The 225470-nt window shown below is 64.8% G+C and carries 220 protein-coding genes, 1 tRNA gene, 2 pseudogenes, 1 riboswitch and 1 other annotated feature (2 of these 225 running past the window's edge); of the genes and pseudogenes, 111 read left to right on the top strand and 112 right to left on the bottom strand.

Annotated features, from left to right (window positions below; genetic code table 11):
• The 13 genes from ACH5N8_RS14155 to ubiB form a co-directional block, all read left to right on the top strand.
• Positions 1 to 115: the 3' portion of a GspH/FimT family pseudopilin gene (locus ACH5N8_RS14155; RefSeq protein ID WP_483281777.1), read on the top strand. It extends 440 nt beyond the left edge of the window; the window shows 115 of its 555 coding nt (coding positions 441-555); the start codon falls outside the window, past its left edge; it ends in the stop codon at positions 113 to 115.
• Positions 109 to 534 carry a type IV pilin protein gene (locus ACH5N8_RS14160; RefSeq protein ID WP_483281778.1) on the top strand — a complete coding sequence of 142 codons (426 nt, stop codon included), beginning with the start codon at positions 109 to 111 and terminating at the stop codon, positions 532 to 534. The genes ACH5N8_RS14155 and ACH5N8_RS14160 overlap by 7 nt, the downstream gene beginning before the upstream one ends.
• A gap of 129 nt (positions 535 to 663) precedes the next feature.
• Positions 664 to 1200: a type IV pilus modification protein PilV gene (gene pilV, locus ACH5N8_RS14165; protein ID WP_483281779.1), complete on the top strand. Its 537-nt coding sequence runs from the start codon at positions 664 to 666 to the stop codon at positions 1198 to 1200.
• 13 nt (positions 1201 to 1213) lie between these two features.
• Positions 1214 to 2170 carry a PilW family protein gene (locus ACH5N8_RS14170; protein ID WP_483281780.1) on the top strand — a complete coding sequence of 319 codons (957 nt, stop codon included), beginning with the start codon at positions 1214 to 1216 and terminating at the stop codon, positions 2168 to 2170.
• Positions 2167 to 2685 (top strand): pilus assembly PilX family protein, encoded by a 519-nt coding sequence (locus tag ACH5N8_RS14175; RefSeq protein ID WP_483281781.1) that lies wholly within the window; start codon positions 2167 to 2169, stop codon positions 2683 to 2685. The genes ACH5N8_RS14170 and ACH5N8_RS14175 overlap by 4 nt, the downstream gene beginning before the upstream one ends.
• Before the next feature lie 9 nt (positions 2686 to 2694).
• A complete protein-coding gene (locus ACH5N8_RS14180) occupies positions 2695 to 5961 on the top strand; it encodes a pilus assembly protein (protein ID WP_483281782.1) in 3267 nt (1088 codons plus the stop codon).
• Positions 5962 to 6120: 159 nt separating this feature from the next.
• Positions 6121 to 6882 carry a bacterial ammonia monooxygenase, subunit AmoC gene (gene amoC / locus ACH5N8_RS14185; protein WP_483281783.1) on the top strand — a complete coding sequence of 254 codons (762 nt, stop codon included), beginning with the start codon at positions 6121 to 6123 and terminating at the stop codon, positions 6880 to 6882.
• A gap of 193 nt (positions 6883 to 7075) precedes the next feature.
• Complete coding sequence (gene hslV, locus ACH5N8_RS14190) at positions 7076 to 7630, top strand: ATP-dependent protease subunit HslV (protein ID WP_460027692.1); 555 nt, start codon at positions 7076 to 7078, stop codon at positions 7628 to 7630.
• A gap of 1 nt (position 7631) precedes the next feature.
• A complete protein-coding gene (gene hslU, locus ACH5N8_RS14195; protein WP_483281784.1) occupies positions 7632 to 8960 on the top strand; it encodes an ATP-dependent protease ATPase subunit HslU in 1329 nt (442 codons plus the stop codon).
• Positions 8961 to 8972: 12 nt separating this feature from the next.
• A complete protein-coding gene (locus ACH5N8_RS14200) occupies positions 8973 to 9338 on the top strand; it encodes a gamma-butyrobetaine hydroxylase family protein (protein ID WP_460027688.1) in 366 nt (121 codons plus the stop codon).
• 87 nt (positions 9339 to 9425) lie between these two features.
• Positions 9426 to 10178, top strand: coding sequence for a bifunctional demethylmenaquinone methyltransferase/2-methoxy-6-polyprenyl-1,4-benzoquinol methylase UbiE (ubiE, locus tag ACH5N8_RS14205; RefSeq protein WP_460027687.1), 753 nt, complete (start codon positions 9426 to 9428; stop codon positions 10176 to 10178).
• A complete protein-coding gene (locus ACH5N8_RS14210; RefSeq protein WP_483281785.1) occupies positions 10175 to 10840 on the top strand; it encodes a ubiquinone biosynthesis accessory factor UbiJ in 666 nt (221 codons plus the stop codon). The genes ubiE and ACH5N8_RS14210 overlap by 4 nt, the downstream gene beginning before the upstream one ends.
• Positions 10837 to 12465: a ubiquinone biosynthesis regulatory protein kinase UbiB gene (gene ubiB / locus ACH5N8_RS14215; RefSeq protein ID WP_483281786.1), complete on the top strand. Its 1629-nt coding sequence runs from the start codon at positions 10837 to 10839 to the stop codon at positions 12463 to 12465. Before ACH5N8_RS14210 ends, ubiB begins: the two co-directional genes overlap by 4 nt.
• A 40-nt stretch (positions 12466 to 12505) precedes the next feature.
• Here the strand turns inward: ubiB and ppk2 are convergent, their stop codons facing one another.
• On the bottom strand, positions 12506 to 13510 hold the full coding sequence (gene ppk2 / locus ACH5N8_RS14220; RefSeq protein ID WP_483281787.1) for a polyphosphate kinase 2: 1005 nt from the start codon (positions 13508 to 13510) through the stop codon (positions 12506 to 12508).
• A gap of 316 nt (positions 13511 to 13826) precedes the next feature.
• On the opposite strand from ppk2, the gene ACH5N8_RS14225 reads away from it, so the two are divergent.
• Complete coding sequence (locus ACH5N8_RS14225) at positions 13827 to 13991, top strand: hypothetical protein (protein WP_460027683.1); 165 nt, start codon at positions 13827 to 13829, stop codon at positions 13989 to 13991.
• A gap of 229 nt (positions 13992 to 14220) precedes the next feature.
• On the opposite strand, the gene malQ is transcribed toward ACH5N8_RS14225, so the two are convergent.
• Positions 14221 to 15699 carry a 4-alpha-glucanotransferase gene (gene malQ, locus ACH5N8_RS14230; RefSeq protein WP_483281788.1) on the bottom strand — a complete coding sequence of 493 codons (1479 nt, stop codon included), beginning with the start codon at positions 15697 to 15699 and terminating at the stop codon, positions 14221 to 14223.
• 169 nt (positions 15700 to 15868) lie between these two features.
• Positions 15869 to 17140: a glucose-1-phosphate adenylyltransferase gene (gene glgC, locus ACH5N8_RS14235; protein ID WP_483281789.1), complete on the bottom strand. Its 1272-nt coding sequence runs from the start codon at positions 17138 to 17140 to the stop codon at positions 15869 to 15871.
• 117 nt (positions 17141 to 17257) lie between these two features.
• Between glgC and glgB the strand changes: the two genes are divergently transcribed.
• The 11 genes from glgB (at position 17258) to ACH5N8_RS14290 (ending at position 30434) form a co-directional block, all read left to right on the top strand.
• Positions 17258 to 19519: a 1,4-alpha-glucan branching protein GlgB gene (glgB, locus tag ACH5N8_RS14240; RefSeq protein WP_483281790.1), complete on the top strand. Its 2262-nt coding sequence runs from the start codon at positions 17258 to 17260 to the stop codon at positions 19517 to 19519.
• A complete protein-coding gene (gene glgA / locus ACH5N8_RS14245; protein ID WP_483281791.1) occupies positions 19516 to 20997 on the top strand; it encodes a glycogen synthase GlgA in 1482 nt (493 codons plus the stop codon). The genes glgB and glgA overlap by 4 nt, the downstream gene beginning before the upstream one ends.
• Before the next feature lie 112 nt (positions 20998 to 21109).
• Entirely contained in the window at positions 21110 to 22207 is a 1098-nt protein-coding gene (nadA, locus tag ACH5N8_RS14250) for a quinolinate synthase NadA (protein ID WP_483281792.1), read from the top strand.
• Positions 22208 to 22247: 40 nt separating this feature from the next.
• Complete coding sequence (gene rlmH / locus ACH5N8_RS14255; protein ID WP_483281793.1) at positions 22248 to 22715, top strand: 23S rRNA (pseudouridine(1915)-N(3))-methyltransferase RlmH; 468 nt, start codon at positions 22248 to 22250, stop codon at positions 22713 to 22715.
• Between the two features lie 16 nt (positions 22716 to 22731).
• The gene (locus tag ACH5N8_RS14260; RefSeq protein WP_483283200.1) at positions 22732 to 23343 is read left to right on the top strand and encodes a Maf family protein; all 612 of its coding nucleotides are present in this window, start codon (positions 22732 to 22734) and stop codon (positions 23341 to 23343) included.
• Positions 23340 to 24794 (top strand): ribonuclease G, encoded by a 1455-nt coding sequence (gene rng / locus ACH5N8_RS14265; RefSeq protein ID WP_483281794.1) that lies wholly within the window; start codon positions 23340 to 23342, stop codon positions 24792 to 24794. The genes ACH5N8_RS14260 and rng overlap by 4 nt, the downstream gene beginning before the upstream one ends.
• A gap of 96 nt (positions 24795 to 24890) precedes the next feature.
• The gene (locus ACH5N8_RS14270) at positions 24891 to 25712 is read left to right on the top strand and encodes a carbon-nitrogen hydrolase family protein (RefSeq protein WP_483281795.1); all 822 of its coding nucleotides are present in this window, start codon (positions 24891 to 24893) and stop codon (positions 25710 to 25712) included.
• 34 nt (positions 25713 to 25746) lie between these two features.
• On the top strand, positions 25747 to 27198 hold the full coding sequence (tldD, locus tag ACH5N8_RS14275) for a metalloprotease TldD (protein ID WP_483281796.1): 1452 nt from the start codon (positions 25747 to 25749) through the stop codon (positions 27196 to 27198).
• A 50-nt stretch (positions 27199 to 27248) separates the two neighbouring features.
• Positions 27249 to 28604: a metalloprotease PmbA gene (gene pmbA, locus ACH5N8_RS14280; protein ID WP_483281797.1), complete on the top strand. Its 1356-nt coding sequence runs from the start codon at positions 27249 to 27251 to the stop codon at positions 28602 to 28604.
• A 48-nt stretch (positions 28605 to 28652) separates the two neighbouring features.
• Entirely contained in the window at positions 28653 to 29618 is a 966-nt protein-coding gene (locus tag ACH5N8_RS14285) for an ABC transporter substrate-binding protein (RefSeq protein ID WP_483281798.1), read from the top strand.
• 129 nt (positions 29619 to 29747) lie between these two features.
• Positions 29748 to 30434: a HEAT repeat domain-containing protein gene (locus ACH5N8_RS14290; RefSeq protein ID WP_483281799.1), complete on the top strand. Its 687-nt coding sequence runs from the start codon at positions 29748 to 29750 to the stop codon at positions 30432 to 30434.
• A gap of 31 nt (positions 30435 to 30465) precedes the next feature.
• Here ACH5N8_RS14290 and ACH5N8_RS14295 read toward each other — a convergent pair whose 3' ends face one another.
• From ACH5N8_RS14295 to ACH5N8_RS14310, 4 genes are read right to left on the bottom strand one after another with little or no spacing between them, the layout of a single operon-like run.
• Complete coding sequence (locus tag ACH5N8_RS14295) at positions 30466 to 32112, bottom strand: ABC transporter ATP-binding protein (protein ID WP_483281800.1); 1647 nt, start codon at positions 32110 to 32112, stop codon at positions 30466 to 30468.
• A gap of 4 nt (positions 32113 to 32116) precedes the next feature.
• The gene (locus ACH5N8_RS14300; RefSeq protein WP_483281801.1) at positions 32117 to 33505 is read right to left on the bottom strand and encodes an ABC transporter permease; all 1389 of its coding nucleotides are present in this window, start codon (positions 33503 to 33505) and stop codon (positions 32117 to 32119) included.
• A 3-nt stretch (positions 33506 to 33508) separates the two neighbouring features.
• A complete protein-coding gene (locus tag ACH5N8_RS14305; RefSeq protein WP_483281802.1) occupies positions 33509 to 34486 on the bottom strand; it encodes an ABC transporter permease in 978 nt (325 codons plus the stop codon).
• Entirely contained in the window at positions 34483 to 36624 is a 2142-nt protein-coding gene (locus tag ACH5N8_RS14310; protein ID WP_483283201.1) for an ABC transporter substrate-binding protein, read from the bottom strand. The genes ACH5N8_RS14305 and ACH5N8_RS14310 overlap by 4 nt, the downstream gene beginning before the upstream one ends.
• A 256-nt stretch (positions 36625 to 36880) precedes the next feature.
• Here ACH5N8_RS14310 and ACH5N8_RS14315 point away from each other — a divergent pair, with 256 nt between their 5' ends.
• The 6 genes from ACH5N8_RS14315 to ACH5N8_RS14340 are packed head-to-tail and all read left to right on the top strand — an operon-like array spanning position 36881 to position 40375.
• A complete protein-coding gene (locus ACH5N8_RS14315) occupies positions 36881 to 37384 on the top strand; it encodes an OmpH/Skp family outer membrane protein (protein WP_460027666.1) in 504 nt (167 codons plus the stop codon).
• Between the two features lie 54 nt (positions 37385 to 37438).
• Entirely contained in the window at positions 37439 to 37879 is a 441-nt protein-coding gene (gene fabZ, locus ACH5N8_RS14320) for a 3-hydroxyacyl-ACP dehydratase FabZ (protein ID WP_460027665.1), read from the top strand.
• Positions 37876 to 38646, top strand: a complete 771-nt coding sequence (gene lpxA, locus ACH5N8_RS14325; RefSeq protein ID WP_460027664.1) for an acyl-ACP--UDP-N-acetylglucosamine O-acyltransferase — start codon at positions 37876 to 37878, stop codon at positions 38644 to 38646. Before fabZ ends, lpxA begins: the two co-directional genes overlap by 4 nt.
• Before the next feature lie 42 nt (positions 38647 to 38688).
• Complete coding sequence (rnhB, locus tag ACH5N8_RS14330) at positions 38689 to 39264, top strand: ribonuclease HII (protein WP_483283202.1); 576 nt, start codon at positions 38689 to 38691, stop codon at positions 39262 to 39264.
• Complete coding sequence (locus ACH5N8_RS14335; RefSeq protein ID WP_460027663.1) at positions 39261 to 39932, top strand: MOSC domain-containing protein; 672 nt, start codon at positions 39261 to 39263, stop codon at positions 39930 to 39932. Before rnhB ends, ACH5N8_RS14335 begins: the two co-directional genes overlap by 4 nt.
• The gene (locus ACH5N8_RS14340; RefSeq protein WP_483281803.1) at positions 39929 to 40375 is read left to right on the top strand and encodes a methyltransferase family protein; all 447 of its coding nucleotides are present in this window, start codon (positions 39929 to 39931) and stop codon (positions 40373 to 40375) included. Before ACH5N8_RS14335 ends, ACH5N8_RS14340 begins: the two co-directional genes overlap by 4 nt.
• Before the next feature lie 132 nt (positions 40376 to 40507).
• On the opposite strand, the gene hpnH is transcribed toward ACH5N8_RS14340, so the two are convergent.
• Complete coding sequence (gene hpnH / locus ACH5N8_RS14345; RefSeq protein ID WP_460027661.1) at positions 40508 to 41611, bottom strand: adenosyl-hopene transferase HpnH; 1104 nt, start codon at positions 41609 to 41611, stop codon at positions 40508 to 40510.
• 323 nt (positions 41612 to 41934) lie between these two features.
• Here hpnH and ACH5N8_RS14350 point away from each other — a divergent pair, with 323 nt between their 5' ends.
• From ACH5N8_RS14350 to ACH5N8_RS14390, 9 genes are all read left to right on the top strand, one after another.
• The gene (locus ACH5N8_RS14350; protein ID WP_483281804.1) at positions 41935 to 42993 is read left to right on the top strand and encodes a phytoene/squalene synthase family protein; all 1059 of its coding nucleotides are present in this window, start codon (positions 41935 to 41937) and stop codon (positions 42991 to 42993) included.
• Between the two features lie 67 nt (positions 42994 to 43060).
• On the top strand, positions 43061 to 45031 hold the full coding sequence (gene shc / locus ACH5N8_RS14355) for a squalene--hopene cyclase (protein WP_483281805.1): 1971 nt from the start codon (positions 43061 to 43063) through the stop codon (positions 45029 to 45031).
• Positions 45032 to 45033: 2 nt separating this feature from the next.
• A complete protein-coding gene (locus ACH5N8_RS14360; protein WP_483281806.1) occupies positions 45034 to 45780 on the top strand; it encodes a phosphorylase family protein in 747 nt (248 codons plus the stop codon).
• Entirely contained in the window at positions 45777 to 48428 is a 2652-nt protein-coding gene (locus ACH5N8_RS14365; protein ID WP_483281807.1) for an MMPL family transporter, read from the top strand. The genes ACH5N8_RS14360 and ACH5N8_RS14365 overlap by 4 nt, the downstream gene beginning before the upstream one ends.
• 45 nt (positions 48429 to 48473) lie before the next feature.
• Entirely contained in the window at positions 48474 to 49862 is a 1389-nt protein-coding gene (locus ACH5N8_RS14370) for an aspartate aminotransferase family protein (RefSeq protein WP_483281808.1), read from the top strand.
• Positions 49863 to 50025: 163 nt separating this feature from the next.
• On the top strand, positions 50026 to 50409 hold the full coding sequence (locus tag ACH5N8_RS14375) for a copper resistance CopC family protein (RefSeq protein ID WP_460027655.1): 384 nt from the start codon (positions 50026 to 50028) through the stop codon (positions 50407 to 50409).
• A gap of 19 nt (positions 50410 to 50428) precedes the next feature.
• Positions 50429 to 52105, top strand: coding sequence for a copper resistance D family protein (locus ACH5N8_RS14380; RefSeq protein ID WP_483281809.1), 1677 nt, complete (start codon positions 50429 to 50431; stop codon positions 52103 to 52105).
• A 59-nt stretch (positions 52106 to 52164) separates the two neighbouring features.
• Positions 52165 to 53478: an amino-acid N-acetyltransferase gene (gene argA, locus ACH5N8_RS14385; RefSeq protein ID WP_483281810.1), complete on the top strand. Its 1314-nt coding sequence runs from the start codon at positions 52165 to 52167 to the stop codon at positions 53476 to 53478.
• Between the two features lie 589 nt (positions 53479 to 54067).
• Positions 54068 to 56158, top strand: a complete 2091-nt coding sequence (locus ACH5N8_RS14390) for a sensor histidine kinase (RefSeq protein WP_483281811.1) — start codon at positions 54068 to 54070, stop codon at positions 56156 to 56158.
• Between the two features lie 55 nt (positions 56159 to 56213).
• Here ACH5N8_RS14390 and ACH5N8_RS14395 read toward each other — a convergent pair whose 3' ends face one another.
• Together ACH5N8_RS14395 and ACH5N8_RS14400 are read right to left on the bottom strand one after the other, a co-directional pair.
• A complete protein-coding gene (locus ACH5N8_RS14395) occupies positions 56214 to 56873 on the bottom strand; it encodes a response regulator transcription factor (RefSeq protein ID WP_483281812.1) in 660 nt (219 codons plus the stop codon).
• A 30-nt stretch (positions 56874 to 56903) separates the two neighbouring features.
• Positions 56904 to 57239 (bottom strand): hypothetical protein, encoded by a 336-nt coding sequence (locus tag ACH5N8_RS14400; protein ID WP_483281813.1) that lies wholly within the window; start codon positions 57237 to 57239, stop codon positions 56904 to 56906.
• 322 nt (positions 57240 to 57561) lie between these two features.
• On the opposite strand from ACH5N8_RS14400, the gene ACH5N8_RS14405 reads away from it, so the two are divergent.
• The 3 genes from ACH5N8_RS14405 (at position 57562) to ACH5N8_RS14415 (ending at position 59256) form a co-directional block, all read left to right on the top strand.
• Entirely contained in the window at positions 57562 to 58182 is a 621-nt protein-coding gene (locus tag ACH5N8_RS14405; protein ID WP_483281814.1) for a LysR family transcriptional regulator, read from the top strand.
• Positions 58077 to 58460 (top strand): type 2 periplasmic-binding domain-containing protein, encoded by a 384-nt coding sequence (locus ACH5N8_RS14410; RefSeq protein ID WP_483281815.1) that lies wholly within the window; start codon positions 58077 to 58079, stop codon positions 58458 to 58460. The genes ACH5N8_RS14405 and ACH5N8_RS14410 overlap by 106 nt, the downstream gene beginning before the upstream one ends.
• 76 nt (positions 58461 to 58536) lie before the next feature.
• Positions 58537 to 59256 (top strand): helix-turn-helix domain-containing protein, encoded by a 720-nt coding sequence (locus tag ACH5N8_RS14415; protein WP_483281816.1) that lies wholly within the window; start codon positions 58537 to 58539, stop codon positions 59254 to 59256.
• A 441-nt stretch (positions 59257 to 59697) separates the two neighbouring features.
• Here ACH5N8_RS14415 and ACH5N8_RS14420 read toward each other — a convergent pair whose 3' ends face one another.
• From ACH5N8_RS14420 to ACH5N8_RS14435, 4 genes are all read right to left on the bottom strand, one after another.
• Complete coding sequence (locus ACH5N8_RS14420; RefSeq protein WP_483281817.1) at positions 59698 to 59871, bottom strand: hypothetical protein; 174 nt, start codon at positions 59869 to 59871, stop codon at positions 59698 to 59700.
• A gap of 138 nt (positions 59872 to 60009) precedes the next feature.
• Entirely contained in the window at positions 60010 to 60720 is a 711-nt protein-coding gene (locus tag ACH5N8_RS14425; RefSeq protein WP_483281818.1) for a retropepsin-like aspartic protease family protein, read from the bottom strand.
• Positions 60720 to 61601, bottom strand: a complete 882-nt coding sequence (locus ACH5N8_RS14430; RefSeq protein WP_483283203.1) for an NAD(P)-dependent methylenetetrahydromethanopterin dehydrogenase — start codon at positions 61599 to 61601, stop codon at positions 60720 to 60722. The genes ACH5N8_RS14425 and ACH5N8_RS14430 overlap by 1 nt, the downstream gene beginning before the upstream one ends.
• Positions 61602 to 61745: 144 nt before the next feature.
• Positions 61746 to 62651 (bottom strand): NADP-dependent methylenetetrahydromethanopterin/methylenetetrahydrofolate dehydrogenase, encoded by a 906-nt coding sequence (locus ACH5N8_RS14435; RefSeq protein ID WP_483281819.1) that lies wholly within the window; start codon positions 62649 to 62651, stop codon positions 61746 to 61748.
• 228 nt (positions 62652 to 62879) lie between these two features.
• On the opposite strand from ACH5N8_RS14435, the gene metK reads away from it, so the two are divergent.
• The 6 genes from metK (at position 62880) to ACH5N8_RS14465 (ending at position 69352) form a co-directional block, all read left to right on the top strand.
• On the top strand, positions 62880 to 64055 hold the full coding sequence (gene metK, locus ACH5N8_RS14440) for a methionine adenosyltransferase (RefSeq protein WP_483281820.1): 1176 nt from the start codon (positions 62880 to 62882) through the stop codon (positions 64053 to 64055).
• A gap of 42 nt (positions 64056 to 64097) precedes the next feature.
• Positions 64098 to 64171, top strand: a riboswitch (S-adenosyl-L-homocysteine riboswitch).
• Positions 64172 to 64247: 76 nt separating this feature from the next.
• Positions 64248 to 65672 (top strand): adenosylhomocysteinase, encoded by a 1425-nt coding sequence (gene ahcY / locus ACH5N8_RS14445; RefSeq protein ID WP_483281821.1) that lies wholly within the window; start codon positions 64248 to 64250, stop codon positions 65670 to 65672.
• Positions 65673 to 65781: 109 nt separating this feature from the next.
• Positions 65782 to 66642 (top strand): methylenetetrahydrofolate reductase [NAD(P)H], encoded by an 861-nt coding sequence (metF, locus tag ACH5N8_RS14450; RefSeq protein WP_483281822.1) that lies wholly within the window; start codon positions 65782 to 65784, stop codon positions 66640 to 66642.
• Between the two features lie 97 nt (positions 66643 to 66739).
• Positions 66740 to 67198 (top strand): peptidoglycan-binding protein LysM, encoded by a 459-nt coding sequence (gene lysM, locus ACH5N8_RS14455; RefSeq protein WP_483281823.1) that lies wholly within the window; start codon positions 66740 to 66742, stop codon positions 67196 to 67198.
• A gap of 56 nt (positions 67199 to 67254) precedes the next feature.
• Entirely contained in the window at positions 67255 to 68604 is a 1350-nt protein-coding gene (locus ACH5N8_RS14460) for an adenosylmethionine--8-amino-7-oxononanoate transaminase (protein ID WP_483281824.1), read from the top strand.
• A gap of 1 nt (position 68605) precedes the next feature.
• A complete protein-coding gene (locus ACH5N8_RS14465; protein WP_483281825.1) occupies positions 68606 to 69352 on the top strand; it encodes a 16S rRNA (uracil(1498)-N(3))-methyltransferase in 747 nt (248 codons plus the stop codon).
• 12 nt (positions 69353 to 69364) lie between these two features.
• On the opposite strand, the gene ACH5N8_RS14470 is transcribed toward ACH5N8_RS14465, so the two are convergent.
• Together ACH5N8_RS14470 and djlA are read right to left on the bottom strand one after the other, a co-directional pair.
• Complete coding sequence (locus tag ACH5N8_RS14470) at positions 69365 to 69847, bottom strand: YajQ family cyclic di-GMP-binding protein (RefSeq protein WP_483281826.1); 483 nt, start codon at positions 69845 to 69847, stop codon at positions 69365 to 69367.
• A gap of 9 nt (positions 69848 to 69856) precedes the next feature.
• Positions 69857 to 70711, bottom strand: coding sequence for a co-chaperone DjlA (gene djlA / locus ACH5N8_RS14475; protein WP_483281827.1), 855 nt, complete (start codon positions 70709 to 70711; stop codon positions 69857 to 69859).
• A 78-nt stretch (positions 70712 to 70789) separates the two neighbouring features.
• Here djlA and ACH5N8_RS14480 point away from each other — a divergent pair, with 78 nt between their 5' ends.
• Positions 70790 to 71683, top strand: a complete 894-nt coding sequence (locus ACH5N8_RS14480) for a phosphoribosylaminoimidazolesuccinocarboxamide synthase (RefSeq protein WP_483281828.1) — start codon at positions 70790 to 70792, stop codon at positions 71681 to 71683.
• Between the two features lie 10 nt (positions 71684 to 71693).
• On the opposite strand, the gene ACH5N8_RS14485 is transcribed toward ACH5N8_RS14480, so the two are convergent.
• The gene (locus ACH5N8_RS14485; RefSeq protein ID WP_483281829.1) at positions 71694 to 72917 is read right to left on the bottom strand and encodes a multifunctional CCA addition/repair protein; all 1224 of its coding nucleotides are present in this window, start codon (positions 72915 to 72917) and stop codon (positions 71694 to 71696) included.
• A gap of 27 nt (positions 72918 to 72944) precedes the next feature.
• On the opposite strand from ACH5N8_RS14485, the gene ACH5N8_RS14490 reads away from it, so the two are divergent.
• On the top strand, positions 72945 to 73373 hold the full coding sequence (locus ACH5N8_RS14490) for an Rdx family protein (RefSeq protein WP_483281830.1): 429 nt from the start codon (positions 72945 to 72947) through the stop codon (positions 73371 to 73373).
• A 24-nt stretch (positions 73374 to 73397) separates the two neighbouring features.
• Here the strand turns inward: ACH5N8_RS14490 and ACH5N8_RS14495 are convergent, their stop codons facing one another.
• The 4 genes from ACH5N8_RS14495 to ACH5N8_RS14510 are packed head-to-tail and all read right to left on the bottom strand — an operon-like array spanning position 73398 to position 76062.
• The gene (locus tag ACH5N8_RS14495; RefSeq protein WP_483281831.1) at positions 73398 to 73820 is read right to left on the bottom strand and encodes a cupin domain-containing protein; all 423 of its coding nucleotides are present in this window, start codon (positions 73818 to 73820) and stop codon (positions 73398 to 73400) included.
• Entirely contained in the window at positions 73817 to 74164 is a 348-nt protein-coding gene (gene sorB, locus ACH5N8_RS14500) for a SorB family sulfite dehydrogenase c-type cytochrome subunit (protein WP_460028233.1), read from the bottom strand. The genes ACH5N8_RS14495 and sorB overlap by 4 nt, the downstream gene beginning before the upstream one ends.
• A complete protein-coding gene (sorA, locus tag ACH5N8_RS14505; RefSeq protein WP_483281832.1) occupies positions 74161 to 75408 on the bottom strand; it encodes a SorA family sulfite dehydrogenase catalytic subunit in 1248 nt (415 codons plus the stop codon). Before sorA ends, sorB begins: the two co-directional genes overlap by 4 nt.
• A gap of 30 nt (positions 75409 to 75438) precedes the next feature.
• Entirely contained in the window at positions 75439 to 76062 is a 624-nt protein-coding gene (locus ACH5N8_RS14510; RefSeq protein WP_483281833.1) for a DUF4136 domain-containing protein, read from the bottom strand.
• Positions 76063 to 76294: 232 nt separating this feature from the next.
• Here ACH5N8_RS14510 and ACH5N8_RS14515 point away from each other — a divergent pair, with 232 nt between their 5' ends.
• Positions 76295 to 77479 carry a glycoside hydrolase family 57 gene (locus ACH5N8_RS14515; RefSeq protein WP_460028230.1) on the top strand — a complete coding sequence of 395 codons (1185 nt, stop codon included), beginning with the start codon at positions 76295 to 76297 and terminating at the stop codon, positions 77477 to 77479.
• Positions 77480 to 77526: 47 nt separating this feature from the next.
• Positions 77527 to 78996, top strand: a complete 1470-nt coding sequence (locus ACH5N8_RS14520; protein WP_483281834.1) for a glycosyl hydrolase family 57 — start codon at positions 77527 to 77529, stop codon at positions 78994 to 78996.
• 90 nt (positions 78997 to 79086) lie between these two features.
• On the opposite strand, the gene ACH5N8_RS14525 is transcribed toward ACH5N8_RS14520, so the two are convergent.
• Together ACH5N8_RS14525 and ACH5N8_RS14530 are read right to left on the bottom strand one after the other, a co-directional pair.
• Positions 79087 to 80361, bottom strand: coding sequence for an alpha-amylase family glycosyl hydrolase (locus ACH5N8_RS14525; protein WP_483281835.1), 1275 nt, complete (start codon positions 80359 to 80361; stop codon positions 79087 to 79089).
• Positions 80362 to 80514: 153 nt separating this feature from the next.
• Positions 80515 to 82620, bottom strand: a complete 2106-nt coding sequence (locus ACH5N8_RS14530) for a glycogen synthase (protein WP_483281836.1) — start codon at positions 82618 to 82620, stop codon at positions 80515 to 80517.
• Between the two features lie 1475 nt (positions 82621 to 84095).
• Between ACH5N8_RS14530 and ACH5N8_RS14535 the strand changes: the two genes are divergently transcribed.
• The gene (locus ACH5N8_RS14535; RefSeq protein WP_483281837.1) at positions 84096 to 84422 is read left to right on the top strand and encodes a hypothetical protein; all 327 of its coding nucleotides are present in this window, start codon (positions 84096 to 84098) and stop codon (positions 84420 to 84422) included.
• A 97-nt stretch (positions 84423 to 84519) separates the two neighbouring features.
• Positions 84520 to 84939 (top strand): hypothetical protein, encoded by a 420-nt coding sequence (locus ACH5N8_RS14540; RefSeq protein WP_483281838.1) that lies wholly within the window; start codon positions 84520 to 84522, stop codon positions 84937 to 84939.
• A gap of 244 nt (positions 84940 to 85183) precedes the next feature.
• On the opposite strand, the gene ACH5N8_RS14545 is transcribed toward ACH5N8_RS14540, so the two are convergent.
• The 17 genes from ACH5N8_RS14545 to greB form a co-directional block, all read right to left on the bottom strand.
• Positions 85184 to 85498 carry a hypothetical protein gene (locus ACH5N8_RS14545; protein ID WP_483281839.1) on the bottom strand — a complete coding sequence of 105 codons (315 nt, stop codon included), beginning with the start codon at positions 85496 to 85498 and terminating at the stop codon, positions 85184 to 85186.
• Positions 85499 to 85740: 242 nt separating this feature from the next.
• On the bottom strand, positions 85741 to 85983 hold the full coding sequence (locus tag ACH5N8_RS14550; protein ID WP_483281840.1) for a hypothetical protein: 243 nt from the start codon (positions 85981 to 85983) through the stop codon (positions 85741 to 85743).
• Complete coding sequence (locus ACH5N8_RS14555; protein WP_483281841.1) at positions 85980 to 86384, bottom strand: hypothetical protein; 405 nt, start codon at positions 86382 to 86384, stop codon at positions 85980 to 85982. Before ACH5N8_RS14555 ends, ACH5N8_RS14550 begins: the two co-directional genes overlap by 4 nt.
• Positions 86385 to 86598: 214 nt before the next feature.
• Positions 86599 to 87108 carry a hypothetical protein gene (locus tag ACH5N8_RS14560; protein WP_483281842.1) on the bottom strand — a complete coding sequence of 170 codons (510 nt, stop codon included), beginning with the start codon at positions 87106 to 87108 and terminating at the stop codon, positions 86599 to 86601.
• On the bottom strand, positions 87105 to 87569 hold the full coding sequence (locus ACH5N8_RS14565) for a hypothetical protein (protein ID WP_483281843.1): 465 nt from the start codon (positions 87567 to 87569) through the stop codon (positions 87105 to 87107). The genes ACH5N8_RS14560 and ACH5N8_RS14565 overlap by 4 nt, the downstream gene beginning before the upstream one ends.
• A gap of 63 nt (positions 87570 to 87632) precedes the next feature.
• Positions 87633 to 88028, bottom strand: a complete 396-nt coding sequence (locus tag ACH5N8_RS14570) for a hypothetical protein (RefSeq protein WP_483281844.1) — start codon at positions 88026 to 88028, stop codon at positions 87633 to 87635.
• On the bottom strand, positions 88018 to 88473 hold the full coding sequence (locus tag ACH5N8_RS14575; protein ID WP_483281845.1) for a hypothetical protein: 456 nt from the start codon (positions 88471 to 88473) through the stop codon (positions 88018 to 88020). The genes ACH5N8_RS14570 and ACH5N8_RS14575 overlap by 11 nt, the downstream gene beginning before the upstream one ends.
• 519 nt (positions 88474 to 88992) lie before the next feature.
• Positions 88993 to 89412 (bottom strand): hypothetical protein, encoded by a 420-nt coding sequence (locus tag ACH5N8_RS14580; RefSeq protein ID WP_483281846.1) that lies wholly within the window; start codon positions 89410 to 89412, stop codon positions 88993 to 88995.
• Complete coding sequence (locus tag ACH5N8_RS14585) at positions 89409 to 89942, bottom strand: hypothetical protein (RefSeq protein WP_483281847.1); 534 nt, start codon at positions 89940 to 89942, stop codon at positions 89409 to 89411. The genes ACH5N8_RS14580 and ACH5N8_RS14585 overlap by 4 nt, the downstream gene beginning before the upstream one ends.
• Entirely contained in the window at positions 89942 to 92044 is a 2103-nt protein-coding gene (locus tag ACH5N8_RS14590) for a hypothetical protein (RefSeq protein ID WP_483281848.1), read from the bottom strand. The genes ACH5N8_RS14585 and ACH5N8_RS14590 overlap by 1 nt, the downstream gene beginning before the upstream one ends.
• Positions 92037 to 92969 (bottom strand): toprim domain-containing protein, encoded by a 933-nt coding sequence (locus tag ACH5N8_RS14595; RefSeq protein WP_483281849.1) that lies wholly within the window; start codon positions 92967 to 92969, stop codon positions 92037 to 92039. Before ACH5N8_RS14595 ends, ACH5N8_RS14590 begins: the two co-directional genes overlap by 8 nt.
• Positions 92962 to 93195, bottom strand: a complete 234-nt coding sequence (locus ACH5N8_RS14600) for a hypothetical protein (RefSeq protein WP_483281850.1) — start codon at positions 93193 to 93195, stop codon at positions 92962 to 92964. The genes ACH5N8_RS14595 and ACH5N8_RS14600 overlap by 8 nt, the downstream gene beginning before the upstream one ends.
• A complete protein-coding gene (locus ACH5N8_RS14605; protein ID WP_483281851.1) occupies positions 93182 to 93769 on the bottom strand; it encodes a hypothetical protein in 588 nt (195 codons plus the stop codon). The genes ACH5N8_RS14600 and ACH5N8_RS14605 overlap by 14 nt, the downstream gene beginning before the upstream one ends.
• Positions 93770 to 93984: 215 nt before the next feature.
• Complete coding sequence (locus tag ACH5N8_RS14610) at positions 93985 to 94293, bottom strand: helix-turn-helix transcriptional regulator (RefSeq protein WP_483281852.1); 309 nt, start codon at positions 94291 to 94293, stop codon at positions 93985 to 93987.
• A gap of 234 nt (positions 94294 to 94527) precedes the next feature.
• Entirely contained in the window at positions 94528 to 95754 is a 1227-nt protein-coding gene (locus ACH5N8_RS14615) for a tyrosine-type recombinase/integrase (RefSeq protein ID WP_483281853.1), read from the bottom strand.
• Between the two features lie 304 nt (positions 95755 to 96058).
• The gene (locus ACH5N8_RS14620; RefSeq protein WP_483281854.1) at positions 96059 to 97684 is read right to left on the bottom strand and encodes an NAD+ synthase; all 1626 of its coding nucleotides are present in this window, start codon (positions 97682 to 97684) and stop codon (positions 96059 to 96061) included.
• Complete coding sequence (greB, locus tag ACH5N8_RS14625; protein ID WP_483281855.1) at positions 97681 to 98202, bottom strand: transcription elongation factor GreB; 522 nt, start codon at positions 98200 to 98202, stop codon at positions 97681 to 97683. The genes ACH5N8_RS14620 and greB overlap by 4 nt, the downstream gene beginning before the upstream one ends.
• Before the next feature lie 140 nt (positions 98203 to 98342).
• Here greB and ACH5N8_RS14630 point away from each other — a divergent pair, with 140 nt between their 5' ends.
• From ACH5N8_RS14630 to ACH5N8_RS14650, 5 genes are all read left to right on the top strand, one after another.
• Entirely contained in the window at positions 98343 to 98987 is a 645-nt protein-coding gene (locus ACH5N8_RS14630) for a CerR family C-terminal domain-containing protein (protein WP_483281856.1), read from the top strand.
• Complete coding sequence (locus ACH5N8_RS14635; RefSeq protein ID WP_483281857.1) at positions 98984 to 100138, top strand: ABC transporter permease; 1155 nt, start codon at positions 98984 to 98986, stop codon at positions 100136 to 100138. Before ACH5N8_RS14630 ends, ACH5N8_RS14635 begins: the two co-directional genes overlap by 4 nt.
• Positions 100139 to 100143: 5 nt before the next feature.
• Entirely contained in the window at positions 100144 to 100839 is a 696-nt protein-coding gene (locus ACH5N8_RS14640) for an ABC transporter ATP-binding protein (protein ID WP_460028842.1), read from the top strand.
• Between the two features lie 70 nt (positions 100840 to 100909).
• Positions 100910 to 101881, top strand: a complete 972-nt coding sequence (locus ACH5N8_RS14645) for an efflux RND transporter periplasmic adaptor subunit (protein ID WP_483281858.1) — start codon at positions 100910 to 100912, stop codon at positions 101879 to 101881.
• On the top strand, positions 101878 to 103329 hold the full coding sequence (locus ACH5N8_RS14650) for an efflux transporter outer membrane subunit (RefSeq protein ID WP_483281859.1): 1452 nt from the start codon (positions 101878 to 101880) through the stop codon (positions 103327 to 103329). The genes ACH5N8_RS14645 and ACH5N8_RS14650 overlap by 4 nt, the downstream gene beginning before the upstream one ends.
• On the opposite strand, the gene ACH5N8_RS14655 is transcribed toward ACH5N8_RS14650, so the two are convergent.
• Entirely contained in the window at positions 103326 to 103961 is a 636-nt protein-coding gene (locus ACH5N8_RS14655) for a response regulator transcription factor (RefSeq protein ID WP_483281860.1), read from the bottom strand. The two genes, ACH5N8_RS14650 and ACH5N8_RS14655, sit on opposite strands and share 4 nt — an antisense overlap.
• On the bottom strand, positions 103958 to 105574 hold the full coding sequence (locus tag ACH5N8_RS14660; RefSeq protein WP_483281861.1) for a two-component system sensor histidine kinase NtrB: 1617 nt from the start codon (positions 105572 to 105574) through the stop codon (positions 103958 to 103960). Before ACH5N8_RS14660 ends, ACH5N8_RS14655 begins: the two co-directional genes overlap by 4 nt.
• Before the next feature lie 349 nt (positions 105575 to 105923).
• On the opposite strand from ACH5N8_RS14660, the gene ACH5N8_RS14665 reads away from it, so the two are divergent.
• Positions 105924 to 105999, top strand: a tRNA-Thr gene (locus ACH5N8_RS14665).
• A gap of 304 nt (positions 106000 to 106303) precedes the next feature.
• Positions 106304 to 107535 (top strand): IS3 family transposase gene (locus ACH5N8_RS14670; RefSeq protein WP_483281862.1). Its coding sequence is split into 2 segments (ribosomal slippage): positions 106304 to 106595 and positions 106595 to 107535, totalling 1233 coding nucleotides; the frame shifts between segments, so codons are not numbered across the junction.
• Positions 106582 to 106698 (top strand) — a sequence feature (AL1L pseudoknot). (Overlaps the previous gene by 117 nt.)
• Before the next feature lie 134 nt (positions 107536 to 107669).
• On the opposite strand, the pseudogene ACH5N8_RS14675 reads toward ACH5N8_RS14670, so the two are convergent.
• A pseudogene (locus ACH5N8_RS14675) lies at positions 107670 to 107825 on the bottom strand (ATP-binding protein); the annotation flags it as partial.
• A gap of 713 nt (positions 107826 to 108538) precedes the next feature.
• Between ACH5N8_RS14675 and ACH5N8_RS14680 the strand changes: the two are divergent.
• The 3 genes from ACH5N8_RS14680 to ACH5N8_RS14690 all read left to right on the top strand — a co-directional run bounded on the left by ACH5N8_RS14680 (position 108539) and on the right by ACH5N8_RS14690 (position 110723).
• Entirely contained in the window at positions 108539 to 109339 is an 801-nt protein-coding gene (locus ACH5N8_RS14680; protein ID WP_483281863.1) for a carbonic anhydrase, read from the top strand.
• Positions 109340 to 109377: 38 nt separating this feature from the next.
• Entirely contained in the window at positions 109378 to 109923 is a 546-nt protein-coding gene (locus ACH5N8_RS14685; RefSeq protein WP_483281864.1) for a hypothetical protein, read from the top strand.
• Between the two features lie 611 nt (positions 109924 to 110534).
• Complete coding sequence (locus tag ACH5N8_RS14690) at positions 110535 to 110723, top strand: hypothetical protein (protein ID WP_460026483.1); 189 nt, start codon at positions 110535 to 110537, stop codon at positions 110721 to 110723.
• Positions 110724 to 110861: 138 nt separating this feature from the next.
• On the opposite strand, the gene ACH5N8_RS14695 is transcribed toward ACH5N8_RS14690, so the two are convergent.
• A complete protein-coding gene (locus tag ACH5N8_RS14695) occupies positions 110862 to 111116 on the bottom strand; it encodes a DUF7230 family protein (protein ID WP_483281865.1) in 255 nt (84 codons plus the stop codon).
• A gap of 226 nt (positions 111117 to 111342) precedes the next feature.
• A complete protein-coding gene (locus ACH5N8_RS14700; RefSeq protein WP_483281866.1) occupies positions 111343 to 112398 on the bottom strand; it encodes a shikimate dehydrogenase family protein in 1056 nt (351 codons plus the stop codon).
• A 193-nt stretch (positions 112399 to 112591) separates the two neighbouring features.
• On the opposite strand from ACH5N8_RS14700, the gene ACH5N8_RS14705 reads away from it, so the two are divergent.
• The 4 genes and pseudogenes from ACH5N8_RS14705 to ACH5N8_RS14720 all read left to right on the top strand — a co-directional run bounded on the left by ACH5N8_RS14705 (position 112592) and on the right by ACH5N8_RS14720 (position 116300).
• Complete coding sequence (locus tag ACH5N8_RS14705) at positions 112592 to 112846, top strand: cysteine rich repeat-containing protein (protein WP_483281867.1); 255 nt, start codon at positions 112592 to 112594, stop codon at positions 112844 to 112846.
• 220 nt (positions 112847 to 113066) lie between these two features.
• Positions 113067 to 113309 (top strand): DUF6868 family protein, encoded by a 243-nt coding sequence (locus tag ACH5N8_RS14710; protein WP_483281868.1) that lies wholly within the window; start codon positions 113067 to 113069, stop codon positions 113307 to 113309.
• Positions 113310 to 113751: 442 nt separating this feature from the next.
• Positions 113752 to 114297, top strand: a pseudogene (locus ACH5N8_RS14715) (DUF4118 domain-containing protein); the annotation flags it as partial.
• 71 nt (positions 114298 to 114368) lie between these two features.
• Positions 114369 to 116300, top strand: a complete 1932-nt coding sequence (locus tag ACH5N8_RS14720; RefSeq protein WP_483281869.1) for a PAS domain S-box protein — start codon at positions 114369 to 114371, stop codon at positions 116298 to 116300.
• Positions 116301 to 116424: 124 nt separating this feature from the next.
• Here ACH5N8_RS14720 and ACH5N8_RS14725 read toward each other — a convergent pair whose 3' ends face one another.
• The gene (locus ACH5N8_RS14725; protein ID WP_483281870.1) at positions 116425 to 117282 is read right to left on the bottom strand and encodes a YicC/YloC family endoribonuclease; all 858 of its coding nucleotides are present in this window, start codon (positions 117280 to 117282) and stop codon (positions 116425 to 116427) included.
• Positions 117283 to 117446: 164 nt separating this feature from the next.
• Between ACH5N8_RS14725 and ACH5N8_RS14730 the strand changes: the two genes are divergently transcribed.
• Complete coding sequence (locus ACH5N8_RS14730) at positions 117447 to 117884, top strand: Rsd/AlgQ family anti-sigma factor (protein ID WP_460026476.1); 438 nt, start codon at positions 117447 to 117449, stop codon at positions 117882 to 117884.
• A 34-nt stretch (positions 117885 to 117918) separates the two neighbouring features.
• The gene (locus ACH5N8_RS14735) at positions 117919 to 118482 is read left to right on the top strand and encodes an NUDIX hydrolase (protein WP_483281871.1); all 564 of its coding nucleotides are present in this window, start codon (positions 117919 to 117921) and stop codon (positions 118480 to 118482) included.
• Between the two features lie 29 nt (positions 118483 to 118511).
• Here ACH5N8_RS14735 and sucD read toward each other — a convergent pair whose 3' ends face one another.
• From sucD to rpmB, 7 genes are all read right to left on the bottom strand, one after another.
• Positions 118512 to 119396: a succinate--CoA ligase subunit alpha gene (sucD, locus tag ACH5N8_RS14740; protein ID WP_483281872.1), complete on the bottom strand. Its 885-nt coding sequence runs from the start codon at positions 119394 to 119396 to the stop codon at positions 118512 to 118514.
• Entirely contained in the window at positions 119393 to 120553 is a 1161-nt protein-coding gene (gene sucC / locus ACH5N8_RS14745) for an ADP-forming succinate--CoA ligase subunit beta (RefSeq protein WP_483281873.1), read from the bottom strand. Before sucC ends, sucD begins: the two co-directional genes overlap by 4 nt.
• Before the next feature lie 135 nt (positions 120554 to 120688).
• A complete protein-coding gene (locus ACH5N8_RS14750; RefSeq protein WP_483281874.1) occupies positions 120689 to 121159 on the bottom strand; it encodes a hypothetical protein in 471 nt (156 codons plus the stop codon).
• A 164-nt stretch (positions 121160 to 121323) separates the two neighbouring features.
• Positions 121324 to 123084 (bottom strand): lipid A export permease/ATP-binding protein MsbA, encoded by a 1761-nt coding sequence (gene msbA / locus ACH5N8_RS14755; RefSeq protein WP_483281875.1) that lies wholly within the window; start codon positions 123082 to 123084, stop codon positions 121324 to 121326.
• A 76-nt stretch (positions 123085 to 123160) separates the two neighbouring features.
• Complete coding sequence (locus tag ACH5N8_RS14760; RefSeq protein ID WP_460026470.1) at positions 123161 to 123370, bottom strand: CstA-like transporter-associated (seleno)protein; 210 nt, start codon at positions 123368 to 123370, stop codon at positions 123161 to 123163.
• A 38-nt stretch (positions 123371 to 123408) separates the two neighbouring features.
• On the bottom strand, positions 123409 to 123564 hold the full coding sequence (gene rpmG / locus ACH5N8_RS14765) for a 50S ribosomal protein L33 (RefSeq protein WP_460026469.1): 156 nt from the start codon (positions 123562 to 123564) through the stop codon (positions 123409 to 123411).
• 14 nt (positions 123565 to 123578) lie between these two features.
• Complete coding sequence (gene rpmB / locus ACH5N8_RS14770) at positions 123579 to 123815, bottom strand: 50S ribosomal protein L28 (protein WP_460026468.1); 237 nt, start codon at positions 123813 to 123815, stop codon at positions 123579 to 123581.
• Positions 123816 to 123934: 119 nt separating this feature from the next.
• On the opposite strand from rpmB, the gene gshB reads away from it, so the two are divergent.
• The 8 genes from gshB to gmk are packed head-to-tail and all read left to right on the top strand — an operon-like array spanning position 123935 to position 130317.
• A complete protein-coding gene (gene gshB, locus ACH5N8_RS14775) occupies positions 123935 to 124891 on the top strand; it encodes a glutathione synthase (protein WP_483281876.1) in 957 nt (318 codons plus the stop codon).
• Between the two features lie 7 nt (positions 124892 to 124898).
• Positions 124899 to 125828, top strand: coding sequence for an energy transducer TonB (locus tag ACH5N8_RS14780; protein WP_483281877.1), 930 nt, complete (start codon positions 124899 to 124901; stop codon positions 125826 to 125828).
• A gap of 49 nt (positions 125829 to 125877) precedes the next feature.
• Positions 125878 to 126444 (top strand): YqgE/AlgH family protein, encoded by a 567-nt coding sequence (locus tag ACH5N8_RS14785; RefSeq protein WP_483281878.1) that lies wholly within the window; start codon positions 125878 to 125880, stop codon positions 126442 to 126444.
• Entirely contained in the window at positions 126437 to 126925 is a 489-nt protein-coding gene (ruvX, locus tag ACH5N8_RS14790) for a Holliday junction resolvase RuvX (protein ID WP_460026464.1), read from the top strand. Before ACH5N8_RS14785 ends, ruvX begins: the two co-directional genes overlap by 8 nt.
• Complete coding sequence (pyrR, locus tag ACH5N8_RS14795) at positions 126918 to 127421, top strand: bifunctional pyr operon transcriptional regulator/uracil phosphoribosyltransferase PyrR (RefSeq protein WP_460026463.1); 504 nt, start codon at positions 126918 to 126920, stop codon at positions 127419 to 127421. Before ruvX ends, pyrR begins: the two co-directional genes overlap by 8 nt.
• Positions 127422 to 127424: 3 nt before the next feature.
• The gene (locus ACH5N8_RS14800; RefSeq protein WP_460026462.1) at positions 127425 to 128399 is read left to right on the top strand and encodes an aspartate carbamoyltransferase catalytic subunit; all 975 of its coding nucleotides are present in this window, start codon (positions 127425 to 127427) and stop codon (positions 128397 to 128399) included.
• Positions 128396 to 129694 carry a dihydroorotase gene (locus tag ACH5N8_RS14805; RefSeq protein WP_483281879.1) on the top strand — a complete coding sequence of 433 codons (1299 nt, stop codon included), beginning with the start codon at positions 128396 to 128398 and terminating at the stop codon, positions 129692 to 129694. Before ACH5N8_RS14800 ends, ACH5N8_RS14805 begins: the two co-directional genes overlap by 4 nt.
• Positions 129691 to 130317 (top strand): guanylate kinase, encoded by a 627-nt coding sequence (gmk, locus tag ACH5N8_RS14810; RefSeq protein WP_483281880.1) that lies wholly within the window; start codon positions 129691 to 129693, stop codon positions 130315 to 130317. The genes ACH5N8_RS14805 and gmk overlap by 4 nt, the downstream gene beginning before the upstream one ends.
• Positions 130318 to 130326: 9 nt before the next feature.
• On the opposite strand, the gene ACH5N8_RS14815 is transcribed toward gmk, so the two are convergent.
• Positions 130327 to 130926 carry an LOG family protein gene (locus ACH5N8_RS14815; protein WP_460026460.1) on the bottom strand — a complete coding sequence of 200 codons (600 nt, stop codon included), beginning with the start codon at positions 130924 to 130926 and terminating at the stop codon, positions 130327 to 130329.
• 75 nt (positions 130927 to 131001) lie between these two features.
• Between ACH5N8_RS14815 and ACH5N8_RS14820 the strand changes: the two genes are divergently transcribed.
• The 5 genes from ACH5N8_RS14820 (at position 131002) to ACH5N8_RS14840 (ending at position 133191) form a co-directional block, all read left to right on the top strand.
• A complete protein-coding gene (locus ACH5N8_RS14820) occupies positions 131002 to 131163 on the top strand; it encodes a hypothetical protein (protein WP_460026459.1) in 162 nt (53 codons plus the stop codon).
• Entirely contained in the window at positions 131160 to 131768 is a 609-nt protein-coding gene (locus ACH5N8_RS14825) for a hypothetical protein (RefSeq protein ID WP_483281881.1), read from the top strand. The genes ACH5N8_RS14820 and ACH5N8_RS14825 overlap by 4 nt, the downstream gene beginning before the upstream one ends.
• Before the next feature lie 269 nt (positions 131769 to 132037).
• A complete protein-coding gene (locus tag ACH5N8_RS14830) occupies positions 132038 to 132214 on the top strand; it encodes a hypothetical protein (RefSeq protein WP_460026457.1) in 177 nt (58 codons plus the stop codon).
• A gap of 22 nt (positions 132215 to 132236) precedes the next feature.
• Positions 132237 to 132617 (top strand): hypothetical protein, encoded by a 381-nt coding sequence (locus tag ACH5N8_RS14835; protein WP_460026456.1) that lies wholly within the window; start codon positions 132237 to 132239, stop codon positions 132615 to 132617.
• A gap of 220 nt (positions 132618 to 132837) precedes the next feature.
• Positions 132838 to 133191: a hypothetical protein gene (locus ACH5N8_RS14840; RefSeq protein ID WP_483281882.1), complete on the top strand. Its 354-nt coding sequence runs from the start codon at positions 132838 to 132840 to the stop codon at positions 133189 to 133191.
• Positions 133192 to 133211: 20 nt separating this feature from the next.
• On the opposite strand, the gene ACH5N8_RS14845 is transcribed toward ACH5N8_RS14840, so the two are convergent.
• Positions 133212 to 136859 carry a hydantoinase B/oxoprolinase family protein gene (locus ACH5N8_RS14845; protein ID WP_483281883.1) on the bottom strand — a complete coding sequence of 1216 codons (3648 nt, stop codon included), beginning with the start codon at positions 136857 to 136859 and terminating at the stop codon, positions 133212 to 133214.
• A gap of 108 nt (positions 136860 to 136967) precedes the next feature.
• Here ACH5N8_RS14845 and iscR point away from each other — a divergent pair, with 108 nt between their 5' ends.
• Genes iscR through ACH5N8_RS14860 form a run of 3 tightly spaced genes read left to right on the top strand, consistent with a single transcriptional unit; the run spans position 136968 to position 138957 of the window.
• Positions 136968 to 137453, top strand: coding sequence for a Fe-S cluster assembly transcriptional regulator IscR (gene iscR / locus ACH5N8_RS14850; RefSeq protein WP_460026453.1), 486 nt, complete (start codon positions 136968 to 136970; stop codon positions 137451 to 137453).
• 10 nt (positions 137454 to 137463) lie between these two features.
• Positions 137464 to 138582 carry a cysteine desulfurase family protein gene (locus tag ACH5N8_RS14855; RefSeq protein WP_483281884.1) on the top strand — a complete coding sequence of 373 codons (1119 nt, stop codon included), beginning with the start codon at positions 137464 to 137466 and terminating at the stop codon, positions 138580 to 138582.
• Positions 138583 to 138633: 51 nt separating this feature from the next.
• A complete protein-coding gene (locus tag ACH5N8_RS14860; RefSeq protein WP_460026451.1) occupies positions 138634 to 138957 on the top strand; it encodes a HesB/IscA family protein in 324 nt (107 codons plus the stop codon).
• Between the two features lie 489 nt (positions 138958 to 139446).
• On the opposite strand, the gene ACH5N8_RS14865 is transcribed toward ACH5N8_RS14860, so the two are convergent.
• On the bottom strand, positions 139447 to 139866 hold the full coding sequence (locus tag ACH5N8_RS14865) for a CBS domain-containing protein (protein WP_483281885.1): 420 nt from the start codon (positions 139864 to 139866) through the stop codon (positions 139447 to 139449).
• 277 nt (positions 139867 to 140143) lie between these two features.
• Here ACH5N8_RS14865 and ACH5N8_RS14870 point away from each other — a divergent pair, with 277 nt between their 5' ends.
• Entirely contained in the window at positions 140144 to 140713 is a 570-nt protein-coding gene (locus ACH5N8_RS14870; protein ID WP_483281886.1) for a YbhB/YbcL family Raf kinase inhibitor-like protein, read from the top strand.
• A 110-nt stretch (positions 140714 to 140823) separates the two neighbouring features.
• On the top strand, positions 140824 to 141348 hold the full coding sequence (locus ACH5N8_RS14875; RefSeq protein WP_460026448.1) for a hypothetical protein: 525 nt from the start codon (positions 140824 to 140826) through the stop codon (positions 141346 to 141348).
• Between the two features lie 58 nt (positions 141349 to 141406).
• On the opposite strand, the gene ACH5N8_RS14880 is transcribed toward ACH5N8_RS14875, so the two are convergent.
• On the bottom strand, positions 141407 to 142057 hold the full coding sequence (locus ACH5N8_RS14880; protein ID WP_483281887.1) for an RluA family pseudouridine synthase: 651 nt from the start codon (positions 142055 to 142057) through the stop codon (positions 141407 to 141409).
• Positions 142058 to 142203: 146 nt separating this feature from the next.
• Between ACH5N8_RS14880 and ACH5N8_RS14885 the strand changes: the two genes are divergently transcribed.
• The 6 genes from ACH5N8_RS14885 to arsB all read left to right on the top strand — a co-directional run bounded on the left by ACH5N8_RS14885 (position 142204) and on the right by arsB (position 145519).
• The gene (locus ACH5N8_RS14885; RefSeq protein ID WP_460026446.1) at positions 142204 to 142389 is read left to right on the top strand and encodes a hypothetical protein; all 186 of its coding nucleotides are present in this window, start codon (positions 142204 to 142206) and stop codon (positions 142387 to 142389) included.
• Between the two features lie 305 nt (positions 142390 to 142694).
• Positions 142695 to 143024 (top strand): ArsR/SmtB family transcription factor, encoded by a 330-nt coding sequence (locus ACH5N8_RS14890; RefSeq protein ID WP_483281888.1) that lies wholly within the window; start codon positions 142695 to 142697, stop codon positions 143022 to 143024.
• Positions 143021 to 143464 carry an ArsI/CadI family heavy metal resistance metalloenzyme gene (locus ACH5N8_RS14895; RefSeq protein WP_483281889.1) on the top strand — a complete coding sequence of 148 codons (444 nt, stop codon included), beginning with the start codon at positions 143021 to 143023 and terminating at the stop codon, positions 143462 to 143464. The genes ACH5N8_RS14890 and ACH5N8_RS14895 overlap by 4 nt, the downstream gene beginning before the upstream one ends.
• Positions 143461 to 143952: an arsenate reductase ArsC gene (locus ACH5N8_RS14900; RefSeq protein ID WP_483281890.1), complete on the top strand. Its 492-nt coding sequence runs from the start codon at positions 143461 to 143463 to the stop codon at positions 143950 to 143952. Before ACH5N8_RS14895 ends, ACH5N8_RS14900 begins: the two co-directional genes overlap by 4 nt.
• Positions 143953 to 143969: 17 nt before the next feature.
• A complete protein-coding gene (locus tag ACH5N8_RS14905; protein WP_460026442.1) occupies positions 143970 to 144383 on the top strand; it encodes an arsenate reductase/protein-tyrosine-phosphatase family protein in 414 nt (137 codons plus the stop codon).
• 29 nt (positions 144384 to 144412) lie between these two features.
• Positions 144413 to 145519 (top strand): ACR3 family arsenite efflux transporter, encoded by a 1107-nt coding sequence (gene arsB, locus ACH5N8_RS14910; protein ID WP_483281891.1) that lies wholly within the window; start codon positions 144413 to 144415, stop codon positions 145517 to 145519.
• A gap of 10 nt (positions 145520 to 145529) precedes the next feature.
• Here arsB and ACH5N8_RS14915 read toward each other — a convergent pair whose 3' ends face one another.
• Positions 145530 to 146369, bottom strand: coding sequence for an SWIM zinc finger family protein (locus ACH5N8_RS14915; RefSeq protein WP_460026440.1), 840 nt, complete (start codon positions 146367 to 146369; stop codon positions 145530 to 145532).
• A 198-nt stretch (positions 146370 to 146567) separates the two neighbouring features.
• Between ACH5N8_RS14915 and nhaD the strand changes: the two genes are divergently transcribed.
• Complete coding sequence (nhaD, locus tag ACH5N8_RS14920; RefSeq protein WP_483281892.1) at positions 146568 to 148028, top strand: sodium:proton antiporter NhaD; 1461 nt, start codon at positions 146568 to 146570, stop codon at positions 148026 to 148028.
• 55 nt (positions 148029 to 148083) lie between these two features.
• Here nhaD and ACH5N8_RS14925 read toward each other — a convergent pair whose 3' ends face one another.
• Both ACH5N8_RS14925 and ACH5N8_RS14930 read right to left on the bottom strand, forming a co-directional pair.
• The gene (locus ACH5N8_RS14925; protein ID WP_483281893.1) at positions 148084 to 149505 is read right to left on the bottom strand and encodes a sensor histidine kinase; all 1422 of its coding nucleotides are present in this window, start codon (positions 149503 to 149505) and stop codon (positions 148084 to 148086) included.
• Complete coding sequence (locus ACH5N8_RS14930) at positions 149480 to 150172, bottom strand: response regulator (protein WP_460026437.1); 693 nt, start codon at positions 150170 to 150172, stop codon at positions 149480 to 149482. The genes ACH5N8_RS14925 and ACH5N8_RS14930 overlap by 26 nt, the downstream gene beginning before the upstream one ends.
• 148 nt (positions 150173 to 150320) lie before the next feature.
• On the opposite strand from ACH5N8_RS14930, the gene ACH5N8_RS14935 reads away from it, so the two are divergent.
• From ACH5N8_RS14935 to acs, 4 genes are read left to right on the top strand one after another with little or no spacing between them, the layout of a single operon-like run.
• Positions 150321 to 151730 carry an OpgC family protein gene (locus ACH5N8_RS14935; protein WP_483281894.1) on the top strand — a complete coding sequence of 470 codons (1410 nt, stop codon included), beginning with the start codon at positions 150321 to 150323 and terminating at the stop codon, positions 151728 to 151730.
• A 13-nt stretch (positions 151731 to 151743) separates the two neighbouring features.
• Positions 151744 to 152454, top strand: a complete 711-nt coding sequence (locus tag ACH5N8_RS14940) for a carboxylesterase family protein (RefSeq protein WP_483281895.1) — start codon at positions 151744 to 151746, stop codon at positions 152452 to 152454.
• 54 nt (positions 152455 to 152508) lie between these two features.
• Positions 152509 to 153291: a class I SAM-dependent methyltransferase gene (locus ACH5N8_RS14945; RefSeq protein WP_483281896.1), complete on the top strand. Its 783-nt coding sequence runs from the start codon at positions 152509 to 152511 to the stop codon at positions 153289 to 153291.
• 50 nt (positions 153292 to 153341) lie between these two features.
• Positions 153342 to 155636 (top strand): acetate--CoA ligase, encoded by a 2295-nt coding sequence (gene acs, locus ACH5N8_RS14950; RefSeq protein WP_483281897.1) that lies wholly within the window; start codon positions 153342 to 153344, stop codon positions 155634 to 155636.
• A 3-nt stretch (positions 155637 to 155639) separates the two neighbouring features.
• Here the strand turns inward: acs and ACH5N8_RS14955 are convergent, their stop codons facing one another.
• The 3 genes from ACH5N8_RS14955 to ACH5N8_RS14965 all read right to left on the bottom strand — a co-directional run bounded on the left by ACH5N8_RS14955 (position 155640) and on the right by ACH5N8_RS14965 (position 159945).
• Complete coding sequence (locus ACH5N8_RS14955; protein ID WP_460026432.1) at positions 155640 to 155954, bottom strand: DUF190 domain-containing protein; 315 nt, start codon at positions 155952 to 155954, stop codon at positions 155640 to 155642.
• Positions 155930 to 156637, bottom strand: coding sequence for a fluoride efflux transporter CrcB (crcB, locus tag ACH5N8_RS14960; protein WP_460026431.1), 708 nt, complete (start codon positions 156635 to 156637; stop codon positions 155930 to 155932). Before crcB ends, ACH5N8_RS14955 begins: the two co-directional genes overlap by 25 nt.
• 230 nt (positions 156638 to 156867) lie before the next feature.
• Positions 156868 to 159945 (bottom strand): DEAD/DEAH box helicase, encoded by a 3078-nt coding sequence (locus tag ACH5N8_RS14965; protein WP_483281898.1) that lies wholly within the window; start codon positions 159943 to 159945, stop codon positions 156868 to 156870.
• A gap of 116 nt (positions 159946 to 160061) precedes the next feature.
• Between ACH5N8_RS14965 and ACH5N8_RS14970 the strand changes: the two genes are divergently transcribed.
• From ACH5N8_RS14970 to hypE, 4 genes are read left to right on the top strand one after another with little or no spacing between them, the layout of a single operon-like run.
• A complete protein-coding gene (locus ACH5N8_RS14970) occupies positions 160062 to 160301 on the top strand; it encodes a HypC/HybG/HupF family hydrogenase formation chaperone (protein ID WP_460026429.1) in 240 nt (79 codons plus the stop codon).
• 7 nt (positions 160302 to 160308) lie between these two features.
• A complete protein-coding gene (gene hypD, locus ACH5N8_RS14975; RefSeq protein WP_483281899.1) occupies positions 160309 to 161412 on the top strand; it encodes a hydrogenase formation protein HypD in 1104 nt (367 codons plus the stop codon).
• A gap of 57 nt (positions 161413 to 161469) precedes the next feature.
• On the top strand, positions 161470 to 162084 hold the full coding sequence (locus tag ACH5N8_RS14980) for a hypothetical protein (RefSeq protein ID WP_483281900.1): 615 nt from the start codon (positions 161470 to 161472) through the stop codon (positions 162082 to 162084).
• The gene (hypE, locus tag ACH5N8_RS14985) at positions 162081 to 163139 is read left to right on the top strand and encodes a hydrogenase expression/formation protein HypE (protein ID WP_483281901.1); all 1059 of its coding nucleotides are present in this window, start codon (positions 162081 to 162083) and stop codon (positions 163137 to 163139) included. Before ACH5N8_RS14980 ends, hypE begins: the two co-directional genes overlap by 4 nt.
• A 207-nt stretch (positions 163140 to 163346) precedes the next feature.
• Here the strand turns inward: hypE and ACH5N8_RS14990 are convergent, their stop codons facing one another.
• The 15 genes from ACH5N8_RS14990 to ACH5N8_RS15060 form a co-directional block, all read right to left on the bottom strand.
• Entirely contained in the window at positions 163347 to 165023 is a 1677-nt protein-coding gene (locus ACH5N8_RS14990) for a hypothetical protein (RefSeq protein ID WP_483281902.1), read from the bottom strand.
• 194 nt (positions 165024 to 165217) lie between these two features.
• Positions 165218 to 166600: a ribosome biogenesis GTPase Der gene (gene der, locus ACH5N8_RS14995; protein WP_483281903.1), complete on the bottom strand. Its 1383-nt coding sequence runs from the start codon at positions 166598 to 166600 to the stop codon at positions 165218 to 165220.
• Between the two features lie 2 nt (positions 166601 to 166602).
• Positions 166603 to 167787, bottom strand: a complete 1185-nt coding sequence (bamB, locus tag ACH5N8_RS15000) for an outer membrane protein assembly factor BamB (protein WP_460026418.1) — start codon at positions 167785 to 167787, stop codon at positions 166603 to 166605.
• Entirely contained in the window at positions 167787 to 168419 is a 633-nt protein-coding gene (locus ACH5N8_RS15005) for a YfgM family protein (protein WP_483281904.1), read from the bottom strand. The genes bamB and ACH5N8_RS15005 overlap by 1 nt, the downstream gene beginning before the upstream one ends.
• Positions 168420 to 168431: 12 nt before the next feature.
• Positions 168432 to 169703 (bottom strand): histidine--tRNA ligase, encoded by a 1272-nt coding sequence (gene hisS / locus ACH5N8_RS15010; protein ID WP_483281905.1) that lies wholly within the window; start codon positions 169701 to 169703, stop codon positions 168432 to 168434.
• 179 nt (positions 169704 to 169882) lie between these two features.
• Positions 169883 to 170632: a type IV pilus biogenesis/stability protein PilW gene (gene pilW, locus ACH5N8_RS15015; protein WP_483281906.1), complete on the bottom strand. Its 750-nt coding sequence runs from the start codon at positions 170630 to 170632 to the stop codon at positions 169883 to 169885.
• A gap of 32 nt (positions 170633 to 170664) precedes the next feature.
• Positions 170665 to 171762 (bottom strand): dual-specificity RNA methyltransferase RlmN, encoded by a 1098-nt coding sequence (gene rlmN, locus ACH5N8_RS15020; RefSeq protein ID WP_460026414.1) that lies wholly within the window; start codon positions 171760 to 171762, stop codon positions 170665 to 170667.
• Positions 171737 to 172168 carry a nucleoside-diphosphate kinase gene (ndk, locus tag ACH5N8_RS15025; protein ID WP_483281907.1) on the bottom strand — a complete coding sequence of 144 codons (432 nt, stop codon included), beginning with the start codon at positions 172166 to 172168 and terminating at the stop codon, positions 171737 to 171739. The genes rlmN and ndk overlap by 26 nt, the downstream gene beginning before the upstream one ends.
• Positions 172169 to 172346: 178 nt before the next feature.
• Positions 172347 to 174410, bottom strand: coding sequence for an acyltransferase family protein (locus ACH5N8_RS15030; protein WP_483281908.1), 2064 nt, complete (start codon positions 174408 to 174410; stop codon positions 172347 to 172349).
• A 45-nt stretch (positions 174411 to 174455) separates the two neighbouring features.
• The gene (locus ACH5N8_RS15035; protein WP_483281909.1) at positions 174456 to 175913 is read right to left on the bottom strand and encodes a hypothetical protein; all 1458 of its coding nucleotides are present in this window, start codon (positions 175911 to 175913) and stop codon (positions 174456 to 174458) included.
• Positions 175914 to 176045: 132 nt separating this feature from the next.
• On the bottom strand, positions 176046 to 176879 hold the full coding sequence (locus ACH5N8_RS15040; protein WP_483281910.1) for a formylmethanofuran dehydrogenase subunit C: 834 nt from the start codon (positions 176877 to 176879) through the stop codon (positions 176046 to 176048).
• Complete coding sequence (fhcD, locus tag ACH5N8_RS15045; protein ID WP_483281911.1) at positions 176876 to 177772, bottom strand: formylmethanofuran--tetrahydromethanopterin N-formyltransferase; 897 nt, start codon at positions 177770 to 177772, stop codon at positions 176876 to 176878. The genes ACH5N8_RS15040 and fhcD overlap by 4 nt, the downstream gene beginning before the upstream one ends.
• A gap of 45 nt (positions 177773 to 177817) precedes the next feature.
• A complete protein-coding gene (locus ACH5N8_RS15050) occupies positions 177818 to 179488 on the bottom strand; it encodes a formylmethanofuran dehydrogenase subunit A (protein ID WP_483281912.1) in 1671 nt (556 codons plus the stop codon).
• Between the two features lie 103 nt (positions 179489 to 179591).
• Entirely contained in the window at positions 179592 to 180866 is a 1275-nt protein-coding gene (locus ACH5N8_RS15055; protein ID WP_483281913.1) for a formylmethanofuran dehydrogenase subunit B, read from the bottom strand.
• A gap of 108 nt (positions 180867 to 180974) precedes the next feature.
• Complete coding sequence (locus ACH5N8_RS15060) at positions 180975 to 181310, bottom strand: hypothetical protein (protein ID WP_483281914.1); 336 nt, start codon at positions 181308 to 181310, stop codon at positions 180975 to 180977.
• A 145-nt stretch (positions 181311 to 181455) separates the two neighbouring features.
• On the opposite strand from ACH5N8_RS15060, the gene ACH5N8_RS15065 reads away from it, so the two are divergent.
• On the top strand, positions 181456 to 181650 hold the full coding sequence (locus tag ACH5N8_RS15065) for a hypothetical protein (protein WP_460026405.1): 195 nt from the start codon (positions 181456 to 181458) through the stop codon (positions 181648 to 181650).
• A 13-nt stretch (positions 181651 to 181663) separates the two neighbouring features.
• Here the strand turns inward: ACH5N8_RS15065 and ACH5N8_RS15070 are convergent, their stop codons facing one another.
• Positions 181664 to 182086, bottom strand: coding sequence for a divergent PAP2 family protein (locus ACH5N8_RS15070; protein WP_483281915.1), 423 nt, complete (start codon positions 182084 to 182086; stop codon positions 181664 to 181666).
• 2 nt (positions 182087 to 182088) lie between these two features.
• Positions 182089 to 182973 (bottom strand): decaprenyl-phosphate phosphoribosyltransferase, encoded by an 885-nt coding sequence (locus tag ACH5N8_RS15075; RefSeq protein WP_483281916.1) that lies wholly within the window; start codon positions 182971 to 182973, stop codon positions 182089 to 182091.
• A 41-nt stretch (positions 182974 to 183014) separates the two neighbouring features.
• Between ACH5N8_RS15075 and ACH5N8_RS15080 the strand changes: the two genes are divergently transcribed.
• Genes ACH5N8_RS15080 through ACH5N8_RS15090 form a run of 3 tightly spaced genes read left to right on the top strand, consistent with a single transcriptional unit; the run spans position 183015 to position 185463 of the window.
• A complete protein-coding gene (locus tag ACH5N8_RS15080) occupies positions 183015 to 183419 on the top strand; it encodes a GtrA family protein (protein WP_460026402.1) in 405 nt (134 codons plus the stop codon).
• Positions 183416 to 184711: an FAD-binding oxidoreductase gene (locus ACH5N8_RS15085; RefSeq protein WP_483281917.1), complete on the top strand. Its 1296-nt coding sequence runs from the start codon at positions 183416 to 183418 to the stop codon at positions 184709 to 184711. The genes ACH5N8_RS15080 and ACH5N8_RS15085 overlap by 4 nt, the downstream gene beginning before the upstream one ends.
• Before the next feature lie 2 nt (positions 184712 to 184713).
• On the top strand, positions 184714 to 185463 hold the full coding sequence (locus ACH5N8_RS15090; RefSeq protein WP_483281918.1) for an SDR family NAD(P)-dependent oxidoreductase: 750 nt from the start codon (positions 184714 to 184716) through the stop codon (positions 185461 to 185463).
• Positions 185464 to 185476: 13 nt separating this feature from the next.
• On the opposite strand, the gene ACH5N8_RS15095 is transcribed toward ACH5N8_RS15090, so the two are convergent.
• Positions 185477 to 186073: an IS630 family transposase gene (locus tag ACH5N8_RS15095; protein WP_483281919.1), complete on the bottom strand. Its 597-nt coding sequence runs from the start codon at positions 186071 to 186073 to the stop codon at positions 185477 to 185479.
• The gene (locus ACH5N8_RS15100; protein ID WP_483281920.1) at positions 185992 to 186426 is read right to left on the bottom strand and encodes a helix-turn-helix domain-containing protein; all 435 of its coding nucleotides are present in this window, start codon (positions 186424 to 186426) and stop codon (positions 185992 to 185994) included. Before ACH5N8_RS15100 ends, ACH5N8_RS15095 begins: the two co-directional genes overlap by 82 nt.
• A gap of 361 nt (positions 186427 to 186787) precedes the next feature.
• Here ACH5N8_RS15100 and ACH5N8_RS15105 point away from each other — a divergent pair, with 361 nt between their 5' ends.
• Positions 186788 to 188149 (top strand): hypothetical protein, encoded by a 1362-nt coding sequence (locus ACH5N8_RS15105; protein WP_483281921.1) that lies wholly within the window; start codon positions 186788 to 186790, stop codon positions 188147 to 188149.
• Between the two features lie 181 nt (positions 188150 to 188330).
• Here ACH5N8_RS15105 and ACH5N8_RS15110 read toward each other — a convergent pair whose 3' ends face one another.
• The 16 genes from ACH5N8_RS15110 to ACH5N8_RS15185 form a co-directional block, all read right to left on the bottom strand.
• The gene (locus ACH5N8_RS15110; RefSeq protein ID WP_483281922.1) at positions 188331 to 190106 is read right to left on the bottom strand and encodes a BatD family protein; all 1776 of its coding nucleotides are present in this window, start codon (positions 190104 to 190106) and stop codon (positions 188331 to 188333) included.
• Positions 190107 to 190113: 7 nt separating this feature from the next.
• Positions 190114 to 192030 (bottom strand): VWA domain-containing protein, encoded by a 1917-nt coding sequence (locus ACH5N8_RS15115; protein ID WP_483281923.1) that lies wholly within the window; start codon positions 192028 to 192030, stop codon positions 190114 to 190116.
• On the bottom strand, positions 192027 to 192806 hold the full coding sequence (locus ACH5N8_RS15120) for a vWA domain-containing protein (protein ID WP_483281924.1): 780 nt from the start codon (positions 192804 to 192806) through the stop codon (positions 192027 to 192029). Before ACH5N8_RS15120 ends, ACH5N8_RS15115 begins: the two co-directional genes overlap by 4 nt.
• Positions 192807 to 193156: 350 nt before the next feature.
• On the bottom strand, positions 193157 to 194281 hold the full coding sequence (locus ACH5N8_RS15125) for a glycosyltransferase (RefSeq protein WP_483281925.1): 1125 nt from the start codon (positions 194279 to 194281) through the stop codon (positions 193157 to 193159).
• Between the two features lie 32 nt (positions 194282 to 194313).
• Positions 194314 to 195387 carry an acyltransferase family protein gene (locus ACH5N8_RS15130; RefSeq protein WP_483281926.1) on the bottom strand — a complete coding sequence of 358 codons (1074 nt, stop codon included), beginning with the start codon at positions 195385 to 195387 and terminating at the stop codon, positions 194314 to 194316.
• A 97-nt stretch (positions 195388 to 195484) separates the two neighbouring features.
• Entirely contained in the window at positions 195485 to 196354 is an 870-nt protein-coding gene (locus tag ACH5N8_RS15135; RefSeq protein WP_483281927.1) for a radical SAM/SPASM domain-containing protein, read from the bottom strand.
• A gap of 127 nt (positions 196355 to 196481) precedes the next feature.
• A complete protein-coding gene (locus ACH5N8_RS15140) occupies positions 196482 to 197174 on the bottom strand; it encodes a PIG-L deacetylase family protein (RefSeq protein WP_483281928.1) in 693 nt (230 codons plus the stop codon).
• Positions 197167 to 198429 carry a glycosyltransferase family 4 protein gene (locus ACH5N8_RS15145; RefSeq protein WP_483281929.1) on the bottom strand — a complete coding sequence of 421 codons (1263 nt, stop codon included), beginning with the start codon at positions 198427 to 198429 and terminating at the stop codon, positions 197167 to 197169. The genes ACH5N8_RS15140 and ACH5N8_RS15145 overlap by 8 nt, the downstream gene beginning before the upstream one ends.
• Complete coding sequence (locus ACH5N8_RS15150; RefSeq protein ID WP_483281930.1) at positions 198426 to 199361, bottom strand: GNAT family N-acetyltransferase; 936 nt, start codon at positions 199359 to 199361, stop codon at positions 198426 to 198428. Before ACH5N8_RS15150 ends, ACH5N8_RS15145 begins: the two co-directional genes overlap by 4 nt.
• 355 nt (positions 199362 to 199716) lie before the next feature.
• Positions 199717 to 200964 carry an ABC transporter ATP-binding protein gene (locus ACH5N8_RS15155; RefSeq protein WP_483281931.1) on the bottom strand — a complete coding sequence of 416 codons (1248 nt, stop codon included), beginning with the start codon at positions 200962 to 200964 and terminating at the stop codon, positions 199717 to 199719.
• Positions 200961 to 201773 (bottom strand): ABC transporter permease, encoded by an 813-nt coding sequence (locus ACH5N8_RS15160; RefSeq protein ID WP_483281932.1) that lies wholly within the window; start codon positions 201771 to 201773, stop codon positions 200961 to 200963. The genes ACH5N8_RS15155 and ACH5N8_RS15160 overlap by 4 nt, the downstream gene beginning before the upstream one ends.
• 158 nt (positions 201774 to 201931) lie before the next feature.
• Entirely contained in the window at positions 201932 to 202882 is a 951-nt protein-coding gene (locus tag ACH5N8_RS15165; protein ID WP_483281933.1) for an IS5 family transposase, read from the bottom strand.
• 143 nt (positions 202883 to 203025) lie between these two features.
• The gene (locus ACH5N8_RS15170) at positions 203026 to 203454 is read right to left on the bottom strand and encodes a hypothetical protein (protein WP_483281934.1); all 429 of its coding nucleotides are present in this window, start codon (positions 203452 to 203454) and stop codon (positions 203026 to 203028) included.
• A gap of 44 nt (positions 203455 to 203498) precedes the next feature.
• Positions 203499 to 204452 (bottom strand): peptidylprolyl isomerase, encoded by a 954-nt coding sequence (locus ACH5N8_RS15175; RefSeq protein WP_483281935.1) that lies wholly within the window; start codon positions 204450 to 204452, stop codon positions 203499 to 203501.
• Between the two features lie 27 nt (positions 204453 to 204479).
• Positions 204480 to 205715 carry a hypothetical protein gene (locus ACH5N8_RS15180; protein ID WP_483281936.1) on the bottom strand — a complete coding sequence of 412 codons (1236 nt, stop codon included), beginning with the start codon at positions 205713 to 205715 and terminating at the stop codon, positions 204480 to 204482.
• A 117-nt stretch (positions 205716 to 205832) separates the two neighbouring features.
• Positions 205833 to 207086, bottom strand: a complete 1254-nt coding sequence (locus ACH5N8_RS15185) for a hypothetical protein (RefSeq protein ID WP_483281937.1) — start codon at positions 207084 to 207086, stop codon at positions 205833 to 205835.
• A 798-nt stretch (positions 207087 to 207884) separates the two neighbouring features.
• On the opposite strand from ACH5N8_RS15185, the gene ACH5N8_RS15190 reads away from it, so the two are divergent.
• Positions 207885 to 209675 (top strand): O-antigen ligase family protein, encoded by a 1791-nt coding sequence (locus ACH5N8_RS15190; RefSeq protein WP_483281938.1) that lies wholly within the window; start codon positions 207885 to 207887, stop codon positions 209673 to 209675.
• A gap of 100 nt (positions 209676 to 209775) precedes the next feature.
• Here the strand turns inward: ACH5N8_RS15190 and ACH5N8_RS15195 are convergent, their stop codons facing one another.
• The 13 genes from ACH5N8_RS15195 to hemW form a co-directional block, all read right to left on the bottom strand.
• The gene (locus ACH5N8_RS15195; RefSeq protein ID WP_483281939.1) at positions 209776 to 211260 is read right to left on the bottom strand and encodes a hypothetical protein; all 1485 of its coding nucleotides are present in this window, start codon (positions 211258 to 211260) and stop codon (positions 209776 to 209778) included.
• An 84-nt stretch (positions 211261 to 211344) separates the two neighbouring features.
• Entirely contained in the window at positions 211345 to 212463 is a 1119-nt protein-coding gene (locus ACH5N8_RS15200; protein ID WP_483281940.1) for a glycosyltransferase family 2 protein, read from the bottom strand.
• 154 nt (positions 212464 to 212617) lie between these two features.
• The gene (locus tag ACH5N8_RS15205) at positions 212618 to 214111 is read right to left on the bottom strand and encodes a glycosyltransferase (protein WP_483281941.1); all 1494 of its coding nucleotides are present in this window, start codon (positions 214109 to 214111) and stop codon (positions 212618 to 212620) included.
• A 53-nt stretch (positions 214112 to 214164) separates the two neighbouring features.
• A complete protein-coding gene (locus tag ACH5N8_RS15210; protein ID WP_483281942.1) occupies positions 214165 to 215355 on the bottom strand; it encodes a glycosyltransferase family 2 protein in 1191 nt (396 codons plus the stop codon).
• Between the two features lie 70 nt (positions 215356 to 215425).
• Positions 215426 to 216643 carry a hypothetical protein gene (locus ACH5N8_RS15215; RefSeq protein WP_483281943.1) on the bottom strand — a complete coding sequence of 406 codons (1218 nt, stop codon included), beginning with the start codon at positions 216641 to 216643 and terminating at the stop codon, positions 215426 to 215428.
• Complete coding sequence (locus ACH5N8_RS15220; protein WP_483281944.1) at positions 216640 to 217251, bottom strand: hypothetical protein; 612 nt, start codon at positions 217249 to 217251, stop codon at positions 216640 to 216642. Before ACH5N8_RS15220 ends, ACH5N8_RS15215 begins: the two co-directional genes overlap by 4 nt.
• A gap of 106 nt (positions 217252 to 217357) precedes the next feature.
• A complete protein-coding gene (locus tag ACH5N8_RS15225) occupies positions 217358 to 218233 on the bottom strand; it encodes a glycosyltransferase family protein (protein ID WP_483281945.1) in 876 nt (291 codons plus the stop codon).
• A 4-nt stretch (positions 218234 to 218237) separates the two neighbouring features.
• Positions 218238 to 219155, bottom strand: a complete 918-nt coding sequence (locus ACH5N8_RS15230; protein WP_483281946.1) for a glycosyltransferase — start codon at positions 219153 to 219155, stop codon at positions 218238 to 218240.
• Complete coding sequence (locus tag ACH5N8_RS15235) at positions 219152 to 220309, bottom strand: UDP-galactopyranose/dTDP-fucopyranose mutase family protein (RefSeq protein ID WP_483281947.1); 1158 nt, start codon at positions 220307 to 220309, stop codon at positions 219152 to 219154. Before ACH5N8_RS15235 ends, ACH5N8_RS15230 begins: the two co-directional genes overlap by 4 nt.
• Before the next feature lie 76 nt (positions 220310 to 220385).
• On the bottom strand, positions 220386 to 221495 hold the full coding sequence (locus ACH5N8_RS15240) for a glycosyltransferase family 2 protein (protein WP_483281948.1): 1110 nt from the start codon (positions 221493 to 221495) through the stop codon (positions 220386 to 220388).
• On the bottom strand, positions 221495 to 221992 hold the full coding sequence (locus ACH5N8_RS15245; RefSeq protein ID WP_483281949.1) for a DUF4381 domain-containing protein: 498 nt from the start codon (positions 221990 to 221992) through the stop codon (positions 221495 to 221497). The genes ACH5N8_RS15240 and ACH5N8_RS15245 overlap by 1 nt, the downstream gene beginning before the upstream one ends.
• Positions 221985 to 222953, bottom strand: a complete 969-nt coding sequence (locus ACH5N8_RS15250) for a DUF58 domain-containing protein (RefSeq protein ID WP_483281950.1) — start codon at positions 222951 to 222953, stop codon at positions 221985 to 221987. The genes ACH5N8_RS15245 and ACH5N8_RS15250 overlap by 8 nt, the downstream gene beginning before the upstream one ends.
• Entirely contained in the window at positions 222953 to 224134 is a 1182-nt protein-coding gene (gene hemW, locus ACH5N8_RS15255; RefSeq protein ID WP_483281951.1) for a radical SAM family heme chaperone HemW, read from the bottom strand. Before hemW ends, ACH5N8_RS15250 begins: the two co-directional genes overlap by 1 nt.
• Before the next feature lie 33 nt (positions 224135 to 224167).
• Between hemW and ACH5N8_RS15260 the strand changes: the two genes are divergently transcribed.
• Positions 224168 to 225034, top strand: coding sequence for a 23S rRNA (adenine(2030)-N(6))-methyltransferase RlmJ (locus tag ACH5N8_RS15260; RefSeq protein ID WP_483281952.1), 867 nt, complete (start codon positions 224168 to 224170; stop codon positions 225032 to 225034).
• Positions 225035 to 225038: 4 nt separating this feature from the next.
• Here ACH5N8_RS15260 and ACH5N8_RS15265 read toward each other — a convergent pair whose 3' ends face one another.
• Positions 225039 to 225470, bottom strand: the 3' portion of a protein-coding gene (locus tag ACH5N8_RS15265) for an inositol monophosphatase family protein (protein ID WP_483281953.1). The gene runs 384 nt beyond the window's last position; only the last 432 of its 816 coding nucleotides appear in the window; the start codon falls outside the window, past its right edge — the gene reads right to left on this strand; its stop codon occupies positions 225039 to 225041.

Below are 225470 nucleotides of genomic sequence, written 5' to 3' on the forward strand. Positions count from 1 at the left end.
GGTGGGCAACGATACCTTCAGCATTTGCGCATCGAACCCATCCGCCACGCGGCATGGCCGCCGGGTGATCATCAACAGCACCGGGCGGATACGGACCGAGGACGCAACATGCTGAGAGCACGCCAGCGAGCGGTCGTCGCCTGCGCACCGGGGAGACCAGCAGGTTTCACCCTGATCGAGCTGATGATCACCGTGGCCATCATCGGCATTCTGGCCAGCGTCGCCTACCCCTCCTACCAGCAGTACGTCATCCGCGTCAATCGGTCCGAGGCGCAGCAATTCATGCTCGATGTCGCCAACCGCGAAGAGGAGTACCTGCTCAACAATCGCCAGTACACAAGCTCGCTCGCCGATCTGAGTCTGACTGTCCCGGCACACATCCAGTCCTTCTATAGCGGCATCACGCTCACCAAGACGGACAGTCCGCCGGCCTATACGATCACGGCTACCCCCAGGAGCGGCACGATACAGGCCAGAGATGCTGCCCTCACCCTGACCAGCCAGGGCGTCAAAACACCGGCGGACAAATGGTAGGGCGCGCGGATCTTGCCTTGACGACCAAGGGGCGACCCACCGCCCGCCCGGACGATGGCTAAAGCCGATCAGCCCGCGGTGCGCCCGACCAGCCATCGGCAAGAAGGTTTGCGGCGACAGGCCGCGCCAATGGCACCCCACTGCGCAACCTGCCCGCGCCGGCAGCGCCCCGATCGTCAGGCGGGGGTCGGGCTGATCGAGGTCCTGGTTTCCCTGCTCATCGTCGCCATCGGCCTGCTGGGGCTGGCCGCCTTGCAGGGCAAGGCCCAGAGGGCGGAGCTGGAGTCGTACCAGCGCTCGCAGGCGCTGATCCTGCTGCAAGACATGGCCGGCCGACTGCGGACCAACCGGAGCGAACGCGCCAGCTACGTGACGAGCGCGTGCGCCAGCTGCGCGGGCGGGGGTACAAGCCGTGCCGCTCAGGATCTCTGCGAATGGAGCAGCCTTTTGGCCGGTGCTGGTGAAAAACTCGACGATAAGCCCGTAGGCGCGATGATGAACGGCTGCGGCTGCATCACCGGAGCAGGCAACGACTTCGTCGTTACCGTGGTCTGGCAGGGGCTGGCAGAGATCGCCATGCCCACGTCCGCCAATGACTGCGGTGACGACATACCCAACCGCCGCATCCTCAGCGTGCCGGTTCGCTTCTTCGACCCCGGCACCTAGCGCGGGCCACGTCATGATCGGCTTCCAGCCCCGTGGCCGGCTTCAGTCTCAGCAGGGGCTCTCCCTGGTCGAGCTGATGATTTCGATGGTGCTGGGGCTGGCCATCGTGGCGGCCGTCGGCACCTTATCGGTCAATGCCCTACGCAGCTATCGAGCCCTCAGTCAAGCCAGCGAGCAGATCGAGAATGGACGCTATGCCCTGAAAATCATCCGGGATGATCTTGAGCATGCAGGGTTCTGGGGCGCGTTCAACCCCGCAAACACCAACCTTCCCGCCAGCCAGCCGGATCCCTGCACGACACCCGCCCCGCCTTTCCAGAACCTGATCGACAGCTTTCCGTTTCCTGTCACCGGAACATGCACGGCCAGCCTGACCAGCAAGGTCAATGGCACGAAGGCTCTCATCCTGCTGCGTGCCGACAGCAGGGCAACACTGCCGGCCGATGTCGGCAAACCGGAAAACGCCGGCAAAACCTACCTTCAGACCACGCCCGCAGCCTACGTCATTGGCAAAGGCGCCACGGCCGCCGCCTACAGCCTGCAAAAACCGGATGGCAGCACGGCAGACATCCGCCAGCTCCACGTCCGGATCTACTATATCCGCAGCTATTCCCAGACAGGGGACGGTATCCCCACCCTGATGCGCAAGGATCCCATCGACAGCGACACCAACGCCCAGGCACTGGTGGAAGGCATCGAAAACCTGCAAATCCAGTACGGTATCGACAGCGATCGGGATGGCTCCCCGAACAGCTACACGGCCTCGCCGGCATCGATGGCCGATTGGTCCAATGTCATCGCGGTCAAGACCTATGTGCTGGCCCGCAGCCTGGACCCCACGCCAGGGTATACCGACACCAAAAGCTACGACCTGGGCAATCTTTCCGTCACGCCCGGCGGACCCTACCATCGTCGGGCATTCAGCCAGACCATCCGGCTGATCAATGCGAGCGGCAGGCGGGAGCCATGAAAGGGAGCCGTGGACAAGCCGGCATCGCCCTGGCCGTCACGCTGTTCATGCTGGCCCTGCTGACCCTCATCGGCGTCGCGGCGATCACCGCGAGCACCAGTCACCTCCGACTCGTCGGCAACCTCCAGGCCGCCAACGAAGCCGAGATGGCACTGCGTGCCGCCATCGAGCAAAGCGTTTGCGAGAAGGCCGGCAGTGATTGCGCGCCGGTCACCTATGACTGCAAATCCCTGAGCGTCTGCGTCAACGGACGAGGCGTGAACGTGGAAATCCGACCCCGCTGCCTGGGTGCGGCGGGCGGGGACGAACAGGGCGGTTCGCTGTCGGCCCGGCAGGTGGTCGATACTTACTGGGATTTCGAAGGCACAGCCGTGGGCGACCCGCTGGGTGCCGGCATGACCGTGCATTGGGGTCTGAGAGTCCCGAAAGCCGGGCCCTGCCCCCGGCCGAATCCCTACGCCGCCGGCAATACACCCCCCACCTGCCCGGTGCCGGCCAACGTTACCTGTAACTGAGACACGACGATGAACCCGCGCATCACAGGATGGGCCGTCTTTTCCTGGCTGTTGCTCTCGGCCGCGACCGGGCGAGCGGAGGATATCGACCTGTTCAAGGGGGGGGGCGCACAGGATCCCTCGCCACCGAATGTGCTGATCTTCCTCGACAACACCTCGAACTGGTCAGCCAACAACCAGGCCTGGAGCAAGACCTCGGTCTCGGCCAAGTGCAACAACGACGCCACCTGCCTGAACTACGTCAACCAGATCTTCGGCAACGACACGAAGCTGACCCAGGGCCAGGTGGAAGTCGCCGCCATCAAGCTGGTGCTGAACGAACTGGTCTGCAACGCCTCGACGCCAACCCGGCTGAATGTCGGATTGATGCTGCTCAAGCCCGCCAAGGGCACCTATGCCAACAATGCTGGCACCAGCATCAACAACTCGGGCGTCACCGGCTTTGTGCGTCGTGCCGTCACGTCGCTGAATGCCAGTCGCTGCCCAACGCTGCTTGGCGACCTCGACACCCTGTTCGGCAACATCACCAGTTCGGACTTCAAGGCGGACGCCAGCGCCAACTATGGCGGCGCCCTCTTCGAAGCCTTCAAATACTATGGTGGCCATGCCAACCCCAGTGGCACATCGACGGGCACGGCGGGTACACCGGTCGGCCATGTCGGCTATGGCGCGCTGCGCTTCGGCACGCCCATCGCCATCGAGGAGACGCTGGCCTTCACCGACCCCGACACCAGACTCAGCTACCGCAGCCCCATCACCTCGCCGACCGCGAACACCTGCGGTGGCAAGAACTACGTCCTGCTGGTGGGCAACGGCTACCCCAACGCCGACGATACCAGTCTGCTGAGCGGGCTCGGCTACAGCTACCTCGCGGCACAGTTCCCGCTGGCCGCCAGTGGACGCATCAGCGATGTCTGGGCCCGGTTCCTGGCCACCACGGACGTCAGCCCCATCAGCGGGCAACAGACGGTTCAGACCTATGTCATGAACATCTACAATGCCAGTCCGGATCCTGACCAGACCACCCTCCTGAAGTCGATCGCGCGCAACGGCAACGGTACCTATTACGAAATCGGCGGCAACCTGGGCGGCCTGATCGATTCGTTCCGCAATTTCTTCATCTCCATCAATGCCGCCAACCAGGCGTTCGCACCGGCCACCCTGCCCACGGGGCTTTCCGCCGGCGGACTGGACCTGAATCAGGTCTATCTCGGGATGTTCCGACCGGACAAGAATCCCCGCTGGTTCGGCAACCTCAAGCTGTATCAGCTGGCCCTGTACGGAACGAACGACAACGGAACGCCGGACAATGCCGGCGATGACCGGCCCAACCTGTACCTGACCGACAGCAGCAACCAGACGCCGCCGCGGAAGGTCCAGAGCGGCACCGGCTTCCTGGCGGACGACGCCGTCAGTTTCTGGACGCAACCCTCGACCTTCTGGAATTTCCGCTGCGGCCCAAGCAGTTCCACCGGCGATCCCCTGTTGTGCGGTACGCCAATCTCGGGTTCGGATGCACCGGATGGCGCCGTGGTGGAAAAAGGCGGCGCGGGACAGAAACTGCGCCTGGAATTCACGGCGGACGCCTCGAACTCGAACCGCAAGCTCTACACGGACAGCAACGGCAGCCTGATCACCGTCACCAGCGGCAATGTGACGGCCGGCCAGCTGGGCGTCAGCACAAGCAGCGAGCGCGACAACCTGGTGAACTGGTACCGGGGCGTCGACAATATCGGCGAGAACCCGTCCACCAGCAACGGCCCCCGCCCGTCCCTCACCGGAGATGTCCTGCACTCGGAACCGGTTGCCGTGAACTATGGCAATGCCGGCGGTGGCTGCTCGGGGGCCGCCACGGGCGACATCGTGGTGTTCTATGCCGGCAACGACGGCCTGCTGCGCGCGCTGAACGGCGGCACGACCGGAGGTACCGAACTCTGGGCTTACATCCCGTCCGATTTCCTTGCCAGCATCAAACGTCTGCGCGACAACGCCCCGGCCGTCACCTTTCCCGCACCGGTCCCGGCCGGCGCCTTCAACAGACCCTATCGGATCGATGGCAATCTGAGCGTCTATGCCCCCGATGCCAACGGCGACTGCGTGCCGGACAAGGTCTGGCTGTTCGTCAGCCTGCGCCGCGGGGGGCGCTTCATCGCCGCGCTGGACGTAGCCGACCGCAACAGCCCCCGGCTAATCTGGAAGCGCGCCAACACCGATGCCGGCTTCAGCGAACTGGGACAGACCTGGTCGAAGCTGAAGCCCATCATGCTGAAGCCGGCGGCAGCGGGGGGGGCCGACAGGCTGGCCCTGATCTTCGGCGCCGGCTATGACCCGAATGCCGAAGACCGCCCGTTCGATACCGGCGCCGGCAGCTATGGCAACCCGGTCAGCGGCAGCCGCAACATGGGGCGCGGGGTGTTCGTCGTCACACTCGGCGCCAGCGGTCAGATCGACAGCACCAGATTCTTCAGCGGCAGCAACTACAGCTTCCCCTCGGATATCGCCGTCGTCACCGACATCAACACCGGATATGCCGAGCGGGCCTATGTCGGCGATACCGGCGGCAACCTCTGGCGCATCAGCTTCAAGGACCCGACCACCTCGGCCATCACGGGGGATGCCAACCTGTGGTCGATGATTCAGATCGCCTCGCTGGGCGGTACGGGCAATCATGCGCGGAAATTCCTCTATCCGCCGGATGTGGCCCGCTGCGGCAACCAGGATGTCATCCTGATCGGCTCCGGCAATCGGGAGGAGCCTTTCGACCGGCTGATCGCCAACCGTTTCTATCAGGTGCAGGATGTCGCCACGGGCATCGTCACCACCAGCGAGCTGACCGATGTCACGACCGTGGGCACCGCCCCGAACCCCGACCAGAAAGGCTGGTACATCAATCTGGCCACCGGCGAGAAGACCGTCGGCAGTGCGGTCACGCAGTCGGGCACCACCTACTTCCCCACCCACGAGGCCGCCAGCAACGCTGGCGGCGAGTGCAACACCTCGCTGGGCACCGCGCGGCTCTATGGCATCAGCTGCGCTACCGGGGGACCGTCGGTCTATGCGCCCGATGCCTCGGGTCAGGCAACCTCGCGCTACGAGGTGATACCGGGCGGCGGTTTCCCGCCCTCGCCGACCACGACCGTGGTCAGGCTCACGGACAGCAAGACGGGCGAAACCAAGACGGTCGAGGCGGTACTGTCGGGCTCCCACGTGGGCGGCGGCAAGCAGGTGGCCACCCACCGGCGTTTCACCTACTGGTACCGGGAAGGGCTCGACTAGCCGCCAGGCGGCGACATGTCGCGACTCCCTCCGCACCGCGGCAAGTTTTCCGGCAAACCGGCGGAACCTTCACCCCTGCCATCCTGTCCTAGCGCGCGTTGCCGGTTAAACTAACCGCGCAACATCAACAAGCAACAACCAAGCGTTTTGGAGGTCAACATGGCTGCAATCAGTGCAGGCAACATCGCCGCGGCGGACAAGCCGCTGCTCGACAAGAAGTGGCTCGCCTTTGCTTTCGGCGTCTACTTCGTTTTCTACATGTGGGTACGCTGGTATGAAGGCGTGTACGGCTGGTCCGCTGGCCTGGACTCCTTCGCACCGGAGTTCGAGACCTACTGGATGAACTTCCTGTACACCGAAATCGTACTGGAAGTGGTCACCGCCTCCATCCTGTGGGGCTACATCTGGAAGACCCGCGACCGCAACCTGGCCGCGGTCGAGCCGCGTGAAGAACTGCGTCGCAACATGACCCACCTGATCTGGCTGTTCGCCTATGCGAATGCCATCTACTGGGGTGCCTCGTACTTCACCGAGCAGGACGGCACCTGGCACCAGACGATCGTGCGCGACACCGACTTCACCCCGTCGCACATCATCGAGTTCTACCTGAGCTACCCGATCTACATCATCACCGGCTTTGGCGCCTTCCTGTACGCCAAGACCCGTCTGCCCTTCTTCGCGGACGGTCTGTCGCTGCCGTACCTGGTGACTGTCGTCGGTCCGTTCATGATTCTGCCGAACGTCGGCCTGAACGAGTGGGGTCACACCTTCTGGTTCATGGAAGAGCTGTTCGTCGCCCCGCTGCACTACGGCTTTGTCTTCTTCGGCTGGCTGGCGCTGGCCATCGCAGGCGTCCTGCTGCAAGTTTTCGCAAGCTTCGGCAAGCTGATCGGCCGCGACCTGTGCCCCGATATCGCCTGATCCCGGGACTCAGCCCCACGACCCGGATCGCCCCCGGGTAGCAATGAAACCCTCGCCGAGTCCTCGGCGGGGGTTTTTTGCAGGACGGAGCCGAACCGATAGGATCGGCCCCGGCATGACCCGGACGACATCCGGCGGCGCCACCCCCTATGCGGTACAATCGCCGACTTCCTTTCTTGAGCGAGTCTATTGCGTGGACAGTTTTCACGGCACAACCATCGTCTCGATCCGGCGAGGCAACCGGGTGGTGATCGGCGGCGATGGCCAAGTAACCATGGGCAACACGGTGATGAAAGGCAACGCGCGCAAAGTGCGACGCCTCTATCATGGGCGTGTGCTGGCCGGATTTGCCGGGGCCACAGCGGATGCCTTCACCCTGTTCGAGCGTTTCGAAGGCGAGCTGGAAAAACAGCGCGGCAACCTGACCCGCGCCGCGGTGGAACTGGTCAAGGACTGGCGCACCAATCGCATGCTGCAACGGCTGGAGGCTCTGCTGGCCGTCGCCGATGAAAAGGCCTCGCTGATCATTTCCGGCAACGGCGACGTGATCGAACCCGAACAGGGCCTGATCGCCATCGGCTCGGGCGGCGCCTTCGCCCAGTCCGCGGCCCGTGCGCTGCTGGAAAACACCGAACTCGGTGCACGCGACATCGTCGAGAAGTCACTGCACATCGCCGCCGACATCTGCATCTATACCAACCGCAACCTCACCATCGAAGAGCTGGAACTGCCAGTGGAGTCGACCTGACATGACGGCCATGACGCCCCGGGAAATCGTTCAGGAGCTGGACAAACACATCATCGGCCAGACCGATGCCAAGCGGGCGGTCGCCATCGCCCTGCGCAACCGCTGGCGCCGCGCACAGGTCGCGCCCGGCTTGCGTGAGGAGATCACCCCCAAGAACATCCTTATGATCGGCCCGACCGGCGTCGGCAAGACCGAGATCGCACGGCGGCTGGCGCGACTGGCCCATGCCCCGTTCATCAAGGTGGAAGCCACCAAGTTCACCGAGGTCGGCTACGTCGGCCGCGACGTGGAATCCATCGTCCGCGACCTGATCGATGCCGCCATCAAGATGACCCGTCAGGCCGACATCGAACGCGTCCAGGCCCGCGCCGAAAAAGCCGCCGAGGAACGTGTGCTCGATGCCCTCCTGCCGGGCGTGGGCGGCTGGTCCGGGGAAGAGAGTGAAGGCGAGGCCTCGCCGACGCGTCAGAAATTCCGTCAGAAGCTGCGCCTTGGCGAACTCGATGACAAGGACATCGAGATCGAGATGAGCGCCACCCAGGTCGGCGTCGAGATCATGGCCCCGCCGGGCATGGAAGAGATGAGCAGCCAGTTGCAGAATCTGTTCCAGAACCTGCACACCGGCAAGACCAAGACCCGCAAGCTGAAGGTGAAGGATGCCCTGAGGGCCCTGCAGGAGGAAGAAGCCGACAAGATGATCAACGACGAGGACGTCAAGCTGCGCGCCATCGAGGCCGTGGAGCAGAACGGCATCGTCTTCATCGACGAGATCGACAAGATCTGCAAGCGCGGCGAACACGGCGGTCCCGATGTCTCCCGCGAGGGGGTGCAGCGCGACCTGCTGCCCCTGGTCGAGGGCTGCACCGTCAGCACCAAGCACGGCATGGTCAAGACCGACCATATCCTCTTCATCGCCTCCGGCGCCTTTCACCTGTCGAAGCCATCCGACCTGATCCCGGAGATGCAGGGCCGCTTCCCCATCCGGGTGGAGCTGAACGCGCTGTCGGCCGCCGATTTCGTCCGTATCCTGACGGAACCGGACGCCTCGCTGACCGAACAGTACGCCGCGCTGCTGAAGACCGAGGGCGTGGCGCTGAGCTTCACCGCCGACGGCATCGCCCGCATCGCCGAAATCAGTTGGGAAGTGAACGAGCGCACCGAGAACATCGGCGCCCGCCGCCTGCACACGGTGCTGGAACGCCTGCTGGAGGCGATCTCCTTCGAGGCACCCGAGCATACCGGCCAGACGGTGACCGTGGATGCGACCTATGTCGAGCGCCAACTCGGCGAAGTGGCCCAGGACGAGGATCTCAGCCGCTATATCCTGTAACGCCGACCCGCCATGAGCGTCGTAACCCCGACCCAGATCATCCTGCACCAGCAGTCGAAAGTGCTGGAGATTCACTATGACGACGGTCGTCGCGACGAACTGTCGTTCGAGTTCCTGCGGGTACACTCGCCATCGGCGGAAGTCCGCGGGCATGGCCCGGGACAGGAGGTCCTGCAGATCGGCAAGCAGGATGTGACCATCACCGACGTCCGTCCGGTGGGCAACTACGGCATCTGTCCCACCTTCAGCGACGGGCACAATACCGGCATCTACACCTGGGACTATCTGTACGGGCTCGGCTCGAACCGCGACCAGCTCTGGCGCGACTATCTGCAACGCCTGGAGCAGGCCGGCCACCACCGCAGCCCGCATGCATAGGTCCGCAATCAGAACGTCAGTCGCAGCACCGGGCTCCGCGACACCGGTTCCCGGGCCTCGCCCATCGCAACGACTTCGAGAAAACCCATGACCGACACCGACTCCACCACCCATTTTGGTTTCCGCCAGGTACCCGAAGGCGAAAAGGCCCGACTGGTCAGATCCGTGTTCGACTCGGTGGCCGGCAAGTACGACCTGATGAACGACCTGATGTCGCTCGGCATCCATCGCATCTGGAAGCGGATCGCCCTGCAGCTCAGTCATGTCCGGTATGGCGAGCAGGTGCTGGATCTGGCTGGCGGCACCGGCGACATGACCGCGCTGTTCCGCGAGAGAGTCGGCGACCGGGGCGGCGTCGTGCTGTCGGACATCAATGCCGAGATGCTGACTCGCGGCCGCGACCGCCTGATCGACGAGGGCGTGACCAGCGGCGTCGCCTTCGCCCAGATCGACGCCGAGAAATTGCCCTTTCCCGACAACACCTTCGACTGCGTCTGCATCGCCTTCGGCCTGCGCAACGTCACCCACAAGGAAGAGGCGCTGAAATCCATGCGCCGGGTGCTGAAGCCCGGCGGGCGCGTCATCGTCCTGGAATTCTCCGAGGTGCAGGGTGCCCTGCTCAAGAAAACCTACGATCTCTACTCCTTCAAGCTGTTGCCGCTGATGGGCCGGCTGGTCGCCAAGGACGAGGACAGCTACCGCTATCTGGCCGAATCCATCCGCATGCACCCGAATCAGGAAACCCTGAAGCAGATGATGCAGGGCGCCGGCTTCGAACGCTGCGAGTACTTCAACCTCACCCATGGCGTGGTCGCCATTCACCGGGGCTACAAACTTTGAGCACGGCCGGCCATCCCTGGCTGGCGGCCAGCCTCACCGAGAGCCTGCGTCGACTACTCCGCCAGCATCTGGACGCCTCCGCCACAGGCCGCGAGGCCCTGCAACCCCTGGCTGGCCAGGTAGTGGCCCTGCGGCTGGAGCCCTTCGGCCGCACCCTCTACCTGTGCGCCACCCATGAGGAATTGCAAATCCTGACCGAGCTCAGCAACGAACCGGACGTCACCCTCGCCGGCAATCTGGCGGCCTTCGCCCGGTCCGGCCTCGCCAGCAATGGCGCCGCTCTGGCCGCCAGCGGCATCAGCTTGCAGGGCGATGCCGAAACGGCCCGTCGCTTCCAGGCGCTGTGCCAGGCGCTCAAGATCGACTGGGCGGGCTTCCTGTCACGCTTTTTCGGCAACCGGCTGGCCGACGGCCTGCTGGGCATGGTGGATGCGGGGCAGCGCTGGACCCGCGCTTCGCTGCAAGCGCTGGAGACCGATGTCGGCGAATACCTGCGCGAGGAAACCCGCTGGCTGCCCGACCGCTCGGAAGTCGATGCGCTGCTGACCGAGGTGGATACCCTGCGGGCAGACAAGGATCGCCTGAGCGCCCGCATCGAGCGGCTGGAGGCCGCCGCCCGGACATCGTCGCCCGCCGGCCCGCCCACTGCCAAGGCGTCGTGATTCGCCCCGCCACACTCCAGCGGTTGCACCACATCCGCCAGGTGCTGCTGCGTCATGGGCTGGATCGGCTGCTCGACATCGAGCAGTTCTCCGGGCCTCTGCGACTGCTGCTGAAATTCGGCGCGCATGCGCCGGCCGCTCCGGCCGACCCGCCGCGTGGCGCCAGCATCCGGGGCGCCCTGGAGGATCTTGGGCCGATCTTCATCAAATTCGGCCAGACCCTGTCCACCCGCCGCGATCTGCTGCCGGACGATATCGCCGAGGAACTGGTCAAGCTTCAGGACCGGGTGCCGCCGTTCCCGGGCCGCGAGGCCAAGGCCATCGTCGAACGCTCGCTGGGCCAGCCGGTCACGGCCTTGTTTGCCGAATTCGATGAGTCGCCGCTGGCCTCGGCCTCGGTGGCCCAGGTGCATGCGGCCCGCCTGCGCACGGGTGACGCCGTGGTGGTGAAGGTGCTGCGCCCCGGCATCGAGGCGCGCATCCGCACCGATCTGGCCCTGCTGCACGAACTGGCCCGGCTGGCAGACCGCTTCTGGACCGGCGCCCAGCGGCTGCGACCGATCGAGGTGGTAGCGGAATTCGAGAAAACCATTCTCGACGAGCTGGATCTGGTGCGGGAAGCCGCCAATGCCGCGGAAATCCGCCGGCGCTTCGAGGGCTCGGAAATGCTCTACATCCCCAGGGTGTACTTCGACCATACCCGGCGCGATGTCATGGTCATGGAACGGATTTCCGGCATTCCGATCGGCGATGTCGAGCAGCTCCGCCGCGATGGGGTGGATCTCAAGCTGCTGGCCGAGCGTGGCGTCGAAATCTTTTTCACCCAGGTGCTGCGCGACAGCCTGTTCCATGCCGACATGCACCCGGGCAATATCTTCGCCACCCGCGACGCCCGTTACATCGCCGTGGATTTCGGCATCATCGGCAGCATTTCCCAGGAAGACAAGCACTACATCGCCGAGAATTTCCGCGCCTTCTTCAACCGCGACTACCGGCGGGTCGCGGAAATGCACATCGAATCCGGCTGGGTTCCGAAGGACACGCGGGCGGCCGAATTCGAGGCCGCGATCCGCGCCGTATGCGAGCCGATCTTCCAGAAACCGCTCAAGGACATCTCCTACGGCCACCTCCTGTTGCGCCTGTTCCAGGTCGCGCGACGCTTCGACATGCAGGTGCAGCCGCAACTGGTGCTGCTGCAGAAGACCCTGCTCAATATCGAAGGACTGGGCCGCGACCTCTATCCGGAACTGGATCTCTGGCAGACGGCCAAGCCGTTCCTGGAACGCTGGTTCAGGGACGAACTGGGTCCAGCCGCCAATCTCGCCAAGCTGAAGGCGGAGCTGCCGCTCTGGGCCAGCCACTGGCCCGACATGCCGATGCTGGTGCATCGCGCCCTCAGCGACGCCGCCCACGGCAAACTGACCGTCAACGCCCGCTCGCCCGAGCTGGAATCCCTGCGCCACGAACTGCGGCGCAACCGGCAGCAAACCCGACTCGGCCTTACCGGCGGCGCGCTGTTCATCGGCGGCTCGGTGCTGCTGGCCGGCGGTGTCGCGCCCACACTCGCCGGCCTAGCGGTTCTCGCGGGCGCGGGCCTCCTGGCATCTGCCTGGCTGCGAGCCTGAGCGCCCGCCCGGCAACCGGCGGCTCGCAGCCGGCGACACCTCAGAACTGATCGATGATCCGCTCGCTGGAGTCGATCACCCGGGATGCCGGTCCGACCAGTTGCTGATCCGGCTCGCAGGCCACTTTCGGATTCTTGTTCGGGTACGGCAGGACGTGCAGAAAGTGCCGCATGCAGTTGATGCGGGCGCGTTTCTTGTCGTCCGACTTGATGACGGTCCAGGGCGCATCGGCCGTATCGGTGTGGAAAAACATCGCCTTCTTGGCCTCGGTGTAGTCGTCCCAGCGATCCAGCGACTTGATGTCGATGGGACTGAGCTTCCAGTGCTTGAGCGGATCGTCACGCCGGGCGACGAAGCGGCGCAGCTGTTCCTCCCGGCTGACCGAGAACCAGTACTTGAAAAGCAGGATGCCGCTGTTGACCAGCATCCGCTCCAGCGATGGCGCCTGGCGCAGGAACTCCAGGTATTCGAGCGGCTTGCAGAACCCCATGACACGCTCCACACCGGCCCGGTTGTACCAGGAACGGTCAAAGAAGACGATTTCGCCGGCCGTCGGGAAATGCGCCGCGTAGCGCTGGAAATACCACTGCCCACGCTCGACCTCGGTGGGTTTCTCCAGCGCCACGACGCGCGCGCCACGCGGATTGAGATGCTCCATGAAGCGCTTGATGGTGCCGCCCTTGCCGGCCGCGTCACGGCCCTCGAACAGGACGATGACGCGCTGCCCGGAATCCTTGACCCAGCTCTGTACCTTCAGCAACTCAACCTGCAAATCCTGCTTGAGCCGCTCGTACTCGCGGCGGCGCATGCGCCGGGGATAGGGGTAGCCGGCCGGCAGCGGCGCTTCCTCGCTATCCTCCGCCGAACCCTTGGGCGCCGTGGCGACCAGCGTGGCAACCGGCTCATGGCTGACGGCCTGAATCTCCGCTGCCGCCACGGGATTCGGACTCTCGGCGAGCTCGGGATCCGCCGGGACATCCGCGGCCATTTTTTCCGGGGTCAGGACAGCGTCATCGGTTTCGGGCTGGGGCTGGGGGCGGTTCATCTGGACTCCAGTCTAAGGACAAGCAGTGACAAGGTTATCCATCATACAACTGTGCGGACGAGACCATCCGGCACGAGGAGAGCCACAAACCGCCCCGGCACGGCCCAAGGCCGATCCGCTATCCAGCCCCAAAAAAGTCAAGCAAGAGGCTTGAACATGACTATTAACCGAAATAGAATGGGTCCGCGTGTCAGGACCGGGCCTCCATGGCCAGCTGACCCCGACCCGTAACTTCGGTTACTTGCTAGGATAAGGCGATCGGCATCAAGCGCTGTCGATCGGACAACAACCACTGAAGTCTGTTGAGGTAAAAAATATGGAACAAGAAAAAGATAACTTCTGGCTCTACATTGGCGCCGTCATTGTTGCCACCGTCATCGGCGTCTTCCTGCTGAAGAGCCGTGAGATGGAAAGCGTTCCGACCGATGCCTACAACGAAACCAGGGCTCAGGTCGAAAAGCAGATGCAAAAGTCCAAGTAAGAGTTCCACGGTGCCTGTTCGGATTCCGTCCAGTCGAGGCGCCTGAATTCGATTACAACAACTATAACGACAAAGAGCTCCCGAGCTCACCTCCCCCTAGACCTTGTTGCAGGCTCTCCCCCCGGGCCATCTGCAATCCGAGATTGCTGGCAACAAGGTCTTTTGCTGTCCGCGATACCCCACCCCAGGAACCGCCCCACCACCGGAATGACGGGGTTCCCGGCCTGCCTCAGCGCCCGTAGAGCTGGACCATCTCGGAGAGCGCGACAGCGTGCGCGTCTGCAAGCTGGCTCCAGCTGAACCGCCATGCCCAGTTACCGTCGATGGTACCCGGCGTGTTCATGCGATAACCCTGGCCGAGCCCGATGACGTCCTGCAGGGGCAGAATGGCCAACTTGGCCACCGAGGCCAGCGCGCTCTGCACCAGCGCTTCCGGCATGTCGGCGGCGGGATTGCCGAGATAACGCCGGACGTGCGCCTGCTGCCCAGCGCTCAAACCCTCGAACCACGACACCGTGGTGTCGTTATCATGCGTGCCGGTATACACGACATTGTTGGGGGTATGGTTGTGGGGCAGATAGGGATTACCCGGTCCACCGTCGAAGGCGAATTGCAGGATCAGCATCCCCGGTATGTCGAAGCGTTCGCGCAAGGCCTCGACCTCGGGCGTGATGATGCCAAGATTCTCGGCAATCAGGGGAACGCCCCTGTCTCCCAGCGTATGGACCAAGGCTTCCAGCAGGGCCTGTCCCGGCGCCGGTATCCAGCGCCCCTCGATGGCCGTGGCCGAATCGGCGGGGATCTCCCAATAGGCCTCGAGACCGCGGAAATGGTCGATGCGGACCCAGTCGTAAAGCGCCAGCTGGCCACGGAATCGCTCCAGCCACCAGCGAAAACCGTTGGCCTGCATGTGATCCCAACGATAATGCGGATTACCCCAGCGCTGCCCGGTAGCGGAGAAGTAATCGGGCGGAACGCCGGCCACGACCCGGGGATTGCCCTCCGGCGTCAGATCGAACTCCTCCCGTCGCGCCCAGACGTCGGCACTGTCGCCGGCGACGAAAATCGGGATATCGCCGAAAAGCAGCACGCCACGGGCGTTGGCATAGGCCCGCAAGGCCCGCCACTGTCCATAGAACAGGAACTGCTCGAAACAGACCCGCGCGATCCGATCCGCCAGGCGGACACGCGCGGCACCCAGGGCCGCGGGATCGCGATCGCGCAGCGGTTCCGGCCAAGTCTGCCAGGGCCGATCGCCCTGCTCCGCACGAATGGCCATGAACAGAGCAAAGTCGTCGAGCCAGTGACGATGCTCCGCCACAAAGCCATCGAGGTCCGCGATGCTCTGGCCATCGCTGCGGAACCGCGCGAAGGCATATGCCAGACAGGCATCACGGTAACCCGGCTCCGCGGCTATCGCCTGCGTCAGAACCTGCTCGGGCAGCCAACCCCGCTCGACCAGCCAGCCGAGGTCGATCATGCGTGGATTGCCCGCATGCGCGGAAAGACACTGGTAAGGGGAACCGTCGGGGTGGGTGGGATTGACCGGCAAGGTCTGCCAGACGGTTATGCCCGCCCGGGCGAGAAAGTCGACGAAACGGTAGGCATCCTTGCCCAGGTCGCCATTGTCGGCGGCCCCGGGAAGCGACGTGATATGAAGGAGGATACCCGCTCGACGCCGGTCGAGAATGCTATGCGCTTGCGCCAAACCGCCCCCCCAGGGTGTACATGACCAGCTTGTAGAAATTGTTTGAGTTGCGGGGTATCAGACGGCGATACCCCGAACATGATCGCGGGAAGGATGCTGCGGGATGGACGGCGCCGGGCAACCGGCACGGAAGCCGCCGCGCTGCCCTTGCCCCAAGCGCGCCGACCGCCTAGCGCGAGAAGTGCAACCGCTGACCGAGATCGTCGGGCGTCACCAGCACGACGCCACCCGGGCTGACATGGAAGCGCTTGCGATCTTCCTCCAGGTCCTCGCCGATCACGGTATTGGGCGGAATGTGGCAGCCGCGGTCGATCACAGCCCTGGTGATGCGACAATGACGGCCGATATTCACCTCCGGCAACACGACGGAATCCTTCACGGAAGAATAGGAGTTGACGCGCACATTGCTGAACAGCAGCGAATTGCGCACCTCGGAGCCGGAAATGATGCATCCCCCCGATACCATGGAATCCACCGCCATGCCCCGGCGATCGTCGTCGTCGAAAATGAACTTGGCCGGCGGCGTCTGTGCCTGATAGGTCCAGATGGGCCACTCCCGGTCGTACAGGTTGAGCTCCGGATCGACACCGATCAGCTCCATGTTGGCCGACCAGTAGGCGTCCACCGTGCCGACATCCCGCCAATAGGCCTGCACGCCGCTCTGGGCATGCCGGAAGGGATAGGCGAAGACACGGCTGTTGTTGATGATGTTGGGGATGATGTCATGCCCAAAATCATGGCTGGAGGCCGGATTGTCGGCATCCTTGATGAGCTGCTCGAACAGGAAGGCCGTGCTGAAGATATAGATCCCCATGGACGCCAGGGCATGATCCGGCCGGTTCGGCATGGGCGGCGGCTCCGCCGGTTTCTCGACGAAATTGATGACCCGCTTGGCATCGTCGACATGCATGACGCCGAAACCCTTGGCCTCTTCCAGCGGCACCTCGATGCAGCCGATGGTGAGGTCAGCCTCCCTCTCGGCGTGATAGGCCAGCATGAGACCGTAATCCATCTTGTAGACGTGGTCGCCTGCCAGGATGACGATATATTCGGGATCGCGCTGGCGCAGGATGTCGAGGTTCTGGTAGACGGCATCGGCCGTGCCGGCATACCAGCGTTCCTGCATGCGCTGCTGGGCCGGCATGACATCGACGAACTCGCCCAGCTCGCCGCGCAGGAAACCCCAGCCCTGCTGGATATGGCGGATCAGCGAGTCGGCCTTGTACTGCGTCAGCACGCCGATCTGCCGGATACCGGAATTGAGACAGTTCGACAGGGGAAAATCGATGATGCGGAACTTGCCTCCGAACGGCACGGCCGGCTTGGCGCGCCACTCGGTCAGGGAATGCAGGCGACTGCCCCGCCCGCCGGCCAGGACCAGCGCCAGCGTCTGCCGCGTCAGACGACTGACGAATCGGGTTTTGTGCAGGGATTCTGGCATGGGGGTCGCTCCTGAGTGACGGACTTTCGGCACAATCGCGGCGCAGATTTGATAATATCCACACCTCGTTTCGAGGCATCGTTTAGAGACCCATTCTACTACCAGAGGCCTTTCAAAGTGAACTCACCAGACGCGCAAAAAGCCCCCGGTGCAGAGTGGGAGAAAACCCTTCCCGAGGACGTTGTCCGGCTGCTGAAGGCCCGACATCACGACCCCTTCGCGGTCCTCGGACGACACGCGCAAGACGGCCGGGAGGTATTTCGCGCCTATCTGCCCTGGGCCGAGACCGCCCGGGTCGGGAAAGCCGGCCCCGAGTTGCGGCGGCTGCCCAATACCGACCTGTTCGAATGCCGGGTGGAGCCCGACAACCGCATCCCGCGCCACTATGCGATCCACTGGGTCGACAAGGAAGGAAAGGCCGGCAGCCATGTCGATCCCTATACCTTCGAACCCCAGATTGCCGACTTCGACCTCTACCTGTTCGGCGAAGGCAAACACCGCCATATCTATCGCATCCTCGGCGCACAGCTCTACACGGTCGACGGCGTGGAGGGCGTGCTGTTCGCGACCTGGGCGCCAAATGCCGAGCGGGTCAGCGTCGTCGGCGATTTCAACCACTGGGACGGGCGCGCCCACCCCATGCGCACCCGCGGCGGCAGCGGCGTGTGGGAACTGTTCATCCCCGGCCTGGACGCGGGGTGCCTGTACAAGTTCGAGATCCGCAACCGCGCCCACGGCACGGTGCTGCTGAAAAGCGATCCCTACGGCCAGCGTTTCGAGCTGCGGCCCGGCACCGCCTCCATCGTCACCGGCAAGGACGACTTTGCCTGGCACGACAAAAACTGGCTCGAAACCCGCGCCAGCCACGAATGGCTGCACGCGCCCATGTCGGTCTACGAGGTCCACCTCGGCTCGTGGAAGGTCGGGGAACAGGGCCAGTTCCTGGATTACCGCACCCTGGCAAGGGAGCTGGTCGCCTACGTCAAGCCACTGGGCTTCACCCATATCGAGCTCCTGCCCATCACCGAGCATCCGTTCGATGGCTCCTGGGGCTACCAGACCACCGGCTATTTCGCGCCGACCAGCCGCTTCGGCAGTCCGGACGACTTCCGCTGGTTCGTCGACTACTGCCACCAGCATGACATCGGCGTGATTCTCGACTGGGTGCCGGCGCATTTCCCCAAGGATGCCCACGGACTCGCCTGGTACGATGGCACGCCGCTCTACGAGCACGAGGACCCGCGCCTCGGCGAGCACCGTGACTGGGGCACGCTCATCTACAACTATGGCCGCAACGAAGTCCGCAACTTCCTGATCGGCAGCGCCATCTACTGGCTGGAAGAGTTTCACCTGGACGGCCTGCGGGTGGACGCGGTCGCCTCCATGCTCTACCTCGACTACTCCCGCGAGGCGGGCGACTGGATTCCCAACAAATACGGCGGCAACGAGAACCTCGAGGCAATCGCCTTCCTGCGCGAGCTCAATACCGTCACCCACCAGCAATGCCCTGGCGCCCTGGTCATGGCCGAGGAATCGACGGCCTGGCCGCAGGTCACCCGCCCCACCTGGACCGGCGGACTCGGTTTCTCGATGAAGTGGAACATGGGCTGGATGCACGACACGCTGGAGTACTTCGGCAAGGATCCCATCCACCGCCACTATCACCATGACCAGCTGACCTTCGGCCTGCTGTACGCCTTCACCGAAAACTTCATCCTGCCCTTCTCGCACGACGAGGTCGTCCACGGCAAGGGGTCGCTGCTGGCACGCATGCCCGGCGACGAGTGGCAGCGCTTTGCCAACCTGCGGCTGCTGTACACCTTCATGCTGACCTACCCGGGCAGGAAGCTGCTGTTCATGGGCTGCGAATTTGCCCAGAGTACCGAGTGGAACGCCGCCAGCCAGCTCGACTGGCATGCACTGGACCATCCGCTGCACCAGGGCGTCGCCAAGACCCTGTCGGACCTGAACCGGCTGTACACAACCACACCCGCCCTGCATACCCGCGATTTCGACCATGAGGGCTTCGAATGGATTGACTGCCACGATGCACCGCAATCCATCCTCAGCTACATCCGCAAGGATGCCAGTGACTTCGTGCTGATCATCCTCAACTTCACGCCGGTGCCCCGGCACGAATACCGCATCGGTGTTCCCGAGGCCGGCGAGTACGAGGAAATCTTCAACTCCGACTCCACTTACTACGGCGGCAGCAATGTCGGCAATCCGCCCTTGCGCTCGGAGCCACGGCCATGGATGGGGCGCCCGCATTCGATCGAGCTGACCCTGCCCCCCCTCGCGGGCATCGTGCTCAAGTGCGTCCGCCAACCCAAGCCCAAGCGCGAGATCGAAGCGGCCCCATCAGCCAGCAGCGAATGAAGAAGGTCCTCTTCGTCACCAGCGAGGCCTATCCGCTCATCAAGACCGGGGGTCTCGCCGATGTCTCCGGCGGACTGCCCATTGCCATCAAGGCCCTCGGCCACGATGTCCGCATCCTGATTCCCGGTTACGCCGAGGCGATCGCCTCGGGCATGATGGAGCCTCTGAGGCTCCCCGGCGGCCGCATGAGCCCGATGCTGCACCACGGCCTGCTGCCCGGCTCGGAGGTCGAGGTCTACGGCCTGTCGCACCACGACTACTTCGGCCGGGCCGGCAATCCCTATCTCGGCGCCGATGGCAAACCCTGGGCCGACAATGCCGAGCGCTTCTCGCTGCTCTGCCACGTGGGCACGGAACTGGCCATGAACCGGCTGGGGCTGGACTGGCAGCCCGACATCGTCCACTGCAACGACTGGCAAACCGGCCTGATACCGGCCCTGCTCAACGATGAGCTGCAGCGTCCGGCCACCGTGTTCACCATCCACAACCTGGCCTATCAAGGCATCTTTCCACACGAGACCTTCGTCCGGCTCAGGCTGCCAAACCGGCTCTGGTCACACGAGGCCCTGGAGTTCTACGGTCAGCTGAGCTTCATCAAGGGTGGACTGGTGTTCGCCGACCGCATCACCACGGTAAGCCCCAACTATGCCCGGGAAATCCAGGGCGAGGACTTCGGCTGCGGCCTGGACGGCCTGCTGCGGCAACGACGCGAGCGGCTGAGCGGCATTCTCAACGGCATCGACGTGGAGGTCTGGAACCCGGCCAAGGACCCCTATCTCCCCGTGCATTTCGACCGCGCCGGCCTCGAGCGGCGCGGCGAGCTGAAACGGCACCTGCAACGCGCCTTCAGCCTCCCCGAGGATCCGGACGTACCGCTGCTGGCCTGGGTTGGCCGGCTGGTCGAGCAGAAGGGCATCGACCTGCTGCTCGAGATCATGCCACGGCTGATGGCCCTGCCCTTGCAGATCGCCGTGCAGGGCAGCGGTGACGCCCGCTTCGAACAGACCCTGCAGCACTGGGGCAAGCTGTTCCCGGACCGCTTCGCCATCCGCGTGGGTTACGACGAGGCCCATGCCCGGCTGATCGAGGGCGGCACCGACGTGTTCCTGATGCCGTCCCGTTTCGAGCCCTGCGGGCTCAACCAGATGTACAGCCAGCGTTATGGCGCCGTGCCCCTGATCCGTCGTGCCGGCGGCCTGGCCGACACGGTGGTCGACACCAACGACGAGACCCTGCGCGACGGGACCGCCACCGGCATCGTGTTCGACGACGCCAGCCCGGACGCCCTGTTTGACGCCATCCAGCGGGCGCTGCGGCTCTACGCCACCCCTGTGGACTGGCGCAAAATCCAGGCGAATGGCATGGCCAAGGATTTCTCCTGGCAGGTCAGCGCCCGTCAATACCTGGAACTCTACGAACTCGCCGAGCAGGACCGGGCGGCCTGCCTGCCTCACGCCGCCCGGCGCGCGCACGGCTGACCCACCGGGATCCGGGCAACGGTCGAGAGGACGACAGCGGGTGCGCCGCACAATTTCCCAGTATTTCGCTCGTGTATTATGACGGGCCTCCCCAGCCGTCGAGAATTCAGCCATGCTTGCTCCCGCCCTGCCCCTGGAAGACTACGCCCTGCTCGAGGATGCCGAATGCGAGGCGCGCATCGAGGCCGCCAAGCGAGAACTCGGCCGTCGCTGCGTCATCCTTGGACATCACTACCAGCGTGACGAGGTTTTCCGCCATGCCGACCTGACCGGCGACTCGCTCAAGCTGTCGCGGGAAGCCGCGCGCTCGGACGCCGAATACATCGTCTTCTGCGGCGTGCATTTCATGGCCGAAGTGGCCGACATCCTGTCGCGCCCCGAGCAGATCGCCATCCTGCCCGACCTGGCCGCCGGCTGCTCCATGGCCGACATGGCCAATCTGGCGGCCGTCGAGCGCGGCTGGCGGGAACTGTCCGGGATCATCGATCCCGACGCCAGCGTGACGCCGGTGACCTACATCAACTCCGCTGCCGACCTCAAGGCCTTCTGCGGACGCCATGGCGGCATCGTCTGCACCTCCAGCAACGCACAGAAGATTCTCGAATGGAGCTTCGCCCGGCGGCAGAAGGTGCTGTTCTTCCCCGACCAGCACCTGGGCCGCAACACCGGCCATCGCATGGGGATTCCCCTGGACGACATGGTCACCTGGGACTTCACCCGGCCCATGGGCGGCCTGAGCGAGGCGGAGATCCGCAAGGCCCGCATCATTCTCTGGAAAGGCTTCTGCTCGGTGCACCAGATGTTCCGACCGGAGCACGTCGATCGCTTCCTGGAGAAACATCCGGAAACCCGCGTCATCGTCCATCCCGAATGCGCCTTCGACGTCTGCGAGAAGGCCCACGACATCGGCTCGACCGAATCCATTCTCAAGACCGTGCGCGCCGCCGAGCCCGGCACCCGCTGGCTGGTGGGTACCGAACTGAACCTGGTCAACCGGCTTGCCCAAGAGATGAAGCCGCGTGGCGTGAACGTGCACTTCCTCTCGCCGACGGTCTGCATGTGCTCGACCATGTTCCGCACCGACCCGCAACATCTGGCCTGGGTACTGGAAAATCTCGTCGCGGGACAGGTCATCAACCGCATCCGCGTACCTGAAACCGACGCCATTCCGGCCAGGCTGACCCTGGACCGCATGCTGGCCGTGGCCTGAAGGCCGGGACACGACAGCCGCACCCGAGCCCGCCGAACCCATGCAGATCCACCTGTTCGCCGTCGGCAACCGCATGCCCGGCTGGGTGACCGAGGGTTTCCACGAATATGCCAAGCGCCTGCCACGCGACTGCGAACTGGTACTGAGGGAGATCGCGCCCAGCAAGCGCGGCAAGAACGCCGACCTCGCCCGCATCCGCGAGGATGAGGGTCAGCGCATCCTCGCGGCGCTGGGCCGGGACGACCGGGTCATCGCCCTGGAGGTGGAGGGCAAGCCCTGGCGCACGGAAGATCTGGCCGCGTGGCTGGCGGACTGGCAGCGGCAGGGCCGGCGCGTGGCCTTGCTGGTCGGCGGCCCCGAGGGTCTGGCCGATGCCTGCCGGGTGCGCGCCGAACAGCAATGGAGTCTCTCCCCCCTCACCCTGCCACACCCGCTGGTGCGGGTCATCGTGGCCGAGCAGCTGTATCGCGCCTGGAGCCTGCTGAACAACCATCCCTATCACCGCTGAGCCCCGGCCGTCCCCGATCGCCATGGAATCCCGCCGTCTCATTCTCGCCTCGGCCTCGCCACGCCGTCAGGCACTGCTGGCCCAGCTGGGCCTGGACGCCGAAATCCGGCCGGCCGACATCCCCGAACGGCCGCTGCCGGAAGAAACGCCGGAACAATATGTCCGCCGGATCGCCGCCGAGAAGTCGCGCGCCATCCAGACGCTCGACGATAGCCGCCTGCCGGTGCTGGCCGCGGATACCGAGGTGGTGCTGGACGGCGAGATCTTCGGCAAGCCCGCCGATCTGGCACAGGCCCTGGAGATGCTGGCGCGACTGTCGGGGCGCGAACACACGGTCCTCAGCGCCGTCTCGCTGCGCGCCGGCGAGCGGCATCTGGAGGCGCTGAGCCTGAGCCGCGTGCGCTTCCGGCCGCTGACCGTGGACGAGATCCGCGCCTACTGGGCTACCGGCGAATCCCGCGACAAGGCTGGCGGCTATGCCATCCAGGGCCTCGGCGCGCTGTTCGTCGAACACCTGTCCGGCAGCTATTCCGGCGTCATGGGGCTGCCGCTCAGGGAAACCGGCGAACTCCTGCGGCAGATCGGGCTCGATCCGCTGCCCCCCCAGCGAAAGGGCAATCCATCATGAGCGACGAAATCCTGATCAACGTGACGCCGCCGGAAACCCGCGTCGCCATCGTCGAGAACGGCGTCCTCCAGGAAGTGCTGATCGAGCGCACCCGGCGGCGGGGACTGGTCGGCAACATCTACAAGGGCAAGATCTGCCGCATCCTGCCCGGCATGCAGGCGGCCTTCGTCGACATCGGCCTGGAACGCTCAGCCTTCCTGCACGTGTCCGATCTCTGCCCGGGCGAACGCGAAAAGGCCCAGGGCGACCAGATCGAACTCATCTTCCGCGATGGCCAGGAACTGGTGGTCCAGGTGGTCAAGGATCCGATCGGCGCCAAGGGCGCGCGGCTGACCACGGAACTGGCGATTCCCTCGGTATTCCTGGTCTACATGCCGCAGGCACGAACCAGCGGCGTTTCCCAGCGCATCGAGTGCGAGGCCGAACGCGTCCGCCTGCGGGCCTGCGTCGAGGCGTTCCAGAAGGAACACGGCACCGGCGGTTTCATCGCCCGCACGGCCGCCGAGGGCATCGACGAGGCCGCCCTGCGCGCGGACATGCTGTTCCTGCTCAAGCTATGGAATTCCATCGCCCAGCGCCAGCGCACCGCCAAGCCCCGTACCCTGCTGCACGAGGACCTGCCCCTGAGCATGCGCGTCCTGCGCGACATGCACTGCGCCAAGGTGGAGAAGATCCGCATCGACTCGCGCGAGACCTACAACCGGCTGACCAAGTTTGCGCGCGAATTCGTCCCCGAACTGGCGCCCCGGCTGGAACACTATGCCGGCGAGCGGCCCCTGTTCGACCTCTACGCGGTGGAGGACGAAATCCAGCGGGCGCTGGAACGCCGGGTGACGCTCAAGTCCGGCGGCTACCTGATCTTCGATCAGACCGAGGCCATGACTACCATCGACGTCAACACCGGCGCCTTCGTCGGTGGGCGCAACCTCGAGGAGACCATTTTCAAGACCAATCTCGAAGCGGCGCAAGCCATCGCCCGGCAGCTCCGGCTGCGCAACCTCGGCGGCATCATCATCATCGATTTCATCGACATGCAGGACCGCGAGCATCGCCAGCAGGTCCTGCAGGCCCTGCAGCGCTGCCTGGAAAAGGACCATGCCCGCAACACCATCAGCGAGGTTTCCAGCCTCGGACTGGTGGAGATGACCCGCAAGCGGACCCGCGAGAGCCTGGAACATATCCTCTGCGAACCCTGCCCCACCTGCGGCGGCCGGGGCGTCCTGAAGACCGCCGAGACCGTCTGCCTGGACATCTTCCGCGAGATCATCCGCGAGGTCCGCCAGTACCAGGTGCAGGAGCTCCTGGTACTGGCCGCGAACGAGGTGGTCGAGCGCCTGCTGGACGAGGAGGCGGACACCCTGTCGGAGCTGGAGAGCTTCACCGGGGTGCGGATCAAGTTCCGCGCTGAGGCCCAGTACACGCAGGAGCAGTATGACGTGGTGCTCGTCTGAGGTGCAGTGGCCCATGCTAAACTGCCGGGCCACCATCCGCCTTGCCGGCGGGATTCCGACCATCAGCCCGCCCCGCAACGCCCCAGGAAACCGCGCATGAAAAAAGCCACGCTTGCCGCCGTCCAGATGGCTTCCAGCCCGAATGTCAGCGGCAACCTGCTCGAAGCCGAGCGGCTGATCGGAACCGCCGCCGCCCAGGGCGCCCACCTGGTGGTGCTGCCGGAAAACTTCGCGCTGATGGGGCTGAACGAGACCGACAAGCTGGACATCGCCGAAACCGACGGCGCAGGCCCGATCCAGGAGTTCCTGTCGAAAGCCGCCGAACGCTTCAAGGTCTGGCTGGTGGGCGGCACCATGCCCATCCGCGGCGTCTCCGGCAGGGCCCGGGCCGCCTGCCTGGTCTTCGATGACCGCGGCCAGCGGGTGGGGCGCTACGACAAGATCCACCTGTTCGATGTCAACGTGCCGGGCACCGAGGAAAGCTACCAGGAATCCGCCACCATCGAAGCCGGCGAGGATGCCCTGGTGGTGGACACCCCCTTCGGCCGCCTGGGCCTCACCGTCTGCTACGACATCCGCTTCCCGGAACTTTACCGGCAGATGGCGGCCATCGGCATGGACATCCTGGCCGTGCCCTCCGCCTTTACCGCCCGTACCGGCGCCGCCCACTGGGAAGTACTGGTACGCGCCCGTTCGGTGGAAAATCTCTGCTATACCGTCGCCGCCAACCAGGGCGGCTTCCACATGAACGGCCGCGAGACCTACGGCCACAGCATGATCGTCGATCCCTGGGGCGTGGTGCTGGCCAGCCTGGCCCAGGGCGCCGGCGTGGTCACGGCCGAATTCGACCGCGACCGCCTGGAGCGGGTCCGCGCCGCATTCCCGGTGCTGGAACACACCCGCCTGAGCTGCCGCTAGGCCATCCTGTCGCCCCCTGACACCCGAGCCGCCGATGTCCCACCAAGCCCTCGCCATCGCCCAGACCGCCCTGCTGGAACCCGTCGGGCTCGCCACCAACGACCTGGAACGGGTGATGCAGCAGTTGCTGGGCGCCGGCATCGATACCGCCGACATCTACCTGCAGGCGACCCGGTACGAGTCCTGGGGACTGGAAGACGGCATCGTCAAGGAAGGCAGCCACAGCATCGACCAGGGCGCCGGCATCCGCGCCGTTTCGGGCGAAAAGACCGGTTTCGCCTATAGCGACGACATCACCCTGACCGCCCTGCTGGAGGCGGCCAAAAGCGCCCGCGCCATCGCCCGGCGCGGCCAGGAAGGCCGCCAGCCGCTTCCGGCACCGCCGCGCCCGCCGGCCCTGTACCTGCCGGTCGATCCCTTGCAGTCGCTGCCGGAAGCGGACAAGCTGGCCCTGCTGCGGCGCCTGGACGCCGAATGCCGGGCGCTGGACCCGCGCGTCGAGCAGGTTTTCGTCAGCCTTTCCGGCAGCCACGAAGTCGTGCTGATCATGGGCCAGGACGGCGCCATCCATGGCGATGTGCGGCCGCTGGTCAGGCTCAACGTAAGCGTCATCGTCGTCGATGGCGGACGGCGCGAACAGGGTAGCTGCGGTGGTGGCGGCCGCACCGACTATTACTATTTCCTGGAGGGCGACCGTGCCTCGGCATATGCCCGCGAGGCGGTCCGCCAGGCGCTGGTCAACCTCGAAGCCGAGGAGGCACCGGCGGGCAACATGACGGTCGTGCTGGGCTCAGGCTGGCCCGGCATCCTGCTGCACGAGGCGATCGGCCACGGGCTCGAGGGCGACTTCAACCGCAAGGGCACCTCGGTCTTTTCCGGCCGCGTCGGTGAACGGGTCGCCTCTCCCCTCTGTACCGTGGTCGATGACGGCACCCTGCCGGGCCGACGGGGATCGCTGACCATCGACGACGAGGGTACTCCCACCGCCTGCACGACGCTGATCGAGAACGGCATCCTCCGGGGTTACATGCAGGACAAGCTCAACGCCCGGCTGATGGGCGTCGCGCCGACCGGCAACGGCCGCCGGGAGTCCTACCAGCACCTGCCGATGCCGCGCATGACCAATACCTACATGCTGGCGGGGCCGCACGCGCCGGACGAAATCATCCGCTCGGTGACCAAGGGCCTGTACGCCAAGAACTTCGGTGGCGGGCAGGTCGATATCACCTCCGGCAAGTTCGTGTTCTCCGCCAGCGAGGCCTACCTGATCGAGAATGGCAGGATCACCCGCCCGGTCAAGGGCGCCACGCTCATCGGCAACGGCCCCGACGTGCTCACCCGCGTCAGCATGGTCGGCAACGATCTCGAGCTCGATACCGGCGTCGGCACCTGCGGCAAAGATGGCCAGAGCGTTCCCGTGGGCGTCGGCCAGCCGACGCTCAAGGTCGACGGCCTGACCGTGGGCGGCACGCGCCTGGACCATTGACCGCGCCGCCACCCCGGAACCACCTCAACCGTTCGCCACCCAGACCAACCGTGACATCCGCATCCCGACTCCCCGCCGCCGAGCACGCGCAGCTGGATCAGCTGCAGAACCTGGTCGCCGATTGCCTGCGCGAGGCCAGCCACCAGGGCGCCACCGGTGCCGAGGCCGGCGTCAGCATGGAAACGGGCCTGTCGGTCACCGCCCGCCTGGGCGAGGTGGAGACGGTCGAACACCACCGCAGCCGCGGGCTCGGCCTGACGGTCTACATCGGCCAGCGCAAGGGTTCCGCCAGCACCAGCGATCTCAGTCCCGCCGCCATGCGGGAAACGGTGGCTGCGGCCGTGCGCATCGCCCGCCACGCCGCCGAGGACCCCTGTGCGGGACTGCCGGACCCCGACTGGCTGGCCACCGAATTCCCGGATCTCGACCTGTACTATCCCTGGCCCATCGAGCCCGAGGCCGCCATCGAGCTGGCGGTGGCCTGCGAGAATGCCGCCCGCCGGCATCACCCGGAAATCGTCAATTCCGAGGGCGCGAGCCTCAACACCTTCCAGGGACTCCGGGTGATGGGCAACAGCCTCGGCTTCCTGCACGGCTATGCCTCCAGCCGTCACAGCCTCAGCGTCGCCGTGATCGGCGAGCGGGGCGGCGAGATGCAGCGCGATGACTGGTGGACGGTGGCACGCGACGCGCGCGACCTGCAGGCGGCGGCCGAGGTCGGCCGGGTTGCCGCCGAACGCACCCTGCGGCGTCTTGGCGCACGCCGCCTCGGTACCCGGCAATGCCCGGTCGTTTTCGCTGCCGACGTGGCGTCCAGCCTGCTCGGCCATTTCGTCGGCGCCATTCGCGGCGGCAACCTCTACCGCAAGTCGTCGTTCCTGCTGGACCGGCTGGGCCAGCCGGTTTTTCCGGATTTCGTGCAGCTCCGCGAGGCGCCGCACCTGCCCAAGGCCCTGGGCAGCGCCGCCTATGACGCCGAGGGCGTGCGGACGACGCCCCACCACCTGGTGCGCGACGGCGTCCTCGAATCCTACGTGCTGAGCACCTACTCGGCGCGCAAGCTGGGCATGCGCTCCACCGGCAACGCCGGCGGCGTCCACAACCTGATCCTGGAACCCGGCGAGCTGGACCTTTCCGGGCTGCTGCGACGCATGGGAACCGGGCTGCTGGTGACCGAGCTCATGGGGCAGGGCGTGAACCTGGTGACCGGCGACTATTCCCGCGGCGCGGCCGGTTTCTGGGTCGAGGATGGCGTCGTCCAGTACCCGGTCGAGGAATTCACGGTGGCGGGCAACCTCAAGGACATGTTCGGGACACTCGTCGCCGTCGGCAACGACGTCGACCTGCGCGGCAATACCCGCACCGGCTCCATCCTCATCGAGCGGATGACCATCGCCGGCAACTGATGGGCGTAGAATGAGGGCGCATTTCCGCCGGCCCGCCAGGTTACCGCCATGCCCAGACCACTCGCCGCCCTGCTCCTTGCCGCCCTGGCCCTGGGATCGCTCGCCCAGGCCTCTCCCGCCCCCAGCGTCAGGGTCGGCGCGCTGGCCTTCGGCACGCTCGGCTGGGAGCTGGCCATCATCCGTAGCCGCGGCCTGGACCAGGCGCAGGGCATCGCCATCGAGGCGACCGAACTGGCCAGCCCGGAAGCCGGCCGCATCGGTCTGCAGGGACGCAGCCTCGACATCGTCGTCTCCGACTGGCTGTGGACCGCCCGCCAGCGCCAGCAGGGCCAGCCGCTGAGCTTCGCGCCCTTCTCGACCAGTCACGGCGCCCTGGTGGTACCCCGGAATTCCGCCGTCAAGGACGTGGCCGACCTGCGAGGCAAGCGGCTGGGCATCGCCGGCGGCGGGCTCGACAAGAACTGGCTGCTGCTGAAAACCCTGGCGCAGCAGACGCAGCAGCTCGATCTGGAAAAATCCGCCACCCTCAGCTTCGGCGCTCCGCCCCTGCTGAACCAGCAGCTGGAACATGGCCAGCTGGATGCCGTCCTCACCTATTGGAACTATGCCGCCAAGCTCGAGGCGCAGGGATATCGCGAACTGCTTGACGGCCGGCAACTGCAAAAACGGCTGGGCATCGATGCCGACGTGCCGGTGCTCGGCTATGTGTTCCGCGAGGACTGGGCCAAGGCCAATCCCCAGGCCGTCGACGGCTTTCTCAAGGCCGCCGCCGAGGCACGGCAACGGATCTGCGAGTCCGATGCCGACTGGCAGCAGGTGGTGCCACTGACACGGGAACCCGACAGCCAGGCGCAGGCCATGCTGCGCCGGCACTACTGCGCCGGCCGCTGGCCCGCCGCGGCATCGATCCCGAGCACCGCCGCGCAGACACTCTTCGACCGAATCAACGCCGCCGCCGGCGAGCCGGCCGCCGCCATCCCGGCAGGCACCTTCTGGTCCGCCCCGAAACCCTGATCCTTCGGCCATTCCCGCCGGGCTCCGGGCCACATTTTCGGCCGCGCATCGGTCTGTTAATATTCCGCCGCCCATGCCATCCGGCCCGGGCGGCCGTCTTCCGCCTACCTGACCCGAGACCCTTGCACCATGTCCATCGCCCGGATTCTCATCATTACCCTGCTGATTTCGCTCAGCCTCGTGGTCCTGGTCCTGTTCAACCTGGAATCCGACAGCGGTGACCAGGACGGCGGGGAAGCGGTGGCGACCGCGCCCAAGTCCAGCGAGGCGCCGGACAGGACGCCGGCAGCCGGCCCCGTCCCGCCAGCCGCGCCGTCGGGTGACGAACTGATGGCGCCCGATGAGGCGGCGGAGGACGAGCAGCTCGAAAAGGAGCAGATAGCCGAGGCCATGACCCAGCTCGGCAGCACCAATGACGAGGAGCGGATCGAGGCGGTCGAGCAGCTCGGCGCCTACCCCAGCCCCGAGACCGAGGCGACGCTGGGCCAGCTGCTGACCACCGATGGCAACCCGGAAGTACGCAACGCGGCCGCCCTCAGCCTGGGCGCCGTGGATGAGCCCTCCGACGCCACCGTCGCCGCCCTGATGTCGGCGCTGGAGGATCAGAACGAGGATGTACGCTTCAGCGCGCTGTCGACGCTGGAGGATTACATGCTGGGTCAGGAGGAGGATTCGCCCAATTACCGCCGCATCAAGGATGGCCTCAAGTTCAGGCTGAACTCCCGCACGCTTTCCGCGGAGCTGAGAGAATCCATCAACGAGGTCCTGCGCGACCAGGATTTCACGGCGGCGCCGGAGGCCGAACCGGACAACTGAACCGGCGGCAACCGCAGCCTTGCGATGCCGCTCAGGCGCCCCGCCGCAGGCGTGGCAGCGCCGCCAGCAGGCGCCGGGTATAGGCCTCCCGGGGCTCGAACAGCATCTGCTGGACCGGGCCGATCTCGATGATCCGCCCCTGCTGCATGACCGCCACACGGTCGGCCAGCGCCGACACCACCCCCAGATCATGGGTGATGAAGAGGTAACTGAGCCCCTGCCGGGTCTGTAGCTCCCTGAGCAAGCGGATGACCTGGGCCTGCACCGAGACGTCGAGGGCACTGGTCGGCTCGTCGCAGATCAGCAACCTCGGTTCCACGGCAAGCGCCCGGGCGATGCAGATGCGCTGTCGCTGGCCACCGGAAAACTCGTGCGGATAACGCTCGCGGGCCGACAGGGGCAATCCCACCGCCTCCAGCAGGCCAGCCACCCGCGCGCAACGCTCGGCCCGGGACAGCTCCGGGCGTTGCGCCAGCAGACCCTCCTCCAGGATGCTGCCGACCGGCAGCCGGGGATTCATCGACGAATAGGGATCCTGAAAGACGATCTGCATCGACTGCCGCAGCCGCCGGCCGGGACTGGCCGACAAGGGCTCGCCGGCCAGCCGCAAGGTACCGCCGGCGGCGGGCAGCAGAGCAAGCAGCGCCTTGCCCAGCGTGGTCTTGCCGCACCCCGACTCTCCCACCAGGGCCAGGGTTTCGCCGTGGCCAACATCGAAGCTCACCCGGTCCACCGCCGGCACCCAGCCCACCGTGCGCTGGAAAATGCCGCGCCGGATCGGGTAATGCACGCTGAAATCGCGGACCTCCAGCAAGGGTGCCCGGGCACTGGTGTCCGGACCCGGTGGCGGCCGCTGTCGACAGGCATCCAGGCGCGGCATGGCGGCGAGCAGCTCGCGGCTGTAGGGATCGCGCGGCCCAGCGAAAAACGCGGGTCCGCCGGTTTCGACAAGCCGCCCCTGCCGCATCACCGCAACCCGGTCGGCGACTTCCGCCACGGCAGCGAGGTCATGGGTGATCAGCCACAGCGCCATGCCGGTTTCCCGCCGCAGCCGGCCGAGCAGCGCCAGCACCTGCGCCTGCAACGTCACATCCAGTGCCGTGGTCGGCTCATCGGCGATCAGCAGGTCGGGCTCGCCCGCCAGCGCCAGCGCGATCATCGCCCGCTGCCGCATGCCGCCCGAGAGCTGATGCGGATAGGCCTGCAACTGGCGGGCGGGCTCGGGCAGACCGACCTGGTCCAGCAACTCCATGGCCCTGCGCCGCCGTTGCGCGCTGCCGGAGCGGGCATGCAGCGCCAGCGTCTCGCCGAGCTGCTGGCCGATGGTCAGCACGGGATTGAGCGCCGTCATCGGATCCTGGAACACGACACCGATACGGCGGCCGCGAATCGCCCCCATGGCCAGCTCCGGCAGGGCGAAGATGTCGCAGCCATCCAGGACAACCTGCCCCCCCTGGATGCGGCCGCCCTGGGGCAGCAGGCGCAACACGGACAGCGCGGTGACCGACTTGCCCGAGCCGGATTCGCCCACCAGGGCAAAGCTTTCGCCCCGGGCAATCGCGAAGGAAACGCCGGCCACCACCGGCGTCCAGTCATCACCTTGGCGGAAGGCCACGCGGAGATCCCGGACCGACAGCAGGGGCGCTTCGGGTGGGCTGGCCGGCGTCGGATGGGACACGGGACTAACCGCCCCGGCGCGGGTCGAAGGCATCGCGCACCGCATCGGCGAACAGGTTAGCCGGCAGCACCAGGGCGAACATGAAGGCGAAGGCCGCCGCCAGCGACCACCAGACCGCCGGCTCGCGCGCCATTTCCAGCCGGGCGCCGTTGATCATGTTGCCCCAGGATTCGGTCGTGGGGTCGACGCCGATGTTGACATAGGACAGCACCGCCTCGGCCAGCACCAGCGAGCTGAAGTCCAGCGCCACCGAGATCAGCACCAGGTGGAAGAGATTCGGCAGGATATGCCGAACCAGGATCCTGGGCTGGCTGACGCCCAGCACGCGGGCGGCCTGGACATACTCCAGCTCGCGCAGCTTCAGGGTCTCGGCGCGCAGGAGGCGGCACAGCCCGGTCCAGGAGGTCAGGCCGAGAATCAGGCACAGCGCCAGCAGGCGGAAGTCGGCGCGGGCCGCGAGACTCGCGAACTCCGCCTCGTGCCGGGCCATGTAGGTCTGCATGACCAGCATCGATGCCGCGATCAGCAGCACGCCCGGCACGGAATTCAGCGTGGTGTAGAGGTACTGGATGACATCATCCACCCAGCCCCGGAAATACCCGGCAAGGATGCCCAGCAGCAGCGCCAGCGGCAGGGTGGCGACCGTGGTGAGGGTGCCGATGAGGATGCCGGTGCGGATGCTCTTGAGCGCCTGATAGAGCACATCCTCGCCCACCTTGCCGGTGCCGAGCACGTGATAGCCCTGGCTCAGGCTGCCGATCATGCCGGCGCCGAGGCAGAGCAGCAGCAGCGTCAGGGCCATGGCGCGCCAGGGCACTTCGGTGCGGCCGAGGACGCAGGCGCGCAGAACACCAGCCGCGCCGGCACCTCGCCACAGCACGGGCAGCGCAGCAGCGCCGAGCAACGCCAGCCAGGCCAGCCCCCCCCACGCCAGCCCCTCGCCGGTCAGCCGGCCGGCATCACCCCAGCGCTGGCCCTCGGGGTCGTCCAGCTGCCGGCCACCGAACCGCAGCCTCGGATAGCGCCAGCGCTCGCGGCCATCCAGCTCGCGCACCATCTCGCGGGCGTGGGCATAGGCCGCCAGGGGAGCGGAATAGGTCTTTTCCTGGCCCTCCCGGAGAGGCGTCAGCACCAGATCCAGCAGGGTCAGCGGCTCACCGATGGCCGCAGCCTCGCCAAGGCCGCGGGCGCCGGCCGGCAAGCGGATGGAATCGAGGACCGCCAGCAGCAGGTAGGCCAGCAGGATGACCAGCGAGATCATGGCGCTGCGGCTGCGGGCCACCTTGCGCCAGGGCCGGCGCAGGTGTTCCTGGCCCCGGCTGCGCACCGCCAGGAGCAGCATCCCCGCCAGCATCAGGAAGAACAACAGATCGGTCGGCAGCAGTATCGGCATGGCTCAGTTGAGCTTCACCCGCGGGTCGACCAGGGTGTAGGAGATATCGGTCAGCAACAGGCCGAGGATGTACAGCACCGAGCCCAGGAACACCATCGCGCGGACGATGGCGAAATCCTGCTGATTGATGGCGTCCAGGGTATAGCTGCCGAGCCCCGGGATGGCGAAGAAGGATTCGGTGATGAGGCTGCCGGTGAACAGCAGCGGCAACACGACGACGACGCCGGTCAGGATCGGGATCATGGCGTTCTTGAGTACGTGGACGAACAGCACCCGCGGCTCGGACAGGCCCTTGGCGCGGGCGGTGCGCACATAATCCTTCTCGACCTCCTCGAGAAACAGGGTCCGATACCAGCGCACGCCGGAACCGATACCGGCGACGACGCCGATCAGCACCGGCAGCAGAACGAACCGCCAGGCCTCGCGACCGCCGTCGTAACCCGAGATCGGCACCAGCAGCAGCAACTTGCCGAACAGATATTGCCCGCCGATGATGTAGAACAGCGTCGAGACCGACATCAGCGCCACGCACAGCGCCGCCCCCCAGAATTCCAGGTAGGTCAGGCGAAAGAACACCAGGAGCAGCGCCAGACCGACATGCACGCTCAGCCCGATGACCAGCGAAGGCACGGCGATGGCCAGCGACGGCCACATGCGCTGGCGGATGTCGGCGCCGATGTCGCGGCCGGCGTCGGAGCGACCGAAGCGGAATGCAAACAGCCCCAGGGACTTTTGCCAGAAGATGGTCTGGGCCAGCCGGCCGCTCCCCGCGGCACCGGCGTTCCAGAACAGCGGCAGATCATAGCCGCGCTCGTGCTTCCACTTGGCGATACCCTGGGCCGTGACATGCTTCTGGCCCAGATGCATGCGTGCCATGTCATCCGGCGTGTTGATCACGAAGAACAGCACAAAGGTCAGGATATTGATGCCCATCAGCAGCGGCAACGCATACAGCAGCCGGCGGATGAGGTAGGCGGTCACGACAGGGCTCCCGCCCGGAGGCGCCGGCGATAGAGGCGCCAGGCCGGCGCGATCAGGCCGACCAGCAGCGCCAGTCCCAGCCAAAGCGGCCAATAGAGCGGCCGGTTCCAGGCCATGCGCCGGGCGGCACGCAGCGGCGCATCGATCCGGAGGTACTTGAGACCGTTGTTGGCCATCAGGTTGGGCTTGAAGTTGCGGTACCAGGCATGGCGCAGGCTGAAGCTCTTGGGGTGAACGCCGAAAACCCAGGGGGCATCGTGACGGACGATGGCCTGCAAACGCTGGATCAATTCAAGACGCTCGGCGCCGTCGGGCAGGCCGCGCATGCGACGGAACAGGCGGTCGAACGCGGGATTGCGGTAGTTGGCGGCATTCTCGCCCCCTTTGTCCACCTTGGCGTTGTCACCGAACAGCAGGAAGAAGAAATTCTCGGGATCGGGGTAATCGGCGTTCCACCCCCAGCGGAACAGCTGGGCATTGCCGTTGGCCATCTTCTGCTGGAACTGGTTGTAGTCGGTGGTGCGCAACACCAGCTGGATACCCAGTTTCGCCAACTGCTTGCGGTACCAGTTGAGCATGGGCTTGTCGTCGACGCCGGACGAGGTGGTGTCGAGGTACAGCACCAGGGCCTTGCCGGTGGCCGGATCAATCCCGTCGGGATAACCGGCCTCCCGCATCAGCTGGCGAGCCACGCCCAGATCCTTGCGCCGGGGCACGCCATCGACCCAGTCGTAGACATGGGGATTGAGGCCCGCCGCGCCCGCCTCGTAGCCGAACAGGCCGGGTGGCAGCATGCCTTGGGCAGCAATGCCGCGGCCGTTCATGAAGATGGCGATGAACTCCTCCTCGTCGATGGCGATGCTGATCGCGCGGCGCAACGCGCTCTTCGGCTCCTCCAGCCCGCCCACCACCGGATCCAGCATGTTGAAGCCGAGGTAGAAGATGGAGGCCGTGACCGCGGTCTGCAGCACGATGCCACGCTCGCGCATCTCCGGCGTCAGTTCGGCGTTGCCGACACCGCTGAACTGTATGGCCTGGTCGAAGTTGTCCGAGGCCAGGCCGGAGGCATCGTAATAGCCCTGCAGAAACTTGTTCCAGTAGGGGATGGTTTCCTTTTCCAGAACGAAGACCACCCGCTCGATGAACGGCAGGCGCCGGCCCGCGTCGGCCAGCAGGCCGGCCGCCGCATCGTCGGCCTCGCCCTCGGCCGGATAGCGCTCCTCATGAAAAGACGGATTGCGCGCCAGCACCATGCGCCGGTTGGGATTGTTCTCGATCAGCCGGTAGGGCCCCGACCCGGCCGGATACCAGTCCAGGCTGATGTTCTTCTCGGCAAGGCCCGGCTGGGCATAAAAGGCATCGACCTCCCAGGGCATGGGCGCGAAGAACGGCATGGCCAGCCAGAAGCGGAACTGCGGATACTTTCCGCGCAGACGGATGCGCAGGTGGCGATCGTCGAGGACCTCGACGCCGGCCAGGGGATAGGCTCGCAAATCGAGCCAGCCGCGACGATCGGCATCGCGCCCGGCGTCGCGGACCAGATACTCGCCGAGCTCGCGCAGGCCGACGATGTATTCGGCCATCATCTCGGCAACCGGCGAATGCACGGCGGGGTGCGCCAGCCGCTTGATCTGGTAGGCGAAATCGGCCGCCGTAACGGAACGGGTGGCGGCCGGACCAAGGTCGGCGAGGGTCTGGACGCCGCCGAGTTGCGTGGCGGTCAGGCTCAGGTTGGGGTGATGGCCGCCGGCATCCTGCGCGAACGCCGGGTGCGGGGCATAGCGGAGATCGGGCCGCAGCACGATGTCGTAGACGCTTTCGACCACAGCCTCGTCCGGCGCATCGTCCGGCAGCAGCCGCCCCTCCGCGTCGAGCAGCCGCACCTCGGGCAGGCGGCTGGCCGCCAGCGGCGAAAGCTCATAGGGCCGCCGGAGATAATGGTATTGCAGCAGCGGCTCGTAGATCTGGGCGATGATCTCGTATTCGTTGGCGCTGTAAGCCCGCGCGGGGTCCAGGTGCTTGGGCCGCTCCTCGAACGAGCGGTAGAGGGTGGCGTCCAGCGACGCCCCGGCAGGATACGGGTTGTTGGGCGGGCTGCCGCAACCCGCGAGCCACAGCAGCCCGCCGCCCAGCGCCATGACCAGCCAGCCGCGCCCCTGCGCAAGCGGGACATGGGGCGGGCATCGGCGACGGACAGGATGACCAGACATGCCCGGATTATATGCGAACCCGCCCGCGCGCCCTGGATGCCGGATCAGCGGGGCAAAACCTGACCCTGTCATCGCCCGGCCTTAGGCAGTTCTTGTATAATCGGGGATGTTGTTGTCTCAAGCGCCTCGCCCAGGGCCTGTGCGGCCAAACCGTTCCGTGATCCAAACCTGTCAGGTATCCCTCATGTCTAAAAAGTTTCTTGCCGGCTTCTGTGGTCTGATGCTGTGCGGCAACCTTGCCGCCGCCGAGCTGAAGGTCGGGGTTGTCGACCTGCGCAAGCTGGTCGACCAGTCCGCGCAGAGCCAGAAATCCCAGGCCGACCTCAAGAAGGAATTTCAGCCGCGCGAAAACAAGCTGGTCAACGAGCAGAAGGAGCTCAAGAAACTCGAGGAAAAGCTGGAAAAGGACATCGCCACCATGAGCGAAGCCGAAAAGCGCAAGATGGAGAAGGATCTCATCGACCGGGGCCGCGAATTCAAGCGCGCCATGGACGAGATGCGCCAGGATTACGGTCTGCGCGCCAACCAGGAGATGGCCAAGATCCAGAAGGTCGTGCAGGAAGCGATTCAGTCCGTCGCCAAGGAACAGAGTTTCGATCTGATCCTGGTTGACGGTGTCGCCTATGCAAAGGAAACCCTGAACATCACCGGCGAAGTCGAGAAGAAACTGGGCGGCGGCAAGAAGTAGTCCCGCGCCCGACCGCTGCCCCGATCAACCCACTCCCCTCTAAAGGTCCTGCCGTTGGATATCCAGGAAATCAAGGAATACCTGCCTCACCGTTACCCTTTCCTGCTGGTCGATCGGGTACTAGAAGTGGAACCCGGCAAGCGCCTGCTTGCCATCAAGAACGTCACCTACAACGAACCGTTCTTCACCGGCCACTTCCCCGCCGTGCCCATCATGCCCGGTGTCCTCATCATCGAGGCCCTGGCGCAGACGACCGGGCTCCTGGCCGGTCGCTCGGTGGAGGGCCTGATGGGCAAGGGCCGCACCTACTACCTGGTCGGACTGGACAAGGTTCGCTTCAAGCGTCCGGTGGTGCCGGGTGACCAGCTGAGACTGGAAGCCTGCTATCTGCGCCACAAGCGCAACATCTGGGCCTTCGAGTGCCGGGCCGAAGTCGACGGTGAATTCGTGGCCAGCGCGGAAATCATGTGCGCGGCGGCGGAGCAGAGCGCTTGATACATCCCTCCGCGATCGTCGATGCCGGCGCCGACATCGCCGACGGCGTCGACATCGGCCCCTTTTCCATCATCGGCCCGGAGGTCCAGATCGGGCCTGGCACGGTGATCGGGCCGCATGTCGTCATCCGCGGACCAACCCGGATCGGCTGCGGCAACCGCATCTTCCAGTTCGCCTCGGTGGGCGAGGATCCCCAGGACAAGAAATACCGCGGCGAAATCACCCGTCTCGAGATCGGCGATCGCAACGTCATCCGCGAATACGCCACGCTGCATCGCGGCACCCTGCAGGACAAGGGAGTCACCCGCATCGGCAGCGACAACCTGCTGATGGCCTATACCCACGTCGCCCACGACTGCATCATCGGCGACGGCGTGATCATGGCAAACGGCGCCTCGCTCGCCGGCCATGTGACCGTGGACGATTACGCCATCCTCGGCGGTTTTTCCCTGATCCACCAATTCTGCCGCATCGGTCGGCACAGCTTTTCAGGCATGGGCAGCGTCATCAGTCGCGACATTCCGCCCTATGTGATGGTTGGCGGCAGCCCGACGCGACCGCGCGGCATCAACAATGTCGGCATGGAGCGGCGAGGCTTCGAGCCGGAGGCCATCCTGCAGGTCAAACGAGCCTTCAAGCTGATCTACAAATCGCGCCTGAAGCTGGAAGAGGCCATCGAGAGTCTGGCCGCCATGACCGAGCTAGCGCCGGAAATCCAGCCGATGGTCGACTTCCTTCGGCAAAGCGGGCGCAGCATCATCCGCTGAATCGCAGGGCGCGACTTCGACATGGACATGCCCGGGTCGGCAATTGCCCCGCTCACGGCCGGGTTCGACGAGGCGGGTCGCGGCTGCCTGGCCGGCCCGGTTCTCGCCGCCGCGGTCATTCTTGCCCCTGGCGCATCGATCGCGGGACTCACGGACTCCAAGAAGCTGACGCCACGGCAACGCCTGTCGCTGGCCGAGGAAATCCGGCAGACAGCCGTCGCCTGGGCGCTGGGCCGCGCCGAACCGCAGGAAATCGACGCCTACAACATCCTTCAGGCCTCGCTGCTGGCCATGCGCCGGGCTCACGATGCACTGGCCGTCAGGCCGGAGCAGGCCCTGATCGACGGCAGCCATGTCCCCGCGCTCCCCTGCCCCGCCCGGGCAATCGTCGGCGGCGATCTGACGGAACCCGCCATCTCCGCGGCCTCGATCCTGGCCAAGGTGGCGCGCGACCGGGAGATGGTGATTGCCGACGCCCTCTTCCCGGGCTATGGCTTCGCCATCCACAAGGGCTACCCGACACCGGCGCACCGCCGGGCACTGGCCGAGCGGGGTCCCTCGCCCCTGCATCGCCGCTCCTTCCGTCCCGTACAGGCAGCGCTGAGGGCAACATCATGATGCAGGTCCTGAGCGTGAACGTGAGTATTGCCAAGCGCCTGCGACACGGGGATCGGGAGATCGAGACCGGCATCGACAAGCAGGCGGTCACGGGCCCCGTCAGCGTCGCCACCGGGGGACTTGCGGGCGATGTGCAGGTCGATCGGAAGCATCACGGCGGCATCGACAAGGCCGTCTATGTCTATACCGAGGAAAACCGGCGCTATTGGGCCGAGCAACGCAACGAGGCAGTCTCTCCACCCGGCCGCTTCGGCGAAAATCTGACCGTGACCGGCATGCCGGACGGGAATGTCCACATCGGCGATGTTTTCGCCATCGGCAGCACCGTCCTGCAAGTCACCCAGCCCAGGGTTCCCTGCCACAAGCTCGGCATCCAGTTCGGCGAACCCGAGTTCGTCGGCGCCTTCCTGGTTTCCGGCCGCGCCGGCTTCTACCTGCGCGTGCTGGAAGAAGGTATCGTGGAGGCCGGCGACATGATCCGCCTCGTCCGCCCGGACCCGGCAAGCGTTTCCATTCGCGACGCGATGCAAGCCCTGATCAAGGGCCCCCACCAGGTGGAGTGGATGAGGCGGGCCCTGGCGGTCGCAGCGCTGTCCGATGCCTGGCGACAGGACCTGACCCGGCGACTGGCGTCCGCATGCATCCCCCCAAGACAGGAGTACCCGTGAACAAGCTGCATCTCTTTCCTCCCCCGCTGGTCGCCTTGCTGCTCATCGGGGCGGCCTACGGCGCCAACCAGGTTTTCCCGGGCCTTGAACTGTTGCCGGCGACCAGCGGTGGCTTCGCCTGGCTGGCCGCCGGGCTGGCGCTGTCGGCATCGACCGCCTGGCAGTTCCGGCAACTGAAGACCACGGTCCTGCCCTACGGCACACCGAGCCAGCTGGTCACGCTGGGCGCCTATCTGTGGACCCGCAACCCCATGTACCTGGGCATCCTGACCGCCCTGATCGGCCTCGCGTTCTACATCGGGACCCTGCCATTCTGGCTGGTGCCGCCGGCCTTCTTCCTGATCATCAACCGCATCCACATTCCCTACGAGGAAGCGCGCCTGACCGACATCTTCGGCGAGGACTATTCGCGCTATACCCGGGACGTGAATCGCTGGCTCTAGCCTCATCAAGCCCAGACACGGCCGAAGATCCCCGCGCCCCCCAAAAAAGCCAAGGGCGGCGGCATGAAAAAGCCGGCACTCCCCGCGAGGGAGGATGCCGGCTTTTTGTCGATCAGCCGGAGAGGGCGCCGCTCAATCCACGGCCTGGATGGAAATCGTCCGCCGCGTCTTGGCCGTCGGCTGCGTCTCGTATTCCGGCACCGGCTCTTCCGCCATGGGGCCTGCGGTACGCGGCCCCATCAGGGAAACCCAGGCCGCCTTGAGCGGGTGCTTCATGGCGTCCTCCACGGCCGAGGCCTCGTAACCGCAGTGCGCCATGCAGTTGGCGCATTTCGGGTTCTTGGCGTTGCCGTACTTGTCCCAGGGAGTTTCCTCCATCAAGGCCTTGAATGACGGTGCATAGCCCTCGTCCACCAGCAGATAGCATGGCTTCTGCCAGCCGAACACGTTGCGGGTCGGATTGCCCCAGGGCGTGCAGTTGTAGCTCTGGTTGCCGGCCAGGAAATCCAGGTAGAGGCTGGAATGATTGAGCTGCCACTTGCGGCCGCGCCCCAGCTTGAAGACATCGCGGAACAGCTGCTTGCTGTCGCGCATCTTGATGAAAATATCCTGCTGCGGCGCATGCTCGTAGCTGAAGCCCGGCGCGATGGTGGTGCCCTCGACGCCCAGTTCCTTGCAGTAGTCGAGGAAAGCGGCGATTTCCGGCGCCGTCTCGCCCTGGAACAGGGTGCAGTTGACGGTCACGCGGAAGCCGCGGCCAATGGCCAGCTTGACGGCGTCCACGGCGCGCTCGAAGACACCCGTCTGGCAGACGGAGGCATCGTGGCGCTCCTCGTTGCCATCCAGATGAATCGAGAAGGTCAGATAGGGAGAGGGCTGGTAGTCGTCGATGCGCTTCTTCAGCAGCAAGGCGTTGGTGCAGAGATAGACATACTTGCCGCGCGCGATGATGCCTTCGACCACCTGGGGCAGCTCCTTGTGCAGCAGCGGCTCGCCACCGGCGATCGAGACGATGGGCGCACCGCACTCGTCGACGGCCGCCAGGCATTCCTCCACGCTCAGACGCCGGTTGAGGATCTCGTCGGGGTAGTCGATCTTGCCGCAACCCGCGCAGGCCAGATTGCAGCGGAACAGGGGCTCGAGCATGAGCACCAACGGATACTTTTTCTTACCCGCCAGCTTCTGCTTGATCAGGTACTTGGCGACAGTGAATTGCTGCCGTAATGGAACGCCCATATGACCTCCAGATAAAAAAATTCGTCGGCTGCGCTTCCCGCGGGAAGCCATGTCCGGCCGGTATCGACGCAACCCGTGATTATGGCGACACCCGGCGCCGGGTGACAAGCCAGAAGCCGCTTTCAATAAGCCAAGCGTAATCCTATAGCGCAGTTGTTTTTTTCTCAACTGCTTTTAGCCAAAAAAGCAACAGAACTTGACGAAAACCACAATAAAGTTAGAATTCGACACCGTGCGCAAGGTGTGCGCGCGTCGTTCATTCAGCCATGACCGACGACGAAAGCCAGGCCAATCAAAGACTTGAAGGAAACCGCTTTCCACTCATGAGCGCGAGCATCCCGCCGATCACACCCCCGTTACTCGATGATCTAGACGACGACGCTTTTCAGGATCACCTGCTGCAAGGGGTGTCGCGCACCTTCGCGCTGACGATTCCCCAGTTGCCGCCGCCGCTGGCAAGACCCGTGGCGAACGCCTACCTGCTCTGTCGCATCGTGGATACCATCGAGGACGAGGTAGCGCTCGATTCGCCGCAGAAACGACAGTTCTGCCACCATTTCGCGCAAGTGGTGCGCGGCGCGTACCCGCCGGAACGCCTGAGCCAGGACCTTGCCCCCCTGCTCTCCACCACGACCCTGCCCACCGAGCACGAACTGATCGGCGTCATCCCGCGCGTCCTCCGCATCACCCATGAACTCGATGCCGAACAGCAGGATGCGCTCGCCCTGTGCGTGGAGATCATGGCCCGCGGCATGGCCGAATTCCAGGATCGCGACCTTCGGCACGGGCTGGCCACGCTCGCCGAGATGGACAGCTACTGTTACTACGTCGCCGGCGTGGTCGGCGAAATGCTGACCCGCCTGTTCTGTCATTATTCCCCACAGATCGCCGCGCATCGGGACGAGATGATGCAACTGGCCGTCTCCTTCGGCCAGGGGCTGCAAATGACGAACATCCTGAAGGATATCTGGGACGACCATGACCGCGGGGTCTGCTGGCTGCCGCAGGATGTCTTCGACCGCACCGGCGGATTCCCGCTGGCGGAGCTTCGCCCGGGCCATGACGACCCGCGCTTCCGGGCCGGTTTCCGGGAACTGATCGGCATCGCCCATGAACATCTGCGCAACGCGCTGCGCTACACATTGCTGATACCGCCACATGAGGCCGGCATTCGCGAATTCTGCCTGTGGGCACTGGGCATGGCCGTGCTGACCCTGCGCAAGATCGCCCGGCACCCCGATTTCCGCGCTTCCGCCGAGGTCAAGATCACCCGCCGCGCGGTCAAGGCCACCATCCTGACCAGCCGACTGTTGCGCTCAAGCAACACCGGCCTCAAGGCCGCCTTCGCTGCCGCGGGCATGGGCTTGCCTGCCACGCACTAGGCCGGCCGCAACCGAATTCACATCGCAACCGTACTGAGAAGCCAACCAAACAGGGGACATCTCAATCATGTTCAAAGATCATCAGGACCCGTCCGAAAATCCCGCCTACCTCCGGCCATCCTACAGCCGCGAGACGGGTGACCCCGTGGAGATCGCCGTCAAAAAGGCGCGGGATTACCTGCTCGACCAGCAGCACGCCGAGGGCTACTGGGTTTTCGAGCTGGAGGCCGACTGCACGATCCCGTCCGAGTACATCCTGATGATGCACTTCATGGACGAGATCGACACGGCATTGCAGGACAAGATCGCCGTCTACCTGCGCCGGCACCAGAACGCGGACGGCAGCTACTCGCTGTTCACCGGCGGCCCCGGCGACATCAGCTGCACCGTCAAGGCCTATTACGCGCTCAAGCTGGCCGGCGACGACATCCACAGCCCGCACATGACATTGGCCCGCGAGTGGCTGCTCGGCCAGGGTGGGGCCGCGCGGGCGAACGTGTTCACCCGCATCATGCTGGCGATGTTCCGGCAGGTACCCTGGCGCGCCGTCCCCTTCATTCCCGTCGAGATCATGCTGCTACCCCGGTGGTTCCCCTTCCACCTGGACAAGGTCGCCTACTGGTCGCGCACGGTGATGGTGCCGCTGTTCATTCTGTGCAGCCACAAGGTCAGCGCGCGCAATCCCTCCGGCATCGGCATACGGGAACTCTTCAGCATCGATCCGGAACTCGAGCGCAACTACTTCTCCCATGTCAGGACGCCGCTCGGCAAACTGGTCCTGGGGCTGGAGCGCGTCGGCTTCGCGCTGGAGCGCTTCATCCCTGGCAGCCTGCGCGCGCGCGCCACCGCCAAGGCCCGCGACTGGTTCATCGAGCGGCTGAACGGCGTCGACGGACTGGGCGCGATCTTCCCCGCCATGGTCAACGCCTACGAGGCGCTGGACTTCCTCGGCTTCCCCCCGGAGCACGAATACCGGCGCATCGCCAGAGAGTCCATCGAACGCCTGCTGGTCATCAAGGAAGACCATGCCTACTGCCAGCCCTGCGTGTCGCCGATCTGGGATACCGGGCTCAGTAGCCTGGCGTTGCAGGAATCGAACAGGATCGAGCACGACGAACGCACCCAGGCCGCCATCACCGCCGGTCTGCGCTGGCTGACCAGCAAGCAGCTGACCGACCATCCCGGCGACTGGCGGGTCCGCCGACCGGATGTCGAGGGTGGCGGCTGGGCCTTCCAGTTCGAGAACACCCATTACCCCGATGTCGACGATTCGGCGGTGGTGGCACATGCCCTGCTGCAAGCGGACAGCGACGAATTCGCCGAGGCCGTTCGCCGCGCCGGCAACTGGATTGCCGGCATGCAGTCCACCGGCGGCGGCTGGGGCGCCTTCGATGCCGACAACACCTATCACTATCTCAACCACATCCCCTTCGCCGACCATGGCGCCCTGCTCGACCCGCCCACCGCGGATGTCAGCGGCCGCTGCCTGATGTTCCTGGCCAAGCTGGCGGAACAGCGCCCGGACTACCGGCCGGTGCTGGACGCCGCGCTGGACTATCTGCGCAGGGAGCAGGAGACCGACGGCTCCTGGTTCGGCCGCTGGGGCACCAACTACATCTATGGCACCTGGTCGGTCCTGGTGGGCTTCGAAACCGCCGGCGTGCCCCAGGACGACCCCGCCATGCGGCGTGCCGTAGCCTGGCTGAAGAGCATCCAGTGCAGCGATGGCGGCTGGGGCGAGGACAATTTCACCTATCACGATCCCAGCGTCGGCAAGCGCGGCCGCTTCCACACCAGCATGGCCTTCCACACCAGCCTGGCCCTGCTGGCCCTGATGGCGGCGGGCGAGGTCAACTCGCCCGCAGTCGCGGCCGGCATCGACTACCTGCTGCGCACCCAGGGCACCGGCGGTCACTGGCATGACCGCTACTTCAACGCGCCCGGCTTCCCCAAGGTTTTCTACCTGAAGTACCACGGCTACGACAAGTTCTTCCCGCTGTGGGCCTTGGCCCGTTTCCGCAACGAACGTCACCGCTGACGGTGCCCTCGATCGGGATTGTCGTCGCCCTGCCGGCCGAAGCCAGGAGTCTCGTCCGCCGGCGGCTGGGATTCGAAAGCCTGCACGCGCTGCCCGGCGGGCACTGGCTGACCGTATCCGGGGCCGGTCCCGAGCGCGCCCATGCCGCAGGTACGCGGCTCATCGAACGGCGCGTCTCGGGGCTGATCAGCTGGGGCTGCGCCGCCGCCCTGGTGGATTCCCTGCAACCGGGTCACCTCGTGCTCGCCGAAACCGTCGTCGATGAGACCGGCGATTGGCACGCCACCGACCCGGTCTGGCGGGAGCGCCTCGCGCGGAACCTGCCCAGCGAGGTGAACGTTCACGGCGGTCCGCTGCAGGGCAGCCGGCAGGTGGTCGACAGCCGCGCGGCCAAGGCCGCGCTGCACGCCGCCACCGGCCACGCCGCGGTGGACATGGAAAGCGCGGCCATCGCCCGCCTCGCCCGCCGGCACACGCTACCGTTCCTGGCGGTTCGCGCCATCGCCGACGATGCCGCCATGGCGCTCCCTGACGCCGTACTCCGCGCCCTGAACCCGCGCGGCGATGTCCGCATGACCACCCTGCTCGGCCAGCTTGCCCGCCGCCCCGGGCAGCTCGGCGAGCTGCTGGCGCTGGGCCGCGCCTTTGGTGCCGCCCTGTCGACGCTGCGGCAGGTGCGCCACGCCAGCGGTCCCGATTTCCTTTTCCCCCCGCCCCCGGGCGCCGCCACACATCGAGACTCCCCATGAGCCGCTCCTCGGATCGTCTTCTCAGATACGCGATGCAGTGGTGGGAGGCCAATTTCATCCGCCATCCCTGGCTGGTCATCCTGCTGTTCGTCGTCGGTTGCGGGTACACCCTGCAGTACACGATGAACAACCTGAAGGTGAACACCAACACGGCCGACGTCATCTCGCTGGACCTGCCCTTCCAGCGCCACCGGCTGGCGCTGGAGAAGGCCTTCCCCCAGGATATCGGCACCGCGCTGCTGCTGGTGGAGGGCAAGACGCCCGAGGCCACGGCAGCCGCGGTCCGCCAGATCGCCGAGCAGGCGCGGCGCGACACCGCCCACTTCAGCGCCGTCTACGTGCCGGACGCGGGTCCGTTCTTCACCCGCAACGGCCTCCTGTACCTGGGGCTGGACGATCTCGAAAAGCTTACCGGCCAGCTGGCCAACGCCCAGCCCTTCATCGGCCGCCTGAGCGAGGACAACACCCTGCGCGGCCTGTCCGGCATCGTCGGCGAAGCGCTCGACGAAACCGGGCAGAGCGATCTGTCGATCGCACTGGACCCGCTGCTGGCCAAGCTGGCCGAGTCCGTCGACGCCACCCTTGACGGCCGTCCCCATCGCCTGTCGTGGCGGCAGCTGATGGCGCCCGAAGCCAGCAGCGGCCTCGGTTTCACCAAGCGCCTGATTCTCGTCAAGCCGGTCCTGCATTACGAAGAGGTCATGCCGGCCGAGGAATCGATCGGCGCCATCGACGCCATTCTGGCCAACACGCTGCGGGGCGAACTGGCCGAGGTCAGCGTGCGCAAGACCGGCGAGGTCGTGCTGGAGCACGAGGAGATGCAGACCATCAGCACGGGTGTCTCGATCGCCAGCGTGGCCTCCCTGGCGCTGGTCTGCCTGACGCTCTGGGTCGCCTACCGTTCGGTGAAACTGGTCTTCGCGACCTTTGTTTCGCTGACCATGGGGCTGATCTTTTCCCTCGGTTTCGCCACCGTCGCCATCGGCCAGCTGAACCTGATCTCGGTGGGGTTTGCCGTGCTGTTCATCGGTATGGGCGACGCCTATTCCTCGCATTTCTGCCTGCGCTACCGGGAACTGATCCTGGAGGGACACGACCAGCGCTCGGCGCTGCAGGAAACGCTGACGTCCACCGGCTCGGCCCTTATCCTCAGCGCCATCACCGGCGCCATCGGGCTGTTTGCCTTCATCCCGACCAGCTTCAAGGGGGTCGCTGAGCTGGGCATCATCGCCGGCACCAGCATGTTCATCGCCCTGTTCACGACCTTCACCGTGCTGCCGGCACTGATGAAGATCATGCCGATACACCCGCCCAAGCGCCGCCCCGGGAAGCCCCGGCGAACCCCGCCGCCGCGGGAGCGAAACTACTCCAACTGGCCCCTGCGCTATGCCGGACCGGTGCGCGTGGCCACGGTTGTCCTGGCGCTGGCCGCCGCCGTGGTATCGCTTGGCGTGCAGGTGGATTTCAACCCGGTCAATCTGCGCGATCCCAACACCGAGTCCGTGCAGACCTTCAAGTATCTGTTGCAGTCCGAGGATACCTCGCCAATGACCCTGGCCTCGCTGGCCCACAGCGCCGAGGAGGCCAGCCAGCTGGAGGAACGTTTCAGGCATCTGCCGACGGTCGACCGGGTGATCAGCCTTCAGGATCTGATTCCGGAGGACCAGGCGCAAAAGCTGGCGCTGATCTCCGACCTGTCGCTGATGATGGGGGCCCAGCTCGACACCTTTCCCGAGCCGGCTGCCGGTGGCGCCACGCCAGAGGCCGTCGGCAGGTTGCACGCGGCGGTTCGCCGGGCCTTGGACCGTGAGCCGCAAATGGCTGTGCTGACGAAACTGGACACGTCGCTGAGCCGGCTGGAAGAACGGCTGCGTTCGGCATCGCCGGATGCCGCCCAGCGGTTGCTGGATACCCTGCAGGACAGCCTGCTCGCCTGGCTGCCCGGCGTGATCCATGAACTCGGCGCCAGCCTCGCCGCCGAACCCGTCACCCGCGCCACCCTGCCCGCCGATCTGGTCGAGCGCTGGGTCAGCCCCGAGGGGCTCTACCGCCTGCAGGTCTACCCCCGGCAGGATCTCAACGAACTGAAAAACCTGCGTGCCTTCATCCTCGACGCGCAACGGGTGGATCCCGATGTGACGGATCTGCCGGTGACCTACCTGGAATCCATGAACGAGGTCATCAAGGCCTTCCAGCAGGCCTTCAGCATCGCCTTCCTGGCAACAACGGTGGTGCTGCTGCTGATCCTGCGCAACATCAAGGATACTCTGCTGGTCCTGCTGCCGCTGTTGCTGGCCTCGCTGTTCACGGCCGCGTCCACGGTCATCCTGAGGGTACCGTTCAACTTCGCCAACATCATCGCCCTGCCGCTGCTGTTCGGCCTCGGCGTCGACAGCGGCATCCACATGGCGCACCGGCTGCGCGAGATCGAGAAGCACGGCGGCAACCTGCTCGACACCAGCGAGGCCCAGGGGGTTTTCTATGGTGCCCTGACCACGGTGTTCAGCTTTTTCAGCCTGGCGCTCACCAGCCACCGGGGCACGGCGAGCATGGGTCTGCTGCTGTCGATCGGTCTGTTGCTGACCCTCGTCTGCGCCCTGGTGGTACTGCCGGCCTTCAGCCAGGCACGAACCCGCGCCGCCCGCTGATCGTGTAAAATTCGCCGTTTAATCAGACACTTCGAGCCCATCGCCATGTCCACCTACATCGCCGGTCTACTCCGGGATCGCGCCGGCCAGAACTTCAGCCTGCACGAGGAGCATCTGAATACGCAGATGGTGCGCGTGCTCAAGGCCATCGGTTACGACCGCGTCTACACGAGAGGGCAGGGCCCGTATCTGTACGACAATCAGGGCCATGAATACCTCGATCTGCTGAGCGGCTTCGGCGTCTATGCCCTGGGCCGCAACCATCCGACCGTCATCCAGGCCTTGCAGGACGTCCTGACCAGCGAGCTGCCGGACATGGTGCAGATGGATGTCTCGCTGCTCAGCGGCCTGCTGGGCGAGGCGCTGCTCCAGCGCTGCCCGGAGCGGCTGACCAAGATGTTCTTCTGCAACTCCGGCACCGAGGCGGTCGAGGCCGCCATCAAGTTCGCGCGCTACACCACCAAGCGCGACCGGATCGTCTACTGCGAGCATGGCTACCATGGCCTGACCATGGGCTCCCTGTCGCTGAACGGCGAGAATGTCTTCCGCGAGGGCTTCGGCCCCCTGCTGCCGGGCTGCGCCGCCGTGCCCTTCAACGATCTGGCCGCGCTGGAGCAGGCGCTGGCCGGCAAGGATGTCGCCGCCTTCATCGTCGAGCCGGTCCAGGGCAAGGGTGTCAACCTGCCCAGCGACGACTACCTGCCCGAGGCTGCCCGCCTCTGCGCGCAGTACGGCACCCTGTTCGTCGCCGACGAGATCCAGTGCGGCATCGGCCGCACCGGCAAGTTCTGGGCGGTCGAACACTGGGGCGTCGAACCCGACATGATCTGCATGGCCAAGGCGCTGTCCGGCGGCTTCATCCCGGTCGGCGGCGTGGCCATGAGCAGCCGGGTCATGGATGCCGTGTTCAACCGCATGGACCGCGCCGTGGTGCACGGCTCGACCTTCTCCAAGAACAACATGGCGATGGCCGCCGGGCTGGCCACGCTCAAGGTGATCGAGGAGGAGAAGCTGGTCGAGAATGCCGCCCGCCGGGGTGGCGAACTGCTGGCCGGCATGCGCCAACTGGTCGACAAATACGAGCTGTTCCAGGCCGCGCGCGGCAAGGGCCTGATGATCGCGCTGGAGTTCGGTTCGCCGAAGAGCCTGTCGCTCAAGGCCGCCTGGACCATGCTGGAGGCTGCCAACAAGGGGCTGTTCAGCCAGATGATCACCATCCCGCTGTTCAAGAACCATCGCATCCTCAGCCAGGTGGCCGGGCACGGCATGAACGTCGTCAAGTTCCTGCCACCGCTGGTCATCGGCGACAGGGATCGCGACTGGATCCTGGCCGCCCTCGACGAGGTCATTGCCGACTGCCACAAGGTGCCGGGCGCCATCTGGGACCTCGGCAAGACGCTGACCGGCCATGCCCTGAAATCCAAGGCAGGCTGAGTCGCCGGAACGATCAAGCCCGAGCCATCCGTTGGCGCGCCGCCCGAACAGCGAAGGTCTCGACCGCGACCGCCGGCGGACCTGCCCGGAATCGCCCCGCGCATCGGCCGTGCGTCCGGCCGGTGCGTCACCTCTTCCGCCTCATGCCTACAGGTATCCACCCATGACACGTTCCCCAGCGTCCCGCGCCCTGCCTCTGATCGCCGCCCTGCTGGCCCCGGGCCTCTTGCCGGGGCTGGTGACAAGCGCGCAGGCCCATGCCGTGGTCACCGAGTCGTCGCTGACCCAGGAGCCGATCAAGCCCGGTCACGCCACCACCGTCAAGCTGCTGTTCAACGCCAACGTCGAGCTGTCGCTGTCGCGCGTCTTCCTGGTCAGCAAGGGCGATGTCTTTCATCCCGCCGAGATCGCCCATGGCAGGAAGCCGGGCGAACTGCTGATCAAGCTGCCGCCGCTGGAACCCGGCGACTACGCCATCAAATACAAGGTCTTCGCCGCCGATGGGCACCTGACCGAAAACAACATCCGTTTCCACGTCGCCCCCTAGCCCATACCGGAGTTGCGGCATGTACATGCAAGGCCTTGCCAATTTTATCGACGATTTCCTCGGTGGGCTGATCCTGATCGGCTATGCGCTGGTTGTCGGCAGCCTGTTCTGGAACGCCGTCATCCTCAAGGTCTGGTCCAGCCAGCCCGGCGTGAGCCCGGCCATCGTCCGCCGCGCCGTGGCCATCCTGCGTTTCGGTGCCATCGCCCTGGCAGCCATGCAGGGCGCCAAGCTCCTCATCAAGGGGATGGTGCTGTGGGGCGTGCTGGGCGAACTGCCCGTCCAGGCCTATGCCGGCACGGTACAGTTCCAGGCCGGACTGGTCCGCTTCCTGCTGGCGCTCGTCATCATCCGGGTCAGCGGCCAGCTACAGCGACAGCCGACCAACCGCCAGCAGTGGAACCTCCTGGCCGGGCTGTGCCTGCCCCTGGTCGTCGCCGGTGCCTGGCTGGTGCACGCGGTCGGCCGTTTCGAACACCGCGAACCGCTGATGGCGATCACCATCCTGCACCAGCTGGCCGCGGCGATCTGGTTCGGCGGTGTGGCCCAGCTTCTGGGGTTGTGGCGGCTGGGCTATCAGGACGAGGATGCCCGGCTGTTCTGGCCGCCCGCCATCGTCCGCTTCGGACTGCTGGGCATTGCCTCGGTGGCGCTGCTGCTGTTGACCGGCCTGCCGCTGGCGGTGAACTACGTCGCGTCCTGGAAAGGCCTGTTCGGCACCGGCTATGGCAGCCTGGTGGTGACCAAGACCCTGCTACTGTTCGTGGCGCTGGGTTTCGCCCTGATCAACCACCTAGCCGGCAAGCGCTGGCAGGCCAGCCAGGAAAGCGGCGCGCTGAAGCGCAAGGTGCCCTACTACATCGAGGCGGAAACCTTCATTCTCGTCGGCATCCTCTTCATCGCCGCGACACTGTCCTCGCAGCCGCCCTCCGAGGACATCACCGGCAATCCCGAGCTGACCGCCAGCATCCCCGAGGTGGTGGAGATGTTCACCCCGCGGCTGCCGAAGATCCATTCACCCACGCACGAGCAGCTGATCGCCGGCGAAGCCGGACGCGTCGCGGTCGTGGACAAGGTGCCTTCGGTCGCGGCGACCGAATGGTCGGACTACAACCACAACATCTCCGGCATCTTCCTGACCGTGATGGGCCTGGTGGCGTTCCTGTCCTACCTGCCCTCGCCGGCCTTCCGCTGGGCGCGCTACTGGCCCATCGGTTTCGTCGGCCTGAGCATCTTCCTGTTCTTCCGCAGCGATGCCGAGACCTGGCCGCTGGGTCCGATCGGCTTCTGGGAAAGCACCTTCGGCAATGGCGAGGTCTTCCAGCACCGCATCGCCACCTTGCTGGCCTTTGTGCTCGGCGTGCTGGAAATCCGCGCCCGCACCCGTCCCGACTCGACCCGTCTGCGCTACATGTTCCCGATCCTGGCGGCCTTCGGCGGCATCCTGCTGCTGACCCATGCCCACGCCGAGTTCGAACTCAAGAGCGAATACATCATCCAGTCCACCCACACGACCATGGGTCTGCTGGCGGTCCTGGTGGCCACCGGCCGCTGGCTGGAGTTGCGGCTGGCGCCGGCCGAGGGACCGACCGACGGCTCGGTCATGGGCGAAGGGACCGTGGCAGGCCTGATCGCCATCCTGTCGATGTTCCTGATCGGCAACATCATGATGTTCTACCGCGAACCGCTGTTCTGAACGAAGACCGTGACAGCCACGCGCGCCCCGGCGGCATCCGGCTAGCGCCAGGGAGGGACGTGGACATTCCCGCCTACGTCAGCTGGTTCCGCGGCGCCGCCCCCTACATCAACGCCCACCGCGGCAAGACGTTCGTCATCTATTTCGGCGGGGAAGCGGTCGCCGACGAACGTTTCCCCACCCTGCTGCACGATTTCGCCCTGCTGGAAAGTCTCGGCATCCGGCTGGTACTCGTCCACGGCATCCGCCCGCAGATCGATGCCCGGCTGGCGGAGCGGCAGCAGTCGGCACGCTACCATGCAGGGCTGCGGATCACCGACGCGGCAGCCCTGGCCTGCGTGAAGGAGGCCGCCGGCACCGTCCGCGTCGAGATCGAGGCGCTGCTGTCCATGGGACTGCCGAATTCGCCGATGGCGGGCGCTCGCCTCCGCGTGGCCTCCGGCAACTTCGTCACGGCGCGGCCGCTCGGTGTGCGCGATGGCATCGACTACCAGCACACCGGCGAGGTCCGCCGCATCGATGCCACCGGCATCCGGGCGACACTGGACCGGGGCGACATCGTGCTGCTGTCGGCGGTGGGCTACTCGCCGACCGGGGAAATCTTCAACCTGCGCTCCGAGGAAGTGGCGACCGCCGCGGCCATCGCGCTGCAGGCCGACAAGCTGCTGCTGCTGGGCGAGGAAGACTGTACCGCCGGTACCGGCGGGAAACTGATCCGCCAGCTGACCACCGACGAGGCCAATCGTCTGCTGGCCGCGGAGCAGGGCCTCAACACCGGCGTCAGACCGGACATCGAGGCCGCCACGCGCGCCTGCACCCAGGGCGTGGCGCGCGCGCACTATCTGAACTGGCGCGTCGACGGTGCCCTGCTGATGGAGCTTTTCACCCGTGATGGCGTCGGCACCCTGATCAGCCAGGCTCCCTTCGAAACCATGCGTCCGGCCCGGGTCGGCGACGTGCCCGGCATCCTGGACCTGATCGTGCCCCTGGAGCGACAGGGCGTGCTGGTGACACGATCCCGCGAGCGCCTGGAAAGCGGGATCGGCGACTACCTCGTCATTGAGCGCGATGGCACGGTCATCGGCTGCGCGGCGCTGCATGCCCACCCTGAAGCAGGCATGGGCGAACTGGCCTGCCTGGTGCTGCACCCGGATTACCGCCGCGGGGAACGGGGCGCCAGACTCCTGGCCCACATCGAAACGCTGGCGACGCGCAGCGGCCTGCGGCGCCTGTTCGTGCTCACCACCCAGACCGCCCACTGGTTTCGCGAGCGCGGCTTCGAACCCGCCGGCGTCGGCGATCTGCCGCCGAGCCGCCAGGGCGCCTACAACAGACAGCGCAATTCCAAGGTACTGATCAAGACCCTGGGATAGGCCGACCTGGCCAGGTCATGGGGCCCGCGGCCCACCATTCCTCCTCACGTCATCCCCGTTCCAGCGACAAGGCAGGCGCCCACACGCGCGCCTGATGCCCAAAAGACAGCGGGCCTCCCTTTGGCCGCCGGCGCTGGCCGATCATCACAGCAAGCCGCCAAGGACCCCGCGGGGCAGGGCCCCGGCCCGTGCCGCGGTGACTCCGCCTCCCCTCACGAAACCCGTGTTGCTGGCGACAGCAGCGATCCGAACGGCCCGACCGGATAATCCCGCCCTCGGTGATGCGGTTGCCCGCTGGACGTTATTCCGCTCGACCTTAAAAAATAAAATAACTGCGTCATGCTGATAACAAAAAATGCATACTTGCATAACATGAAGAAATCATACATATATGCATACTATACAATAAATTAAAAAACAAAAATAATTGGCCCGTAAAATTTTTCTTATTTTTTCACCACAATCCTGTCAATTCCTTACGTTTATACCAAGAAAAAGGCAGTATAAATTAAAATAAAAATAGCACAGAGGAAACAATCAGGGTGTGTCGCCGCAAAACAAGCAAACAGTTAACCGCGCAGGGTTGATCATGTTGGGATTCAGCCTGCTGTCCGGGATGCCATGGCCGATTTGGCCGGAATCGTCGCCGCCGAGCATCATCAATGCGGCGGCCATCCGGGAGGGAGTCGCCTTGTCCGGATCGCTGGAGATACTGGAGGACCCCTCTGGACAACTGGATCTGCGGGGTGCCATGGCAGCCGCGGAGCAGCACTGGAACCAGCCCAAGGGGGATGTGCTGCCGCTGGGTTACTCCACCTCGGCGTGGTGGCTACGGGCAGGACTGGCAAACCCGACGGACCGCCCCATCCAGCGGATACTGGAGGTAGGCTGGCCCTTGGTGAGCCGGATGGACGCCCACCTCCTGCTGGATGGCTACCCGATCGCCAGCCTTGCAACCGGCGACCAGCTGCCGTTCGCCACGCGTCCGTTGGCGGCCCGGACCTTCGCCATCCCGCTGACCATCCCACCCGGAAAGTCGGTCACCGTGGCTGTGCGGCTGGCCATGGCCTGCGGCACGTTCGAGGCAGTCCCCCTGCGGCTGTGGGAGCGGACCGCCTTCGCCGATGCCCAGCAGCGCGAAAACCTGATTTTCGGCATCTATTTCGGCGCCATTCTGGTGCTGCTGCTCCACAGCGGCCTGCGCTTCGCCGCCTCCCGGGACCGCAACCTCCTGTACTACGCCCTATATCTGGCATGCTTCGCCTGCTGGTACGCCGGGTCGCGGGGACTGGGTTATCAGTATCTGTGGCGCGATGCCACGTGGCTCAACCAGCAGTCCCACCTGCTCCTGCCGGCCCTGCAGCAGGGTTTCGCGACACGCTTCGTCACCGGCTTCCTGGAAACCCGGCGACGCCAGCCGAAACTGCACCCATGGCTGCTGGGGCTGACGGCCCTGATGATCCTGCCCATCGGTGCAGCAATAGCCTGCCAGGCGGGGTTCCAGGCACCCGTCGCGGCGGCCAGCCATGTCTACACGGGCCTGAGCGGCCTGCTGACGCTGCTCTACCTGGTCAGCGGCGGAATCGCCATGGCGCGCGGCGACCGGCCGGCAGGCCATTTCGTGCTGGCCTGGTGCTGTCTGATTCTGGGCGTCGCCGCCGAGCGCATGGCAGAACACCCGGGGATGGCACCGGACGGGGAGCCGCTGCTGGAGAACGGCCTCGCGCTTGGCTCCGGCCTGGCATTCCTGCTGCTCACCCTGGCGCTGGGCGATCGCGCCAACCGGCTGCGTGCCGAACAGCTGGCGACAGAGCAGGCGGCGCATCGCCTGCTCGCCGACTACAGCGCCGAGCTGGAAGCCAGGGTCGAGGAGCGCACCCAGGCATTGCGCGCGGCGGTACAGCAGACCAGCGCCGCCCTGGCCACCGAGCGCCGCATCTTCGCCGAACGTCAGACTTTTCTGGCCTCGGTAACCCACGAGCTGCGCACACCGCTGACCGTGATCGACACCATCGCCCAGAATCTCGAGCTGGAGGCCGGCAATACCGAGCCGGAAACCCGGCAACGCTATGGGCAAATCCTCGAGGCCACGGCACGCCTCTCGAATCTGCTGACGCAGTACCTGGACGAGAGTCAGCTCGCCGCCTCACGTGCAGTCGCCGGGATGAGCTACTGCAATCCCCGCCACCTCCTCGGCGCCGCCATCGAGGCCGCACAGCCACTGGCGCGCGGCCATCGCTTCCACATCGAGGCCGAGGGGCTGCCCGAGCGGTTTCTCTGCCATGCGGATACGCTGAACCTGGCGCTGATGACGCTGACCGACAACGCCGTGAAATACACGCCGCCGGGCTCGGCCATCGTGCTGCGTGGCGGGCGCCTGGGCCGGCGGGCCAGCGACGATATCTGGATCGAGGTGTGCGATCAGGGACCGGGGCTGGACGACGAGGAATGCCGCCTGATTTTTCAGCCCTACTACCGCGGCGAATCCGCCAGCAAGCAGCCCGGGCAGGGACTGGGTTTGCTGCTGGCACGACGGGTCATCGAACAGCAGGGGGGCTCCCTGACGGTCATCAGCAGACCCGGCGAAGGCTGCATTTTCCGCATCCGGCTGCCGGGCACGACGACCCCTGGCCGGCCCGGGACACCCGTCCCGCCACCGGAACCTGTCCATGACGAATAAGGCCCGGCAACCAGGCACAGGGAGCCTGCGCATGGGCCGATACGCGCGCTCAGGCTCAGCACTTGCCCATGCGGGCACCGAAGCTGTAGCCAACACGATGCTCGGTCTTGATCGGCAACGGCCGGCCATGGGCCGACGACCAGCGCTGGCGAAACCGGCTGATCAGCGTGTCGAGGCGACGCATGTCGAAATCCCGCCACGCGTAGCCCAGCGCCTCGACGATCTGCCGGCGGCTGACGATGGCGCCATTCGCGGCACAGAACAATGCGCACAGGGTCATTTCCGAAGGGCTCAGCTCCAGACGCAAGCCATCCGGGCTGATCAGGGCATGGGCCAGCATGTCGAGGCGCCAGCCGATACCGACCCGGCGCATCAGCACGTCGATGATGGCCGCCAGCTCGATCAGCTTGAAGGGCTTGACCAGATAATGATCGGCACCGCCATAGAGGCCTTGCAGCTTGTCGGCGGTGGCGCTGCGGGCGGTCAGCAGGATCACGCCGGCCCGGGGCGACGCCTCGCGCAGGCGCTGCGCCGCCTCGAAACCCTCACCGTCGGGCAGCATGATATCGATGATGGCGATCTCGGCCGCCGCCATCAGCGGCCAGAAAGCTGCCAGGCTGCCGGCCTGGCTGACCCGATGGCCACGCCGCTCCAGGAAGCCGGCCAGCTCCTGCCGCAGGATGGCTTCATCCTCCAGCAGGACGATACTGGCCATGACCGGCTCGCTGGCGCTTTGCCCGAAACATCACGGTTTACCCTGGGTGCAGGCGTAGGTGGCGGCATTGCTCTTCATCATCAGCGATGCCGGGTACTTGCCCTCCCTGACGAACTTGCGCACCTCCTCGATGGTGATGCGCTTGCTTTCCTCCTTGGCGATGCAGTCGCAGACCGCCACGACCTCGGACAGCAGCACGCCGCTGCCTTTCAGCGTCTGCTTTTCCTTTTCCACACACATCTCGGCGAACTTGTGCTCGAAGGCATGGTGATCCTCCTCGCTGATGACGTGCGCTTCCGCCACGGCAAAGGGCAACAGCATGGCCAGCAACACCGGGAAACGCAGGGGCGAGAATGATTTATTCATGGTTTTCATGGGCCTACCCGGACAACAGAGGGAGCGACATTGTAACAGTGCCGCAGCGCCCCACAGCCCAAAGCAAGCATCGCCCGCTGCCACGAAACCGGGCCGCGTTGAACATTTACATGCCAATACAGGTCTATCCAATGCCCTGCTGCCGCAGCATCGGCCCATCCCGACCCGAACTGGGTGGCCCCCACCGTCAAGGAGTGAAAACCGCAGTCAAGACACGCATCCAGGAAAGACAACCCGAGCGACCCGATGCCACCACCAGGCGCGGCCTGACTGACGGCACCCTTTCATCCTCTCCACGCCATTCACTCCCAACATGAACCTCAAGGAAATCGATCTGAATCTGATGGCCGTCTTCGAAGCGTTCTACGAGGAACGCCACCAGGGCAAGGCCGCCGAACGCCTGGGGCTGACCCAGCCCGCCATCAGTCTGGCGCTGTCGCGCCTGCGCCAGACCCTCAACGACCCGCTGTTCGAAGGCCGCATGCTGGCAGCCACGCCCAAGGCCCGGGCCTTGTTCGACAGCCTGCATGCGGGGCTCGACCATATCCGCCGGGCCATCAGCGAAGTGCACGATTTCGATCCCGTATGCTCGCACCGCCCATTCTGCCTGGCCATCACCTACAGTGGCGGCCTGGTGCAAGTACCGAACCTGTACCAGCGTATCGCCCAGGAAGCGCCTAACGTGCGCCTGTCGGTGCGGGCCATCGACCCGCCCGGTCAATTGCAGGAACTGCTGCGCCAGCAACAGATCGATGCCGCCATTACCCATCTTCCGCCCAGCGACAACAGCCTTGCCTTGCCTCGACCCGGCTTCCCGACCGCGAACTGGTGCTCATTGCCCGGCAAGGCCACCGGATACTGGAATCACCACCCAGCATGGAAAGCCTGCAACAGGAAGCGTTCGCCACCCTGTTCGGCCATCTGGACGGCTTGACCGATTCGCGCCACGACGGACTGCAGAGCCTGCTCCAGACCAACATCCGCATGGAGGCCCCGGCAGCACTGGCGCTGTTCCTTACCCTGGCCACGACAGACCTGATCAGTGTGACGACCAGGGAACTTGCCGAGTTGGGATCGCAGCAATTCGGGCTTCAGTGGCAAACCCTGCCCGAGAGCATCCCGCCGATTCCCCTCTATCTGGTCTGGCATCGCAACCTCGAATGGGACAAGGGCCAGCGCTGGCTGCGGGCGCATGTCCTGGATGTGTGGTAGGCACAGGCGTCAAGCAAATTGACGAAACCCCGCATGGCCAATAAGGTTGTACATTTCTCAAGCAAGGATCCGCTGAATGTCGCCATCCCCGCGCCTGCCTCCGCTCAATGTTGCCTGCAACGCCTGTAACCTCACCCGCATCTGCCTGCCGAACGGCATGCAGGCCGATCATGTGCGCAGCCTCAGCGATGTCGTCCGACGCAATCGCACGCTGCGCAAGGGAGATGCGATCTACCTGGCCGGCGAGCGATTCTCGGGCATCTTCGCGTTGAAATCCGGATCGGCCAAGCTGGTCTACTCCGACAGCGAAGGGCAGGAGATGATCGTCGCCGTCCTGCTGCCGGGAGAATTGCTCGGCTTCGACGGCGTTTCCAGCGGCCGCTATCGCTGCTCACTGGTCACGCTCGAAACCAGCAGCTACTGCGAGCTGCCGGCCCATGACCTCAGGCGACTGGGCCAGGAGCAGCCGGCCATCCAGGAAGTCCTGCTACAACGTACCGCCGAGCAGTTCGACCAGTCCATCGAACGGATGGCGGCGATCCAGCAGCCGGCCGACGCTAGACTGGCGGGATTTCTCCTCGACCTGGCCGAGCGCTTCCAGCGCCGCGGCTTCTCGGCCGAACGGTTCCATCTCAGCCTCACGCGCCAGGAAATCGGCAACCACCTGGGCCTGGCCCTGGAAACCGTCAGCCGCCTGCTGGGCAAGTTCGAAACCCGGCAACTGATCCGCGTGCGTGGCCGGTCGATCGAAATCCTCGAGGCCAGCGGCTTGCGCCGGATCGGCCGAGCCGACTGACCCTTGGCCTGCCGCATGGCCGGAACTTGACCCAGATCAAGTACGGACCAGCCCGCCGTTGATGGGCATCAGGGGTTCCCCGAACGGCAAGGCCTAAGCTATTACCCATGCAGTGCGCGACATCATCTCCTCCGCTGCATGACACTCAGCAGACTGATGACGCGACGGGCCACCGCCCCTCGCGTCTTTTTTGTGCATGCGTGTCAGTATCGCCCGCAAGATGGCGGGTAAACCCCGGCGTCCGGAAAAGAATCTGGCAGGTGTTACCCCCGGAAACCCGCAGCGGGACCGGAATCAATCCGAAAGATATGCCCCGTATCCGAAGGCAAGGCAAGACACGTCGCCCCGGGAGGGGCGACGCAAGGGGCGCCAGACCGACGGTCGAGACGTCGACCCGCGGCGAATGGAAACAGAAAGAGAAAGAATCCCTGACAGGGTGGCTCAGGGTGCGTGCTTGTACGCCGAGTTGTTGGCGTCCTCGGCGATGGCCTTGGCTGCGGTCGCATACTTGTCATGCTCGCTGCTCTTGACCATGAAAAGCGTCAGGATCACGGCCAGGATCAGGCCGCCGATATAGACCCAGAACATGTCTTTGCCTTTTTCCATTTCGTCCATAACGGTCTCCTCAAGGATGAATGGTCATGTGCCCCGAACGAGGCAGGGAAACTGTAATGGAGCGATTTCTGGCGGGATTTGATCGGGATCAAGACGGGGCGGGCGCAAAACTTGACCGCGGTCCAAGGCGGGACGCCATCATTTGGCCAGCAGCACCAGCTCGTTGTTGGCATCGTCGATGGTCATCCTGAAGCGTTGCAGGAAGCTCATGCCGAGCAGCTTGTTGCCTTCCAGCTGGCGGTCGTCGATGAAGCTGACCTCGACGTTTTCCGCTGCGACACTGCCGACACGCACGCTGCGCAGCCGGCCGATGCGCACCGGCACCGTGCCGCTGGCGGTCTGGCTGTTGCCGGACTGAAGGTCGGCGGCGGTGAAGCCCAGTTCACCGATCAGGGAGGACGGCAGGACCAGGGTGCTGGCGCCGGTATCGACCATCAGCGGCAGCGTGCGGGTCACGCTGTTGGGTCCGACCAGGGCAGCCTCGACGACATGATGGGCCCCGACCCGGCGGGTCTGGACATAGGCGCTGTCGGCCGAACCCTTCTTGCCGCCTTCGCCGCGGGCGCTGATGATACGTACCCGCTGGATGACGCCGGGCCGGCTCTGGGTAACCACATAGTTGTAGCCCTGCAGCAGATGCTTCAGCTGCTCCAGCGGCGTGCCATCGGCATTGCCGGGAGGCGCCTCGCCGAGACGGCCCAGCCCCTCGACGGTGAAACCACGCTGCGTCGCCAGATTCCGCAGTTGCTCCTGCAGGCTGGCGGGCGCCGCCGCCAGCACCGCACAGGCCCAGCAACAGGCCAGGACCGCCGACAGCCCGCGCCGCGCCCTGGTCCGTTCGCGGCGCATCAAACCAGGGCGCGCGCCTGCTCGAAAGCCGCCCGGAAATCCAGATAGACGGGTTCCTCGGCGCTGAGAAGCGATGCCAGCAGCGCATTCTGCAGCTTGTACTTGATATCGCCGATGGCCAGGGCGCCGATACCCACGGCCCCCGGCGCATTGACGGCATGCAGCAGCGGTTCGCCATTGTGGGTGCGTTTGATGCCTTCGATGCCGAGGGGCGGCACGGCGTTGACATCGCCGGCCACCTTCAGCTGCGTGGCATCGGCCAGCACGCTGGCGTTCAGCACCTGGATACCGGCCTTGGCGGTACAGAACACCAGATCGGCCTGTGCCAGCAGACGGGCCTTGTCGGCGTCCGAGCTGGCATAGGTGCCGACCAGCGTCGAGCCGCAGCGGGCGTTGTATTCGCGCGCCTTGTCGAGCGCCGTGTCGATGTTGAAGGGATCGACCAGGGTGACATTGGCCCCGGCCAGGGAGGCGATCACGCCGGTGGCGATGCCGACCGGCCCGGTGCCGCCGAAAACGATCGCCTGCGCGCCCTTGAGCTCGTCACCATGGTGGGCCTTGAGCTGTTTCTCGACGCAGGCGACCAGCGCCGCCGCGGTGGTGAAGGCGCCGCTGGGATCGGCCAGCACGGATACCACGAAGGGTGGCACCATCGCCTTGCGCGCGGCATCCAGCATGTTCAGGGCGATGCCGATGTCACGCCCGCCGATGAAGATGCCGGTGCGCTTCACACCCGCCGGTCCGCGCGAAAAGATCGCATCCTGCACCAGACCGTTCACCTGCTCCTGCTGCACGTTATCGTAGGGGAAGATCTGGTCGAAACCCGCGTCCACCGCCATGTTGATGTCGAAGGGGCTGACATGCGGCATGGGGTCGAACATGTGCAGGACGCTGCGTTTCTCGGTCTTTTCCACGGGAAGGCCTCCTCTCGGGCTGTCGGCGGGGCAGTGGGATCAGCCGCTAGGCTGGCTGTCGAGGCCTGGCCTTACGGAGAAGGCCAGGCCCCTACCTACGGTAGCGGCGGCTCAGAGCTGGCGGGCGAAGTCGCGCGCCAGCTCGAAGGCGTCATCGAAGCTCAGATAGACCGGCTTGCCGGTCTCGCGCATGCGGGCCAGCAAGGCCGCCTGGGTCTTGTACTTGACGTTGCCGATGGCCAGCGCGCCGACGCCGACGGCGCCGCTGTCGGAGCCCTCGATGGGATTGCCGCGGTGGTGGGCGTCAAGCCCCGCGATACCCGACGGCGGCACCGCGTTGACGTCGGCGGCAACCTTCAGCAGCGGCGCCGAGGCGACCAGCTCCGCGCTCAGCACCTGGATGCCTGCCGCCGCCGTGGCGAACACGATGTCGGCATCCTTGATCAGCTCGGCCTTGTTGGCATCGGCGTCACCCTCGATCTGCGTCTGGCCATCGCCGAATTCGCCATTGCACAGCGCCGCCACGGCTTGGGCCTTCTCCAGCTGCCGGCCGATGATCCTGACCGTCGCGCCGGCCTTGGCAGCGAGCGTCGCAGCAATCTGGCCGACCGGGCCGGTACCGCCCAGCGCCAGGACCTTCTTGCCCTGCAGATCCATGTGGAACTTGTTGGCCAGCTCGCGCTCCACGACCGCCACCATCGCCGCGGCGGTGGTAAAGGCGCCGCTGGGATCGGCGAACACCGACACCTCGAAGGGCGGCACCATGGATGTCTTCGCCGAGCGCACCATGTCCACCGCCAGCCTGGCGTCACGGCCGCCGATGAAGATGCCGGTGCGCTTCAAGCCGCCCGGGCTGCGCGAGAAGATCGTGTCCTGCACCAGCGCCTGGATCTCGCCCGCCTCGACCTGCAGATACGGAACGGCCGCAGTCCACCCCGCATCGAGCGCCATGTTGACATCGAAGGGGCTCAGGTTCTTTTCCGGCGTGAACATGTGCAGGATGTAGGGCTTTTCCATGGGGAGCTTACCTGTGGGTGATTGACGGGATGGCGGAGACCCGGGCGCCGGAGGGCGTGGACCGGACCCTTTTCGGAAGCGCGCGAGGATAGCATATTTGCCCCTCCGCCCCGGGCGGCTGACGCCGGCGCCAGCCGCCCGGTCAATTTGTCAGCGCCGGCAAAAGCCGTATAATCGCCCGCTCTTTTGACCCGATAAGTCCTTAATTTCGCGAGGTTATAGGCGAACGTGAGCAGCAGCTACTTCTTCACTTCCGAATCGGTATCGGAAGGCCATCCCGACAAGGTTTCCGACCAGATTTCCGACGCCATCCTCGACGCCATCCTGGCGCAGGACAAGCACTCGCGTGTCGCCGCGGAAACCCTCTGCAACACCGGACTGGTCGTGCTGGCGGGCGAGATCACCACCAGCGCCAACGTCGACTACATCAAGGTGGCCCGGGACGTGCTGCAGCAGATCGGCTACGACAACACCGAGTACGGCATCGATTACAAGGGCTGCGCCGTGCTGGTGGCCTACGACAAGCAGTCGCCCGACATCGCCCAGGGCGTCAACAAGGCCTACGACGACGATCTCGGCCAGGGCGCCGGCGACCAGGGCCTGATGTTCGGCTATGCCTGCGACGAGACGCCGACGCTGATGCCGCTGCCGATTTATCTGTCGCACCGCCTGGTCGAGCGCCAGGCCCGGCTGCGCCACGATGGCCAGCTGACCTGGCTGCGTCCCGACGCCAAGAGCCAGGTGACCGTGCGCTACGTCAACGGCAAGGCGGATTCCATCGACACCGTGGTGCTGTCCACCCAGCACGCCCCCGACGTTCCCGACCGGACCCTGCGCGAAGCGGTGATCGAGGACATCATCAAGCCGGTGCTGCCCCAGGACATGCTCAAGGGCAACGTCAATTTCCTGGTCAACCCGACCGGCCGCTTCGTCGTCGGCGGTCCGCAGGGCGACTGCGGCCTGACCGGGCGCAAGATCATCGTCGACACCTACGGCGGTGCGGCGCCCCACGGCGGCGGCGCCTTCTCCGGCAAGGACCCGTCCAAGGTCGACCGCTCCGCCGCCTATGCCGGCCGCTATGTGGCCAAGAACATCGTCGCCGCGGGCCTAGCCTCGCGCTGCATGATCCAGCTGTCCTACGCCATCGGCGTGGCCAAGCCCACCAGCGTGATGGTGGAAACCTACGGCACCGGCAAGGTGTCCGACGACAAGATCACCGATCTGGTGCTGGAGCATTTCGATCTGCGGCCCAAGGGCATCGTCAACATGCTCGATCTCCTGCGTCCGATCTACCAGAAGACCGCCGCCTACGGCCACTTTGGCCGCGAGGAGCCGGGATTCACCTGGGAGCGCACCGACAAGGCGGCCGCATTGCGCGAGGCCGCGGGCCTGCCGCCCCTGTAACCGTATCGCGGATCGGGCGGGTACTCCCCGCCCCCGCCCCACTCCGGCGAGGAGCGCTGCGACGGGATTGCCCGCCAGGCTCGCCGGCGTGTCTTTTTCAACGGCGCTCGATTCACCCACCGGCCATCGTGGTGTTTCGAGCCTCGTTCCCGCGGCAACCGGTGGATTGCAACCGAAAGGAGCCATTAACCGATGAATGCCGTCCGCCAACCCGCATCCTTCACCGACTTCAAGGTCGCCGACCTGTCCCTGGCCGCGTGGGGCCACAAGGAAATCCGCATCGCCGAGACCGAGATGCCGGGACTCATGGCGATCCGCGAGGAATACGCCGCCCGCCAGCCGCTCAAGGGCGCCCGCATCAGCGGCTCGCTGCACATGACCATCCAGACCGCCGTGCTGATCGAAACGCTGGTCGCGCTGGGTGCCGACGTGCGCTGGGCGTCGTGCAACATTTTCTCCACCCAGGACCACGCCGCCGCCGCCATGGCCGACCAGGGCATCCCGGTGTTCGCGGTCAAGGGCGAAACCCTGGAGGAATACTGGGACTACACCCACCGCATCTTCGAATGGGCGGATGGCGGTTACGCCAACATGATCCTGGATGACGGGGGCGACGCCACCCTGCTGCTGCACCTGGGCGCCAAGGCCGAACAGGATCCATCCGTGCTGGCCAACCCCGGCTCCGAGGAGGAGCGTGTCCTGTTCGCCGCCATCACGGCCAAGCTGGCGACCGACCCGACCTGGTACTCGGTACGGCTGGCCGACGTTCGCGGCGTCACCGAGGAGACCACCACCGGCGTCCACCGCCTGTATCAGATGCACGCCCGCGGCGAACTGCGCTTCCCCGGCATCAACGTCAACGACTCGGTCACCAAGAGCAAGTTCGACAACCTCTATGGCTGCCGCGAGTCGCTGGTGGACGGCATCAAGCGCGCGACCGACGTGATGGTGGCCGGCAAGATCGCCATCGTCGCCGGTTACGGCGATGTCGGCAAGGGCTCGGCGCAGGCGCTGCGCGCGCTGTCGGCGCAGGTGTGGGTAACCGAGATCGATCCGATCTGCGCCCTGCAGGCGGCGATGGAAGGCTATCGCGTGGTGACCATGGACTACGCCTGCGAGCACGGCGACATTTTCGTCACCGCGACCGGCAACTACCACGTCATCACCCATGAGCACATGGCGAAGATGAAGGATCAGGCCATCGTCTGCAACATCGGTCACTTCGATAACGAGATCGAGGTGGCGGCGATCGAGAAGTACCAGTGGGAGGAGATCAAGCCGCAGGTCGATCACGTGATCTTCCCCGACGGCAAGCGCATCATCCTGCTGGCCAAGGGACGCCTGGTGAACCTGGGTTGCGGCACCGGCCATCCGTCCTACGTGATGAGTTCCTCCTTTGCCAACCAGACCATCGCCCAGATCGAACTGTGGACCGAGCGCGATTCCGGCAAATACCCGGTCGGCGTCTACACGCTGCCCAAGCACCTGGACGAGAAGGTCGCGCGCCTCCAGCTCAAGAAGCTGAATGCCCAGCTGACCGAGCTGACCGCCGAGCAGGCCGCCTACATCGGCGTACCGGTGGCTGGCCCCTACAAGGCGGAGCACTATCGCTACTGAGCGGGCATCGGGCGGCGGACCCAGCCGGTCCGCCGCCGCTCCGCCGACCGCTGTTCGCGGAATGGGGCCGGCCACTGCGGCCCCGTCCCGCACCGGACGAGATCCCGACATGGAATCCCAACAGAAATTTCCCCGTATCTTCAGCCTGGAATTCTTCCCGCCCCGCTCCCCGGACGCGGAGCAGACCTTCCAGCGCACGCTGGACAGGCTGGCGCCTCTGCGCCCGCGGTTCTGCTCGGTGACGTTCGGCGCCGCCGGCTCGACACGCGAGAAGACCTTCGAGACGGTCTGCAACATCCAGCGGCAACAGGGCCTGGAGGCCGCCCCGCACATTTCCTGCATCGCCTCCACCCGCGACAACATCCGCGAGGTGCTGGAGGGCTACCGGAGCAACGGTATCCGCCACATCGTCGCCCTGCGCGGCGACATGCCCTCGGGCATGCTGTCCGCCGGCGAATTCCGCTACGCCAACGAACTGGTGACGTTCATCCGCGAGGAAACCGGCGACCATTTCCACATCGAGGTCGCCGCCTACCCGGAAATGCACCCGCAGGCGCCCAGCCTGGACGCCGACCTCAGGAACTTCAAGCGCAAGGTCGACGCGGGAGCCAACAGCGCCATCACCCAGTATTTCTTCAACCCGGAAGGCTATTTCCGCTTCATCGACGACTGCGAACGGCTGGGCATCGGTATCCCCATCGTGCCGGGCATCATGCCCATCACCAACCACACCCAGATCGCCCGCTTCTCCGAAATGTGCGGCGCCGACATTCCGCGCTGGATGCGCAAGCGTCTGGAGGGCTTCGGTGACGACCGGAGCGCCATCCGCGCCTTCGGCCTGGAGGTCATCTCCGACCTCTGCCGCCGCCTGCTCGAACAGGGCGCGCCGGGCCTGCATTTCTACACCCTCAACCAGTCCGAGGCGGTACTCGGCATCTGGCGCAACCTCGGCCTCGACAACCCGGCCTGAGTCCTGTGTTAACGTAGCGAGTGGGGCCTGCCGGCCCCGCCCGACCAGCGCCGTGCCAGCCGGCATCGGCCTCCCATCACCACAGGAGGAACAGCACATGGGCCTGCTCGATTTCGCGAAAGACATCGGCCACGCGCTCTTCGGCGACGACGAGGCGGAGGCCGCGGACAGCATCAAGGCGCACATCCTCGCCGACAACCCCGGCATCGACAACCTGAGCGTGACCTACCAGAAAGGCTTCGTTACCCTCGAGGGCAACAGCGGCACCTGGGACGCCGTCGAAAAGGCCGTGCTGATGGCCGGCAACGTCAAGGGCGTCGGCCGCGTCATCAGCAACATCGCGGTGGCGGAGGACACGAGCGCCGCACCGACCGAGCTGGGTGGTTCCTCGCCCGGCCAGTACTACGAGATCCAGAGCGGCGACACCCTGTCCGCCATTGCCCGGAAATTCCTCGGCGATGCCAGCCTGTATCCGAAAATCTTCGCGGCCAACCGCGAGGTCATCAGGGATCCCGACAGGATTTTCCCCGGCCAGAAAATCCGCATCCCGGGATAACCGCCCCATCCCCGGCCAGGCCCGACGCCTGGCCGGCCAGCCCAGCCGAGCTCCACATGTCCAACCGCGACTGGTCCGCCCGCGATCTCGCCGTCCTCTGGCACCCCTGCACACAGATGAAGGATCACGAGGATCTGCCGATGATCCCGATCCGGCGCGGACAGGGGGCCTGGCTGGAAGACTTCGACGGCAACCGCTATCTCGATGCCATCAGTTCCTGGTGGGTCAATCTGTTCGGCCACGCCAACCCGGCCATCGGCGCCGCCCTCAAGGACCAGCTCGACACGCTGGAACATGTGATCCTGGCCGGCTTCAGCCACGCGCCGGCCATCACCCTGGCCGAGCGGCTGATACGGCTGGTGCCGGCGGGCCTGACCCGCTGCTTCTATGCCGACAACGGCTCCGCCGCCGTGGAAGTGGCACTGAAGATGAGCTTCCACTACTGGCGCAACCGCGGACAACCGCGCAAGACCCGCTTCATCACGCTCAGCAACAGCTACCACGGGGAGACCCTGGGCGCGCTGGCGGTGGGCGATGTGGCCCTGTACAAGGACACCTACGCACCGCTGCTGCTGACGCCGATCACGGTGCCCAGCCCGGACTGTTACCTCAGGGAGCCGGGCGAGGACTGGGCCGGGCACAGCCGCCGCAGGTTCGCGGCCATGGCGCAGGCCCTGGCCGAGCATGCCGATGAAACCGCCGCCGTCATCGTCGAGCCGCTGGTGCAGTGCGCCGGCGGCATGCGCATGTACGACCCGGTCTATCTGACCCTGCTGCGCGAGGCCTGCGACCGCCATGGCGTGCACCTGATCGCCGACGAGATCGCGGTCGGCTTCGGTCGCACCGGCACCCTGTTCGCCTGCGAGCAGGCCGGCATCCGCCCCGATTTCCTGTGTCTGTCCAAGGGGCTGACCGGCGGTTACCTGCCCCTGTCCTGTGTGCTGACCAGCGACGATATCTACGCGGCCTTCTATGACGATTACGGCGCCCTGCGCGCCTTCCTCCATTCGCACAGCTACACCGGCAACGCGCTGGCCTGCCGGGCGGCGCTGGCCACGCTGGATCTGTTCGCGCAGGACGATGTGCTGGGCCGGAACCGGGAACTGGCGCGGCAGATGGGCGCGGCGGCCGCGCCCCTCGCCGAGCATCCGCACGTGGCCGAGGTTCGGCAGACCGGCATGATCCTCGCCATAGAGATGGTTCGCGACAAGGCCACGCGCGAGCCCTATCCCTGGCAGGAACGGCGCGGCCTGCGGGTCTACCGCCATGCCCTGACGCGCGGCGTGCTGCTGCGTCCGCTCGGCAACGTCATCTATTTCATGCCGCCCTACGTCATCGCCTCCGAGGACATCCGGCTGATGGCGGAGGTAGCAGCGGAAGGCATCGATCTCGCCACGCGGGACTGACATGCGCATCTCGCGGCTGCATCTCGAAGCCCCGCTGGCCGAGGGCGAGACCCTGACTCTGGACGAGGACAGCGCCCACTACCTGCGCAGCGTGCTGCGTCTCAGGAAAGGCGACGCGCTGACTGTCTTCAACGGCGATGGACGGGAATACGCGGCCCGGATCGAACTGGCCAGCCGCGAGCACGTCCGCCTCGCCATCGGCGAGGGCCGGGAACGCGACACCGAATCGCCCCTGTGGACCCACCTGGGTCTGGGCATCGCGCGCGGCGAGCGCATGGACTACGCCTTGCAGAAGGCGGTGGAGCTGGGCGTCAGTCGCATCACTCCGCTGTTCACGGAACATTGCGTCGTGCGCCTGGACGAAGACAGGCGCGACAGTCGCCGCCAGCACTGGTGGCGAATCGTGCGCGGCGCCTGCGAGCAGAGCGGCCGGACGCGGCTGCCCGAGCTGGACAGTCCCGTCCGGCTGGACGACTGGCTGCCCACGGTGCAGGGTCTGCGGCTGTTTCTCGATCCTCACGGCGGCCTGGGGCTGCCCGGCCTGGCGCCATCCGTGGACGAGCGCATCACCCTGCTATCGGGTCCCGAAGGCGGCTTCGCCGACGCGGAGCGCGCCCTCGCGCGAGCCTGCGGTTTCACCCCGGTACGGCTGGGCCCGCGCATCCTCCGCACGGAAACCGCGGTGGTGGCGGCGCTGGCGGCCGTGCAGACGCTGTGGGGGGACTGGTCGGCGCGCGCGGCGGAGTGAGCGCCGGCGTCCTCAGTCGCGAAAGTTGATGAACTGCAGGGGCATGTCCAGCTCCGTCCGCCGCAGCAGGGCCATGGCCTCCTGCAGATCGTCCCGCTGCTTGCCGCTGATGCGCACCTGATCGCCCTGGATGGCGGCCTGCACCTTCATCCTGCTGTCCTTGACCAGTTTGACGATGCGCTTGGCCAGCGCGGTCTCGATACCCTGGCGCAGGGTCGTCGTCTGCCGGGCCTGACGGCCGGACACCTGCGGCGGATCGACCTTCAGGCAGAGAAGGTCCACGCCGCGCTTGGCCAGGCGCGGTTGCAGGATGTCCATCATCTGCTGCAACTGGAACTCGTTCTCCGCCAGCAGGGTGATGACGGCGTCCTTGAGCTCGAAGCGGGCACCCGTACCCTTGAAATCGAAGCGCGTGCCCACTTCGCGGTTGGCCTGGTCGACGGCATTGGCCACTTCGTGCAGGTCAACCTCCGAAACGACATCGAACGAGGGCATGGGATTCTCCTAGAGTTGCCTGGCCTTGCAGATGGCGTCGTACGCCTTCTGGATCTGCTGGGTTTGCTCGGTGGCCTTGCGCAAGCGCTCCGGGGAAACGCGCTGGGCCGCGAGCTTGTCGGGGTGGTGCTGGCTGATCAGGCGCCGGTAGGCTCGCTTGACCTCGCCAGCGGTGGCCGCAGGGCTCAGGCCGAGCGTCGCGTAGGCCTCGCCCAGCGGTGTCTCGCGCGGGCGCGGAGGCTCATAGCGGTGCCATTGCCGTTCCTGGTCGTAGCCGTTGTGCTGGCTCCGGTAGGCGCCGAAGCGGGAAAAGCGGCGCTCGGTCTCCAGCCGGGTCCGGATACCGTAATACTCGTATCGGGAAAAATGCAGCCGGTCGCAGGCGCGCAGCAGCAGCTGCTCCTCGGCCGGCGTCATGCGTCCGTCGGCGAGCGCCGCCTCGACCTGCAAGGCGATGAACATCCGCGTCACATGTGCGCGGCCGTGGCATTCCGCCTGCAGCCGGTCCAGCGTCGCCTCGAAGGGAAAGTCCGTCTGCTTGCCCTCGTTGTAGAGCCGCATGGCGGACTGCCGGAGCTCCTCCGGCAGCAGCATGCGCTGCATGATGGCCCGGGCCGCGCCGATCTCGGCCTCCGAGACGCGGCCATCCGCCTTGGCGACATGTCCCATGACCTGGAAGGTCGCCGTGAAGAACGCCGTCTGCAGGCGCTGGGCCTCCTCGCCGCCGTAGCCGTCGCCCTCCAGGCGGAAATCGAAGCCCCCCTGGTCGAACTGGTGCCCCAGTGCCGCCCCCAGCGCCGCGCCGATGGGACCGCCCATGACGAAGCCGAAGGCGCCGCCGATCACTTTGCCGATCCAGCTCATGTTTGCGGGGTTGACGTCAGGGTTGCCATAGCGGCATGAAACTTACATGATTGCCTGCTTTTCATCAAAGTGCATGCCATGACCGCGCCGGAAACCCTGCACCAGAGCCACCTCAAGTCCTTGCCGCTGCGAGCGCGCGGGAAAGTCCGCGACATCTACGACGTCGATGCCGATCACCTGCTGATCGTCACCACCGACCGCATCTCGGCCTTCGATTGCATCCTGCCCGACCCCATTCCCGGCAAGGGCCGGGTGCTGACGGCGGTCTCCAATTTCTGGTTCGGCAAGCTCGGGCACGTCGTGCCCAACCAGCTGACCGGCCTGCCGCTCGAGGCTGTGCTGGACGATCCCGCCGAGCGCGAACAGCTCGAAGGGCGCGCCATCGTCGTCAAGAAGCTCAAGGCCCTGCCGGTGGAGGCCGTGGTCCGCGGCTACCTGATCGGCTCCGGCTGGAAGGACTACCAGGCCTCCGGCGCAGTCTGCGGCATCACCCTGCCGACCGGGCTGCGGCAGGCGGAGCAGCTACCGCAGGCGATCTTCACGCCCTCGACCAAGGCGGAACTCGGCGAACACGACGAGAACATCGGCTTCGACCGCTGCGTCGAACTGCTGGGCCCATCGCTGGCCGAACAGGTACGGGACGTGAGTCTGCGGCTCTATATCGAGGCCGCCGACCATGCCCGGACGCGCGGCATCCTCATCGCCGACACCAAGTTCGAGTTCGGTCTCGACGCGGCAGGCACCTTGCACCTCATCGACGAAGTGCTGACCCCGGACTCCTCGCGCTTCTGGCCGGTCGACCAGTACCGCGTCGGCATCAGCCCGCCCAGCTTCGACAAGCAGTTCGTCCGCGACTATCTGGAAAGCCTGGACTGGGACAAGCGGCCGCCGGCGCCCCGCCTGCCGGCCGAGGTCATCGCCCGCACCGCCGAAAAATACCGCGAGGCGGAAGAGCGTCTGACGCAGCCCTGAGCAGCCCGTCTCAGGCCACGCGGGCGAGCGCCCGCACCTGCCGGATGCGCTCGGCGCGGATCGCCTGCCCCAGCCGTTCGCCCCGGTAACCGGCGGCCAACAGGTCGGCCACCGGCACCGACGATGCCGCCCGGTGCACGACCCGCAGCCAGTCGGCCTGCGGGTAGGGGCGCGCCTCCAGGCCCAGGCGGCCGCGGGCGTCAGCCTCGCAGGCCAGAAGGAACGGCGCCAGCGCATCCTGCTGGCGGAAAGCGTCCAGCCGCAGCAGCAGATCGACCAGCGTCCCCGGCCTGAGCTCCAGCGCGCGGTGGGCATGCCCGTGATAGCGCATCACCTTCTCGGCCAGCCGGCGGTAGCCGTTCGGCACCTTGAGCCGGTCGCAGAGCCGCGCCAGTGCCGGCAGCCCGAGCCGCTCGTGCCCGCGATGGCGCGGCCAGCCGGCGGGATCGGTCAGCGCCTTGCCGAGATCGTGCGTGAGCGCGGCAAAGCGCACCGCCGGATCGGGCGACAGCCGGGCCGCCTGATCCAGCACCATCAGGCAATGCAGGCCGGTGTCGATCTCCGGATGATGGCGCGGCGGCTGGGGAACGCCGAACAGGGCCTCCAGCTCCGGGAACAGCCGCGCGAGGGCGCCGCAGTCGCGCAGGACCCGCAGGAACACGCTGGGCTGCGCCTCCGCCAGCGCCTTGGACAGCTCGGCGAAAACCCGCTCCGGAACCAGCGCATCGACCTCGCCGGCCGCGACCATGGCGCGGGCGAGCGCCTGCGTCTCTTCCGCCACCCGGAAACCCAGGCCGGCGAAGCGGGCGGCGAAGCGGGCCAGCCGCAGGATGCGCACGGGATCCTCGCTGAAGGCCGGCGACACATGCCGCAGGCACCGGGCCCCCAGATCCTGGCGACCGCCGTAGGGATCGATCAACCGGCCCTCGGCATCCATGGCCATGGCGTTGAGGGTCAGATCGCGGCGCCGGAGATCGTCCTCCAGGGTGACATCGGGCGCCGCGTGCACGGAGAAGCCATGATAGCCCGGCGCCGTCTTCCGCTCGGTGCGGGCGAGGGCGTACTCCTCGCGCGTCCCGGGATGCAGGAACACCGGAAAATCCTTGCCGACCGGCTTGAAGCCGCGCGCCAGCATGGCTTCGGGGGTTTCGCCCACCACCACCCAGTCGCGCTCCCGGACCGGCAGCCCCAGCAACTGGTCGCGCACGGCGCCACCGACCAGATAGGCCTTCATGGCTGGAGGATGGAGATAGCGGTCGGCATGGACAACATTGTACCGCTGGCGACCGACCTGTCCGGCGCTCCCGGCATCCCTGCCGCATCCCGCCCGACCGGCGGGGGCTTGCTCGCCGCGCCGGCCGCCGCCACACTGTCGCAACCTGCCCCGATCGCCCAAGCCGATTCCGCAAGCCCGGCCATGAAACCCCGCATCGAGATCGAATACTGCACGCAATGCCGCTGGCTGCTGCGCGCCGCCTGGCTGGCACAGGAACTGCTCACCACCTTCGAGGAGGAACTCGGCGGCGTGACCCTGATACCGGGCACCGGCGGGGTGTTCGAAGCGCGGCTGGATGACCGCCTGCTGTGGTCGCGCCGGGTGGAGGGCCGTTTCCCGGAGGCCAAGGAGCTCAAGCAGCGGGTACGCGACCTGATCGCCCCGGACCGGAGCCTGGGGCATTCGGATCGCTGAGGCGGTCGCCCGCGCCGGCCGGCGTCAGGCCAGCCACTCGGCGGGCAGATCGGGGTCGATATCCTCGTAGGCCTCGGGCACGAAGCGGGGCGTACAGATGGCCAGAAAGACCAGGTCGTCGCCACCGGTGTTGGCGATGCGCTGCGCGCAGCCGGCCGGGATCAGCGCCACATCGCCGGGCATCAGGAACTGCGGTGGCAGACCTTCGAGCTCGACCCGGCCCTGGCCCCGCAGCACGACATAGCGCTCGGCAATCCCGGCCAGCCGGTGCCAGCGGGTAACGGTGCCGGGCGACACCCGCGCCTGGGCGATTGAGACGGCGGCGTCTGTCGCCGTGTTCGAGAGTTCGCGGATATGGCAACGCTCCTCGGTGTGGAACTCCGCCGCCGCCTCGCCCCGGCGGATGGCCGGCCGGTCCGGGCCGCGGACCGGATCCCCCCGGCTCATGGCTGGCCGGCGGCCTGGCCGGGACGCTCGGCGCCGTAGGTCCTGACCAGATAGTCGACCATCGGCGCGATATCCTCGTCGGCGAACAGGGCGCCGAAGGGCCACTTCATCTTGCGGACTGTGGCGTCCCAGTAGCCGCGCGTGGATGACGGCGGCTGGTAAAGCACGTAATGGGCTGAATGGCAGACCAGGCAGTTCTGCCGGACCAGCGCGTAACCCGGCAGCTCGCTGGGGGCGAAGTCGGCGCTGTCCCGGGGCAGGACGATATCGAGCGCCAGGGCCGGCGCCATGACCAGGCAAACACCGATGGCGGCCAGCAGGCCGCGCGCCGCGACCCGCCTCATGACACGATCACCCGGGTGCTCTCGACCACCTGGCGCTGGTAGCCCGAGGGGTTCCAGCTTGCCTGCAGGGGCTGGATGTCGCCGGCGTTGTTTTCCGCCCGTACCCGGATGTCCAGTGGCCCCGGACGCCCGGGCGTGAAGGCCAGGGTCCATTCCCGGAAGGAGTAGCGGCCAAGATCCTGCCCCAGCCGGGCCGTCTGCCAGTCGTGCCCGCCGTCGGTAGAGACGCTCACGCGCCGGATACCCTCACCGCCATCGAAGGCGATGCCGCGCAATCGCTGTTCGCGGCCCACCGGCAACACCGCCCCATCGCCGTGACTGGTAAGAAAGGAGCGCACCCGCAGGCGGCCGATCGGCCGCAGCCGGTCGGGCTGGGTGCCGGGCTCGACGCAGGCGCAATCGTTGTCCGGAATGCGATAGGCCGTGCCCATGAAATAGCCGTCGAACGGCTGGCCGAGCACCTGGATGTCCGTCACATGCTTGATCCAGTAGGTGCCGAAATAGCCCGGCACGATCAGCCGCAGGGGATAACCGTTGAGCATCGGCAGATCGGCCCCGTTCATCCCCCAGGCCAGCATGACCTCGCCATCCCGGGCATGGTCGACCGCCAGCGCCTTGAGGAAGTCCGGTCCATCGCCCAGGGGCGGCCGGTCCAGCCCGTCGAAACGCACCTGCACCGCGCCCGCCTGAACCCCGGCCTGGTCGAGCACCCGGCGCAGGGGCACGCCGGTCCAGCGGGCATTGCCCATGGCGCCATGCCCCAGCTGACCGCCGGGTGTGCGCGGCCGGGAATAAGCCCGGCTGTTGCCGGAACACTGGTTGACCGCCACCCGTTCCACCGGATCGCCCAGTTGCTTGAGCGCCTCCAGCGACAGGTTCAGCGGCGTCCTGACCAGGCCGCCGACGCGCAGCCGGAAGGTGGCCGGGTCGATGGTCGTGGGAATGCCGCTCCAGTGGTAGCGCACGAAAAAGGCATCGTTGGGGGTGAGCAAGCCGTCGTTGAATACGGCGAACGGCGTTTCCAGCTGCGGCGGGCGCATCGTCTGCACGATCAGCGGGCGCTTCTGCGGAAAGGCGAGGAGTTCCCGCTCGCCGTTCTCGAACGGCAACACGACACGACCGGCGGCCGCCGCAGCCGCAGCCGCAGCCGCCGGCCGTGCCAGGGCGGCGCCCATGCCGAGGGTGCCGAGCTGCCGTAGGAAGCGGCGGCGGTCATGACCGGTGGGCAGGCGGGTAGTGGACATGATGAGGCTCCCTGGGTTGGGCGAAGGCTGTCAGGGCGCGCCCGGCGACAGGGGCGGGAAGCCTTCCAGCAGGCTATCCACCGCCGCGCCGATACGCTCGCGCTGGCTGGCGCTGAAGTAGCCGAAATCGCTGTCGTCCGTCACGGTGGCGTTCCAGATCACCCGGGATGTCGCGGCATCGAGAATGGCGATTTCCAGCTTGGCTTCCTCGTACTTCGAGGAATATGGGTCACGCGACGGCGGCAGGGCGCGGCCGTCGCTGCTGGTCGGCACGGTGGACCCGTGCAGGCCGGGGTACATGAGCCCGACGGCGCCCCAGCCGCCATTCGGGCTGCGGTGGCGGTCCAGCGCCCATTCCCCGAACGACCAGGCCACCCGGAAGCCCGGCCGGTCGCCGGTGCGGGTGAAACCCTTGGCGCGCAGCGACTGCTCGATATGGGACTGGACCAGCTCGTCCAGCTGGATGCGTTGCGCCGTGCTGACGGCGGCATCGCTTTCCAGCCGACCCGCCTTGGGCGCCCAGTCCCAGGCGCCAAGACGGCCGAAGTCGTAGGTCCGGTCGTAATCGCTCTGCACCGGCAGATGCCGGGTGGCGCAACCGGCGACGGCGCCCAGCGCGAGCAGCATGGCGGCGGTCAGGAAAGCGGGGCGCATGGAACCCTCCCGTGGTGATGACTGCGACCGGCGGCGACCGGACAGGGAATCGAGCTTACCCCATCGCCGCACGGCCGTCACGCCGGCCCCCGAACCGGCATCGGCAGGGGCAGCGGGCGACGCGGGCTGTTTATACTAGGGCGAGGCCCGTCGTGATTACGGCCAGGCCATACCGGCCCATGGCACCGCCCGCCGGCATCGCGACATCCGCAAGCCACACCGAGGACCCGTCATGTCAAATCCGATCCATCATGCCTTGGTGCTCAACCTGCACCAGCCGCCGGGCAACCTGCAGGAGCTGCTCGACCAGCACTCCTGGGAGCCCCATGAAATCCTCTATGCGATGGATCGCATCCCGCGCTCGCTATGGGGCTATGAGGATGTCGGGCGCGTCCACCTGTCATTCTCGGGTACCCTGCTGGAAACGCTCGTCGACCCGCATTTCCAGAGCCGCGTCTACGGCGTGGTCGACTGCGGCGCCATGCTCTGGCATTTCCAGAACACGGCCCTGTTCCGCATCCTCGGCACCGGCTTCTACCATCCGGTGCTGCCGCTGATTCCCGAGGCCGACCGCGAGGAACAGGTCCGCCGCTGGCTGGGCATGGCCCGCCACGTGTTCTGGCGCAGCGATTTCCAGGGCTTCTGGCCGCCGGAAATGGGCTTCGCGATGGAGCTGATACCGCTGCTCAGGCGTCTCGGCTTCCGCTATGTCCTGGTCGACAGCGACCATGTCGAGCCGGTCACGGCGATGGATTGGCACGAACTGCGCTACCGCCCGCATATCGCCCGCCACAACGGCGAGGAGATCATCGTGGTGGTGCGCGACCGGGAACTCTCGGACGCGCAGGAATCGGGCATGGAACTGGCCTGGTTCCTCAACGAGGTGGAGGCGCGGACCCGCTGGTGCGATTTCGCGCCCCTGGTCACGACGGCGACCGATGGCGACAACGGTGGCTGGTTCCGCAACCCGCAGCCGGAGGCGAATTTCTGGGGCCTGTACCGGGCGCTGCTCGAACAGACCCGCGCCGGCGGCGCCGTACAGCCGGTTTTCATCGACGATTACCTGGACCGCTACGGCGCCCATGGCGAGGTCAGGGTCGGTACCGGTGCCTGGAACACCGGCTGGCACCACGGTCACGGATTCATGCAATGGACCGGCTCGCAGGCGCAGAAGGACGCCCTCGAACGGCTGCGGACCCTGAGCAAGGCGGTGCACGACGCCCGCTGGAAGGCCGGCGAGCGGCGCCTCGAGGACCCGGAAACGCTGGCACTGCTGGAGCAGGCGATGTGGCGGCTGCTGCGCGCGGAAACCAGCTGCCACTATTACTGGGGCGAGGCCTGGGTGCCGCGCGCGCTGAACGACATGCGCGCCTCGGAAGCGGCCCTCGAAAAGATCGTGGCCCGACTCGGCGAATGACACGGCAAACTTGCCAAGAGGACGACATGCAAACAGGAACCCCGGCGATGAGCGACCTTCCCGAATATCTCGACAACCTTCCCAACCTCTGCGGCCAGGAAGCCGCCATCGAACAGGCCATCGCCGCCGCGCGCGGCCGGCCGCTGTACCTGGGCCAGGACGGCATCGATTTCACCCGCGTCAAAAGCGCCTTTGCCAACGCCCTGCACATGCACCAACCGCTGATACCGGCGGGTGGCGGCGATCTCCGCACGGCCGAGATCATCAGCAACCTTCAGTACATGATGGAAAACCAGGGCATCGGCGACAATCACAATGCCCCGGTATTCCACTGGTGCTACAAGCGCATCGGCGAATTCGTGCCGCAGCTGGTGCACGAGGGCAAGCAGCCGCGCATCATGCTGGAGTATTCGGGCACCCTGCTCCATGGCCTGCGCAAGATGGGGCTGCACGATGTCTTCGACGCCCTGCGCCCGGTCACCTGCGACCCGGCCTACCGGCATTGCGTGGAGTGGCTGGGCGCGCCCTGGGGCCATGCGGTGGCGCCGTCAACGCCGGTGCAGGATTTCAGGCTGCACGTGCGCGCCTGGCAGCATCATTTCGCCGCGATCTTCGGCCTGGAGGCGCTGACGCGGGTGCGCGGCTTCTCGCCCTCGGAAATGGCCCTGCCCAACCACCCCGATGTCGCCTACGCATTCGTCAAAACGCTGGCTGACGCCGGTTACCAGTGGGTATTGGTGCAGGAGCACACCGTCGAGGAACCCGCGGATGGCCGGCATCCGCGCCGCCCGCACCTGCCGCACCGGCTGGTCTGCACCAACTCGGCGGGCGCAACCGCCAGCATCATCGCCCTGGTCAAGACGCAGGGCTCGGACACCAAGCTGGTGGCGCAGATGCAGCCGTACTACGAGGCGCGCTCGCTGGGCCGTGTCGAGCTGGCCGGCACGTCCGTGCCGCCGCTGGTCACCCAAGTCGCGGACGGCGAGAACGGCGGCGTGATGATGAACGAGTTTCCCGGCAAGTTCATGGACGCGATGCGCGAATCCAGCCACTCGGAGACCCCGGCCATGAACGGCACCGAGTATCTCGAGCACCTGTTCGCCATGGGCATCACCGAGGCCGATCTGCCGGTGGTGCAGCCCCTGTTCCAGCGGCAGATCTGGGAGCGCATGCAACCGGGCGAGGGACCCGAAAAGCTGGCCCGGGTCATCGACGAACTGGGCCGGAGCGGCCAGCGCTTCCACATGGAAGGCGGCAGCTGGACCAGCGACCTGTCCTGGGTGCGCGGCTACGACCATGTGCTGAAACCCATGGAGGAGGCGAGCGCGGCGTTTTACGACAACATCATCAAGCCTGGCATCCCGACGGCCGGCCCCCGCTACCGCAACGCGCTGTTCCACCTGCTGTCCGCCGAGACCAGCTGTTATCGCTACTGGGGCGAGGGCCTGTGGACTGACTACGGCCGCGAACTGTGCCGGCGGACGCAGGCAATCGTCGAGAGCGACGTCAAGCCCTGAGGGAAATCCCGCCGCCACCGGGCGACCCGGCGCGTGCGAATGGACGCACCCGCCCGGGTCAGCGCAACGGCAGGGGCGAATCCATCCGCCCTAGGCCACGGCCAGCTCGGTCACCATGATCCGTCCCATGCCGGGGCCGAGCTCGAATTCGAACGGCGTCGGCAGGTAATCCAGCGGCCATTCCGGCGAGACGTCGACCAGCGGTGGCCGGCTGCGGACGAAGCGGTAGAGATCCTCGGCCCGGAACGGCTGGCGGTTCCAGGGGTCCTTGTTGAGCACCAGCAGGGCCTCGCCGTGGCCCTGCGACGACTGCTTGCGCAGGACCAGCACCGCCGGATTGTCGCAGTCGACGACCTCCAGCGGCCCGTCCTCCTGGAACACCGGGTAGCGGGCCTTGACCGCATTGAGATGCCGGATGAAACCGCTCAGGTCGGTATCGGTCGTCTCCCAGTGATCGGGCCGGGTGTCGACCACGTGCATGGGCCGGCGGAAGCCGAACTCGTAGCCCATCGGCATCATGACGCCGCCGGAGAACAGCGCGGCGAACAGGTAGCGCTGCTTGAGCGCCTCGACATTGCCCTGGGCCTCTTCCATCAGCCGCGGGGTGTCGTGGCTTTCCGGAAAGCTGATCGAGGGCGCCATCTCGCGGGTCTGGCGGTACTGCTCCAGCAGCCAGTCGCCACTGAAGTCCCACCATTTGGAGCTGTTGAAAATGGCGTCGAAACCGGCGTCGGCCGTCTGCCGCGTTTCCGCCGGCGAGCAGCCCAGCGTTTCCGCCACGAACACCGCATCCGGCCAGTCCCGGCGGATACCCCGCAGCAGCCGGCGCCAGACCTCCCCGGGAACCTGGTAGGCGGCATCGCAACGGAAACCGCGAAATCCCAGGCCGCACAGGTATTTCACGACCGACAGACAATGCCGGAACAGCCCCTCGCGGTCAGCCGAGCCCTGGTGATCGAACTGCGCCAGGTCTTCCCACAGCACGCGCTGGCCCTCGTGCTCGCAGAAGGGATGGGCGATGCGGCCGTTGTCGCGCACGAACCACGCCGGATGGGCTTGCAGCAGCGGCGAATCGTAGGCGCAGTGGTTGATGACCAGGTCGACCATCATGCGCAGCCCCAGCCGTTCGGCCTCCCGCACCATCGCCCGCACCTGATCGTCGGGTGTCTGGCGGGCATGCGGGTCGAGCAGGGCCGGATTGATGGCGAAATAATCCTTGATCGAATAGAGACTGCCGGAGCGGCCGGGCAGCTGGATGGGATTGACGAAAACCCAGTCGAAGCGGAGTTCGACCGCGCGCTCGAGGTGCGAACGCCAGTGCCCCACGGGGCCGGCCAGCAGGGGAAACAGGTTGTAGATACGCATGATGGATGGGCGGATCGTGGGGAGCGCGGTGAACGGCACCGCGCCCGGATCGTTGGGAAATTGCGGCGCTGAGGAGCGGCGCGGGCAACGCGCCGCCACCCATCGGCCGGACTGCCGGCAGGCGGGTGGCTGGCAGAAGCCCGGTCTTGCGCCCTACCTCTCGCGAATCAGGTCATAGATGTTGAGGTAATCCTGCCCCGGATGATTCCAGGAGTAGTCGCAGCGCATGGCGTTCTTCATCAGCTCGCGGAAGTGCTCGGGATATTGGTAATAGCAGGCGATCGCCCGGCCCAGCGCCGATTCCAGCCCTGCCTCGTCGTAGTCGCGGAACACATAGCCGTTGCGTTCGTGCAGCGGCCGGTGCGAGAAGTCCTTGTCGATCACCGTGTCGGCCAGGCCGCCGATCTCGCGCACCACCGGAATGGTGCCATAGCGCATGGCGATCAGCTGGATCAGGCCGCAGGGCTCGAAGCGGCTCGGCACCACGGTGATGTCGGCACCGGCGTAGATGAGGTGCGCCAGTTCCTCGTTGTAGCCGATCTCCAGATGCACGTCCGGGTTGTCGTTGAACTGGTGCTTGAGGCCCCAGAAGTAGGCATTGATCGAGCTGTCCGGGCTGGACCCCAGCAGGATGAACTGACCGCCCTGCGCCAGGGTGTAGAACAGCGCGTGGCGGATCAGCTCGATACCCTTCTGCGGGTCCAGCCGGCCGACGAAGGCGACGATGGGCTTCTCGTTGTCGGCGATCAGCAGCCGCGCGCGCAGCGCCCGCTTGTTGTCGTACTTGCGCTCCAGGGTAGCGACCGAGTAATTGGCCGAAATCAGCGGATCGACCTCCGGGTTCCAGACCTCGTAGTCGACGCCGTTGACCACGCCGCCGTACTTGGCGTGATGGATGTGCAGGGTCGGTTCCAGCCCGAATCCCTGCCCCTGGTCCTTGGCCTCGGCCGCATAGCGCGGCGATACCGTGGTCACGAAGTTCGAATAGACGATGCCGCCCTTCATCAGGTTGATGGCCTGCGGGTTATGGTTGTCGCGCAGGCGATCGTAGTGGAAGTAATAGTCCGGCCGGTTCAGCCCGGTGGCGCTCAGCACGTCGGCCCCGGTCACGCCCTGATGCTTGAAGTTGTGGATGGTGAAACACGCCCGCGGATGGGTCATGCCCATGCGCTGATAGACCTCGTAGAGCAGCACCGGCACCAGCGCCGTCTGCCAGTCGTGACAGTGAATGACATCCGGGTGCTTGCCGGATTTCCACAGGAACTCCATGGCCGCACGGGAAAAGAAGGCGAAGCGCCAGATGTCGTCGTTGAAGCCGTAGACGACGCCGCGGTTGAAGAAGTTGTCCGCCGAGTGCGGCTCGATGAAGAAACACTTGCGCCCGTGCACGAAGCCGAAATAGACCGAGCAATGGATGGCGCCGCCGTACCACGGCACCCACAGGTCGTCGAAGGTGCATTGCAGACCCCAGATGTGGTCGTAGCGCATGCAGTCGTACTTGGGCAGGATGATTTCGACGTGGTTGCCGCGCAGTTCCATTTCCCGGCACAGGCCAAACACGACGTCCCCCAGCCCGCCGACCTTGGCGACCGGCGCCAGCTCGGGCGAGATGTGCACGATGAACAGCGAATCGCGGGCCGGCGGCGGTGGGGGCGCCCATTCCGGCTCGGGTTCGGGCTCGGAGGGCTGCGCCGCGGTCGCGACGGCCACGGCCGGTTCGATCGTTGGCGGCTCGGCGGAGGGTGGCGCATCGGCCAGGGGCAAGGATGGCGCCTCCGCCGGCATCGCGGCAACCGGTTCGACAGGGGTTGCCGGTTCATCCGCCCCGGGCGCGGCGGGCACCTCGGGCGCGGAGGCGGCGATCGGGTGCGCCGCCCCGGCATCCACGGGTGCTGCCGACATCACAGGATGCGCGTCCGGCGCCGATGGCGCCGATGGCGTCGGCTGGTCGGCGGCATCGGACGCCGGCAGCGCCGCGCCGGTGGCCGGTGGCGCGGCGACCGCTGCCGATCGGCCAGCGGCGACCTTCCCGGCGGACCGGGCAGCCGGCGGCGGCGCGACCGGCTTCGATCCCGGCGCTCCCGTGACCGTCTTCGGCGTGGACCGTGGCGGCTCGCTGCCGGCGCGGCCGGCCGGGGACGCCGCCGGCTGGCCGGCGGTCGCGGCAGCCTCGCCTTCGGGTTTGACGGCGGGCGTCCCCGCCGGCCGCGGGGAAGGCGCTTGATCGGGGCTCTTGGGCGATCTGGTTTTCTTGCTCATGATGATCCTGCTGACGAATCGCAAACAAACTTATAAGCCATTGATTTGCAATGCCTTTATTTTCTCTTGCCCCAGCCAGCTACTCAGCTAGCTACACATTTGCTGCCGTGTAGCGCCATTCTCGCACACTGGTGCAGTTACAGAATGACGTTCCGGCGGATTGGCCAGCAACGCCAACCAATGATCCATCCATGCCGCCGCCAGCACATGCTGGTGACGATCCGAGCCAGCCCAAAAAATTCTCTCCGGCGAGTTTGCTACCTGAACAATCATCACAACGTTAACAAAGTTCACACGTCACCCGGTGCCTGACCCTGACGACCACCCGCCAGGTTCCCCGGTACCCTCAAAAAGTGAATTTCAATATCTCGCCGTTGGCGTCATCAGCCCATGCCAGCGCCTCACGGCGGATTCCGTTTCAGATTTCCGTTTTCATGGGGGAACCAAGGGAACCCGGGGAACCACCTTGTACCGCGCGGGTTCCAGAGGTTCCCTGGTGGTTCCCCCGGCCAGAACAGGGGGAACCTGGCCCGTTGCTGACCAAAATCTGTCCAACGCGCCCCAAGCCCTGCCGGGTGCGCCCGCCAGCTGGTCGTGCGCTGGTTGTCCACAGGGTTGCGCACGCGGATGGTGGATAACCGATCATGTGATAGTGTCACGATTTCCATCACGCGCTTGCCCTGCATGTGCGTGGCAAGGCTGGTGTGCCTCCTGTAACGCTTGTCGAATATCTTCGTCGCGTGTTTGAGTGACTTCGGCTAGAACTCTGAATCCGCTCTGAAAAACGACACCGTGTCGTTTTTTTCCCGCCAAGCTCAGCATGTACTGGTACCAGCCGATACTGCCTCAACAAGCTCTGGCGCACCTCTGCGGTCGACAGCCATCGCGTGCTGCATGGTTACTATTCCGACACCGGCTTTCTCGGCTGCCGCCTCAGTTGCCAAAGTGCAAATTTGCACTTTGCCACCCGTATATTGATTTCCTCTATCACCTCCCCTCTCCAGCCTGCGCAGATTCGCCATAGCCATGGACCGCTGGCTTTCCGTCAGGTGGCGTCTGCGTATATTGATGGATACTACGTAATCCAGTAGCGCCGTATCGGATTTCAAAGGGTCAATTGGTGGTTTGATTTCAGCAGCCACAGACCGGCCAATAAATGAGCCAATTGGCTCATTTTCCTTGCTTGTCAGCCTTAGCCGCACTGGATAGATGCGCCAATTGGCGCATCTACAGCCGCATCGGGCTTAAAAAGTACCAATTTGTACATTTTCCGCATGTGATGGCTTAGTCGAATTGGGTGGATTGGCCAATTGGCGCATCCACAGCCAGCAGCTATCAAAGTACAAATTTGTACTTTGAAACCAATCAAAGTGCAAATTTGCACTTTGAAATCACCAGTAACAGGATGACTGGATATATGTGCCAATTGGCACATCTACAGCCTTGCCAGCCGATGCAGTTGCCAAAGTACAAATTTGTACTTTGCCACCAGCCCGGCGGAACTCACGGCTGCTGAAAAAGCAAAAGCGCTCAAGAAACGGCAGATTCTGTGGGAGTCGTTGAAGGAACAGGAGCCTAGTGGAACCTTGGGTTCCGCCAGGAACCAAGACGGCACATTCGAGAAGGGCTGCGAGAAAGAAAAAGGATTTGCTGCATCAACAGCCTCAGTTACCGGCATGAGTAAGCGTGCTATCAACGAATACATCCGCCAGATGCTCCTGATACGCCACAGATACCGCACAGCCCCCGCGCTATGGCGCGATTGCGGGCCAGCCTTGCCTAACCTGCCAGATAATGCGTAACGGCGCTCTGCGGCGGCCCTGCAAGGCTTGTCAGTACTGCGTCAAAACCCGTGATGACCTAGAATATCGTCATTCTTCCATCGCCGTGATACTGATCGTGAATACCTGCGCCAATTGCGAGAAGCCGACACATCGTCCCAGGTTTTGCACTGACCGATGCCAATCGGCCTTTTGGGCGCGGGAGCGTCGAGCAAAACAGCTTGGTGCCGATATGCCGCCATCACGGGATGTGCAAGCCAAGTTGAAGGAACAGCGGGAGGAATCACAGGCGGCTGCCGATACTCCAGACCCTGGCGGTATCGTGATTGACGATATGGCTATCTACAAGCTGATTACGCGCGGGTATCTGCCCCCGGCTCGTTTGGCCGATCCGGTCGATGGTCGGCCGCTGTGGGATATTTACGGAATCGCCAAGCTGCTCGGCATTGATACCCTTGAGCTTGCGCAGACTGTTGCAATGAACGGTCCCAAGTTTCTGGAAGAACAGGGGATACCGTCCAGTTGGGGAATGCTGTAACGGACGCCCTTAGATGGCGTCGTAAAACTGCTTCTTGGTGACGCCAGCCTGTATGGCCATGTACCTTACAAGGTCGTGGCTAAATGGCTGCTTGGGGCAGTCAACGGTGACGACGTACTTGCGGCCAAATGAGACCCTGGACCATTTCTCATGGGGGTTCCGGCCCGCTGCGGTTCAGGTGTAAAGCCCAGGTTCTTCAGAATGCGCTTTACCTCTTTGCAATTCAGCGGCCGATGCTTCTGACTCATGCATGCTTGAGCGGATGCGCCACGGATAGCGCCTGGCGCGTCAGGCCGTCACTGAGTCGGCGCACGGATTGCCAGGCGCGAAGAGCAAAGAAGCCTAGCCAGTCGCCCAGCGGCGCACGTCGGTTGAGCAGCTGGTCCGCGTGGGCGGGATCGGCAACGGCATCGTCGAGATACTCGTTCACCAGCATCAACAGCTTGCGCTGTGCCTCTTGCGCCGTGTCAGCGACGGCATACAAGGTGAAGTCCAGGCAGTAGGCAGCCCAATAGCCGCCCGGCTCGGTCTTGAGAATGAGGTGAAGGTGCTTGCTCATGGCCTGTCTCGCTGCTGGCATCAGACCCCAGATGATAGCAGGGCCGATAATCGGCAGGTGGTCAGCGGCCCAACAGCAGCTGCATGGCTTGGGCGATGGTCGACAAGGGCAGGTGAAAGCCGCGCATCCTGGCCGCTGTCCAGACGGCCGGTGCGGAAGCGCGAACAGTGCGCCCTGGCGCGCGGGCGATGAAGTGGAGCACGGCTTCCAGCGCCAGGTAGTGTTCCAGCCGCGTGGCTGGGTCAGCCTTCGGCAGTCGCTGTATCAGCCGATCCGGATGCATGTAGCAGGGTTGGCTGGTACTTGGCTCGGCCGCGTCTGGCGTCCAGCTCGTGCTGAAAAACGTTCGTCAGATATTCCAGGTCGGCCAGCGCCAGCTGCTCGGCAAGGTGGGCCATGGCGATCCGCGTCATAGCCGGCCGCAGTGTCGGGCTACGGTTCAGCAGGTGAAGCCCCCGCTCACGGTGATCGAAAATGGCGGTCATCCGGGGAAGGTCTCGCCTGCCTCGTCGCAAAAACCCCATGCCGCAGAGGCGCTCAATTCGATCCGCTGTTTTTTATGCGGTGAATGGATGTTCGCAAAACGCTTGCCGAGTGGGCCGAAGGGCGAATTGAAGTGGCCCCAGTACCGCCCGCTGGCGTCACGCTCGATGAAGTCGCCAGCCCATAGGTCCACTCGCCAGGGTTTGGGTTTCTGCTCTGCCGCCTTTACAGGCTTTGCAGCAGCAGCCTGGCGCTTCGGCTCGGCCCGCGCGTGGCGGGCTGCTTTTTGGTCAGCAGCCTGGCGCAGCCTGCGTATGTGGTCATTGTCCAGGCCCAGGGAGCCCGGTCCACGGTTCAAAAGAACGCCGGTGGGCGGTCCGGATCGTCTAGCGGGTGAAGCCATATCTTGATACCTCAGAAATAGAGTGCCGCTGCACCGGTACGGCCAGCCAGCGGCGTGGTTGCCGGGTGTCCGACGCCCGGCGAACTCATGGTGGGTGTCTGTGAAAAAACCCCCGCCCTTGGGCGGGAAGCTCAACCACAACACACCACAACAAACTCGGAAAGGCCGCCGGAGCGGCCGGTGCTGGTGCTTACGCTCGCCAGCAAGCGATTCTTCATGCGGCCTCGTCGATGCCCAGGACGATGGCCGGATCAGCATCGGGGCGTCGGAAAACTTCGATGCCTCGGGCTTCCAAGGCGCAGACGGCCGCTTCCTCCTCGATCTCCAGCTGGTGCACCTCGCCCTCCAGCTCGCGAGCGCGCTCGGCGCGCGCAGCGAGCGACATGCCATCGCTGGCGAAAGGCAGGGATGCGGAAAGCAGTTTTTCCTTGATGGTGTCGCCGTGCAGCCATGCCAGCAGGCAGGTCAACTTGTCCTCCTCGCCAGCAGCGGCAGTGGTCAGCATGGCCGGGTCAACGGCGCGGCCGTTGGCGATATTGATGCCGATCCAGCCGCCGTCGACGCGGGATGCCCAACCATCAACAGTGCGGTTTACGGCGTCCGCGATCTCGGCCGCTGTGAGCGGCTGGCCGGTGATCTCGGCAATCTGCTGTCGAATGCCGACAATCTGCTGGCGGATGGACTCAAGGCCAGCCAGAGAAACATCTTTTACTGGCTTCTTCATGCGATGACTCCGCTGGCGGTGGGTAAGGGGACGGTCGGGCCACCAGCGCCGTTCGCCTGGCGGACAAACTCGCGAAGTGTCCTGCACGTATGGGCAAGACCGTCGCGGCGCATCTCAGCCTCGGCAAGCTGCTGTTCGGCACTGTCAGCGGCCTCAAGGGCGGCGGCCAGGTCGCGCAGTCGGTCAACAACAATGTCGCCAGGTGCGGCGGCCTCTGCACGCGCGAGAAAGCCGGTGCGGTCAGCCTCGAAAGCAGAGATAAAGGCCGACGCGCGGCGCGGGCCGAGATTCATCAGCGAGCGCGGCAGACCGGAACGCTCAGCAGTCAGGACGGCGATGCGTCGGGTTTCGAGAACATATCTACGACGGTCAGATACCTGCTGCTTCAGGTGCTCAACCGCCGAATCCGCTTGTACCAAGCGAAGCTCTAGGCTCTCAAGTTTGTTCAAGTCGATATTCATATAACCTCTTGGGTTTCAGTAGGTATATGAAACCATGCCCGGAATCAAAACAAAACCGGGTGTCTATTTTGAATTACGGTACCGTCGAACTTCATGCCAAAGCGCATCGGCGGTACTGGCAGCACTCGGATATGCGGCTAATGCAGAGTTGATATGCCGCGCCAGTGGCTCGGTGGGTTTCCTGCATGTCCGGCGCTGCCTGTCGAACTCTGCGGACAGGATTTTGGCGATAGACAGATTCGACACGCTCGGCTGATCGAGCAAGGATATTGCAGCGTCGATATGCTGCCGCCAGTGGTGACGGTGATAGGCATCGCGCAGTCCGGGTCCGAACGCGACTGGAAGAGAATCGCCGTCAAGATGGCGGCGGAATGAATCGCGAAGCCATGCGATTGTTTCTGATGAAGGGCTATCTGCGTTCAGCAGGTCATCCAGGTGAACGGCGCTATCAGGCGGCATGGTCGGCCTCGCCGTTGTTGTCGTCGTTTGGAAGTCCACTTGCAGCAAGCTCTGCAAGGGCCTCGTGAATGACCGCTTTTGCGATCTGGCCTATCTCATGTTGGGATTTTCCCGAGCACTCAATTGCCAGTCGGCCGGGTAGATTCAGCAGTCGTGACCTGGCGTTGCCGATCAATCGGGACCAGTGCTGCAAAACTGCCTCAGCTGGTATCAATGACCGCTCTTTCTCGCCCTTTTGCAATTCCGTCAATTCCCGCCTGGCGCGGTCTAAGGCGGCTTTTTCCTGTTGCGGATCAAGCGCCCCGCCGGGGGAGTATATGGCCAGCAAGGCTTCTGCGCTGTTAAAGGTGTTATCAGCGGCTGGCGTCATATCCGCCAGACGCTTTTGAACTGTCCGGCGGTCTTTGCCGGTCAAGTCGGAGAGGAAGTTTATCGTGACGCGCATCGGGGCACCTTGAGTGATTATGTGGCCGCCAATATAAGGTTTATCTCAACCTACGGCAAATCAAGACTATCGGTGCGCCTATAGAGGCTTTGTGACTGGAAAAAAAAGGTGGTTTCCACTACCCCACTCACACGCTTTGCGGAAGGACCCGCGAACATTTCTCGGGTATACAAGGGCAGCATTCCCGGCCCACGATACCAGTAACCGCGTGAGAGGCGCGTAGAAGCGCGATACTGTGTAGCAGTGTGGTTGTATAGGTCAGGGTGTTATCGGCGCTCTACGGGGGTTGTAGGAGGTCGATATTCTGGCGGGGTCGTGAATATGGCGCGGGTCTGGTCGGTTTCAGACGGTGTGAGCCGCCATCGCGCCGTTGACACTTTTTTGGCTTGGCTGAAAACCACCCGACTTACCCGACTTACCCGACTCATGCGCGGATGTTTTGCTGGCGCGAGAGTCGGGATAGTCGGGTTGATCGGGTGATTCCGGCTCGCGGTGCAAAAGTGTCAAACGCCGCGCGCGTCACACAGTCTTGAGCGTCGCCCGGCGTCGACCGATCTCAAACCGCCGGGCCTCCTCGGCCCGCTTCTGCCGCAGCCACCGGATGAACAGCGTTACGGCTAGTTCCTCGTCGGCGGCCCAGGCAGGCTCAACGGAAGAGTCGGACACGATCCAGCATTCGTCGCAAAAAGCGTCAAAGGTCTTTCCGCGTATCTGCCAGTCGGGAACCCGGAACCGCTCCTCGGTTTTCGTCGGCCCGGCAAGCAACGGCGGGTGGCGTGGGGCAGGGTCGTATGCCGAGCACTTGCGCCAGTAGCCATAACCGATCGGCTGCCGATGCGCGATCTCACATATCTTGCTCGGCCGTGCCGGACAGTGCGTGCAATCCTTGCACCGCACTGCATCAGGATGGCCGGGGCCGAAGTGGGGGGTGGCAGTCATGCCGCCACCTCCTCGCCCGAGTACCAAGCGCACAGGTGCCGGTCAGTTGCCCAGTAGCCGCCAACGACCGTGCCCGAGTCCACGCCGGCAGTGCAGGCGGCCAGCATCGGATGTTGGTGACGGCGCGCATGCCGGCAGGTGGCGCAGGCGACAGGATCCAGTTTGCGCTGGAAGTGCGCGGCCAGCGCCGGCCAGGCATCCGGCGGATACCCGGCCAGGTCGGCCAGCATGTCGGCCTTGTCCCGGTTGGTATCGCCGTAGAGCTTGCAAACCACCAAGGCCAGCTGCTCCAGATCGGGCGGTACCTGGTGGCGATGGTTTGCCGGTTCGATGTCATTGCCGGCCGGCCCTGCCGGTAGCAGCGACTCCGATGCTCGGAGTGCCGCCACCAGATCGGCCTTGTGGTCAACGATGTATCGACGCTGGCCAGGCTCCAGCCGGGCGGCGGGACTGACGGCGAGATTACCGTCCACCTCGGTCAACGTGAAGCCTGACTCACGGATGCGATGGATGAAGGTTGCCGCGTCCATCAGAAAATCTCCACATCAGGCGAAAAATTCTCTCCCTGAGATTTGCTACCGGAACGTTGTTCACGACGTTCACGATGTTCACGGTTGCGAATCTCGACCGTCACACCGTCGCGCCCTGGCTTGTGGATGGCGATCTCGATGCCGATGCTGGCCAGGGCCGGAATCTGCCGACGGAGCGCGTCGCCCAGGCCCTTGGGGGATCTCGGCCAGGCCGGCTCCGAGTCCGGCTTGAAGTCGCTGAGCTTCAGCAGCAAGTGCTTCATCGTTCCGAAGAACACGACCGGCCCGCCCGCGTGGCCATCCACCATGTCCCTCACAGCCAGCGCCACAGGTGATGCCTCCAGCCCACGCGCCACACTGTCACGGCGATTGTCGCCGTACAGGCGTGAGAACTCGCCCCTGGTGCCGCCCATGCTGGTCATCATCGATTCACCAAGGCGCACGAAGTCAATCATGCGGATGTCGCGCGGGTGCCAGTCCACCAGCGACAGCCTGGCCAGGGTGGCCACCATCAGGTCCAGCAATCCGCCAAAGATGCCGGGCGCGGCCTCCTCGAACTCGGCCTCGACGATCTCTTCCTCTCGATACCCGTCCAACTGTGGCAGCTCGATGTGGATTACGCGGTCCATCAGGTCTTGCGCCGTCACTACGGGCGGGATGGAGTTAATAACGATGGGGCGCTTGGCCTCGATGATGGTTTCTTCACTATTAGTGAAGAGCGTCCGCGCAGCGAATCCGCCACCGGTGGCCAGCGTGCACAAGGCATCCTGCATGGCGGGCGACAGGTGGGAGATATTCTCGAAACTAGCCACCCAGTTCACGCCCGCCGATACGAACACATCCTCGATGGACTTTGGCGCGGCCCGCAGGTTGACGATGTTGGGATCGATCAACCGGCGCAGCCGCTTCTGGGTGGATGACTTGGCACAGCCCTGGCGGCCGCACAGGCACAGCACCGGATGCGGGGTGTTTGGCCGGAATGACTCCATGTGCCAGGCCGTCACCAGCGGTCGCGCCTCGACCGGGATGTTGGCGAAGCGCCATAGCTGGCTGTAGTCGCCACCCGGGACCGGTACCGGCAACGGGGCCATGCTGTTCGGCAGCAGGAACTTCACGGGTGACTGCTGGAGAATGCGCCACCCGGTCGGCAGCACCTCAACCACGCGGCGCGTGCTGTCACCCAGATCAATGATGATGCCGTTCTGGTGCTGCGCCACCCGCAGCCACACACGCTCCTCCGGCCCCTCGTGCATGGCAATACCGGATAGTGCAACGGTTGCCGACCTGAACGCCGTATCGGATGCCGCGACACCGATGCCGCCGGCGCGCTCCTCCTTGGTTCTCATGTAGAAAGCAAAGGACAGGTAATCCTTGAAAGCGGAAGAGTCGACGCGGAAGGTCTGGTGCGGCGCGGCCTTGGTGGTGAAGTAGGGATGACGCTCGGGATCATGCGACAGGTCGCCAAGCTCTAGCGCAAGCTCGATCAATCGGTCGGCGGTCTGCGGCTCCTCGCTGCCACCGTCACCAGCTTCATCACGCACCATTTTTTCGATGTCGGAGAGGAGCACGCCCGACGGCTTCTTGCGCTTGAGCTTGTCGCGCAGCCGGAATGCCTCAGCCGGGTCATGCTGGCGGATGAAGGCCAGTGCCGCAATGAAGCCAGCATCAGCCAGAAGTCCAGGATCATCCTGGCATCCGGCAATGACGCGCTCCACCGTCGCCACGGCCTCGGCCACAGCCTCCAGCGTCGGATCGATGGCCACATCCTCAGGGCCGCGTGAACTTTGTGAAGCTGGTGAATGTTGTTCCGGTAGAAAATCCTGTGGAGAATCTTTTTGCCCCACATCGGAACCATCCACCACGTCATCAGCGGCAAGGCAGGCCGCCACATCCTCGGTCTCGTGTGAACTTTGTGAAGCTGGTGAATGTTGTTCCGGTAGAAAATCCTGTGGAGAATCTTTTTGCCCCACATCGGAACCATCCACCACGTCATCAGCGGCAAGGCAGGCCGCCACATCCTCGGTCTCGTGTGAACTTTGTGAAGCTGGTGAATGTTGTTCCGGTAGAAAATCCGCCGGAGAGAAAATGTTCAGGTCACTCATGGCCGTGCTCCTCCCTGAATTGGTACCAATCATTCCAATCGGTGCATGGGCATCCCGGCGGGAAGGCGGGCACCGACAGCTTGCCGCCAACAGCCACAGCAGCCGCCCTAGCCTTTGTCAAACCCGGATTGCCGTCCGTATGGCGGTCGTTGTCGCCACAGACGATCAGCTTGGCGTTGGGCATCGCCTGGCGAACCGAGCGGGCCACGTCCAGCAGGTTTCCGCAGTCAAACGCCACTACCGTCATGTGCCCCGTGACCTCGTGCAGGGTTGCAGCGGTGGCGTAGCCTTCGGCGATCAGCACGGTGTCGGTCGGTTCACCTATATAGAAGGCGCATCCCTTCTTCCTGCCCCCGAGGAAATCCTTGTCGCGGCCCAAGTCAGGATGCGGCTCTGGGAAAATGCCTTGCAGATTCACCAGCTTGCCGCCGGGGTCCACAACCGGAATGAACAGGGTGTTGTCGATGGCGAGTTCGCGCCAGCCATCGCCTGTCTGTACCCACTTCCGCCAGGTGCCGACGCGAAGGCCGTGGGCCTTGACGCCCTTGCGGCTCAGGTAGGGATGGCTTGCGCACGGCGTTGCAGCATTCCAGACGCGGCAAGCCTCCGACGCCTTCCAGGCTTCGCGCTCATGCTGCTCAGCCTGGCGTTTCCGCCGGTCAGCTTCGATGATGCGGCGGGTTGCGTCGTCCATGGTCCAGTTGCCGCCGCCGGATTTCCAGGTGCCGGTTGCGCCAGACACGAAATCCATGAACCAGCCGGCCGGGACGCCGTTGCTGTGCAGGATGTAAGCACCGTTACGGGTGCCGTGCCGATGGCCCTCGATGTGGATGCGGTGCAGTGCGCTATCGGCCAGGATCGGATCACGGGTGACGATGCCAGCGGCGGCCATGGCATCAGAGAAAGCGTCGATGACGTTATTCATTGGTCACCTCCGCTTGCATCGATGCGATCTTGGCCATGCGCAAGGCGGATACCCGCTGTGCTTCAAGCATGCCCAAGGTCCAGTCCAGCAGCAGGACGGCGTACAGCAAGCTTACAAACACCATTGCGACTGTCTCGCGCAGTTTGGTATTCTTGCCTTGCTGTATTTCGAAATTGGCCGCGTTCCCGGTTGCCGCCGGGCGCGGCTTTCGTTTATCTGGCGTCATGGCGGCCCTCCTGCCGATCAGCCAGCGTGCCGTCGTAGCCGACGACAACGATGTCATCGCCGTCAAACCGCTCTGCCGCTTTGCGTGCCGCTTCGGCGGTCGTGAAATCGCGCGAAACACGCTCATTGAGCACAGTATTGATCCCGTCGACGCAGGCGATCCGCTGGATCGCCACGTAGAACCTCCATCCGGCGTATGCTGGCGGGTCGATGCGCTCGTCGGGGGCCAGTACGCCTAAATCTCGGGCCATTTCGCACAACAACACGTTGTGCCAGATGATGGCGCGGCTCTTCGGGTCGATGGCCGTCCACTCGCCATACTTGGCGCGGTCGGCGCTGCCCTGGCGGTTCCGCCGGAGCGCAAGGTCCATTGACGCCAACTTGCGCCGCAGTCGCTTAACAAGGGTGGCCTCCTGAATCCACTTGGTTTCAGTGGCGATGCCGTCGGTGGTGGTGGTGGAGGTGGTGGTGTTCGGGCGGGTTGCGCCCAGGGTGTTGGCGTGTGACATGGTGAAGTCCTGTTGTTGCGGTTGCGAAAACCGCTCACCCCCGACCAAGGGGGTGGGCGATTCCATGCGGGTTGGTCGACCGGCAACAGGACCGGCAGGGGTTGCCCCCTCCCACATGGAACGCCCATAGGACTTTCCATTGTGCAGAGAAAAGCCGCTCCCAGAAATGGCGCGGCTTTCGTGCGCCTGTTGTTGCGGTCGACCAAGACCGGCCACCTCATTGAGGCGGTGGCGGGCAACAGTTTGTCCCTGACCGCCTGGGACTGTCAAGCAGTGGACCATCATGCTGCACCTCTCGTGTTCAGCGCAGCACGCAAGTCGCCAACACGCCAGGCGGTCATGCGCTCGCCCAGCGTGACCGGCTCCGGGACCGTGCCATTGCGCACGCCACGCCAGATCGTTGATGCGGAACAGAAGCCATACAGCGCGCGGACAACCGGCAGACGCACATGTGCGATATCTGGAAGCTCGTCGAAGCCGGCCAGCACGGACGCCAGCAGGGCGGCGTCATCAGCCGGCGAAGCGGGAGTGGCGGACGCGTCCTTGCGGGGACGGCCGCGCCGTGGTGTTGATGTCGATTGTGTTGCCACAGTGAACCTCGATGTCGATTTGATCGACCACCGGGGAACAGTCGGCATAAAAAAACCGCCAGAACTGTCCCCCGGTGGGGTTGGTTCGCAAGCGGCCTTGGGGCGGGTTGCTGGTGAGCGTGCCGGCGTGCCGGGTCAGCTCATGGAGTCATCGTCTCATGGTTTTTTATGGTGTCAAGCACAATTCTGATGTTTATCGCAAGCCATTGATTTATGTGAACTTTGGCCGTGCCGTCAGCGGACATGTCGGATTGGCACCACGTTGCCTTCCGCCGGGGTCCATGGCGTCCCGGCCTCGCAAGCTTCTAGGAAGTCGCCCAGCAGGGCCAGCGCCCGGCGGCGCTCGTCGAAGCGGTCGTGTTTGTCGTAGATGCCAACCAGTCCAGGGACGTGGTGGTTAAGGCATCGCTCCGCGATCTCGGGGTTGACGCCCAACTGGGCTAAGTGCGATCTCGCCGTTGACCTCAAGTCATGTGGAGAGAATTTGCGGATGCCAATGTCCCGGTCGCGCAGCACGTCACGAATGCTGCTGGCGGTCCTCGGCGCTTTCCCGTTTGGCGATGGCAGCACCCACGCCGACGACCGCGCCAGCTCTCTCAGGCGCGTGAGCCACCCCGCCACAGGTTTTGACAGCGGGATTCTGAACGGCTCGGAAGACGTCTTGCTCTTGGGGACCGTCCAGATCAATGCGGTCAGGTCGACGTGTTCCCACTTTGCCTCGACAAGCTCACTGACGCGCACGCACGTCCCAAGCATGATTTTCACGGCAAGGTGGGGTGATTCTGGCAGCACGCTGGTCGTCATGAGTACGCGGATTTCTTCTTCGCCAAGCATCAGCCGCTGGCGTGGTGCAGGTTCCGCGCCGCATATGGCCATAACGCGTATTCCATGGGCGGGGTCGGATGCGATAACCCGCTTGGCCACGCCATGCGCCATCAATCCGCGCAAGGCCCCCATCAGCTTACCCGCCACGATGGCCCCCCGCTGCCGCCCGACGCGCTCTATCAGCCCGACAACATCAGCACCGGTCAGGTCCTTGGCCAGGATCGGCCCTAGTGAGGACACAATGTCGTCGATGTACGACTGCCGCATCCGTCGCGTGTTGGTAGCCAGCGTCGGAACGATCTTGCCGGAATAGTCCTCTGCCAGCTTAGCCAGCGTCATGCTGCCGGCCCGCTCCAGCTTGGCCAGCCGTTTATCGCGTGCCGGGTCTGCGCCCTGATGGATTTTTGCGCGTTCCGCCAGCGCCAGGCGCTTGGCTTCCGCAACGCCGATGTCGGGATACCGGCCAAGTGTCAATTCGCGCTGCTTGCCACCGAAACGGTATCTCAGCACCCAGGATGCCGTGCCCGATGCCGACAGGGTGAACGTCAAGCCCGCCACCTCGCCTTGCGCCTTGGCCAGCGGCCTGCCGGCCCTGATCCAGTGTCTCAGTTGTACGTCGGTGATCTTCCCCGCCATGCGAAAGCCCAGTAATACCAACTTTTTCTAGCTACACACCTAGCTACACACATTTCCGTTTATAGCCTGACTTCGCATGACGCGGCAAAAAACAAAAAAGCCAGACACCACGCGGGTTCCGTGGTGAAAATGATACGTTGTGATTCGGCAAAAATCATGCCAATTGCTTCTGCTGACGAATCGCGGGTTGCCGTTGCCCATTGACCCGGTCGTTCGAGTCAACCGGCTGGCACGCATGATAACCCGCATGGCGGACTTCATACCCGCCACGCCTGATGACGGCACCCGCAAGCGCGCGGCGGAGCTAGCCGCCGAAGCCGTGCGTCATCGGATAGCGCCGGTCGCGGCCGAAGGCGCGACGGCTGATCTTGACCCCTGGCGGCGCCTGGCGACGCTTGTATTCGTTGCGGTCGACCATGCGGGCGACACGGACCACCTCATGCGCCGGATAGCCGGCGGCGATGATCTCGGCGACCGATTCGTCGCGCTCGATGTAGCGTTCGAGAATCGCGTCCAGCACCGGATAGGGCGGCAGGGAATCCTCGTCCTTCTGGTCGGGACGCAGTTCCGCCGAGGGCGGGCGCTCGATGACGCGGCGCGGGATCACCGGCGACAGGCTGTTGCGGTATTCCGCCAGCCGGTAGACCAGCATCTTCGGCACATCCTTGAGCGGCGCGAAACCACCGGCCATGTCGCCGTAGAGCGTGGCATAGCCGACGCTCATCTCGCTCTTGTTGCCGGTGGTCAGCAGGATCTTGCCGGTCTTGTTGGAAAACGCCATCAGCAGGATGCCGCGGCAGCGGGCCTGGATGTTCTCCTCGGTGGTATCGGGCGGCAGGCCGGCGAAACTCGGCGCCAGCATGTCCATGAAGGCGGCGAAGGCGGGCTCGATGGGGATGACGTGATGGCGGCAACCCAGCGCCTCGGCCTGCCGCACGGCGTCCTCGTTGCTCATGTCGGCGGTGTAGCGCGACGGCATCAGCAGCGCCTCGACCCGCTCCGGTCCCAGGGCATCGGCCGCCAGCGCCAGGGTCAGGGCGGAATCGATGCCGCCCGACAGCCCCAGTACCGCACCCTGGAAGCGGTTCTTGCGCACGTAGTCGCGGATGCCGGTCAGCAACGCCCGGTAGATGCCGGCATCGTCCGGCAGCGGCGGTGTGACGGGCCCGGGGCGGGGTTCGACCGTCCGGCCGTCGTCGCCGGCGGCAAACGTCACCGCCAGCAGCGTTTCCCCGAATTCCGGCGCATGGGCCACGATGCGGCCCTGACGGTCCATGACGAAGGAAGCACCGTCGAACACCAGTTCGTCCTGCCCGCCGATCAGGTTGACGTAGACCAGGGGCACGCCGGCGGCGCTGACGCGCGCGCGCACCACCGCTTCGCGGTCGCGGAGCTTGCCGGCCTGATAGGGCGAGGCATTGAGGTTGAGGATGAGCCGCGCGCCGGCCGCCGCCGCCTGCTCCACCGGCCCCGGCTGCCAGATGTCCTCGCAGATGGTCAGCCCGACCGGCACGCCGGCCAGCGGGAACACGCAGGGCGCGCTGCCGGCCTGGAAGTAGCGCTTTTCGTCGAAAACACCATAGTTCGGCAGCCGCTGCTTGCGGTAGATCCGGCGGATGGCGCCCTCGCCGAGTACGGCGGCGCTGTTGTAGACACCGTCGTCGACGGCCTCGGGAAAACCGACGATGGCGGTGATGCCGTCGATGTCGCGGGCCAGCTCGTCGAGGGCCGCCTCGACGGCGGTGAGAAAGTCCCGGCGCAGCACGAGATCCTCGGGCGGATAGCCGGACAGGGTCAGCTCCGGGAACACCACTGCCTGCGCGCCCAGCCGGTCGCGGGCCTCGGCGGCCGTCTCGCGGATGCGGCGGGCATTGCCGGCGATGTCGCCAACCCGGAAATCCAACTGGGCCAGGACGATGCGCAGGTTCATGGACGCTCCGCGAGCGGCGCTGCGGCCTGGTAGCGGATCCCGACGATGAACCAGGTGGCGAAGCCGGAGGGGGAGGCAACCCGCACCTCGTCGTCCACGGCCTTCTTGAGCAGGGCCCGGGCCATGGGCGAGTCGACGCTGATCCAGCCCTGCTGCGGGTCGATCTCGTCGGCACCGACAATGCGGAAGGTGCTTTCCTCGCCGGCCGCATCCTCCAGTGTCACCCAGGCGCCGAAGAAGACCCGCTCCCGGTTGCCGGGCAGTTCGCCGACCACGGTCAGCGCCGGCAACCGCTTCTGCAGGTAGCGCAGGCGGCGATCGATCTCGCGCAGCTCCTTCTTGCGGTAGATGTACTCGGCGTTCTCCGAGCGGTCGCCCTCGGCTGCGGCCGCCGCCAGGTGCTGGGTCACCTCGGCGCGCCGCACCCACAGCTGCCGGAGTTCGGCCTCCAGCCGACGGGCGCCGTCGGCCGTGATGTAGGGTGACGATCTGGGCGAAGGCGGGCGCCAGCGGGACATGGCGGATGGTGACGGGAGGTATGGAAAGGGCGGCAAGTATAGCAAGCCGCATACCCGGGCGGCGGCGACCGAAAGCCTGCACTTGACGACAAAACAGTTGTTTCAATAAGATGATTAAAACTGATGTTTGAATACTGCCCATGTCCCCGACCGACGAACCCGATCTGACCCGCGACCGCATTCTGCGGGCGGCGCTGGAGATCTTTGCCGAGCACGGCTTCAAGGTGGCCGCCGTCCGCGAGATCTGCACCCGGGCGGAGGTCAACGTGGCCTCGGTCAACTACTACTTCCGCAGCAAGGAGGCGCTGTATCGCGAGGCGCTCATGTACGCGTTCCGGGAAGCGGACCGCAAGTATCCGCAGATCGCCTTCGCCGACGCCACCCTGCCGCCCGAGGACCGGCTGCGGTTCTTCATCCGTTCGCTCCTCTCGCGGCTGCTGGACGACAGCCACCTGGGCTTTCACGCGCAGCTGCTGGCCCGCGAGATCGTCGACCCGACCGGGGCGCTGGACTATCTCGTCGACACGGTCATGCGGCCGCGCTTCCAGGCCCTGCGGGACATCGTGCCGCGGCTGGCGGGCAGCGACTGGGCGCCGGCGGACATCGACCGGCTGATCCTCCAGATCATCGGCCAGTGTCTGGTCTACCGGCACTCGCGACCCATGATCGAGCGGATGTGCCCGGAGCTCTTCACCGGTCCCGAGGCCATCGAGCGCACCGCCGAACTGATCTACCGGTTCTCGCTGGCGGCGCTGCGGCAGCTGGGGCGGGAGCAGGACGCATGAACTACATCGCGTTGAAGATGCTGATGGGCGATCGCGGCAAGTATCTCGGCATCGTCATGGGCCTGACCTTCGCCTCGCTGATCATGACCCAGCAACCGGCCATCTTCATCGGCATCATGATGCGGACCTTCAGCTTCATCACCGATGTCGGCCTGCCGGACATCTGGGTGATGGACCCCAAGGTGCAGTTCATCGACGACGTCAAGCCGCTGCAGGACATGGAGCTGTACCGGGTGCGCGGCATCGAGGGGGTGGAGTGGGCGATGCCGCTGTACAAGGGGCTGATCAAGGCGCGGCTGACCAACGGCAACTTCCAGACCTGCAACCTGATCGGCCTGGACGACGCCACGCTGATCGGCGGCCCGCCGGAAATGCTGGAGGGCCGGCTGGAGGACCTCCGCCGCGCCGACGCCGTGATCGTCGACCGCGACGGGGCGGTGGAAAAACTGGGCATGCCGGGCCCGGACGGCCAGCCCATCCCGCTCAAGGTCGGCGACACCCTGGAACTCAACGACCGCCGCGCCATCGTCGTCGGCATCGCCAGGAACACCCGCACCTTCCAGTCGCAGCCGGTGATCTACACCACCTACAGCCGGGCCATGCTGTACGCGCCGCGGGAACGCAAGCTGCTGTCCTTCGTGCTGGTCAAGGCGAAACCGGGCACCGATCTCATGGCGCTGAAGGCGCGCATCCAGGGCACCACCGAGCTGGCCGCCTATACCCAGGCCGAATTCAAGCGGCTGACCTACACCTACTTCATGAAGAACACCGGCATCCCGATCAATTTCGGCATGTCGGTGCTGCTGGGCTTCATCGTCGGTGCCGCGATCGCCGGCCAGACCTTCTACAGCTTCACCATGGAGAACCTGCGCCAGTTCGGCGTGCTGAAGGCGATGGGCGCCAGCAACGGCACCCTGCTGCGCATGATCCTGCTGCAGGCGGCCCTGGTGGGCGTGATCGGCTATGGCCTGGGCGTGGGACTGACCTCGCTGTTCGGCTGGAGCATGCGCAACACCATCCTGGCGTTCAAGTTTCCCTGGCAGCTGCTGCTGTTCAGCGGGCTGGGCGTGACGCTGATCTGCATCTTCGCGGCGCTGGTCAGCATTCGCAAGGTGATCGCGCTGGAACCGGCCGTGGTCTTCAAGGGCTAGCCGGCATGGCACAACTGGCCGTTCACTGCCGCGACCTGGTCAAGACCTACGACACCGGCGACCAGAAGGTCATGGCGCTGCGGGGCGTCGACCTCGACATCCACACCGGCCGGCTGATGATGCTGGTGGGGCCGTCCGGCTGCGGCAAGACCACGCTGATCTCGGTGATCGCCGGCATCCTCGACCAGGACGCCGGCCTGTGCCAGGTGTTCGGCGAGGATCTTCTGCACCTGAGACAGAAGGAACGCCTGCGCTTCCGTGCCGAGAACATCGGCTTCGTGTTCCAGGCCTACAACCTGCTGCCGACCCTGACGGCGGTGGAGAATGCCGCCATCCCGCTCATCATCAATGGCTTCAAGCGGCCGGAGGCCACGCGGCGGGCGGCGGCGATGCTGGCGCGCGTCGGCCTCGGCGAGCGGCTGGGCTCGCTGCCGGCGCAGCTGTCCGGCGGCCAGCAGCAGCGCGTCGCCATCGCCCGGGCGCTGGTGCACAACCCGCGGCTGATCGTCTGCGACGAGCCCACCAGCGCGCTGGATCACGACACCGGGCATAAGGTCATGGAACTGCTCAAGACCGTCGCCCTGGACGAGCGCAAGGCCCTGATCATCGTCACCCATGACGCCCGCATCTTCGAGTTCGCCGACAGCATCGCCCACATGGACGACGGCCACATCATCACGCTGGAGGACAGACATGCCTGAAGGTTCCCGCACCCCGCCGGCGCCGCGTACGCTGCCGGCGATCCGTCCGCTGCCGCCCGGACATTGAGCGATGTTGCCCAAATACACCCTCCCCGCCCTGGCCCTGGCCGGCTTCGCCTTCGGCGTTTACACGGTCGTGAACGGCAACCGGCCGGTGCCGGTGGCGCCGGCGGTCGTGCAGCCCGCCGAGGCGCCCTTCGGCACCTTCATCGCCGGCTCCGGGATCATCGAGGCGCAGAACCGCAACGTCGCCATCGGCGCGGCGCTGCCCGGCCTGGTGCAGACGCTGTCGGTGAAGGTAGGCGACCAGGTCAGGGCGGGCACGGTGCTGTTCAGCGTCGACGACCGCGACGCGCGGGCGGTGCTGGCCATGCGCCGGGCCGACCTTGCCCGCGCCCGGGCGGCCGTGGCGGAAGCCAGCGCCGGACTGACCGATGCGCAGACCTTGCAGCGGCTGGCGGAGGCCGTCACCGACCGCCGCGCCATCAGCGCCGAGGAACTGGAACGCCGCCGCAATGCCGTGCTGATCGCCAGGGCACGGCTGGACAGCGCCAGGGCGCAGGTGCAGCAGGCGGAGGCCCAGCTCGCCGCCGCCGAAACCAATCTCGACCGGCTGACGGTCCGGGCACCGATGGACGGCGAGATATTGCAGGTCAACATCCGCCCCGGGGAATACGCCATGGCCGGACCGCTGACGACACCGCTGCTGGTCATGGGCAACCTGGACCAGCTGCACGTGCGCGTGGATATCGACGAGAACGATGCCTGGCGCTTTCGCCCGGGTGGCCACGCCATCGCCTACCTGCGCGGCAACCGGGCATTCAGCACGCCGCTGACGCTGGCCTACGTGGAGCCCTATGTGGTACCCAAGCGGTCACTGACCGGCGACAGCACCGAGCGGGTGGACATGCGTGTGCTGCAGGCGCTCTACCGCTTCGACCGCGAGCGCCTGCCCGCCTACGTCGGCCAGCAGGTCGACGTCTTCATCGAGGCGCCCGGCCAGGAAGCCATGCGGCCGCCGACAGCGGCCACGCCGCCGTGAGCCGGGTGCTCGCACTGCTGCTGGCGGCGCTGGGACTCGCCGGCTGCATGGTCGGTCCCGATTACCGTCTGCCCGAGGTCGGCACGCCGGGCAAGTATGCCGGCGCCCGCGACCACCACAACATTCCGCCACCGGATGCCTGGTGGACGGTCTTCAAGGATCCGGTACTCGACCGGCTCATCCGGGAGGCTGCCGCCTTCAATCTCGACATCCGCCAGACCGGGCAGCGGATTCTCGCAGCCCGGGCGGAACGCCAGCGCACCATCGCCACCGGGCTGCCCAGCCTCCAGGGCCGCGCCAACGCCAGCCAGCGGCGCAACGATTTCATCACCGGCGGCGGCGGCCTGAGCAACCCCGCAGCGGGCGGCTATTTCGGCAACAACCTGATCGACATCATCCAGGCCGGCTTCGACGTGCAGTGGGAAATCGATCCCGCCGGCGGCCTGTTCCGGCGCATCGAATCGGCCCAGGCGATGATCGAGGCCGAGCAGGACTACCGCCGCGCCGTGCTGGTGTCGCTGCTGGGCGAGGTGGCGCGGCTGTACATCGACCTGCGCGCCAACCAGCAGCAGATGGCCATCACCCGGGCCAATCTGGCTACCCAGGAGGACACCCTGCAACTGACGATGGCGCGCGCGGGCGCCGGCCTGGACAGCCAGCAGGAAGTGGCGCAGCAGCAGGCGCAGCTGGAAACCACCCGCTCGCAGCTGCCCGCCTACGAGATCGCCGCGCGCCAGGACGCGCACGCCCTGGCGGTGCTGCTGGGCAAATCGCCCGACACCCTGCTGTATCTGCTGGAGATGCAGACCCCGGTGCCGGCGGCACCGACCGATGTGATCGCCGACCTGCCCTCGGAGCTGTTGCGCCGCCGCCCGGACATCCTGCAGGCGGAACGCCAGCTGGCAGCGGCAACCGCCGACGTCGGCACGGCCACGGCCCAGCTCTACCCCAAGCTGAACCTGACCGGCTTCCTGGGGCTGCAGAATACCCGCCTGTCGGACTTCACGCCGGTGGGTAAATCCTGGGCGATGGCGGGCGGCATCAGCACGCCGATCTTCAACTGGGGCCGCATCCAGGCCGAGATCGACAAGGCCAGCGCCCAGCAGCAGCAGGCCCTGCTGGCCTACCAGCAGAGTATCCTCACGGCCTTCCGGGAAGTGGAGGACGCGCTGGTGGCCTATCAGCGGGAACAGGACCGCCGCCGTGCGCTGAGCGCGTCGGTGACGGCCAACGCGCTGGCGGTGACCCTGTCCGAGGAGCGCTACCTGCGGGGACTGACGGCATTTCTCAACGTGCTGGAGGCACAGCGGGCGCTGTACCTTGCCCAGAGCAGCCTGGTGGCCAGCAATGCCCGCATCGCCACCAGCCTGGTGGCGCTGTACAAGGCGCTGGGTGGCGGCTGGCAACCGATGGAGCCGCCACCCCACGCCGAGGCCGGTCCCGGCTAGGACGCCGTCGGGGAAGCCTCCGCGCCGTTGCGATGCTCCAGCACGCGGCGCACCACATCGACGACGGAGCGGGCATTCAACTTCTGGATCAGCCGCTCGCGGTGCTTCTCGACCGTGCGCTCGCTGATGCCGAAGCAGGCGGATATCTCGCGGGTCGAAAGTCCCTCGGTCAGGCGCTCGAGGATTTCCCGCTCGCGCGGCGTCAGCTGCTGCAACCGCTGTTCCATGTCCGAGAGATCCTGCTGCCGGCTGCGCTGCAGACGGTCCTTTTCCAGCGCCTCCTGCACGCGGCTGATGATGAGCTGATGGCTGGCGGGTTTTTCCAGAAAATCGAAGGCGCCGGCCTTCATGATCTGCACCGCCATCGCGATATCGCCGTGCCCGGTGAACATGATCACCGGCAGGCGACAGCCCATGCGCCCGAGTTCCTCGAGCAGGCGGATGCCCCCCATCCCCGGCATGCGGACGTCGAGCAGCAGGCAGCCGGGCTGGCGATGGACATCCGCGGCCAGAAAGGCTTCCGCCGAGTCGAACAGCCAGACCCGCAAGCCTGCCGATTCCAGCAGCCATTGCAGGGACAGCCGCATATCGGCATCGTCGTCGATCACAAAGACCCGGCTCTCTTCGGTCATGCGCGCTGACTCCCGGCGGCGACTACCGGCAAGCGGACGATGAAGGTGGAGCCGGCCGGGCTGGAGACAGCCCGGATCTCGCCGCCATGCGCCTCGACGATGCTCTTGCAGATGGACAGCCCAAGCCCGATACCATCGCGCTTGCTGGTCACGAACGGCTCGAAGATCGCCCGTGCCTGATCGGCGGGAAAACCGATGCCGGTATCAGCCAGGCTGATTTCCACCGCCGGGCCGTCCACCTGGCGGCCCTCGATGACGAGCTGCCGCGCCGAGGTCGGACGCGGCTCCATGGCATCGACGGCATTGAGGATCAGGTTCAGCAGCAATTGCTGGAGATGTATGCGTTGCCCCACGACGGGCGGCAAGTCTGCCGGCAGACGATCGATCAGCGCGATGTGGCGACGGTCGAGTTCCGGCTTGAGCAAGGCAAGCGTCTCGGTGATCAGCCAGCCGAGGCAAAGGTTTTCGCGGTCAGCCTCGCGCGGCTTCACCAGGTTGCGAATGCCCTGCACCATGGCCGAGGTCCGCTGCGCCAGCCGGACGGCTTCCTCCAGTGTATCGGCAAGCCCCGGATGCTCCTGCAGCAGCTGGCCGAACCGCAAGCGGACACCGCCCAGGTAATTGACGATGGCCCCCAGCGGCTGATTGATTTCATGCGCCATCATGGCGGCCAGCTCGCCGACGGTGCTGAGCCGCTGCATGTGCCGCAGTTCGCCTTGCTGCTGCTTCAGGCGGGCCTCCTTGTCGCGCATGATCGCCTCGGTGGCGATGCGCTCGGAGATATCCCGCACGATGCAGGTGTAATGCTGCCTGCCATCCTGAAACACGCCGACGGAGATTTCCAGCGGGAAGCGGTCGCCATTCCGCTTGCAGCCGAAATAGGTGACCGGGCGCTCCAGCTGGTGGTGTCGGCGTGACAGCTGGGCCAGCAGCACAGGCTCCAGAGGCTGATCGTCGATCCGTATCAGCGCCTGTGCCTGCAGGCCGGCCAGTTCGCCCGGCCGATAACCGAACATCCGGGCTGCCGCCCGATTGCACATGTCCACCACACCCCGCTCGTTGACCGTCAGGATGCCCTCGACGGCCGTATCGAGGACGGTCTTGAGACGCGCCTCGTTGCGCCGCAGGCGGGTTTCCAGCTGGCGGCGCTCATGCGCCTCGGCCTCCAGCAGGGAGACGGTCATGCGGCGCATCGCGATTTCGCGGCTCAGATCGTCGTTGATGAGCGCCAACTGGCGGGGGCTCGGCAGTTGCAGGGCCTGTTTCAACACCGGCCAGAGCAGTATCGCGCTGGCCAACGAAATGAGGGCCGTCGCGGCCTTGACCAGGCCCTGAGCCAGGTAATCCGGGCGCCACAGCGTCCAGACGTCGAACACGTGCGAGGTGCCGCAAGCGAGGATGAACGCCGCGAACAGATTGAACATCCAGCGGTATTCCAGATCCTTGCGCTTGGAAACGAAGAACGCCAGCGCAAAGGGGATGGAGAAGTAGGACAGCGCGATCAGGGTATCCGACACGACATGCAGGATCAGCAGTTCCGGCTTCCACATCAGGCACATGCCATGCGGCATGAGCCCCGAGGAAGACAGCAGGCTGTTCAGGCTGATGGACATAGGGCGCACCCCCGGATGTGGTTTCGCGATGCGTGGCGTCCGCCACCGGCGCCATTATGCCTAGCCAGACACCGCGCCGCATGCGGCCATCCGGCCGGGCAGCCTTTGCAATGCCATGACGACATCTGGTAAGGTACCCGGGCCAGCCTGATGTATCGCAGAAATACCTCTTTCTCACCAATAAGGCGATTTCAGCGGGATACGGATCAAGGGAGTTGATCTCACATCAGGTTGGTCCATCTGCTCGCGGATGGCCCCGCACGACCAGGCGATGACTCGCCGGGCCGACAGCGACCGGGGACATGCCGTCATCGCACATACATGCGGACCAGTATCCGCCATCCGCCTGGCCGGCGTAGCTCAGTTGGTAGAGCGGCGCACTTGTAATGCGCGGGTCGAGGGTTCGAATCCTTTCGCCGGCTCCATGCCTCCTTCCGGGGCGTTCCACCAAAGTCCCCGAACCCGGGCCGTTCAAGGCGTTGGCGTTCCGTGGTTGTCCATGGAACAAATCCGGCTGCGTGTTCCGCTGCGGGATCAGCCGCAACCGGCGCCGACACGACCCCGCGCACAATCTGCGCTGGGTAGACGTTTCTGAGCTGCCTGTGCGGCAGTGAACGACGATGTGTAATGACCCAGCGAAATCTGCACAGGTTAAGCTGCTAATTTGAAAACCTCGGATTGAACGGCCCCGGGTTTTGAGGAGGCTCCAACACTTGAGAAGATGGAGCCATGAACAAGTCAACAAAGTTCTCACCCGAGGTGCGCGAGCGCGCTGTGCGCATGGTGCAAGAGCACCGGGGCGACTACCCGTCGCTGTGGGCAGCCGTGGAATCGATTGCGCCCAAGATTGGCTGCGTGCCGCAGACGCTGCTGGACTGGGTCAAGCGCGAGGAAGTCGATGCCGGCCAGCGTGATGGCCTGAGCAGCAGCGAGCGCGAACGCCTCAAGCAACTGGAGCGTGAGAACAAGGAGCTGCGCCGCGCCAACGACATCCTCAAGGCCGCCGGCGCGTTTTTCGCCCAGGCGGAGCTCGACCGCCGTTTGAAGAGCTGAAGCGCTTCATCGACCAGCACCGCAACATGTTCGGGGTCGAGTCCATCTGCCAGGTGTTGCAGATGGCCCCGTCGTGTTATTGGCGCCACGCGGCCCGCCGGCGCCGGCCTGAACTGCGCAGCGCCCGCGCCCAGCGTGACCAGGCCCTTGCGGCTGACATCCAGCGCGTGTGGCACGCCAACTGGCAGGTCTACGGTGCCGACAAGGTCTGGCTGCAGATGAACCGCGAAGGCATCCGGGTGGCGCGTTGCACGGTCGAGCGGCTGATGAGGCGCCTGGGGCTGCAGGGCGCGCGTCGAGGCAAGAGCGTTCGCACGACCACGCCAGATGCAGCAGCGCCGTGCCCGCTGGACCGGGTCAATCGGGTGTTCAAGGCCGAGCGTCCCAATCAACTGTGGGTGTCGGACTTCACCTACGTCAGCACGTGGCAGGGCTGGCTGTACGTGGCCTTCGTCGTCGACGTGTTTGCCCGGCGCATCGTGGGCTGGCGCGTCAGCCGCACCATGCAGACGGACTTCGTGCTTGATGCGCTGGAGCAGGCCCTGTACGAGCGTCAGCCCGCTGCCAATGCCCTGGTGCACCATTCGGACAGGGGGTCGCAATACCTGTCCATTCGGTACACGGAACGCCTGTCCGAAGCCGGCATCCGACCCTCGGTCGGGAGCAAGGGCGACTCCTACGACAACGCGCTGGCCGAGACCATCAACGGGCTGTACAAAGCCGAATGGATTCACCGCCGGGGCCCCTGGAAAACCAGGGAATCCGTGGAACTGGCCACCCTGCAATGGGTGCATTGGTTCAACCACATCCGACTGCTCAAGCCGATTGGGGGCATCCCTCCGGCAGAAGCTGAGGCAAACTACTGGCGGCAACTCGCCAGTGAGGCCGCCACATCGGCCTCAACTTAAACCAACTGGCCTCCTCGATACCCGGGGCCGTTCATGGCTCTATTATCTCAATTCTGGCAATTCCAGACCTTAAAAGATGGTCCTTTTATAAAGCAAATCAAAGGACTAAGAGATATTCAGCTCGGACTAGATAACAGCTTGGCTCGCTCCCGCCCGAAGGGCAGGTAACCAACCTCGTCGACCACCCGCAGCTTTGGCCCCAGCGCCGACCGGTTGACATACTCCTTCAAGCGCCCCTGGCTGCGCGCTGTGCCCAGTTGCAGCATCAGGTCGGCGGCAGTGAAGAAGCGCACCACCTAATTGGCCGTCACCTGCCTGAGCGATGCCACCCTCGCCCAGGTGGGTCAGTTTCACTTCGGCGCAGGGGGCAGTATTTCATCGGCGATGACACAGCCGCACTTGATGGTCCTTTCCGCTCTGGCCCATGCGCCCGGGTTGCCTATCGGGGCACCGGCAGGAGAGGTTGGCCATGAACGAGGTTTCGTAAAGCGCCGGCGCGCTCCCGTCCAGGCACTTGGCCGTCGCTCAATGCGATCCGTACCGGTCGAGATGATGGGTTGTGCCGGAACCTGCAGGTCGTGGATTTCCGCTAGCACGCATGACGCCTCGGCCGTAGAATCGGCCGTGATCACTCCGCTTATATTTCAATCCATGCAAAACGATGCCCAATGACATAGGCGGTGCCGATCCTCCCTGCCACGCTCGCCCACCCTATCCATTTACCGAAGCCCATGATCAATAAAAACCTTGCCATATGCGCGTTCTTTGCCTGCACCTGCTTCACCAACCTGTATGCAGCCGAAGATTCCGCCAAGCCTTCGCAACCACAAGCCGCCACCAGCCCACAGACTATGGTTCCTGCCGACAAACAACAACAGCCTCAGTCACAGAGCGCTAACAGGCCAGAAGATCAACCTCCGACCAAACCGTCCATGGTTGATTACTGTCGCGAACACACATGCTAAGACGAGGCTAGGCCTTACAGCCCCAAAAGAGCAACGCCATGAGAAAACATAATGTAATTGCCCTGCTCGCAGCAGGCATCATAAACAGCGCGGCAGTCTTCGCTGACGTCCCGCACTGGAATTACGAGGAGCAGGATCAACCCGCTGGCTGGGGAGCCATCGAAGGCGCAGGCACGCCACCCCCGATGAACTACCCTTATGCGGAGTGCGCCATTGGCACCAAACAAACCCCGGTAGACATATCGAACACCAGGAAAACGCCCATCCTCAACGGTCTTACATTCAACTGGAAACCGTTTACCGCTGACTTTTACAATACTGGACATGCCGTTCAGGTGCAGCCCGTTGACCCCAAAAGCTACAAGGGCACGACCAAGGTCGGAAAAGACGTTTACCCGCTCTTGCAAGCCCACCTGCACACACCGAGCGAGCATACGCTGAACGGACAAAAGTTCGAAGGCGAAATGCATTTCGTCAACGTACGCACCGATGGACGCGTCACTGTCGTGGGTATGTTCATTGAGACTGGCGCCTACAACCCGCAGATCCAGTTGATGCTTGACAATACGATAAACAAGCCGGAGGAGAAAACCCACAATCCGACAAACCTTGTCTTTGATCCGAAAAAACTCCTCCCCAAGGGAACTGGCAGCAGCAAGTTCTATACCTACTCCGGCTCATTAACCACCCCTCCCTGCACCGAGGGCGTGAACTGGTATATGTATGAAAAACCCATTACAATGTCCGAAGCGCAACTCGTCAAACTGAAAAGCTTTTACGACGGCAATGACAGGCATCTTCAGGACCTCAATGGCCGGGAACTCGTGACCAACAAATAGCGCAGCACCGCATTTAAAACCCCAAAACGGACACTGGAGTGTCCGTTTTTTATTCACCACGCTCGCTGCCTCTCAACACCACACGCCAAGGCAATATCCAAAGGATAGCCAGACAACAGCCGAGGAAGTCGAACCTGGGCGACACAAGCGCACCTTCCTATGAATTTGGCTTCAACGATGGGCAATATCAGCCGTATTCAGGAGATTTTCGGGAGAGTGCCGGATTCATCGGGGGCAAGGCGCGCCTTTCTCGATCCAGCGTGAAGCAGCCGTTGGTCTCGGGATTTTTCAGCTGGGCACCGGGCATCGGAGTACCGGGCGCGCCGGTTTTGGGGTTCGGGACCATGACAGATCTCACAGCGACCGTTCGGCAAGCCCTTGTCATCCTCGCCACGGCTGATGCCGAACAGATGCGGGCGCGGGTAGTCATTGGTGGCCGGATTGCCGGGATCGCTGGCCGTGTGGCAGTCCTGTCAGCGCGGGGCGACCCGCACGGCATAGATCTGTCGCCATTCCCAGGTACCACTTGGTCACCGGGCGCCCATGGGGTTTGCAACCCTGTCCGCCTGGCTGACCGCATTTGAGGATGTCGGTCCTGAGGTCGTCGGCGACCAGTCTGATGTCGGCCTGGCTGGGCAGGCCGGTAAGCAACGTCGGCGCCGGACCCGGGACGCTGGCGAGGCATTTGCGAAGCCGGTTCGGGGCAGCCGGACGTGCATGGAGCAGTACCGGGGAATGGAGCGCGCCCGTGCCGGACTGGCCGTAGCCATTGACTTCGTCCCGTGCCGTATCATTGCCGCTCAGTTGCCCTTGGCGGCATCCGACCGCTGGCCGCCGGCAGTCCACCGATCGCGACGCACCGCCGTCGCGGCCCCGCCACGCGGATCCCGGGGTCGGCCGTCACGACCCCTGCCCCTGTGGCTGCGGCACGCAAGACAGGAAGTGTTGCCTGGACTGAGCCTCATCGCCCCGAACGCTGGCAGGCGCTGCATCGGCCTCCGCAACGGGCCCGGCGACTGGCCACGAGCATGGTGAGGCGAATAGGCGCATAAACCCGGGCTTGTTGCCGGAGAGGCGTGATCCCGGCCCCTCTTGGCCTGCCATCACGGTGGCGACGCCGCCGGAAGGCTGCCGGGGGAGCGACCTGGGGCAGCCCTACATTTCGTTAATAAGCAAGTTCAAGGAGCGCACCCCGATGCATCCAGCACCACGGTTCAAACCCCTGAGCATCACCCTCGAGACAGACCAGGAGGCCAGACACCTGATACAGGCGCTGCGTCTCTACGAGGAATATCATGCGGCCAGTTCACCCCAGGCCCGGTTTGCCAGGGAGTTCCTGGATTGGTTCCATGCGCACTTGCGGATGGAACCCGAGCAGAACTGATTCCCTTGCCGCGGATATGGCGGGGGAGAATGACGCCTGGCAGCCGAATCGTGCGGGAGACCACGACGGCACCGGCGCAACGCCGGTCGCTCACACAGCTCAAGGGTGATATTAACCCGGCCATTTTTTATCGAACGGCTACAAACCATGGAAGCCTTGTGTGGCGCGGCAACTGACCCCATGGCCGTACGTTTTATTGTGGCCGGAGTAATAGCCATCGCCCGTGACAGGCCGGGGGTTCCATGACGAGGGCGCGCGGGCAGAAAAAAGCCCGGGGGCTCCGGGCTTTTTGTGCTTGATGTAGCCTTTTCGGGCTGCCTTCTTGCGGTCGACCTGCACGGTCGATTTGTTGTAGGCCCGGGCATGCCTGGCCACGGGATTGCTCGCCTTCATCGTCTACCTCCCGCCTGTTGGCGTTTACCAATCGGGTGGCCGATCGGGCATGACACCCGATCGGCCGGCACCGACATTCTGTCACATGCAGGTCACATCCGTCGCCGTGACCTGATCGCGACAGGTCAACCCCCGGGTGAACGGCCCCGCTTTCCATCCGCGTGGAAGGATGCCGGTCCGGGTGATCGTCGGTGGTGCCGACAGGTCACCATGGTCCGCCTCGCATCTAGGCCGGCGCTTCGCCCAGGGCACGGGCAACCGCCGCCTGAAAAATGGCTTCATCCGGCGGGATGCCGGTCCACGCTTCGAAAATCTGCATCGCCAGCTGCACCAGCATCTCGACACCATCGACAATTGGGCACCCCTTTGCCTGTGCGGTGCTCAGGAAGGGCGTAAGCCTCGGGTTGGTGATGACGTCCACGACGGTCGTGGCCGGCGCCAGGGTATTCCAGTCCACCGGAACGGGTTCCCGTTCCGGGGCACAGCCGAGATGGGTGGCGTTCATCAGGATGTCGGTAGCGGGTGGCAGGCGGATGTCACCACTCCATGGCTGCCACGTACATGGCACGCCGGATGCTTGCATCACCATGCGAGCGACATCCTGGCCCTGCGCTGCCCGCCGGGTCACCAGGGTCAGATGGGCCGCACCAGCCCAGGCCAGCTCCACGGCCATGGCCCGTCCCGCGCCACCCGCACCCAGCATGACGATCCGTTTGCCCTCGATCGGGGTGAGCTTGCGGATGGCCTTGACGACACCCTTGCCATCATTGTTGTGACCGGTCAGCCTGCCGTCGCGGATCGTCAGGTAATTGGCCGCGCCGATCGCCCTGACATCGTCGTCGACGGCATCCAGGTAGGGCATGACAGCCACCTTATAGGGCACAGTGACGCAGGCGCCGGCAAATCCCAGGGCGCGGATACCGCCGATGGCGGCGGCGACCTCGGCCTCGCTGGCCACATCGCTTTTCCAGAACTGCCAGTGCAAGCCATGATGGGCGAACACCGCATCGAACATCCGATCGATCGGATTTTCGGCGACCGGATGCCCGATCATGCAGGCGAGGTGTTTCTGCGGCGGCAAGGTGAAGGTCATGGTCCGGCTCCTGTCCAGGGTTGCGAAACCTCCCGGCTGGATAATACCCGTGCCGGTGGCATCGCGGAGGGAAACACCGGCAATCGCCGGTCCATCGGGATGATCTCGCCGCGGTGCCGGGTCACGGAAGCCGATATCCTCAAGCTTGCCCTGCATGTCGGCGGTACGGGTCGCATCTGGTGACAGCATAACGCCCCCCTGCCAGAACCGCGCGGAGCCTTCAAGCTGGCGGCTTGCCGAGGCACGGCGCCATCGCCTCCGCCCAGGGTTGCCCGGAACCGCCGCATCCGACACACTCTTCGCCCCCTGCCCTGGTCTCGCGGTCATGGTTCGCCCTGCGCGACGATGCCGGGCTTTCATCACCTCGTACCGGAGATCGCTGATGACAACGACATATCGGGCCCTGCTGGCCATGCTGTTGATGGCATCCGTCAATGCATGGGCGAAGGAACCGCCAACGAAGGACAACCCGGCGAACGGTTTTCTGGCCTACTGCGCGCCGGATATCGAGCGGCTCTGTCCCAACGTGCCCGCCGGCGGTGGCCGGATCAAGGCATGTCTTCTCGGCAAGAAGGAGCAGATGTCGGTCGGTTGCGCCAAGGCGCTGCAAGCGCTCAGGCAGGAAAAGCAGCAATAGGCCCGTCGCGCCCGGTTGATCGGGACAATACCCTGCCCCCGACGGCAACTCCGCCAGAACGTAGCGCGCGGTCGCTGGCGCCTGCTGCACAGGGACGGGGGGTTCTTGCCGCAACCTGTGCGGCTGACCGGGGGACAGCGCTGCCCCGCTTGCGGCAGCACTGGCGCCGCTGCCAGATGTCCCGATCCGGGCCCGTTCCACCGCACAGAATGGCGACATCATGACAATTCCCGAACTTCAGGCGTGGCTGCTCGGATCGCTGGCGGTCAACTACGGATTGCTCTGTCTCTGGTTCGCTGCCTTCGCTTTTGGGCATGACACGCTGTATCAGCTGCACCGGCGCTGGTTCCGGCTGTCGGTCGCGACCTTCGATGCGATCCACTATGCCGGCATGGCGCTGTTCAAGATCGGCATCTTCCTGTTCAACGTCGCGCCATTGATGGCGCTCTGCCTGATCCGCTAGCGCCGGGGCCCCGGCCGCTTCGCGGCCCCCCTGGGCGCGCCCGAAAGAGCTGACTCGTTTTCAGCCAGACCGAAAACCGGTTTTGTCATCAGAGACCTGAAGAGATAGCCACAGCTTGTTTGACAGGCTGTCCACGAAAAATGGGGATAAGCTGCGGCGATCTGCCGGGCGCGTGCGGCGGCAGTGCCCATGGAACACGGCAGGCACGGATGCCTGGCCGCACGCCAACGAGGCCCCGTCCACCGGACAGGAAACACGGGAGATGCTGCCCGCGCGCCCCTCTGCCGGTCCGGCAAAACCCGCGCCGATACGACCGCGGCCCGCAACACCCGGGGGGAGCGGCGTATGATCGCCAACAAGCCGAGGCGGCTTGACTGTGCTCAGCCGGCCTCCGGGAAACATGGCGCCGTCAGGGGTCCGAACGATGAAGCAGTTGCAATCCATGCTTGCCCGCAGGCACACACGCCTGATTCTGGCCCTGCTGGCGCCAGGGGCCGCCTGCTGGCTCCAGTCGCTGGTGTGGGATCAAATCCAGCCCCGCATCTGGTTTTTCTTTTACCCAGCCGTCTTTACCAGCATCGTTCTGGGTGGCCTGCGTGCCGGGGTGGCGGCCACCTTGTTATCCGGCGGGTTGGCGGTCTGGTTCTTCATGGAACCACGCTACAGCCTGAAACTCAGCCATCTGCCAGATGGCCTTGGCCTTCTTGAATTCCTGCTCATGGGTATCGGGGTCTCCTGGTGGAGCGACCGCCAGGACCGCCGCTGGGCGCTTTTGCTGCAAACTCAGCGCGAGCGGGCGGACTACGCCAGCCGATTCCAGGTCCTGTTCGAGCAAGCGCCCGTCGGCGTCGCCCTGATCGATTCCGTAGATGGTCGAATCCTGGAGCTGAACGCGCGGTTTGCCGAGATCGCCGGACGCAGCCTCGCCGAGATGCGCGCGCTGGACTGGATGCGCATCACCCACCCGGACGACGTGCAGGAAGACCTGGATAACATGGCCCGGGTGGGCATGACCGTCGCACCGGTGAAGGTGGCCGAAGGCGAACGGCTCCGCCACCTGTGTATGGTGGAGGACATCACCGAGATCCGTCTACAGCTAGAAGCGTTGGCGCAAGCACACGAGCAACTGGCACAGAGAAGAGTGAGCAGCGGCTTCGGCTCGCGACCGAGGCCGCCGGGGCAGGTATTTGGTGCTGGGACATCGCCACCGACCGCTTCGACTGGTCGCCGCTCTGTCGCCAGCATCTGGCGCTTCCGCCTGACGCAACCCCTGGTTATGCGCATTTTCTGTCCGTGCTGCATCCCGACGACCGCACGGCCACCGACCAGCTGGTGCGCGACGCCCTCCAGCAGCACCAGGACTATGTCACCGAATACCGCATCGTCCAGCCCGATGGCGGTTATCGCTGGATCAGGGCCATGGGCCGCGGGATCTTCGGTGCTGCCGGCCAGGCCACCGCCATGCTGGGCATCACCCTGGACATTACCCAGCGCAAGCAGAACGAGCTGAACCTGATCGCCAGCGAGCGGCGCTTCCGTGACCTGTTCGAACATATGCCCATCGCTTATCAATCGCTGGACCGTGAGGGCCGCTGGCTTGATGCCAACCAGAAGCTGGCGGACCTCCTGGGCATCGAGAAGCCCCAAGAGCTGTTAGGACAAAATTTTGTCGACTATTGGGCGGACACCTTTCGGGATCAGTTTGAGACGAAGTTCGAGGAGTTCAAGCGCACCCATGGTGTCGAAGGCAGGTTGTTCTTGTGCCGGGCCGATGGGCGCCCCATTACCGTGCAGATTACTGGCCGCATCCAGTGCGACAACGAAGGCCGCTTCCTGTGCACCCATAGCATCCTGCTGGATGTCACCGAACGCGAGGCACTGGAGCAGCAGATCATGAAGATGAATCTCGACCTGGAGCAGAAGGTCGCGGAACGCACCGACCAGCTCAAGACCGCGCTGGAGGCCAAGGGCATGGTGCGGCGCATGCGTGCGGCGGGCCATTCGTTGTTGACCATCCTCAACGATATCCTCGATTTCTCCAAGATCGTGGCGGGGCAACTAGCAATCGAGCGGCGACCGTTCAAGCTTGAGGAGATGCTGCACCAGATCGACAACCTGATGGGTGGATCGTCACGCGAGAGGGGCCTGGAACTGTGGGTGGATGACCGCACAAACCTCAACGGACGGCTACGTGGCGATGCGCTGAGGCTTGAGCAGGTGTTGCTGAATCTTGTCAGCAATGCGGTCAAATTCACGCATGTGGGCGGTGTCACACTGCGCGTGAAGCCGCTGGAGGTGCTGGCCGATCAGGTCCGGTTGCGCTTCGAGGTGGAAGACACCGGCATTGGCATGCTTCCTGAGCAAGTAGCCGGCCTGTTTCAGGCCTACCGGCAGGCGGACGGCAGCATCGCCCGGCGTTTCGGTGGTACCGGCCTCGGGCTGACGATCAGTAAACAGCTGGTGGAACTGATGGGCGGTGCCATCGGGGTCGACAGCGAGGCCGGCAAGGGCAGTACCTTCTGGGTTGAGCTGCCGTTTGGCCGGATGGAGGACATACCGCTTCCCGAGACCACCCCACATCCGACAGATAGCCCTTCATTAGACGGCTTGCGGGTGCTAGTGGCCGACGATGCCCAACTCAACCGCTTCGTTGCCGAAAAGGCACTCACGAAGCGCGGCGCAAAGGCAACCCTCGCCGTCGATGGCCAGGCAGCGCTGGAGCGTCTTCGCGGCCATCCCGCGGACTTCGACCTGATGCTGATGGATGTGCAGATGCCGGTGATGAACGGCCTGGAGGCCGCTCACCGCATTCGCCGGGAATTGCAGCTGACCCGGCTGCCCATCATCGCCTTGACCGCCGGGGTCATGGCCGAGGAACAGCAGGCAGCCCTCGACGCGGGCATGACGGATTTCATGGCCAAACCCATGGACCTCAACCAGCTCTCGGACATGATCCGGAGACATTGCCCATCGGCGTCCCCCGAAACCTGAGCAGGCGCTTGCCGTATCGGCTCTGCACTCCGGGGACGGGCTGGCAAGCCGAAGCCACCCAAAGACCCCCAAGAAGCGGGGGACGCTCGGGCGTGGCCGGGACCGGCTGGAACGGGCCGCACCGTCACTCCAGGTTTTGCACCTGCTCGCGCATCTGCTCGATCAGCACCTTGATTTCGACCGATATCTGGGTGGTTTCGGCATCGGCGGATTTGGAGCCCAGGGTATTGGCCTCGCGGTTCAGCTCCTGCAGCAGGAAATCGAGGCGCCGGCCGACCGGCTCGTGTTGCCGGAGGGTGCGGCTGACCTCGTTGAGGTGGGTTTCCAGCCGGTCGAGTTCCTCGGCGACATCCAGCTTCTGGGCCAGATAGACCATTTCCTGCTCCAGCCTGTCGGCATCGGGCGTCGCCCCGATCTCGGCCAGGCGTGAGAGGATACGGGCGCGAATCGCGCCCAGCACCGCCGGTAGCCGCTCCCGGGCAATCGCGGCTTGCCGGCGGATGCCAGCGCAGCGCTCCTCGATCAGCGCGGCCAGCTGACGGCCTTCGGTTTCGCGGCCGGCGATCAGCTGGTCCAGGGTCTCGTCGAGCAGGGCCAGGGTCTGCTCGGCCAGCCGGTCGCGATCGGCCTCGGGCTGATGCAGCACGCCCGGCCATTGCAACACGGCCAGCGCATCGAAGGGCGCGAGGGATGAAGCCGCCAGCCGCTCGACCTCGCGCGCCGCTTCCAGCAGTTGCCCGACCAGCTGCGGATTCAGCTGGATCGCTGCCGTGCCCGCGACAGCCGGCTTCCAGGCCAGGGTCGCCTCCACCCGTCCGCGCCTGACCTGCCGGCCGATGCGGCCGCGTACCTCCGATTCGAGGAAACGCAAGGCCTCGGGCAACCGCAGGGAGAGATCGAGAAAACGGTGGTTGACGGTACGGACTTCCCAGGCGAGGGCCCAGCCGTTCCATTCCCGTTCGCCGCCGGCATAGGCGGTCATGCTGCGAATCATGGTTTTTCAACTCTGCTTCAGGGGTGACGAGAGCCGCGATGGTAAGCCCAATCCCGGGTCCCCGATAGCCTGCCGGGTGCTGGCCGCGGAATTGTTCGCGGGCGGCGGATGGCATACAGTATCGGCCATCAAAAACAACAGGGAATGCTGAAATGTCCGAAACACTCACCGAACGGCGGGCGCACGATCATCGCGTCGTGCAGGAGCTCCTGGACGAGCGCCGGCAGCTGTGGTCGCTCCTCGCCGCCTTGCAGCGGCTGCAACCGTTCCAGGCCGGACAGTCCTTGGACAGCCAGGTGCGGGAGTTCTGCCAGGTCCTGGTCGACTACATCTCGCTGGGCCATTTCGAAATGTATCCGCGCCTGACCGATGTGCCGGAACGCCGCGAGCGGGTCCAGGCGCTGGCCAACCGGCTCTACCCGCAGTTCATGCAGGCGACCGATGCCGCCGTCGACTTCAACGACACGTGCGAGGGATTGACCGGCGAGGCGCTGACCCAATCGCTGGGCCCCGACCTGGCGCGACTGGAAGAGGCCCTGAGCGTGCGGTTCGCGCTGGAAGACCAGTTGATCGGCGCCATGGCCGACTGAAGCGGCACGGCCAGTCGGCAGCCCGAGCATGGCGATGAACAGCCCTATCAACTATTGTCCGCAGTGCAGCGAGCCGGTACGGCAGGCGATTCCCGCGGGCGACGACCGGCTCCGCCACGTCTGCGATGCCTGCGGTGCCATCCACTATCAGAATCCCAAGGTGATCGCCGGCTGCATCCCGGTATTCGGCGAGCAGGTGCTGCTCTGCCGCCGCGCCATCGAGCCGCGGCTCGGCCTGTGGACCCTGCCGGCCGGCTTCATGGAACTGGGCGAGACGCTGGCCGAGGCCGCCCGCCGCGAGGCGTGGGAGGAAGCCCAGGTCGAGGTGGACCTTGGCCCGCTGTTCACGCTGTTCAGCCTGCCGCACATCTCGCAGGTCTATGCCTTCTTCCATGGCCGGATGGCGGAACCAAGGTTCGCGGCCGGGGAGGAAAGCCTGGATGTGCGGCTGTTCCACGAGCACGAGATCCCCTGGGAGGAACTCGCCTTCGAGACCGTGCGCCGTACCCTGCAACTGTATTTCTCGGAACGCCGCGCGGGGATCTGCGGCATCCACGTCGAGGACCTGGCGCCGGACCGGCACGGCCCGATGGGCTGAGGCGGGCCGCGCCGGCGGGCAGAGCCTGGCTACCCGGCCGTGCCGCCCCCCAACGCGGCCAGCATCCGCTGTCCCATCTCGGTAGGCGTATCCACCACCGCGACACCCGCCGCCTTCAGCGCCGCCACCTTGCTGGCGCCGGTGCCCTTGCCGCCGGTGATGATGGCCCCGGCATGGCCCATGCGCTTGCCGGGCGGGGCCGTCAGGCCGGCGATGTAGCCGACCACCGGCTTGCTGACATGCGCCCTGATGTACTCGGCGGCCTCCTCCTCGGCGCTGCCGCCGATCTCGCCGACCATGATGATGCCCTTGGTGGCGGGGTCGGCCTCGAAGCGCGACAGTACGTCGATGAAATCCAGCCCCTTGATCGGATCGCCGCCGATGCCGACGCAGGTGGTCTGGCCCAGGCCGGCGCGGGTGGTCTGGAAGACCGCCTCGTAGGTCAGCGTCCCCGAACGGGAGACGATGCCGATGAAACCCGGCTGGTGGATGAAGCCGGGCATGATGCCGATCTTGCATTCGCCGGGGGTGATGATGCCCGGACAGTTAGGCCCGATCAGCACGGCATCGCTGCCCGCGAGCGCCGCCTTGACCCGCAGCAGGTGCAGCACCGGAATGCCCTCGGTGATGCAGACGATGATCTTCACGCCGGCGTCGGCGGCCTCCAGGATGGCATCCGCCGCGAAGGGTGGCGGCACGTAGATCATGCTGGCGGTGGCGCCGGTGGCACGCACGGCCTCGCGCACGGTATCGAAGACCGGCAGGTCCAGATGCTCCTGGCCGCCGCGGCCCGGCGTGACGCCGCCGACCAGCCGGGTACCGTACTCCAGGCACTGCCGGGAGTGGAAGGTGGCCTGCTTGCCGGTAAAGCCCTGGCAGATGACACGGGTATGCTTGTCGACGAGTATGCTCATTGCACAGCCTCCACGGCTTTCCTGGCGGCATCATCGAGGTCGCTGGCGGCGATCAGCGCCAGTCCGGAGGCTTCCAGGAGGTGGCGGCCTTCCTCGGCATTGGTGCCTTCCAGCCGGACCACGACCGGTACCCGCACGCCCACCTCCTTCACCGCGGCGATCACGCCTTCGGCGATCAGGTTGCAACGGACGATGCCGCCGAAGATGTTGACCAGCACGGCCCTCACCTTGCCGTCCGCAAGGATGAGCTTGAACGCCTCGGCCACCTTGGCGGCCGTGGTACTACCGCCGACATCGAGAAAATTGGCCGGCTCGCCGCCATGCAGCTTGATCACGTCCAGCGTCGCCATGGCCAGCCCGGCGCCATTGACCATGCAGCCGATGGTGCCGTTGAGGGTGACGTAACTGAGATCATGCGCCCGGGCAGCGGTCTCGGTCGGGTCTTCCTGGGCCTCGTCGCGCAGGGCGGCGATGTCGGGATGCGCGTAAAGGGCGTTGTCGTCGGCATTGATCTTGGCATCCAGCGCCAGCAGGTCGCCATCCCCGGTGACGATCAGCGGGTTGATCTCGATCTGGCCGAGGTCCTTGTCCAGCAGCAGCCGCAGCATGGCCGCCATGATGCCGTGCAGCGCCTTGACCTGATCGCCGGCCAGCCCCAGGCCGAAGGCCAGTTCCCGCGCCTGATAGCCCTGCAGACCGGCGGCGGGGTGGATCAGGCAGGTCAGGATTCTTTCCGGCGAGGTGGCGGCAACGTCCTCGATGTCCATGCCGCCGGCGGCGGAGGCCATGAAGCGGACGCGGGCGCTGCCGCGATCGACCAGGCAGCTCAGGTACAGCTCGCGGGCGATGGGCCGGACCGCCTCCACCAGCACCACCTCGACCGGCAGGCCGGCACCGCCCGACTGTGGCGTCACCAGCCGTGTGCCGACAAGGCGGTCCGTCGCCGCCGCCACCTCGGCGGGACTGTCCGCCAGGATCACGCCGCCCGCCTTGCCGCGGCCACCGCTATGCACCTGCGCCTTGACGACCCAGCGCAGACCGCCGATCTGCCGCGCGACTGCCGCGGCTTCCTCGCCGCTGCGGGCTGGCTGGCCATCGGGGATGGCGATGCCAGAGGCCCTGAACAGCTGCTTGGCCTGATATTCATGAAGGTTCATGTGTCTCCTGACGCACGCGGCCTGTTCCGCGTACTGCTTGGGTGTTTGGCAACCAGGACGGGATTTCCGCCGGCCGGCAACGAAAAGGCCGGTCGCCCTTGCGGGCGCCGGCCAGCTCGGTCCCGGGGCAGGCCGTCAAGCCTGGTACTTCTTGATGGCGCGCAGTTTTTCGATGGCTTCCTTGACCTTGAGAGCGGTGGCATCGTCCAGCTCGCTGGGCTTGTAGACCCGATCCAGCAGCTTTTCGCTCACCAGCGCGTCCTTGATCCATTTCTTGGCGAACCGGTAATTGGTCGGCACCGGGGACAGCTCGCCGGTGGCGGGGTTGCGGAGCTCGTCGGCCAGCGTTGCCGACGCTGCCGGAGTTGCCTTCGCGACGGGTTCCGGCCGGGGGGCGGCAGGCTTTTTGCCGCCGGCCGCCGCCGGCTTTGCGGGCTGGACCCTGACGGGGGCCGCCGGTGCGGTCGCCGCAGCGGTGCTGGCGACGGCCGGCGGCCTCGGCTTGAAGATCGGCTCGCCCTTCTCGGCCCGCTCGACGGCCTGATAGGCCTCGTAGGCGACATAGGCCAGGTAAACAGCCGTCAGTATGAACAGGAACTCGAACATGGATATTGCCTCGCTGGAAAGGACGGCTTGCGCGCCGTCTTCTTCGTCTACCCGGACCCCTTCGCGATGGGAGAAGCCCCGCAGTCGCACAAAATAGGCTTTCCCCGTCAAAAGCGCAATCCTTGCGCGGGTTGGCGCGGCCACCGGCTGCAGCGCCAGGCCGGTCAGGCGGCGGAGCCGAATTGCAGGCGGTAGAGCTCGGCGTAGTGGCCGGCCTGCGCCAGCAGCGTCTCGTGACTGCCCTGTTCGATGATGCGGCCATCGCGCATGACGTAAATCCGGTCGGCATTCTGGATGGTGGAGAGCCGGTGCGCGATGACCAGCGTCGTGCGGTTCTGCATCAGGTTCTCCAGCGCCTCCTGCACATGCCGCTCGGATTCGGCGTCCAGCGCCGAGGTGGCCTCATCGAGGATCAGGATGGGCGCGTTCTTGAGCAGCGCCCGGGCAATGGCGATGCGCTGGCGCTGGCCACCCGAGAGGATGATGCCCTGCTCGCCGACCATCGTGTCGAAGCCATCCGCCATGTTCTCGATGAAGGCAAGGGCATGCGCCGCCCGGGCAGCCTCGCGGATCTGCTCGACCGTGGCGGTGTCGCGGTGACCATAGGCGATGTTATTGGCCAGGGTGTCATTGAACAGGGTGACTTCCTGGCCGACGTAGGCGATATGCCGGCGCAGGCTGGCGAGGGTCAGCTCCCGTATGTCGTGGCCATCGATGCGGATTTCGCCCGATGTGGGCTCGTAGAGCCGCGGCAGGAGACGGATCAGCGAGGTCTTGCCGCTACCGGAGTGCCCGACCAGGGCAATGGTCCGGCCGGCCGGGATGGACAGGCTGATGTCGCGCAGCACCGTATCGCCGTCATCCTGATAGGCGAGACTGACACCGCGGTACTCGACCCGGCCCTCGACCCTGGCAAGATCGATGCGGCCGTCATCGGGTTCGCCGCCGACATCCAGCAGCTCGAAGATGCTGGCGCCGGCGGCGATGCCGCGCTGCAGCACATTGGCGAGATTGGTGACCCGCTTGATCGGGCTCAGCATCATAGACATGGCTGCGATGAAGGAAATCAGGCTGCCGGGCGTGATGGTGCTGCGCACCGACTCCAGCGATACGACATACAGCACCGCGGCGAAGCCGGAGATATAGATGAGCTGGACGATGGAGCCACTGACGGCCTCGGTGGCCACGCGCTTCATGAAGCGGGCGAAGTTCAGCTCGTTCTCGCGTTCGAACTTGGCGGACTCGTACGCCTTGCCGTTGAACACCTTGACGATGCGCTGAGCGTCGATGGCCTCCTGGGCGACATGCCCGACATGCCCCATCGACTCCTGGATGCGCCGGCTGATCTTGCGGAAGCTCTTGCTGACCCGGGAGATGCTGATGCCCAGCAATGGGCCGACCAGCAGCAGCACCATGGACAGTTGCAGGTTCTCGTAGACCATCAGCGATACCAGGCCGACGATCGTCAGCCCGTCCTTGAACAGGCCGGTCAGACCGCTGGTGAGGGATTCGGCAACCTGCTCGGTGTTGAAGAGCAGCTTGGACATCAGCTGGCCGGAGGAGGCGCGGTCATAGGCCGCGCAGGGCAGGCTCAGGAAGCGCTCGAACATGTCGCGGCGCAGGTCGGTGATGACCCGGCGGCTGACCCAGCCGGAGTAGTAGTCGCTGCCGAAGCCGGCCAGGCCGCGCAGGATCGACAGGCCGATGAGGATGAAGGGCGCCGCGCGCAGGGCCGAGGGATCGTTATCGACGAAGCTGCCGTCGATCAGCGGCTGGATCAGCTTGGCGAAGGCCGGTCCCAGCGCCGCGTAGACGACCATCGAGACGACCGAGAGCAGGAACGGTCGCCAGTATGGCGCCGCATAGCCCAGCAGGCGCCGGTAGGTGGCAAGGCTGTCGTAAGCCGCGGTATCGCCGGAATTCATGGCAGGCGGTCGAGCGGTCGCTCAGCGGGCAGGGCGGGGGCGGGCGCCACCGATGCGCCGGCCAGGGAAGCGCGGCTCAGCAACAGCGCTTGATGCCGGACCAGCGGCGCTGCAACTCGGCGGCATGGAAGGCCTTGCGATCCAGGGGCGGCCCCCGGTCGGCATGATGTGCCTGCCAGTGACCGAGGTAGCGCTCGTAGGCATCGTCGCCGGTGGCCCGGCGCAGAAAACCCCAAGCTTCCCTGACCAGCCTGGCCGGAAGCTTGGGGTTTCCGTATCCTGCCATGTCGCCCGCCGCGGATGCGCCCAACGAGCCGGCCGGAATTACTTGATCTTGCCTTCCTTGTAGGTTACGTGCTGGCGGACGACGGGATCGAACTTCTTGATCTCCATCTTTTCCGGCATGTTCTTCTTGTTCTTGGTGGTGGTATAGAAATGGCCGGTGCCGGCGCTGGATACCAGTTTGATCTTGTCGCGCATGATCTACTCCTGCTTCAGACTTTTTCGCCGCGCTTGCGGATATCGGCCAGCACCGCATCGATGCCGCGCTTGTCGATGGTGCGCAGGCCCTGATTGGAAACGCGCAGGCGCACCCAGCGGTTTTCGCTCTCGACCCAGAAGCGGTGTTCGTGCAGGTTCGGGTTGAAGACCCGCTTGGTCTTGTTGTTAGCATGCGAGACGTTATGGCCTACAATGCGGCCCTTGCCCGTCACTTGGCATATTCTGGACATGATGAACCTCGGTTCGCCTGGCTGGAGTCGGAAAAGCCGCACTTTATAAGCCAGGCCTCGCGCCCAAGTCAAGCAGCGCGCCGCTGGCCACGCTCACACCACCCCCACCCGGCAGACCCATGAGCCTCAAACTCGGGATCGTCATGGATCCCATCCAACACATCAAGACCCACAAGGACACCAGCTTCGCGCTGTTGCTGGAAGCCCAGTCCCGCGGCTATCAGCTCCACTACATGGAGCTGAACGATCTCTACCTCCGCGATGGCCGCACCTGCGCCCGGATGCGCCGGCTGCACGTGCGGCGCGACGAGCGGGACTGGTTCCGCTTCGACAGCGAGGAGGACCATCCGCTGGACGCGCTGGACGTCATCCTCATGCGCAAGGACCCGCCCTTCGACCAGGAATACATCTACGCCACCTACCTGCTGGAAGCGGCGGAAAGCCATGGTGTCCTGGTGATCAACAAGCCGCGTTCGCTGCGCGATGCCAACGAAAAGCTGTTCACGGCCTGGTTTCCGCACTGCTGCGCGCCCACCCTGGTGGCACGGGAAGCGGGCCGGCTCCGCGAGTTCCTGCGCGAACAGGGCGAGATCGTGCTCAAGCCGCTGGATGGCATGGGCGGCGCCTCCATCTTCCGCGTGGCCGAGCGCGACCCGAACCTGAGCGTGATCCTGGAAACCATGACGCAGCACAATCGCCGCTTCGTGATGGCGCAACGCTATCTGCCGGACATCGCCAACGGCGACAAGCGCGTCCTGGTCGTCAATGGCGAGGCGGTGCCCTACGCCCTGGCGCGGATTCCCGCCGAGGGCGAGAGTCGCGGCAACCTGGCCGCCGGCGGCCGCGCCGAGGGCAGGCCGCTGACCGAGCGGGATCGCTGGATCGCCGCGCAAGTCGGCCCCGAGCTCCGGCGGCGGGGCCTGGCCTTTGTCGGGCTCGACGTCATCGGCGACTACCTGACCGAGGTCAACGTCACCAGCCCCACCTGCGTACGGGAACTGGACCGCCAGTTCGGGCTCAACATCAGCGCCCTGCTGATGGATCACATCGAGCGCGCGATCGAACATCGCGCCTGATCGCCGCATGTCCCGTCCGGGGGCCTTTCCGCTGCCGTTCCGGATCGCGCTGCTGGGCGCGACCCTCCTGCACGCCCTGCTGATCTTCGGCATCCGGCCGGAACCGCCCCACCCCGGCCAGCCGGCGCGCCGGATGATCACCATGACACTGGAGAAGTCGGCGCCGGCCGGCCCGCCACCATCCTTGGCGCCCGCCGAGAGCGGCGAGCACGGGCGGCGGCCGGTGGCCGAGCCGGTCGGCGCCCGCACGCAGGACAAACCCGACGCCCCGCCCGCGGGCGCCGCAAGGGCAGCGGAGCCACCAGTCCGGCAGCCCCATCAGGAAACGGCACCGGCCCCACGCGAAACCGCGAGACCACGGCAGAACCGCCCCCCCGACCTGGCGCGCGGACGGCGGGACCGGCACGATGCCACGCCGCCCTCCGCCCCGGCAGAGGCGACGGACAGCCTTTCGTCCAGGGCAGAAACCAGCCCCCGGGCCAGACCGGCGCTTTCCGCCGGCCTGCTGAGCCAGCAGATTGCCGAGGTCGGCGCCGACATCTACCAGCGCCGCAGCGCCGAACTGCGCGACAGGAAGATCGTCCTTACCCAGGCGGTCAAGAACAACCGGCTGGCGGTGGCGGCCTACGAGCAGGCCTGGCAGGAGAAGGTCGAGCGCATCGGCAATCTCAACTACCCCGAGGACGTCCGGCGCGACCGGCTGGCCGGAACCCTGGTGCTGGCGGTGGGCATCAAGCCCAACGGCAGCGTCTATTCGACCCAGATCCAGCAGTCATCCGGACAGGCGGCGGTGGATCTCGCGGCCCGCCACATCGTCGAGCTGGCGGCACCGTTCGCGCCCTTGCCGGAGGACATCCGCGAGGAAGTCGACGTGCTGGTCATCACCCGCACCTGGCGGTTCGACAGCGACTATCGCCTGGAAATGGGCGCCCGCTGAACCGTTGCGTGCGGTTGCACCCGGGGGGACCTGCCCCGATACTATGGGCATGATCGATGCCATCGCCAACCTGACCAATCATTTCCTCATCGCCATGCCGGGCATGACGGATCCGTTCTTTTCCCGCACGGTGACCTACCTCTGCCAGCACAACGACGAGGGCGCGCTGGGCATCATCGTCAACCGGCCTTCGGAGCTGAAGCTGAAGGACGTCATGACGCAGATGAACATCACGCTCGACGATCCGGCGCTGATCGACATGCCGGTCTACTATGGCGGACCGGTACAGCCCGAGCGCGGCTTCATCCTGCACGAGCCGGTAGGCGACTGGAATTCGACGCTGAAGATGAGCAGCGACCTCTGGCTGACCACCTCGCGCGACATTCTCGAGGCCATCAGCCGCGGCGAGGGGCCCCGCAAGATACTGCTGGCCCTGGGCTATGCCGGCTGGGCCAAGGGCCAGCTGGAACAGGAAATGGTCCAGAACGCCTGGCTCAGCGCCGAGGCCGAGCAGTCCATCATTTTCAACCACCCGCCGGACAGCCGCTGGCAGGCCGCCGCCGGGCTCATGGGCATCGACATCGCGCTGCTCTCCAGGCAGGCAGGGCATGGCTGAACCGCAGACGGCCCCCGCCGCGAGCGCCCAGCCGCGGACCGCGACCTACCTCGGCTTCGATGTCGGCACCAAAAAGACCGGCGTTGCCGTGGGACAGCGCATCACCGGCACCGCCACCGGACTCGAAACCCTGCGCTCGCAGAACCGCGACGCCCTGTGGCAGGATATCGCGCGGCTGGTCAGGACCTGGCAGCCGGCGGCGTTCGTGGTCGGCGTGCCCTACCCGATCGAACCGACGACCGAGCGGAATCCGGTCATCGGCATGATCCTGGCGTTTTGCCGCGAGCTGGAAGCGCGCCACCAGCGGCCGGTGCATGTCATGGACGAAGCGCTGTCGACCCGCGAGTCGCAGACCCTGTTCTACAGCCAACGCAGCAAGAAGTCGGTCCGCTTCGCCGATATCAAGGACGAACTGGCCGCCCAGCTGATCCTGCAAACCTGGCTGGACCACACCGCCAGCCGGGAGCCCGGCCATGACTGAGCTGCCCCGTCCCGGGAGCCTGCTGGACACGCTGGCGCAGCGCCTGCGGCTGGAAATCGACCGCCGCGACCTGACCGATCCGGCGATGATCGGCATCCACAGCGGCGGCATCTGGATCGCCGAGCACCTGCATGCCCGGCTGGGGCTGCGCGAGCCCCTGGGCCGGCTGGACATCACCTTCTACCGCGACGATTTTTCGCAGATCGGCATGCACCCGCAGGTGCGCGCCAGTCAGTTGCCGTTCCGGGTCGAGGGCCGCGACATTTTGCTGATCGACGACGTGTTCTATACCGGCCGCACGGTGCGGGCCGCGCTCAACGAGATCTTCGACTACGGCCGGCCGGCCCAGGTGGTGCTGGGCGTGCTCCTGGAACGCGACGGGCGGCAGATTCCCATTCGCCCGGACTGCGCCGGCGGCACCCTGACGCTGCCGCCGGGACAGCGCATCAAGCTGACCGGCCCCGACCCGCTGGCATTCACGCTGCAAGCGGACTAGACGATGACGAAACGTGACCTGCAACTGGACGAGCACGGCCGCCTGCGGCACTTTCTCACCATCGAGGGGCTGAACCGGGCGCTGCTGGAATCCATCATGGACACCGCTGAATCCTTCGCCAGCGTCACCGAGCAGACGGTCAAGAAAGTGCCGCTGCTGCGCGGCAAGACCATCGTCAACCTGTTCTTCGAGACCAGCACCCGGACCCGCACGACCTTCGAACTGGCGGCCAAGCGGCTGTCCGCCGACGTGCTTACGGTCAACATCGCCACTTCGGCGACCACCAAAGGTGAAAGCCTGCTCGACACCATCCGCAACATCGAGGCCATGCACGTCGACATGTTCGTGGTCCGGCATGCGCACAGCGGCGCCGCCCATTTCATCGCCCGCCACGTGGCGCCGCACATCAGCGTCATCAATGCCGGCGATGGCCGCCACGCCCATCCGACCCAGGCCATGCTGGACGTCTTCACCATCCGCAAGCACAAGCCGGACTTCGGCAAGCTGACCGTCGCCATCGTCGGCGACGTGCTGCACTCGCGCGTGGCGCGCTCGGAAATCCACGCCCTGCGCACGCTGGGCGTCCGCGAGATCCGCGTCGTCGGGCCACGCACGCTGATCCCGTCCGACATCGAGACCCTGGGGGTCCGGATTCACCATGATCTCGACACCGGCCTGCGGGAGGCCGACGTCATCATCATGCTGCGGCTCCAGCGGGAGCGCATGAGCGGCGGCTTCATCCCCAGCGCCCACGAGTATTACGCCCGCTTCGGCCTGACCGCGGCACGCCTGACGCTGGCGAAGCCGGATGCCATGGTCATGCATCCCGGCCCCATCAACCGCGGGGTGGAGATGGAATCCAGGGTGGCCGACGGCAGCCAGTCGGTCATCCTGCAACAGGTCACCCACGGCATCGCCATCCGCATGGCGGTGATGTCCATGGCCATGCAGCACGACAGCGGGGAGCGGCCGGCATGAGCGAGCGCATCCACATCCGTGGCGGCCGGGTGATCGACCCGGCCCGGGATCTCGACGCGGCGCTGGACGTGTTTGTCGCCGACGGACAGATCCTGGCGCTGGGCGCAACCCCCGATGGCTTCCGCGCGGACCGCATCCTCGACGCCCGCGACCGGATCGTCTGCCCTGGCTTCATCGACCTCAGCGCCCGCCTGCGCGAGCCGGGACATGAACACAAGGCCACCATTGACAGCGAGAGCCGGGCGGCGGCGGCTGGCGGCATCACGACCGTCTGCATGCCACCGGACACGCTGCCGACCATCGACACACCGGCGGTGGTGCAGTTGCTGCGGGACCGGGCGGCGGCCTCCGGATGCCTGCGCATCGAGCCCGTTGGCGCGCTGACGCAGGGCTTGCGGGGCCAGGATCTCAGCGAAATGAGCGCCCTGCGGCAAGCCGGCTGCCGGGCCGTCAGCAATGCCCACGCGCCAGTGGCCACCACGCGGGTCCTGCGGCGGGCGCTGGAATATGCCGCCAGCCACGATCTGCTGGTCATCGTGCGGCCGGAGGATCCGGAGCTGGCCGATGACGGCTGCGTGCATGAAGGGCCGGTGAGCACCCGGCTGGGGCTGCGCGGCATACCCTATGCCGCCGAGACCGTCGCCGTGGCCCAAGTGCTGGCGCTGATCGAACATACCGGGGCACGAGTGCATTTCGCCCAGCTCAGCAGCGCCCGGGCCATGCGGTCGATCGGCCGCGCCCAGGAGAAGGGCTTCCCGGTGACCGCCGATGTCGCCGCGCATCAGCTGCACCTCACCGACACGTCGGTGGAGGGCTTCGACGCCCAGTGCCATCTGCGCCCGCCACTGCGCGCGCGGGCCGATCGCGAAGCACTCCGGGAAGGTCTGCGCGACGGCGTGATCGCAGCCATCTGTTCCGATCACCAGCCCCATGAAGCCGATGCCAAGCTGGACGCCTTCCCGGCCACCGAGCCCGGTCTCTCGGGCCTGCAAACCCTGCTGCCACTGAGCCTGAAGCTGGCCGAAAGCGGCGGCCTGAGCCTTTCCCGGATCGTGGCCGCGCTGACCCTGGGGCCGGCGCGCATCATGGGGCTGCCGGGCGGCAGGCTTCAGCCCGGCTCACCGGCGGATGTCTGCATCTTCGATCCACGGGCCCGCTGGACGCCGGACGAGACAACCTGGCTGAGCGCTGGCCGCAACACGCCTTTCTGGGGCCAGCCACTGCAGGGCCGGGTAACCCAGACCCTGCTGGGCGGCCGGCTGGTTTTCGATGGAGGAATTCCGTGCACGCCATGACACAGCCGGCGGGCGCCGGCACGCTGTTCATCGTTTCCGCGCCCTCCGGGGCCGGCAAGACCAGTCTGGTCAGGGCCCTGCGCCAGGCGCATTCGGGGCTTGCCGTCTCGGTCTCGCATACCACGCGCGCCCAGCGCCCTGGCGAGGAGCATGGCCGCGATTATTTCTTCGTCAGCCAGGACGAGTTCGCGCGCATGATCGAGGCCGGCGAGTTTCTGGAGCATGCGCGGGTGTTCGACAACTTCTACGGCACGGCGCGCAGCACGGTCGAAGCCGCGCTGGCGGGAGGAAAGGATGTCATCCTGGAAATCGACTGGCAGGGCGCCCGGCAGATCCGCACGCTGATGCCGGGCTGCCGTTCCATCTTCGTGCTGCCGCCGTCGCGGGAAGCGCTGGCATCGCGCCTGAGCAGCCGCGGACAGGACGACGCCGAGACCATCGCCCGGCGCATGGCCGACGCGATCTCGGAGATGTCGCACTACGCCGAATACGACTATGTGGTGATCAACAATGTGTTCGCCGTGGCGCTGGCCGAGCTGGGCGCCATCTTGACCACCCGCCGGCTGGAGACATCCCGTCAGGCGGCGACGCAGTCCGCGCTGATCCGCGGGCTGCTCGGCTGAAGCCGGCCGCTAGAGCTCTTCCTCGCGGCTGATCCAGGCCCGGAAGCGCTGCGGTTCGTGCCGCGCCAGGGCGGCCAGCAGTGCGTCGGGCGTCGTTTCCGACAGCAGCAGCGCCCGGGCATCGGGGCGCAGGAAACCCTCGCTCAGGGCCCGGTCGCAGAGCCCGCGCAGCGGTTCGAAGTAGCCGTCCACATCGAGCAGTCCGACGGGCTTGCGATGAAAGCCGAGCTGCGCCCAGGTCAGGATCTCGAACAATTCCTCGAAAGTGCCGAAGCCGCCAGGCAGGGCGATGAAGCCGTCTGCCAGCTCGGCCATGCGTGCCTTGCGCGCGTGCATGGACTCGACGACCTCCAGCCGCGTCACACCTGTGTGTTCGACGGCCGCTCCCGCGACCTCGCGCCCGACCAGCGAGCGCGGTATCACGCCGATCACCTCGACGCCCGCCGCCAGGGCGGCATCGGCGACCGCCCCCATCAACCCGATGTTGCCGCCTCCATAGACCAGCCCGATGCCCCGTTGCCCCAGCTGCCGGCCGAGCGCCACGGCCGCCTCGCGGTAGCCGCCCCGGTGGCCCGGGCTGGAACCGCAGAAGACGCAGATACGCCGCAAATCAGGGTACGCGGGGGTAACGCATGTGCCGGGTGGAACCGTGGCCGGTGCTGGAATCATGCTCGCCAGCATACCATGCGCACACCGGCCCGGCAGGCCGGCCATCCCGCGCCAGTTCCGCCGCGTTTGTCGGTGGAAATGGGCTTCGCTATGCTCGCTGGCGGCGACCTGGCAAGCCGCCAGGTCGCGAAGCTTCACGCCCAAGCATTCACTTTCACCGCCGAGATCGACCGATGAGACGCATACCCGCACATACCGTGATTTGCCTGGCCAGCCTGCTGGCCGCCTGCGCCCAGAAAACCCTCTCGCCCACCACGTTCGCCTCACAGTACCAGCCGCAACTCGACAACGCCGATGTGGTGAAGCCGAAGAACTGCGCCACGGTGGCCGGGTTGGATGTGGAAAACGGCCTGCCGAATGCCGTGGTGGGAGAGCGGTCCCTGCAATCCCGGGCCGTACCCGCCCAGAACATCAGCATGACGGGCAACCTGGCGGCCTGGGTTCGCGCCGGGTCTGCCGAAATGCTGCGCCGCGCGACGCTCGATACGCATGACGCGAAGGGGCCACGCCTGCAGCTCCGGCTGGACGAGATGGCCGTGCACGAGAACGTCTACGTGAACTCCGGCTACGATGCCCGGGTAACGCTGGACGCCGCGCTGGTCAATGCCCGAGGCCAGGTCTGCTGGCACCAGTCGGTAACGGGCCAATCCAGCAATTACGGCGATTCCGGCGCAGCGGTGAACTATCAGGAGACCGTCAACCATGCACTGGACCGGGCCGTGATGTCGCTGGTGGCGGATCGGGGGTTCCAGGAGGCCGCCTGTCGCAGCTGCCGGGATTGAGCCTCCAGGCGGGTCTGGCGAGACGCTCGCCATGCCCCGCAGCAGCTTCCGCAACACGCCTCCCGAAACCCGCGCATGGCGTTCGTCACGCCGCCACCTCCTGCGTCCCCGGACGGCAGCTTGGGTATTTCTGCCTGCCGACGATCTGGTATTGACAGGAAATTACCCTCGCGCCTACAGTATCGACGCGGAACGTTTTGATGAAAAACCTCGGCATCATGGATGATGGTTCCGCCAACAGACAATAATTTGGACCGAAGGAGGAGAACATGACCCCAGCTGAAGAAACCGCCCCCGATCGTTTCTGGCTCTATGTCGCCGGCGCGACCATCGCCCTGGTCGGCGTGATCCTGATGGTGAAGCTGAGCGAGAACGAGAAATACGACCCCATCATCCAGCAGCAGAACGAGGAGATGGCCCGCATGAACATTCGTGTCGTGCAGTAAACAGTATCCACGGAGAATGTTCATGAAACTGAGACACATCCTTGCAAAAACCGGCTCTGCGGCCCTGTTGAGCGGCCTGCTGCTCGTGGCCGGACAGGCTGGTGCCGCCGAATACATGTTCCGCGACCTGCTCGGCAACACCCTGGCCCCCCAGAAGTGCGCGGCCGAGAGTGACGCCAAGACCAAGGCCACCGATAGCTACAACGTCGACAAGTACGTCAAGGTGTTCTGCGAAACCCAGGGCTACGGCTGGCACGTATCCGAGGTGAAGGACAACGGCAAGCTGATCTGCAACGAATGCGACGGCAAGTCCGGCAAGTATCAGTGCCATCTGGAAGACGTGCGGGTCACCTGCAAGCGCCTGAAACCCGGCTCGGTCGGGATGTTCCCCGGGGAAGGCTGATCCCGGGCCACGAGATGGGCCTGCCTGAGCACGTAGTGCCCATCTCCAGGCAGGTCCGCTTCGTCACGGTACGGGGACGCGATCGCGGTCCCGATTCCTTGCGGTTTTCTTTGCTACGATGAACCTGGGCCCCGCAATCGGGGCACGGGAGGCCGCCGAGAGGTGGCCGACATCGACCAGGGGAACATCCGACGTTCCCGCGACCAAAGGAGACCGAACCATGTGGAAAGCGTTGATGCTGGCAGTGGTTGCGGCGGGCCTTGCGGCTTGCAGCAACAAGCCCTACAAACCGCACGACTGGGCCATGGAAGTGCAGACCGCCGAGACGCGGGAAGCGCACAATCGGCTCGCCGACCACTACGAGGAAATTGCCCAGACCATGGATGCCGATGCCGCCGAGGAAAAGGCGATGCTCGATAAGTACATCGCGGCACCGCACAAGTACGGCAAGCAAATCCTCGATATCAAGGCCCGCTCGCAGGGCATGATCCACGACTTTGAGCTGGCCGCCGCCGAAAGCCGCAAGATGGCGAATTACCATCGCCAGTTGGCCAATGCCGGCGACAAGCCCTGAGGCCTGAAACGGCCATCGCCTCAAGTGCCCGTGGCGGGTGGCGAGCCAAATCCCCCGCCACCGGGCGTTTCGATCGACAGCCGGTCCCCGACCGCCACGAATACTTCCGCCCGCGGGCCCAGGATTTGCCGCGTCTGATCCGCCCGGATCATAACGTTGACGCCCGGCTGCCCCGGCAGACCACCCTCCAGTCCGAACGGCGCCGTCTGCCGACGACTGGACAGAATGCCAGCGGTCATCGGCGCCAGAAACAGAAACTCGCGGACGATGCCGTCGCCGCCCCGGTGCCGGCCTGGCCCGCCGCTGCCGCGCCGGATGGCGAAACGCACCACCCGGACCGGGAATCGCCACTCCAGGATCTCCGGATCGGTGATGCGCGAATTGGTCATGTGCGTCTGCACCGCATCGGCACCGTCGAAATCGGCACCCGCGCCGGAGCCGCCGCCTATCGTCTCGTAATACTGGTAGTCGGCATTGCCGAAGGTCAGGTTGTTCATCGTCCCCTGCGCCGCCGCCATCACGCCCAGGGCGCCGTACAAGGCATCGACGACCTGTTGCGAGGTTTCGACATTGCCCGCGACCACCGCCGCCGGCGGGCGGGGATTCAGCATCGAGCCGTCGGGCAAGCGAATGGCCAGTGGCCGCAGGCAACCGGCATTCAGCGGAATGTCGTCCGCGACCAGGGTACGGAACACGTACAGGACCGCCGCCCGGGTCACTGCCGCCGGCGCATTGACATTGTCGGCCTGCTGCGGCGACGTACCGGTGAAATCGATCAGGGCCGAGCGGTTGCGCGGATCGACACGGATTTCCACGCGGATCGCGGCGCCGGCATCCGTCCTCACCTCGCAACGTCCATCGCGCAGTCGGGTGATAGCGCGCCGGACGGACTCCTCGGCATGGTCGAGGACGTGATTCATGTAGGCACGCACTGTCGCCAGCGAATACGCCGCCACCAGCCGCCGCAGTCCGTTGGCACCGCGGGTATTGGCTGCCACCTGGGCGCGCAGGTCGGCGAGATTCTGCTCGGGGTTGCGGGCGGGACAGGGACCACCCGCCAGCCAGGCACGCACCTCCGGCTCCAGGAAGCGGCCATCGGCGACGATGCGGAGACCCTCGCTGAGCACGCCCTCGTCCCCGATCCGACAGCTGCCGGGCGGCATGGAACCGGGCGTGATGCCGCCAACATCCGCATGATGGCCACGGGCGGCGAGGTAGAACAGTATCCGCTCGCTGCTTTCGTCGAACACGGGCGTAATGACAGTGATGTCGGGGAGATGCGTTCCGCCATGATAGGGCGAGTTGACCAGCCAGGCATCGCCGGGCCGGAGGCTCTCGCGCCGGCTGTGGATCAGCGCCTCGACGCTGGCGCCCATCGAGCCCAGATGCACGGGGATGTGCGGCGCGTTGGCGATCAGCTCGCCGCGTTCGTTGAAGATCGCACAGGAAAAGTCCAGCCGCTCCTTGATGTTCACCGAGTGGGCCGTATTCTGCAGGGCGTAGCCCATTTCCTCGGCCAGCGACATGAACAGGCGATTGAAGATTTCCAGCCGGGCCGGATCCGGCGTCGTGTCGCCATAGGCGGCGACGTTGCCCGGATACCGGGACGTCAGCACCAGATCGCCCAGCGGCGTGATCTCGCCCACCCAGCCGGGCTCCACGATGGTGGTGGCAGTCGGCTCCAGCACGATCGCCGGCCCCTCCAGTCGCTGGCCGACCGCGAGGCCCGACCGCTGGTAGACCGGCGCCTCGTGGAAGCGATCGCCGCTGAACAGCCGCACCTGCGCCACGAGCCCCCCTGCTCCGCGATCCGTTGCCGGCATCTCGAATGCCGCCGTGACCGGCTCGCTCGCCACCACTTCCACCCCCAGGCGGTCGACGACCAGCGGCTTGTCGGGAGCGATGAAGCCGAATCGCTGCTGGTGACGCGCCTCGAACGCCTCGCGCATGGCGATGGCTGATGCGAAGGGCACCTCAAGCGCCGTGTCGGAGCCCGCGTAGCGCAGGCTGGCCTGTTTCAGGCAGGCCAGTCCGGCATCCGCCAGACCCTGGCTGGCCAGCTCATCGAGGCATGCCGCCTCGAGCGTCGCCAGCTCGGCGGCCAGGCGGGGTTCCAGCTGCGGTTCGAGCGTCCGAACGATGGCCCGCTCGCGCAGCACCCGATGATCGGCCAGTCCCATGCCATAGGCGGACAGCACCCCGGCCAGTGGATGCAGCAGAATGCGCCGCAGTCCCAGCCGTTCGGCGACCCGGCAGGCATGCTGCCCGGCCGCGGCGCCAAAACCGCACAGGGTGTAATCGCGGCCGAGATCATGGCCGCGCTGGACCGATATCCGCTTGATCGCCGCAGCCATGTGTTCCACCGCCACGGCCAGGAATCCCTCGGCGACGGCCTCGGGCAGGACCGCGCGGCCGGTATCCCGGCTGACGGCAGCCGCCAGCGTCTCAAACCCTGCCCGAACGCTCTCGACATCAAGCGGCTGCCGGCCATCGGGACCAAAAAGCCGCGGGAAGAATTCCGGCCTCAGCTTGCCGAGCATGACGTTGGCATCGGTCACCGTCAGCGGCCCGCCACGACGGTAACAGGCGGGCCCGGGACTGGCGCCGGCCGAGTCGGGCCCCGCGCGAAAGCGCAGGCCATCGTAGTGGAGCACAGAGCCCCCGCCAGCGGCCACCGCATGGATGTTCAGCATCGGCACGCGCAGGCGGATGCCCGCCACCCGGGTTTCCTCGGCGCGCTCCAGCTCACCCGCCCAGTGCGCGACATCGGTGGAGGTACCGCCCATGTCGAAGGTGACGATCCTGTCGAAGCCGGCCCGGCGGGCGGCTACCACCGCGCCGATGATGCCGCCGGCCGGCCCCGAAAGGATGCTGTCCTTGCCCTGGAAATGCCCGGCCTCGGCCAGCCCACCGTTGGATTGCATGAAGCGCAGGCGAGCAGGCTTGCCACGGATCGTCGCCTGCCGCAGACCGGCCAGGCCATTGGCCACCTGCGCCACATAGCGCCTGAGAATGGGGGAAAGATAGGCGTCCACCACCGTCGTGTCGCCCCGGCCGACGAGGCGGATGGCAGGGCTGCAACGGTGCGAGACCGAGACCTGATCGTAGCCGAGACGGCGGGCCAGGTCCTCCAGGGCAAGTTCGTGCGCGGGATTGCGCCAGGCATGCAGCAGCACGATGGCGAGCGAGCGATAGCCTTGCGCGAATGCCGCCCTGAGACCCGCCTCGGCGAGCGCCAGATCCAGGGGTTCGACCTCGCGGCCGGCGGCATCCAGCCGGCCGCGGATCTCGAGCACGTGTCCGTAGAGTGGCGCCGGCCGCTGGATGCGCAGCGCGAAGATGTCCGGCCGGCTCTGGTAACCGATCGCCAGGGCATCGCCGAAGCCATCGTTGATGGCCAGCACCGTGGCCGCACCCTGGCGTTCAAGCAGGGCGTTGGTGCCGACGGTCGTGCCCATGCGCACCGCCTGGATGACCGCCGCGGAATCCCGGGCATGGACGTCCAGGATATCAGCGATGCCCTGCAGCGCCGCGTCCCGGTAACGCTCCGGGTTTTCGGACAGGAGCTTGTGGGTCAGCAGGCGGCCATCGGGCCGACGGGCGACGATGTCCGTGAAGGTGCCGCCGCGATCGATCCAGAACTGCCAGCACGCATCGCCCGGACTCATGCGGGGCGGCAGGGGAAGGCGGGAACCATGAACGGCACAATAATTGACTATTTTGCTAGGATATGTGACGCTCCGAGCGAGTGGCTCACCCCTCAGAGGAGAACGTCCGTGCGCTTAACGACCAAAGGCCGCTATGCCGTCACCGCCATGCTGGACTTGGCCTATCATAGCGAAAAAAAACCCGTGACCCTGACCGACATCGCCAAGCGTCAGGAAATCTCTCTCTCCTACCTGGAGCAGCTGTTTTCCCGTCTGCGCCGCTACGGCATGGTCGAGGGCGTCCGTGGTCCGGGCGGTGGCTATCAGCTGAGCCGCCGGGCGGAACAGATCAGCATCGCCGAGATCATTTCCGCCGTGGATGAAACCATCGACTCCACACGCTGCGGCGGCAAGGCGAATTGCCAGAGCTCCCAGCCCTGCCTGACCCATGACCTGTGGATGGGGCTGAGCGACCAGATTCGCCAGTATCTCGACTCGATCAGCCTGCACGACGTACTGATGCGCAAGAGTGTTCGCCAGGTGGCCGAGCGGCAGGATCAGCAGGTCTCGGGCCAGCGGGTCGAACTGCCGTTGCAGCGGGGCATCCGCAGCTGATGCCCGACGCATGGTCTACCTCGACCACAATGCCACCACCCCGCTCGACGAGCGCGTCCTGCAAGCCATGCTGCCCTACCTGCGCGGCTGCTATGGCAATCCCTCTGGGCTCTATCGCCTGGGCCGGCTGAGCCGCGGGGCGATCGATACCGCGCGCGAACAGGTCGCCGCGCTGGTCGGCGCCAGCGCGGAGCAGGTCATCTTCACCAGCGGCGGTACCGAGGCCAACAACCTGGCCATCAAAGGCCTGGCCGCCACGCTGGGGCGGGGCACGGTGATCGCGGGCGCGACCGAACACCCCGCCGTAGCGGAACCGCTCGCGCACCTAGCCGGACATGGCTGGACCGTGCGCACCCTGGCGGTGACGCGGGACGGTCTGCCGGAGGCGGACAGCTACTCGATTTTCCGGGAAGAACCACCGATTTTCGGCACGCTCATGCTGGCCAACAACGAGACCGGCGTGATCCTGGATACCGCCCCCCTCGCCGCGATCCTGCGGTCTGGCGGCGCCTGCCTGCATGTCGATGCGGTACAGGCGGCCGGCAAGATTCCGCTGGATTTCGCCGCCACCGGCGCCCATACCCTGACGTTGTCCTCGCACAAGCTGTATGGCCCCAAAGGCGTGGGCGCACTGGTTGTCGAACGCGGCGTCCCGCTCGAGCCGCTGCTGCATGGCGGCGGACAGGAACGGGGCCTGCGCGGCGGCACCGAAAATGTGGCGGGAATCGTGGGTTTCGGCAAAGCGGCGGAACTGGCACGGCTGGAACTGGACGAGCGTGGCCAGCAAACCCGCCGGCTGCGCAAGCACCTGGAGCAGGGCTTGAAATCCCTGCCGGGGCTGACCATTTTCGCGGCACAAGCGCCACGGTTGCCCAACACCGTGCAGTTCAGCCTGGCGGGCTATCAGGGCGAATCCCTGGTCATGCATCTGGACCGGCGCGGCTTCGCGGTTTCCAGCGGTTCCGCCTGCGCCAGCGGCGGCAACGAACCCAGCCCGGTGCTGACCGCCATGGGGGTGGATGCCGAAACCGCCCTGGGCGCCGTCCGCATCAGCCTGGGTCACGGCAATCGTGCGGAGGACGTGGACCGGTTGCTGGACGCCCTTCGCGACCTTTTACCCACTCAGTGAATCGTCCGCGGTACCCGACCCGACGATTCCTCACACATCAAGGAGGTCATCATGTCCATTACGCTTACCGAAAGCGCGGCCCGACAGGTTGCCAAGCAGCTGCAGAAACGCGGCACCGGGCTGGGCCTGCGCCTCGGCGTCAAGAAGTCCGGTTGCACGGGGTTTGCCTATGTCGTCGACTATGCCGACGCCGCCGGGGACGAGGATGAAATCTTCGAGCAGCATGGCGTCAAGGTCGTGGTTCACCGGGATACCCTGCCCTACCTCGATGGCATGACGGTCGATTTCCGCCGCGAGGGCATCAGTGAGGCATTCAGATTCGACAACCCCAACGTCAAGGCGGAGTGCGGTTGTGGGGAAAGCTTCGCGGTATAGTGGCCGCCGAGAGGGACAAGGGCGGGATTCGGGCAAAATCCGGCGGAAACGGGCGAAAACGCCGCCTGGCCGGAACGGCAGGATTCTGGCAGGGACTAGCTCGCACGGTAGTGGTGGAGTGACTGCCGGGCTGATGTACGGGGGACACATGAGCACGGGGTGTGCGAGCTAGTGGCGTAAAGGTAGCCCCCCGGGCCAAGACTGTCAACAAGTATTGATTCAATACATTCCTGCCCGTCCTGATCTTTCCCGTTCCGGATCCTGCCCGGGGGACTTGACTGCCCTCTCCAGCCAGCAATCCAAAACAGGCCAGGGCCTCGCCTGACGGCACGCATGTTGACGTAGGACATGAGGCCCCTCCATCAGGGCGGGGCTCTTGTGTTGTCCGCCGCGATCACCCCGGCTCACGCGCCGGGGGAGGGGCGGCCGATACGCGCCCATCAACGCGGATGAACGAGCCGGTATCGGCCAGCCCTCGCAGAATCACCTTCAATACTGATCGTTCAGGTAGCGGATCAGGTCGGTCGACGTCACGATACCGGCCAGCTGGTCGTCTGCATCAACCACCGGCAACGAGTGGAATTCACCCTTGGCCAGCAATTCCGACGCCTCCCGCACGCTCGCGGTGACGGGCAGGGTCACCAGCCGCGTGGACATGATCGCCCGGATGTCGAACTGTTGGTCGATGATCGTATCGATGGTCCGCTCGTCGGCACCGCTGATCACGAAGTTCAGCTTCATCATGTCGGTGAAGCTCACCAGACCCACCAGTTTTCTGCCCTCCAACACCGGAACATGATGAATGTTCCCCTCCGCCATGAGGTGGCGGACTTCACTGAGCTTCTGGCCTGCCTGAATGGCAACGACATCGGAGGACATGATCTTGGCGATCGGTTCGTTTTTCTTCATGGAGACTCGTCTATGGGTGGATGGGATGAAATCGGCGCCCCGGCGGCAAAGACATCCGTCTCGCCCTGCCCGCTTGCGCCTCAGTCATTCTTTAGCCCATCACGAGCGAGGGCACAAAAGGCGGTGATGGAAAAAATGCCCCGGCGAGACGGCCCGGGCACTGCGCCGAATGCCATGCCGAGACGGCGGCGGGGCCGTCATCGCCAGCCGGAAATGCAGTAAATTCCTCTCCAGACGCAGCATCGAATCCCGACCACGAACCACAGGGAGCCCCGTCATGATCGATCCGCACACGCATCCCGGTCTTCGGACCGCCGGACAGGCCGCTCTCCTGACCGGGTTCCTCCTGGCAACCCCGAGCTTCGGAGCCAACACCCCGCAATTGACCTCCACCGCCTTCCTCGACCAGGGCGACATCCCCGTCCTCCATACCTGCGAGGGGCACGATCTCTCGCCACCGTTGCAGTGGCAGGGTATCCCAGGCGGCACGCAAAGTCTGGCGCTGATCGTCGAGGATCCGGATGCCCCGGACCCGGCCGCCCCCCGGATGACCTGGGTGCACTGGGTGCTCTACAACTTGCCGGTCTCGACCGGAGGGCTGGCGGAAGCCCTCACCGCAGCCACCCTGCCGGCGGGGGCACGCGAAGGGCTGAACGACTGGCAGCGTACCGGCTACGGCGGTCCCTGCCCACCCATCGGCCGGCACCGCTATTTCCACACGCTCTATGCCTTGGATACGGTCTTGCCCGACCTGCACCATCCCAGCAAGGCGGCGCTCGCAAAGGCGATGGCAGGGCATGTTCTCGGGGTAGCCACCTTGGTCGGAACCTACCGGAAAAGCCGCTGAACCCGTCTTCCAACCGCCCATGGTGATAGCAATGGAATCGGCCTGTTGTCGCCGCGCAGGACGCCCCGAGCATCCGCCATCGTCCCGTTCCAGACCCGTGAGAGAGCCCCATGAACAGAAACAACACCGCCGGCCAGCGCCGGTCACCCGTCCTGGCCAGCCTGCTGGCCGGCGCGAGCCTGCTGCTCGCGGGCGCCAACCCGGCGCATGCGCAGAGAGAGCGCAGCGTTACGGTATTCCACCAGGGCGTAGCCATGACCTACGTGCCGGTGAATCGCGCAGGCCCCGCCGCACTGGGCGATCTGCGGGTCGCCAAGGCCCAGCTGACCGACCGGAGGGGCGCGAAGATCGGCGAAATGCACGGCACGCTGACCACCACGGCCATGGATACACCCAGGCCGGGCGATGAAATCCGCCAGGCGAACCTGGTGTTCCAGATCGGACGCGAACAGGACCAGATCGTCGTTGGCGGCCAGAGCCGCTACCCCGCCGACAGCGCCACCATCGGCGCGGACAGCAGCGCCATCCGTCCCATCCTGGGCGGAGCGGGCCGCTTTGCCGGTGCGCATGGCTGGGCCAGAACCTTCCATTTCGCAGACGGCGCCTGGAAGCATGTCTTCCATCTGCGCCCGTGATGAGCTCACCACAGCGCTCGTCGCTTTCCAGGGAAACGGGCAACCGGAAGAACCTGCCTCAGAACGGGCAGGGCGAGCGGAAGACCAGCGGCTCGCCGCTGGCCGGGTGGGCAAAACCGAGCGCACAGGCATGCAGGCGCAGGCGCCCGACCGAGTGCGGATCGCCGTAGATGGGATCACCCAGGATCGGGTGGCCCAGGGCCGCGAGATGCACCCGCAGCTGATGCGACCTCCCGGTCCGCGGCCTGAGCTCGAGCCGACACCAACCATCGTGACTGTCCAGGCGCCGCCATTCGGTATGGCAAGGCTTGCCGCAAGGATCGGTCCGGTAGCGGGGCGGCCGGTCGCCGCACTTGACCAGTGGCAGCCTGATCGCGCCCTGCGATCGTCCGGGAACACCGACGACATCGGCACAATAGACCTTGTCGATCCGGCGCTCGGCGAACAGGCGGCTCAAGGCCCGATGGAGTACGGGATCATGGGCCAGCAGCAACAGACCCGACGTATCGCGATCAAGCCGGTGCACCAACTGTAGCGTCGGCCAATACCGGCGCAGGCGGGTCAGCAGGGAATCGGCCAGATCGGGGCCACGCCCGGGCTGGCAGAGCAGTCCCGAAGGCTTGTCGGCAACGATCAGGCCGCCCCCGACGTAGCGCACGCAGGGCGGCATGCCGGGCAGGATGGCGGTGACTGCCGGCACCACGCTCATGGCGCGACGGCATCGCGCGGCAACACCCCCTGACGGCTTACCGTCCGGGCAAAAGCTCCGGCACTCGCGGATTCATTCGACGCCCGGCAGGTCATAGCGCTCGACCGCAACAACATCCACCCTGATGCTCCGCCTGGAGAATCTCGATGAACCATATCCTGTCCTCACTGCTGATCATCATCCTGCTGGCCGTCGGCATCTATCTGCTGGCCGACCGCTGGCAGGACAGCGTACACATCTATGCCTCGGGCTGCGAAACGGAGTCGGGCACCGAGCTGCCCCGCGCGCTCTGCAAGGCGATCGTCAACTACCGCTACCAGAAGGACAATTGAGCGTCCGCGGCGGCATTGTCCACAAAATCTGTGGATAACGGTGTGGGCAATGCTGTGGATTGGCAGCATTCGCGGGAACCCCGTTGGATCGTCCAAAAATCCGACAGCGATATAAGCCATTGATTTCACGTTACATCAAGCTCGCCAGAAGACGGTGATCAGGAACAATCAGCCTCCTGGGCTGATTGTGAATAGTTGTCCCTCCAAACCGTTTTCCGGCCACCGCGCCGCCCCCCGGGTCCAGCCATCGCACCCCATCGGCATCGGCGCTTGCTTCATTTCTAAATTTCGAATATTGTTGAATTATGGAAACAGCAACCGTCCTTGCCACGCTCGCCGCCCTGGCCCAGGAAACCCGTCTGGCGATCTTTCGCCAGCTGGTGCAGGCCGGACCGGCGGGACTTACGGCGGGAAAAATCGCCGAACAGCTCGCCGTGCCGCCGTCCTCGCTGTCCTTCCACCTGAAGGAGCTCAGCCATGCCGGGCTGGTCGCCTCGCGACAGAGCGGCCGGTTTGTCATCTACTGCGCCGATTTCGCCACCATGCACGGCGTCATCGGCTACCTGAGCGAAAACTGCTGCGGTGGCGCGCCCTGCGCCCCCGACGCTTCCAAGCCCCCCGGGAGGCCGTCATGAAACGCCTGCATCTACATGTCTCCGTCGATAACCTGGCCGAGAGCATCGCCTTCTACTCCGCGCTGTTCGGCGCCGAACCCGGCGTCTGCAAGCCGGATTACGCCAAATGGCTGCTGGACGATCCGCGCGTCAACTTCGCCATCTCGGCGCGCGGCGCCAAGCCCGGCCTCGACCATCTCGGCATCCAGGTCGAGTCCGACGCCGAGCTGGAAGAGATCAACACGCGCCTGGCCGGGGCAGCCCTGCCGGTCACCGAACAACGGGGCACCGCCTGCTGTTACGCGACGTCCGACAAGTACTGGACCGTCGATCCCAGCGGGCTGCCCTGGGAAGCCTTCCGTTCACTGACCGCGATCCCGGTCTTCGGCAAGGCGCCGCGCGACCTCGGCCAAGCGTCCCCCGCGAGCTGCTGCGCGCCAAAGCAGGGAGACTGTCCATGAGCGCACGGCTCCACAACGTGCTGGTGCTCTGCACCGGCAACTCCTGCCGCAGCGTGATGGCAGAAGCCCTGCTGAACGCGCTCGGCCATGGCCGGGTAAGGGCCTATAGCGCCGGCAGCCATCCTCTTGGCCGCATCAACGACGACGCCCTGGCAACCCTGGCCCGGCATGGCCTGCCGACCGAGGGCTATCGCAGCCAGTCCTGGGAGGAATTCCGGGACACGCCGATCGACATCCTGATTTCCGTCTGCGACGCGGCGGGCGGCAAAGCCTGCCCGGCCTACCTGGGCACGGCGGTGCGGGGCCACTGGGGCGTCGCCGATCCCGGCCATGTGGAAGGCACCCCGGAGGCACGAATCGCCGCCTTCGATGCGACCTTTGCCACCCTGCAGCGGCGCGTCGAAGCCATGCTGTGTCTCCCGCTCGCCGAGCTGGACCGCGAAGCCCTGGGCGCGGAGCTGAATCGCATCGGCCGCGACATCCGCTGACGCCCCGCGAGGCGCCCATGAGCCTTGGCACGCCCCCCTATCGGGTCCTGCTCCTGTGCGCGGGCAACTCGGCGCGCAGCATCATGGCGGCAGCCCTGCTCAACCATCCGGGACAGGATCGCTTCATCGCGCGCAGCGCCGGCAGCCAGCCGACCGGCCGGGTCGATCGGCGCGCGCTGGCCACCCTGGCCCGGCACGGCATTCCGGTTCATGAGCCGCACCGCAAGCGCTGGGATGAATTCGCCACGCCCAGCGCCGCGGCGCTGGATTTCGTCATCACCGTCTGCGACAACGCGGCCGGAGAAATCTGTCCCGCCCAACTGGCCATCGCCCGGGCCTTTGCCATCCTGGAGCGGCGGGTCGGACGGCATCCCGGGGGACTCGCACGCCTGGCCCCGGAACAGGCCGTGCGATCGATCGGCCATCCGTGACCCGCACCAGAGCCCGGCGGAGGAACCCCATGTCCATCCAGGCAAAACCCGGGCAACCGCCGCAGAGCCGGATCGCGGCCCGGGCAGCGACCTCCCCGGCCAGACGCATGAGCGTTTTCGACCGCTACCTGACCCTCTGGGTGGGCCTGTGCATGCTGGCCGGGGTGCTGCTGGGCAGGCTGCTGCCGGAACCCGTCGCGGCACTGCGCGGGTTCGAACTCTCCCACATCAACCTGCCGCTCGCCGTCCTGATCTGGTTGATGATCTACCCGATGATGCTGAAGGTGGATTTCGCCGCGGTCATCGATGCCGGCCGCCATCCGCGCGGCCTGCTGATCACCCTGTTCGTCAACTGGCTGGTCAAGCCCTTCAGCATGGCGCTGCTGGGCTGGCTGTTCTTCAGGCAGCTGTTCCTGCCACTCATCGGGCCGGCAGCCGCCGACCAGTACATCGCCGGCGTGATCATCCTCGCCGCCGCGCCCTGCACCGCCATGGTGTTCGTATGGAGCTACCTGACCGACGGTGATCCCGGCTATACGCTGGTGCAGGTGGCGGTCAACGATCTCGTCATGCTGCTGGCCTTCGCGCCCATCGTCAGCTGGCTGGTCACTGGAGCGTCGGGCCTGGCCGTGCCCTTCGCAGTCCTGCTTCACTCGGTGCTGGTCTTCATCGTCGTCCCACTCGCGGCGGGGATCCTGACACGCCGCGCGTTGCTGAAGCGGAAGGGCAAGGACTGGTTCGAGCACCAGTTCCTGCCGCGCCTGCACCCTGTCGCCCTCGGCGCCTTGCTGCTGACCCTGGTGCTGATCTTCGCCTTCCAGGCCGACAACCTCGTTGGCCGCAGCTTCCATGTGGCCCTGATCGTCATCCCCATCCTGATCCAGGTCTACTTCAACGCCTCGCTGGTCTACGGACTGATGCGGCTGCTCCGCGTCCGCCATGCCGTCGCCGCACCCGGCGCGCTGATCGGCGCCAGCAACTTCTTCGAACTGGCCGTGGCCACCGCCATCACGCTGTACGGGCCGGAATCCGGCGCCGCGCTGGCAACGGTCGTGGGCGTGCTGGTGGAAGTGCCTGTCATGCTGTCGGTCTGCGCCGCCTGCAACCGGACCCGGGGATGGTTCGAGGCTGCCTGAGGCGGGCGGCCTACAGCCAATCCTTGCCCTTCTTGCGCACCTGCTCGTAGAAGGCATCCATGACATCGACGAAGGATTCGTCCTTGTCCCAGAACGGCGGATAATCGCCACCCTTGCGGATGAGGATGCCGGCCACGGCCGCGGTGGCCGGGGGCTCGACACCGGCCGGCAGCCGGCGCTGGCCGCGCCAGAATCCGTGGGGAGAAACCGCGGCGGGCAGGGGCTGGGCCAGCGGGCGGGTGAAAAAGCTGGCCGCCGCGACCGGCTCGGCGGGCGCCTCGTCCAGCGCAGCGGCCAGGGCCGTGCCCAGCGGCGTGGCCTTGAGCCGGCGGATCAGGTCGGCACGGGACAGGCCGCGCAACTCGAACAACAGGAAGGGATCCTGATCCAGGCGAGCCGCCAGCAGGAAGTACAGCGCGGCCACGTGCTTGCAGGGATTCTCGACATCCGGGCAGGAACAGCCGCTGCGGATTTCCCGGTGGCTTTCCGGCAGCAGGCTGACGCCCAGCCCGGCCAGCGGCCGCTCGATCTCGTCCGGCATCTCGTTGAAGAGCAGCCGCGAGATATAGCCGGCGCGGCTGCCGATCAACCCCAGCGCTTCATCCCAGGCGGCGTGCGGCACCGGCTCGAACTGTAGCCAGGTATCGTACACGGGCACCTCGTGCATGCCGTAATAGGGGTTGATCTTGCCGCGCACCCGCGCCTCGACGCGGGTACCCTTCACCGCCCACTGGTCGATCCGCTGCCCGCTCAGGTACTGGCGCCCGCGCACCAGCCGGCTCGGCTCGGTGTAGGTTTCCAGCACATGCAGGAAGCGCTCGCCCCACCAGGTTTTTCCCATTTTGTGCATGTCTGTTTCCCGGGCTGCGCGACCTTCCCCTGGCATGGGGAACAATTATGTATGCGAAACTATCTTTGTTGACTGATTCGGTCGGGAATCCGGACCCGCTGGCCGGCTGCTCCCGCCAGGATTGTATCCGACAGGCCACGGCGACTGCGCCCGTCCGCCGTGGTGTTCCCCCCCCAGAACACAAGACCAGGGACAACGATGGCACGCCTGTTACCTCTCACCGCATGGTGGCTCCTGCTGGCCGGATTCTCCCTGCCCGTCGCCGCCGAAACGGCAACCGAGACACCCGCCGTGGACCTGACCGGCCACGCGGTCGGCTGGTTTGCCCTGTCGGCCTTCGCCCTCGCCTATGTCGTGGTCGTGCTTGAGGAAGTCATCGAACTGCGCAAGTCGAAGCCGATGATGCTGGCGGCCGCACTGATCTGGGTGGCGATCGCCATCAGCTACAAGCTGCTGGGGCAACCCGAGGTCGCGACCCGGGCGGTACGCCATGTGGTGCTGGAATACAGCGAGCTGCTCCTGTTCCTGATCGTCTCCATCGCCTACGTCAACGCCATGGACGAACGCGGCGTGTTCAACAGCCTGCGCGCCTGGCTGATCAACCTCGGCTTCAGCTACCGGCAGCTGTTCTGGGTCACCGGTTTCCTGGCCTTCTTCATCTCCTCGGTATCGAACAACATGACCACCGCCATGCTCATGTGCGCGGTGGTGATGGCGGTCGGCAAGGACGATCCGCGCTTCGTCGGCATTGCCTGCGTCAACACGGTGGTCGCGGCCAACGCTGGCGGCGCCTTCTGCCCGTTCGGCGACATCACGACCCTGATGGTCTGGCAGAAGGGCATCCTGGACTTCTGGGCCTTCTTCGCCCTTTTCGTTCCGTCGCTGCTGAACTTCCTCATCCCGGCCGCGCTGATGCACTTCGCCGTTCCCAGGCGACGGCCGGCGCCCCTGGACACCCCGGTGACCCTGGAACGGGGCGCGCGACGCATCGTGCTGCTGTTCCTGCTGACCATCCTGACCGCCGTGCTGTTCGAGAACTATCTGAGCCTGCCGGCGGCGATCGGCATGATGGCCGGCTTCACCTACCTGCAATTCTTCTCCTATTTTATGCAGCTGACGCACCAGGAGGGCACGGACATGCCGGTCAGCCTGGGCGACACCGCGCATCACCCGGAACTGGAGACGACGACCACGGAGAAAGCCGGCGAGCGCGCGCCACGCTTCGACGTCTTTCACCAGCTGGCCTCGATGGAATGGGACACGCTGCTGTTCTTCTACGGCATCGTGCTCTGCGTCGGCGGCCTCAACTTCATCGGCTATCTGACGCTGGCCTCGCAGTTTCTCTACGGGGATCTCGGCGCCACCGGCGCCAACATCCTGGTTGGCCTGGTTTCGGCGCTGGTGGACAACATCCCGGTGATGTACGCCATCCTCTCCATGAATCCGGACATGTCGCATGGTCAATGGCTGCTGGTGACCCTGACCGCCGGCGTCGGCGGCAGCCTGCTGTCGGTCGGCTCGGCGGCCGGGGTGGCGCTGATGGGCCAGGCCAAGGGCGCCTACACCTTCCTCACCCACCTCCGCTGGGCGCCGGCCATCCTGCTGGGTTACGCCAGCGCCATCGGCGCGCATTTCCTCATCAACGCCGGCAGCTTCTGACTCCAGTTGCCCGGCTGCGCCGCCTGTGGCACCCGCAGCGGCCGGCCGATACGGCTCAGGCTTCGGCCACGATCGGTTGGCCGGCCGCCGGGACCGAGGCCGGGGCGGGGAAGCGAACGGCGATGCATGCCCCGCCGCGGGGGCCGGCACCGATGGCCAGTTCGGCGCGATGGCGGTCGGCAATCTCCTTGACGATCGCCAGACCCAGACCGCAGCCGTCGCCGGGGCTGCCGGGAATGCGGTAGAAGCGCTCGGTAACCCGGCCGGCCTCGCTGGGCGGGATACCGGGCCCGGCGTCGGCGACGCCGAGTACGGGACCGGCGACCGCTGCCGTCACCGATACCTCGATGGCGCCCCGGCCGCCACCATAGCGCAGGGCGTTGTCCAGCAGATTGCCGAGCAACTCGCGCAGAAGCAGGGCGTCGCCGTTGACCTCGACCGGCCCGTCGGGCGCCTCGAGGGCCAGTTCCATGCCCCGTTCCAGCGCCCGCGGCACCCATTCCAGGCAGACCTCCCGGGCCAGGGCCGCCATGTCCAGCCGGGTAGGCTCGCGCTGGGCCTGGCGGGCGAATTCGGAATGCGCCAGCGCCAGCAGCTGCGAGCCCAGATGCGCGACCCGGTCGGCGGCGTGCTGGATATGCTCCAGCGCCGGTTGCAGGGTGGCCATGTCGCGCGCCCGCGCGGCGCGCTCCGCTTGCAGCTTCAGCCCCGCCAGCGGCGTACGCAACTGGTGCGCGGCGTTCTCGATGAAGCGCTGCTGACTGGCGAGGGCGCCGCCGAGCCGTTCCAGCAGAGCGTTGAGCCGATGCGTGAGCGAACGCACCTCCAGCGGCACGTCGGCATCGGGAATCGGCGTCAGGTCGCGGGCGGAACGGCTGTCGATCAGTCGCGACAGGTCCGCCAGCGGCCGCAGCCCCAGCCTGACGCTGGTCCAGACATGGAACACGGTGATGCAGACCAGCAGCAACTGCGGCAACACCACGGCCAGCAGCATCTCCTCCAGCATGCCGCGCCGCTTGTGCAGGGTCTCGGCCACCGACACCACCACTTCCGCGCCGCTGACGCCGGGCATGGCGACGACCGACACCACGCGGACCTCCTCGCCCTGCATCAGGCGGTCGCTGAAATAGGGCTCCTCCGGCATCAGCTCGCGGAGATCCGGGCTGGGCAGGGCGCGGTCGCCGGCCATGAAACCGCTGGCGCGCGATTCGATCTTGAAGAAAGTCTTGTCCATGGCGTCCCAGCGGAACACTTCGACGGCGATCGGCGGCAACTCGAAGGTGATGCGGTCCCTGTAGCTCTTGACCTGCTGTGCCAGCGAGCGGGCGGAATCCAGCAGCCAGCGGTCGTAGGCCAGGTTGGCATAGTGCAGCGCCACGAAATAGGACACGGCGACATCCAGCAGCACGACCAGCAGCAGCGGCCCGCTGAGCCGCCGCAGCAGCTGCGTCCTAAGACTCTGCGCGCGACGCCGCATCGCCGTCCAGTTCGAGCAGATAGCCGAGGCCGCGCAGGGTGCGGATGCGGATGCCCGCCGGGGACAGCCGCCGGCGCAGGCGGTGGACGTAGACCTCGATGGCGTTGTCGGCCAGCTCGCCGGCGCCCACCGCCAGCCGCTGGGCGATGCGTTCCTTGCTGACCACGCGGCCCGCTTGCAGCATCAGCGCCTCCAGCACGCCATGCTCACGCGAGGGCAGCAGCAGCGGCGCCTCCTGCAGGTGGAATTGGTGCTGGAAGCTGTCCAGCCGCAGCGGCCCCAAAGCCAGCGTCCGCCCATGGCCGCCGAGGCTGCGCCGCAAGAGGGCCTGTACCCGCGCCTCCAGCTCGCGCAGCTCGAAGGGTTTGATCATGTAGTCGTCGGCCCCCAGCTGCAAGCCGCCGATGCGGTCGTTGAGGCCATCGCGGGCGGTCAGGATCAACACCGGCAGGGTCGAGCGGCGCTGGCGCAGCTGGCTCAGCAGGTCGCGGCCGTCGCCGTCCGGCAATCCCAGGTCGAGAATCATCAGGTCGTAGGCCTGGGTGCGGAGCGCGCTGTCGGCAAAGCTGAAGGTAGTTGCCAGCGTGACGTCGAAGCCGATCTCGGCCAGGCTGTGCTGCAAGCCGTCGGCGAGGGCCGCGTCATCTTCGACCAAAAGTATTTTCATGCACGCGGTTATGAAAGGTTCATGTAAGGTTTCGGCGCTACCATGCGCGGCTGCCGGCCCCGGTTGGGCCAGGCGCCGGAGGATCGGGAAACCCGCCCGGAGGCCCGGCTAGCATACCCAAATCCTCCCGAGCAGGTGATCGCCGATCATGAGTCTCCCGCCCCCCTCACCGCCCCGCGACATCCGGCTGGACTTCATCCGCGGCCTGGCGCTGCTGGTGATCTTCGTCAATCACATGCCGAACAACGCGGGCCAGTTCTTCACCCTGTCGCGCTACGGCTGGAGCGATGCCGCCGAGGTGTTCGTGTTCTGCTCGGGCTTCGTGTCGGCCCGGGTGTTCGGGCAGGCCTTCGCGCGCTCCGGGCTGTGGCCGGGCACGGCCCGGGTACTGCAACGCTGCGTGCAGATCTATGCCGCACACCTGGGACTGTTCGGCGCGCTGGCGCTGAGCTGCCTGATCGGCAATGCCCTGTTCCCGCCGCACGACTACATCCAGCAGCTCAACATCCGCTTCTTCTTCGAGCAGACGCACGAGGCGCTGCCAGCGCTGGTGACGCTGCGCTACCTGCCCAACGGCATCGACATCCTGCCGATGTACCTGGTGCTGCTGCTGTGGACGCCGGTGTTCTGGGCGCTGTCGGAACTCAGCCGCGCGCTGGCCGTGGCCGCCTCGCTTGCCCTGTATCTCGCCACCTACCGCTTCAACCTGGAACTGTCGGCGGAGCCAGCCACCACCCGTGGCTGGTTCTTCAACCCCTTCGCCTGGCAACTGGTGTTCTTCGGCGGCTACCTGCTGGGCGCCGGCTGGATCCGCATCCGCCTGGGACAGCGCTGGCCGCTGCGGCTGAGCCTGGCGCTGGTGCTGCTGGCGGCGCCGTTTGCCCACGAAGCCCTGCTGCGGCCGTTCGCCTGGATGGCCGGACTGCACGAACTGATTGAGCCCTGGTACGACAAAACCCGCCTTGGCCCCCTGCGCCTGCTGCACTTCGCGGCACTGGGCTATCTGGTCGCCTCGTGGCTGGCCCGCTCCGGGGCCTGGCTGGAGCGCCCCCTGGCCAGGCAGGTTCGGATGCTGGGACAGCAGTCCCTCGCCATCTTCGCGCTGGGTCTGCTGCTGTCGCGCATGGGCGGCATGCTGCTCGACCAGACCGGCCATGGCTGGCTGCCACTGCTGGCTGTCAATGTCGGTGGCCTGGCCCTGCTGCTGGGCCTGGGCCAGCTGCTGGCCTGGCTGGACGGAAAACCCTGGAAACACCCGGCCCGGATGCAGCCCGCCAGACTGGCGGGCAGCTTCTTCGATCTGGATACCTTCCGGCGCGCATGCCTGCGCCCGCTGGCACTGGTGCTGATGCTGCTGCCGCTGGCGGCGGCGCCCTTCCTGCTGCCCAAGAAACCGGCGCCGCCATCGGCCAGCGAGGAGCCCTGGCTGGGCGCGGAACCCACCCTGGATGTGCCGACGCACGACCTGCGGGCGGCCGCCGACCGGCCGCGGCCGGTACCGGGAACCCGCGGGGCCCCGGCACCGGGCCGGCTGGCCCGGCTCGGGCTGGATCACTGAGGCTGGCGACCCGATGAGCGAGACCGGCTTTCTCGACCGCAGCCTGCTCCTGGACGAGCGCCTGTACCGTTACCAGCTGTTTCGTCCGCGTGGCGAGCCGCCGGCGGCCGGCTGGCCGGTGATCCTGTTCCTGCACGGCGCCGGCGAGCGCGGTCGTGACGGCATCCTGCCCACCCAGGTCGGTCTGGGCGCGGCGATACGCCGGCATCCCGACCGGTTTCCCTGCCTGGCCGTGTTTCCCCAGATCAGCGGCGGCCGCTGCTGGAGCCGGCCCGACATGGCCGCACTGGCCATGGCCTGCCTGGAGAAAACCTGCCGCGAGGAAACCGTGGATCCGGCGCGGCGCTATCTGACCGGCCTGTCCATGGGCGGCACCGGTGTCTGGTATCTGGGCGCCCGCCACCGGGAGGTCTTCGCCGCGCTGGTGCCGGTCTGCGGCGGCGTCCATTACCCCGCCGCCGCCAGCGGCAGCCCCGATTCGGGAGAGAACCAGGCGATCTACCTGGCCCGGGCCGAAGCCATCGCGCCGACACCGGTGTGGGCCTTTCACGGCGCCCTCGACGAGGTGGTGCACCCGGGCTTCACCCGCGGCATGGCGGCGGCGCTGACGGCCTGCGGCCACCCGCCCCGGCACACGGAATATCCGGATGTCGGCCACGATGCCTGGGATGTCGCCTATCAGGAGCCGGCGCTCTGGCGCTGGCTGTTCGCCCAGCGGCGCTAGGCGCTTCATGATGTCTGGCGGGCGCCCACCGCGCCTTCAGGCGTCGCCGCCGGCATGACCGCCTTTTCATTGAATTCACCCCAGGGCAAGGCGCTCCTGGCCCTGGCCCGGGACGGCGACTACGCCCATCCGGGAGAGGCGGAAGCCATCCGGCTCGCCTGCGCCGGGCTCGCGCGCCAGGACAGCCATCGCCTGCTGGACGTGGGCTGCGGCCGCGGGGGCACCGCCGCCTGGTTCCAGGCACGGGGCTGGGGCACGGTCACCGGCGTCGATCTCGATGCCCAATCCATCGCCTTCGCCCGCCAGCGCTATCCGTCGGTGCACTTCCTGGCCGGCGACGCCACCCGGCTGGATACGCTGGGGCTCCCGCCCTTCGACCTCGTCTACCTGTTCACCGCCCTGTATGCCTTTGCCGACCAGCCGGCCGCCCTGCGGCAGATGCGCCAGGTCTGCCGGCCCGGCGGCAGGCTGCTGATGGTCGAATACACGCGCCCGCTTGCCGCCCCGCTGCCGCCCGGGCTCGGCACGGAAATCGGCCAGCCGCTGGTGCCCGCGAAGCTGGCCGGGGTTCTGGCGGCGGCGGGCTGGCAGCTGGAGAGCCTGGAGGACTGGACGCCGCACTTCATCCGCTGGTACGCGAACCTGCTGCAACGCTTCCACGACCGGAAAGCCGGGATGCTGGCGCTGGCAGGCGCGGAGGCCCATGGCTTCGTCACGCGCTGGTATGCCGAGTTGCTGGCAGCACTGCAATCCGGACAGCTGGGCGGGGCGCGCATCCTCGCCCGCGCGGGGCCCTGCATGCCAGCCGCCGGTTACGCCCCGGCCCGCGCCGTGTAAAAATCCGCGCTCACCATTACGCCATCCCGCCTGCGACCCGGAGCCCGCGCATGACCGCCACCGCCGACCACCTTCCGCCCCTGGACATCGTCGAACATGACACCACCCTGGTGGTGCGCCTCGCCGGGCGTCTCGACAGCACCGTCTGCGCCGAGCTTCACCAGCCGCTGCTCGACCGCATCACGGCGGCCGGCAAGGCGGTGGTGCTGGACATGGAGGACGTCGCGTTCGTCGCCTCCGCCTTCCTGCGGCTGTGCATCCTGGCGGCGAAAACGGTCGGCAGCGGCCGCATCCGCATGATCAACGTCAGTCCGCTGCTGAAGAAGGTATTCAAGATTGCCGGACTGGACCGGCAGATTGCCATGACGGCGGGTTCGTTCAACCCGGTGCAGCCCACCCACGAACCGGTCTATCCGGTGTCCAGGGACGCCAAGGCCGGCGCGCTGATCACGGCCGAGCGCTATCAGGCGCTGTATGCGCGCTCGCTGGCCGACCCGGACGGATTCTGGGCCGATCTGGCCGGCGAATTCCTGCACTGGGACCACCCCTGGGATCGGGTCAGCCAGTGGGATTTCAGGACCGCCCGGATCGCGTGGTTCCAGGGCGGGCGGCTGAATGCCAGCGTCAACTGCCTGGACCGCCACCTGGCCGAGCGCGGCGGCCAGGTCGCCCTGCTCTGGGAAGGCGACGAACCGGACCAGCAGCGCCGGCTGACCTATCGCGAACTGCACGAGCAGGTCTGCCGCTTCGCCAACGTGCTGAAGGCGCAGGGCGTGCGGCGCGGCGACCGGGTGTGCCTGTACCTGCCGATGATTCCCGAGGGCGCCGTGGCCATGCTGGCCTGCGCCCGCATCGGCGCCGTGCACAGCGTGGTGTTCGGCGGCTTCTCCGCCGAAGCGCTGAAGGACCGCATCCTCGACGCCGGCTGCCGGCATGTGGTCACCGCCGACGAGGGCCGCCGCGGCGGCCGGCGCGTGCCGCTGAAACAGAACGTGGACGAGGCCCTGAGCGCCTGTCCCGACGTCGGGAGCGTCATCGTGGTACGGCACACCGGCGCGGAAACCGGCTGGATGGCAGGCCGCGACCACGACTACCGTGCGCTGGTCGAGGCTGCCGACCCGGTGTGCCCGCCGGAATCGATGGATGCCGAGGACCCGCTGTTCATCCTCTACACCTCCGGCTCCACCGGCCAGCCCAAGGGCGTGCTGCACAGCACCGGCGGCTACCTGCTGTACACCGCCGTCACCCACCGCTACGTGTTCGACTATCACGACGGCGAGATCTACTGGTGCACGGCCGATCTGGGCTGGGTCACCGGACACAGCTACGTGGTCTACGGGCCGCTCTGCAACGGCGCCACCACGCTGATGTTCGAAGGCGTGCCGACCTGGCCGGATGCCAGCCGCTTCTGGCGGGTGATCGAGAAGTACCGGGTCCATCTGTTCTACACCGCACCGACCGCCATCCGCGCCCTGATGGGCCTCGGCAACCGCTGGGTGCACACGGCCGACATCGGCAGCCTGCGCCTGCTCGGCTCGGTGGGCGAGCCGATCAACCCGGAAGCCTGGGCCTGGTACTACCACGTCATCGGCGACTCGCGCTGCCCCATCGTCGACACCTGGTGGCAAACCGAAACCGGCGGCATCATGATCACGCCGCTGGCCGGCGTCACCGACCTCAAGCCCGGCTCCGCGGCCCTGCCGTTCTTCGGCGTGCGGCCCGCGCTGCTGGACGAGGCAGGCAACCCGGTGGAGGGGCCCGGCGAGGGCGTGCTGGTGCTGACGGCCTCCTGGCCCGGCCAGGCGCGGACGGTCCATGGCGATCCGCAGCGCTTCTTCGACACCTACTTCGCCCCCTACCCCGGCTACTACTTCACCGGCGACGGCGCGCGGCGGGACGAGGACGGCTACTACTGGATCACCGGCCGGGTCGACGACGTCATCAACATCGCCGGCCACCGGCTGGGCACGGCGGAGATCGAAAGCGCCCTGGTCCTGCACCCGCAGGTGGCGGAGGCCGCTGTGGTCGGCTACCCGCACCCGATCAAGGGACAGGGCATCTACGCCTACGTCACCCTGACCGCCGATGCCGCGCCGGGCGAGGGCCTGCGCCACGACCTGATCGAGCTGGTCCGGCACGAGATCGGCGCCATCGCCGCGCCGGGCGTCATCCAGTGGACGCCGGCCCTGCCGAAAACCCGTTCCGGCAAGATCATGCGCCGCATCCTGCGCAAGATCGCGGCGGACGAGATCGACCAGCTGGGCGACATCTCCACCCTCGCCGACGCGGCCGTGGTGGAACAGATCATCCGCGACAGACCACGGGCCGGGGCGGGCGTCGCCTGAGCCTCAGCCGCCATGCCGGTGGAGCGTGGCCTGCCAGCTGATGACATGCGGCAGGGGAATGATGTCCTCCAGCCGGCCCAGGATCGCGGCGACCCGCTCCGGTTCATCGTAGAACTCGACGATCAGCGGCAGATCCAGCGACAGGTCCACCAGCGAGGCGGTGTGCAGGCGCCCGTCCGGGCCGAAGCCGGCGATGCCGCGCAGCACGGTGACCCCGGCCACCTTTTCCTGAGCGTGGAGAAAGTCCAGCACCTTGGCGAGCCGATGCTCGCCCTCGCGGAGGTAAATCCGCGCTACCGTGACGGCGTGAGTTGCCATAGCCAGTTACCCAGTTGCGAGGCCAGCCACAGCAGGGTCGCGGCAGCGAGGCCATTGAGCATGAAAATGGAAAAGAGTCCGCCCAGCTCCAGCGGCACGTCGCCGAGCCGCAGCGCCATCCACAGGGTCGCGGCCACCGTGGCCAGACCGAGCAGCAGGATCAGCATGACCGCGCGACCGGTCGGCGGCCAGCCGAAATGGTGGAAGGCCAGGGTGGCGAGCAGGGCCAGCGCGAACAGCACGCCGCCCCCGAGCAGCAGCCCCAGCCAGGCCAGGCCCTGGGCCGTCCAGGCCGGCGACATGCCGGTGAACAGGGTCCGCGCCCAGACGATGCCGATCCACACCGCCAGCACGCAGAGCAGCGGGCTGAGCACGAGATTGAGGATGGCCTTGAGATAGCCGCCCTGGTTGATCAGGTGGAGGCTCTCCAGCGCAAAGGTCGAGAAGGTGGTGAAGGCGCCGAGGAAGCCGACCAGCACCGCGGCCCGGACCTCTGCCGCCACCGGGAAGCGTTGCAGCATCAGTTCGGCCAGGAGGCCCATCAGGAACGAGCCGGCAACATTGACGAACAGGGTGCCGAGCGGAAAGCCCCGACCCAGCCAGGCATAGATGCCGTTGGCGGCCAGAAACCGGGCGACCGCGCCCAGCGAACCGCCGATGGCGATGGCGAGCAGCTGGTTCATGCCGTCACCCCGGCAACGCCCGGGGCGGTTTTCATGCCGGCGCCGTGGCGGCACGGCTGCGCGGCGATCGGCGGGATGTCGACAAACATGAGGGAGCCCCCGGAGTCGGCCACACGAACGGGCGGCACTACGGCCATGCCGGCGCCGCGAAGGCCGGCTGTCCGGCCCGGGATGCCATCATCCACGCCGCCACCGCGCATGGCAACTGCCGGCACCACCGCATCGCCACCTCACTCCAGCACCTCCATCCGGTTCAGGGCGATCAGCTGCTTGAAGGTCTCGTTGTCGAGCTGGGTGAGCCAGGATTCGTCGTTGCCGACGATCAGCGAGGCCACCTGCTTCTTTTCCTCGATCAGCTTGTCGATGCGCTCCTCCAGCGTGCCCAGGGTGATGAACTTGTGCACGAAAACGTTCTTGCGCTGGCCGATGCGGAAGGCGCGGTCGGTGGCCTGATCCTCCACCGCCGGATTCCACCAGCGGTCGAAGTGGAACACATGGTTGGCCTTGGTCAGGGTGATGCCGACGCCGCCGGCGCGCAGCGACAGCAGGAACACGCCGGGACCGGTCTCGGGGTCCTGGAACTCGGCGATCATGCGCTCGCGCCTGGCCGCCGGCACCGCGCCATGCAGGTAGAACACCGGGCAATCGAGCTGTTCGCGCAGATGCCTTTCCAGCTGGCCGCCGACCTCGGCGAACTGGGTGAAGACCAGCGCGCTCTCGCCCTCGGCGATGACGTCGCCGAGCATGTCGCACAGCCGCGCCAGCTTGGGGGAGCGGTCGCTGGCGAAGACGCTGCCATCGTGCAGGAACTGGGCGGGGTGGTTGCAGATCTGCTTGAGCCGGGTCAGCGTCGAGAGGATCAGCCCCTGCCGATTGATGCCGTCGGCGGCGCCGAGACGCTGCTCGACATCGCGGACCACGGCCTCGTACAGCGACGCCTGCTCCTTGCCGAGGTTGCAGAACTGGCGGTTCTCCAGCTTATCGGGCAGGTCGCGGATGATGTCGGGATCGGTCTTGACCCGGCGCAGCACGAACGGCTCGATCAGGCGCTTGAGCATCTCGGCGCGGCGCGGGTCGTTGTCGCGCTGGATCGGCAGCTCGTAGCGCTGGCGGAACTGCGACTGCTTGCCGAGATAGCCGGGATTGAGGAAATTGAAGACCGACCAGAGATCCAGCAGGCGGTTTTCCACCGGCGTGCCGGTCAGCGCCAGGCGGTGCTCGGCGCCGAGCTTGAGCACCGCCTTGCTCTGCGCCGAGGCCGGATTCTTGATGTTCTGCGCCTCGTCCAGCACCACCCGCCGCCAGCGGATGGTGGAGAGGATCTTCTCGTCGCGCCGCGCCAGGGCGTAGGACGTGATGACGACATCGCTGGCCAGGCAGGCGCTGGCGAAGGCCTCGGCATCGCGCACCCGCACCGTGCCGTGGTGGATGAAGGCCCGCAGGCCGGGGGCAAAGCGTTCGATCTCCTTGTGCCAGTTGCCGATGACCGAGGTCGGCGCGACCAGCAGGGTCGGCGCCAGACCATGGCCCGGCGCCCGTTCCTGCACCAGCAGGGCCAGTACCTGCACGGTCTTGCCAAGGCCCATGTCGTCGGCCAGACAGCCGTTCAGGCCCAGGCTTTCGAGGAAGGCCACCCAGGCCAGGCCGCGCTTCTGGTAGTCGCGCAGCTGCGCCGCGAGGCCCGGCGGGTTGTCGGCCGGTTCCAGGCGGCTGTGATCGCGCAGCTTGCCCAGCATCTCGGCCAGGGCGTGGCGGGGGTCGATCTCGAAGAAATCGGCATCCTCGGCCGACTTGCGCATCAGCTCCGGCAGGCTCATGCCGGTTTCGTCGTCGCGGTGGCGGCGCCAGAACTCCAGCATCTCGCGCATCTTCTCCCGGTCCAGCGCCAGCCAGCGGCCGCGGAACCGCACCAGCGGCGACTTGCTTTCCACCAGGCCGGCCCATTCCGCCTCGTCCACGGTCTCGTCGCCGAGTGCCAGATCGTAGCGATAGGCCATGAGATTCTGGAGATCCAGGCTGTTGCGGCGATCCGCGCCGGACAGCGAGCGGCCGCCGGCCTGCAGCCGGATCTTGGCCCGGCGGCGCCCCTGCGGCGTCCACCAGGCCGGTACCAGCACGATGAAGCCAGCATCCTCCAGAACCCAGGCATCCCGCTGCAGGAAGCCAAAGGCCTCCTCGAGACCGAGGTCGATGCCGGAGGGCTGGGCCTCGTCCAGCCCTTCCCACAAGGGTGGATAGATGCGCGCCGCCTGCCCCATGGCCAGCAGCAGCCGCTGCTCGAAGTCCTCGCCGCAGCGGGTGGCGAAGAAGCCCCGCGCCCGCTCGTCCAGCGCCCAGTACTGCGCCAGGGTGATCTGCAGGGACGGGTCCTGGCGCGGCGCCACCAGCATGTCCAGGCGCCAGGACGCCTGCTCGGTCTCCGCTTCGCGCAGCTGGAACAGCAGGCTGAAGGGCGCCTCGCCGTGCTGGCCGACCAGCTTGCGGCGCCAGGCCAGCCAGGCCTGGTAGACCGGCAGGCCCTCGCGGCTCTTCCAGGGCACCCGCGACTGCAATTCCTGCCGGGCGGCATCGACCAGGGTGCCGCGGATGCGGCGGTCGATCTTGGCCGAAGCCGAGGCCTGACCGACGATGCGCTGCACCAGCACCTCGGCGCAGTGCCGCAGCAGGCTGGTCTTCTCGTAGCAGCACCCGCCCAGCGTGGCGCAGGCGTCCGGCATCAGCTGCACCGCCTCGCGGATCAGCTGCTCGAACTCGTCGGCCACGATTTCCCAGCCACCGTGCAGCTCGTAGCCGCCGGCCGGGGTTTCCCGGTAGACCAGCCGGGGAATGTAGCGGTCGCGCAGGATCACCGCCTTGGCCGACTGGGTGAAGTAATGCCAGAACAGCAGGTCACTGCCGGGCCGCGTCTCCGGCGTCCGGCAGAAGGCCAGGAAGCGCAGTTCGCCCAGCTGCGGCACCGGCCGCACCTGGCGGTAGGCGTCCACCCGCCAGGGCGAGAGGGGCGCGGGCGGCAGGGCCTCGTCCAGGCCGTGCTCGAACTCCGGCGCCGGCAGCGGCAAGCCGTCGACCGTCGGCAGGGCCAGGGTTTGCGGGAGGAAATGAAAGCGTCGCTCATAGGCGGACACGGACAGTTCCAGCGTGCCCTCGAGAAAGGCGATCAGCTCGCTCTTGGGCAGATGGCGCGGGTGCACTCCCGTTTCCCGGGACGCGCCGCGCAGCGTCTGGTCCTCCACCCAGACCCAGAAGTCGCCGGCCTGAATGAAGCCGTCCCCGTGCTCGGGTATCCATGAGCAATGCAGGACTTTCATGTCGCGAGTTTCACGCCGCCCAAAATCCCGCTATTGTAGCCCTTCAGGCGTGATGGCGGCCCGGTGCGGGCCCGCCGTGCGCCGCCGTTTTCCCAAACGTTTTCCTGAGGTTGCGCATGTGTCTCGCGGTACCGGGTCAAATCATCAGCCTGTCGGAGCCCGGGGCGGGCGAACCGCGGGGACGGGTCAGTTTCGGCGGCGCGCTCAAGGAGGTCAGCCTGGCCTTCACGCCCGAGGCGGCGGTCGGCGACTACGTCATCGTCCATGCCGGCTGCGCCATTTCCCGGCTGGACGAGGACGAGGCCCGCGAGGCGCTGGCGGAATTCGCCGCCCTGGGGGCCCTGGAGCAGGCGTGAGCCGGGCATGAATCACCAGCACGAGTACCGGGCGCGGGAGCTGGTGGCGGCGCTCGCGGACGCCATCGCCCGGCTGTGTACCCGGCCGTGGACGCTGATGGAAGTCTGCGGCGGCCAGACCCATGCCATCCTGCGCTACGGCATCGATCGCCTGCTGCCGCCCGGCGTGGAACTGATACACGGACCCGGCTGCCCGGTCTGCGTGACCCCCACGGCCGCCATCGATCAGGCCATCGCCATCGCCCGCACGCCGGGTGCGATCCTCTGCTCCTTCGGCGACATGCTGCGGGTGCCGGGATCGCGGGGCGACCTGCTGGGCGCCCGCGCCGAGGGCGGCACGGTGCGCGGGCTGTACTCGCCGCTGGATGCCCTGCAGGTGGCGCGGGAGCATCCCGGGCAGCAGGTGGTCTTCTTCGCCGTCGGCTTCGAAACCACCGCCCCGGCCACCGCGCAGGCAGCCTGGCAAGCGCGGCAAGAGGGCCTCGACAACTTCTCCCTGCTGGTCAGCCATGTGCGCGTGCCGCCGGCCATGGAAGCCCTGCTGGCCGCGCCGGCCTGCCGCATCGACGGCTTCCTGGCCGCGGGGCATGTCTGTACGGTGATGGGCACGGACGAGTATGAACCTGTCGCCGCACGCCACGGCATCCCCGTCGTCGTGACCGGCTTCGAGCCTGTGGACCTGCTGGCCGGCATCCACCGTTGCCTGGAGATGCTGGAGCGCGGCGAGGCGGGCGTTGCCAACCAGTACCGGCGCATGGTCAGGCGCGCGGGCAACCCGGTGGCCCGCGGGCGCATGGAGGCGGTGTTCGAGGTGGTCGATCGCGACTGGCGCGGCCTGGGGCCGATCCCGGCCGGCGGGCTGGGACTGCGCCCGGCGTTCGCCGGCATCGACGCCGCACGGCGCTTCGCGCCGGGTGTCCCGCTGGCGACGGAGACCACCGAATGCCAGAGCGGCCGGGTCCTGCAGGGAGCCATCAAGCCCGATCGCTGCCCGGCCTTCGGCGTCCGCTGCACGCCGGAGCATCCGCTGGGCGCGACCATGGTGTCCGCCGAGGGCGCCTGCGCGGCATACTACCGCTATCGCCCGAACGCCCGCCCCGCCGCGGCCTGACGCGGCGCAAACCCGCACCCCGGCTGGCCGCCGCCAGCCCATCGGAGAACGCAAGCCATGTACCCTGTCACCGATACCTCTCGCCCCCGGACCGGTCCGTGCCGGTTTTCGCGGCCCCGCAGCGCTCCGCTGATCTGGGCTTGGCTGCTGCTGCAAACCGGCTGCGCCGCCAACTCCCCCACCGAAGCGGCCAATCAGAAGACGACGCCGTATTACCAGGATGCCCAGCTGTGCCGGGCCAGACATCCGGCCAGAACCATCGCGCCCGGGGCCGACCCGGCCGCCAGTATCGACGCCGCGAGCTATCTCCGCTGCATGAACCAGCTGGGCTACCAGCAGGATGCCAAAACCGATCCGCTGCTGGTGGCGCTGCGCAAGTGCCCGCAGCAGGGCACGGCCGCCGTGTCAGCCAGCGGCGCGAAAACCATGCGGCCGCCGACCCAGGCCGCGGTACGCGAATGCCTGAGGCTGCGCGGCTTCCCCAGCGCCGGCCAGCCGCCGGCGCCCACGGCCAGTGCCAGCGGAACCGCCCCCGCGTCACCAGCCAGCGCACCCGCACCCGCGTCCAGCCCGCCAGCCGCATCGGCCACGCCTGCCAAGCCGCCCCGTCAACCCGGCCGGGAGCGCATCCAGACCATCTACATCCCGCCCCGGACGACGCAGAACCCGTGAGCGCCGACATGGACCTGAGCTGCCCGGCGCCGCTCGGCCAGTACGAGCGCATCCTCATGGCGCATGGCGGCGGCGGGCAGCTGATGCAGCAGCTGCTCGACCGGCTGGTGCAGCCGGTCTTCGACAATCCCGCCCTGTCCGCCCGGCACGACAGCGCCGTGATCGACTGTGGCGGGCAACGGATCGCCTTCACCACCGATTCCTACGTGGTCAAGCCGCTGTTCTTTCCGGGCGGCGACATCGGCAAGCTGGCGGTGTGCGGCACGCTCAACGACCTGGCCATGGCCGGCGCCAGACCGCTCTGGCTTAGCGCGGCGCTGATCATCGAGGAAGGCTTGCCGGTCGGTGATCTGGAACAGATCCTGCGTTCGATGGCCGCAACCGCGAGGGCGGCCGGGGTGGCGATCGTCACCGGCGACACCAAGGTGGTGGAACGCGGTCGTGGCGATGGACTGTTCATCAACACCGCCGGCATCGGGCTGATCGAACCCGGCCGGCCGGCCATCCAGCCGGCGGCCGTGCGGGCCGGCGATGCGATCCTGGTGAGCGGCGACCTTGGCCGCCATGGCATCGCCATCATGGCCCGGCGCGAGGGGCTGGACCTTGAAACCGCCATCGAAAGCGACTGCGCCGACCTCTCGGGACTGGTGCTGGACCTGCTCGATAGCGGCATCGAGGTCCATTGCCTGCGCGATCTCACCCGGGGTGGGCTGGCCAGCGCGCTGATCGAGATCGCCGAGACGGCCGGCGTCGGCATGCAGCTGGACGAGGAGTCGATCCCGGTGCGCGAGGATGTGGCCGGCGTCTGCGAACTCCTCGGCTTCGATCCTCTGCATGTCGCCAACGAAGGGCGCTTCGCCGCCCTTGTGCCGGGCGATCAGGCGGAGCGGGCGCTGGCCCGGCTGCGGCAACATCCGCTGGGCGCCGGCACTGCCCGCATCGGCCGCGTCACCGGCACGGCGCAGGCGGCGGCACCGGTCCACGTCCGCACCCGCTACGGCACCGAACGCCTGCTGCTGCGCCTTAGCGGCGAACAGCTGCCGCGGATTTGCTGAGCGGATACCACGCCGCGGTTGCCTGCCCCGGGCCCGCGAGCCTCGCGCCGGCGCGCCGTGGCGGACACGGTCGCTCAAGATGGCGGCGGTTTTTCTTCGCCACGCTGTTTCCGATGCCGAATCATCTCTTGGCGGCGGAGAGTTCGGACGGCCATGCGCCGGGCATACCCGGCGTTCGGTGTTGTGCTGGATGGCGGAAGCCCTCCGTCACTGGGGCGGCCAGGGCTGCTGGTTGTTGGTCACGCCCCATGGCCCGGTACAGACGTTGGCCATGTTCCGGAGAGGTGGCGCACAGCAGCCTGGCGTGACGGCATCGGTGTAGGGCGGCTTTTCGCTGATGGTGATCAGGCAGTCGTTGGCCCCGGTCTTGCGGGCAGTCACCGTCGAAACCTTGTAGGTTTCTATGCCCTTGCCATAGACGGGTGGCGATTGCGACACGGTGCACGCATCGGAGACGACGAACTGGGCACCCGAGTTGTCGGGATTCTGCGGCGGTCCCGCCTGGACCGGCAGGTTTTCGGAAGTCCAGTACCAATTATTGATCTGCAGGCCGATGCCGGGGTAGACGGAATAATTCCCCTGCAGGGTAAGCGAACCACCGCCAGGCGGGATGACCTGCTGCCCGCCGGCGGTGAACATGCTTACCGTGTTGCCATTCGGACAGGGAGAGTTTTTGCCAAGGTTGTTTTGAATGGTGACCTTGTCCTGGATGGCGCTGGCCTGGCCCAGGGACGGCAGCTGATGCGTGCCCGGGCAGAGCGTGACGACATACCCCGTGCCAGCCGGGCAGGCCACCTGCTTGTTATCCACCGGGTACTGATAGGCGTCCGGGCAAGCGACGTCCGTGCAGCCGAGGCTTGAGCCACCCTGCGGAAACGTGCAGCCGGCGCTGTTGCTCATGTCCACGCGGATCGGGACATTGAAAAAGATGTTGGCGGTCTCGCTCACGCAGTTATCGGGGTCGGCGCCGTTGGCGCTGCAGAGGGTCGGCGGCGACGTCGGGCTCGCACCGTAGTTCGTGCTGAGGTCGACAAAGTCCTGATCGAGGCCGGCGCCACCCTTGGGCGTGATCTCGAAGGTGGTGCCGAAGGTCCTGTCGAAATTCATCTGCGAGCCACAGCACGGGGTTGTGGCGGTGGTTGTGCACTGCCCTACTGCCGCATTGGTGGGCTGGCAATAGGCGGCATAGGTGAGGTTATTGTTGCCGGGCGGCTGATTCGGCGCATTATTCATCCACATGTAGCCCATGCGTTGCCCCGCCGCCTGGATGTCCGCCCAGTTGCCGCAGTTCACCAAGGCACATTGGGCGTCGCTGGTGATGGGCGCGAACATGAAGGTGTTGGCTGCATTCTGGCTCAATCCTCCCCCGCTACCGGTGGGATACACCAGGCTGTCGTATGGCGGTAGCGTCGAGCCGTCGATCGCATGGCTGGTGGGCGACATGATCTTGATCGGCGTGGCGCAATGGTTGTACAGCATGAGCTGCCCGGCTACCGGATTGGGCAAGGTTCCTGACACCATCCCGCGCACCTCGGCCACGGTTTGCCGAATCTCCTGCACCAATGGCGACGGAGCGCCGGATGCCACACCGCCTGTTGCGGGACACCCCTCCGAGGCAAGCTTCAGGGCAGCGAGATAACCCTTCTCATAGGCCTTCTCACAGGCTCTGCGGGCAGCTTCGTTCTTGCCCGGCTTCTGGCCCCTGGCAAGTGCGGATTCGGCATGCATCTGGCAACGCAGGTAATCGCCCGTCTGCCGGTACAGTTTTGCCTGGCATCGTTCCTCCTGCGCCTGCGCCGGCCCATGGGCTAGCGGGATAAGCAGCAGGAAACAGGAGAGCGCGGCGAACGCATTCGCCGGGTGGATTGCGGATGAAGCTTGCATGAGCGTTTCCTCCCTATCGTGTCCGCAACAGCTCGCTGGGCGTGGGGCCGCCCAGCCGCCGGTGCGTCGGGACAGTGTGATACGGGATGATGCCTTGCACCACCCCCGGATGCGGGAGGCATGCCGGCCGGAAGACGGCCTGCGCTCACGCGTCCAGCCGAGCGGCAGGTCCGGGCGGCTCGCTCGCCGGCAGGCTACTTCACATGCCGGATGAGCCGCCGGCGCCTGCGGACCTGCCGCTCGGTCAAGACATTGCGCTTGCCCTTGAACGGGTTGTCGCCGGTGCGGAACTCCAGCTTGATGGGCGTGCCGCTGATCGCCAGCGCCTCGCGGAAGTAGTTGATGAGATAGCGCTTGTAGCTGCCGGGGATTTCGTCGATCTGGTTGCCGTGGATGACGATGGTCGGCGGGTTGGTGCCGCCCTGGTGGGCATACTTGAGCTTGATGCGCCGGCCGCGCACCAGCGGCGGCTGATGGGCCGCGACTGCGCTCTGCAGCAGCCGCGTCAGATGCGAGGTGCCCATCTGCGTCATGGTCGAGCCATGCACCTCGACCACGGCATCGAACAGGTGGCCGACCCCCGTGCCGTGCAGGGCCGAGATGAAATATTTCTCGGCGAAGTCGATGAATTGCAGCTTGAGATCCAGCTGGCGCCGGGTTTCCTCCTTCTGGTCCGGGGTCATGCCGTCCCACTTGTTGAGGCCGACGATCAGCCCGCGGCCGATCTCCAGCACCATGCCCAGCAGGTTGGCGTCCTGGTCGGTCACGCCCTCGCGGGCATCGACCAGGTAAATGACCACATGCGCCTTCTCGATGGCCTGCATGGCCTTGATGACGCTGAACTTCTCCACCGTCTCGGCGATGCGCCCGCGGCGGCGGATGCCGGCGGTGTCGATCAGCGTGTAGCGCCGGCCGTGGCGCTCGAAGGCGATCTCGATGCTGTCGCGGGTGGTGCCGGGGGCATCGAACACCACCACCCGCTCCTCGCCCAGCAAGCGGTTGACCAGAGTGGACTTGCCGACGTTGGGCCGACCGACGATGGCGATGCGGATGCCACCCTCGTCCTCGGCGGCTGACGCATCCTGCTTCGGCAGGAGCGCCTCGACCGTGTCCAGCAGGCTGCCGATGCCCTGCGCATGGGAAGCCGAGATGGGGTGCGGCTCGCCCAGGCCGATGGCATGGAAATCCGCGGTGGCGGCTGCCAGGCTGGCCTGGTCGATCTTGTTGGCGGCCAGCACCACCGGCTTGCCAGTGCGCCGCAGCCGCTGGGCAATGGCTTCGTCGCCCACATTGAGACCGTCGCGCGCATCGACCAGGAACAGGATGACATCGGCCTCGCGCAGGGCGATCTGCACCTGCCGCATGGCCTGTTCGTCGATGCCGGCCTCGGTCTCGACGATGCCGCCGGTGTCGACGACGAAGTAATCGCGGGTTCCGCGCCGCACCCGGCCGTACTGGCGGTCGCGGGTCAAGCCCGGGTAATCGGCCACGAGGGCATCGCGGGTGCGGGTCAGGTAGTTGAAGAGGGTTGATTTGCCGACATTGGGCCGGCCAACCAGGGCAACGACAGGGAGCATGATCAATCGATTCCGATGGCGGCCAGGACACCGCCTGCCGTGTAGACGAACAGGGTTTCGCTGTCGACGACAGGCGCCGCGCGGACCGGCGTGTCATCGACCTGCAGACGGCCGACCAGGCTGCCGTCATCGGCCGAGAGGGCGTGCAGATAGCCTTCGAAGTCGCCAACGACCAGCCGGTTGCGGATCAGCGCCGGCACCGTGAGCCGCCGCTGGTGCAGGGCATCCTGCTTCCACAGGTCGGCACCGTTGCGCAGATCCAGCTGCCAGACATCGCTGCTGGCGTCGCTGATGTAGAGCGAGCGGCGGCCGGCGGCCAGGCCATGGCTGGAAGACACAGTCGTCTGACGCCAGAGGATATCGCCGTCATTCAGATTGACGGCCGTCACGCCGCCCTGGAAGCCGGTGATGTAGACCGTGTCATCCTTGACCAGCGGATCGGCATCCAGCTCGACCAGGCGCTCGACCTCCGAGCGTCCGTGCGGGATGGCCGCCGTGGTTTCCCAGACCAGCTTGCCATCGGCTACGTTGAGGGCGATCAGCTTGCCGCCGCCGAAACCGTCCAGCACCAGGTCGCCGGCGATGGTGGGCGATCCCAGGCTGCGCACCGACAGCGGCGGAATGCTGCGGTCGTGGGTCCAGCGGATGGCGCCGTTGTTGAGATCGACGCCGGCCAGGCGGCCATCGCTGGTGCGGATCACCACGCGCTGGTGTGCCACCCGCGGCAGGGCCAGGATTTCGCTGCTGAGGGTACTCTTCCAGACCAGCGTCCCGTCGACGAGACTGATGGCGATGAGCTCGGCATTGCTGGTGCCGAGCAGCAGCTTGTCACCGGCGACGACTGGCCCGGCGGACAGCTCCAGCCGGGTTTCCGCGGCCCACAGCCTTTCGCCATCCTGGCGGTTGTGGGCCTGCACCAGGCCACGGCGGTCGGCGACATAGACGGTACTGGCCGTCACCGCCGGCACCAGGTTGACGACCTGGTCGTCATAGCCCTTGCCGACGCTGGCCTTCCACAGCACTGTCATGTTGACGGAAGGCTCCAGGGGCTCCAGTTCGCGCGGCGGCTCGGCATTGTCGTTGCCGCTGATCAGGCCCTGGATCGAGTTGCCGAGGTCCTCGAAAGCGCCCAGCTGGCTGCAACCCGCCAGCCACAGGGACGCCAGCAGCGCAAGGGCGAGACGCATCAGGGTGCGGCCGGCAGATCGTTGAGCTTGAGTTCCAGCAGCGGCGAATGGTCGCCCAGCTCGCGGGCCTTGGCGTAGGCGGCGCGGGCGTCCACCGGCCGCTTGGCGACCACCAGGGCGTCGCCGCGCAGCTCGGCGTACAGCCCCGCATACTGGCCGGCGGCCTTTTCGCTCACGCCGTCCAGCAGCTTGAGGGTGGCTTCGCTATCGCCCTTGGCCAGCAGCACGCGGGCCATGCGCAGGCGGATGAGCCCGGCGAGCGCCTCGTCGCGGGTCTGGCTCAGTGCCTCCTCCAGCGTCCTGCGGGCACCGTCGAGGTCGCCGGCATCGACCTTGAGCCTGGCGAGGAACAGCCGCCCGTATTCGCCATAGGTGGTCTTGGGATACTGCTGGACCAGCCGCTCACCGAGCTTGACCGCCGCCTCGTTCTGCCGGGCCTGGACCGCCTCGGCCAGCTGGTGGTAGACCAGCGACGCCTGCTCGGCGGTTTCCCGCTGGCTGCCCTGCCACATCTTCCAGCCGGCGATCACGGCAAGCCCCAGCAGCAGGCCGCCGAAAATCGACGACTTGTTTTCCTTCCACCAGCGCTGCAGCGCCTCCAGGCGTTCCTCTTCGGTCAGATAGGTTTCCATGCGCTCCTCGGTTCAGATCAGGGAATGTAAAAAGGCGATCGCCTCGTTCTCGCTCAACGTTTGCTGGCCTTCCTCGCGCCGCAGCGACTTGACGCCGAGCGTCTGGTCGCGGGCCTCGTCGTCGCCGAGGATCAGCGCCACCTCGGCACCGCTGCGGTCGGCGCGCTTGAACTGGCTCTTGAAACTGCCACCGCCGCAGTTCAGCTGCAAGCGCAGCCCGGGCAAGGTATCGCGGAGACGCTCCGCGAGCAGGGGCGCGCGGGCCTCCGCCAGCTCGCCGACGGCAATCAGGTAGGCCTGCGGCAGCGCGGCCCGGTCGAAGCGGCCGGGGTCGTCCAGCAGGTCAATCAGGCGCTCCATGCCCAGCGCAAACCCGACCGCGGTCGAATCCTTGCCGCCCAGCTGCTCGATGAGGCCGTCATAGCGGCCACCCGCGCAGACCGTGCCCTGGGCGCCGAGGGATTCGGTCACCCATTCGAACACGGTGCGGGAATAGTAATCCAGCCCGCGCACCAGACGGGGATTGACCACGTAGGCGACGCCCGCGGCATCCAGCTGCCGGCGCAGGCTGTCGAAGTGCTCGCGCGAGCTGGTGTCGAGCTCGTCGGTCAACAGCGGCGCGCCGGCGATGATCGGCTTCAGGGCGGGATTCTTGCTGTCGAGGATGCGCAGCGGGTTGGTCTCCAGCCGGCGGCGGCTGTCCTCGTCGAGCGCCTCGACATGCATGCGGAAATACGCCACCAGCTTGGCCCGGTAGGCGAGCCGCTCGGCGGTCGTGCCCAGCGAGTTGATCTGCAACTCCAGCTTGTCGGCGATGCCCAGCTCACGCCAGAGACGCCGGCAGAGCAGGATCAGCTCGGCATCGATGTCGGGTCCGGCCATGCCATAGGCCTCGACGCCCAGCTGGTGAAACTGGCGATACCGCCCCTTCTGCGGCCGTTCATGGCGGAACATCTGGCCCAGATACCAGAGACGCTGGGTCTGGTTGTGCAGCAGGCCGTGCTCGAGGCAGGCACGCAGGCAACCGGCGGTTCCCTCGGGCCGCAGCGTCAGCGAATCGCCGTTGCGGTCCGCGAAGGTGTACATCTCCTTTTCGACGATGTCGGTGACCTCGCCGATGGAGCGCTTGAACAGCTCGGTCTTCTCGACGACGGGGAGGCGGATCTCCTGGTAGCCGTAGGCGCCCATCACGCGGCGCAGCACGGATTCGACATGCTGCCAGCGGGGGGCATGGTCGGGCAGGATGTCGTGCATCCCGCGGATGGCCTGGATCTTTTCGGACATGCTCAGTGATTCGGGGTGGAGACGATGGGGCGGTCGGCCGCCGTCCCGGCAGCGATGCCGGACAGCCAGATGCGCACAGGGCGGGAAATGCTCAAGGACGGGCCACCAGGGTGGAAACGGTGAATGATAACCCCAAGCGCCGGCGGCTTAGCCAGCCGGACCGGGAAGCATGCGGCGCATCAGCCGCCGAACCGCTGCCGCGCCTGCATCAGCTCGATGGCGTCGGGAAAGCGGGTCGTCAGGGTGGCCATGTAACCGGCGGCGGCCTGGCGATTGCCCAGCGCCATCTCGATCTCGATACCCAGCAGCAGCGCCTCCGCCGTGGAGCCCGCAGCACTCAGGGCGCGCTCGAGGAATCCGCGCGCGGCGAGCAGCTGCCCCATGTCGCGGCTCAGCCGGGCCATGGCCAGCAGTGCGGGCGGAAAGCGCGGGTTGGCCTCGAGCGCACGACGCAGGAAACGCTCGGCCTCGGCCATCCGGCCGACCGATTGCGCGCACAGGCCGGCGTTGGTCAGCGGCAGCCAGGGCTGGCCATACAGCCGGGTGCCATAGACCGCGCGAAATTGCTCGAAGGCCTCCTCCGCATGGCCGGTCTTGCAGAGAAAGCGGCCATAGTTGTTGCGGGCGCCGTAATTGTCCGGATTCAGGCCGATGGCCTTGCGGAAATGGCTGTCGGCCTCATCCGGCCGGTCGATCTGCTGATAGAGCACACCGAGGGCGTTACAGGCCTCGCTGTTGTCGTCATCGAGCTCGGTCGCCTTCTCCAAATCCTTGAGGGCCACCTCGTACTGGCCGGCCTCCAGGTAGTGCACGCCCTTCTCGACATAAATCTGCGAGGCCTGCGCGGGACTGAGCGACTCGGCGGCCACCGACCGGGGCGTTGCCGGCTCCTCCTCCGGGAGCAGCGAACAGGCCGGCAACAGGAGCATGAGCGGCCACGCCGCCCGTCGCGGCAGCGCCATCAGGACGCGGCGGCCAGGCGGATGGTGCGGCGGGTGCGGTCCCTGACCTGGCCCACCAGCTGGCCACAGGCGGCGTCGATATCGTCGCCGCGGGTCTTGCGGGTGGTGGTGATCAGGCCACCGGCCTGCAGGATGTCACTGAAGCGCTGGATGGCCTCGCGGCTGGAGCAGCGGTAGCCGGAACCCGGGAACGGATTGAACGGGATCAGGTTGACCTTCGACGGCACCTGGCTCAGCACGCGCACCAGCTGGCGGGCATGGGCCGGCGTGTCGTTGACACCGTCGAGCATCACGTACTCGATGGTGACCTTTCGCCGATGGTCGCGACCGACATAGCGCTTGCAGGCGGCCAGAAGCTCGCGGATCGGGTATTTGCGGTTGATCGGCACCAGCTCGTCGCGCAGCTCGTCGGTGGGTGCGTGCAGCGATACCGCCAGGCTGACCTCGCTGACCTCTGCCAGCTTGTCGAGGGCCGGCACGATGCCGGAGGTGCTCAAGGTGACCCGGCGCTTGGACAGGCCGTAGGCGTGGTCATCCAGCATCAGGTCGATGGCGGCGACGACGTTGTTGAAGTTGAGCAGCGGCTCGCCCATGCCCATCAGCACCACGTTGGTGACGGCGCCGATGCCCAGCTCCCGCTGTGCCACCCACAACTGGCCGATGATCTCGGCGGTGCTCAGGTTGCGGTTGAAGCCCTGGCGGGCGGTGGAGCAGAACGAGCATTCCAGCGCACAGCCGACCTGCGAGGACACGCACAGGGTGCCGCGGCCTTCCTCGGGGATGAAGACGGTCTCGATGCGGTTCTGGGCGTCGGTCTGCAACACCCACTTGCAGGTGCCATCGGCGGAGATCTGCTCGTGGACGATCTCCGGCGGGCGGATTTCGCAGCTGTCCTCCAGCCGGGCCCGCAGGACCTTGCTGAGGTTGGTCATCTCGCCGAAGTCGCCGATGCCGCGCTGGTGGATCCATTGCAGCAGCTGCGAGGCGCGAAAGGGCTTTTCGCCCTGCTCGACGCAGAAGGCCGCCATGGCCTTCCGGTCGAGCCCTAGCAGATTGAGCCTGTCGCTCGCGTCAGCGGGTGCGGGCGCAGCATTCATGCGGCTGGAAGAAATAGGCGATCTCCTGCGCCGCGGTGTCCGGGCTGTCGGAACCGTGGACGGCGTTCTCGTCGATGCTCTCGGCGAAATCGGCGCGGATGGTGCCGGGGGCGGCGTCCTTCGGGTTGGTGGCGCCCATGATGTCGCGGTTCTTGGCAATGGCATTTTCACCTTCCAAGACCTGGATCATGACCGGGCCGGAGATCATGAAGCCGACCAGATCGTTGAAGAAGGGGCGCTCCCGGTGCACGGCATAGAAGCCCTCGGCCTGTTCGCGGGACAGGTGGGCCATGCGGGCGGCGACGATCTTGAGGCCGGCCTTTTCGAAGCGGCTGTAGATTTCGCCGATGACATTCTTGGCCACCGCGTCGGGCTTGATGATGGAAATGGTGCGTTCGATCGCCATGAAAACTCCTGGATGGGTCATGAGCCGGCCCGGCCGGCGCAGGTTTCTGGGGGGAATCCGCCCCGGAAGACGGAAATAAACCACGGAATTCTATAGCAAAAGACATTCCCGCGTAAGCATCCCGTCGGGCTGCCGCGGTTCGGGACCGGAATCCGGAGGAAGTGGCCCGCGCGCGCCGTCAGTCGGGCTTCAGGCGCGCCGCCAGCTCGGACCGGAACAGCGAGACCCCGCAGTAGCTCAGGTGATTGTCGTCATCGTACAGATAGCGACCGGCGAATTCGCTGCGGCAATCGTCCCGGCAAAGCTCCCGGGCGGGGTCCATGACCTCGATATCCTGCCGGTGGTCGAGCAAGGCATCGATCACCTGGGAATCCTGCAGATGTTCCGCCCGGCTGACCTGAACCTCCCGGCGGAGGTCGGCGGCATCGCCCTTCAGGCCGGGTGGATTCTTGATGACGATGACCCTGGCCCGCTGCGCCGTCAGGCGGTCCACGGTTTCCGCCAGGCCGGCCTGCAGGCTCGCCAGGGAACTGGCGGCATCCGCCCGCCCCTCGTCCGCGCGGGTCAGGAAATGGGTGGCCGTCTGCAACACGCCGTCCTTGATCCAGCCGTGGGCATAGAGATTCCAGCGGGCGGCCAGCACCACGACATCGGGCTCGAGTCGCAGGATGTCACCCAGCAGCTCGCGGGTTGCCCGGGTAGCGGCGCATGGGGAATCCGGATCCTGGTTGTCGGCGCGCCGGACGCCGGCCAGCGGCGGACAGCCATTGTGCTGGACCAGGGTCAGGTGGTAACCCTCCCGGGCGGCGATTTCGGCCGCCAGGCTGCCCCAGGCATGGGCATGCGAGTCGCCCCAGACGACGATATGGAAGGGTTTGCCGGGGTTGATCTCGCGCCGACAGGCCGCCGCGTAATGGCGGGACAGCGACGGACGATCGAGGCAGCGCTGCCGGCCAAGCTCCCGCTGGATGTCCGGTTCCCGGCATTTCGCGGCACCCGCCCGGACGACGCCGTGAACGGGTCGCTGCGATGGCACCGGAAGGTTCTTGACGGCGATGCCAAGTCCGTACAGCAGCAACATGCCAGCCAGCAGCGCCGGCGTCACCCAGCGGCCGGGATTGAAGCGCAGCGGTTTCTCGATCAGTCGATAGGTCAGCCAGGCAAGGAGCAGCGCACCGGCCACGGCGAGCAGGCGCGTGCCGACGTCCGGCGTGTGCCCTTCCAGCATCCGCGGGAGCGTCAGGGCTGGCCAGTGCCACAGGTAGAGGGGATAGCTGATCAGCCCGAGCCGGACCAGGTACCGGTTGCCGAGGACGCGCCGGTTGAACGCGCCATGCGGCCCGGCGGCGATCAGCAGGGCCGCGCCCAGGGTCGGCATGAGCGCCCAGCCGCCGGGGAAGAGCCGCTCGCGGTTGATCAGCAGCAGGCCCGCCGCCAGCAGGCTCAGGCCCGCCAGGGTCAGGCTCCGCCGGTAGCGGCGACGCAGGAACTCGACATGCGCCGGTCCAACCGCCAGCAGGGCGCCGGTCAGCAGTTCCCAGAACCGGCTGATCGGCCAGTAGAAGGCTGCGCCGGGATCACGCCCCACCAGGTAGATGTTGCCGGCAAAGGAGACCAGCCAGAGCAGCCCCAGGAACGGCACCGGCTTCCAGCCGAACCGCCAGCCCAGGAAGAGCAGGGCCGGCCAGAGCAGGTAGAACTGCTCCTCGACCGCCAGGCTCCACAGGTGCAGCAGCGGCTTGGTCTCGGCCGGCCCGTCGAAGTAGCCGCTCTCCCGCCACAGGATCAGATTCGAGAGAAACGTCGCGCCACCGGCCGTATGTCGACCCAGCTGACGGTACTCCTCGTCCAGCAGCAGGAACCAGCCCAGCAGCAGGAGGGCCGCCATCATGGTCATCAGCGCCGGAAAAATGCGCCGGATGCGCCGGCTGTAGAAATCCAGGAACCGGAAACGCGACGACGCCAGCCCCGAGCCGATGATGGCGGTGATCAGGTATCCGGAAATGACGAAGAAGATATCGACGCCGATGAAGCCCGAGGGCAGCCATCCGGGGAAGGCGTGATACATCACCACCAACGCCACCGCGACCCCGCGCAGGCCGTCGATGTCGGGCCGATAGGCCAGACCCGGATGCGGCGGATGCGGACGCGGTCGGCCCCGCGCCTGATCGGCCAGGGTTGCAGGGACGTCGGCCGTGGCCGGACACGGCGGGATCGGCACGGCCTGTGGCACGGGCTTCATGTCGTCGATTGACCCAACTGCCGCACAGGGGCGCGGGGGCAGGCCTTAGTCAAAAGGCTGGACCAGGCGGCACAGGCGTCTGGTCGAGGGGCAATGGTCAAGGCGGGCGGCGCCGCCCATGGTGATGTCGATCGGCCAATCGCCGGGCTTCTCCGCGACCAGTCGCTGCGCAGGGCCGGGCTGGGGATTCGCCTCGCTGGCGGCCAGATCCCGGAAGAATGTCTGCACGATGCGGCCATTCATCGGGTTGCCGGGGTAGTACGGGCTTTTCTGATAGGCCGGATCCTTGGTGTCCGCATTGAAGACCAGATAATGGCCGTACTGGGTATTGAGCAGGTAATAGTGGAGCAGAGCGGCCGCAGAGATCATCCGGCCCGGCGAGGGCAGCGCCGGATGCAGCGCCCGCCGCCCAGCCGGAGAGTGCAGCAAGCTGGACACGCCCCCCGCCAGCAGGACAAGGACACCCAGCGACTGGAGATAGCAATATCGGGGACCGCCGCTGTAGGTCTCGAGGTCGGCCAGCGAGAGCCCCCGCGACAGCAGGCTCAGGAACGTCATGCCCGCCATCAGGTACAGCAGGACCCAAACCAGCCTCCGGTAGCCGGCATCGAGGACCGCGGCGCAGCCGACCAGCAGAATCACCGCCAGGTCGACATAGACGATCAGAAACCCCATGTGCTGCCTGGCCCAGGCGAACAGGGGCTGGCCAAGCACCGTGCGAGAGGCGATGTCGCCCAGCATGGTGACGGTAGCCACGAGACTCCTGCCGAGCAGCGCCAGTATCGACAGCAGATCCTGATGGGCGAAGACCTGCCCGCCCTTGGTGCCCAGGTACTGATAGAGCACCAGGTTGAGCGTCGTCGCCAGATACCAGGCGCGGCGCGAGCGGTCACGCCACGCGAAATGAAGCTGCAGCGGCAGCAGGACGATCGACAGGGGGTGCGCCCAAACCAGCAGGTTGATGAGTAACCAGCAGGGTGCCGCCCGGGCGGACCCGGCCGGAAGGGGCATGCCGCCCAGCAGGATCAGCAGCAGCAACGCATTCCAGATCGAGTAATCGGTATGTGCCAGCAGGTGAAACTGCGACAGCGGCGCCAGCGCGAACAACAGGCAGACCAGGGCCCGCACGGCATCGCTGGCGATGATGACCCGATAGCGGCGGCTGAAGAAAAGACTGTAGGCCGCCAGCGTGAGCAGCAGCGGCAACCAGGTCAGCCCGTAAGGGATCATGGTGGCTGGCAACCGGACCGACAGGTAGCCGATCAGGTTGGCCAGCAGAGGTATGTAGCCCCCCTTCTCGCGCAGGATCTGGATCGGCTCGCGGTGCTCGTAGAAATAGGCGAACACATGGGAGCCATCTTCCGCCTGCAGGGGCGGGAGCAGCAGTACGCCGGGCGAGCGCGCGAATAGGATCAGGAAAATCAGCCCGCCCAGCAGCCACCACTGGAGGTTCCGGTTCAGGATGGACCCACCGGTTTCAGGGCAGGGCGGATGGACGTTCAAGCGATGGCAACCGGGCGTTGACGGGGGATCGGATACATCTCGCGGCGGGGCATGCGGCATGGCACCACCCGGCCACAACCCGGGACTGGCGGCCAGCGCCGGGCGGGGATGCCGAGCCGATGGCGGATTCGGCTAGGCGGTGCTGCCGCCCGGAACCGCAACCAGAATTTCGCCCTTGCCCAGCGCGCAGAAATCGCCCGCGTAGCGGCGCACGCGCTTGAGCGCGTCACCCATGCCGGCAAACGGTGTGTCATGGGCGGCCAGGCCCTTCAGCAGCAAGGGAATGAAACCCAGCGTGTGCGTGCCGCAATCGTTGAAGGTGGGCGGGATCTCTGCCGGCGCCCGGGCCAGCAGCAGGGTGCCGCGCACCAGGCCGTAACCCGGGTGCCGGCCGATGCGACCCAGTACGGCGATGGTGCCGGCGGTCATGCGCGCGCCCAGGTAGTCGCCGGCATCGCCCTCGACCAGCAGGATGCCGCGACGCATGCGATCACCGGCGCGCTCGCCGACATCGCCCTTGACGATGACGACACCGCCGGCCATGCCTTTCTTGTTGCCGGGCAGGCTGGCGCCGAGGAAATCGCCCGCGTTGCCGTGAATGACGAGCGTGCCACGGCTGAGTTCGCAGGCGCCGTAGGCGTCGATCGACCCCTGCACGGTGATGCGGCCGCCCTTCATGCGCATGCCGAGATAGCTGCCGGCATCCCCATGGACATCGATCACGCCCTGGGTCATGCCGTAACCCACGCCATCCAGCTTGGCGGTCGGACCACTGAAGACGATATGACCGGGGTCGTCGCCGGCGATGTCGAACACCTGATCGACCCGAACCTGGCGGTTGCCGGTCTGCAGCAGGATCGCGCCCATCTCGACCGGGCTCTTGCCGGCGAGGCCATCGGCGGTCAGGGGCGAAACATCGAGGCGCTGACGGGGTTCGGTCCTGAGCGTGAAAATCAGCGCGGTCATGCCATGATCTCCTGGAGATGAAAGAGGAACGGACCCAGCTTGCCGCCGTAATTGCCGGCGCTGATGCGGCGAATGCCGTTCTCCGGGCCGAGCGCGCAGGCGGCCTGGATGCCGGCCCGCATCGCCCGGTTGATGTCCTCCGCGGTCAGGCCGTCGATGACGACTTCCATGACCGATTCGATCTCGGGGCCCAGTTGCGACGCGGTCTGCCCCTTGAGCGTGGGACAGAAGGCATCGTTGGTGGAGGCGTTGAGGGCCTTGTACTTGGAGCCGACCTTGGAGCCGGAGCGCACCACCCCGCCCGGGAACGGCATGATGACGTTCGGCACCTTGCGCATGGCCTCGACGGCGGCCTCGCAGGCGGCCAGCGCCTGGGGCTGGCTCTCGGCGAGGATCAGGAAATTGCCGCCACCGACGGCGTTGACCATGCCGGTGCTCTCCTCACACAGGAATTCGCCATCCATCACCGGCACCCGCCAGTAGCGCCGGCCGTTGATGCGCTTGGAAATCTGGAAGCCGTCACCGAAGAAGCGCAGGTTCTTGCCCAGCGCGATCGGGTCGCCGTCCGGCAGCCCCGAGAACAGCGCCGTGGTCGGACAGGTCAGGACGCACTGGCCGGCGCGGGTCTCCACCTGCTTGGCCAGGGTCTTGCCGCCCATGGCGAAGATCAGCGCCGCAACGCCGGGACGCCCGTCGGGCGTTTCGCCGGGGTCGAGTTCGCGCTCGATGCCGGCCTCGCAGCCGCAGGCGATGACGGAGGTAGCGAAACCGGTCATGGTCTCGGCGGCGATGCGCGCCCACCTGGCGTTCTGCGCCGTGATGACGATGCGCGTGCCGCGCATGGGAAACGCCTCGGCGAAGGTCGCGTCGATCTGTACGCCGTTGATGTTCATGCTGCTAAATCCTCTCGGCTGACTCGTCGGTTACCGCTGCGGGTGTCAACCCTGCCCCCGGCACGGGTGCACGAGAATCTTGCTGCGGCCATCGTCCTCGATTTCCCAGTCGCGGATGATGAAGTTTTCGAGTTTCATCGTGTGATAGCGGTCGAAGTAGGGCCGCAACCGGCTCTCGATGGCCGCGCGGTCGAATTCGGGCCGCAGGGTGTGGAGGTTGCCCCAGACCACCTTGACCACCCGGCCCTGCTTCACGACCAGTTCGCCATCCTTGAAGACGTAGTCGGGCGTAGCGAACATCGCTTCCTTGTCGTCCTGCTCGGTGTAGACAGTGATGTCGGCGGCCGCCCCGGCACCCAGATGGCCCCGGTCGTGCAGCCCGAGTATCCGGGCCGCCCCGGCGCGGGTCATGATGGCGATCTCGTACAGGCTGTACTCGCGCTGGAGCGAGCCCAGCGTGCTCATCGCGGCGGCGTCGGGATGGATGGAGGCGAGCCGGTCGTCACGGAAGCTCTTGTCCATGAGCAGCCGGATCAGATGCGGATAGGTCGTGAACGGCGCGCCATTGGGATGATCGGTGGTCAGGAACACGCGCCAGGGATCCTCCACCAGCAGGAAGATTTCCAGGCCGATGCACCACTGCAAGGCATTGACGAAGTTCTTGTCCTTGTAGCGGAACGGCACCACTCCGCAGCCGGCATCGCACTCGATGTCCATGCACACCCATTTGTTGGGGTGCGCGTGCGTGTGATTGGCGAACTGCATCATCGAGTCGCCGGAGGCCGTCACGGTCTGGCCGAACAGGATCTGGCCGACATCGGCGGTGATGTTGGGATTCCTGTTGATGGCCTCGGCAATCTGCGCCGCGCCAGACGAGAACTTGCGATCCCCCTCGGTCCCGTAGCTGTGGAACTGGATGTGGGTCAGGTGCATCGGCAGCCCTTCGATGCCGACGATGGTGTTCAGCGTGGTGTCCAGATTGCCGGGCACGCCCAGGTTGCAGCCGTGCACATGCAAGGGGTGCGGAATGCCGAGCTCATGCACCGCGCGTGCCAGACTGTGGAGAATCTGCCGCGGCGTGATGCCGTAATAGCGATGCTGCTCATCCAGGTCCAGCTTGCGCTGGTTGAACTTGAAGGCGCTGATGCCGCCGGGGTTGACCACCTTGATGCCGATGGCCTGGGCGGCATGAATGGTCCAGGCCACGTAATCGTTGATAACCTCCTGCCCGGCGCCGGACGACAGCAGGCGCAGGAAGAAGTCGTCGCTGCCCAGCATGACGTAGCCGCCGACATCCAGCAGCGGTGTGTCGGCCATTTCCATGTGCGCCTGGCGGGCGTTGACCGGCAGCACGGCGGGCTCGAACCCGGCCGTGTAGCCCATTTCGGCATAACGGTAGCCGGCCGTCAGCGTCGAGGGTGCCACATGGCCGGCGCCGGCACGCATGGGGCCGGAGCGGGGCACGGGATCGCCGCGATGATCCTCCGGCAACAGGTTGCGGGCAATGTTGACCTTGCCGCCGCCGATGTGGGTATGCATGTCGATGGCGCCGGCCATGACGACCTTGCCCCGGCAGTCGAACTCCTGATCCGGCCGCTCGCCGTCGGCCACATGATGGGCGATGATGCGGCCATCACGGATGTAGATATCGCGCACATCGCCGTCGATGCCGTGGGCGGGATCGACAACCTTGCCGCCGGTCAGTTTGATCAGCATGAATTCACTCTCCTGTGGCGATGGAACGCCGCGCCGATCTCAGCGGCGGGCGGGCAAGCCGGCGGAACCGGGCGCCGCCATACCGGCGCCGCGCCTGTCCCGCTCACGCATCCAGCAACTGTTCGATGGCCTGCAGCACCCGGGACGCCCGCGGCAGGCCGGAATCCCGCAGCTGGTAGAGCGGCAGGGCGACGACGCTGTCGCAGCGGTACATATGGCCGGGGAAATCGATGCCGGGTACGCCGACCGGGATGAAGACCTCCGGCTCTCGCGCGAAGGTCATGCCGGAGCGGCCGATGACGATGGTGGGCACGTCGACGACCGGCGGCGGCGTGACGGCGAGGGATGCAACCCAGACCAGCCGGTCGGCCTCGCCGCTGGCCAGCAAGCGCGCCGCATCGTAGTGATAGGGGTCGAATTCCGGGTAGCCGCGCAGGTAGCCCACACGGGTGGGATAGCCGGTGATCCAGCCGGCCACCTGACTGGCGGTCCGGTCGCCGTTCCGCCCGCCCAGCGGCAGGCCGGCGCAGCGGGTGGCGCGATTCAGACTGGCCACCGCCTTGCATAGCTGCTGCACGGTCAGTTCGGCCTGCGGGAAATCCAGCTGGGCGGCGGCCCAGGTAATGACGCCGTAAGCCGCCGCCTGCAAGCGCTCGACAACATCGCGCAGCTCGGCCATGGCGACACCGCCCACCGTCTCGGCCTGCAACCGGGCGCCGGCTGCCAGCGCCGACAGGGCCGCCGCCACCTGCGGCAGGTCCTCCACCGCGCAGTCGATCACGCGCGGCGGCCGGCCATCGGGGGTGTTGGCCGCGATGCCTGACGGCGCCCGTCCGATGAAGATGATGTCGCGCTGGCGGGGGTCCCCGCCGAACAGCGTTTCCTCGGTCCAGATGACACGCTCGAAGAAGCGCGGGAACAGCGCCTCGATGTCGGTGCCGAAGACCACCAGCACATCGGCGCGATTGCGCACCTCGGCCAGCGTGGTGGTCATCCAGCCGGAGTCCGCCAGCACCAGCAGGTTGCGCAGCCCGGAGGCGGACGTGGCCTGATCGAAGACGCCGCCGCAGCGTTCGATGAGCGCCAGCGCGGCGCGTGTCTCGCCGACATCGGTGCCGAAACCGTTGAAGACCGGCAGCTGGGCCGAGCGCAGCAGCTCCGCGGCATGGGCGACGGCCGCTTCCAGCGTGGCCGGCTGACCCGCCACGCGGGCGACCGTGTCCGTGATCGGTTGCTCGAAGCCGGCCCGGGTGACGGCATCGCCGTGCGCGGCCACCGTGACCTGCAGCCCGTCGACGGCGATTCGCAAGTCGTCGGAACCGATGCCGCAGAACGGGCTCGGCACGTTGTCATGGACGATGGGCTGGGTTTGGCTCATGCCCGGTACCCCCGGATACTGGATGGCTTGCGCTGCGTGAATGGCCGCCGTGGGTTTGCCGGGCGGCCTGCCGAAAGCCGGGAAGAATAGGTTTTCCGCCTGGCTTTTTCAACCGCACCGGGCGTGTGGGCAACGCGGCTTGCGCCGCTGTGTCCACAGGCGCCGCAGCCAGCCCAGCGGGTTGCGCCAGTCACGGGCGCGGCGGTAGCGGTCGATCTCGGCATCGAAAAAGGCGCGCGCGAGATACTCGTCCGGCGGTGCGTAACCATGGTGCCGCAGCCAGACCTCGCGGGCCTCGGCCTGCAACCGATAATAGGCATGGTCGTAGGCGGTATTGGCTTCGTAGCTCATGGGCTCGGCGCGATGGTCGAGGCCGCGCGCCTTGATGGCCGCGCGGAACCAGTCGCGCAGGGCACGATAGTCATGTTTGTCGTCGTCGCTCATGTCGATCACCATGGGGCTGTTGGATAACGCGGGCCCTTCGAGACCGGGCGCCGGCCCAGGGTTCCCGAACACGGCGGAGCATCCGCGCCGCGGCCAGATCCGGCTATCATCAATGGTCGATCATACACACCCTGGCCCACGCATCATGAATATCGAGGAAATCGTCAAGCGGCTGCGAATCGGCCTGGCGCTGTTGCTGGGCTACCTGTGTGGCAAGGGTCTGGGAAGCTGGGCGGGGCATCACGCCTCGGAGTTCTTCGTGCTCGGCTTCGGCCTTGGCGTGCTCCTGACCCAGGCGGCTTTCTGGCAACTGGATCGCTGGCGCCGCCCGCAAGACTGATGGCGCCGGGCGCCTACCCCATCAGGCGCTGGACAGCGGCCGCGACGGCACTGCCGACCAGCACGCCGACCAGGATCTCCAGCCGGCTGTGGCCCATGCGCTCGCGCAGCGGGACATGCCCCGCGTCCGGCTGGCCGGCCGCCAGCCGGTTGATCGCCTCGGCCTGGCGGCCGACCTGCCTTCTCAGGCTGTTGGCGTCCAGCATGACAACGAAGGCCAGCGCCACCGCCACCCCGAAGGCCGGATGACCGATGCCTTCCCGCAGGGCTACCAGCGCGGCGGCGCTGCTGACAATCGCGCTGTGGTTGCTGGGCAACCCGCCGTAGCCGATCTGGCCAAATGCCCATTGCCCTGCCCTGAGGCTGTTGACGAGGAACTTCAGGCTGCCGGCCGTGAGCCAGGCCAGACCCGGCGTGACGAGATAGGCCAGATCCATGCTCAGCCTCCGACGGGCCACAGCGCCCAGCCGCAAACGGCCGCCCACAGCGCCACGGTGAGCAGCAGCTGCCAATCGGCCAGCAGCGCGTCGGTGGGCGATTCGCCGCCATCGAGCTCCTCGACCACGTACCAGTAGCGAAACAGGCCGAACAGCACCAGCGGCACGGTCAACACCAGACGGGGCTTGGCGGTCATCACGAACAGGCTGTAGAACACCAGCGCCCCGGTCGCCGCCATTTCCGCGTAGCGATCGACCAGCGCCACCGAATAGCGCGCCAGTACCTGGCGCCCTTCGCTGCCGCTCTGGCTGAGCTCCTGCCGCCGCTTGACCGCCGCCAGGTACAGGGCCAGACAGAGGGTGGTGACGAACATCCAGCCCGACAGCGGCACCGTCAGGGCCATGGCGCCGGCCATCACCCGCAGGACAAAGCCGATGGCGATGGTGAAGATGTCGATGACCGGCTGGTGCTTGAGCACCAGCGTGTAGGCAAGATTCAGCAGCAGATAGCCGGCAATGACCAGGATCACCCGCGGCATCAGGACGCCGCCGCCGATGAGCGCCGCGTACAGGATGGCAAGCAGCGTCAGCGCTGCCGGAACGGACACCTGCCCGGCCGCCAGCGGCCGCGTGCGCGACTTCACGGGATGGCGCCGGTCCCGCTCGATATCGCGCCAGTCATTGACGATGTAGGTCGCCGAGGACGCCACACAGAACAGCGCGAAGGCCAGCAGGGAATCCCGGACCGCCAGCGGCTGAAGAAATTCGCCGGAAAACAGCAGCGGCGCCAGGACGAAACCGTTCTTGATCCACTGCCGGGGACGCATCAGGCGCCACAATCCGCGCCAGCGGTCAAGCCGCGCGGCACGGTTTACCTTACAATTCACAGGACTTCCCCCCAAACAAGCCACGGAATCATTTTCTCACGATGAAGCTCGCCTTGTTGTATGCCTTCCTGGCCCTGATCGCCACCGCCACCAATATCGGCGCCCAGGATCTGGTGGTCCGCCACTACGACGGCACCGATGCCGTGCTGATTTCCGTCATGACCGGCACCGGGGTCGGCCTGGTCGTCAAGTATGTGCTCGACAAGCGCTATATCTTCCGCTTCCGCGCCCGGGATACCGTCCACGACAGCCTGACCTTCGCGCTCTATACCCTGATGGGCCTGCTGACCACGGTGATTTTCTGGGGCTTCGAATTTGGCTTCGACCGGCTGTTCGAATCCAAGGAGATGCGCTACCTGGGTGGCGTCATCGGCCTGGCCCTCGGCTATCTGACCAAGTATCAACTCGACAAACGCTTCGTCTTCCGCGTCGGCGCGACGGCATGACAGACCTGACCTCCTGGGGTCGGCTGACCCGCCCGTCGCACCGGGTGGTGCCATTGGCCGACCGCAACCGGATCGGTCAGGCAATCGCCGACAGCCGGCCGGGCATCGCCTTCGGCAACGGCCGCAGCTACGGCGATATCTGCCTGAACAGCGGCGGCACACTCTGGCAGACCACCACGCTGGATCGCTTCATCGCCTTCGATCCGGCGAGCGGGCGCCTGCGCTGCGAGGCCGGCGTGCTGCTGCGCGACATCCAGCGCCTCTTCGTGCCGCGGGGCTGGATGCTGCCGGTCACGCCAGGCACACAGCTGGCGACGGTGGGAGGCGCCATCGCCAACGACGTGCATGGCAAGAACCATCACGTCCAGGGCAGCTTCGGCGACCACCTGCCGCGGCTGCGGCTGCTGCGCACCAGCGGCGAAACCATCGATTGCGGTCCCGACGAACAGCCGGACTGGTTCGCCGCCACGGTGGGCGGCCTGGGCCTGACCGGCGTGATCGCCGAGGCAACCTTGCAGCTGCGGCGCTGCGAAAGTCCCTGGCTGCAGGCGGAAACCCTGCCCTTCCATGGCCTGGCGCCATTCTTCGACCTGGCGGACGCTTCCGAGTCCGGCTGGGAGCACACGGTCGCCTGGATCGACTGCCTGTACCCGGGCGGGCGCGGGCTGTTCATGCGCGCCAATCACGTCGCCGCCGACCGGGGCCCGCGAGCGCCGACCCGGGCCCGCGCCATGCCGTTCACACCGCCGTTCTCGCTGGTGAACCGGTTGAGCCTGCGTCCTTTCAATGCCGCGTACTTTCATGCACACCGGCTGAAGCCCGGTCGCGCCAGGGTCCACTACGAGCCCTTTTTCTATCCTCTCGACAACCTGCTGGAATGGAACCGCATGTACGGGCGACGCGGGTTTTACCAATACCAGAGCGTGGTCCCGAGGGACGGCGGCCAGGAAGCCGTGCAGGCCATGCTGGAGGCTATCGCCCGTTCCGGCGAGGGCTCGTTCCTGGCGGTGCTGAAAACCTTCGGCCAGCGACCGGCGCCCGGGATGCTGAGCTTTCCCCGCCCCGGGGTGACGCTGGCGCTGGATTTCCCGAACCGCGGCGCGGATACCCACCGCTTGTTCGAGCGGCTGGACGCCATCGTCCGCGACGCCGACGGGCGTATCTACCCGGCCAAGGACGCCCGCATGCCGCGCGATCTGTTCAAAGCCGGCTACCCCCGCTGGCCGGAATTCCTGCCCTACCGCGACCCAGGCATTCGCTCGGATCTGTCGCGCCGACTGATGGATACCTGAATATGAGCAATCGTCCACGCATCGTGATCGTCAGTGCCACCTCCGCCATCGCCGAGCATTGTGCCCGTCACTGGGTCGGGGAAGGACCGGTGGATCTGGTGCTGGTCGGGCGCGACGCTGCCCGGGTCGAACGGGTGGCGGCCGACCTTCGGGTCCGCGGCCCCGGCACAACGGTCGAGGTGATCGCGAGCGATTTTCTCGACCCGGCGAAAATCCGCGCCACCGTGGACCATATCGCCGGGAAGCCCATCGACACGGTCCTGATCGCCCAAGGCTCCCTGCCGGACCAGATCACCTGCCAGAACGATCTGCAACTGTGCCGGGACACGCTGGCAATCAACGGACTCTCGCCGGTCCTGTTCGCCGAAGCCTTCGCCGGACACATGGAAAAGGCCAACCGCGGCACCCTGGCCATCATCGGCTCCGTGGCCGGTGACCGAGGCCGGAAATCCAATTACGTCTACGGTTCCGCCAAGGGCATGGTGGAACGGTACGCGCAGGGACTCCAGCACCGCCTGGCAAGCACACCGGTCAAGGTCGTGCTGATCAAGCCGGGCCCCACGGATACGCCGATGACGGCCGGGATGAAGGCGCAGGGATTGAAGGTGGCGCCGGTGGAGCAGGTGGCCGACCAGGCGCGGCAAGCCGTGCGGCGCGGAGCCGCCATCGCCTATGTTCCGGGCAAGTGGCGCATCATCATGCGAGTCATACAGCATCTGCCGGCAATCATCTTCAATAAATTGAATATATGAGGCATGTAAGTGCCTAGCAGAAAGTCAGTTGGTATTCTGAGCCGAAACCAGCCCCGATTTTGTCGATGGCCTGTTCCAGCTCAGTCGGCGTGAAGGACTTGAAGGGCAGCCATTCGTACTTCATCTTCTTCCACAGGATTTCGATCCGGTTCAACTCCGGGCTGTAGGGCGGCAGGAAGTAAAACCGCATGCCTTTCTCCTTCAGCAGTTCCCAATACGGTTCCAGCGCTTTCGCCGTGTGGATCGATGCATTGTCCAGGATTACCACCATCGGCTTCTTGACCCGCTCGATCAGGGCCATGAGAAAACCGAAGCACCACAGGCCAGTCACGCTATGCCACAGCTTCGCCATCATCAACCGCCCCGAGGACAGCAGCGCGCCAATGACATTCAGGCGTTGCGACCGCTTCGATACCACCGCATGCGTTTCACCCACCTTGCTCCAGGCCGAGCGGTTCGGCGGTTGCGGCGCGAAACCCGCCTCATCCACATAAGCCAGCTCAATTTCGCCCGCTTGGGCCTGTTGGATCAGATCTTCGATGTCGCCTCGGGCCCGTTCGAATCGCTCCGGATCGCGTTTTTTTTCAAGCTGTAGCGCGTACGCTTCCACACGTAGCCCAGTTGCTTCAATTCCAGGCGCAAGGTGGTCCGACCGATGACAACCTGGTATTCACGCTCCAGGCGCGTCAGCAATTCCCGCGACGACAACGCTTCACTCTCCACCCACGTTCCCAACTGCTGGCGGTGCTCGTCCGTCAGCTTGCTCGGGGCCCCGCTGCGCGGTCGATCCGGCAAACTCGCCAAACCTGATTTTAGCCATTTGCGCCGCCGAACCCGCACCGCTTCCCGGCACAGCCTCTGCTGTTCCGCCACCGATTGCACGCTATACCCTGCTGCCAGCAACAAGATCGTTTCCGCCCGATCTCGCTCGCGCCAATCCGCGCCCTTCTTGATGATCTCCATCAGGCATTCGCGCTCACTGTCCTCCAATTCTATCGGTGCAACTCGTGCCACTGCTCTCTCGTCCGTCCATATCCCAGAATGCCGAGAGTTTACAGCAAATCAACTTGTCGCGAAGCGCTTACTTCATATCCCCGGCCTTTTCCCTATCCGCAGCCAAGACGAACAAAACAGCACATCGATGAGCTCGCCAGCAAGCAATCTAGTCATGGCGGACTCAAAAGCATTCGCCAATAACCCAGGCTGTATTCAGAAGGATGCAAACCACCGATCGGGCCGAGACTCATCACCACAATGCCTCACGGGATAGTTCGAAGCATTCTGGCATCGAAATTTCGAACACACTCAACGCACGCTTAATGCCGTGAAACCAAGCCTGCCTAAACTCAACTCCGCGCACTACGCCGTAATCATATCGATGGCTCTGCTTGGCATGAATCAGATAACCCAGGCCGTCATCAATCATGATGACTGGGATTTCCTATTTGAGGCTGGCGTTGTACCCGGCTACGGAACTCCCTGGGAGCGTACACTGTGGGAAGGCCGCTGGCTCAACTATATCTGGTACTTTTTCAGCAAGCACCTAACCGCGACGCTGTCCTCGCTAATATTTATCACGTGCCATGCAGGGGTGTCGGGCATTATATCCATCTTGCTGTCAAGGAAAGACTTCTCCGGACTGATTGCTCTGACTTTATTTTTTTCACCGATTATCGCCGATCTCTCTCGTTGGCCAACCACGTCAACTCCGGCGATGCTGGTGCTGCTCGCCATGACTGCCACAATTCATCTTACAGATGGGTTCAGGAGGCATTTGCTGGCTTTCTCGGCCGCCACAGTTCTCCTGGTTGCTTCTTATGCAAGCCTGAGCAGCATACCGCTTATATTAATGGCATTGAGACATGCGGAAGCCAACAGAAAGAACTTTTCAGCCATCATACTGACATATTCAGCATCGTATCTGCTCGCTGTACTTGCGATTTATACTCTAAATCAGTCATATCACGGCTATTTCGGAATCATGCTCCAACACTGGCGGGAGCCTAACCCACTCCACCACCTTGGCGACATCGTACCCAACGCAGAGAAATATTATAGAACCCTGCTTGATGTTATTCAGTATTCCCCATCCACATTCCTAGCATCCGGCCTCTGCCACCTCTTGGCATTCTGGAGCAAAGAAACTCGCGGAGCATCCAAAACAGCCTTACTGACTGGCGCTTTCATATTTTGCTTCGAGCTACTCATAGAGATAAAAACCGGTATACGCGTTGCTGGGCGGTCTGAAGTCTGGCTATGGATATTCGCCATCATGCCCGCAGCCTTTCTCATGCATTATCAAAAGAAAAACATCCTCCAGCTCATCGGCTTTTCCGCATGCCTAATTGCACTTAATGGGGGGCTGACACTCTGGGCAGACATCTCTCTGGAAGAAACCAAGATATCTAGAACACTCGGGTATTTTTCCGACGAAATAAAATCATTCACACCTTTTGTCAATGACAAGGTTGTCAGAGTTTGCGGAGATCCAAGAAGTTACCCGGGCCTGGCAAGAATGCATGTTGACCCTATAAGGCATCTCCAGAATGCCATGTGGGGCGCACATCGCATTCATGTCGAGCCTTATCAGGCCAGCCGATGCGCAGCCTTAAGTGCCACAGGAATCAAGCAGACGATATCCAATACTGATGGCCACATCTTGATGATGTTCCCTGATCCCAGGTAGACATAACTACCACGCCACTCAATGCATGCCAAGTGCAAGCCAGCGCCACGCCGTCGTCTAGATCACCGATAAAAGCCAGACTTTGAAAACCATAATCCGAATTGAGACTGCCGCTCTCCCACGCCTCGAGCAACCAACAACACGCCAGTTGCCTGGACCCCAGCCAATCCACACCGCCTGCTCATATAGGATTCAGTTCTTCTAGCGGCCCCGTTTCACGCCCAGCATCATGACCTGCCTTGATGCAGAAGGAGGTTTTTAAGGCGTCTAACAAGTGCCCACCCGTCCAGCCGCCAGCCGAGACCGAATATAGAGCCCTGGATAGCGCTATCATTTGTAGTCTCAGTGTCGGGTCGGCGCATTGTAGTAACGCCACCCAAGGCGAAATAGCCTCTGGCCAGCGCTGCCTGGCCCATTGCTGCAGCGCTGCATGAGCGGCGCGCGGATCGTTGTTCTTGCAGGCCTGCTCCACTGACCTCAGCAGGGCCTTCTCCGATGGCACCGGGCTGCTGTTGCCGACCGCCATCCCGCGGGCTCCTGCGCGCGAGGAACGCCACCACCAGGCAAGGCCTGTCAGCAGCCAGCCGGCCCCCATGACCAGGGCCATCCAGAACCAGGGATTCTCGAAGACGGGTGGCGGCAGCTGCGACGCTGTCTCGGCGGATGGCGCGGGTGCCGGGGGCTCGGATTTTGCCACCGGCTCAACGGGTGGAGCCGCCACCTCGGCACCGGCGGCGGGCAGGATCGACAGCGTGCGCTCCGGCAGCCGCGCCACTTCCATGCGGTCGGTCGCGGTATTCCACCAAGGTATTTCCACCGCCGGGAGGGCAAAGGTTCCCGGCCGTGCCGCCATCAGGGCGATCTTTTGTTCGCGCTGGCTGCGCAACCCATCCGCGCTGACCTCTTCCTGCGTCACCGGCTGATCGGGGTATTGCCTGAGATCGGCGGCAGACATCTCGCCAGCCATCAGCTCGGGCAACATGCCGACACTGGCGCCCCGGGCCTGCACGCGGATGCTGCGGGTCACCGGATCGCCTGCCGCTACCTCCAGCTTGGCGGGCGTCCAGGTCTCGCTCAATTCGAGGCTGGCCACCGGCAACCAGTGCTTGCCGGTGAATGCCGCCGGAATCGGACGGACATTCACCGTCAGGGGATCCGAATGCAGCCGTTGCTGGCGTGCGGGAGCGCGGAAGAAAGGTCCGAACGAGGCGGCCCCCAGCTGAGCGGTCAGGTTGACCGGGCCGATGGTCAGCGGCCCGCTCTTCTGCGGAAAAACAGCGTAGCGGCGCTCGTCGACCCGGAACTGCACGCCATCCCGCAGCGTGACGTATTCCCGATCATCCTCCAGCTTGACCACCACCGCGTCGGGTACCTCGGGCTGGGCGAGGTCACCGCTAAAGGCCACCCGGCTGAGTACCCGCAGGGTCAGGATGGCCTGCGCCTGGACGTAGGGATTCTTTGGCTCGATGTCGGCCTCCAGGAAGATCCGGGCCTCGCCGCCCTGCCTGCTGCGCACGGCACCGTGGGTGACGGTGACCGCAAACGGGCGGGAGCGATCCGAGCCGAAGGCGATGGCGGGTATGTCAAGGGTACCGGCCTGCTTGGCCATGACCTGCAGCTGCCAGTTCAGGCGGCGCGTGGCGCGGCCGTTGACGATGGAAAACTGGCTGCTCTGGCTCTGGTTGAGCACTTCGAAGCGGGCCTGCAACGGCGAGAAATCCGGCTCGCCATCGGGCGACTCGTCGGCCGAGAAGGTGAGGGTGAAGGATTCGTTGACGGGCACGGGATTGCGGTCCAGGCTGACCTCGATGTTGGCCGCCCGGAGCGCCGGTGCCGTCAGCAACAGCAGCCATAGCGGCGCCAGCCGCCGGAATACCGTCAACAGCGGAAGGCTCGCACCCTGCGGGCGGCTGCTGGATGATGCCGGGCGACGCCACGCGAAATCCATGAATGTCATCAATCCCTCACTGCGACGGCTGGGTCTGCTGCCGCAATCGATACTGGTAATGAAACTTGCGCTGGAGCAGACCCCCCGGATCGTCCGGTATCCGTCGCAGCCACTGGGCATCGGCCTGATCCTGCTCACTGGGCATGGCGGCCGACGTGGCCGCACCCCGGGATGCGGTCTCGGCGGAAGGCTCGGCTGCCGCCTGCGGCTGTCCCTGCGAGGCTTCCGCATCATGGGGCTCCGATGGCGCACCCGCCTGGCCGACCGGCTCACGACCGCCGGCATCCGGCGATGGTGTATCGGCGGTGGCCCCGGTCGACCGGGAGGCATCACCTGGTGCCGCAGCCTGCCCGGAGCGGTCGGCGGAGGAATCGGCCTGCGCCTCCTGGGATTGCAGTGCCTCGTCAGAAGTTTCGCCGGCAGATGGATTCTGCGCCGATGCCGGCTGGCCATCCTGCCCGGCTGCCGGATTCTTCTGCCCGGCCTGGGGCGGATCGCCCGACGCCTGGCTACCCTGCGAGGAGGACGAATCCTGCTGCGCCTGCTGCTCGTGCTTCTGCTCCTGTTGCTGCCGATGCAGGGCTTCTTCCACCAACTGGCGGTTGAACCGGGCATCCTCATCGCCGGGCGAGGCCGCCAACGCGCGGTCGTAGGCCTCAAGAGCCTGCGCCCATTGGCCCTGGCGGGCAAGCGCATTGCCGCGGTTGTAGTGCGCGCGCGGCTGATCAAACGCTTCGAGGCGCCGGGCGGCCGACGCGAAGTCACCAGCCCGGTATTCCGCGGCTGCCTTCCAGTCCGGGTTGTCGAAGCGCTCGGCAGCGGCCTTCGCGTCACCGGCCGCCAGCGCCCGCTGCGCCTGCTGATCCGCGCGCAGCCAGAGATCCCGCCATTCCAGCGCTTCGGCAGGGGGCGGCAACGGCAACAGCAGTCCCAGCAACAAAAGGCCCAGCCAGCCCCGCCGGAATCCGAGCACCGCCAGCAGAACCAGCGGCAGCAACAACCAGATGCCGGCGTCCCGCCACTGGTCGAGCTGCACCGGCTGACCCGCCTGCTGTTCGGCCACCGCGCGCCGGTCGATAAAGTCCAGCAGGGCGTCCGTATCGGCCGCGGCGGCATCGAGGGTCCGGTAGACGCCGCCGCCAGCCTGCGCGACATCCCAAAGCGCCTTGATATCCAGCCGCGATACCCGCACACGACCCTCGCGATCCTTGAGGAAGCCGCCATCCGGCAGCGGCACCGGGGCACCGTCCCGGGATCCGACGCCCAGCAGCGAGACGCGATAGCCTTCCCGTCTCAGCCGGGCAGCCGTCTCCCTGGCTGCCGTGACCGATTCGCCCGCCGTCACCACCAGCACGTCGCCGCTTGCCTGTCCCGCCTGCGCCAGCAAGCGCGCGGCCGTGTCCAGACCCAGCTCGAGGCGCTCGCCCTGGACCGGCATGATCCGTGGCGACAGGGCCGCGAGCTGGGCACTGACGGTCGCGGCATCGTCGGTCAGCGGCGTGACGGTGAAGGCATCGCCGGCATAGGCAACCAGAGCAACCTGGCCATCCTTGCGGGCGCGCAGGAGATCATCGATCTTGTAGCGGGCCCGCTCCAGGCGGCTGGGCCGCAGATCGGTGGCCTCCATGGCCCAGGACAGATCCATGACGACGACCAGAGGCGAGAGATTGCGGAACACGGGCGTCGGCAAGCGCTCCCAGGCCGGGCCAGCCAGCGCCAGGATGGCCAGGGTGCCGGCGATGCCGGCCAGCCAGAGGGGCAGACGGGATGATCGGGAAGGGGTTCCGATCAGCACATGGGGTTGCAGGGCGGGATCGACATAGGCTGCCCAGTCCCCGGGTCCCTGGCGTCGCCGCGCCCAGTCCCACAGCAGGACCGCCAGTGGCAGAAAGGCCAGCAACCAGGCAGGGCGCAGGAAGTGGAAATCGGTCACACGCTAGCCTGGTGTCGTCTTGCGAGATAGATCAGCCCCGACAGCAGCAGGGCGGACCCGAGCGGCCAGGGATAGAGCTCCGTGCGGGGACGATAGTAACGCTTGCCGCGCTCGATCGGCTCCAGTTCGTCCAGCAGCCGGTAAATCCCTTCCAGCTCGCGCACGTCGCGCGCCCGGAAGTAGCGTCCTCCGGTTTTTTCGGCGATACCCCGCATCGTGGGTTCGTCCAGATCCTGTGACGGATTGACGCTCCGGCTACCGAGCAGGTCGCGTATCGTCATTTCCTCGGCGCCGATGCCGATGGTGTAGATCCTGAGCCCCGCCTTGGCCGCCAGCTCGGCCGCCTGCAGCGGGGCAATGCTGCCGGCCGTGTTGGCGCCGTCGCTCAGCAGGATCAGCACCCGCTGATCCTTGGGATTGTCCTTCAGCCGCTTCACCGCGAGACCGATGGCATCGCCGATGGCTGTCTTGTCGCCGGCAAGGCCGATCACGGATTCGTCGAGAAGGGTCCGCACGGTCTTGCGGTCGAAGGTCAGGGGCGCCTGCAAATAGGCCTTCTCGCCGAACAGGATCAGCCCGACACGGTCCCCCATCCGGCGCTCGATGAATTCACCCGCGACGGCCTTGGTCGCCGTCAACCGGTCAACCTTGTGCCCCTTGAGCATGAAATCGGCGACTTCCATGCTGCCGGACAAATCGACGGCCATCATCAGATCACGCCCGCTGACACCCTGCTCGATGGGCTCGCCTTGCCAGACGGGACGGGCAGCAGCCACGATCAACAAGAACCAGGCGAAGACTGCAAGCCGCCACACTAGATGCGATGAGTTTTGGTTGCGCCCAAAACTGCCAATATTCGAAATATCATCGACCGGATGAAACCTCAAGATGGATAATGAATCACCCTGTGAATGCTTTAAAGCACGCATCACAATCCAGGGAGATGGCAGAGCCAATAGGGAATACACCCACTCCAGATAAATCATCAGCAGGACTGCCGCATAAAGTCATCCGTAAGAACCACCAGCTTCGGACCGGAACAGCCCTCTTGGCAGGACCGCACATTAGGGCCAGCTTCCACACACCTCTTCATAAACGGCATGAAGCCAAGAATAGAATGGCAATATTAGAAAACGGCGGACAAAACTTTTTCGTAGGCACAAACCATATGCTCAAGCCTGAAGTCTTCAGCACGACGCCGTCCAGCGGCAGCGAGTTTTGCGGAATCTTCCCTTTCCAGCAGAAGGTGTAGGACTGCTGCACAAAGCGCATCGACATCGCCCGGTGCTGTCAAATACCCATTGATCCCATGCTGGATGATCTCAGAAGGGCCTGAGGGACAGTCGCTCGCAACCACTGGAACGCCCAAGGCCATGGCTTCCACTATGACGTTACCAAATCCCTCAAACTTCGACGAAAGAACAAACACATCCGCTTCGCGCATATATTTGTATGGATTGTCTTGATAGCCACAGAAAACAACATGTTCTGCCACACCTACATCTTTAGCATATTGTACCAGCGCAGGCAGCAACTCCCCCCCTCCCACAAGAACGAGCCGCGCCTCGCACTTGGCAAGGACTTTGGCGAAAGCATCAACTAGAACATACAAATCCTTTTGCGGATTCATGCGGCAGGCCGTAAGAATCGTCTTGCCCGAGAATGGCTCAAGTTCCGTCACAGGCATGCAGGCCAGCCGCCTCACCCGATCAATATCGATACCGTTATTGATAACCTCCACCTTGGTCGCGCGGGCGCCATGGGCCTTGACCAGATCATCCCTGACACCACGCGTAGAAACCACTATTCTGTCTGATCTTGTGAGCATATATTTAACGACCATCCGCTCCCAACGGCTTGGTCCTTTGCCCCGAGCAGCAAAATAAGCACTTACATTGCCGAGAAGGGAGCCAACAACCTTCGCTCTTAACCGATATCGGTCTCTAGCAAAAGCGGCATATAAGGTCCCAACATGCATGACTCCAAAGATCACATCAACATTCTGCTCATCAGCGAACTGGGCAATCGCAGCGGAATAGCGCACCATGTTTCGGAAGTTCATGGGCATGCTCTCTGTGCACCCATAATCCTCGAACAATCGGATTGGTACATGAGCCTCCGAAAAGAGATCGGCCACACAGGCCTGCGTGATCAGGCTTACTTGCCCCATTCGCAAGGATGTGATGATGGAACGAAACCTGATTTCGGCGCCCCCTACAGCTGAAGCCGGCAGAACAAACATTATCTTCATATAAATAAGATGAATGCCTCGCAGTGCAACCCTCAGGGCGCAGCGCCAGGAACAAGGTGAGCCTGGCCCAAGCGCATTCGGATATATCGGATGGCTGGCTTTTCTATTGCGTGCCAAGAGAACAGGCCCATGATACACGCGATGGGCAGGCCCATCATCATCAGCTCATAGGGACCGGACTCGGCATAATGCCTAGCCACAATCTGCTGCGCAGGATACCCATATAGATATATGCCATAAGAGTAGTCCTCAAGCCATACTGGTAGCGGCACTCTTGGCGCATAGGCAAATGACAGCACCGCGTAAGACAGAACAAACGCAAGATAATATCGAAACCCCGGCTGGCCATGAATAATAAATGCCCCAACAAGCATCACCAGCAAGGTTGGCATGGATAGCGGAATAAGGGCGCTATTACAACAGAAAAAAACCCCCATGAGAAAGAAAAGACTTAACTGTGCAACACTGCCGCCACCCGCGAACTCGATCATATATACGAGCACAGCCAGCAGTGCAGCAATAACAAGATTGGCTGAACAACACGTGCGAAGCACGCCAACAAACCCGGCCAGCCCCACCAGCAGGTAAAGACGCACCTCGACTGGGATCGTCCACAAGCTACCGTTAACAGTAGCACCGCCCTGCCTGGCAGAAAACCGAACATCCGGGAGATTGTCCACAAACATCCTTAATGAAAGATTCTTGAGCAGGTAACGGTGAAGATCGACATGGGCAAGATAGCTTCGCCATGGCTGCTCGGTATAGAAAAGCCCCACAGCAAGCCCCATCAGCAAAATGCATACAAAATAGCCCGGCAGTATCCTCACAGCCCTCAGCAGCATGAAGACAACAAAGGAACGGTGTCGACGATAGCTGGTGGCAACCAGAAATCCGCTCACCAGAAACAATATCTGCACACCCAATACATGAGATGGCCATGAACGGGTCAGCAGCAGCATGAAATCAACACAGTGCCCACACTCCCTGGGAGCAAGAAAGTAAGAGTGGCCAATTATCACAAAGACACAGGCAACCAGCCTGATCAAAAGAAAGTTATTATCTTCCCCTGAAGCTCTCAAAGTACTATAAAAATATAGGCTTCGCATGGCCACCCAGAGAAGAGACACCCATTAACCACAGAGCCAGACAAAAACTAAAAACATGTGCTATTACAGAAACCCAGGGGCGACAAGATATATCAACTCATACCACACGATCTTTCCCCATCGCTACGCGATGATTTTTCTTAAAGTAGGGCAGGTTAGCCTTGTAATCGCACTTGGAACATAATGCCGAGCACCCCCTATCACCTTGGCTTAGGCGTCGGCGAAAATCCTTGAACCTCTTGCCATACCATACGTCTCTTATCGAAGATGAAACCACATTCCCCAGAACGTTTACGGACTCGAAATCATTGCAACAAGAAAGCACATCACCGTTTGGCTTTATATACAGGACATAGTTAGGCAGCTCACAATAGCCGGCAGTTGGTTGCGAGTAATATTTGGCAACATTGCCAGCCCTGCCATGCCACTCCGTATACTGTGTCCTATCAACGTGCCTGACCCTGTGTCGATACTCAGGAATCAAGCTAATAACTTCAAGATTATGCGCCAAACCTGACTCATCATAGGAATTGACATAGAGTTCATCCAGCCCAGACTCAAACAATCGCCCAAGCCGTTCCTGGGTCAACAGATCTCCATTCGAAACAAGCACATGGTAAGCCTTCGGCAGTCTTGAGCTGGCATATTCAAGAAACTTGAATATACGCCTATCCGTCAGTGGTTCATTGATGTTGAACAGTGATAGCCTGCCGCTGAAGCGCATGCCCGCCAACTCGTCGATAAGCTTGCGAAATACATCATCATGCATCCGGGTTGCCGGCACCGATTCCTTGATACCATACAGACAAAAATCGCACTTCCTAGTACACACGGTGGTGGTTTCGATATTGACCTGATAAAATGGCCTCACCGGCAGAATACCAACCTGGTAGTATCCCTGATAGAGAAATTTGTCCCACCGCTTTATCACACCACCAAGAAGGTGCTTGATTGACTGCTTAATCATGTCGTTCCCCCTTCTTATTGACCAGCAGAAAGGCCAAGCAAAATCCCAAGCCACATGCACAGACACCAGCCAGAAGAGATATCCGCGACCATATCACGTGCAAATATTGAATCAGAGCCTGCTGAGTTTAGCAGGCGCTGCCATCCAGCTTGAGCAACCGAAATGCCTCAGCGTACCTTCCAAAGCCAAGATATAACCCACGGTATCTGTTCAACGACAGGATGCAGGAACTATAGTCACCTGCCAACAAGGCGGTCGCGTGGCATGAAATAGCCTGACTCTTGAGCTCAAGGACATCAGTAATGTCCACAACATGGGTAGCATTTACAGGCGTCCAGACCTCATAGCACAGAATGCCACCCACCCAAGCTGCTTTTTGACATATTCGGATAACGGCTGCCGCAATCGCTCTGTGATCCCGATGTATGTCCGCAGGCGGCGGACATAATATCCACTTGGGCTCATATTGCTGTATCAAGCCTATCAACTCTTCTTCGAAGACCATACCATCATGAAAAAAACCATCAGGATGGTTCAACATTACCGAATCATCGATACCCAAAACATGCAGTGCAGAGACAAACTCCCCCTGCCGAATCACATCCGTCCCCAGGGGCAGTTCCCCCGCGCCACTGCCATCCGTTACCAAGACAACCTTTACATCTACATCAATTCTTTTTGCCAAAATGGCGAGAGTACCCCCGCAACCGAGGCTCTCATCATCCGGATGGGGGGCAAAAACCAGCACACGCGAGAGGGCTGATAAATCGAGCTCAGCGGGCAGGGCACAGAGAGGCTCACTGCAAGGAATCTTATTCATACGCCAGACCATACGCGTCCAGATACCTCGTCGCAACCACATTAACTGTTGGCCATGAAGACACATGTGAGAGAGCCGCGCGGGATAGCGTGGCTCTTTTCACATCAGAGTCCAGCAAGGATTGGATAGCAGATATTAGATCGCTTAAATCGCCCTTAATCAGTAGAGCAGACTTGCCCACCACCTCCTGAACCGCACCCACATTGGTGCAGATCACAGGCAGGCCAGCGGACAGCGCTTCAAGATTTGCCAGCCCGAAGGACTCAGTAGCAGACGCGCTTACATAGAGATCAGCGGCATGCAGATAAGGTGACACATCATCTGCGCACATCAGCATAAAACGCTCGCCCAATCCTTGCTCACGAATTGGCTTTTCCCATGAACGATCATCCCCTGCTCCCAGAACACATAAATGCAGGTTTTGGTATACACGAGATAATTCGATGAAACTTTTGGCGACAGCATCAAATCGTTTAAGAGATACCAATCTGCCTATCGCCAGAATAATAACCCAATCCTGCGACCATCCCAGCATGCGTCGCGCCTCTAACTTCGACATCGAGCTCAGGTTCGGCCTGGCATGCGGAATCACATGCCAGCTCACAGGAGGGCTATCCAATCCCAAATCTTTGAGCAAACAGTCACGACCGATTTTGGTCGGTATAATGACCCAATCTGATCTTGCTACGACAAACCTCTCCAATCCGGTTAAAAGCCTACGTGCCCATGGCCCCTGAGGCAACCCATCAACAGCAGCAGCCTGGGCATAACTGCCAAATCCATGTTCGGTAATACCCCATCTGATCCTGGCTGCTGCACAGGGCATATGGCGTCGCATTGCCAACCAAAAACCAATGGCTAACCAAGGATCATGTAAATGCACATAGCGGTAGGCATTTTCTTGTGCCATTTGGTAGGCAAGGAAACCCATATCCAGTCGCTCTACCCAGGCCGAAGCCAACGCCATCCTGTCTGACCTGGATTGAATGAACGGAGCTCTTACCAGCCTTTCGAGGATCTTTTGGCGGGCTTGCCTGCGTAGATCCGTGACATGTCCTTGGTGCAAGTAAAGAACCCGATATCCACGCGATTTCATCTCATCGACAAGAGGAGTAAGGCTTCTACCTATACCAAATCGCATATCCCACGGGTACTCGCGGGTAACCATCAGGATGCCAGGCTCTGGACTCTCGGAGGCAAACATTCTTGCCATCTTCAGGCCAACAACAGGTTCGTCAGAAAGCTTTGGGCTCACAGATAGTCTGTATCCCCCATCGTGAGCCACCAGTTATCGGCGACATCCGCGGTCGGGATACGCTGAATTTTGCATGTCGAGGCAACTGAGATTCCTGTTTTCATCCCTAAGGCTTCTTGACTTTTAAATCGGCTCGCATTTCCTGAATTGATCCACAACAGCACCTTTGTGGCGCCGAGTCGGGCAGCAAATCCACGAGCATGAGACAACATGACCCGAATATGACCCAAGGAGCCAATAAAATCCATTATTCTGCATGCATCGCCCTCCTGCCGTAGAATAACCAATCCCTTTGGCTTGCATGTCAAACCACTCTCTACGAGAAGATAATGGTACTTAAATCCGGGATGACGTTCGTAGCGTGCGCGCAGATATTCATGATTTCTGTCACAGACAATCGCATCATGCAAATCATCACGCATGTCCTTCCATAATTGATTAACGACCTCTTTCACATGCTCAAGTGAAGCAAGCCACCTGCCTCGGGTGAGTCCAATTCTTTTCGCGGCTGTGGCACTCCACTCGAATGCCACAAACTCTTCTATCTTGGCGTACAACCCGAGCTTCACACCAAGCTTCAGATGACGATCATTCGGAAATCCGAAGCCGAAGGCATATTTCTGACCATAACCAAAGTACAATGCTTGCACTAATGTGGCCATTCGCTCCAAAAGGCCCATCCCAAGGGAGATCCCACGCTCAGACGGATCCACCATGACATCGCACATTTGCAACCCAAGCACCGACCTGCCCTTGAAATGCAGTATCCGATGTAAACATCCATAATGGGCCACAAGCCTGTCGTGCTTTCTCGCAACCAGTGATAGGCCATTGCTGGAACCATACTTCCATTGCCATAAAGCTTGACTGGCAGGCTCGGAAAAACAGCGTTCAAACAGTTCCAGAACCGGTTCTTTGTCAATGGAATCCATGCACGTGAACCCATATCTGGGCGCAGGAATCTGAGGCATTAACCTCACAGTCAAGCCTTCGCCGTTCGAGTGAACCTTGGCTTCCTGCTTCCACCAACCGGTTAGCTCAGCAACTCGTGCCAGCCCCACAACTTTCTCATCCCATGTGGTTATCATGAGTCGACTCGCTTCGTTGGCTGATTGAATCGTAAATTCAATGCCACCATTGCCTCCCCGATTGGACCCGGGACACAAGGTATTCAGTACAAGATGGATATCTTCATTCTGATAGCACTCGCGTAGAACTGCCTGCCGCACTCCAACCCCAGCTTTCATGATAGCGATGCAGTATCAGCCACAAGAAGTTGATATATTGCTAGCACTCTAATGGCTCAGTACCACGTTTTCTCACACCCATAGACCATTCGCGCGGGAGGCTCACTATGCCTATGGCGGGGTGATCCTGGGTCACCACAAGTTCGGCGATCATTCTTGCCTTGTCGTAAATATGCACCCCACGATCACACAGCAGGAATACATGCACCCAATAGTGGCCCTTCATGAGTGGTAGTCGCGGGAAGACCAGGCTTATAGAGGCTAACCCAAGCGCGGAAAGGCATGGCTCCATGCCATCTATAAGACTCGTCACGCTGCTAATTGGATGTCCATTCTCATCAATGATGACCACGGCAACGGTTGGTATCGGTTGCTTCGGATCCGAATAAAAATCAACGCGGACCTCCAGATTACTTTTGCCGGAGCGCACCGCATGCTTGCGCCCTGGTACACCATCAACCAGAACCCCCACCTGCCTCAGCTTACTACCCGGCCATTCCTGGCTGACATCCTCGCCATCTGTACCTGTCAAGGCAGAATTGACAGAAGCCGACAATCCATCCCTCCGCTTCATGTGAGCGTTATAAGCCATGATGACCTGCTCAGGATTGCCGTCCATTTTCATGATGCCACCGTCCAGCCAGATAGCCCTGGAACAGATGGCTTGAACCTGATACATGGAATGCGAGCAAAATAGAATTGTCTTGCCAGCGTCCTTGAAAGACATAATGCGATCAAAGGATTTTTTGGCAAATCGCCCATCGCCAACCGAGAGGGTTTCATCAAGAATCAGAATATCCGGATCAACCGCCGTCGATACCGAAAATGCCAGCCGCATGCTCATCCCCGAGGAATAGGTTTTCACCGGCTTGTCGATCGCTCGATGCAATTCCGAGAATGCGACGATATCCGGCATGAGTGCATCCACCTGTGACGTGGATAAACCGGCGACGGCCCCAGCCAGATATACATTATCCCTGCCACTCATGTCCGGATGAAATCCAGCACCCAACTCCAGCAGTGCGCAGACCCGTCCATTTACCTTCAAGCTGCCGGAACTCGGCAGCAGTGTCCCAGCCATCAGCTTCAGCAAAGTGCTTTTGCCAGCCCCATTCTCACCAATCAAGCCTACCACTTCGCCATGATCAATCCTCAGACTCATAGGATGCAAGGCGACTTGTTGGTTATCATCCGAGACACTGCCACGAAGCATCTGGATAAAACGTAGGCCCGCACTCGTTGTCGACGGATAGCTTTTGCTGACGTCCTTCAGGCAGATAGCAGTCACAATCCTTCCCGAAGATATGGGGCCACACGCTGGAAAATTCGCCATGCCACTGGTGTCATCAGCAACCAAGTGCTCAGGGGACGAACCACGTTCCACTGGTCGACTGGGGAGCCAAGAATATTCCATTCATGCAAGGCAATCACATCCGCCATTACGTTAAACTGCATCAAGGCAGTGATGGATTCTGGCACAGCCGCGGGCGTATAAAGTATGGGCGTCGCGTACAGGATGATCGTAATCCCAAATGGCGCCAATTGCCGTAGCTCACGAATGAATAGTCCCAAGACCGCCAGCAGATAGCAGAAGGGGAAAAGCCACAGCGCCAGTGAACCCATCGCAACTATTGCTCTGATAGCAGAGCCTAGATTGGAAGTGAGAACAGCGGATACTACTGCGTATATCGGAGCATAAACCAGAAGCCCGACAACTAAGGGGAGACAAGGCAGGAGGAATGTTGGAAATATTGTTCTCTGATATAACGAGCTATACTCAGAAAATATTCCTAGGCTTCGCGATAATGAATCTTGCACCAATTGCCATGGCAGCATCGCCACAAGAAAATATTCCAGAAACGGCACATTGCCCGGCAGCCTGACCTTGAGGATGTAGTCCAACAAAAACCAAAAGGTTAGCACTTGTAGTGCCGGCTGTACAAATAGCCATATTATTCCCAGCCCAGTCCCACTTGTCCGGCTGATGGCTTCTCGCCACATGAGGCGAATCAATAGCTGTCGCTGCTGGATGATTGCAGCGAAAACCTCATAATATGAAGCAAACCAGGACAAACACCACCTTAAAAGCAGCTTCATTAGGGAACCTCTGAACAACTCCGTTTTCCTGCCGTGGAAGAGGGAGGTAGATCGTTTTTTCCATTCAACGGGTCGAAAAACTCGGCTTTTCGCTCAAGGATTTCCCCTGATGGCCGCCTGCGCATGGGTTTCCCCACGTTGCGGACGGATTGCTCCCGTCACGCCAGCAACGCCCTGCGCTTGAGATAGAGATTCGCCAGTCCCACGAGCATGAAGACCTGGGCGGCATTCTTGGCTAAACCTTTGTAACGGACCTTGGTATAGCCAAACTGGCACTTGATGATCCGGAATACGTGTTCAACCCGGCTGCGGATCGATGCGTGCTTGCGGTTCCTCTGCTTCTGGCTGGACCCCAAGCGGGACGTGGGACGCGCTTTCAGCGCGACACCCCAATAGACACCCGCCCGCCGAGCGGCCCGCTTGTACTGATCATTGACATAGCCGGCATCACCGAACCCAGCCCGATCATCCTCTCGCAAGAGGTCAGGCAGTTCGGTAACATCCGCCACATTTGCCGGGGTGACCGATACGGTGTGAACCACACCACTCTCGACATCCGCCCCCACGTGAATCTTCATGCCGAAGTGCCCTTGATTGCCCTTTTGGGTCTGATGCAGGTCGGGGTCGCGGGTCTTGTCCCGATGCTGGGTCGAGGGGGCCGCATGGATGAGGGTGACATCGACCCTGGTGCCGCCTTTCAGCAGCAACCCTTCCTGTTCCAGCCCGTCATTGATGGTGTTCATGAAGGCGGCCGTCAGCTGATGCTGTTCCAATAACCGCCGGAAATTGAGCATCGTCGTCTCATCCGGGACCGGGGTCTCTCCCAACTCAATGCCGGCAAAGCGGCGCATGGACTCGATCTCATACAGCGCATCCTCAGCCCCCGGGTCCGACAGATTGAACCCCTGTTGCAAACCGTGAATCCGCAACATCATGTTCAACGGCATCGGCTGACGCCCTGGCTGGCCTGATTTCGGATAGAACGGTTCGACCACGGCCAACAGCGCCTCCCATGGCACCACCTGCTCCATCTCCAGCACAAAGCGCTCCCGACGGGTTTGCTTCTTCTTGGCGTCATAACTGAGGGAGGCAAAGGTGGTCTGTTTCATGGGGCCATCCAACGGGGCAGCAAACGGTGAAAGCTATCCTGCCGCAGGGAGTTGTTCAGAGGCTCCCTAGACGCCCTGCCACACTATCTACGCTCTCACAACTCACCGCGCTCAATACAACCCAATCTATCAATGACATATCTTCAGGGACTGTTCTTAATTAAGCCGTGGTACCAATTACCGCTCAAATACGTCCAGCCATCCCTTACCTTACCTGCATAAAAGGTTTTTCCATTCATATCCGGCATCGTCAACTCTTTCACCACTGTAATTTCCGCGGTATCACCATTAACACGCACATCAGTAAACGTGTATCCCGCAAGACTTGCATTGAACATAGTATACGTGTCGTACTGATGGGGCATCACCCTTCCAAGAACGACGTCTGCCTCCATGTTGTAGCAGGTATATAAATCGTTTATCCGAAAAGCATCCCAATATTGTGTCGCTCGACTTAGAAGCTCCTTATGCCGCCTTTGGTCGCTCTCTCTCGACAGCAACATTATCGTAACAACAGCAGTCACAAGCACTGCGCCCGCTATCGCCAAAACCAATAAGGTCTTTGTTTTCATTCAGATATACAAGAAAAAGCACCACTACAGCCGTTTACAGCATTTTATGGGAATAGCACGCCACCAATAATCGGCTTCAATGTAGGCTCCACAATTTCCCACTTAACGTCTTTTGATAGCTCTTTGACGTATGCTGCACGCATTCTGCCTTGTTCATCTTCCTGCATTTCTTTTATGACATTATCGTGAACATTGGCAAAAGGAGATATCAACGCTGGCCGCCTATCCGTTATTTGAAGTATTTCAAACCCATCGGGAGACTCCACAACCCCAATCATCTCATTGGGCTGCTTTCCTTCAATTCTTTCTTTCAACCAAGGCTTACCCTCAAGCGACACAAAACCGATATCACCTTGAGCCGCCTTGCCAATGGCATTCTCGCTTATGCTAGATGCAAGCTCTTTGAAACTCTCTCCTCCCCGCAATCTTTCTAAGATAGATTCCGCACGTTTTTTTATGGTTTCTTTTACCGTATTGTCCACTCCTTTCGGCAGTTTCAGCAAAATCTGATTTAGCCTAATCATTTCCGGAATTCCATATTTCCCTTGATGCGCCAGGTAATACTGGTATGCCTGCTTTTCTTCGGGTTTTGGAGGCACCGGAAAATGACGTTTAGCCAATTCTTCATAGGCCTTCATGACTTCTGTTCTCGACGGCTCCACCCCCTTTTTGAGTAACCCTTCCTTAAACAGGGCTTCTCTCAGCAGATAAGTTGCCGCCATCTCCCTGACAGCCGCAGCCTTACCCTCATCTGTTGAAGTTGCACTCGCAACCAGTTTTTGATTAGCCTGCAGAAACTGAACGTATTGGTCTACCTTGAATTCTTCATCATTGATCTTAAACATCACGACTGGGATAGGTTTATGTTCCTGCGCATCTGAGACCATGGTGCTTGAACCGTTGGCCGGAAATACGGATCTAGAAAAAGCAAAGCAGCATATGAAAAATACAACCCTATAAAAACAAGCAGTTCTCGACATTTGCTTTTCACCTAGCATGTTACAACTCGCTCAAGATTCTTATAATCAATGCAAAACATAGCCCCTACCAACTAAATCCTCAAAATGATCCCATAATGGCCCATAAATTATCATGATATTCCTCTCCACCCCAGATCTGCCAAGCACCACATCTTGAAATCCATCGCCATCGAGGTCTTCCACCCTCATGTCATAGCTAGTTTCGACCGCTTCTGACAAAACAAGTTTTCTCTCCCAAGAAAGCCGTTTATCGTGCCCTATTTTATATAACACGAGCCCCTGCAAGGCTGATACCAAAATGAACTTATCGCCATTTTTATCCACAAACGGCTCAAGCTGTCTGATGCCCGGTTGAAACAGGACTGAAGTAGGAAAAGGATTCTCGACAAACTGTTTTTTTTCAAAACGCAATCCACCCTTATTTTCCAGAATATGTAACCCACCACTACCCGCCTCGTCCGGCACTATCAAATCAATACTCTGGTCTCCAGCAACGTCGAGGCCCTTAACTATTGAGGACATGTTAAAAGCATCGTCTCTCAATAAGACACGTGCTTCCGGCTTGTTTGTTTCCCCTGGGTATTTTATGACAAATACTTCTTTGGTGATCGTGCTTACAAAAAGTATCTCATCGATGCTATCCTCATCTATATCACCCACATAGAATCGGCTGGCATTTCGTACCGATGGTGGGTTCTGGCTCAGAGGGATGCCAATTACCTCTGATAACCCCATCTTATTGATGCTTAGGTTCTTTAAAATACCTACGGAATCATGCTGGAAAAACTGAACCACTAGGCTTGTACCCCATCCTGGCCATTTGAAGGCTTCAAGATGACGCACATCTGGTAGTGACCGTTTGCTTATTACTGTTGGTTCCCAGGTTTCCGAGTCGCCTTTTCGATCTGAGCGCTCTTTCTGCACAAACGAAAGTGCCTTGATCGTTTTCTCGCCCTCTGCACCCAGGATCAGATGACCTTGGGCATCCGGCCACTCGATCAGATCACCAGGATGGAATCCAACATTTTTGTACTGGCTGATGAGGTCAAATTCCCTTTTTGCCACCTGCTGATAGTATTCAGCTCTACTCTCCGCATGATAAACAACATTGATGTCTTTCCTGCCGTCTCCATTGATATCTGCGATGAGAATATTAGTAGGCAAGCTATGCCCAGACCCAAGGCTATCGACATATCCTGGATGTCTATAAACATATAACAGCACCAGCAAGAGGGCTGCTGTCACCGACAACAGCGCCACCCACTTTCGTATCGCGAACATACTCACCAATCAATATAAAAAATTAAGGCGAGCCAGTCACCTGGCTCGCCCTATTTGAGCTATCTTCAACTCAAGTTACGCTGATGGTCATGTGCTTACCATCTGCTTCAAGCCATTTTACATTCCAGTGAATGTTCCATGGTCATGCGGCATCCAAGTGTCGCTGTAGACATCCCAATACGGATTACCGCTGACGGCGGATGCAGCAACAGGACCGCCCTGCTTCTTCGGATTATACAGACCGATAGAGAAGGCCATCATAGCGCTATCCGACAGCCCAGTGGAGGAACCCTCCGGCCGTGGGATGAACATTTTGTAGAAGCCAGCACCAGCAGGACCCGGCTCGTGCTTACCCCAGCCTGCGGTGAGGGGTACGATATTGTTCACACCGAAGGGGTTCGTGCTGGCATTGTAGGCGCACAGGAGAGATGCAACCTTGCCGCTTCCGCACTGCGGATCTTCAGTAGTCGGCAGCTCAGTATTGTATCCGACCAGCGCGGTGCTGATTTCGTACGGCAGGACAACATTGCGGGATACGAAATCTTCCTCAGTGTCATACACGTAGCCCGGCATTTCGCCCTTGTCACCCAGGTTTCTGTCATTCCAGAACACCATGAGTGTGGCGTTATGCCTACCCTGCTCATTTAGGGTCAGATCGATGACACGCCACGGCTGCTCACCACTGGTACGAATACCGGAAGCAATCGGGGACACGCGCGGTGCCACACGGTCCAGGCTCACGACTTCATTGAAGACCTTCGGGCCTACGCCAGCCGTATCGGCACCGTCGGACATCGCCAAGGTCGGGATCGTAACGATACCATTCCGCACCTCATTTTCACGCTGCAGCGTCATGTAGGCGTCGGCAAAGAAAGCGAAGTCAGCAGAGTTCACACCTGTATAGGCTGCCTCGGTAACGGCGACGAGATAGCCAATTACAGAATCAAACCCGAGCGGCCTCAGAACATCACGGTATACGTCAACCACCTGGACATCGTCCGGCGTCACAGGGAACGTGTCGTTCCAGACATGTCGGCTCTGGCGATCCAAGAGGATCCAATGGATCTCGTTGACTCTGGGGATACCCGGCGTCAGCTCAGCCAGTCCAGGGCTGTTGGTCGATTCACGACCATTCGGCTGGGTCGACAGCGGCCCACCCTGCATCACATGCGGAGCGGTGAACTGGATCATGGTGTCCTGACCTACGGAGCGCGGCACCACAAACCTGATGATGGTATTCACTTCGGCATTAAGCACCGGGTCTACTGCGTCATTGGCGTAGACAAACGGCACCAGCTGCGCTTCACCGGGCAAGCCCTGCAATACAGCATGTGCCGGCATCGTCGCAGCCGAGCCGGCGGCGAGCGCCATGCTGACTGCCAACTTTTTAAGGCATGTTTTCATAAAATCCTCGCATATCGATATCAGGTTTTACTTAAAGAGCCTGACAGATTCTCCTGCGGAGACTCCATCAAACCCCGGAGAGCGGGAGCTAACCTCGTCTCACCCCCGTTTCCCGCTCACCTTGCCATGACGCACCCGGGCTTTCGGTATCATTGCCATGGCATCAAGCAGAGAGCGTAGGTGTAAAGTAGTCCACCCCGCTCCGGCTTGTCAAGCAATCATTGCAAAAAAGCCACAATCCGTAGCCACAGCCAACCTTGCCGCCCCCCTATCACCCTGCCTGAAGCGCCAGAGCGCCATGTGTCATGCGACTTTTTCGTGCAGCAGAGTTCACTGTCGTCGGCATACCGCAATGTTGCTCTTTGGCAACGACCCTTGCACGAAGGCCGCTCTACGGAGCTTAGCAGCTGCAGAATGCCGTACCCGCTCTCCCGACAAGGCGGGCACCATCACCAAGGCAACGGCCGGCGCTTGCCCATGAAGCATGGCGACCAATATCACTGACCCCTTGCCCGGCAGGCTATGCCCGCGACGCGCCGACAACCTTGCCTCTTTCTGCCCGCCACGGTTCGCTGAAGAACCGTGCGAGCGAATGCTATGCTTCCCAAACTGGTGCAAAATCTTGCCCGATGCCAGGCTTGCGTACACATCACCTGAGGTTCACTGCGACTTATGACTGCGGTTTTGACGACTCTCTGCCAACAGTTCTGGATCCGAGCGTCCCTGCTTGCCTTGCCTTGGGTATTGTGCCTGCGTGTCGACGCCATGATCGCACCGAACGAAGAGCCGAAATGGGCGGTTTTCGTCCTGGTGGGGCTGGGGTTAGCCATCAGCGGCACCTGGTTGCGTTTCCAGGAATGCCGATCCTCTGAAAACGTCACCTTGAAGCCTCGGGATCCTGTGTGGGTCCGCGTGTTATGCCTGATTTTTCTGGCCGGCATTGCGCTTGGCGCCTGCTACAGCGTCAATCCGGAGGCCGCCATGAACCGCCTGGCCTTCTGGCTCGCGGCCGGGCTGGTTTTCGCCAGTAGCAGCGCCTCCGCCCACGGGGTCGCGCACTACTTCCGCGGCCTACAATGGGCGCTGGCCATCTCGGCCTGCCTGCTGGCAGCCTTCTTTTGGCGCGATTATTTCCTCAAATTCAACAATCCCGGCTTCAACAAGTTCGTCCTTTTTTCACGCATCGGCCATTTCAATTTCACCGCCGATGTGCTGGTGATCCTGATACCGCTATTGGCGTGGACAACGCTTTCGCCCCAGTCCGCCTGGCTGCCCCTGCTAGCGTTGCCTGCCTTGTTGACGACGGGCTTCATGCTGCTAACCAGCGGCAGCCTTGGCGGCATGGGTGGGCTAGCCGTTGGCGCGGGCATAGCCGGTACGCTCGGGATACTGGCCATCATGCTTGGACAAAGCAGGCGCCTGCCTTCACCACGCCAGGCAAGACCCCACCGGAAATGGCTGCTAACGCTGGCCGGCATGGCCACCATCGCGACTCTGACAGGCAAGCCCATCCTGGATCGCATGCCCGCCACCTTCAAGGAACAGATGTTCACACGCGCCGTGTGGTGGAAAGCACCCAAGGCAAGCGACCTCGCCAACGCGAAACAGCTGCCACCATTGGCTCCATTCTGGTTGGCGATCCAGCCTTACCTTGGCGCACGCACGGCCATGTGGGCCAGCACCACAGGCATGATTGCGGAGCAGCCCTGGATCGGCTACGGAACTGGCAGCTATCTATATGAGTACCCGGCCTTTGCCAAGCGCTATGACGTTTTCGGGGATTTCGAAACCCTGGGCAGCCGAATCAAGACGAATCCACACAATGTCCTGTTGCAGATCGCTGCCGAACACGGTGTGCCAATGGCGGTCCTGTTCGCCGGACTGTATATCGGGTTGACCGCCCAGATCATGCGCCAAGCCTGGCGAGAGCCCTGCGCATTCTGGCTGTGCGCGGTCTGGGTATTGTGGGCAGCGGGGCTGGATGCCCAGGTGAACCATGTGTTCTTCAATCCGGCCAGCCTGTTCATGGCCGCCCTGGCGTTGGGCGTCTTCCATGGCCGCCTACCCGTCGCCAATTACCCTGCAACAAGCTGGCCCTGCCATTTCTGGCGATCCCCATTGTCCGTGCCGCTGGCCATAGGCTTGGCGCTGATCCTAGCCAGCTATCCTCTCCGCTGGGTTGTCTCCGAACATTATGCCGATATGGCGCGGAAACTGCCCTACATCGACCGCTCGGCATCCACACTGGACGAACGCTCTCACTGGGAAACCGCACTGAAGTGGTCCCCCAACAACACGAGGGCCCTGTTTGGGCTGGCCGCAACCTCGCTGAGGATGGGAGATGAATCAACAGCCATTCGCGAACTGCAACGGTTCCTGGCGCTTTCGCCACACCATGCCGAGGGACTGGCCTTGCTTGCCAGCCTTCAGGCCCGGGCGGGAGCGGTTGACGATGCAGCTATCAACCTGGAGAGGGCGATCCGGTTGGAGCCCGACCTGCCAAAATTCCGCGAAACCCTCACCGAAATCAACCGGCTCAGGGCTCAGCCTCGCTAGACCTTGTGATAGCTGCTCAGGGGTAGCCGCGGTGGACAGGGATCCATGTTGGCGCAGATATGGGATGAAGCCGCGGTTAGCCGCTCCGTGCCTCGGCTGATCACAGCTCGACCCACCATCTGGCAAGCGCCTCATCCTGTCCAGCCATATCGGCCAGCAGCACCTCGGACGGCAACAGAATGCCCTCTGCCGAGAAGAGCCCCTGCAATTGAGCCCGATATTCCGGAAGCCTATCAACTGGCATGCGCGCCAAAGCCTGACGATACCGATACCCCCGGTTAAGGAACAGGGCCTTTTCGAGGGAAGGCTCGTAATGCCGGCAAACGAAGTCACGCAATACGGCGTCGACCGCGCAAAGGTCTCGCTCAAGGCTGGATTCATCGTGCGCGGAATCCTCAACCGATCTTGCCTGACAACCAGCAGTGCCATGGGCGCAGGACAGTACGGAGGTCCGTTCAGACAGGGCGTGAGCCATGAAACGGAACGCAAGATCGTGAAACTGCCCTGCCTCGGCGGGAAATGACAGACCATGCTCCTGGAGGAACCGCCGCCGAAACAGACATGCGTCGAGTAGAGGCGGACAGCCCAGTAGCGCGCGTGGTTCGACCAGAAGCCCGGTTGCCGAGCCTGTCTGAGGGTCTAGCTCTGCGGCGGTTATTGACGATCCCGACGGATGACGGCAGAAGGCAATATCGCTGTTGAAGCGGACGGCGGATTCGAGCAACCCCCCGAGCATTGAAGGTTCAAGGCCACCCTGCGCTGCGTCGGCAAAGGCAACAAAAAGTCCGGAGGCCTCGCGCAAACCAAAGGTACGCGCCTCAGCCATGGACCATGCGGGCGCCCGCAGCACTCGAATACGATCATCCTGGATGTCCCGTAAAGGTCCAAGCCACGGGCCGCTCTCGGGATCACATTCCGCCGGCAAGACCAGAAGAAGCTCGACATCGATCAGCGATTGCGCCAGGAGAATTGCCAGAGAACGATAAACCTCATCCAGCACCTGCCGGACAGGGAGGGACACGATGAGGGTGACATCAGGTCCCCTTTCCTGGCGTCCGGACATCGGGAGCGCGACCGTGGCATTGTGCCAGTAGAACTGCCGGGCAGTTTCCCGGCTACCTCGATGCAGCCAGAGCGGATTGGCGAGCCATTCGTCGAATTCACCCGCCAGATAGCCGATCCGAAAGCCGGTGACCAGAGCCTCGACAAGGCTGGCCGAAAAGTACTTCCAATCGACCCATACTTTACCCAAGACCCTGGATTCGTCACCCAGGCTAGCCATGCAGGCATCACTGGAACCGTGCAGGATCAGGTTGTTGACAGCCAAAGATTGAGCCGACTCACCGATGACCTCGCGCAGAAACCTGTCCCGCTCGACAACATGGACGGGGTACCTGGGATCATTGATGGCCCAACGCAGCGGCAGCAATCCCGACTTGCCACCGAAGATTAGCGATGGTCCTTCATGCGTATTGCACTCGGCATGAAGCCCATAAAAAAAATGTGACAGGCGCCATTTGTCGTCCTCAAGAAGATGCTGAGGCGTCAACACAGAAAGATAGCCGACGAGGTCTTGCACTCTCATAGCGATATGTCGAACCCATCCTGCCGGCTAGCGCCTAAAATACGATGGGATGCAGAGATGATCATGGCTCAGAAAGCCCGAGAACTAGGCCATGCCCGCAGATAAACCTACCAGTTTCTGCACATCCGCCCGCATCAAAGCATCAACCACCGGCCTTTGGCTTGGACTATCCGGGCACTCCAGGATCCAGTAATCATTCAGCCAGTCCTCCGGCACATTGTCCCGCACAATCTGGCTGGCTTTGGAAAAAAAGTCATGGCGCTGCCCGGGAAACGTCATGCCCCCACACCACCAAATTGCACGTATCAAAGAATAGAGAACCGCAGCACCGATGGCTGCGGGAGGATTCAAGTCCCGCATGGATTGGAGAGATTCAAGCGCTACTTCAAGTGCATCGAACCGGGTATTGCCACGCTGGGTCGTGATTTTACCCGGTCGATTGACACGATAGATATAATGGAAATCAGCGATCAAGCCGATCCTGCTGGCCAGTGCCAACATCCTCAGATGCACGGGCGGGTCCTCGAACAGACGCCCTGCAGGAAAACATAGACGATGCGAATGAAAGAAATCCCGCCGAATCAGGCGATAGTTCGCGTTGGGCTCCAACAGGAACAAGTCGGGTTCTTCAAGTCGCGATATCACCCGGACCTGTGCCCTGCCCAACAGGCGGTCCCACACCCATTGGTCGTAAAAGGGAAACGCATGCTGGGTCTTGGCGTCGTAAACCAAGCTCCTCGCGAGAACCACTTCGCAGGCCTGCCGTTGCGCAAAGCCATACAGTTTGCATAGCGAGCCCGCCATCTGAAAGTCGTCGCTATCCAGGAAAGCGAGATACCTCCCTCTCGCGAGCTTGGCACCAAGATTTCTGACCGCAGAAAGCCCTTGGTTATCCTGCCGAATAAAGAGAGCCTGGACGTCCTGTCTGCCCCGCAGCAAGCTGGAGATTTCGACGGCTGAATCATCGGTAGAACCATCATCAATGATGATGATCTCGAGAGATATCAGGTGACAGTTCGACAGCACACTCAAGAGGCATTCGTCAACATAATCTCTGACATTATATACCGGGATGATCAGCGAGACGTCAGGATCAGCACGCTTGACGATTGAACGGCTATCCAGGATGACTTCGCATGATGCCTGAACACCTTCTTTACCAAGGCTATTGGCCATGTGTTGCATTTCCGGAAATGTCAGCATGATCCCCTCATCCCAACAAGCTGGACATCAGAAGATCAACCCAAGCCAAGGCTTACGATGTTTTGGGGCCTAGCATGGCAGGGTATTTCTTGATCTATTACCACGTCACCCAGCAAGCGAAAGCCTGCTTTTGGACTTGATAAACACGGCCAGGCTAGTTGGCGTAATCCTTGACGGACATCCAGGCATCCTTGCCAGCATCGGACCGATAGCGCATGGATTTTGCCCACAACGATCGACTTCGCCCCAGAGAGCGGGTGGACTTCAGCAATATTCCCGGCGGCAAGGACACATTGTCCCCAAAAAGGTCGTATCTGGCGGCATTCGTATAGGTATTGTGCAGCCGGGGTTCAATGACACTCGCTGCCCAATAATGCGAGGCTACCTGAGTCTTGAAAAGCGCCTCCTCCAGCTCCCGGGAATGATGTTGCCGCACAAACTCCTTCAATATCTGAAAAATTGGAAAATGCACGTAAAGTCGCTCATCGGCGACACCGATATCCTGCCCAGGACGTTGCTGCCGGTAATTGTAATAGCATCCATTCACAACCGATAACCGCTGCGCCAGCGCCAGGGTCATGAAATGAAACGGGGTGTCGTCAAATCGCCGCAAGTTTCTGGCGAAGTCCAGCCCGTTTTCTTCAAGAAAATCCCGCCGGTATATTCGACGCCATATCGAAGGCTTCAGGGGTATCAATGCCTTGGGGTTCTCCACCAGGCCTTCGCCCGGCGAGAGCGCACGGGACAGCTGGAAATGCTCCCGCTCATCTTCCCGCGTGTTATCCACTTGGTAGACATGCCGAAAACCGCATTGTGCTATATCGCTGCCAAACCGAATCGCCGACTCCGCCAGCGCCTGATACATCGGCGGGTCGACCCAATCGTCTCCATCCAGGAAACCGATAAAGAGCCCACCAGCAGCCCTCATGCCATTCGAACGGGAAGCCGCGCACCCAGCATTTTCTTGATGCAGAACCTTGATGCGAGCATCCCGCCTTGCCCACTCGTCGGCGATCTTTCCAGAACGATCCCTGGCGCCATCATCGACCACAATGATCTCCATCGCGTCGAGGGTTTGCGTAACCAGGCTTTCCAGGCACTGGTCCAGGCAAGCCTCGACCCCATAGGCGGGTACCACCACCGACACGTCGGGACCGGCAAAGCGGCATCCCGCGATCACGCCAGACTGCCCGGTGATACGCCAATGGAAGTTTTTTGCAACTTGGCGACTCAGGCGGTGAACCCACAAAACATTCGCCTTAGCCTCGGAAAATTCTCCCGCCAGGTAATCAAAACCAGTCCTGGCGGCAAGCGTCGTCAAAAGTTCGCGATCGAAATACTCCCTGTCGAAGTGAACAGCCCCCACGGGGCCCTTATCCAACTCAGGTAATGCCAGAGCATCCAGGCAGGATGCATGAAGTCTGACGTTCTGAAGACCCAGCATGGCAATGGATTCGGCAATTGCCAGCCTCAGGGCCGGATCTCGCTCGACGGCATGAATCGTCTCGGAAGGGTTACGATACGCCCGCACCAGGGCATACAACCCTGAACGTCCCCCAAAACTGAGCATGCTGGTGTCAGGCGCCCCGACAAAAGCGGCGGGCCCTAACCAGTGATGGCGGATTCGCCACAGATCATCCGTAATCATCTTTTCTGGCGTTCTGGATGACAGCCCAGACAGAACGCGCTGAATATAATTATTTATCGCCCCCATGAGATAAATCCCGATAATTGTCGACGATCAATAAAGTTGACAAGAATTCGTTTGGCACGAGCCATAAGCAGATCAAGCCTCCCTGCCCTCAACAGCAGATAAGCCGAGCGCACGGGGTCCTTTCTGCCCGCAGCCAGACCAATCAATCTCGACCTGTCACCGGAAAGCAGTGCGCTGCCAATCAGGTAATAGATATCTTCGGGAAGTTTTTGTCCAGGATAAGCCGCGACCCAAGCACTGGGTGGCATGCTGGAGAAAATTTCGCAGGCCTTTCCATAGAACTCATGGCGGAGATCCGATGGCAGCATGGTGCCGCACCACCAGGCAATGCGGATGAGTCCGTAGAGTACCGCCGCGCCCTCCCGATCCGTCAGCTCGGCAGAGGCAAGCTTCTCGATAGTTTCGGCCGCAACGGCAAGGATATCAAACCGCTTTCGGCTGCGGTCGGCTGTGGTCTTGCCCGGACGCGCCACCCGATACCAGTAATAGGGGATGTCCATCAGGCCCACACGGGTGGAACTTGCCAGCATTTCGTAATGAACCGGCGGATCCTCGAAGAATCGTCCCTCGGGAAACCTCAACCGCCCGCTCTCGAACAGCTTGCGGCTGATGAGCCGATAGTTTGGATTTGGCTCCAAATAGAACAGGTCGGGATTTCCATGTCTGGAAACCACCTTGCTGACACTGCCGCCAAGCAGTCGGTCCCACGCCCAGTCGTCGTAAAACGGATAAACATCATGTGTCTTGGAATCAAACACCAGGGTCCGCCCCATAACCACATCGCAGGCATTATGCCGAGCAAAATCCACTGCATCCTTGACGACCCCCGCCATTAGCAGATCATCGCTATCCAGAAAACCAATATACTCGCCTTTGGCAAGATTCAGCCCGAGGTTGCGAGCCGCCGACACCCCGGCATTTTTCTGTTTGATATACAGCAGTTCGCAAGGCCAGTTCCGGGCCAGAACAGACATGATGACATCATGCGTGCCATCGGTTGACCCATCATTGACAATGATCACCTCCGCCAAGATGCCGTGCAGCGCAGCAAAGGCGGAGGTCAAACACTCCTCAACATAATGAGCAACATTATAGGCGGGAACAATCAGCGACACATCTGGTGGTACGTCCCGACTCTGCGCTCGGGAATCAAATTCAGCTTTGTATTCAAGGTGCATGTTTAACCTGATCAATCGAACTTATCGACCAACGCTGAACCGCTTGTTACTCAGAGCGGCGCAGGCCCGATCAATCGCTTATCTCTGCAATAGGTCCATGAAACCCATAGCGGAGCCCGTTTGCCCGCTCCTCGACCAAGGCACTCAGCCCATGGTTCTTGAGCATGCGGTAATAGGCACCCTGGCAGGTGTCGACCGGCTTCCGGTGCGCGGCCGTTAACGCATCGACGACCGCGATCCGCCGGGGTCCGAACAGCCGCCGCACCAGTCCGCCGAGTGCGAAATCCAGACCCCAGCCGCTGATGCTGCGGGGGAACAGGAAGGCGCAAGCCAGGAGCGCCTCGCGCTTGATCAGGGGCATCATGATTTCAACGGCATTCAAGTAGCGTCCCAGGGAACCCGATCGCTGCTTCAGCACCTCCCACGCACTGACCGAGTCCTGCGTCAACGCGGGCTGCGCCAGTTGCAGCTGCAATGTCTCCGCCAGCCGGAACAGGCGGGTGATGGCCTCCTCCGTGATCAGGACGTCATCATCCAGGTAAAGGATGTAGTCGTACTGCTCCAGGAATCCCGGCCGGTCCTCGAGCAGACGGTGGATCGCCGAAAACTTCGTCCCCAGACTCTGCGCCAGCACCACGTCCGCCCAATCCGCCTGATTGTAGGTGTCGTCGTAAAAATTCGCTATCACATGCCAGGGTCTGCGCCCCCCCGGCGACAGCCAGCGGCGATGGAGGGAGGACCGGCCGCATTGCAGAAAGACAGCCCAGCCGGCCGGACCGGCACGCCGGTCGGCAATCAGCTCCACCCGCACCTGCCGGAGAAAGTGCTGCTGTACCGTCTCCAGCATGTCGAGACTGCGATAGGCGCCTGCGCAAAAATCCCGCCCCGTCGACAGGAACAGCTCCAGGGGCGTGACATGGTTCGGCAAGCGTCCGGCGACATCCAGATAGGTCCGGGTATCGAACAGCGGGTGCGGATCGCGGTGCTCCGCCGCCCCCGCCTGGACATAATGCACCAGGGGATTGAGTCCCGCCCGGGCCGCTTCCGGAACGGTGCGCAGATACCAGGCGCTGTCGAACAGGGGATTGGGGTTCGCCATCTCCCAGGCGCCATGCTCGAGATAATGCCGCAGCGGATCGCTCCCGGAAGAGGCGACGTCGGGGTATTGCCGGCAATACCAGTCGGCGTCGAACAGTCGCGCCAGCGCGCCGTTCAGGGAGGACGGCGAGGACATGCCCGGCACCGGCCAGGTGCCGCCGCGCCAGGCGGTTGCGGCCGGTGCGCTCATGCGGCGGGATGCCGCCGCCGCAGGACGATCCGCTTCATGCCCCGCAGCGGAGCCGTCAGCCGCCAGCTGAGCGAAGCATAGACGCCGCGAAGCTCCTGCTCGCGTTCCCTGCGATGCCGCTCCTGCTCGGCCAGGCGTTCCTCCAGCTCCCGCCGCGTGGCCAGGGCCGCCGCCACCTGCCGGGCATGTTCCCGGGCTTGCTCGGCGCAGGTCGTCTCGAGGGCGGCCAGCCTATCCGTCAAGGCCTGCACCTGAGCCTGCCGTTCCTCAGCCGTCACCCGCAGGATTTCATGCGCCTGCAAGCAGGCATCCCGCTCTTGCTCGCAGGCCAACAGACAGGCATCCCGCTCCTGTTCGCAGGCCAGGAGTGCCTGCCGGTGCTCGGCCTCCCTGTCGGCCATCGCCCGCTCTGCCGCGGCGCTTGCCGCCGCCAGTCGGTGCTCCGATGCCAGCCTGACCTGCAACAGCCGGGCCTGCAAGTCCCGGCGGAGGTTTTCCCGCTCGCGGCGAGCCTGGTGCAGCTGGGCCTCCAGGTCCGCACACCGGCGCCGGCAGCTGGCAAGCTCGGCGCCGGGAGGAGCGCCAGGACGGGTCAGGTCATCGGACATGTGCGCGAAGGGGTGTTCCGGATGCGGGACGGCCGGGACATTGTAATGGTAATGTCATATTGCGGCGGCAGCCCGCCGGGCGCAGTTGTTGCCAAAACCCGGCGGATCAGGATGCGACCTCGCGCAGGCGCCGGGACAGCAAGGCCTCCGTTTCCCGCACCATGCGCGTCTCGGCGGCGCTCAAGGTCCCCCGGCGACGGTAATCAAACGCGGCCATGCAGGCCAGGTAGCGCCCGGGATCGGCGTCCCGCCAGAAACGCTTCAGGAAAGCCTGCACCCCATCCCAGGACCGATCCCACATGGCCTGGTCGCGCTTGTCCGGCGTATTGCCATCACCGGTCAGGCGGAATTCCGACAATGTCTCGAAGACCGGCTCGAAGCGCAGGCCCAGCGCCAGCAGGCGATGCAGGAAATTCCAGTCCTCCAGCACCTCCAGCGTTTCGTCGAAGCAGGGCCGCAGGACGCGGACGGCGTCCATCCGCACGGCGTAGGCATTGATGGGGATGAAGTTTTCAAACAGCAGGCAGCTGACGGGCAGGGGCGCATAGGCTGGCCCGGCATCCTGGCCCGGCACCCGGCGATTGCTGGCGGCATAGGCCACATCCGCGGACCCGCGGCACAGGGCATCCCAGAGCGTCGCCGCGAATGCCGGGTAGACGATATCGTCGTCGTCGAGAAAGAACAGGAAATCGAAGGGCACATCGCTCGCATGGACAGCCCTGAGCGCCTGATTCAGCGGATAGCCCCGATGCCGCCCGGTATCGGGCGCCTGGAGGAAGCGGATATCGGGATGGCAGCCACGGACCCGCTCCCTGGCGCTCTCAAGCTCCACCACGCTGCCGTGCACCACCACGAAAGCCGTCACCGGCAGCGCTTGCCGCGCCACCGAATCCAGCGCCTCGGCAAGCCCGTCCAGCCGCCGGGCCTGGGTACGGATGATCGCGGCGCCGCGCGGCCGGGCAAAAACCGCCCCGTCGCTCATGCCGTCACGCGAGCCTGCCCGCCCGGCCCGACAGGCCATCGCGGAGCGCCCGCACCAGCAGGCGGGTCGACGCGAGACTGCGCCAGCCTCCCGTCACCAGCCACATCAGCAGGCCGTACAACACGCCATCGATGGCGACCAGCGCCACGCATCGCGCGTACCGGCGCCGGACGAGCAGGCGGTTGCGGATGTTGTAGTAGTGCTTGCTGCCCAGCCTGGAGCTGTGCAGGCGGGATTCGGGGCTGCGCAAATGGTCGACGACGGCGCCGGGAATCAGCCACAGCCGCCACCCGGCCCGGCGCAGCCGGAGCGAATAGTCGGTGTCATCGAAGGCCATGAACAGATCGGCATCCGGCAGCGCAACCGCCCGCGCTGCCTCGGCCGCAACCAGGAAGCCGACGAAGGAGGCGGTATCGATTTCCGCCCGTGCCTGCCGATACCGCGCCCGCGCCAGGGGCCACTCCCAGCCGGCCCAGGAGCAGAACCGCCGGCGGTGACGAACCGCCCAGCGGCCGTATTCGCGCACCGCGACACCGACGCCACCGGTTCGGTCGGGCAGCCCGGGCAACGCCCCGATCAGGTTCGCCAGCGCGTCGGGCCGCGGAATCGCATCGTCGTCCAGCAGCCAGATCCAGTCCGCCTGCCAGGCCAGGGCCCGCTCCAGCCCGCGCGAGAAACCGCCCGCGCCGCCGACGTTGGACGGGTTGAGGATGATCTCCATCGGCAGTTCGCTGCCCTCGAGGCTGCGGTCCGCCCGGATCGTCCCGCCATTGTCGAAGACGATCAGATGATCCGGCCGCCGTGTCTGCGCCTCAAGGGCGTCGACGACCAGCCGCAGTTCCTCCGGCCGCTGATAGGTCACGATGACGGCCGCCACCCGCCAGCCATCCGGCCGGCCCGGCGCGGGCATGGCGGCGGTCATGCGCCCAGCGGGTCCTTCACGAAGGCCGGCATGGGCTGGCCGGCAAGGCAGGCCTCCCGGAAACAGTCCACGGTCTCCAGGGCTTCGCCGATGGTCACATCCATGTCGAGGTAGCGATAGGTGCCCAGGCGACCGACGAAGGTCACGCCGGTCTCCGCCCTGGCCCGGTCGACATAGCGCGCCAGCAGGGCCTTTTCCGCCACCAGCCGGATCGGGTAGTAGGGAATGTCGTCAGCCCCGCAGGCGCGGCTGTATTCCCGGAAGCACAGCGTCTTCTCATGCTGCTCCCAGGGGGCGAAATGCTTGTGCTCGCTGATGCGGGTCCAGGGCACGCTGTCATCGCAATAATTCATGACCGCGCACCCCTGGAAATCCCCCTCCGCCCGAATCGGCTCGAAGTCCAGCGTCCGGTATCCCAGCCGGCCCTCGGCGTGGTCGAACCAGGCGTCGATGGGGCCGCTGTAGAACACATGATCGAACGAGCCGGCCTCGGCGCGCCGGAAGCTGCGGTCCAGCTGGACGCGGATATTCGGATGCGCCAGCCACTGCCGGACGATGGCGGTATAGCCGTCCCGCGGCATGCCCTGGTAGCGATGGGCGAAATAGTTGTCGTCGTAATTGAAGCGCACCGGCAGGCGCTTGAGGATGCTGGCCGGCAAGTCCGCGGGGGCAACGCCCCATTGCTTGACGGTGTAGGTCCTGAAGAAGGCCTCGTACAGCTCCCGGCCGACGAAGCGCAGGGCCTGCTCCTCGAAGGTCTGCGGATCGTGGATGCGGCTGTCGCCGGCGGCGGCGATGAAAGCCGCGGCCTGCGCCGGGTTGAAGGTCTTGCCGAAGAACTGGTTGATGGTGAGCAGGTTGATCGGCAGCGAGAAGACCCGACCTCCGGTGGTGGCCTTGACCCGGTTGACATAGGGCTCGAAGGTGGCGAAGCGGTTGATGAACTGCCAGACCCGCTCGTTGTCGGTGTGGAAGATGTGCGGCCCGTAGACATGCACCATCACGCCCGACTCGGTGTCGCGCTCGCTGTGGCAGTTGCCCGCCACATGCGGGCGAGCATCCATGACGGTGACCTGATGCCCCTGCTCGGCCAGCTGATTGGCAATGACGGCACCCGAAAAGCCGGCGCCCACGACACCCAGATTCACACTCACCTCCCTCGAAGTCGATACCGGAAGCGCCGCAACGGGGCTCAGCGCGACGCAGCCGGCATTATCGCAGCTTTCCCGGTCATCCCCCGGCGATCCGCCGCACGACGCCGCGCAGAGAGCCCGGGCGATTGCCATCCGCCAGCTGCGCCAGCCGGGTCAGCAGGTTCACGGAACCGGACGCGAACAGCCCGGCCAGCAGCAGATGCTTGGGATCCCAGCCCTGCTGTCGCCGATAGGCCGCCAGCCAGGACCCGGGCACGGATGAGCGGAACAGCCCGCAGGCCTCGGCGAAGAACGCCCGGCGGGCGGCCGGCGGCGTTCTCACCCCGCAGCCCCAGGCCATGCGCAACAGGACCCGCAGGGCGGCGCCACCCTGCGGGGGCGCCACGGAACGTGCCCGGAGCGCATCGAGCGCCAGCGCCGCCACGCGCAGGGCGTCGAAGCGCCTCAGGCTGCGCGCCTCGGTGATCTTGCCCTCCCGGTTGACGCGATAGTGGTAATAGACCCGGTCGGCCAGGGCGATCCGGCGCGCCCCCAGCAGCATGCCGAAGTGAACGGGCGGATCCTCGAAATACAGCCCGCGCGGAAACTCCAGGGCCTGCTCATGGTAGAACGCCCGCCGAATCAGCCGGTAATTGACGTTGGGCTCCAGCGACAGCAGTCGGGGGCTTTGCCGGGCATCGGTGACGCGCGTGGCCCGGCCGGACAGCAGGCCCTGCCAGATGGCCGCGTCGTAGAACGGGCGGATGGCCTGGCTCGCCGAGTCGAACACCAGCGTCCGGCCCAGGACCACGTCGCTGCCGCTGGCCTCCGCCAGCCGCAGCAGACTGCCCAGGGCACCGGCAGCAAGGCGGTCGTCGCTGTCCAGAAAGCCGAGGTAACGTCCGCTGGCCAGCGTGGCGCCCAGGTTCCGCACCGCGGACAGCCCCTGGTTGGCCTGCTGGATCAGGACGGCCGGGAGGCGGCGTTCGGCCTGCAGGAAGGCATGCGCCAGCGCCAGCGAGCCATCGGTGGAGCCGTCGTCGATGACGATCAGCTCGAGATCGATCGCACCGGCATTGTCGGCGATCGATGCCAGGCATTCGGCCAGGTAGGGTTCGACATTGAAGACCGGCACGACCAGCGAGACCTGCGGCTGCCGGCCGGCGTCCCGGCGATGATCGGCAACGATCCGGAATGCGGCAGACATTACGACGGGGTGCGGCCAGGCCTCTCCGCCAGGGCCGTCAGCCAGGTGCGGCAATGCGCCAGCAGCGCCTCCAGCTGTCCTGCCGGGTCGGGGGCATACGGCATGCTGACCAGACCGCGCCCGTGACCCTCGCTGAAGAGCGGCCGCGGCCCGACCTCGTCCAGCCATCGCAACCAGTCCTCGCCGGACAGCCCCGCCACCGTCTCGCGGGGATAGAGGCTCAGGGCCACGCGGCGCATGAGGATGGACAGCGCCTGGGCCTTCTGCGCCGGCGACAGGGTGGCGTCGGCCTCCAGCCGGGCGATGTCGGCGAGGGCGATCTGCACCGGGCCGGGCCGGCGGCGACGGCGCCGCCACCACAGCGCCAGCCCCGCCATCAAGGCCAGCACCAGAACCGCAAGCCCCCACCAGCCGGGGGCCGGCGGCCACCAGCCGATCGGCTCGGGCAGATGAATGTCGCGCAGCGGCAGCTGCTCGATGTTCGCCGGCTCAGGCATGGCGCAGGGTGCGGTGAGCGCCGCGCTGAAGCACCGCCAGGGGCGATTCGGTCGTTCCGCAGTCGACGAAGCGCAGGCCGTGGCGGCGTGCCAGCGTGCGGACCTGCGCCTGACGCGTCAGGAAGCGCCGCTCCCACTCGGCGATGGCGGCCCGGTCGGCATCGATCACCCATTCCCGGGTTCCGTCGCCGTAGCGGCGGCGGCCGGGCGGCAGGTGCCGCTCCAGGGGATCGTGAATCATCACCAGCACGCCGTCGCAATGCCGGGACAGGCGACTCAGCGCCGCCTCGCCAGCGGCATTGAGCCCGCGAAAATCGCTGAAGATGAACACCAGGCTGCCGGGCCGGGCGTGGCGGGGCAGATGCAGCAGGGCATCCTCCAGGGCTCGGACCGGGTCACCATCGGTAGCGGCGGCGCCGGCCTGGGCCCGGTCCACCAGCACCTTGAGCAGCCTGAGCACGGCCGCCTGGCCGTGCTCAGGCCGCAGCTCGATGCTGCCGGCCTCCGAAAACACCTGGCCACCGATGCGGTCGTCGTGCCGACGGGCGCTCCAGGCGACCAGGGCGGCCAGCCGGGCGGCCATCGCCGACTTGTACATGCCGCGGGTGGCGAAGAACATGCTGGCCCGGTAATCGACGCTGAGGAACACAGGGCGCTCGCGCTCCTCGCGGAACAGCTTGGTGTGCGCCCGGCCGGTCCGGGCGGTGACGCGCCAGTCGAGATTGCGCACATCGTCGCCGGGCATGTACAGGCGTGCTTCGTCGAACTCCATGCCCCGGCCCTTGAAGCGGGACAGGTACTGGCCGCTTTGCAGCGCCCGGGCGGTCGGGCGGGCCAGGGCGATCCCGGAGGCCGGATGGCTCAGGGCGATCAGCTCGTCGAGATCGGGGCGGACGACGGCGGCTGGCGGGGACGCCACGGGTGTGGCGGCTCCGGCGGGATGGCGGCGCAGCCAGGTCATCAGGGCAGGAACCGCTGCAGGACGTTGTCGAGGAAGTTGAAGCCGGTGGCCGTGCAGCGAATCCTGCCGGCCTGGTGCTCCAGCAGGCCCTCGTCGAGGCAGGCGGTCAGCTGTGGCTCCAGCCGGCCAAGCGGCAGCCCCGTGCGCGCGGCGAACAGCGGCTCGGCAAACCCCTCGCGCAGGCGCAGGGCGTTCATCAGGAATTCGAACGGCAGCTGGTCGGGCGCGACCCGCTGGCGCGTGCCCTGCCGGGCCGGATCGCCCGCGGCCGCCAGATAGTGCAGCGGGTGCCTGATTCGGGTGGTGCGGGTGACGTCGCCGGTGCGCATGTCGGTTATTTTGCCATGGGCGCCGGCGCCGATGCCGAGATAGTCGCCGAACCGCCAGTAGTTGAGGTTGTGCCGGCAACAGGCGCCATCGCGGGCGTAGGCGGAGACCTCGTACTGCTGGAAACCGGCCTGCGCCAGCAGCGCCTGGCAGGCCTGCTGCAGGGACCAGAGGGCCTCCTCCTCGGGCAGGCGCGGCGGATACTTGTGGAAGAGGGTATTGGGCTCCAGGGTGAGCTGGTAGAAGGACAGGTGCGTCGGTCCCAGCCCGATGGCGGTACGGAGGTCGGCCAGCGCCTCCGCCTCGCCTTGCTCCGGCAGGCCGAACATGAGATCCAGGTTGAGCGCGGCAAAGCCCGCCGCCCGCGCCATCTCGACCGCCGCCAGGGCCTCCTCGCGCCCGTGGATGCGCCCGAGCCGCCGCAGCTGCGCGGCATCGAAGCTCTGGATGCCCAGCGACAGCCGGTTGACGCCGGCCTGGCGAAATCCCCGGAAGCGGTCGCTTTCGGCCGTGCCGGGATTGGCCTCCAGCGTCACCTCGGCCGATGGCGCCAGGGCTACCCGGCGCCTGACGCCCGCCAGCAGATCCGCGATACCCGCCGCGCTGAACAGGCTCGGAGTGCCGCCGCCGATGAACACGGTCTCGACGGTCCGCTCGCCGATGGCGGCCGCCTCCGTTTCCAGATCGCGCAGCAGGGCATCGACGTAGGCGCGCTCGGGCAGTTCCGATTCGGCCCGGTGCGAGTTGAAGTCGCAATACGGGCACTTGCGGACGCACCAGGGGATGTGGATGTAGAGCCCGAGCGGCGGCGACACGATCGGACCGGCCGGGGCCAGGGGATGCCGGGAAGCCATTGCTATACTGCCATCGTTTTACCTGCCACCCTCATGCTGAGCTACCGTCACGCCTTCCATGCCGGCAACCATGCCGATGTCCTCAAGCACTGGGTGCTGAGCCTGATCGTCCGCGCCCTGCTGCACAAGGACAAGCCCTTCGTCTTCATCGACACCCATGCCGGCGCCGGCCGCTACCGGCTGGACTCGGACTGGGCCAGCCAGCACCGCGAGCACGAGACCGGCATCCAGCGCCTGTGGCGATCGGGTAACGTTCCCGAGGCCCTGGAACCCTACCTGTGGGCCGTGCGCACCACCAACCCCGGCCGCGAGCTGCTCTGGTACCCCGGCTCGCCCCGCATCGTCCGGCCCTTTCTCAGGCATCAGGACCGCATGGCGCTTTGCGAATTGCACACCAGCGAGGCCCGCATCATCGCCCGCGAGTTCGAGGGAGACCGGCAGGTCCGGATCGAGAGCGGCGACGGCTACCAGGCATTGCGGGCCTGGCTGCCGCCCCGCGAGCGGCGCGGCCTGGTGCACATCGACCCCGCCTACGAGCGCAGGGACGAGCGGCAGCGTGTCCTCAAGGCGCTCGCCGAGGCCCACGCACGCTGGCCCACCGGCATCTACGCCCTCTGGTACCCGATCCAGGACCAGGCCATGGCGGACGATTTCCGGCGCCGCCTGCAACGCCTGGGCATCCCGCGGATGCTGGCGGTAGAGCTGCGGGTGCTGGCCGACGAGGCGTTCCGGCTCAATGGCAGCGGCCTGATCCTGATCAATCCGCCCTGGCGGCTCGACAGCACCCTGGAACAGACCCTGCCCTGGCTGTGGGAGACCCTGTCGCACCGGGCAGAGGGCGGCTGGCGCGTGACCTGGCTCACCGGCGAGGCCCCGGCCGGGCCGGCGCGGCCGGCCTGAAGCCTCAGACGGTCGGCCGGCCGCGCAGCGGATCGGTCAGGTGCGGAGCGATCAGCTCCAGCATCGGCGCGTGCAGCTTGGGATTGGCGCAGACGATGCTGCCGGTGTCGAAATACTTGTCGCCGCCCTCCAGGTCGCTGACCAGCCCGCCGGCCTCCAGCACCAGCAGCACGCCGGCGGCCATGTCCCAGCGCTGGAGACCGATTTCCCAGAAGCCGTCGAAACGCCCGCAGGCGACGTAGGCCAGGTCCAGCGCGGCGGAGCCGGCCCGGCGGATGCCGGCGGCATCCCTGAGCAGGCTCTTGAGCATGGCGAGATAGGGATCGATGTAGCTCTGGTCCTTGAACGGGATGCCGGTGCCCAGCAGCGCGCCGTGCAGGCCCTTCTGCCGGGTGACGCGGATGCGCCGGTTGTTGAGCGTGGCGCCGGCGCCACG

It is taken from the genome of Methyloparacoccus sp. NF-16, assembly GCF_056880625.1.

Bases quoted from the DNA above. Each gene is read 5' to 3' on its own strand.
- ACH5N8_RS14200 (WP_460027688.1), top strand. From the start codon at position 8,973: ATGAGCGTCGTAACCCCGACCCAGATCATCCTGCACCAGCAGTCGAAA.
- metF (WP_483281822.1), top strand. From the start codon at position 65,782: ATGGAATCCCAACAGAAATTTCCCCGTATCTTCAGCCTGGAATTCTTC.
- ACH5N8_RS14575 (WP_483281845.1), bottom strand. From the start codon at position 88,473: ATGCGCGTCACGATAAACTTCCTCTCCGACTTGACCGGCAAAGACCGC.
- amoC (WP_483281783.1), top strand. From the start codon at position 6,121: ATGGCTGCAATCAGTGCAGGCAACATCGCCGCGGCGGACAAGCCGCTG.
- ACH5N8_RS14635 (WP_483281857.1), top strand. From the start codon at position 98,984: ATGAACTACATCGCGTTGAAGATGCTGATGGGCGATCGCGGCAAGTAT.
- sorA (WP_483281832.1), bottom strand. From the start codon at position 75,408: ATGTCCACTACCCGCCTGCCCACCGGTCATGACCGCCGCCGCTTCCTA.
- bamB (WP_460026418.1), bottom strand. From the start codon at position 167,787: ATGCGTCTCGCCCTTGCGCTGCTGGCGTCCCTGTGGCTGGCGGGTTGC.
- ACH5N8_RS14690 (WP_460026483.1), top strand. From the start codon at position 110,535: ATGCATCCAGCACCACGGTTCAAACCCCTGAGCATCACCCTCGAGACA.
- ACH5N8_RS14805 (WP_483281879.1), top strand. From the start codon at position 128,396: ATGAGCGAGCGCATCCACATCCGTGGCGGCCGGGTGATCGACCCGGCC.
- ACH5N8_RS14905 (WP_460026442.1), top strand. From the start codon at position 143,970: ATGAGCCTTGGCACGCCCCCCTATCGGGTCCTGCTCCTGTGCGCGGGC.
- gmk (WP_483281880.1), top strand. From the start codon at position 129,691: ATGACACAGCCGGCGGGCGCCGGCACGCTGTTCATCGTTTCCGCGCCC.
- ACH5N8_RS14730 (WP_460026476.1), top strand. From the start codon at position 117,447: ATGTCCGAAACACTCACCGAACGGCGGGCGCACGATCATCGCGTCGTG.
- ACH5N8_RS14595 (WP_483281849.1), bottom strand. From the start codon at position 92,969: ATGAATAACGTCATCGACGCTTTCTCTGATGCCATGGCCGCCGCTGGC.
- ndk (WP_483281907.1), bottom strand. From the start codon at position 172,168: ATGGCGATCGAACGCACCATTTCCATCATCAAGCCCGACGCGGTGGCC.
- ACH5N8_RS14565 (WP_483281843.1), bottom strand. From the start codon at position 87,569: ATGAATATCGACTTGAACAAACTTGAGAGCCTAGAGCTTCGCTTGGTA.
- ruvX (WP_460026464.1), top strand. From the start codon at position 126,437: ATGGCTGAACCGCAGACGGCCCCCGCCGCGAGCGCCCAGCCGCGGACC.
- ACH5N8_RS15085 (WP_483281917.1), top strand. From the start codon at position 183,416: ATGACAGACCTGACCTCCTGGGGTCGGCTGACCCGCCCGTCGCACCGG.
- ACH5N8_RS14655 (WP_483281860.1), bottom strand. From the start codon at position 103,961: ATGACCGAAGAGAGCCGGGTCTTTGTGATCGACGACGATGCCGATATG.
- ACH5N8_RS14580 (WP_483281846.1), bottom strand. From the start codon at position 89,412: ATGACTGCCACCCCCCACTTCGGCCCCGGCCATCCTGATGCAGTGCGG.
- ACH5N8_RS15190 (WP_483281938.1), top strand. From the start codon at position 207,885: ATGATCGCACCGAACGAAGAGCCGAAATGGGCGGTTTTCGTCCTGGTG.
- ACH5N8_RS14900 (WP_483281890.1), top strand. From the start codon at position 143,461: ATGAGCGCACGGCTCCACAACGTGCTGGTGCTCTGCACCGGCAACTCC.
- ACH5N8_RS14380 (WP_483281809.1), top strand. From the start codon at position 50,429: ATGTACATGCAAGGCCTTGCCAATTTTATCGACGATTTCCTCGGTGGG.
- nadA (WP_483281792.1), top strand. From the start codon at position 21,110: ATGCTTGCTCCCGCCCTGCCCCTGGAAGACTACGCCCTGCTCGAGGAT.
- ACH5N8_RS14705 (WP_483281867.1), top strand. From the start codon at position 112,592: ATGACAACGACATATCGGGCCCTGCTGGCCATGCTGTTGATGGCATCC.
- nhaD (WP_483281892.1), top strand. From the start codon at position 146,568: ATGGCACGCCTGTTACCTCTCACCGCATGGTGGCTCCTGCTGGCCGGA.
- ACH5N8_RS14735 (WP_483281871.1), top strand. From the start codon at position 117,919: ATGAACAGCCCTATCAACTATTGTCCGCAGTGCAGCGAGCCGGTACGG.
- ACH5N8_RS14290 (WP_483281799.1), top strand. From the start codon at position 29,748: ATGTCCATCGCCCGGATTCTCATCATTACCCTGCTGATTTCGCTCAGC.
- ACH5N8_RS14315 (WP_460027666.1), top strand. From the start codon at position 36,881: ATGTCTAAAAAGTTTCTTGCCGGCTTCTGTGGTCTGATGCTGTGCGGC.
- ACH5N8_RS14820 (WP_460026459.1), top strand. From the start codon at position 131,002: ATGCGCACACCGGCCCGGCAGGCCGGCCATCCCGCGCCAGTTCCGCCG.
- ACH5N8_RS15200 (WP_483281940.1), bottom strand. From the start codon at position 212,463: ATGCTGACATTTCCGGAAATGCAACACATGGCCAATAGCCTTGGTAAA.
- ACH5N8_RS14870 (WP_483281886.1), top strand. From the start codon at position 140,144: ATGATCGATCCGCACACGCATCCCGGTCTTCGGACCGCCGGACAGGCC.
- ACH5N8_RS15210 (WP_483281942.1), bottom strand. From the start codon at position 215,355: ATGCACCTTGAATACAAAGCTGAATTTGATTCCCGAGCGCAGAGTCGG.
- greB (WP_483281855.1), bottom strand. From the start codon at position 98,202: ATGTCCCGCTGGCGCCCGCCTTCGCCCAGATCGTCACCCTACATCACG.
- ACH5N8_RS14570 (WP_483281844.1), bottom strand. From the start codon at position 88,028: ATGCCGCCTGATAGCGCCGTTCACCTGGATGACCTGCTGAACGCAGAT.
- ACH5N8_RS15040 (WP_483281910.1), bottom strand. From the start codon at position 176,879: ATGACCGCGCTGATTTTCACGCTCAGGACCGAACCCCGTCAGCGCCTC.
- ACH5N8_RS15140 (WP_483281928.1), bottom strand. From the start codon at position 197,174: ATGAATAAGATTCCTTGCAGTGAGCCTCTCTGTGCCCTGCCCGCTGAG.
- ACH5N8_RS15130 (WP_483281926.1), bottom strand. From the start codon at position 195,387: ATGCGAAGCCTATATTTTTATAGTACTTTGAGAGCTTCAGGGGAAGAT.
- ACH5N8_RS14170 (WP_483281780.1), top strand. From the start codon at position 1,214: ATGATCGGCTTCCAGCCCCGTGGCCGGCTTCAGTCTCAGCAGGGGCTC.
- ACH5N8_RS14935 (WP_483281894.1), top strand. From the start codon at position 150,321: ATGAGTCTCCCGCCCCCCTCACCGCCCCGCGACATCCGGCTGGACTTC.
- ACH5N8_RS14620 (WP_483281854.1), bottom strand. From the start codon at position 97,684: ATGAACCTGCGCATCGTCCTGGCCCAGTTGGATTTCCGGGTTGGCGAC.
- ACH5N8_RS14865 (WP_483281885.1), bottom strand. From the start codon at position 139,866: ATGAAGAAAAACGAACCGATCGCCAAGATCATGTCCTCCGATGTCGTT.
- ACH5N8_RS14895 (WP_483281889.1), top strand. From the start codon at position 143,021: ATGAAACGCCTGCATCTACATGTCTCCGTCGATAACCTGGCCGAGAGC.
- hypD (WP_483281899.1), top strand. From the start codon at position 160,309: ATGAATCACCAGCACGAGTACCGGGCGCGGGAGCTGGTGGCGGCGCTC.
- tldD (WP_483281796.1), top strand. From the start codon at position 25,747: ATGTCCCACCAAGCCCTCGCCATCGCCCAGACCGCCCTGCTGGAACCC.
- ACH5N8_RS15055 (WP_483281913.1), bottom strand. From the start codon at position 180,866: ATGAGCCAAACCCAGCCCATCGTCCATGACAACGTGCCGAGCCCGTTC.
- crcB (WP_460026431.1), bottom strand. From the start codon at position 156,637: ATGAACCAGCTGCTCGCCATCGCCATCGGCGGTTCGCTGGGCGCGGTC.
- ACH5N8_RS15185 (WP_483281937.1), bottom strand. From the start codon at position 207,086: ATGGCGCTCGCCGCCGGCTCGGCTGCGACGATGCCGGCACATGCTGTA.
- djlA (WP_483281827.1), bottom strand. From the start codon at position 70,711: ATGAGCTGGATCGGCAAAGTGATCGGCGGCGCCTTCGGCTTCGTCATG.
- ACH5N8_RS14880 (WP_483281887.1), bottom strand. From the start codon at position 142,057: ATGAGCGTGGTGCCGGCAGTCACCGCCATCCTGCCCGGCATGCCGCCC.
- ACH5N8_RS14465 (WP_483281825.1), top strand. From the start codon at position 68,606: ATGCGCATCTCGCGGCTGCATCTCGAAGCCCCGCTGGCCGAGGGCGAG.
- ACH5N8_RS15205 (WP_483281941.1), bottom strand. From the start codon at position 214,111: ATGATTACGGATGATCTGTGGCGAATCCGCCATCACTGGTTAGGGCCC.
- ACH5N8_RS14285 (WP_483281798.1), top strand. From the start codon at position 28,653: ATGCCCAGACCACTCGCCGCCCTGCTCCTTGCCGCCCTGGCCCTGGGA.
- ACH5N8_RS14750 (WP_483281874.1), bottom strand. From the start codon at position 121,159: ATGTTCGAGTTCCTGTTCATACTGACGGCTGTTTACCTGGCCTATGTC.
- hpnH (WP_460027661.1), bottom strand. From the start codon at position 41,611: ATGGGCGTTCCATTACGGCAGCAATTCACTGTCGCCAAGTACCTGATC.
- ACH5N8_RS14695 (WP_483281865.1), bottom strand. From the start codon at position 111,116: ATGAAGGCGAGCAATCCCGTGGCCAGGCATGCCCGGGCCTACAACAAA.
- ACH5N8_RS14890 (WP_483281888.1), top strand. From the start codon at position 142,695: ATGGAAACAGCAACCGTCCTTGCCACGCTCGCCGCCCTGGCCCAGGAA.
- ACH5N8_RS15225 (WP_483281945.1), bottom strand. From the start codon at position 218,233: ATGAGCGACGGGGCGGTTTTTGCCCGGCCGCGCGGCGCCGCGATCATC.
- ACH5N8_RS14940 (WP_483281895.1), top strand. From the start codon at position 151,744: ATGAGCGAGACCGGCTTTCTCGACCGCAGCCTGCTCCTGGACGAGCGC.
- ACH5N8_RS15220 (WP_483281944.1), bottom strand. From the start codon at position 217,251: ATGTCCGATGACCTGACCCGTCCTGGCGCTCCTCCCGGCGCCGAGCTT.
- ACH5N8_RS15245 (WP_483281949.1), bottom strand. From the start codon at position 221,992: ATGCCTGAGCCGGCGAACATCGAGCAGCTGCCGCTGCGCGACATTCAT.
- ubiE (WP_460027687.1), top strand. From the start codon at position 9,426: ATGACCGACACCGACTCCACCACCCATTTTGGTTTCCGCCAGGTACCC.
- ACH5N8_RS15180 (WP_483281936.1), bottom strand. From the start codon at position 205,715: ATGTTCGCGATACGAAAGTGGGTGGCGCTGTTGTCGGTGACAGCAGCC.
- ACH5N8_RS14430 (WP_483283203.1), bottom strand. From the start codon at position 61,601: ATGTTCGACCCCATGCCGCATGTCAGCCCCTTCGACATCAACATGGCG.
- ACH5N8_RS15240 (WP_483281948.1), bottom strand. From the start codon at position 221,495: ATGTCTGCCGCATTCCGGATCGTTGCCGATCATCGCCGGGACGCCGGC.
- ACH5N8_RS14725 (WP_483281870.1), bottom strand. From the start codon at position 117,282: ATGACCGCCTATGCCGGCGGCGAACGGGAATGGAACGGCTGGGCCCTC.
- ACH5N8_RS15215 (WP_483281943.1), bottom strand. From the start codon at position 216,643: ATGAGCGCACCGGCCGCAACCGCCTGGCGCGGCGGCACCTGGCCGGTG.
- ACH5N8_RS14835 (WP_460026456.1), top strand. From the start codon at position 132,237: ATGAAACTGAGACACATCCTTGCAAAAACCGGCTCTGCGGCCCTGTTG.
- ACH5N8_RS15100 (WP_483281920.1), bottom strand. From the start codon at position 186,426: ATGGAGATCATCAAGAAGGGCGCGGATTGGCGCGAGCGAGATCGGGCG.
- ACH5N8_RS14405 (WP_483281814.1), top strand. From the start codon at position 57,562: ATGAACCTCAAGGAAATCGATCTGAATCTGATGGCCGTCTTCGAAGCG.
- sucD (WP_483281872.1), bottom strand. From the start codon at position 119,396: ATGAGCATACTCGTCGACAAGCATACCCGTGTCATCTGCCAGGGCTTT.
- ACH5N8_RS14615 (WP_483281853.1), bottom strand. From the start codon at position 95,754: ATGGCGGGGAAGATCACCGACGTACAACTGAGACACTGGATCAGGGCC.
- ACH5N8_RS15170 (WP_483281934.1), bottom strand. From the start codon at position 203,454: ATGAAAACAAAGACCTTATTGGTTTTGGCGATAGCGGGCGCAGTGCTT.
- ACH5N8_RS15175 (WP_483281935.1), bottom strand. From the start codon at position 204,452: ATGCTAGGTGAAAAGCAAATGTCGAGAACTGCTTGTTTTTATAGGGTT.
- ACH5N8_RS14415 (WP_483281816.1), top strand. From the start codon at position 58,537: ATGTCGCCATCCCCGCGCCTGCCTCCGCTCAATGTTGCCTGCAACGCC.
- msbA (WP_483281875.1), bottom strand. From the start codon at position 123,084: ATGAATTCCGGCGATACCGCGGCTTACGACAGCCTTGCCACCTACCGG.
- ACH5N8_RS14860 (WP_460026451.1), top strand. From the start codon at position 138,634: ATGTCCATTACGCTTACCGAAAGCGCGGCCCGACAGGTTGCCAAGCAG.
- ACH5N8_RS15160 (WP_483281932.1), bottom strand. From the start codon at position 201,773: ATGAAGCTGCTTTTAAGGTGGTGTTTGTCCTGGTTTGCTTCATATTAT.
- ACH5N8_RS14925 (WP_483281893.1), bottom strand. From the start codon at position 149,505: ATGCGGCGTCGCGCGCAGAGTCTTAGGACGCAGCTGCTGCGGCGGCTC.
- ACH5N8_RS14435 (WP_483281819.1), bottom strand. From the start codon at position 62,651: ATGGAAAAGCCCTACATCCTGCACATGTTCACGCCGGAAAAGAACCTG.
- ACH5N8_RS14425 (WP_483281818.1), bottom strand. From the start codon at position 60,720: ATGCGCCGCGAACGGACCAGGGCGCGGCGCGGGCTGTCGGCGGTCCTG.
- glgC (WP_483281789.1), bottom strand. From the start codon at position 17,140: ATGCCAGAATCCCTGCACAAAACCCGATTCGTCAGTCGTCTGACGCGG.
- ACH5N8_RS15195 (WP_483281939.1), bottom strand. From the start codon at position 211,260: ATGAGAGTGCAAGACCTCGTCGGCTATCTTTCTGTGTTGACGCCTCAG.
- ACH5N8_RS14510 (WP_483281833.1), bottom strand. From the start codon at position 76,062: ATGCGCCCCGCTTTCCTGACCGCCGCCATGCTGCTCGCGCTGGGCGCC.
- ACH5N8_RS14780 (WP_483281877.1), top strand. From the start codon at position 124,899: ATGTCCCGTCCGGGGGCCTTTCCGCTGCCGTTCCGGATCGCGCTGCTG.
- arsB (WP_483281891.1), top strand. From the start codon at position 144,413: ATGTCCATCCAGGCAAAACCCGGGCAACCGCCGCAGAGCCGGATCGCG.
- ACH5N8_RS14515 (WP_460028230.1), top strand. From the start codon at position 76,295: ATGTCAAATCCGATCCATCATGCCTTGGTGCTCAACCTGCACCAGCCG.
- ACH5N8_RS14785 (WP_483281878.1), top strand. From the start codon at position 125,878: ATGATCGATGCCATCGCCAACCTGACCAATCATTTCCTCATCGCCATG.
- lysM (WP_483281823.1), top strand. From the start codon at position 66,740: ATGGGCCTGCTCGATTTCGCGAAAGACATCGGCCACGCGCTCTTCGGC.
- ACH5N8_RS15110 (WP_483281922.1), bottom strand. From the start codon at position 190,106: ATGACATTCATGGATTTCGCGTGGCGTCGCCCGGCATCATCCAGCAGC.
- ACH5N8_RS14640 (WP_460028842.1), top strand. From the start codon at position 100,144: ATGGCACAACTGGCCGTTCACTGCCGCGACCTGGTCAAGACCTACGAC.
- rpmG (WP_460026469.1), bottom strand. From the start codon at position 123,564: ATGCGCGACAAGATCAAACTGGTATCCAGCGCCGGCACCGGCCATTTC.
- ahcY (WP_483281821.1), top strand. From the start codon at position 64,248: ATGAATGCCGTCCGCCAACCCGCATCCTTCACCGACTTCAAGGTCGCC.
- ACH5N8_RS14375 (WP_460027655.1), top strand. From the start codon at position 50,026: ATGACACGTTCCCCAGCGTCCCGCGCCCTGCCTCTGATCGCCGCCCTG.
- ACH5N8_RS14645 (WP_483281858.1), top strand. From the start codon at position 100,910: ATGTTGCCCAAATACACCCTCCCCGCCCTGGCCCTGGCCGGCTTCGCC.
- ACH5N8_RS14460 (WP_483281824.1), top strand. From the start codon at position 67,255: ATGTCCAACCGCGACTGGTCCGCCCGCGATCTCGCCGTCCTCTGGCAC.
- ACH5N8_RS14485 (WP_483281829.1), bottom strand. From the start codon at position 72,917: ATGAAGGCCTATCTGGTCGGTGGCGCCGTGCGCGACCAGTTGCTGGGG.
- ACH5N8_RS15005 (WP_483281904.1), bottom strand. From the start codon at position 168,419: ATGGAAACCTATCTGACCGAAGAGGAACGCCTGGAGGCGCTGCAGCGC.
- ACH5N8_RS14520 (WP_483281834.1), top strand. From the start codon at position 77,527: ATGAGCGACCTTCCCGAATATCTCGACAACCTTCCCAACCTCTGCGGC.
- glgA (WP_483281791.1), top strand. From the start codon at position 19,516: ATGAAGAAGGTCCTCTTCGTCACCAGCGAGGCCTATCCGCTCATCAAG.
- ACH5N8_RS15070 (WP_483281915.1), bottom strand. From the start codon at position 182,086: ATGGATCTGGCCTATCTCGTCACGCCGGGTCTGGCCTGGCTCACGGCC.
- ACH5N8_RS14470 (WP_483281826.1), bottom strand. From the start codon at position 69,847: ATGCCCTCGTTCGATGTCGTTTCGGAGGTTGACCTGCACGAAGTGGCC.
- ACH5N8_RS15080 (WP_460026402.1), top strand. From the start codon at position 183,015: ATGAAGCTCGCCTTGTTGTATGCCTTCCTGGCCCTGATCGCCACCGCC.
- ACH5N8_RS14420 (WP_483281817.1), bottom strand. From the start codon at position 59,871: ATGGACGAAATGGAAAAAGGCAAAGACATGTTCTGGGTCTATATCGGC.
- rpmB (WP_460026468.1), bottom strand. From the start codon at position 123,815: ATGTCCAGAATATGCCAAGTGACGGGCAAGGGCCGCATTGTAGGCCAT.
- ACH5N8_RS14840 (WP_483281882.1), top strand. From the start codon at position 132,838: ATGTGGAAAGCGTTGATGCTGGCAGTGGTTGCGGCGGGCCTTGCGGCT.
- ACH5N8_RS14980 (WP_483281900.1), top strand. From the start codon at position 161,470: ATGTACCCTGTCACCGATACCTCTCGCCCCCGGACCGGTCCGTGCCGG.
- ACH5N8_RS14760 (WP_460026470.1), bottom strand. From the start codon at position 123,370: ATGGCAGGATACGGAAACCCCAAGCTTCCGGCCAGGCTGGTCAGGGAA.
- ACH5N8_RS14550 (WP_483281840.1), bottom strand. From the start codon at position 85,983: ATGACCGCCATTTTCGATCACCGTGAGCGGGGGCTTCACCTGCTGAAC.
- hslU (WP_483281784.1), top strand. From the start codon at position 7,632: ATGACGGCCATGACGCCCCGGGAAATCGTTCAGGAGCTGGACAAACAC.
- ACH5N8_RS14335 (WP_460027663.1), top strand. From the start codon at position 39,261: ATGATGCAGGTCCTGAGCGTGAACGTGAGTATTGCCAAGCGCCTGCGA.
- ACH5N8_RS14680 (WP_483281863.1), top strand. From the start codon at position 108,539: ATGAGAAAACATAATGTAATTGCCCTGCTCGCAGCAGGCATCATAAAC.
- ACH5N8_RS14955 (WP_460026432.1), bottom strand. From the start codon at position 155,954: ATGGCAACTCACGCCGTCACGGTAGCGCGGATTTACCTCCGCGAGGGC.
- gshB (WP_483281876.1), top strand. From the start codon at position 123,935: ATGAGCCTCAAACTCGGGATCGTCATGGATCCCATCCAACACATCAAG.
- rlmN (WP_460026414.1), bottom strand. From the start codon at position 171,762: ATGAATGCTGCGCCCGCACCCGCTGACGCGAGCGACAGGCTCAATCTG.
- ACH5N8_RS14700 (WP_483281866.1), bottom strand. From the start codon at position 112,398: ATGCTGTCACCAGATGCGACCCGTACCGCCGACATGCAGGGCAAGCTT.
- rng (WP_483281794.1), top strand. From the start codon at position 23,340: ATGAGCGACGAAATCCTGATCAACGTGACGCCGCCGGAAACCCGCGTC.
- hisS (WP_483281905.1), bottom strand. From the start codon at position 169,703: ATGTCCGAAAAGATCCAGGCCATCCGCGGGATGCACGACATCCTGCCC.
- ACH5N8_RS15165 (WP_483281933.1), bottom strand. From the start codon at position 202,882: ATGAAACAGACCACCTTTGCCTCCCTCAGTTATGACGCCAAGAAGAAG.
- ACH5N8_RS14350 (WP_483281804.1), top strand. From the start codon at position 41,935: ATGAGCGCGAGCATCCCGCCGATCACACCCCCGTTACTCGATGATCTA.
- shc (WP_483281805.1), top strand. From the start codon at position 43,061: ATGTTCAAAGATCATCAGGACCCGTCCGAAAATCCCGCCTACCTCCGG.
- ppk2 (WP_483281787.1), bottom strand. From the start codon at position 13,510: ATGAACCGCCCCCAGCCCCAGCCCGAAACCGATGACGCTGTCCTGACC.
- ACH5N8_RS14390 (WP_483281811.1), top strand. From the start codon at position 54,068: ATGTTGGGATTCAGCCTGCTGTCCGGGATGCCATGGCCGATTTGGCCG.
- ACH5N8_RS15125 (WP_483281925.1), bottom strand. From the start codon at position 194,281: ATGAAGATAATGTTTGTTCTGCCGGCTTCAGCTGTAGGGGGCGCCGAA.
- ACH5N8_RS14180 (WP_483281782.1), top strand. From the start codon at position 2,695: ATGAACCCGCGCATCACAGGATGGGCCGTCTTTTCCTGGCTGTTGCTC.
- ACH5N8_RS14270 (WP_483281795.1), top strand. From the start codon at position 24,891: ATGAAAAAAGCCACGCTTGCCGCCGTCCAGATGGCTTCCAGCCCGAAT.
- ACH5N8_RS15250 (WP_483281950.1), bottom strand. From the start codon at position 222,953: ATGACCTGGCTGCGCCGCCATCCCGCCGGAGCCGCCACACCCGTGGCG.
- ACH5N8_RS15260 (WP_483281952.1), top strand. From the start codon at position 224,168: ATGCTGAGCTACCGTCACGCCTTCCATGCCGGCAACCATGCCGATGTC.
- pyrR (WP_460026463.1), top strand. From the start codon at position 126,918: ATGACTGAGCTGCCCCGTCCCGGGAGCCTGCTGGACACGCTGGCGCAG.
- fhcD (WP_483281911.1), bottom strand. From the start codon at position 177,772: ATGAACATCAACGGCGTACAGATCGACGCGACCTTCGCCGAGGCGTTT.
- ACH5N8_RS14945 (WP_483281896.1), top strand. From the start codon at position 152,509: ATGACCGCCTTTTCATTGAATTCACCCCAGGGCAAGGCGCTCCTGGCC.
- ACH5N8_RS15050 (WP_483281912.1), bottom strand. From the start codon at position 179,488: ATGCTGATCAAACTGACCGGCGGCAAGGTTGTCGATCCCGCCCACGGC.
- sucC (WP_483281873.1), bottom strand. From the start codon at position 120,553: ATGAACCTTCATGAATATCAGGCCAAGCAGCTGTTCAGGGCCTCTGGC.
- ACH5N8_RS14915 (WP_460026440.1), bottom strand. From the start codon at position 146,369: ATGCACAAAATGGGAAAAACCTGGTGGGGCGAGCGCTTCCTGCATGTG.
- ACH5N8_RS14370 (WP_483281808.1), top strand. From the start codon at position 48,474: ATGTCCACCTACATCGCCGGTCTACTCCGGGATCGCGCCGGCCAGAAC.
- hemW (WP_483281951.1), bottom strand. From the start codon at position 224,134: ATGGCTTCCCGGCATCCCCTGGCCCCGGCCGGTCCGATCGTGTCGCCG.
- ACH5N8_RS14825 (WP_483281881.1), top strand. From the start codon at position 131,160: ATGAGACGCATACCCGCACATACCGTGATTTGCCTGGCCAGCCTGCTG.
- ACH5N8_RS15135 (WP_483281927.1), bottom strand. From the start codon at position 196,354: ATGATTAAGCAGTCAATCAAGCACCTTCTTGGTGGTGTGATAAAGCGG.
- ACH5N8_RS15090 (WP_483281918.1), top strand. From the start codon at position 184,714: ATGAGCAATCGTCCACGCATCGTGATCGTCAGTGCCACCTCCGCCATC.
- ACH5N8_RS14990 (WP_483281902.1), bottom strand. From the start codon at position 165,023: ATGCAAGCTTCATCCGCAATCCACCCGGCGAATGCGTTCGCCGCGCTC.
- pilW (WP_483281906.1), bottom strand. From the start codon at position 170,632: ATGCTCCTGTTGCCGGCCTGTTCGCTGCTCCCGGAGGAGGAGCCGGCA.
- ACH5N8_RS14600 (WP_483281850.1), bottom strand. From the start codon at position 93,195: ATGACGCCAGATAAACGAAAGCCGCGCCCGGCGGCAACCGGGAACGCG.
- ACH5N8_RS14175 (WP_483281781.1), top strand. From the start codon at position 2,167: ATGAAAGGGAGCCGTGGACAAGCCGGCATCGCCCTGGCCGTCACGCTG.
- acs (WP_483281897.1), top strand. From the start codon at position 153,342: ATGACCGCCACCGCCGACCACCTTCCGCCCCTGGACATCGTCGAACAT.
- ACH5N8_RS14310 (WP_483283201.1), bottom strand. From the start codon at position 36,624: ATGGCGCTGGGCGGCGGGCTGCTGTGGCTCGCGGGTTGCGGCAGCCCG.
- ACH5N8_RS14490 (WP_483281830.1), top strand. From the start codon at position 72,945: ATGGACAACATTGTACCGCTGGCGACCGACCTGTCCGGCGCTCCCGGC.
- ACH5N8_RS14530 (WP_483281836.1), bottom strand. From the start codon at position 82,620: ATGAGCAAGAAAACCAGATCGCCCAAGAGCCCCGATCAAGCGCCTTCC.
- ACH5N8_RS14480 (WP_483281828.1), top strand. From the start codon at position 70,790: ATGACCGCGCCGGAAACCCTGCACCAGAGCCACCTCAAGTCCTTGCCG.
- ACH5N8_RS14395 (WP_483281812.1), bottom strand. From the start codon at position 56,873: ATGGCCAGTATCGTCCTGCTGGAGGATGAAGCCATCCTGCGGCAGGAG.
- ACH5N8_RS14845 (WP_483281883.1), bottom strand. From the start codon at position 136,859: ATGAGTCCGGGCGATGCGTGCTGGCAGTTCTGGATCGATCGCGGCGGC.
- ACH5N8_RS14855 (WP_483281884.1), top strand. From the start codon at position 137,464: ATGGTCTACCTCGACCACAATGCCACCACCCCGCTCGACGAGCGCGTC.
- pilV (WP_483281779.1), top strand. From the start codon at position 664: ATGGCACCCCACTGCGCAACCTGCCCGCGCCGGCAGCGCCCCGATCGT.
- rlmH (WP_483281793.1), top strand. From the start codon at position 22,248: ATGCAGATCCACCTGTTCGCCGTCGGCAACCGCATGCCCGGCTGGGTG.
- sorB (WP_460028233.1), bottom strand. From the start codon at position 74,164: ATGAGGCGGGTCGCGGCGCGCGGCCTGCTGGCCGCCATCGGTGTTTGC.
- ACH5N8_RS14555 (WP_483281841.1), bottom strand. From the start codon at position 86,384: ATGGCTTCACCCGCTAGACGATCCGGACCGCCCACCGGCGTTCTTTTG.
- ACH5N8_RS14710 (WP_483281868.1), top strand. From the start codon at position 113,067: ATGACAATTCCCGAACTTCAGGCGTGGCTGCTCGGATCGCTGGCGGTC.
- ACH5N8_RS14965 (WP_483281898.1), bottom strand. From the start codon at position 159,945: ATGAAAGTCCTGCATTGCTCATGGATACCCGAGCACGGGGACGGCTTC.
- ACH5N8_RS14160 (WP_483281778.1), top strand. From the start codon at position 109: ATGCTGAGAGCACGCCAGCGAGCGGTCGTCGCCTGCGCACCGGGGAGA.
- ACH5N8_RS14525 (WP_483281835.1), bottom strand. From the start codon at position 80,361: ATGCGTATCTACAACCTGTTTCCCCTGCTGGCCGGCCCCGTGGGGCAC.
- ACH5N8_RS14930 (WP_460026437.1), bottom strand. From the start codon at position 150,172: ATGAAAATACTTTTGGTCGAAGATGACGCGGCCCTCGCCGACGGCTTG.
- ACH5N8_RS14225 (WP_460027683.1), top strand. From the start codon at position 13,827: ATGGAACAAGAAAAAGATAACTTCTGGCTCTACATTGGCGCCGTCATT.
- ACH5N8_RS14495 (WP_483281831.1), bottom strand. From the start codon at position 73,820: ATGAGCCGGGGGGATCCGGTCCGCGGCCCGGACCGGCCGGCCATCCGC.
- ACH5N8_RS14660 (WP_483281861.1), bottom strand. From the start codon at position 105,574: ATGTCCATCAGCCTGAACAGCCTGCTGTCTTCCTCGGGGCTCATGCCG.
- ACH5N8_RS15230 (WP_483281946.1), bottom strand. From the start codon at position 219,155: ATGACCGCCGCCATGCCCGCGCCGGGCCGGCCGGATGGCTGGCGGGTG.
- ACH5N8_RS14545 (WP_483281839.1), bottom strand. From the start codon at position 85,498: ATGAGCAAGCACCTTCACCTCATTCTCAAGACCGAGCCGGGCGGCTAT.
- ACH5N8_RS14560 (WP_483281842.1), bottom strand. From the start codon at position 87,108: ATGAAGAAGCCAGTAAAAGATGTTTCTCTGGCTGGCCTTGAGTCCATC.
- ACH5N8_RS14300 (WP_483281801.1), bottom strand. From the start codon at position 33,505: ATGCCGATACTGCTGCCGACCGATCTGTTGTTCTTCCTGATGCTGGCG.
- ACH5N8_RS14365 (WP_483281807.1), top strand. From the start codon at position 45,777: ATGAGCCGCTCCTCGGATCGTCTTCTCAGATACGCGATGCAGTGGTGG.
- ACH5N8_RS14400 (WP_483281813.1), bottom strand. From the start codon at position 57,239: ATGAATAAATCATTCTCGCCCCTGCGTTTCCCGGTGTTGCTGGCCATG.
- ACH5N8_RS14800 (WP_460026462.1), top strand. From the start codon at position 127,425: ATGACGAAACGTGACCTGCAACTGGACGAGCACGGCCGCCTGCGGCAC.
- ACH5N8_RS15065 (WP_460026405.1), top strand. From the start codon at position 181,456: ATGAATATCGAGGAAATCGTCAAGCGGCTGCGAATCGGCCTGGCGCTG.
- ACH5N8_RS14590 (WP_483281848.1), bottom strand. From the start codon at position 92,044: ATGAGTGACCTGAACATTTTCTCTCCGGCGGATTTTCTACCGGAACAA.
- ACH5N8_RS14970 (WP_460026429.1), top strand. From the start codon at position 160,062: ATGTGTCTCGCGGTACCGGGTCAAATCATCAGCCTGTCGGAGCCCGGG.
- ACH5N8_RS14830 (WP_460026457.1), top strand. From the start codon at position 132,038: ATGACCCCAGCTGAAGAAACCGCCCCCGATCGTTTCTGGCTCTATGTC.
- ACH5N8_RS14585 (WP_483281847.1), bottom strand. From the start codon at position 89,942: ATGGACGCGGCAACCTTCATCCATCGCATCCGTGAGTCAGGCTTCACG.
- ACH5N8_RS14875 (WP_460026448.1), top strand. From the start codon at position 140,824: ATGAACAGAAACAACACCGCCGGCCAGCGCCGGTCACCCGTCCTGGCC.
- ACH5N8_RS15060 (WP_483281914.1), bottom strand. From the start codon at position 181,310: ATGAGCGACGACGACAAACATGACTATCGTGCCCTGCGCGACTGGTTC.
- ACH5N8_RS14885 (WP_460026446.1), top strand. From the start codon at position 142,204: ATGAACCATATCCTGTCCTCACTGCTGATCATCATCCTGCTGGCCGTC.
- ACH5N8_RS14630 (WP_483281856.1), top strand. From the start codon at position 98,343: ATGTCCCCGACCGACGAACCCGATCTGACCCGCGACCGCATTCTGCGG.
- ACH5N8_RS14605 (WP_483281851.1), bottom strand. From the start codon at position 93,769: ATGGAATCGCCCACCCCCTTGGTCGGGGGTGAGCGGTTTTCGCAACCG.
- ACH5N8_RS15150 (WP_483281930.1), bottom strand. From the start codon at position 199,361: ATGGATTCCATTGACAAAGAACCGGTTCTGGAACTGTTTGAACGCTGT.
- ACH5N8_RS15030 (WP_483281908.1), bottom strand. From the start codon at position 174,410: ATGAAGCCCGTGCCACAGGCCGTGCCGATCCCGCCGTGTCCGGCCACG.
- der (WP_483281903.1), bottom strand. From the start codon at position 166,600: ATGCTCCCTGTCGTTGCCCTGGTTGGCCGGCCCAATGTCGGCAAATCA.